Below are 230,686 nucleotides of genomic sequence, written 5' to 3' on the forward strand. Positions count from 1 at the left end.
CCTATAGACTTAAGTATTCTCTTCGTAGACTGTCTCTCAACCAAAAGTCCTTTGACTTTGCCATGATTTCAAAATCAATCATTTTCTGTTGAAATTTAACTAATTCTTGGAAATCCCATTTACGAGAAGCAAGCTGAATTCCCCTATCGTATTTACTAGGTGTTTTTTTCGCAGCCAAATATGAAGGATCAATAACCTTATTTACATGCCCCTGGAATGAGCGGAAAAAATCGAGATATATTCCAAAATCGTCTTCAATAAGAAGAAGGTTCAAATAAAACCTTTTAAGATTTGATTGATTGAATAAATCTGCCTGATCAAAAAAATCCAATTTCTTAATCTTAATAAGAGTCTTGGCCTTATCGAGAGATATCATCCCACTCTCGTCAACATGGTGAGAAAGAATATGGCAGCAGTTGAAATAATCACTAGCATTTTCAGGCACAGACTTTTCAATAAAGTTTTTAATCTGAGCAGAGATCTGAAAACCAAAATATTTTGCAAAAACATCAAGGTATTGGCCAAAATGCCATGGCTTAGGAGCACTTAAAGAAAGTGCCGTTAAGTCATCTTTAGGAAATCCCTTAGGTAGCCTTCCCTTCGTTATAAAGATAATTGATTCATTAATTAAATGACGATTATTATTAAATGTATCAAATGCATTTGATTTAATATCTTGAGCATCAATTACAATGAATGGCCCTGATGGACCAAACAAACCACCACCAGCAAGAAGTTCTTGTTCAATAAAGTCGAGACTAAATTCATGAGGCCAAAGCTTCTTAGCTTTCTTGGCCAAGCTATCGCAAATAATTTTTGAAGTAAACTCATCTGGAACACTCAGATGATAAACACCATCAAATACTTCTAGAACTGAAACGATCTTATCAATACCATTTAGTTCGAAGCTTTGCTTTTTAGAAGGCATATAGAAGTACCTCTCTAAAGTCTTCTCCGAACTCTTTTGCATCATCTACTAGAGACTTCTTGAATGTACCTCTATTCTTTACACTTCTTAGAGGTGCAGATGTATCAATGCCACCAACAGTATTTTCAATAATAAAAGAACTATTAATCGTAAATTTCTTAGAGAAAATACTACGAGGAAATTGAGAATGATCTAACTTGTAAAATGATTCGTAGAATTTAATTTCTTCAAAGTTTGGTTTTTTAAAAACACTTACTTCAATATCAAAATCATATGCACCTTCAGTCGAAAGATAGAATGCATTTCTATTTCCACCAAGTTGATTTTTCTGATCATCACTCATCAGAGTATCACCTTGTTCCCTAACTTCCTTACCAGCAATTTTCTTACTTGTAATTTCGGCCAATAGTATTGCATCACTTCGATAATTCTTTCCAGAACGAACTCTTAAGTTACTAAATGAAGATAATGTCTCAACTATTTGATCTGTATAAATTTGAGATAGGCCAGTAATCCCTGTGTGATTCTTAACAACAAAAACTGTTACACTGTGCACGCCCTGGGCCTCAAAAGGATTACTTGAATCACTAAAACGATACCCCGCACAAGAACTTAATAAAACGATGCTTATAAGTATAAGAAACTTCATATTACTAATATGCCTAGGATTAATGGAATCGTCTATTACTTTGACTGTGAGAGCCTATTTAATATATGATGCATGCTGTGAAAAACCTGAAAGATATTCTTAAAGATATTGATACTGACGGCCAGTTGGCGCGCTATAAGAACTATGCTCCCAAGCAAAAAGGCCTTGGAAGTGTCGACCTTTTTGACTTCCTCGATCTTTCAAATTCATGGGATAGAATTGTTGGGCCAAGACTTTCACAATTTACAATTCCATTGAAACTTAAGCATAAGTCACTGACTATTTTAACGTCTCACCCAGTTTATGCTCAACAACTTAAGTATATGGAAACAGAAATTATCAAGTCTATTGGTAATGTACTGCCACAAACAAAAGGTCATATTTCAAAGGTCTTTTTCCAAGTAGATAATCAATACTTCACAAAAAAGAAATCTTCTGTTGTTCAAAAAGAGAAGGTAAAACAAGAAGTTGAAAATAGACTTCACCCTCAGTCCCCTGAATACAAAGCAATTATGCAAGCAGCAGAAAATGAATTTAGAGATATTAGTGATAATGACTTGAAAGAATCTCTAAAGTCCTTATTCTTTCAATTAAGAACGAAAAAGTAAAAATATTGAAAAGGCATTTGTCTGATCTAATCTTTCAATTGAATAATTTTTTGAAATATTACTGATGACATTTTTTGTATCTTTATCTTCACGGCAAACAAAGAAGAAATATCCTTTTGGCGCTAATAACTCTGCGCCTTTTTTTAATAATGCTTCAAATTGGCCATCTTTATATTCGCGACATTTCCTAGTTCTTTCATTCAAAGCAGATCGTCCGCTGGCCTGATTAAAGTAAGGAGGATTCATAACAATGAGATCGTAAGAATTAGTAGCTAAGTTCGAGTCATCTAGTATATTACAAATTTGAGTTTTAAATTTAATACTTGGTAAGTACTTACGAAGTTGATCAATATTATTTTCAATATGTTCGAGGTATTCTTCTTGAAGCTCGTAGAGATCAAGAGAAGTCGTGTTTAATGATACTTTATTTGATAGCTTTTGAATTATTTCAAGGGATATAACTCCACAACCACAACATAAGTCAGCAATTGTTTCTGGATTAATCGTTTTTGCCAAAAGGTATTTTACAACCGAGTCAGCAAGCTCAATTGAATCACGAGAAAAACGATAAAATTCAGGTTGAGAATAATCAGTAATTAATTCCATGCTTATCTAATGTTTCGAGAATATTTTTAATATCCTCACCTTCTCGTATTATTTTTGCACTCAAGCCAGATATAAAGACAATTGTTGAAGACTTCCCACTTGGAGTTAAAAACTCGGAACTGATAAAGTTCGTTTCAGGGCAATGCTTTTGCCAAAATAAGTTAGCTTCTTCAGTATCACTAATAGGATCTTCACCTGTTAAGTTTAGACTTGTAGAAGTAATGAAACCTGGGAAGTCCCTAATACATTCATCAATAATCTCATTTTGAATTACGCGAAAACAGATAAAGCTTGTTTCATCAAATGGACCTGTAGGGAAATTAAGTGACAAGCTAGCTTTTGGTAACCCTACTGTTATCTGAAACTTAAAGAGGTCATCAAATAACTCATCCAAACTCTCCGAGCCTCTAGAGATTGAAATAAGCTGTTGGACATCATTTGTTAAGATACTCAGAGGTTTGTTTACAGAAGTCCCCTTAATCTTTGCGATCAGTTCATATGTTTCTATTTCAAATGGATTTCCACCAATACCCCAAACTGTATCAGTTGGATAAATAAATATATTCTTCATAGGTCGACCATTATGTTCTTAATAATATTTTCGTCTCTTTGCCCTAGATATAGTAAATGAAATGCAATCCAGCTACTATTTTTTTCATTTAACTTCTCTGCCAGATAAGTTCTTTCAATACTAAAAATAGGTCTTTCAAAAAACTTATCTTTCTTAACTAATTCTCGCTTAAAGACAGGATTTCTAAGTCCAACAATCAATGACATCATTTTTTCAAAATTATATGACTGATAAGATGAAGCTACCTTCTCAATTAAATCATCTCTCTTTTTTCCTATATTTGGAATATTATATTCAAACAAAATATTTCCATAGTCATCAAAACCTTGAATCGCAGGAGTATTAAAATAGCGCTCGACAAGTCTTTGCTTCAACTTAAAGTCTTCTAATTCCTGAACCCAAAATGGAGCGAGCTTGATTCCAAATTTATAACTAGAGAGATCAAACTCAAGAGTCGAGCCAAATGTTTGGTTTAGAAGCTGTGATAGTTTTAATCGACTATCTCCAGAAGAGATATGAGTGAATTTTTTAAAAAGCATTAGTTTATAAACTTCATCAATACTTGAGTTATTAATAATATCAAAAATACGTATGAGTGCTCCCTCATACCTTGCTCTTGCTTCACGCGGAATATTTTCATTAATCCAAACTGGATATAATTCGATATTTCTTTTTAAAAGGTCAATGATTACACCAGTTAACCATTCTGCTTTATTTAAAGAAGAAGCGATGACAATTTCTAACATCAATTGATGAAAGTTTTCTCTTTCTAACTTTTTCAAAAACTTCTGATGTCCAATATTTTTGCTATCAAACTTCATCTTTAAAGCTTCTTCGATTTCCTCGAGTGCTTTTAATGAACGACTCTCTTTTTTATTTTGAACAATAAGATCTGAATAAAATAGCTCCTGACATTTTGCCTGAAACTCAATCCACTGGTTTGAGGACTGGCCAGAAGTTGTAAATGCATAGATTAAATTAAATTCAAATTGTGAAATATTTGAACAATTTGGAGGTGCTGATTTTACAAACTCAGGCTTGTACTCAACTCCACTTAACGATAAATTATAAGAAATATTAACAAAGTTTAAAAATATCTTTTTTTTTTATCTGCTTGAAACTCTTGAGCTAATACTGTTGTAGTAGGCATTTTAAAATGAAGCTCAGAAAAGAGATCCTTTCCCACTAACTTTGAATAAAACTTAGAAATAAAAAATAAAAGAATTATGAGAACTCCAATGGCCACATAGACAAAGCTATAGTCACTCTTTCTCTTTTTCTTTTTTGATTTCGTCGTTTTTTTCTTCGTCTTCTTTCTTTTTGGACGAGGCATTTCAACGGCCTTCATAGGCTTTATTTCTTCTTCCTCATCTAAATTTGGCGCCGATGCCGGAAGCCCAGCTAGCTTTTCTTCCTCAAGAGCAAGTCTCGCATCTTCAGCAATCTCGTCTAAATTAGAATCTGCTTCAGCGACAATTATCTCTTTCTCAGCTTCTGCTTCAGCAACAAGAAGATCAATTTGGCTCTCACTGCTTGATGTGTCCGTTTGCTCTTCAGAGACGAGAGAAAGCGTTGACTGTGTACTTCCCAGATCTGGAAAGTCTAGGTCATCATCACTTGGTAATACAATTTCTTCCTCTTCTACATTCATGGCCTCAGCAACTTCGGCCATACTAACACCAGCATCCATATCCTTTAGCGGACTTGCGTTTGTAACAACTGGAGCATCATGTTGTGGAAGAGTATTATTGCTATAATCAATTGGTTCAGGAAAATCGAGATCACCATCTTCTGGTAAAACGATTTCTTCACCATCTTCTGTTGTATTTATTGAGATTGATCCAGAAGCCGTCGTTTCAGCTTCAGTAGAACTTGGTGTAGCAGGAAGTTCTTCAGAGTCTTTAATTTTTTCGACTATACCAGTAGTCTTTACAAGCTTAGATACGCTAGAGGCAACCTTTGTTTTTGCCTCTGATACAGGATTGAAACTTTGCTCTTCTTCGCCAAATAAATAACGATTTAATAAATCGTCTTCTTTAATCCAAAACCAATATCCATTACCACTACAGATTTCATCTTCCTCTGTAAGTGTTCCATCTTGAACAAATTCGATAACTTTTTGTTTCGAAAGTGGGCCAAGAATCTTATTTGATTTTGTGCGAATTAGCCAATTTCTATTGTCCATCATCATCTATTTACTACATCCTATAGAAAAATTCCTATGAATCCTTTTAAGTCTTCATCATTAAATTTTAGACCAAGACTATATACTGCATGTGGGTCATTAATTAAATCTTCACCTTCGATTTTACCATAAAGTACGTTCCAAAGTTGTAAATCTAGCCCAACGCGAATATTTGGCCCTACATCTTCTCTATAATCAAAAACTTCTAATGAAGATACCAGACCAATATCGTCAAAATTATAATCCACAGCGAATCCACCATATGATTCAATTAGACCACCACGAAATGTCCAGTTATCAATGCGACGGCCAAGCTGTAGGTTAAGAAGAATATCGTTATATTTTCTTTTCTTCTCATCAACAACAGTTGTGGTTCCACCAACAGTCGTCTCTGTAATCTTTCTTCTTTCTGGTCCAAACTCAGTTGTTGTCACACCAAGTAAGTAGAAACGTCCAGGAGAAGGAAAGATTCTAAGTTCAGCTGTCGTATCAGTTTGTCCTGTTCCCGTATTGGCCCCTGTATAAACAGAAAATTGAGTACGAATACTATCAACACGCCCAATAACTTTTTGAACACTAGCTAAAGTCGTTTTAACCTCATCAGCAATCTCTTCTTCTACAAGTAGCTTACCAACTGTCCCCTTACCATCTTTAATATCTCTTACAAGGCCTTGTAGGTCGGCCATCATACGATCTGTTTTCTTTAAAATTTCTTTTACATCAGCAACTGTACTCTCAGGCTCATTTGCATCTGTTTGAAAGGCAATTTGATCAGAAAATGCTTCAAGGTTATTCACAATATTTTGAATCTTCTCGTTATTGCGACCAACAATATCATTCAATTTTGCAGTCATTTCACGAGTATTTTCTAGAGTAAGCTGAACGTCGCGAATGATCTTTTTCATTGCAGGCTCGCCACCTTCTGGAACAAATGATTCTTTGATACTTCCGACAAGTGTTTTCACATCTTGCATAACATCTGTTGCATCTTTTAAAAGCGTCTCTATCCCCGCTTTCTCTTCTGCAATAATTTCTGAACCATCAGGAAGAATAACCTCAGAGTTTCCGATATAAATTTCAAGATACTTATCGCCAAGGAAACCAACAGAGCGAATCTTCAGTTTTGAACCTTTTGTGATTCCTACTCTTGCTAGAACTTCGAAAGTAATTTCTGCTTTATTTCCAATTAGACGAATTTCTTTAATTCGGCCGGCATTGATACCTGCAACCTTAATTGGTGTTTTTGGAAAAATACCAGACGCATCACTTACTGTTGTATAGTACTCATTATATGCTCCAAAACCAGATTGGTTTGAAGTCACAATAAGTGACATAACAACAACTGCTATCATGGCAGTTAGGGCCATTAGCCCAACTTTAAATTCATTCATTTTAACCCTCTTCCCTAGGCTTAGTACTTACAGATTTATAAACTCTTGCACCAAAGGGTGCTTTGAATTTCTAAACTCTTTCGCTGGTAAGTACTCAACAATATTACCACGATTAAGGAAGGCAACGTAGTCGGAAATTTCCAGCGTCGCTTTAACATCGTGAGAAATAATAATTGACGTTAATCCTATATCTTTATGTTTATGGCTCGTATCGACAATTAAGTCGTTGACCATTTTAGTCGTAATTGGATCAAGACCAGTAGTTGGCTCATCATAGAGCATAACCTGTGGACTTAAGGCCAGCGCTCTTGCAAGACCAACCCTCTTTCTCATCCCCCCAGAAAGTTCACTTGGTAATTTATCAAATGAAATTTCTTGGAGACCTACTGACTTTAGTAGACCAAATACCTTCTCTTCTATTTCTTTTGGAGTCATTTTAGTGAACTCTTCTAATGGAAAAGAAACGTTTTCAAAAGTTGTTTTAGAGTCAAATAAGGCAGCATATTGAAAAAGCATTCCGTAGTTTTGACGAAACTTTCTAAGTTCATCTTCTTCTAAAAGAGAAAGATCTTTGCCTAACACTTCAATTTTTCCAGAAGTTGGATGATGAAGCCCTAGAATATGTTTTAAAAGAGTCGACTTCCCCGCTCCTGAGAACCCCAGGATTGTTGTAATACTTCCTCTTTGAATATCAAAACTAAGATCATTTAAGACAGTATGTTTTCCAAAAGTCTTAGTTAAATTAAATATTTTTACTGACGAATCTTCAAAGTGTAACATTCTACATCACCTGCACTAAAAAGCTCGTTAAGAAATAGTCAAGAACGAGTACCGAGATCATTCCCCAAACAACAGCTAAGTTTGTTCCCTTACCTACCCCTTGGGCACCTTTTGTAACAGAGAAACCAAAATATGTTCCAATAACAGAAATAACAAATCCAAATACAATAGCTTTGATTATTCCTTGAAAAATATCTGAGACATACATGAACTGTCCAAGCTTTGAGAGATAAATCGCATCATCAATTTTTAGGGCAACAGTACCAACAATATAAGATCCAATATTTCCTACTAAGAGAAAGAAAATTGAAAGTAATGGTAGAGATAATGTTCCGGCAACAATTCTTGGTACAGCAAGAAATTGAACACTACTAATACCCATAACCTCAAGAGCATCAATTTGTTCTGTAACCTTCATTGTTCCAATCTGCGCTGCCATAGCTGCTCCAGCACGTCCTGCAACAATCAAACCAGTTAATACCGGAGCTAATTCTTTAGCTAGTGTAATTGCAACAACTGGCCCAACTAGTGAATCAACATTAATTAACTTGAAACCAAAATAAGTTTGGTAGGCCATAACCATTCCCGTAAATGATCCGGCCAAGAAAATAATGAATAAACTTTTATTGCCAATAAAGTCCATCTGCTCAAAAAATAATTTGAAACGATAAGGCTTTCGACTGGCCCAATAGAAAAAGTTAACGATAAAATTCATTATCGTTCCAAGGCCCGCAACATTTTTAATAATGATGCGACCTAAGTTTTCATTAAAGATGACAAAACTTCTAAGTAAATAATTCATTACTGAAATTTTACGGGAAAAAAAATGAAACTGCTACTTACTGTCGATAAATTTTGGGAATTCTTTCTGTTAAGTGAATGAACACTTCATAAGGAATTGTCTTAGACTCGAGGCATATGTTAGAGAAGTTCTCACCACTTTGATCCCAAACCACAAATCTCTCTCCATTTTTAATTTCAAGATCTTGGTTATTAAACAAAATTTGTCCCATATCCATATTCACTCGCCCGACAATTTGGCCAATTTCTTTACCGTGTCTTAAGTGAACATTTTGATAACGAGTCGAAAAGCCATCCCCATAGCCAAGTGCAAATATCCCAACAACACCATCTGTTGGACATGGAGTTGCTCCATAACCAATTGGAGTCCCGCGATCTACTTTAAAACTGTTGATAAAAGTTGTCTCAAGTCTAGAAATTAACTTTCCTTGCCAACAGCTCAGGTGACTATACTGAGGAAGAAGTGAAGTTGGTCCATACATCATAAGTCCTGGCCTTACGTGTGTTTCCTCCAAGCCTACTTTCTGTTCAATTGCTCCAGAATTTGCAAGTGATGACTTATCAATTTCTATCCCTGATGCAAGCAATTGCGATTTTAGCTCACGCCAATTTTCTTTTTGTGCAAGATTTCTCTTATTTTTATCCATCGATAAACTAGAGCTCGAAAAGTGCGACATCAAATGATAGATACTCTTTCTACCTGAAGCTTTAATTAGTTTAACGACTTCATCAATTCGATCAAGCCTCAATCCAAGTCGATTCATTCCCGTATTAAATTTTAAACACAGAGGAAAATATCTAAAGTCTTCTTGCTCTAAAAAGTACTTCAAGTTTGATTCGTTTGATAGAACTGGAATGATTCGATTATTTAAATAGATATCTGCTGCTTCTTGAAGATCTAGATTCACATCTGAGAAAACATATACTTCAAACTCTCCATTAGGAATTTCTTCACGCAGTCTTAAGGCTTCACCAATACTGGCACAGCCAAATTCTTTAATCCCTAGTTCAAAGTACGCAAACTTAACAATTGGAACCATTCCATGGCCGTAGGCGTTTGCCTTAACCATAAAAAGGGCTTCATTATTTGGACAAATTTCTTTCAGTAGTTGGTAATTATTTGCAAGAGTTGAGACGTTAATCTCCATGCAACTTTTTATTCTCATATTGTGCTTTCTTGAAACGATCTCTTAGCTTTCAACTTTCTTGCTGTTGTTACCATTGAATACTGAGAATATGGTACTTCAAATACATTTAATGACATTGAAAGAATTAAACTCTTATCCTTCCCTGAAAAATACTTTGCTAAGCGAATATTTTTGCAAAGATCTTTTGCCGCTGCAAAACTTTCTTCGAAGAAATCATTTTCAACATCTAAAACAATTGATTCAAAAGAGATATTATAAATATTTGATAAATTAGTTATCTGCGATAGATTGATCTTCATATCGCGCCAAAAAGTTTCCCAATCAAAATCAAAGTCCGATCTTAATTCCAGTAGATCTGATATTTCAGAAGTGTCTACAGCAATAAGATTTCTTCCGTGAGTAGTTTGAGAGATTTGACCAAGTAACTCAAAAGGTCCTTGAGCACTTGCCACCGCAGCTGAGTGAGTACTTGCATTCACTATTTGAGCATATACTCCACTTAGTAGAGACTCTACAACCTGCCAGTTAAAATTAAATAAGTAATCACGATCAACTTCAAGAGCTACAACAGTTGTAATATCCACACCATTTGCAGACATTGCAAGAGTTACAACAGGATTATGAACAAGGCTAGAAACTATATTCTTTACCATATTCATTCCGTTCTCATTAACCCCTCTAAGCTTAATATGACCTAACCAGATATCAGGAACATTGATATTCTTCATCCCATCATATTTAACGGCACATAACTTATTCGTATTACTATTAAGATCAAAAACTGTAACACTTGTTACAAATTCTTGTGGCTCAAATACATTTGCAATTAGAGATTTAAAGTCACTCTCATCTTTATTGAAATTAATTATGTCGCAAACTTCAAAGAAATCTTTTCCATAAAGAGTCTTCGTTCTTTCACTCTCAAGACTTGCAACTAAAGCTTCTTGTTTGTGACGATATTTATCATGGAAAGTTTCAAGCTGATTAACCTGTCTAATTAAAGATGTTTTGCGATTATATTGATCAAGAACTCCACGCACTTGCACTAGAAGATCTAATTCAGTGAAGATCGATCCAAGACTTTCAATTTTAGCAACTGACTTCAAGTCAGAGTTTGAAGCAACAATGAATGCTCTTTGAACTTTCTTTAGCTCAGGACGATCAAAAAGAGATTGGCCTTCATAGTCCACATCTTGAGCGCGTACTAATACTAAGTCATATTGTCTTTGAATATGAGAGATTAGAAATGAATCTGCGTCATCAAATGAATCAATAAGAATATTGATATTTTTAAAGATTTTAGAAAATCCCTTACAATCTTCAATCATCGAAGAAAGAATGGCTACTTTTGGACTAATCATTGTCATGGCGCAAAAACTCCTTCTAAGGACATAACATCGTCTAAAATCGTATCAAAATAGAAGGGTTATAGCAATTTTAAGAGCTCTTCTACTGTATTTATTTCTTGAATTTGTGCCTGCGTAAGAAATAGATCACTTTTTTCATAGCTTGGAGTTCGCTTTTCATAGAGATCTTTCATAAAATCGATACCATTTTTGGCCAATGGACGATTATTATCCTTTTTAAGCCTTTCCCAGCATTCTTCAAATGTACTTTGAATATAAACAAGCTTTCCGCCAATTTCTGAAATGAAATCAACCACAACTTGCTCATCTAATGCTCCGGCCCCAAGTGAAACAAGATAATCATCTTTCATATTTTGATGAAGTAGCTTAATCATATCGATTTCGTCTTTACGAAATTCTTCAATGCCAATGTCCTGAATATACTCCGCAAGCGAGTCATAGCCAGTTCCCATACGATTAAAAATTTCTTCATCTAAGTCAAATACTTGAAATTTATCATCCTTAGATAGCTTCTCACCAAATGTTGTTTTGCCGGCTCCAGAAAAGCCCGTTAGAAAGATTCTCATAAGTAAAAAACTACACGATTAAGTTCATAATGTCCTAATTTTCTTGCCTTTTGGCCCCTCGCAATATAAACAGAGAACTCAAATCACAGAGGAAAAAATGCAAATCGTAAATAAAGATAATACATTCTTAAAAGATTCAACGATTCTCATCTCACGCGTAGGTGACGAGTTTGAAACTTATCATCTTACTGATAAAAATAATGCGTGGGTAAAATCAATCCTAGACGGTATTACAAAGGACTTCGAACCTGAAGTTAAGCCTGAGGGCTTCGAGCACTTAAATGTTGAACTTCAACTTAAAAATGCTCGCGACTATACTTTTGGCGAGCACCTAATCGTTAAAGGAAAAGCTTCAGGAGCCTATACAGCAACTTGTGTACGTTGTCTTATTGATACTCCTCAAGAGTTTGAAACAGAGTTCACTTGTGCTTTTATTAATAAGAGATATGAAGACGATCCTGAGTATGAAGAAGTTGATGAGATTTACATCTCTGATGAAACTGCAGATATGTTTTTCCACGAAAGAGGTAAGGCAGATTTAAGAGAAGCCGTAGCAGAAAACTGCTTTTTGGCCATAAATCACTACCCAGTTCATGACGCAGACTGCAAGGGTCTATGTCAAACTTGTGGAGTCGACCTAAATACAGGCAGTTGCGAACATAAGAATTAATAAGGCCTAACTTTTAGGCTTGTAATAATGGAGTGAGTAAGGTATTTAAGTAAGCTCATTCGTAAAGATTTTTAAAAATTGAAGTTGAATATAACGGAGTAGAAAATGGCAGTACCTAAGAAGAAGACAAGTGTTTCAAGAAAAGGCCTAAGAAGAGCTGGTCAAACACACAAGCTTTACGCGAATAATGTAGTTGTAGCTGATTCAACAACTGGTGAGTTAACTAAGAAGGGATGTATTTCTCCATCTGGTTACTGGAAAGGTAAGAAAGTATTCGCTACAAAAGCAGACAGAGAAGAAGTAGAAGAATAAGATAATTCATTATTTCTCATATAAGAAAGCCCACTCTATGAGTGGGCTTTTTGCGTTTTCAAAGTCTGCTGGAACCTAATAAAAATCAGTTTGACCCATCAAACTTTCTTTTAGTATAACTAAACTACACAAACTGAGAGAGAGACCATGAGACTACTTTTAACAATTGCATTCGTATTTAATACATTTGCCCTATCCCCATTAGATGAAGCACTTTCTAAGCTCATCAAAAAACACAACTTAACTTCCCTACCTGAATCCCAACTACAAAATCAGAATGAAGTAATTCTAGGATCGCGCCTATTTGCAGAGGTTCGCCTAAGTGGAAATAAAGACATCACATGCATGCACTGTCATCATCCAATGCTTGGTACAGGAGACAATATTCCATTCTCAATTGGAACTGGTGGTGCCGGACTTGGAAAAAGTCGCGTTCAAGACGGCAAAGGCCATATTATTAAGCGCCATGCTCCGGCCTTAATCAATCTTGGCTACGACGAAATTACAGATATGTTTTGGGATGGACGAGTTCACGTTGACTGGAACAAGGGTGAATTTAAAACTCCAAGTGTGGAGCTTAATAACAAGCCTGAACTAAATAAGAAAATTCGCAATGCCCTAGCAGCTCAAGTTATCTTCCCTCTCCTCTCTGTTGAAGAGATGTTAGGAAAGGATAATGAAATCGCCTCTAAAGAAGGAGACTTAGCAAAGTGGGATGCTCTAGTTAAGCGCCTTCTAAATGGATCTAAAAGCGCGATGTACCAAAATCTTTTCAAACGCGCTTACCCAAAAGATTTTGAAGCAAATAAAATTGATATTTCACATGTTGCTAATGCACTAGCAGCTTTTATCACTAGAAACTTTAACCTTGTTGATACTCCCTACGATGAATACTTAAATGGAAATCAAGGAGCACTAAATGAATCCGAAAAAAGAGGTCTAAAAGTTTTCTTAGATAAAGGCGCTTGTATCAACTGCCACAGTGGCCAACACTTAACGGACTGGGATTATAAATCAATTGGGCTTCCACAAATTGGGCCAATCAGTTCAGATGCTACCTTGAACGATAAAGGTCGCTTCGAAGTCACTGGCAATAAGGCAGACCAATATAATTTCAGAACACCACCGCTAAGAAATATTCATCTATCTGCACCCTATATGCACAACGGTGTTTATGAGACTCTAGAAGAGGTTGTTGATCACTATAATCACACGCGTCCTGCTATTAAAAACTATATTGTCACAGAGGTAACTCAAGGTCATTACGAAGAAAAAATCGTAAAAGATGAAAATTTTGTTAACAATAAATTGCGATATCAGTTAATAAGCGATGACGATATTAGACGTCCACTACAATTAACAGAGGATGAGAAAGCAGATCTTGTTCAATTCTTAAAGACAGGATTGGCTTCACGCCGTCTACAAAGGCTTAAAGAAGCTTCAAAACTTTTAAAATGAACACAAGGCCACAAACGTGGCCTTTTATTGTAAATTTGACCCAAAAACACACAGTGTCAAATAATAACGCCCCTGCCCTTCCCCATCATTGTTATACTCAATAAAATAGGCGCAATTTTTTATTACCAAGATTAGGAATTTAAATGGATATTAAAGTAAAGATTAAAGGAACTGGAATCTACGCTCCAAAAGAAGTTAGAACAAATGTCGACCTAGAAAGTATGGTTGAAACAAGTGACGAATGGATTTATGAAAGAACGGGAATCCGTCAGCGTCATATTTGCTCAACAGAAGGTGGCGAGTGGCCAAGTGATATGGCCTACCATGCAACTCAAGATGCACTTAAAGCGGCAAACCTTGAGCCAAATGATATTGATATGATTATCTTCGCATCGGTTACTCCAGATTATAAACTTCCAAATACAGCTTGTATTCTTCAACAAAAGCTAGGAATCACAAATAAGTGTGCGGCCATTGATATTGCAGCAGCATGTTCTGGATTTGTTTACGGTTTAAATATGGTGACAGGACTTATTCGCATGGGTGCAATTAAGAATGCCCTTGTTGTTGGTTCGGAAATGTTATCTAGAGAAGTGAACTGGGAAGATCGTAACACTTGTATTCTTTTTGGAGATGGTTGTGGTGTTGCCATTGTTGGTGCAAACGAAGATGGTGATGACTCAGATATCCTTTCACTTGAATTAGGTGCAGATGGTGCAGGTAAAGAATTCTTTGACCAACCAGTTGGTGGAGCAGTTGATCCAATTACATCTCAACACCTAAACGAGAGAACTCACTTTATGCAAATGAAAGGTAAAGAAATGTTCCGTGTAGCAACGAGAACTCTTGCCGAAAATGCTAAAAAAGTTTTAGAAAAAGCAGGTAAAGACTTAGAAGAAGTTGATTGGTTAATCCCTCACCAAGCAAACGTAAGAATCATCGAAACAACAGGAAAACTTCTAGGAATCAACCCAGAGAAAGTAATTGTTAATATTGATAAGTACGCAAATACATCTGCGGCAACTGTTCCAATCGCAATGCACGAAGCAATTGTTGATGGAAGAATCAAACGTGGTCAGCTACTATTACTAGATGCGTTTGGTGCAGGTTTAACTAGTGGAGCAACTCTACTAAGATATTAATTAAGGTTTTATATTATGAAAAAAGTTGTTTTAATTTTCCCTGGTCAGGGATCACAATACGTAGGAATGGGAAAAAGTCTTGAAGGACACCCATCATTTGAATTACTTGAAGAAGCAAATGGAGCTCTTGGATACAACCTTTCAAAGATTATGCTTGAAGGCCCTGAAGAAGAGCTAACTCTTACACAAAACACTCAACCAGCAATTCTGACTTACTCAATTGGCCTATTTCAAAAAGCTAAAGAGATCTTAGATGCAGCAGGTGTTGAAGTTTCATGTGTACTTGGACACTCAGTTGGTGAATACCCTGCACTTGTTGCAGCTGGTGCTCTAAGCTTTGAAGATGCACTAAGAGCTGTTCACAATCGTGGAAAATATATGCAAGAAGCTGTTCCTGCGGGAATGGGAAAAATGTATGCTGTAATGAGAGTTCCTGCAGATATCGTTGAAAAAGCATGTAAAGAAGTTTCAACTGAAGGCAATGAAGTAATGCCTGCAAACTTTAATGAGCCAGGACAAATCGTTATTTCGGGACATGCAGATGCCTGTGACAAGGCCGTTGCATGGATTTCAGAAAACTTCTCTGAACCACATAAAACAGTTGAGCTGAAAGTAAGTGCTCCATTCCACTCTAGTCTTATGAAACCAGCTAGAGAAAATATGGCAGCATTTTTTAATGACGTAACTTTTAATAAAACGACAATTCCTTATATTGCCAATATTGACGCCAAAAAGTATCAAATTGGTACAGACGGTGAAGTTGTAAAAGAGAACCTGATCAAGCAAATTGATGGTTCAGTTCTTTGGACTCAAAGTTTTGCAAGCCTAGATGATGACACTCTTTGTGTTGAGGTTGGACCAGGACGAGTTCTAATGGGACTAGCAAGAAAAATTAACCGTAATATCAAAGTTATCTCTTTAGACAAAGATGGTGCCTTTGATGAATTAAGAGAAGCACTAAACTCTTAGGAGCAAATATGATTGCAACTTATAACGATTTAAAGAACAAGAAAGTTTTAATAACGGGAGCAAGCCGTGGTATCGGACTAGATATCGCTAAATCACTTGCTTCTCAAGGCGCACACGTTATCTTCAACTACCGTGAAGGAAAAGAAGATGTTGCTAAAGAAGTTGAGTCGCAACTTAAAGCGCTTGGTGCTTCAAATGTAACGGGACTAATGTTTGATCTTAATAATGAAGAACAAATGAAAACTGCCGTAAATGACTTCGTAAAAGAGTTTGGTCCAGTTGAAGGTCTTGTAAACAACGCTGGTGTTTCAAAAGACACTCTTCTTCTAAGAACAAGAAAAGCAGATCTTGACGCAGTAATTGATACGAACCTTAAGGGTGCAATCATGCTAACAAGTATCTGTTCACGTGGATTCTTAAAAGCTGAAAATGTATCGATTGTTAATATGAGCTCAGTTGTTGGTCTTATGGGAAATGTTTCTCAAACGGCCTATGCAGCATCTAAGGCAGGTTTAATTGGCGCAACGAAGTCAATTGCGAAAGAATTAGCTAGCCGCAACATTCGTTGTAACGCAATCTGTCCAGGTTTTATTCAAACTGATATGACTGATGCCCTTGAAGAAAAGGCGAAAGAAGCCTATATTGCTTCGATTCCAACTTCACGCTTTGGGTCAACGGAAGATGTATCAAACCTAGTTTGCTTCCTACTTAGCCAAGCGTCAGGATATATTACTGGTGAAGTTATTAAAATTGACGGTGGACTTTATATCTAGAAAAATATTAATATACTAAAATTAAATTTTTATATAAGAGAGAGAAATTGAGTTTATAACTTAATATATTTATTAGGAGACAAATATGGAACAAAAAGTAATTCAACTAGTAGCGGATCAAACAAAAATCGATATCGCAAAAATCAATGCTACAACTTCATTCGTAGACGATCTAAACCTAGACTCACTAGACATCGTTGAACTTATGATGAAAATGGAAGACGAATTTGATATTCAAATTCCAGAAGAAGATGCAGAAGGTCTTAAGTCTGTTCAAGACGTTGTTAAGTACCTAGAGTCTAAGCAATAATCAAAAATTAATTCTTAGATAAAAAAAGCCTGCATATTGCAGGCTTTCTTTTTATAAATTTTTACAACTTTTAATCTGAAAAGTTTTGTAATCGTACTTAATCTCAACCTTCTCTTTTGACTTAATTGCCTTTTGAAAGCACTTCGCATCTTTTTTACTCGCTCGGTAAAAGGGAGCACTCTCCACGAAGCTAACAGTAATTTCATCTTTCTCTAACTTAAAAGTTGAGACATGGTATTGTGATGTGGCCAGATTGGCCGCATAAGTAGATACAAAGCTTAGTAATGTACAAAGAATTATTTTTTTCATTTTACTTATTCCTAAAGAATTCTCTTCTCATAATTTGCTAGTAGTTCCTTAGCTGCCTTTGATCTTGCTTCACGGCTCATCATATTGGCCGCAGTTTGTGGGTGATATGACTCCCTACTAGCAATTCCAAAAGCAGTCTTACCTACACTCACAGCATCTAAACTTGGAGGAAAGCCCACATGATCGACCTTAGAAGCATCTGCTCCCATTGTCTCTAGCCACTCATTAACATGAATCGGTTTTGAAGCAATAGCAGGATCAATGATCATCTTTGAAACTCCGCCTCTTCCATTATCAACATAAACAACAGGTGCCGTATGATAACTCCAGTAAGGATATTGCTGATTAGGAATTTTAAGTTTTCCTGATGCCCAGGCCTTATCTGCGATAACACCTTCTTCTTCAAACATATTAACCATAAGTTCTGAACGAGCATAGCATCCGTCTTGTACGTACTGCCAGGCCATCCCTTCCATTGCACGGGCCTTCTTAAAAAGCTCATTTGCTTTTTGAATTGAGATAACACCACTAGCACGTGGACGATAGTCTTGAACTTTTTCATATGAATCAGCAGCATAGTAACTATCACCATCGCGACAACTATTCTTTGGCAGGAATTGGCGATTAATATACTGACTATTGATATTTCCGTTTACGACATCAACAAGATGAACGAAGTCTAAATTATCTCTTTCGCGCACCGATTGCCTTCCAAGGCCGATAATATCTCCCTGAATCGCTTTTGGACAATGAGGAAGAACTGTTTTTAGGTAGTCGCTAAATCCAGCATCCTGCATGCTGAAGAAAGTTGTGGAGTTGTGCCCCATCGCTTCAGGTGCCTTTCTTTGAACAGTAAGACGTGACTTCTCATACTCTTCATTTCTCTCAATAACAGCACCACCAAGAGTACGAGCATACTTGATATAACTATCGTTCTTAGTGAACTGAGCATTACCTCTCGTATCGCGAGAGTAATTGATAGGCATATACACATTACGAGCTGGATCAAAGATTATGTAGTGATTATCGCCACACTTTTTAATAGTACACTTAGTGGCCATCTCACACTGATGATTTTTGTTATTATTATCTTGGACCCACATCTTTGTGTATGCTTGAGTCACCTTTTCATTTTGATTTTCAATATCGTCTTCAACACCTTCTAAGATATTCTGTAGGCTATCCCTAATTTCTTCTTGGGAAGGATCAATATTTCTAATAAGTGAGAAGATAGATTTTTGGGCCTCATCCATTGCTTGGATACGAGCGGCCGGTGTATCAAATTCTTGTACTGCTCTTTGAGAAACAAATTGCTTACTATTGGCATTATGAAAAATAATTTCTTTTCCATCGCTAATCGTCCTAACAGGAAAAAGCTCAGTTTCCTTGGTGCTTCCATTGCGATAAATCCCAAATAGGTGACCACTTTGATTTCGCTGAAGAACGACCTGCGAGTCACCATCTTCACAAATGACAACCGGAACTTCTGCGGGAGCATTACAGCTGTCAAAGCGCATATCATTGGCAAATTCAACGGAAACCTTTGCGCCAAAAGTGTAAACAGATAAAATTGATAAAATTAATAGGTTAATCTTTTTCATGGCAGTCTTATCGTATAAGTCGTTAAAAATATTAAGTTATTAATGATAAAAATAGATATAGCGTTCAACCTATTGAAATTGCGTTAAATATTAAACAGTAATCCTTGAAAAGCGTAAAAATTAAGACCCTCTACGCCTTGTCAAAATGCCTGCAAAATTATCAAATACTAGGAAAAAAACTTAGAAGAATTGAATAAAAAATAAAGGAAGATAAAGGAATATATATGAGTAACAGAAGTAATAAACGTGTTGTTATCACAGGCCTTGGAACAATTTGTGGTTTAGGTCAAAACACGCAAGATGTTTGGAATGGACTAATCGAAGGAAGATCAGGAATCTCAGAAGCTGAAAGCTTCCCTATTCCAGATCTAGCAATCAAAATTGCTGGAGAAGTTAAAAACTTCGAATTAGATGAAAATATCATGGAAGCTCGTGAAGCGAAAAAATATGACCGCTTCATTCACTTTGCTCTTCACGCAACTGAAGAGGCCCTAAAAGACTCAGGTGCAAACCTAGAGGATTTCGATAAGTACAAAGTTGGTGCAATCCTTGGAGTTGGTATTGGTGGTTTCCCAATTACAGAAGAAACAGCAAGGACATTTGTCGAGCGTGGGCCACGTCGTATCTCACCTTTTTTCATCCCGGCGATTATTCCAAATATGGCAACTGGTGTTTTAAGTATTAGACATGGATTCATGGGTGTTAACTACACTGTTTCATCTGCATGTGCATCTTCGTGCCACGCTATTTCAAATGCGGTAGAAGAGATTCGTTCTGGCCGTCATGACCTCATGATTACAGGTGGAGCTGAAGCTGTTATCTGTAACCTAGGTATGGGTGGATTCATCAATATGAAAGCATTTTCAAAGCGCGTTGATGAGCCTACTAAAGCTTCTCGTCCATTTGATATTGATCGTGATGGTTTTGTAATGGGTGAAGGTGCTGGAGTTCTAATTCTTGAAGAATATGAAAGTGCAGTTAAGAGAGGAGCTAAGATCTATGCAGAAATCGTAGGTCACGGTGCAACTTCAGATGCTCACCATATTACAGCTCCACATCCAGAAGGTGATGGTGCTTACGGTTGTATGAAAAAAGCTATCGAAGATGCAGGTATTTCTCCAGAAGATATTGATTACGTAAATGCTCACGGAACATCAACTCCACTTGGAGATGTTGCAGAAACTGGTGCAATTAAAAGAGTACTAGGAGAAGAGCATGCAAAGAAAATAAATGTATCTTCAACTAAGTCAATGACTGGTCACCTTTTAGGTGCTGCTGGTGGTGTTGAGACTGTCTTTACAGCTCTAGCTCTTCACCACGGGATTATTCCACCAACGATTAACATCGACAATCAAGACCCTAAATGTGATCTTAACTACACTCCTAATAAGGCAGTTAAGAAAGATATTAAATACGCCCTTAATAACTCATTTGGTTTTGGGTCGACTAACTCTTCATTAGTACTGAAGAAAATTGAAGGATAAAGAATGTTTCATAAAAACGCCAATAGCCTAGAAAAAATGGATGAGGAAATTTTCTCATTAACAAAAAAAGAACTAGCGAGACAAGAAGAAGGATTAGAATTAATTGCTTCTGAAAACTATACTTCACTTGCAGTAATGGAAGCACAAGGTTCAGTACTTACAAATAAGTATGCCGAAGGTTTACCTAACAAGCGCTACTACGGTGGGTGCGAAGTTGTTGACTCAGTTGAACAGCTTGCAATTAATCGTCTATGTGAATTGTTTGGATGTAAATTTGCAAACGTACAACCTCACTCAGGTTCAAGCGCAAATATGGCCGCATACTTTTCAATCATTGCTCCAGGAGACAAAATTCTTGGGATGGATCTATCAGAAGGTGGCCACCTAACTCACGGTTCACCGGTAAACTTCTCTGGAAAATATTTTGATGTGAAATTTTATGGATTAAATCCTGAAACAGAAATGATTGATTACGATGATGTAAGAAGAGCTGCTAAAGAACACCAACCAAAGGTAATCGTAGCTGGTGCATCTGCATATCCAAGAACAATTGACTTCGCTAAGTTCAGAGAAATAGCTGATGAAGTTGGTGCTTACTTAATGGTTGATATGGCCCATATCGCTGGCCTTGTTGCTGCAGGCCTTCACCCTTCACCATTTCCTCACGCGCATATTGTAACGTCTACTACACATAAAACATTACGTGGACCACGTGGTGGTATTATCCTGACAAACGATGAAGAACTTGCAAAGAAGATAAACTTCAACGTTTTCCCGGGAATTCAAGGTGGACCTCTTGAGCACGTTATTGCTGCGAAAGCGGTATCTTTTAAAGAAGCTCTTGATCCACAATATAAGGAATATCAAAAGCAAGTTATTACAAACGCTCAAGCATTAGCTAAACAGCTAATTGAGCTAGGAATGGAAATTGTTTCAGGTGGTACAGATAATCATTTAATCCTTATGAAAACTGATCCAGCAGGCGTTACAGGTAAAGTTGCGGAAAAGGCTTTAGAAGAAGCAGGAATTACTTGTAATAAGAATATGATTCCAGGGGATACAAGATCTCCATTTGTAACGAGTGGGATTCGTCTCGGAACACCTGCACTTACAACTCGTGGAATGGGTGAAGAGCAGATGAAGCAAATAGGAACTTGGATTGTCGAGGCCCTAAAAAATGCTGAGAATGAAGCCGCTCTTAAGGACATCAAGTCGCAAGTTGAAAAGCTTTGCAAAGAATTTCCTGTCTACTAATTTCAATACCTTATAGAGGATAGTAGCCTACTATCCTCTAATATTAATAAAATTTCTTAAATTAGCCGATAACTAAATGAGATTTAGTTTGTGGGGATATTGTGAGGAATTTTCATTCGAAATTTATTTCAGTCATTTTAGTTTCAACTTTGTTATCGTCTTGTGCTTCTACTGTCGATCAAATAGAAATGGCCTATGATCAGTACTCTGCTGCAGTATCTCGCTATATCGCTTCAACAACACCAGACTACAATCCATCTAAGTTCAAGATCAGCAAAGAAGTTATCTATGAACTTCAGGAAGCCGTTGAAAAAAATCTTGTGTGGCGAATGGACTTTGCAAAAGCACAAAAGAAAAATACTCAGAGTTCTCTAAAATTTATTTCACCGTATTTTGATTCGAATCAAAAAATAACTTCTGAGCTAAATACATTTTTAAAAAATATTTCGTGGGTAACAGATCCAACAACACGTTTTGAAATACGAACTAATCAAACGACACTAGTTGAACAAAGACGAGAAATATATTTTGAGGGAAAACGAAAGCTTAAAAGACAAGAAAGAGATATCGACTACGCAATCATTAATCCTTATGACATAAAAGGTGCCGAAATTATAAAGGCCATAAAAATTGGTTTTATCGCAAATATTGCAATCTATGAAAATCACTTACTATTAAAGAATAAAATTCGTGAAGCAATAAAAAGTGAAAAAGATATTACTCTTCAAAAGGAGCTTGAAAATTATCACAACAACCTTGTCAACAAGCTTGTTAAGTCCCCTTCTCATAGGAGACTAGCAAAGATGGCCGCAATTTATCGTGATATAAAAATATTTGAAGAAGTTAAAAATAAAACAAGAATTTCTTATTATATCAATCCACTTATTGAAGAGACGCTTGTCTATAATGAATTGATTAAGAGCTATAATAAAAAGAAAAGATGGAATGAAATTACTTCTTCACTTCAAAATACAATCTCATCGATGGCACTTAAAGATAAGACTTACTATGTAGGCTACTTTAATAAAGCTATCAAATTTGAAAATTTAACAGGTGGTCAAGTTACCTATTTAGGAAAAACAGAAAAAGACCATTTAGTTTATCAACTTAAACCAATGGACATTATTTTTACTCATAATAAGAATAGCTTTAATAACGCTGTCGTCGATCGCTTTTGGGATAATGTTGGAATCTGGATTGGTTCTTGGGATGAAATCGTTAAGCTTGGATTATCTAAGCATCCTCTCATTATTAAGTATCGTAATGAGATTCAATCTAAGAACCTCAACTTTATTACAACAACAAGAGAAGGCATCAAACTAAAAAGTATCGAATCGATCTATAATCAAGACGACCTTGCTGTAATTCGAAAAAGAAAATTATCTTATCATGAAACAACTCAAGGAATTGTTCTGGCCCTAAGTAATATAGGTAAGCCATATGATTACAAGATGGACCCTTCAGATACAAGTCGCATTTCATTTGCGCAGTTAGTCTTTGAATCCTTTCCTCAGATTAAGTGGGATAAGTCCCACATGTACAAACAAGAAGCTGTTGCTCCATATAAAATTACACAGCGCACAGGAGAACAACAAGACTTTTTCACGGTTCTTCTCTACCATGATGGAAACGAAGTAATGGAAGACCTTGAGGATAATTTCAGAAAGCTCTCTTCTCTTCAATAAATATTCACACCGTAAAAATGGGAATATGCAATGCATTCATATTATGCTAAAAATAGATATGTATTGCCCAAGTTGCCAAACACCTAATACAAAAGTTATTGATTCCAGACATCTGTCAGATGGACTTGCTGTTCGTCGTCGCAGGGCATGTCTAAATTGTGACTTTCGTTATACGACTTATGAGAAGCTTCAGCTTCAAGTTCCGGCACTTGTAAAGAATGACAAAAGACGAGAGCCATATAACCGCGAAAAAATTTCGAAAGGGATCAATAAGGCCTGTCAAAAAAGACCTTTAACTACGGCACAAATCAACCGATTAATTGATGATGTTGAGATGACTCTATCGCAAATGAACAATATCGAAGTTCCTGCGAAAATTGTTGGTGAAGTTGTTATGGAAAAGCTTTACGAGCTAGACCCTGTTGCCTACGTTAGATATGCTTCATTCTATTGGAACTTTAAAGACATCGATGGCTTCATCGAAAGTTTACAAAAGAGCATCGGTCAATTTGGAAATTTAAAAGAAAAGTTTTTATTAAATAAGGATTCAACTAGTGAAAAACCAAGCATTCAACAATAAGTCAGCAGCACGTCGTTTTGCTTTTAAATTTATCTACAAATTATTTTTAAAAGACTTCAAAACAGAACTTGAAGAATATAAAGATGATATTGGAAAGCTTAAGGCCGATATTGAAATGTTTGAAGAATCATACATGAAAGAAGACGAAGAGCACCATGATAATGATATCAACCCAAGCGTACAAAGCTTTGGTAATAAACTAATTACAGGTGTTATCAAGAACTTTCCTGAAATCAAAGAAACAGCATCAGCTTATATTCTAAAAAGAAGCTTTGATTCAGTAGATGCAATTGAAAGAGCAATTATTTGCCTTGGAACTTATGAGATTAAATTTGAAGATACTCCAAATAATGCTGCAATCAATGAGTACATCAACCTTGTAAAGAGCTATGGGAAAGAAGAATCTAAAAGCTTTGTTAACGGAATCCTAGATAAGGTAAGTAAAGCACAATAAAATGGCACTAAAGCACGAACTCTTCACATTAATAAATGAAAAAGTTGGCGCAGTCATCTGTCTCTATGACGAGCAACAAGAAAGTTCTGCTCAAATCCTCGAGGCCATTAACCATCTCGTTGATGGCACACTAGAGGAAAGAATTTTAAAGTCTAAGAATAAAAATCTAATTAAAGATAGCTTAAGCCATTACTTCTTTTCAAAGAATTATGGTGAACAACTCAATATCATTTTCACTTCAATTCCTAATACACCTTCTCAAATTGAATTAAAGCAATTCATTGGTGTTTTAGATGCTCAGAAGAAAACTCATATCGAAGAGAAAGAGATCGTTGTGATAAAACCTAAAGGACATGCCTTTAAGTTTCATCACCCATCATTTCAGATTAATCATTTTGAATACTAGCGGATAACTACTGCCGCTTGAGAAATTTTAGACCAGAAACGTTTCTTCTCTTTTAAGTTACCGTTTGGCGCTTTTCTACCAGTAATCTTCTCTAATGTATCAGAGATTTCACTGTGAATATCAGAATATTTTTCTTTTTGAATCATTGATAGAAGAGGTTTCTTAGCTTTTTCGAACTTAAGATCACCTATTGTAGTAATAATTTCTTTTACAATATGGGCCCTCTTTGTTGATTTAAGTTTTTCATTGATATGATAGTTTCTCTTATCATATAGCATGGCCCAAATATTTGGAGCGAGGTCTGTAAGGTTTAACTTCTTAACATTCTCTAGTGCTTGATAGCGAACAATTAGAGAATTGTCTTTTAGAGATTGCTTATAAACATCCTTATAATCTGTTTGATTTAAAGCTAATAATGATTTTAGAGCGGCCATTCTCATAACCCAGTTAGGATGCTTCGCAAACTTAGAAATAAATGGAGCTGATTTCTTTCCCATAACTCTACCAAGTAAGAAAGTGGCCATCCAACGATTTTTCTCTGGATACTTTTCGTTCTTCATTACATTGATAAGTGCCGCTACTGACTTTCCTTTAAGCTTTAATACTTGCTGTTTAAGCTTATCCATTTCAGCAGACTTTAGATTGTACTTGAATTGTCTTTCTAGCTTCTGCGTTAAGACAGCTTGATGTGCCTTGTGATTAACAGCAGAGTACGAGTTAAAACTAACAATTAATGTTGCAATAAGAAGTAGTTTTTTCAAAAGACATCCTTGTCCAAATAAACTTATAAGATTTTAGTAATTAATTCTAACCTAGCATTTTCTCAAATTCACTTAAAAGTTCTTCTGCAGATTTTTGCTCAGCTGATTCATTATCAGGCGCTTTCTCAGCAGCAACATCGGCCACTGGCGCAGGAGCAGGTGCCTCTGCTTCTTCAATTGGTTCAGGGGCTGCATCCATTGTCGGTTCATCAAAAGATTCTTCGAAAACCTCAGGAGCTTCTTCCATCAGCGTCTCAGGTTCAGGAATTTCAACTGGCTCTGGTGCTTCGACTGGCTCTTCCTCAGGAGAAGTAAATTCATCTGGCTCAGGAGAAAGATCAACCTCAGGTTCGGCTTCTGGAGTTAAGTCAATCTCAGGCTCTGAAGGCTCAGAAGGTTCAGTAGGCTCTTGCATTACTGGAGCTGCTCCAGAATCCGCTAATTGCGCTTTAAGTTGTTCATTTTCTTGCTTAAACTTTCTAAGGTCAGCAAGATCACCTTCAATCATTTCATATTCTTTAAGTCTAGCTTGAAGCTCATCTCTTTCAGAAGCTAGAGCTGATACTTCAGCACTACTATCACCGGCCGTGGCACTAGCAGTTTTTAAAGTTTCAACTTGTGCTTTTAACTGTGCAATTTCAGAATTTAGATTTGTTATAATTTGAGCTGAATCAGAATTAGAACCCGATTGCTCTACAACATTAAGTTGTGCTTCAAGGTCTCTAATTAGAGAATCCTTATTTGCAATTTGTCCATTTAGTGCAGCAATTTCTGCATTCTTACTTGCAAGCTGTGCACCATCAACATTACCTGTTGGAAGACTTCCCCCAGGAACTACAGAAGGAATCCCCTCTCCTGTATCTAATCCACCGCCTCTAAAAAGAGATGACTTAAGAGCATTCGAGTTTTGAATAACTGAGTCTAGATAGCTCTTTAGAACATTTGCTGGAATTTGATGTTGTAACTCCTGCATACGTTTTCTTGTATAAAACCAATAAACGACGATGATACAAATTAAAAGTATAAGAATAGAGAATAAAATATAAAAAACGTTGTCACTAACGTACATCATTTCTCTTGATAATCTCGTGATAGAATTCGTCACTTTTTAATCCTTTTAATATATAAACCTTTGATTATTTTAACATAATCAGCGCTATTTAAAAGATATGAAAAAATAGCAAAAATGAACCTATAAAGTAGGTGTTTGGCCGAGCTTTTTAATCAGAAACCATTTCATTTAGTTTCTCATAAAGGGGATTTCTGCCTACAATAATTGTCTCTGAGAAGATATTATGATCATGACCATTATACTCTGTTACTTTTGCACCAGCTTCTGAACAAATTATTTTTCCAGCGGCTACGTCCCATGGGGCCAGCCCCTTCTCCCAAAAGCCATCAAAGATTCCACGGGCCACATAACAAAGATCGATGGCCGCTGAGCCAAGTCTGCGAACAGCAGAGATATTAACCATGACTTTTTTAAATTTTTTGAACTCATCATTAAATGGCTTTCCCTTCTCTGTGGCAAAGCCAGTTGCTAATAGAAAACCACGATCTCTTGAGCGCGTTTTTTTTAGTTGAGTCTTTTCTTTGCCCTTCATAAGATATGCTCCATTGCCTTTTGTAGCACAATAAAACTCACCTTTTTCAGGGATATAAATTACCCCAACAACCGGTTGAAGTTTATAAGTTAGCGAAAGACAAACACAGTAATGTTCCAGGCCGTGGACAAAATTATTTGTACCATCAAGGGGGTCAATAACCCAAAGGTAGTCGCTATCTTGGTATTCCTTAAGATGCTTATAATCACCTTGGTACTTGTGATAGAAGTCTTCTTCGGCCAATACAGGAATATCTGAATGTAGTTTATAGAGCTGGTCTATAATATATCCCTCAGAAGCATGATCTGCTGCTGAGACTGCGCCTTGAGCATCTTTATAACTAATCGATAAATTTGAAAGATCTTTTTGATAAGGTTTTAAAATTCTTCCAGCTCCACGAGCAATTCTAATCAACTCACCTTCAATGGCAATAAGTTCACTCTTAGTAATCTTCTTCATCCTGTCTCTTTCTAATTACGGCCTCTAAATCACTTTCAGATAATGGCTCATTACTTGCGACTGTATAATTTTCAGTAAGCCACATTCCTAAATCAACCATTTTACATTTCTCACTACAAAATGGACGAAATTCACTTGAATAATAATTAAACTCTTTTGAGCATTCAGGGCATTTAACCTTCAACACTTTTGTCACCAAATTTCTCCGTAAAACTCGTTAACTAACTTCTTAATTTGTGTATCTTCATTATAAGCTACTTCATCTATACTTGAAATATGCCTTATGCCATTAAATGAACTTGTAGAAAAACAACTTTCAAATTCATGTAGTTCTGCTGCATGAACGCGCATCTCTTTTAGCGGACGTCCTAATTTCTCTAGCATAAACTTAATTCTCTCAAGGGAAATTCCATCAAGAACACCAAACTCAGCAATGGGAGTAATATACTCATCCCCTCTCTTAAAAATAATATTAGCTGTAGGTAGCTCTAATATATATGATTCAGAATCAAGCAAGAGAACGTCATCATAACCTTGGGCCAAACACTCTTTTCTCAATTGAAATTGAAATTGGTAATTACTGCGCTTTAAAAAGTCGGGAAAGTTTCGATCAGGATAGTAGCAACGAGACATAATCTTTAAGGCACTCGTTAATTGCGATTTTTCTACCGCCCAAATCCAATATTGAATTTCTCCAGATAGTTCACGATAGAATGTAATTCTTAGATAAGCATGAGCAATAGAAGTAAACTCATCAAGAATTTTAGCTGTGGCCAATTGGACTTCATCAATTAAAGATTTACTAAAATCATTAGGCCAACAATATTGAAAAGACTTCTCTAATCTTTCACGATGCTGATCCCAAAAAATCGCCTTTCCCTCTTTAACAAGTATTGTTGTAAAAAAAGAATTCCCCCAGAGATTTCCCTCATTAATTAATGCATCACGTGCTGTTAAGCCTTTTTTAGAAAAATAGATTACTTCCTGTGCCATAACTTCCCTTATTGTTTCAATCCATGATATCTAATTTTTATGATGAAAAATAGTAGCGATAATATTTCTAATGATATTTTAATTATTGGCTTTGGCTCTCAAGCAAAATCATGGTCACTTAACCTAAGAGATTCTGCTCGACCAGTCACTATAGGCTTGCGCCAAGGTAGCAGCTCAATCGCCCTTGCAAATAAGATGGGGTTTCCAACAATTGATATCAATAATTCGAAAATTGCTAATTATGAATTTATCATCATCCTAACACCAGATGATACACATGAAGAAATCTTAACTTCTCTTCAATTCTCTGATACGAATTTTAAGCAAAGATTAGTTTACGGTCATGGCTATAGTGTTATGTACCAAGACCTACGATCAAAGCTTCCTTCACATGAGCACTTTCTCTTGGCGCCAAAAGCTATTGCAAGTGAACTACGCTTTGGTTACGAAACAAATGCGCCCTTAACTGCTGTTGTTAATTGTGAAGATGAGAAACTTCTAAAGCTATCAAAGGATTTAGGCATTAGTGTTGGCCCAATTGTCGCAAGCTTCGAAGAAGAAACTATTTGTGATCTCTTTTCTGAGCAATCAATCCTATGCTCAGTCATTCCCCAAGCTGCAAGGCTGTCATTTGAAACCCTGATTGCAAAAGGTCACACTCCAGAGATTGCTTATATCGAATGTTGGCATGAGGTTAAACTCATAGCTGACGCCATGATAAAATTTGGCCCAACCGAGTTTATGAAGCTCATCTCTCCAAATGCCTTTATGGGTGGAGAAATGGCCAAGTCACTGATTTTTGATGATGAGTATCAGAACAAGCTCAATAAAATCTATGAAAATATCGAAAATGGCTCTTTTGCCCGTGAAATTCTTCATACTGATTTCCAAAAGCAGCTCTCTCAGGTTATAAGTGAGTGGAATAACTTAGAAATCACCAAGGTTTATAATAGCTTTGGAAAGAAATTGGTTCATGGGAATGAAGAAGCTAACAACTCGCAAAATTAGAAAATCAAAACTTTCTGCAACAGGAAAGTCACTACAAGTTCTTACTTGTTACGATTATCAAACAGCTCAAATGTTAAATGAAACTGAGCTTGATATGATTCTTGTGGGCGACAGCCTTGGTAATGTTGTTCTTGGTTATGATACGACTGTTCAAGTTAGCCTAACAGAAATGTCCATTTTTGGTGCAGCAGTAAGAAGAGGTGCTCCAAATAAATTTGTTATTGTTGATATGCCTTTTGGTTCATATACAACTTTTGATAAGGCCCTTGAAAATGCCACAAAGTTATTTCAAGAAACTCAAGCTGAAGCACTTAAGCTTGAAGGTGCCTACCCTCACCAATTAGATATCATCAAAAGACTTACTCAATCAGGGATTCCTGTTATGGGCCATATTGGTCTAACGCCTCAAAGCGTTCATGAGCAAGGTGGTTACTATACTCACGGTAAGGATGATTCGGATAAAGCAAGACTACTTGCCGAAGCAAAACTTTTAGAAGAAGCTGGTTGTTTTTCAATTGTTCTTGAATGTGTCACTGATGAAATTGCGACAATTATTACAAGAGAGCTTTCAATTCCAACAATTGGAATTGGAGCCGGAAAGAATACAGATGGGCAAGTTCTTGTGATTAATGATCTCTTGAAGATGGGACCTGGAAAGTATCCAAATTTTTGTAAGCCAATTGCTAACTTCTACGAACAAAAACTAAAACTCATTAGTGAATATATTCTTAAAAGTAAAAAAGCGGATAATTCAGACGATGCAGACCTACACCATTGATAGTGGAAACACTTTCTTAAAAATAGGTCTTTTTAAAGATAGCATTCTAAGAGATGTTAAAAAATTAAATATCTCAGATTTTAGTTTTAAATTTGAAGAGAGTGCTCCAATTATCTATTCTAATGTCTCAAAAGAAATAACAGACTTACTGCCTGAAAGAGCAGAGAATGCGAATGATCTGATTAGGGATTTTAAAACGACTTACGATCCAAATAAGCTAGGTATTGATCGCAAGGTAATTTCCCATTACCTACAAAAGAATTTTCCGAACGAAAAACTTCTACTCGTCGATACAGGAAGCTTCATCACATTCGATGAAATTGATCATGGAAAACATCTTGGTGGCCCGATCTTTTTAGGACTGGCAAATTACTTAAAATCATACCCAGAATTTTCAGCGAATCTTCCCCTACTAAGTGAAATCGATATAAATGATATGACTAATACAGAACAGGCCATCTCACATGCCTACATGGCCTATCTTGAGATGATTATTTCCCAAGTGAAAAAATATAATCAACACAGAGTCATTTTAACTGGTGGTGATTCTCATAAATTAAAAGATTATGGTGAAATCCAGAGCGAACTAATTCATCATGCTCTCTTTAGTCTACTTTAACCTACAAAGTTCTTTTTAAAATTTGCTGGAATTTCGATAGCGCGATACTTCTTGCCATTAGAAAGTCGTAGCCAATAACCTTCCTTAACATCACCTTCAATAACGATATTAATTGGCTTCATTGACACGATATGATCGTAATTTATGTAGATTAGTTCTAGTGTATCTCCCAGTGCTTGTACGTCACGTTGTGAGATGATTGAGAACTTACCAAATTTCATAAACTTACCTTTGTTACTTATTACACAGGCCTTCCGAATACCTTCAGATATTTCAAATTCAATGGCCTAAATCCTTAAAAACATATATAAGATAGACACATAGTATTAACAACCAGAAAGTTAAATATATGAAAATATTAGTAGGTGTATGTGGCTCAGTTTCCGCTTATAAATCAATTGAGTTTGTAAGAGGGCTGGTAAAGAAAGGTCACGAGGTAAAGGTTATTTTAACAAGTGGAGCAACGAAATTTGTTCATGCTGACCTCTATACTTACCTTGGTGCCGCCCAAGTCTATAGCGCGCAATCTGACTTTAGTGGAAGTGTCGAAACAAAATCTGTTCTTCATATTGAGCTAGCAAAGTGGGCAGACTCACTTCATATTTATCCGGCCAGTGCAAATACAATTGCCAATCTTGCCATGGGTAAGGCCGATGATCTACTAACATCAATCTTTTTAGCAGGATGGGATAAGTTTCAAACGATTATTTATCCTGCCATGAATACGTCAATGTGGACGAATCCAATCACTCAAGAAAATATTGACCTACTTGAGAGGCTGAATAAGCAAAGTAATATCTTTATCTACCCACCAGCTTCTGGTGAACTCGCATGTGGTGATGTCGGTGCGGGAAAAATTCCAGCAGTTGAAGAGGTCCTGGCCAATTTTGATGCTATCAACCCATCAATAAATGAATCATCAAAACGAGTTGTTATTACAGCGGGAGCAACTGTTGCTCCAATTGATCCTGTACGTTTTGTAACAAATCCATCATCTGGTAAAACAGGTTATGAAATTGCAAAAGAATCTCTTCGCTTAGGATATCAAACGACAATTCTACTAGGACAAAACTCATGTCCAGAATTTCAATTTTTAAAAAGCCTTCCAGGAGTTAAAATCATTTCAGTTCGCACAACGGATGAAATGTATGAAGCAGTTCTTGCGCTTGAAAATCAATTTGATACTTATATTTCAACGGCCGCCATTAGTGATCTAAAATTTAAGACAGCAGAAGGTAAACTAAAGAAGGAAGCCCTATCTTCTAGTTTAGAATTTGAAAAGGCCCAAGATGTTCTTGCTCATGTTGTTGCCAATAAGTTAGAGAATCAAATTATTGTCGGATTTGCTGCTGAAACAGATCTTTCTAAAGAAGTCTTAGAATCAAAATATAATCGTAAGCCAACGAAACTCTTAATCGGAACTCATGTCGACAGTGGTCTCTGTAAGAGTTCACGAAAGGGCTTTGGTAATAATGAAGCTTACTACACAATCCTTAACGATGGCGTAATTGCCTTTACTGGTGAGCTATCAAAAATCGAGTTAGCAAAAGAAATATTTAAAAGGATTAAAGCTTGAAGTTAATTCAAACGCGATCAGATTTAATTGCAGCAATGAAAGAAGTCTCACACGACTCTCTTGGCCTTGTTGCAACAATGGGAAATCTACACGCAGGTCACATGAGCCTTCTAACAAACGCTCTTGAAACCTGTGATAAAGTTGTTGTCACAATCTTTGTAAACCCAAAGCAATTTGGAGAAAATGAAGATCTGGATAGCTACCCTCGAACACCAGAACAAGACCTTGACCTAATCAAGGAAACGGCAGGTAATCGTGCCGCTGATATATTAGTTTTCCTACCAAAAGATAATAGTGAAGTTTATCCAGCAGGCTTTAACACGACGGTATCAGTTGATGGTATTACGCAAAAGCTATGTGGACAAAGTCGTCCGACGCACTTTAGTGGTGTGACAACTGTTGTTTATCAACTCTTCACACTAATTAAACCAAGCCAGGCTTTCTTTGGTCAGAAAGATTATCAACAAGTTTGTGTCATTAGGAAAATGGCCCATGACTTAAATCTTGAACTTGAAATTAAAACAGTGCCAATTAAACGCGAAGAAAGTGGCCTTGCCCTTTCATCACGAAATGGCTACCTGACAAGTGAAGAAAAAGAATTTGCTCTTATTCTTCCAAATAAATTAAATGAACTAGAAAATCTTCTAGCAAGAACGACATGGGTTGAAGCACAGGCTCAGCTTAACGAAATCCTTGAGGAAACTTTAAAAGATTCAAATTGGGATTATCTTGAAGTACTTGATAGTACTAATTTAGAAGATGTTGAATCAAATACAAAAGAAGTTGTTATCGCTGGTGCATACTTTGTAGGAAGTAAACCTACTCGCCTTATCGATAACAGATTAGTGGAAATTACTTATGCTTGATAACGAATTTTTTATTTCACGTGAGGCAAAGGCCTCACTTGTATCTTTAGTTTGTCCAAAGTTTAAAGAACATGCGACAGAAAAAGACACTCTCCGTTCACTTGGAGAGCTTAGAGAACTAATGCGAACATTAGATATTGAAACAGGTGAACAGTATATTCAAAATAAGAAGACTGTTGATCCTGGAACAATCTTAGGAACAGGAAAGCTTGAAGAAATCGCAATGGATGCAAAAGCTGAAGGCTCGACTCTTCTTGTTTTTGACTGCGAGCTTACATCTTCACAAATTAGAAATATCAAAAAGCTAACAGGAATGTCGGTTGTTGACCGTTGCCATATTATTCTTGAGATCTTCTCTGAGCACGCCCGTACAAAAGAAGCACGTATTCAAATTGAAATCTCACGTCTGCAATATATCCTTCCTCGCCTGGCCGGTTTCTGGTCTCACCTTGGCCGTCAAAAAGGTGGTATTGGTGTCCGTGGTGGAGAGGGTGAACAGCAGATCGAGCTTGACCGTCGTATCATTCGCGAGCGTATCGAGTTTTATAAGAAAGAGCTTAAAGAGGTTGAAAAATCTCGTATTGAGCAAAAGAAGAAACGCTCAAAAAAGGCCATTACAACGGCCCTTGTTGGTTATACAAATGCTGGGAAGTCGTCTCTTATGAATCGTCTTTGCCGCGTAAACGTCTTAGAAGAAGATAAGCTATTTGCGACTCTTGATTCGACATTTAGGATGTTAAACCCAGATACAAAGCCGCCGATGATCCTTATTGATACGGTAGGTTTCTTATCAAACCTTCCAAACACTCTTATTGATGGTTTCAAGACAACTCTTGAATCTGCCCTAGAAGCGGACCTTCTAATAATCGCTTGTGATATTAGTGATCCTAATTACGAAAAGCATCTTGAAGTTACAAATAATGTACTAAGTGAACTTGGACTTGCTGATAAAGAGCGCTTCATTGTCTTCAATAAGAAAGATAAGTTAAATGATAAGATTACTGAAACTATCATCAAGAGAAAACATCCTAATAGCTTTGTGATCTCTAGTTTTAATACTGATGAAATTGATAACCTTCGTGAATACATCGTTAACTTCTTTTTAGAAAAGCAGAATAATTACGATCTCTTTATTCCATATGATGCAGGGGCCGCACACTCAATTGTGGTTTCAAAAACAAACGTCATTAAAACAAGTAATCACGAAAAAGGGATCTACTATCAAGTTAGAGTACCTGACTTTATTTATAATCCATTAGGGTTACAAAAGTTTGAGCTCGGACCTCACGATCCCCTTCTAGACGAACTAGACGAAGTCTAAGTAAAAAATTAAATTTAAATTTTACTATTCCGATGAGCGAGTATGAACAAAATCATACTCGCAACACTACTATCTATGCTATCTTGGTCTGCCTTTTCAGCAGTTAAAACAATCGACGTTGAAGCTTATTTTAAAACAGATATGGACTTCATGTTCTCAATCAAAAATAAGAACTACGATAAGGTCATTCTCGACTGTCAGGGTTTTATCAATGGCCTAAACCTATATAGCACACGTGGACACGATATTTTCACTCTGCCAGGATATGGACATTGCATGGCCATTCACAATGAAATCATTAAGAATATCAAAGATGAGAAAAGTTCTTGTTTAGTATTAAATGATAAGGAAGGGCAAATACTAGTTCTGGACAGCAAGTGCCCAGAACAGAAGTAGAAGTCTTAAGAGATTCTCTTAATTAGGTGGTAACCAAATTGCGTGCGAACGATTGGAGAGAGCTCTCCAACTTCTAGTGCAAACGCAGCTTTTTCAAATGGTGCCACCATCATCCCTTTTCCAAACTCTCCAAGGTCTCCACCTTGTTGCCCAGAAGGACAATTAGAAAAATCTTTTGCAAGTTCTTCAAAAGTTTTTCCATCTTCAAGCTTTTTTAATAAATCTTTCGCTTCATATTCTTGATCAACAAGAATGTGAGCACAACGAATCTTAGACATAGTTTTTCCTTTGAATATATTTTTTAAGAATGAAATCGCCAATAGTATGTTCCTATGATTACGAGAATTATAATGGCAAGGCCAAGATACATGTAAAACTCATCCCTCTCCATTAAAATCTCCACAAATACGATCGAGGTTAGAAAGTAAATTTGCAATATCTAACGGTGCCTCTATAACACGCTGAGCACCCTCTTCACCCTTCGTCACAAGTTGAACAACAGGGATATTTTGGCAAAACTCTGATTCGATTTTTCCAATTGTATCGGCCGTGATTGTCGAAAGATCCACGAGGATGACTTCAGGCACAATATCTCTGATAAAATGAAAGGCCTCTTCTTCATTAGATAGCGTGAAGAAATCTCCACCGACTTCCCTACCTAAGGCCTCGATAGCAGTTATCATCATTTGGTTATTAGATAAAAAGAATAGTTTTTTAATTTTCACGATTAAGCCTTCGTATGTTACATTTAATCAATAAGAGTAATGGGAGTCCACATGTCTAGCCGCATTAAAATTATTGATAACCTATCCAATTCTACCTTATATGAGTTTTCAATGGAAGACGCAGATCGTGCTTATCAAAAATCTGAAGAGCTGGAAGAAATGGGCCTTGATATTAAGCTAGTTATCCCTTCAGTCTCGCAAACTCTTATTGAATCTCTCGGTGCCTCAAGTGAAACAGTTGAAAAGCTTAAGGAAATGCTGGATGAAGAAATTGCCTCTCATATCGATGAAGAAGATGGAGGGTGCTCAATTTGTCTTCCAGATGGAAAGGTTCATCAATAAATTAAGATCAAAGTTCTTCATTTAGAAGAGCTTCCATCTTCTTTGTATTCTCTTGAAGAGATTTTAAAGATTCCATTGCCTTTTGAAGTTCAGGATTATTTTTTACGGCCTTACTAATATCTTCTTGTGACAGTGATTGACCAGTTTTCTGGGCCGCTTCGTTGATTGATTCCTCAAAGACCTTATCGTAATCAGTCTTTTTCGAAAGATCGTTATTTACTGACTCTTGACTAGATTCACTCTCGCTAGGCTTTGAATCTGAACCACTACTTGCTTCTGCAGTTGAGGAACTCGAAGAAGTATTCATAAAAGGTATCTTTGGTAAATATATTCCACCCAGAACCCCGCAGTCCTCTACTCGATTTGAATCATTCACAAATAGATCAACCTCAAATCGCTTAATAATCGTCTTTCCACCATAAGCATTATTATTCATACGATTAAGTTCTAAATTTAATTTTAATTCCGCACGGTGAAAGTCTTGTCCTTCTACCTTGTTCACATAGAAGTTCGAAATATACATTGAAGAAAGAACGAAATTCGTTCCGTTAACCTTATCTCCTATCGTGTACTTTGCCTTACCATCAGGTCTAACTATCTCTTCAAGAATGAGATCATTCTCTATCACCCCAAGCTTTCCTAGAGACCTTTTACAAATCCCAGGCTTTGCCATATAGGCCTTAATTGCATTAGCGTAGTTATTTAGCTCTGTTTGATTAATTGCAGTCTTTGTCGACTTCATTTGAGTCTTCATGAAACGAGCGAATCCAAGTGCTATAATTGCTAAAAGGCCTGCTGCCATAACAATCTCAAGCAGGGTAAAGCCAGAGTTATTTTTTGTGATTTTGTGCATAAATATATTTTAACGGAGAACTGAGTTTGAAGAAAGAATAAATATAAATTCCATCCTGGACATTCATCCTGGACATGCGTCCGCTCTCGGCTCCTGCCTTCGCGGACATACCGTCCATCCTGGACATAAAAAAGGCCACCCTAGGGGTGGCCTCGTATAATCAACTATTTAAGTAGTAGATTACTCGTCATTTCCAAGGTTGAAACCTTTAAGAACGTCACCAAGAGTTGCAGACTTAACTACTTCTTGTTGCATTCCCTGAGTATCAGAGTTTAGAGCAGACTTCATAGAAAGAGCGATTTTCTTCGCATCTTTATCTAGAGAGATAACCATAGCTTTAACTACGTCACCTTTCTTAACTACGTCTTCTGGCTTCTCAACTCTATCTTCAGATAGTTCAGAAATGTGAACTAGACCTTCGATACCAGTTTCAAGTTCAACGAAAGCACCAAAATCAGTTACTCTAACGATTTGAGCTTCAACGATTGTACCAACTGGAAGTCTTGTTTCAATTTTCTTCCAAGGATCTTCTTTAAGTTGCTTAACACCTAGACAGAATTTTTGGTTTTCTTTATCAACTGAAACTACAGCAGCTTCAATCTCATCACCAACTTTGTAATCATCGTTTAGGTTGATATTTTTCTTAGTCCAAGAGAAATCAGATACGTGAATTAGAGCATCTACTTCTTCACCAAGGTCAACGAAGATACCAAATTCAACGATTGATTTAACTTTACCAGTAACTTTTGAACCTACAGGGAACTTAGCTTCTAGAGCATCCCATGGGTTTTCTTGAAGTTGCTTGATACCAAGAGAAATTCTCTTGTTTTCTACGTCTACTTCTAGAACCTGTGCTTCAACGATTTCACCTACAGTGAAGTGCTTAGTTGGGTTCTTGATAGAGTTTGTCCAAGACATTTCAGAAACGTGGATTAGACCTTCGATTCCGTCATCAAGCTCGATGAAGATACCGTAATCTTTAACAGATACGATTTCACCTTTAACTTTTGTTCCTGCAACATACTTATCTTGAGCAGCTTCCCAAGGGTTTTCTTGAACTTGCTTAAGACCAAGAGAAACTCTTTCTTTTTCTTTATCAAACTTAAGGATCTTAACTTCGATTTCGTCACCAAGAGTAAGGATATTTGATGGGTGCTTAACACGTCCCCATGACATATCAGTGATGTGTAGAAGACCGTCAATTCCACCTAGATCGATGAATGCACCGTAATCAGTGATGTTTTTAACGATACCCTTAACAACCATTCCTTCTTCAATTTGAGAAAGAACTTCACCACGTAGTTTACCTCTTTCTTCAGCAAGAATTGCTCTTCTTGAAAGAACGATGTTTCCACGTTTCTTGTTAAACTTGATAACTTTGAATTCCATCTTTTTACCGATGAATTTATCAAGGTTTCTAGTTGGTCTAACATCAATTTGTGAACCAGGTAAGAAAGCCTTAACACCGATATCAACAGATAGACCACCCTTAACTTTTGCTACAACTGTACCAGTAACTGGAGTACCGTCTTCACATGCTTCAGAAATTTTATCCCAAGCTTTAAGGATTTGAGCTTTGTCCATTGAAAGAACTAGGTTACCTAGGTGAGACTCTAGTTTATCAAGATAAACTTCAATTTCGTCACCAAGTGCAACTTTTAGAGAACCATCGTAGTTAGTGAATTCTCTTTTTGGAACAAGACCTTCTTGCTTGTATCCAATGTCAACAAGTACGTAATCTGGTGAGATGTTAACAATTTTACCTTTGAAAACTTCACCTTCTGTAAATGTTGGAGTTTCTGTCGAATCTAGTAGTTTCGAAAACTCTGTTTCATCTCTTGTCTCGATGTCTTCACCAAGAACAACTTCGTAACCTTGCATCCAAGATTGTTTTAGATTGTTTAAATCTGTCATAATTTACCTCATGGAAGGATTATTAACTGTGTCCAATCAATATTCCTTATATTTTTTGATTCTAAGGGAAACCCTTAGTGTAAATCTCTTCTACTGAAGACAACTTACAATTTTTTGATTTTGCGCATCTTAAGTTTTTTGGGGCCCTACGTCAACAATAAAAACTTATTAATTATAGAACCTTAGGCGTTTGTTCAGGTGCTTTTCGTACAGTTTAAATAGGTTATATTTATAACCATCGATACCATGCTCATTCCATAGCTCATCACGAGACTTAAGACATGATTCCTTATACTTAGTATTATTTTGGACGATATCTTTAACTCTAGTCCTCAACTCACGTGCATCACCTTGACGGTAAGTCGCAAGAGAGCCGTGATAGATTCGATGAAGTTCCTCCGTCGTAGCATTGCGCGGAACAGCAGTAGGAATTCCTTTAAGGATTGCCAGCAGTGCGTAGTCTTCTATTGGAGATTTTGACGTGTACGAAATCCAGATATCAGAGCGTACTTCATAAATATTATCGTGCTCATGAAATTCAACGTAATTTTCAAGTTTATACTCTGCAATTCTATCCTTTATCGGATTATAAAGGATATTTCTCTCCCACTTTCGATTTGAGAAGATATGCAGCTTAAATCTCTTAGGTAGCTCATTGTCTAAATTCAAGGCCCATAAAGCCTCTAAGCAAACTGAGAGATCATTTAACTCAACTTCGTGATCATTAACCCAACAAGAAAGGTGAATTAAATTTTCTTCATCAAAAGTGTATTTCTTCTCGAAGTTAATCTTATCAACACCAAGTCCTGAAGAGTAAATCTTACGAACTGGCACATCCATATGAGTATTGATTGAATCAATCATCTCTCTAAAAGGAATAAAGATAAGATCTATTCTTCCAATCAATCGACGATACCAAAATTGTTTATAGAACTTACTCACTTCAAAATTAATTGTGAAAAAGAGTGCCGTTAAGTTTCTCTTTCTTAAGAACGAGGCCAAAGGCCATAGGAAATTCAATTGATAGCAGTGAACGATATTAATATCGTATCGCTTTATGATTCCTCTAAGCTTTGAGAGCTTATACCAATTCCATACTCTTAACTTTGTCGTTCCAGTATGAAAAATACAATCAATTCCGGCTTTCTTACATTCTCTGTGTAGAAATGAATCTTTTAAGCAGTAAATAAAGATATTGTGGCCAATTTCTTTCAGCAGAATACTATCTCTTAAAAGCATGCGCTCCTTCGAACCTGAACTATAGGTTGGAGAGACATAGAGAATATTCTGTTGTTTTCTAAAAATATTAACCATTAATTTTACTTACCAGTATCCTTTCCTGCTTTATGAGAGACAAGCTCTCCTTTCACAGTTCCAATTTTAACCTTTGCAGAGAACTTAAGTACAGTCCTAGTTTCATCAGTTGAAATCCAAAAATTTATATCGCCAGATTTCTTTAGAACCCCAGGAAATTGTGTTTGGGCAGTTATCTTATAAGCTTGATAAGCTTTTCCCATTATAGTGATATCTTCTATTTCATCGACAGTCGCTTTTAAAAGCCACGCCTTACCTCTTGTAATAATTGGAAAATCAAAGCTTGTTCCAATCTTCATTGGAATACCGCGAATAAAATAAAGAGCGGAAAAAGAATCAGTAAAGTATCGTGGTAGAGAGTCTACTTTCTTAATCTTCTTTGTTTTTCCTTTCTTCAGACGATTATAAAAAAAGTAGGTCTTCAGTTCGTCATGATCAAATAGTTGAAGATCATCCACAACCTGTCCTGATTCACGCTGCTTCATTTCATACTTTAAAGAAGAGAATTTTCCATGGTCCGCATCGACATAAACATCAAGAGTATCTTTTAGCTTATAGATACCTTCAAAATATTCAGCAGATTCTAAAAGAGCATTTACATGAAGAACTTCTTTTTCTCCGATCAGTGCCATCGGTTGTGTTGTAATCGTTGCGATCCCCGCCTTAAAGATTGACCAAGTAATCTCATATTTGAATTCTTCACCAACAAAGAAGATCGGCTTATATGAATCCCAATATTTCTTTGATTCTTTATCAAATTTTAAAAATGCTTTTGGGTAATCTTCTTTTTCTTGAGGATTAGTTTTTACCTTTGGAGCCGCTTTAACAACAGGCTTAGCTTTAACAACTTTTTCTTTTTTCTTTGCAACTTTCTCAATCTCCTTCTCTTCAATTGAAGAAGAAAAGGGAGTCGGTGTCGGAGCAGGCTCTTCGACTTCAGTCGTTTTAAACTTCTCTAAAGTCTTACTTTCCTCATCAGAGAAAATTTCCACTAGATCCATATCATCGCTATCACTTTTCATAAGTGCACCAGCACAACCAAAAAGTAATAAAGCCAAAAGACTTAAAGAAAAAATATTTCTCACTCTAACCTCTAACAACCGAGTTGATTTTATCTTTTACAAATTGTTCACCTTTTATAAACTCGATACCAATTTGTAGGTAGTGAATTCTCTCACTACTAGAACACCTCTTCATTTTAACAATATCTTTCTCTGTTGTAAGAATGATGGCATCCTTTTCTTGTGCTAGTTCCACTAAGCCTTCTAACTCACTAACTTTATAAAGGTGGTGATCAGGAAAATTAAAATCGTCAACTATATTTGCATCAAGTTGCTTAACTAACTTTAAGAACGCCTCAGGAGATGCAAGTCCAGAAACACAGATTACACTTTTTCCTTTTAAGTCAGTCAAAGCATAATCTTCTTCATGTAAGAGGTTCTTAATTGCACTTGGAGCATACTTAAAGAAACCGCTCGGCGTATTCGGTTTACAGTTTTTAAGAATATAACTTTCTAACCTTTCAAGTTTATCTTCAGTTACAAGATCTGCCCTACCAAATAGAACAATATCCGCTTCTCTTAGAGCACTTACGCCCTCTCTTAAGTATCCCCTAGGAGGACAATGATACTTCGACATTGGAAGTAGAGAGTCGAAAAGAACGATATTCAAATTGCGGTTGATTTTTAAATGCTGAAACCCATCATCAAGAAGAACAACATCTGCTTTTTCTTCTTCATAATATCGTCTTAAATTATCACTTCGGTCTGCACCAACAACAACACTAGCATTCTTTAGATTGCGACTTAAAACAAGTGCCTCATCACCAAAAACAAAAGGGTTTTCACTAATTTTCTTTCCCGTTTTAATGATTCCACTTGAGTTCTCTAATTCGCCCTTATAGCCTCTCGTTAGAACCATCGTCTTTTTATTTAAAATATCATTCAAATAATTACCAATCCAAAGCGTAAAAGGTGTTTTTCCTGTTCCACCTAGCGATAGATTTCCGATACTAATAATTGGTACTTCAAAAGATGATGATTTTAGAATTCCCATCTTGAAAGCAAAACGACGTAAACGATAAATCCACTCCCACAAAAAACTAACAGGAGTAAGAGCAACGGAAAAAAAGTTAATGAGTTTTATATTAATATTATTCATGATTCCTCATTATAAATAAGCACTTTTAATTTTTTCGAGAAGATATTGAGAAACCTCTATATCCTCACCTTCAGTTAAATCTCTTAGCTTTTTCAGTTCACTTAAAACAAATTCATAGCGTTTTTCATCATCGAATAAGTCTTTGGCCTTGCGAACAAGATTATATTCACTGAAGCCTTCGCCGAGTAGCTCAGGATAAACTTCATGACCTAAAATTAAATTAGGAATAGAAACGAAGCCTTTATACTTAACAATATTTTCTGCAATAAACATATTGAGCAGATTAAGATCGTATGCGATCACGCTTGGTACCCCATAAAGGGCCAAAGATAGGTTTACTGTTCCACTAGTTGCGAAAGAAAAGTCTGCTGCTTTGAGCGCCTCATCTAATTCACGATCTTCATAAATCTTATCAAATTCATTTTCAAAACGAGAAAATAGTTCTTCATCAACAGAGCTTGCTTTAACGATTGAAAGCTTAAATTTATAACTCTCTCTAAGTTTTTGGCATGCCTTAATAAATTGAGGCAACATGAATTCAATTTCAAAGCGACGACTTCCAGGCAGAAGTAAAATATTAAACTCTCCATTCTTAAAATCGACATTGGTTCTTTGGAAATTTTCCAACAGAGGTTTTGTCTTCTTAAGTAGTGGATGTTCAATTGTTATGGCCTTACTTACTCCACGATCCATAAACCACTTTTTTTCAAATGGTAAAATACAGAATAGTGTATCAACAGAAGCTTGAAGATATTTTGTTCGCCACTCTTTCCATACCCATGCTTGAGGCGCAACATAGTAGAGAACTTTGACACCTAGCTTTTCAAGCTTCATGGCCAACTTAAGATTAAATGTCTGAAAATCAATTAAGATAGCAACTTTAGTTCCACGCTTTTTAACTTCATCAATGATATGATTATAAGCACCGTAGTAAAATGGAACCTTTTTAACTGCTTCTGTAATTCCCCAAGTGGAAAAATCTTTTAAATCGTAAAGAAGTTCGACTCCTTGCTCTTTCATAAGCTCTCCCCCTACTCCAAAGAATTGAGTATCAGGAGCTCCCTTTGTAAGAGTCTCAAGGAATGTCATTGCATGTTCTTCACCAGATTTTTCACCGGCAATAATTAAGCAGCTTTTCAATTAAGTTCAACCTCAATGTTTTTCTCGAGTGATTCATTAACTGCAGCAATTAACTCCATTGCAGCAATTCCATCATCAATCGTTACAAATTCTTTCGTATTATTTAAAATTGAATTATAGAAACGTTCTTGTTCAATTAGTAAGTGATCTCTTTTTTCGTAATCAAATTCATTAATTACTTGCTCTTCTCCAGCTTTAATATCAGTCGAATAAGATGCCTTATTATTTAAAAGATCAACTCTAAGGATTCCCTTAGCAGAGTTAATCTGAACGCTTCTTTCAGTCTTTACATCATTTCTTGAATTTTCAATTGTAACAAGACGATCACCATAGCTAAGTAGAGCTTTAACGTGATCAAACTTATCAGTGAGAACTTTCATTCCATATGCTCTAATCGATTTAGGTTTTCCAAATAGCATAAGGGCCAGGTCAAGGTCGTGAATCATTAGATCTTCAACAACTCCAACATCTGCGGCCCTTCCCTTAAATGGAGAATTTCTTACAATTGTAGCAACACTAGAGTTTGCAGTAATGTCTTTAAACTCTTCAAGACGCTCCCAAACTTGATGGCATCTTTCACTATGTCCAACCTGTAACTTAACACCCTTTTCAGAAGCAATAATCTTCAAGTCTTTTGCTTCTTCAACCGTTACCGTAACCGGCTTTTCACAAAAAACATGCTTACCTTCTTGTAATAAGAATTTAGCAATTTCAAAATGAAAGCTTGTTGGTGTAGCAATAACTGCAGCATCAATTTCTCCAATAACTTCTTTGATATCAGATACAACTTTGATGTCAGGATATTTTTCTTTTGCTTTTTCTTGGTTAGCGGCAAATGGTTCAACAATGGCAATCAATTCACAATTATCTAAGTTGTATGCTTTTTGAGCATGCCATTGGCCTAAGTGTCCATAACCGATTGAAGCAACTTTTACTTTAGACATAATTTATTCCTATTAGCTTAAAAACGGAGCAATACCCATTTTTGTCGTTACAATATGCTCTTTAATGCGCTCGATGATTTCATTATTTGCATATGGCTTCATTAGCTCTTCAGTCTCAACGAAAGTACGTGGTGAGTATGTTGAAGCTTCCATATCACGGAAGAAATCAACAATTTCAGAAATAGCATTTCTTTCAACACCTGCACGACGAAGACCAATAATATTAATCCCACGTAGCTTTGCACGGTTACCATAAGCAGTACAATATAGTGGAATATCTTTATCAATAGCTGAAGCACCACCGATATATGCACCTTCAGCAACTTTTACAAATTGAGAAATATTTGTACCACCACCAATGATAACTTTATTACCAACCTTCACGTGACCTGCAAGGTTTGTTGAGTTTGCCATAATAACACGATCACCAACAACAACATCGTGACCTAGGTGAACTTTGGCCATCAGTAGACAATTACTTCCAAGAGTCGTTTTTTCACGATCTTTCATTGTTCCTCTGTGAATTGAAACGTACTCACGTAAAACGTTATCATTTCCAATTTCAACAGAAGTAGCATGCTCTTCTTTGTATGTTAGATCTTGTGGCTCTTCACCAATTGAACAAAATTGATAAATCTTATTATTATTACCAATTGTTGTATGACCATTAATGATTACGTGATTGCGAATATCACAATTAGTTCCAATTTTTACATTTGGACCAATAATGCAATACGCACCAACAGTTGTTCCCTCTCCAATTTCAGCTGACTCGTGAATAATTGCAGTTGGGTGAAATCTCTCGCTCATGGAGGCTCCTTCTTAATTTTCTTTTACTTTAAAAGATGCAAGAACCTGACACTGGCTTACTAAGTCGCCTTCGTGATAGATTTTGCAATCATTTTGTAAGAAACCAGTACGCATTTTTGTACATACAGTTTCAATATCTAATTTCATTCCAGGATGAACTGGTTTTCTAAATTTTGCGCCTTCAATTGATAATAGCGCAACTTCAAATTCACCTTCTTCTAAATTTTTGTAATAAAGCTTTAATTGAAATGAAGTAAATTGTGCCATCATTTCTACTTGAACAACACCTGGAAGAATTGGATTTCCAGGAAAGTGTCCTGCAAAAATAGGGTGATCTTCACGAGTTGTATAATGTCCTTTTACAACTGCTCCAACTAGATCTTTTAATTCGTTTACCTCACCTACTGCTTCTACACTTGTGATTTCATCAACAAATAAGAATGGCTCGCGATGAGGGAGAATTTGCATTACTTGTTCTTTGTTTAATTGCATACATTACCTTCCGTTAAATATTCTTTCGTAAAAAAGCAATTCCTCGTAAAAATTCACGCATAGGTCTTGCTGGGTATCCACCAACGATTTCCTTCGGCTTCACGTTTCCAATAGCAACCGATCCTCCTGCAAGTTGAGCGGCCATACCAACTTCTAAGTTGTCTGCAACAGCTGCTTTTCCTCCAAGAACGGCATAATCTCCAATCTTTGTACTTCCACCAAGTCCGGCCTGTCCGCAGAGAATAACTCCGTTTCCAACCTTAACATTGTGAGCAACTTGAACAAGATTATCAATTTTTACGCCACTACCGATACGTGTTGGAGAGAATGTTCCTTGGTCAATTGAAGTATTTGAACCAATTTCAACATCATCACCAATTTCAACTCCACCAAAGTGCCAAATCTTATGATGAACACCTTGATGAAAGTTATAACCGAATCCATCACTACCTATAGTCGTACCAGAGTGAATTCGACAATTTTTTCCAATGACAGTTTGAGGATAAATTGTCACGTTTGGATAAATTGTACAATTCTCGGCAATTTTAACATTTGGTAAAATCACGCAGCCAGGCATGATTATACAATCAGCTGCGATTTCGACACCCTCTCCAACAAAAACATTTTCAGCAATTTTTACTGAAGGATGAATTGAGGCCAAGCTACTTTTACGGCCATCAAGATCGTAATTTAAGCTCCCAAGTTTTTCGTCGAAAAATAATTTAGATGCTTTCGTAATTGAGATAGGTATATTTGAAGAAGTAAGTAACACTATCGAATTATTTTCTAGTTCTTTCTTTTCAGAGTCATCAAGCGATTCAAAAAGATTTGTATCAATAATTAGTGCTAAATTATCTCCAGCGCCAGCATCTCTATATTTAGCTAGAAATTTTTTAGCACCAATGAAGAGAATTTTTTCTTCAATAATTTCTTCTATCGACGAAATCCCAGAAACAGAGTACTCAAGATTTCCAGATAGAAAACTCATATCGCTATCGTTTTCGATAATATTTTTAATCAGAATGGACATTTTATCCTCTCCTTTAAAACGACAAAAGGGAATACCTTCGTATTCCCTTCATGAGTCTATTTTTATTAGCAATTTACTTATGTTTGTTATCGTAAGCTTTAATTACATCTTCAGTAATGTCAGTAACTTTATTGATGTAAAGAATTGGAGTTGTCGAAGTCTCATAAGTCCAATCAAGACCTTTCTTCTTTGATACTTCTTCAACAACAGTTTTAATTTTATTTAAAATTGGTCCTTTTGCACTTTGTTCCATTTTTGCAAGCTCACCTTGGTACTGTTGCATTTTCTGTTGGAAACCAAAGAACTTCTTCTGTAGTTCTTGACCTTTTTGTTGCTTAGTTTTTTCATTCATAACAAGAGCTTGTTTTTCAAACTTCTCTTTTTCTTTTACTAGAGCTTCTTCTTCTTTCTTAAGCTCAGCTTGCTTCTTATCGATTTCTTTTTGCAGTTTATCCTTAATCTTTTTAGACTCTTTAACTGTTAAAAGAACTTTTTGAACATCAACACGTCCGATATTCATTGCAGATGCTGTTAATGAAGAGAAAAGTAATCCAATTACTAATAAATTTTTCATATCGTCTCCTTACGAATTAAAATAATTGTCCAATATCAAAGTGGAATTTTGTTCCCGCATTCATATCTGGGTCAGGGTTAATAGGAATACCCCACTCAAATCTTAGAACACCAATTGGTGAGAACCAACGGAAACCAAAACCATAATCCATATATATCTTATCGATATCTTCTAGCCTTTTGGCCGTACCTGCATCAAAGAAAGTAACAAATTTAAGGCCTGCTTCTTTGGCAAGTGGGTGCTCAAGCTCCAGTGTTGTAAACACAGTGAACGGGGCACCTGTATTAAATGTTTCAGTAACATTAGGAGTTCCCGGGTCATTATCATCATCATAAGTAACAGTCTCTTTTGGACCAATATCTTCGATGTCATAACCACGTAAGTTTCTCGCACCACCTAATGAGAATTTCTCATTTCTTGGTACAGGAACACCTTTATCTTCAATTTTCCCAGTGTAGAATCGACTTCTAAAAACTAGCTCTTTCCATACCGGATAGAAATAACGTACATCAATTTCATTCTTCCACCATTCTTTATCACCACCAAGTCCTGCATACTCAGTAGCAAGGTTCCAGTAGTAACCATCAGTAGGCTCAAAACGGTTATTTCTCTTATCCTTTACAACAGCAAGACGAACTGAAGAAGTCACACCATCTTCGTTCTCATCGACTGTTGGATCTTTAATATCTGTAAGCTCAGTTTCTTCAAGCTTATATGTTGTATATAGCCTTGTGTATTCGAAGATAGGATAACCAATACGGGCCGCAAAACCATGCTTCTTATAATCGTATGAATCAAGTTGAGTATCAACTGTTCTAAACACCTCTCCACCTAGAGTCCATTTCGAATCCATAAAGTATGGTTCAGTAAATGATAGAGAGAAGTTTTGTTGCTCTTTTGCAATATTTGTTGAGAACGATAATTGTTGTCCTAAACCTCTAAAGTTGTTTTGAGAAATAGAAGCTTGAAAGAAACCACCTGTTGCCGTTGAGTAACCAGCACCAAGAGAAATTTGTCCTGTACTCTTTTCTTTAACACTAATCTCAACATCAAGAATATCGTCTTGTCCCGGAGATGAAACAGTATTGAAGATAACGCTACCTGGTTCAAAGAAACCAAGACGATTAACATTTTCTTTTGACTCACGAAGACCTGAACCAGAATACTTCCCACCTTCATGAATTTTAAGCTCACGACGAATTACTTTATCACGAGTTTTAGTATTTCCAGTTACTGAGATGCGACCAAACTTCGCAAGCTTCCCTTTTTCAAATGAGTACTGAATATCAACTCTATTTTCACCAGGTACTAGTTGGATATTTCTGATAACGTTGGCAAAGGCATAACCAAGGTCTTGGTATGACTCAGTAAGAGTTTGAATATCACGTCTTAAAAGCTCTTCTGAATAAACTTCTCCGGCCTTAAGTTTTGTTTTTTCTCTAAGTTCATCTTCAGTAAAGAGAAGCTCTCCTTGGAAGTAAACATCACGAACATCAAATTTAGGACCTTCTTTAATCTTAACAGTAATGAATACCCATTTCTTATCTTCTGAAACTGTTACTTCAGGGACAGCAACGTTGACTTGAAGATAACCTTTAGTTGAATAGAAATACTTAATTCTTTCAATATCTGTTTTAAAATTTAGTTCTTTAAAGTTTCCTGAACCAGAAAGGAATGAAAATAGACTCTCCTCTCTTGTCTCCATAATTGACTTAACTTCTTCTTCTGCAAAAGCAGTTAGACCTAAGAAAGTCACTTTCTTAACTCGAACCTTATCGTACTCACTGATTTTATAAACTAAGTGAACATTCTCTTTGTCGACATGTCTAATTTCATACGAAACATTGGCCAGGTAGAAGCCCTTTTCTTCGTAGGTCTTCTCCATTTGGCGAACATCAGCTTGAATTGAGTTAATGTCTAGGATTGAGTATTCTCTTGTCTTTAAGTTTTCACTTAAGTCGTCTTTATCGACTTCATCATTTCCACTAAAAACGATCTTAGCAATAATAGGCTTTTCAACAACTTGAAAGATTAGCTTATTGCCATCCTGATGAGCCTCTACGGACTCAAAGTACTTGAGGTTATAAATTGTTTTAATGTCATCAAATAGAATTTCATTTGTAAGAGTAAGGCCAGCGCGAGAACGTAGCTTATCAAGAACAGCTTCTTTCTCTACCTTCTTTAAACCTTGAACTTCAACACTTGAGATTTTAAACAGACGAACACGTGGTCCAATTTCACTTGCTTGAATACTTAAGGTAATTGAAAAAACAATTATATATATAAAACTCTTCCAAGAGTTAATCATCTAGTCTCCGTGATCTCACGATCCTGTCATGTGTGTGCAGACAAAAAATACTTGAGTAAAAAAATATCAATAATCTTACAAAGTTACAAAAAGAAAAACGAACATCCTGCACAAAAAAGTGATGTATTAATGCAGGATTCCATCGATCATCGTATGAACACGACTAAACTTACGAGACATTTCCTCGTCATGCGTTACAACAAGAAGAGTTGTTCCAAGCTCTCTTGATAATTCGAAGATAAGATCAGCAACAATTTTTGAATTCTTAGAGTCGAGATTACCTGTCGGCTCATCGCACAGTAAAAGCTTTGGACGCAGTGATAGAGCGCGTATAAGATTGATACGCTGCTGCTGCCCACCAGAGATCTCATATGGGTAGCGCTTAAGACACTCAGATACACCTAAAGTCTTGGCCAGAGAGAGAATATACTTCTTTACCTTTGACACATCATGTCCACCTAAGCGGGCCGGAAGAAGAATATTTTCAAGACATGTTAGAGATGAAAGTAAAAAGTGAAATTGGAAAACAAATCCTATTTTGGAATTACGATAATTTGCTAACTTCGCATCATTCATTTGACCAATATTCAAGTTATCAACTGTAATTTGACCTGAAGTAATATTCTCAAGTCCCCCAATAAGATACAAAAGAGTTGATTTACCACACCCCGATGATCCCTTAATTACACATTGTTCACCTTGTGAAAGTTCAAGATCAACCCCTTTTAGGATATGAGAATTTCCAAAGTCTTTGTAAACATTCGATACATTTAAAACTGCCATTTACGAAAACTCCTCTCTAAGGCCTTGGGCCATTGATTTTGAATCTAATCTCTTAAGAACTACAAAAGTTAAGAATATAATAAAGATAAATGAAATTAATCCAACAATAAAAATATCTCTTAGGGATAAGAATAGCTCAATTCGATTTAGGTGATAAACATCTGTTGGAAGAGAAAAAATATCAAGAGTTGATAGAAGATAATCAAAAATCTCTACGCAAACGAGAGAGCCTAAAAATGCAATAAGCCAAATCCCGATATTCTGAACCATCCAAAGTGTTCTAAATTTCTTAGGAGAAAGTCCAATAGCATATAGTAAAAAGATTTCTTGTGACCTTCTCTCTTTTGAAAATATGATAAAAGCTAAACAGTTAAAGATAGCTAAGATAACAACAATTGAGAAAACAATCGAAATCATATATTTTTCAAATTCAACGGCCTTTAAGAAAGTTGCAAAATCGCTCCAATAAGGTGCAATAGTATATTCATAGTAGAAGACACTTTTCATATCAGCTACAACTTCATTGATCTTCGAAAGACTTCGATACTCAGGTTTGAGCCTTAGGCTCATTAAGTTAATACGATCCTTAACTCCCAAAAGAGTTTGAATCTTTTTTAAGTTCACATAAACAAAACGATTTCGATATTCGTGAATTTTAAAAGTTTTAATATCTTTTACTTTTAAAACCGCATTTGTTGGAAGATATCGCTCACCTAATTTACCCGCCGAAAAACTGAACTTTAAAGTATCTCCCACTTTAACCTTTAAATCTTGTGCAAGAAGATCACCAATTATAACTTCATTTTCGCCAGGCTCAACTAGACCATTATCGAGTTGATTAATCTTTTCATTAACACCAACGACAAAGACGGCCTTTCCCTTCTCATCTTTATTTACAAATGATTGTGTACGAAGCATTGGAATTTTAGTTTGAATTGGAAAGTTATCAAGATCCTTTTGTTCATTTTCATTTAACTCAAAGAATCCATTCGTTGCCGTAAGAATAATCTCACCACTTCCTGCATTAAGGGATTTCTTAAGAGTTACCCCAAAGCCATCCATCAGGGCTAAACTACAAAGAATAACGGCAAGAGAAAACATAAGGCCTATAATTGTGGCCGTAATAAAATAACGTGACGATCGATCACGAAAAAAAAGTAATTGAAAATCTTTAAATAGATAGAAAAAACTCAAATTACTCTTCCTTCATCCCATCAACTGACCATCTTAAATATGCATCCATAAAACCATCGATATCACCATCTAAAACTTTTTCAGCTTGTGATGATTCATAGTTAGTTCTGTGATCTTTAACCATTTTATAAGGATGTAGAACGTAAGAGCGAATCTGTGCCCCCCATCCAATCTCTTTCTTATTAGCTTCTTCTTCAGCGGCCGCTGCTCTTTGCTTTTCAAGCTCTAACTCATATAAACGAGACTTAAGAACTTTCATGGCCTGAATTTTATTTTGCAGCTGTGACCTTTCATTTTGACAAGTTACAACAAGACCAGTTGGAAAGTGTGTAATTCTAACGGCCGAATCAGTTGTATTTACTGACTGTCCACCAGCACCACCAGAGCGGTAAACATCAATACGAATATCTTTATCTAAAACTTCAATTTCAATATCGTCATCGACTTCTGGTGAAACAAAAATTGAAGCAAAAGAAGTATGTCTACGATTAGCTGAATCAAATGGTGAAATACGCACAAGACGATGCACGCCTGTTTCAGATTTAAGATTTCCGTAAGCGTAATTGCCTTCAATTAACATCGTTGCTGATTTGATCCCTGCACTATCACCATCTTGAACATCAAGAAGTTGAACCTTAAACTTTTTATGTTCGGCCCATCTCTTTACCATTCTAAATAGCATACTTGCCCAATCGCAAGATTCGGTACCACCGGCACCAGCATTTATACTAACAATCGCATTATTTGGGTCAGCATCATCAGAGAGTAGAACTTTTAATTCCGCTTTATTGAAAGCTTCGACGAATTCATCTGAAATCTCAATCGCACCTGTAGCAGATTCTTCATCACCTTCAGCAGCGTATTCATTTAAAATTTCAAATTCATCATATAGATCTTTTAATTTTGTATAAGTATTAACGACATCTTCTAAAAGGTTTTTTTCCTTTTGTACTTTGGCAGCATTTTGATTGTCGTCCCAGAAGCCAGGCATGGCCTCCATATCTTGAATTTCACCTATGCGTGCTGACTTTTGGTCAACATCAAAGTGACCTCCTTAGACTTGCAAGCTTCTCATCATAACTTACCATTAGTGATTTTTTTTCACCAAGGGCAATGCGAATACTTTCTTCCATTTTTAATTCCTATTTTTTTTGCCTAGATTTTTTAATTTTCATTAGAATCTCTTTTTCAAGAGCTTCCATAATTTCTTCTTCCTCTTGTGAGATTTCATGGTCATATCCTAACAAATGAAGAAGTCCGTGACAAAATAAGTGAATAACTTCTTGCTCTAACTCGATATCAAATTCGCGAGCCTGTTTTGCGGCAACATTTCGACTAATAATGATATCCCCAAGCATTACTGGACCAGGAAGAACGAAATCCGTACTGTCTGGACGAAGACTTTCATACATTGGAAACGAAAGAACATCTGTTGTTTTATCTTTACCGCGATGTTCGCGATTGATCTGTTTCATACGAGAGTCGCCACAAAAGTGAAGATCAACTTCAATCTCCTCGTGAACTTTCTTGTCTAAACAAGTGTTCTTTGAATAAAGGAAATTACTTAAGACAATAAGCGAATCCTTTAACATATTTTCGCAGGCCTTAAGTCCCCAATCAGCTCTAGAATTGTCAGCTAAGTTAACAATAAGTCTTGATTTGTTTACTTGAATAGTTGCGCTATGGGCCATTATTTCCAATCTCTTTTTAAGGGTGTATTATTCTGTCTTAGGTTACATAGATTATATTACCAAGGCGAAGTTATGTCACTAAGCGAAATGGAAAGATTAAGAGAAGTTGTTGCAAAGTTAAGAGATCCTAAAGACGGTTGTCCATGGGATCTAGAGCAGACTCACAAGTCACTTCTAAAATATTTGATGGAAGAATCTTATGAGTTCATGCATGCAGTGGAAGACGGTGACTATCGTAAGATGGAAGATGAATTAGGTGATGTTCTTTTACAAGTAGTCCTTCACTCTCAGTTAGCAAGTGAGAAATCAAAATTTGATCTCAACTCTGTGGCCAAAACAATCGCAGATAAAATGGTAAGACGACACCCTCATGTTTTTACAGATAATAAGGCAAAAGACGTTGCCGAAATTAAACAACGCTGGGAAGAAATAAAGAAAGCTGAAAAAGCAAACGAAGAAAGCCTTAAAAAATATGAAATTTGTAATGAACTTCTCTCTTTTCCGGCCCTTACAAGTGCTGCAAAAATTGGAAAGAAAACAAATAAAATAAACTTTGACTGGGAAGATTACACACAAGTAATGTATAAAGTCGAAGAGGAGTGGCAGGAGCTAAAAGAAGAAATCACTCCAGGACGTGAGCTTAATAAAGAAAGAGTTCAAGAAGAAATGGGAGATCTTTTATTTTCAGTTGCACAGCTTGCAAGACATCTCGATCTTGATCCAGAGATCACACTGCGAGAAGCAAACTTAAAATTTAAAAGAAGATTCAATCAACTTGAAGACATTGCTAAAGAAGAAGGCATTGTTATTCGTGAAAGCTCTCAGGACGAACTTGAAACCCTTTGGTCTCGCGTAAAAGAAAAAGAAAAAAGTAACTAATTATGAAAGCATCACCAATTAAACTTAAAAAAGAATTTATCACTTTGAAGAAAGATAAACGTCTATACCAAATGCCTTGTCCAGTTGTTGGACTAACAGGAGGTATTTCTACCGGAAAATCGACGGTGTCAAAAATACTACGTGATAAAGGATTCCCTATTATCGATGCTGATGCTCTTGTAAAAGAAGTTTATAAAACAAAAGAATCAATCGATCATTTGAAGAAGTACTATTCACGTGTTGTAGAAGAAGACAATTCAATCAATTTCAAACTTCTTCGTGAGTACTTTTTTCAAGATATTCAAATTCAAAATGATATTGAAAGTTTAATTTATCGCCAACTTCCAGAAGCTTTCTTAAAAGCATTCAAAGATCTTGGTTCACCAAAAGTTGTCATTTACGACGTGCCTCTCCTATATGAGAAGAATCTTGATTCTTTTATTGATCATAAGGCCGTTGTTTATTGCCCAAGAGCAAAGCAGGTAGAGCGCCTTATGGCCCGTGACGGAATTGAAAAAGACTTGGCCTGTAAAATTCTAGCAAAACAAATCGATATTGAAGAAAAAGCAAAACTTGCTGACACAGTCATCGATAACTCAGGAAAACCTGAAGATTTGAATTTAAATATGTTTCTTGATCACTTTGATATGCATTAAAAAAGGCTCCCTACGGAGCCTTTTTTATTTCTAAATAATTGGATTATTGTCAGCGACAGTGTGTTCAATCTCGCCGTTTTGAGTGCGAAGATTCTGAAAACTTCCATAAAGCCCACGAAGTGAAGAAATTAATTGCTCATCTTCTTCTTGAGCAAAACGTGAAAGGTGCTGCGTTTGAGTTGCAACTTCATTAATCTCATTTCTGATTGCCTTAAACGTATCTTTTATAACTCCAACATCTGGAACTTCTTTACTGTCCATAATGATTTGTACTTTAGAAAGACCAACATCAAGCTGAGTCGATACTTTAGAGAAACTTCCAAGAGTTGAATTGAACTCTCTTAGTTCTCCTGCAAACTTTCCAACAGTTGTTTCACTTGCAACCCCACGTTGAATTTGATCGATAATTTGAGAACTTCTTGCTCTAAATAATTCAACTTGTGACTTAAGAGATTTAAATTGATCACGAGATCTCACAAGTCCTGCATATGCTGCTTTATTCTCATTAATAATCTCTACAATCTCACTTGAGCGAGTTGCTAATTCTATTTCCTCATCAAATAAACGATTCGTCATCTCAATCATATAACGATTCATTTCCTCAAACTTTGCTCTCATCTCAACTACAGATACGATTTTGTCTTTAGCAATTTTGAATTTATTGATCGCATCTTTTTGAAGATCTTTTTGACCTTCAAAAATAATTCTTACATCATCAATAATTTTATATTGTTCAAAAAGATTATTTTCTAAAAGTTCAATCTCTTTTAAAAATGAAGCTTTTTGCATTAAGAAGTGATCGTTAACTTTTGTGAATTTCTCATAAACGTTATCAATTCCAGCAGCAGAGAAGTCTTGCTGTAATTTTTCTCTTAGTTCTCCATTAAACTTATCTTCAACTAGAGCATCTAGAGACTTCCAAACTGGAGACACTACCGACTTCATTTGATTTGATAGAGTTTCCTCTAAACTTCTCAATGGATAGAAAATAACCATAATTCTTTTTTGATCAGCATATTCAACAGGTGAAACGTACATTTCAAAAGGTGCAGCTTCGCTAGAGTTTTCTGTTTTTACCTGAATTTGATAAATTCCAGCAATACCATCTCTTACTGCACTAATAACAGGATCATTCTCACCAAGATTTGTAAAAGTACTTAGGTAATCCCATGTGATACTCATATCTTTTTTAGCGCTATCGATACTCCAGTGCTCATAGAATAGCGAATTTGCCCAAACAGCATTTAGATTTGAATCCAGAAGTAGAGATGAAAATGGCATAGCATCTTGAAAGATCGATCCAAAACTCATTCTCTTGTGAATATAACCGCGATATTTTTCAATTTCTTCTTTAAATGGATGTGTCCAATCACCTTTCAGACTTGCTTTAACTGGGATAACACCATCTTTAATTAAATCAAGAGAAGTAATTTCTAATAATTTCTTCGCTCTTTTTTCAGAATAAAAGTACATAAAGATTCCACCAGCAAACATTGCAATAAGAATCCCAACAATAGCAATTAATCCATAAAGAGTTGTTTTAGAAGTTTGGTTAAGTTCAATTTTTTGATATGTAAGCTTTGGCCCAAACTTCTCACTCCATGCAAGATAACTTTCATTCGTTGTTTTCCAAATGCTATCGAAGTCACGTAGTGTATTTAATGATTTTTCTAATAGATTTAATTCAGTTCTAAGTGTTCCAAGGCGAACAACAATTAAGTTCTTATCTTCATCAGAAAGAACAGACTTCATTGTAACCTTTTCCATATAGTCTACATCTGCAACGATTGATTCGTGTAAACGCTTTAAATTTCCATAACTATAAAAGTTGGAGCTTTTTGTCGTACCTACAGAAATTTTAGTTTTAATTTTATTTGAAACTCTTGTTAGTGTTCTCCACTGATTATGTACAACAAAATTTTGGAAGCCAATCATCTTTGTTCTTAAAACATTAATCAGTGTCGATTTATTTGCAGAAGTCGTAATATCATCAAGTTTCTTTCTTAGTTCACTTAAGTTACCACTTAGTGTTTCATATTCAGCAATAGTTACGATTTCATTTAAACTTTTAATTGAATTTTCAAATTGATCAAACTCTGAAGTCGCCTCTTTTGAACGATCAACTCTTACCAATTCTTTTATATCTTGAAGTGTATTTGAATTTTTAACTTCATCAAATTTAGATGTCGATTCATATACCATCGTCATTCGGTCAAAGTTGGCCGGGCCATTCTTCCAAAAGGACCAAACTCCAAATGAAACAAGAGCTGTCGTTAGAACAAGAGAAACAGAGAAATAGATAAACAACGGCTTACTGAAACGAAGCTTCATTATAGGTCTCCTAAATGTCGGAATGGGAAAATCACTTCCATATGTTAACGGTCCTTCACATCCTGTGAACGTAAGAAATTTCTACATCCATTATGCAATTTTTTGAGTGAATTTTAAAGGGTTAATTAATTTATTTTATAGGCAAACAAAGGCCCTTTAATGAAAAGGGCCTGAGTAAATAAGTATGTTTTTTTAGAATAAAATTGTGATTAGCTTACTAGTTCTTCATAACCTTCAAACATCGTTTGTAGCTTAGCTTTAAGCTTCATTACTGCTTGAGTATGAAGTTGAGAAACACGTGATTCAGTAACATCTAGTACCTGACCAATTTCCTTAAGGTTTAAATCTTCATAGTAGTAAAGTGAAAGAACAAGTCTTTGTTTTTCAGGAAGCTGCTCGATTCCCTCTTTAATTTTATCTCTGAAGTTTTTATTTGAAACAGCAGTAAATGGATTCATTGCCTTACTGTCTTCATTAAGACCTGCCATTGCACGCTTATCATTACGATTAAACGTAGCAGAGTCATCAATATTTAGGATAGAAACAGATTTTGCTTTATTAAGCATTGAGTGAAATTCTTCTTTAGAACACTCAAGCTCTTTACACATTTCATCATCAGTAGCTGGACGTCCAAGCTCTGATTCAAGTTTAGAATATGCGCGGTCAATTAGCTTAGCCTTTTCTCTTACTGAACGTGGTACCCAGTCTTGAGAACGAAGCTCATCTAAGATAGCTCCTCTAATTCTAAATTCAGCATAAGTTTTAAATTTATTATCACGTGAAGGATCAAATTTTTCGATCGCATCCATAAGACCAATAACACCACATGAGATTAGATCATCTAGCTCAATATTTGATGGTAGGCGTGAGGCAATTTTTTGTGCAATATACTTAATAAGTGGAGCGTATTCCACTACGATTTCATCTTTTACTTTTGGATCTACAGTTGATCTATAGTCTTTTAAATTCTTTAATTTTCTGGCCAACGATGACATCTCTCTCACTCCTTGATTAAGCTAGTTGCTGTGGGTTACTACCTGAATGACTGAATCCCTTCAGTAATACAGGCGCGACTCGACTAGTACTGTCCTCGTCGGTAAATTTATTAATGATGTTAGTGTAATATTTCGAAAGGGAATTCTTTTCCGTTTTCAAAAGAGCGTGATCAAATTTGTCAGATGGGATTTCTAAATTCTTTACACCACCCAATACTCTTAAGTTTGCTTGCATAAAGCTTGCAACAGTATCCACTAGTGACTTCACTACTTTTCTATACTGTTGATTTGAGTCAACTCTATTTACAATTAGGTGATTATTTTTAATTTGGTATTTTTGGTTTAGGATTTTAATTAATGCATAAGTATCAGTGATAGATGAACGGTCAGGATTAACAACCATAAAACGATAATCAGCATAAGCTTGTAGATTGATCGTCTCCTTGTTCACTCCAGCCGGGCAATCAAGGATTACATGATCATATTCACTTCTATGGGCAGCGATAATATCAATAATGAATTTATCGTGCTCAAAACTAGTATCAAACAGATCACTGTTTCCATTACAACCACTTAGTAGATGAATATTTCCAAGTTTGTATAGACACTCATCAAATGATTTTTCAAGAGAAAGAAGTGAGTAGAAGTTATCGTTCAAAGGAAGACCTAATTTTACGGCCGTGTTTGAAAGATTATAATCACAATCGATTAAAAGAACTTTCTTTCCTTTTGCACTTAATTCATTTGCGATCATTAAAGCAGTTGTAGTCTTACCTACACCGCCTTTACCTGAACCAACTGCAATAATTTCACATTCTTCATTAAGGTAATTAAGAGGGCTTTTAACATTCAATTCGCAGTTATCGTCACTACGGTGCGACAACAACCATGTTGAAAGATCGTTTCTGGACATCCTGTCTCCTAAACAAAACTTAAAAATTTAATCTAATAACAAAAAAAGCTACAGTTTAAAAATACCGGCCAAAATCCTTTCGGCAGTAGCAGCTTCTAGGTCATCAGGAACAATCTCACCCGTTCCAAAAAACTTGTAAGGTAACGAACTAAAGTCAATGGCCAGATTAAAGAGTGATCCATAATTTAAGCACTGATCTAAGTGTGTTACCACTAAACCATTTGCAATATTTGCATAACGATTTAGCACCTTTCTATTATACAACTCTGTATTGATTCCCGATAGACAGATTAAAACTTCCACATTTTCAAATGAGCGTCTTAGACCATCCACGAACTTCTTGATTTCATTGATTTCTTGATTTGTCGCCTTGTAGTCGATAAAAACATTTTTCTTTGTTTCTATTGATTTTCTTGTTTGTGCAACGATTTCAGAAATTGATTCACAGATATTTGATTCAACATTAAAGAACTTTTCAGAGAAAGAAGTATTATCTTTAAATCCTGTATTTGCTTTATTTCTGATAATCACCGAATCTTGCTTAAGAGCTGAAAGCTTTGTTAACATTGAGCTTTGCCCACAAGAAGCATCTGAAATAAGTACTGTAACCGTTTTAGACTGCTCATTATCAACAGAAGAAAATAGAGGTAGCGCAGTTCTCACTTCTCCCATCATTTCTTTAAGAGCAAATTCAAAAACAGTATCTGGATTTTCTTTCTCTTCATCTGATAATTCAAAGTTTGCTTTACGAACAACTTTTTGAATATATCTTTCTTCGATATCTAAACTTCTAAAAATTGTTACCATCTCTTTTACACCAAGAGCTTGAGGCTTAGTCATCCCCTGCACACTTTGTGTTAATTCGAAAATTTTCTTTTCTAGATCATCGATTTTATTTCTTTGATTTTCAATTAAGTCACTAACCTCATCATTACTTACACGAGACTCATGTAGTTGTTGAGACTGAATTGGCCTTGCTTGAACTTGAGGTCTTTCAATAACTTCTTCTTCCTGAATTTCCTCTTCTAAAGAGAAATCTCCATTTAAGAAATCATTAAAATATTCAGATTCAGTATTTGCGGCAGCTTTTTTTACTTCTTCTCTATCAATTGAGTTTAAGAAATCATCTAAACCTGAATTTGATTGTGAAGAGTTCTCTTCAACAGCACTCACCTTTCTATTAAGACCTAAATTACCATATCCATTGATTGAATTTGATTGTGCTTGAGAACTAGTATTTTGGTCATGTGAATTAATCATATTTGCGATATAAGATGAATTGTTTTTATAAAAAGAATTTTTTTGATCAGATGTTAGTACGTTATCAACCTTAGCTTTCTTAGTGTAGTTCTTTTCAGAGATCGCAGCAGTAATTTCAATTTTTTTCTTTTTGAAAGCACCTTTGATCCCTTTATTAGTCTGCGTTTTAAGAATAATTGCATCAGGTCCCAGTTCGGCCTTAATATTCGCTAACGCCTCATCTAAAGAATCTGCTTCAAATTTTCTTACGTACATCCTATAACCTCACCGTTCCAAGTGACCTAATATTCACATCCGGACTTAATTCATTATGACTTACTACAATCAAGTTTGGTATGAATTTTTCTGTCAATTTCTTAAAGTGTCCACGAATAACTGGTGAGCAAAGAACAACCATCTTTTCTCCCATGTTTGTGGCCTCCTCTATTTTCTCATTTAAACTGGCCAAAATCGATTGGGTAATTCTTGGGTCTAAAGAAACTTGTTGACCATTTTCTGTTTGTATGAGATTGCCAGCAACCTGTTCTTCTATTTTACGATCTAACGTAAATATCGGCAAATCACCATTGGCAGACTTTATAGACTCAGTGATAGTGCGGTATAACGATTGTCTGACATTTTCAGTCAGAAGATCTGTATCCTTAATTCTAACCCCATGCTCAGAAAGCGATTCTAATATCGTACGAAGATCTCTGATGGAAACATTTTCCCTTAAAAGATTCTGTAAAACCTTTAATACGGCACCAAGAGGTAGAATCTCAGGAACAAGATCAGAAACAATTTTTGGATAGTGTTCTTTGAAATTATCCATAACTCGTACAAGTTCTTGACGACCAAATAATTCATGTAGATTTGTTCTCAGGATCTCAGTTAAGTGAGTTGCCAGAACAGTTGACAGATCCACTACAGTATAACCATTGAATCCAGCATCATCTTTCTGATCTTCAGTAATCCACACAGCAGGTAGACCAAATACTGGCTCAATTGTTTCAATTCCATCAATTGGTTCAATAACACTTCCTGGATCCATTGCAAGGTAGTGGTCAGGTACAAGTTCACCTTGAGCAACTTCAACACCTTTAATTTTTAGAGAATATCCACCTGGAGCAAGCTCAAGATTGTCCTTAATTCGTACAGAAGGGATAATTACACCCCAATCTAGTGCAAATTGTTTTCTCATATAAGTAATACGCTCAAGAAGATCACCATTTTGAGATGAATCGACAAGATTTACTAGTCCATAACCAACTTCAAGTTCAACAAGTTCAAGATTAAGTAGATCTTCAAGTGATTCTGGTGTCGATTTCTTCTCATCTTCGACAACTGTCTCAGCAGCAAGCTTCTCTTGAGTAATTTGATTTTCCATTTTATTTGAAACATAAAGTAGCGCCAGTCCAACTGTGATAAAAGGTAATTTTGGAAGTCCTGGAATCATAGCAAAAATTAAAAGAACACAACCTGCGATTAGAACTGCTTTCGGGTGAAGCTTAAATTGCTTACTCATTTGAGCACCAAGATTATCTTCACTTGTATTTCTTGTAGCAATAATACCGGCTGCAGTTGAAATAATTAGAGCAGGAATTTGAGAAACAAGACCATCCCCGACAGTAAGTAGAGTGTATGTTTCAGCTGCTTGGCTAAAGTTCATATTATATTGGCCAACACCAACAATAATACCACCGATAACATTAATAGCAGTAATTAGAATACCAGCAATGGCATCCCCTCGTACGAATTTAGAAGCACCATCCATCGACCCGTAAAAGTCAGCTTCTTCAGCAACTTCAGCACGTCTTCTTTTTGCATCCTCATCGTTAATTAGACCAGCATTTAAGTCAGCATCGATGGCCATCTGCTTACCAGGCATCGCATCTAAAGTGAAACGCGCACCAACTTCAGCAACCCTTCCAGCACCTTTAGTGATTACCATGAAGTTAATAATAACAAGAATGATAAAAACGATAATCCCAACAACAAAGTTACCTTCAACAACGAATTCACCGAAGCTTCTAATAATTTCACCGGCAGCACTTGTTCCCTCACTTCCTGAGCGAAGAAGAATGTTACGAGTTGAAGCAACGTTTAATGAAAGTCTAAAAAGAGTTGTTACAAGAAGAACTGCTGGGAAAGTAGAAAAATCTAGAGGTTTCTTAGTATAAACAGAAACTAATAAAATAATAATTGAGAATGATAAAGTAATTGCTAAAAGTAAATCAAGAACGACTGGAGGAACAGGAATAATCATAACAGCAAGAACTGCTAGAATACCTATTGCTACCGCGAGATCTGAATTCTCTGTTAAAACTTTTAATCTTTTAAAGATATCATCCATGATATATTCCTAAATTCTAATTAACTTATAGCTTTTTGCTTTTTCTTAAGTTTATAAACAAATGCTAAAACTTCAGCTACTGCTTTATATAAGGTACGAGGGACTCCTTCCCCTACTTTAACTGACTTATATAGTGCTCTTGCTAAAGGAACATTTTCTACGATTGGAATATTATGTTCTTTAGCAATTTCTCTAATTCTTAAGGCCAAGTGATCAGCACCCTTTCCAACAATTCCTGGAGCGATCATAGTCTCTTGATCATATTTGATAACAATCGAAATGTGAGTTGGGTTTGTCACAATAACATCTGCTGTTTGAATATCGGCAAGCATTCTTTTTTGCGCTTGTTCTCTTTGGATTTGGCGAATTCTTTGTTTAACTTCCGGAGAACCGTCTTGCTCTTTAGACTCACGCTTGGCTTCTTCTTTTGTCATCATAAGTTTTTTCTTATGAGCATATTTTTGATAAGCAAAGTCCCCTACAGCAACAACAACAAGTCCTGCAAGAATTGAGAAACCTAATTTAATTAGAATATCTTTACCAATAACAAAAGCCTGAAAGAAATCAACATGTAGAAATCCTACAAATTGAGCAATATCGTCTTTCATATATAAGTAAACAATTCCAAGAACGATTATGAATTTGAAGACACCTTTAATTGCCTCAACAACTGCCTTCATTGAAAACAAATTCTTAGTTCCCTTGATTGGATCAATTCTTTCAGGTTTAAACTCAAGAACTTCTGGCGCATAGATGAAACCAATTTGAGCAACGTTTGCAATAATACCAGCACATAGTGAAACAATACAAACAGGTGCTGCACAAATAAGAGCTGTTGTAGCCGTTTTATTTGCAATGGTCTTAAGCGATTTTTCTGTAAATGCCGTTGCTGGATCAAGATGCATAATCCATCTAATGAACTCTTCCATTTCTTGATATATAAAAAGAAGTGAAAGACCTAATGTCATGATACAGGCGGCCAGCACTAACACACTTGTTAGTTCTTTTGAGGATGCGACCTCACCCTTTCTTCTCGACTCGTCAATTCGATGCTGGGAAGGATCTTCCGTTTTTTCCTGATCTGTATCTTCGGCCACGACTTACCCCTTTAAAGTATAAAGTTAAACCACTCGCCAAGTCTTTCAGTATACATTCTAAATGCTACTTGAAAGAACTCATCGCTTGTTGCCGTAAATACTAGTAGACCTAGTCCAATATTGACGACAAAGCTAACCATAATGATATTCATTTGTGGAACAGTACGAGCAATAATTCCTAGAACCGTACTGATGAGCATATTTGTAAAAATTAATGGTGTTGCCAGCATAATTGCAGCAATAAAAATTGATTTGAATGCTTCGATATAGAAGATGTGTGACTTCGCAAATACACCAAAATCATAAATATGAATTGTATAAAAAGATTCAAAAATCCCTTTAAACATTGGTAGTAAAGCACCTGAAGAAACAACCATAACGAGAACAGTCCATTGTATTAGCCTTTCGAAAGGACCTACTTGCTGACCCGAAGATGGATCGAAGTAGCGAATGGCCGCAAATCCAATTTGCTGGGTAATAATACTACCTGCTGACAGGAAGATACCCATAATTGATTTTACCAAATATCCGATTACCAATCCAATAAGTGTGTAAATAATAGTTAGCGCCCAGAACTGGTCCTTGCCTACATACATGATGTCTTTGATTACTTCTCCTTGGATATATGGGTAGAAGCAAAAGCTCATGACTAGTGTCGATAAGATCTTAACAATCATTGGGATTGGTAAGTTATCATAAATAGGTAGTTGAAAATTAATGGCCAGCAATCTGGTAAAAATTAACCAGAACGCAATGATTGGGACAATGTCAGTAATTTGAATTGTCATCTAATTTCGCCTACCTTCCAGTAACAAGACTAGGAATTGAAATAATTAAATCTTTTGTAAAAGTTGTTAACTGATCCGTCATCCACGGAGCAGTTAGAACAAGAGCTCCAACAATAACTAAGATCTTAGGGATAAATGAAAGTGTTTGCTCATTGATTTGAGTAACCGCTTGGAAAATTGAAACTAAGATACCCATAATAAGTGCACCTGCTAACATTGGTGCTGAAATCATTAGTCCAATTGTGATTGCTTGTCTTGCGATGTCAGAAAAAAAGTCCATGACTACTCCTAATTAAATGAACGTAAAAGTGATCCAGTAACAAGTTGCCAACCGTCCACAAGAACAAATAGTAATAATTTAAAAGGCAGAGAAATAACTACCGGAGGAAGCATCATCATCCCCATGGCCATTAAAACTGAAGCCACAACCATATCTAAAATAAGAAATGGAATATATAGTAAGAATCCAATTTGAAATGCTGTCTTTAACTCTGAAATAATAAAAGCAGGAATTAAAAAATGAATTGGAACATCATCAATTGACTGAGGTGCCTGACGACTAGTTACATCGTAGAAAAGACCTATATCAGCTTTACGAACTTGCTTGTTCATAAACTTTCTCAGAGAACCTTCAATGCGATCGACTGCTAGAGTTGTCGTAATTTTCTTATCCATATAAGGTTTTACAGCTGTTGCATAAATCTCTTCTCCCGTTGGCTGCATAACAAATACAGAAAGGAAGAGTGCAAAACCGATTAGAAGTTGATTTGGTGGCATACTTTGCGTACCAATTGCTTGTCTCATGAATGATAGAACAACGATAATTCTTGTAAAACATGTACAAAGAATTAAAACCGCCGGCGCAAGAGTTAGTACTGTAAAAAGAATAGTTAGTTCGATAGTATCAACGAGATCAACCCCCTGTCCGAAATTAACAGAAAGACCTGGAAGTCCCAGGTTAGTTGATTGTTGAGCAAAGATCGTACTTAGCCATCCCCCAATACTAAATATTAATAATGCTCTTAAAAAATTCTTCATCCAACTTCCTATTGAATTATTTTTAATAAAATTATTGTAAAGACTTCATGTCTTTTACTTTTTTCTTAATTTGAGCAGTTAAGCTAACTTTCTCTTCTTGAGTTGCTTGCCCTGCAAGGCTATTTAAAATATCTTGTTGTGATGAAGTCGTCGAGTTACTCGCCTCTTTCATATTCATAGCAACTTCTTTTAATTTAAATTCCTTAGAACCTGAATTAGCAGTATCTAAATTAGTATCAAAGTTAGATCCAGTTAACGCTTTCTCACCTTCTTTAAAAAACTCAGTTGTATCTTTAATTTCAGTTAAGAAATCCATCCCTTTTTCAGATTGTGCCATTAGAAAGACTTGCTTTTGTACTCTAACAACAAGAAGGCTTCTTTTCGGTGCAAGATAAGTTGTCGATAAAACTTCAACCATTTTTGCATTTGAGAAAAGCCCTAATCCACCCTTCTTTAACATTCCCTTTCTAAAGAAGTTCATTAAAAAGAAAATCCCTGCAGCAAATAGAGCAAAAAAGCCGATAAATTTAAAAATATAAGTCGACATCTGAAATCCACCTTTTTCAACACCTGAAGAAAGATTGCTAACAGTATCTTCAATCTGCTCATTCTTTTCTTTGGCAAGAGCAAGTAAAGACTCACTAGTCTTTTCAAGCTTTACGTTATTCTTATTATTATTTTTTGATACTTCTTCTTTATCTTTAAGTAGTTTTGCAAGGTAGCTTTCATCATAAGCTTCTGCACTCTTTTGCTTTACAGGAGCTTTCTTAACTGGAGCTGCTTTAGTCACTGCAACTTCTTTTTTATTTGTTGTGATTGGAAAGTACATTTTAATTTCATTATCACTTACTTCTAAACTTACCTTATCTTCATTACCCTTGATATCGTACGGGAGAATTGCACGAACTCGAGCAACATCTTTAGTAAATTGATAAGCTAGAAGCTTCGTATCAAATTTTTCATTAACAGATACTTGTTTCTCAATCTTTGGCCATACGATTGCATCTTGAAGAGCAATTTGAATAATATCATCCTTAATTGTTAACTCAGGAGTAGTATCAAACTTCCCTTTTAATCCAACAGTAACAACTCCTGTTGAACCATTTTTAGTTAACTTAACCTTCCCTACTTCAACTCTAGCAAATGCATTCGTCGTAATAAGTGAAAGTGCTAAAAATAATAATTTAAGTTGTCTGGCCATAATTAGTTCCTACGTTTTTCTACTACTTTAGATTTTCAATTCTCTCGATTGGTGAAATGATATCTGTTAAACGAATACCAAATTTTTCGTTTACAACAACAACTTCACCTTTTGCTACTAACTTTCCATTAACTAGGATTTCAAGAGGCTCACCAGCTAATTTATCAAGTTCTAGTACCGAACCTTGTCCTAGTTGAAGAAGGTCTTTAATAATTACTTCTGTTCTACCTAGTTCAACTGTTACCTTTAGAGGAATATCTAAGATAAAATCTAGGTTTTGAACCTTAAGTTTATTGATTGCATCATCACCAGCTCTGATTTCATCTGCAAGTTTTTCAACTTCCATAGTATTGAAATTTTCAAGCCCTTGTGTTTGGTTATTTAGTTCTGTTTGATCACTCATCTATATCTCCCTTAATTATTCGACATCAATATCCATAGAAACTTTAGGTGTCTTATCAACATGTGTAACTTGCACCGCTCTGTTTCCTTTATATGTACCAATTAAACACCTTAACTTCTCAACACCTTGTATTGCTCCCTTTACTTCACTTGAAGCTTCTTGATTTAAAGGGATAATATCTCCAGTTTGAAGAGTAAGCAGGTCTCCTACAGTCATCTCTGCTTCACCAAGTTTTACAACGATTTCGGCTTTAGTATCTTTGATGTGCTCATTCATAGCACTTGTCCAAATACTATCGGCCATATCATTATCAGTTTGGTAATTTGAAGAAAGTTTTTGCTTGATCGGCTCAATAGTTGAGTATGGAACCACGATCATAATTGTTCCTGAAGCAGATTCGAATTCAACTTCTAAAGTTGTTGCGATGATTACATCTGATGGAGGAACAACACCAACGAATTGTGGGTTAATTTCAGTTCTTACGTATTGTGCATCAATACGGTGAACTTGTGCCCATGCTTCCTCAAGGTCAGCAATGGCCATATCCATAACCTTTCTCATGAAAGATAGTTCAATCGCTGTAAATTCTTTTCCTTCAATTTTTGTGAAAGGACGATCTGTTCCACCAAAGTAAGAATCGATGATTGCATAAGCAAGCTTTGATTCGAATACTAATAGTGCCGGACCTCTTAGCTCGTTAAATTTCATGATACACATACACGAAGGAATCGGAAGTGTGTTTACAAACTCACCAAACTTTAAAAGATCTGTTGAGATCATCGAAATAGTCGAGATCTTTCTTAGAGAGTTTGAAAGTGATACACGAAATGAACGAATGAATCTTTCGTAGATGATTTCAAGAATAGGCATTCGCCCACGAATGACTCGGTCTTGATTAGTTAAGTCATAGGGCTGAATATTTTCGTCTTCAGCTTCATCATCGAAATCTCCACCTTCACCTAGAAAATCATCTGCGTCACCATCGTTAACAGCGTTTAATAGAGCGTCGACTTCGTCTTGACTTAAAACCTGTGCCATCGTTCCCCTCCTAGGATTTGATGATCTTGGCATCCTGCCAAAAATTAAACTTAAAACTTTATATTAACTAGTTGATCTGGAAACCAACGTAGTAAACATCTAAAACTTTTCCATCAACTAAATAAGAGTTAATAGCTGATTTGATCTCTTCTTTAAGGTATTCCTTACCTTGTACTTTAAGAAGATCATTTGGCCTCTTAGAGTTCAAAATACTAATGATTGAATCCCTAATTTGAGGCTTTCTTGCTTTGTATTCCTCTTCTTTCGCATTAAGCGATAGTTTAAGAACAGCATTTAATCTAATGTATCGTTGTGGCCCATCGCCTTGTGCAAGGTTGGCCGTAAAGCTATCAAGTGGAAATAACTTTCCTTCCTCTTCTTGTGCTTCACCAGTAGTTACAACATCTTTATCTTGAGATTGTTCGGCCATTTGGGCCTTAACAATATCTTCCACAGACGATTGCTGTGAAATCTTTAAATGAGTTTGGTATTGAAAGTAAGCGATAACACCCATTAATACGATATTCAGTAGTAGAGCTACTGTTAGTAGAGGGTTCTTTCCACTTCCTTGATATGAATTGTCAGCACTTCCATCTGCCATAATCTATAAATCCTTTACTTCACACAGAAAAAAATTCCTTTAAAAACTGTGCCTCGTCAAAAATTATACATCTAGCGGCCATTTTCTACAAGATAGTAAAGTATGTTCCGGAAGATTCTGCCCATTAATTTTGCAATTTTAAGACTTTATGAGAAATGTAAAAAAGTGGTGGTGTCAAAATGTCGACGTTTTTTTGACGCTGACAGGGTGTGATAGGCAAAATATGCCTCTAGAAATAAGAAAGCCTCCCTAAGGGAGGCTTCTTATTATGAAACTAATTTCAAACAAAAATTAGAACATTTCCTTCCAAGCTTTACCTGGCTTGAATTTTGGAAGTGTCTTAGCTTTGATTTTGATTTTTTCACCAGTAGCTGGGTTGATACCAGTTCTAGCTGCTCTTCTTACTTTTGTGAAAGTACCAAAACCGATTAGTGAAACATCGTCACCTTTCTTAACTGCTTTCTTGATTGTTTCAAGAGTAGTTGATACGAATGCATCTGCATCTTTCTTAGTTAGGTGGCTTAATTCTTTGTTTTTTAAGATTGCTTCTACAAGTTCTTTTCTGTTCATTTTAACTCCAAATAGTTAGTTATTTAGTTGTTGTAAAAGTAGGATGAAGTTTGAAACACGCTTTGACAAGGCTTTTTAGCGTTTTTTTTAACTTTTAAAGATTTTTTTTATTTTTACACTTATTTTAAGTTTTTTTCTTGCCAAACTACTATCTCTTCCTCTAGTGCGATTCTCACTGCTTTTAGCCACTCTCCTTCAAGTTCTTTATGATCTTCAAGGTCTCTTACTTCGACAAAAAGTTGTATAAAAACAGGTCCGAGTTGATGATAAAAAGTTTCCATTGTTGGAATCTTTATATCAATAGGAAGACGATGAGAAAGCTTCTCTAAGCTTCTTTCAAGCTCTAAAACTTCTTGGGCCAAATCAAAAATTGAATTAATTTTTAACAAAGATGTTAGATGATTTATATATGCAGTATTTAAAACATTTTGTTCAACTAAAGAATGAGGTACATCATCATGAAGAAAATCTTCAATTGAATAATCAATTTGTCTTGCCGTTTCACGAAAGAATTCTTTATTAACTTTTACCTGATTATGATCAAAGAAGTTCACCATAATAACCTCCAATGATCATATTATAACATGGAAAAATAAAAAGGCCCACTCGATGGTGGGCCTTCATATTTTAATTGAATTTGATCACTGATTAGATATCTAGTTTACCTTTTTCTTTTAGTAGACCTAGAATCATTTCGAAGTGTGATAATGGGTAAGCACCTTTTACTGGTACACCATTAATTACGAAACCTGGAGTCCCTTGAATATCAAACTTTCTAGCTTCAGCTTCGTCTTGAGCAATTCTTTTTTCAACTGCATCTGACTTAACATCCTTAGCAAGTTTAGTCATATTAACACCTAAGTCTTTCGCTGTTTTCTTTAGGTATTTTTCTTTTAGGTTTCTAAGTTTTTGTTGACCTTCTTGAGTAAAAAGAATGTCGTGAAATTTAAATGCTTTCTCTTCTGATTGAAGTCTTACAGCTTCATAATAAGCCGCTGCAATTCTAGCTTCTGAGTGGAAAGAAAGTGGAAGGTGTTTGTAAACAAATTGAACCTTACCTTTGTACTTATCAAGCATTGGCTTAACAACATTATCAAACCCTCTTGTACAGTAAGGACACTGAAAGTCAGAGTATTCAACTAGAGTAATGATTCCACCTTTAGTACCTCTAACTGATTCATCTGATCTAATTTCTGGCTTAAGAGGGTTTTCAATAAACTCGTGAAGTTTTTTGTTTTCCTCTTCTTCTCTTTTCTTCGCCATTGCTTCTTTTGCGTTTTGAGCTGCAACTTGAAGAGCTTCCATAACTTCAGCAGGGTTAGCTTTAATTGCTTCTGCTAAAATCGTTGGATCATCTTTTAATGCTTTTTTGATTTCATCTTTACCTACACAACTCGTAAGTAAAACTAATGACATTACAATGCCTAATGCTTTTTTCATTACTATCCCTTTTGTTATTATGAACAAATTTCACATCAAATTATTATTATGATTTTACTTGAACAAAGTTAAATACTCAATCATCTTTTACTGAGTACTCTTTTTCCATATAGTCCAAATACTTGTTGATGGCACGCGTCTGATGACGAACGTACTTGTATCCGATAAGGTGAACTCTTGATGTATATCGTCCACTAATGAAAGATCGCATCGTCGCAAAAATACCAAATGCTGGCGTTGCAACTTTGTTATAAAGATAGGCCATGAAAAAGCCATAAGAAACAATATTAATAATTATTGTAATACCAACAATGTCGTCCTGAATTAAGGCCATGTTACTAAAGTAATCTTTAGCAAATTTACCATTGGTAAAGATTTCGTTAACTACAGAAATCACAGCATCAAAGAGAGCGTAATTGATAATTAAAATAATCATCCCAGTCAAAATACAAGTAATGGCCACATAAATACTCTTATGGACAAAAAACATAGTTTCAAAGACCGGTTTGTGTATCCTCTTGTATTTAGAAGGAACTTCAATTTGAGTTAATTTTCCACTCATTCGCAGCGTCGAAGTGGTGGTAAAGAACCAATCACTAAAACTCGATAACAATCTTAACTCAGATTTAAACTCTCCATCGAAATTCGTAACTTTTTCTTCAGCTCCAAGAAAGTCCAAACAGTATTGTGCAATCTCATCAAATGGTCTCAGCATCAGTTGAGCAAGAACAATTCCTGCTACCAATAAGAAGGCAATTGAAATAATCATCCATGGTAAGGCTTCCATTAATCCAATTTGTAGATAGTCATAAATAAGAGAATCGATGATATAATCAATATCCTTTCGATAAGCTGTAATATAAATGATTGTTGATTTTAAAAGAATCCAATTAAGAATGAATCCCACAAAAATTGAGATAAAAGGTATGACTGCAAAAATTAGTCCCATCTTTAAACGAAACTTCGCCTGATCATCCTTTTTAAAGTCTTTAAAGGAGCCTGTAATAATCTTAAATGTTGATTCTTTTACTTGTTCATAAGCTGTCATAATTACTTACTATTTCGGGTAATTTAAAAAAATTCTTAATTAATTTTATCAATCTCTAAAGAAATCCTAAATTTTCACCGATACAAGAAATAGCGTGAAAACTAATATTTGAGGATATTATGAAAAAGTTTAAGTTATTAATGGTTGTGACAATTGCTTCGATGCTTGTAACAAGCTGTGGACAAGACTCTAAGGGCGGTAGTGGTGGCTACTACTCTGGCTGGGGTACAGGTGGAAGTGGTTCAAATACAGGCTCAACAGGAATGGACTCACAAGGACAGGCTTTATTCGATAGTCTCGTAAATGCTCAAGCTTTTAGTTGTCAGCAATATGGTAATGATCGATTCAACATGGATAGCTATGGAAACTACCTTAAGATTGGTCAAAGACGCGCAACGATTGTAGCTAATATTCAATCTGGATATTCTTATAATAATGACTCTGTTTATGGTCCTTTACAAGAAGGAATGCTTCCTAATGAATCAAACCAACATCACGTTGGAGTAAATAGCTTCGGTGATATTCTTATTATGACAAAGGTTCTTAATGGAAACTCTGTTGTAGGATACAATGTTCGCCTCTCACTTTGCTCACGTTACTTTACATATCAGAATTATAGGTTCCCAATCATTGGTGATGATCGTGGACTTCAAGGAATACAGCTAAGTACAGGAATGAGTTTAGGAACAGGAGCGAATTGTCCAGCGGCAACAATAGATGCTGCTCACTTTCAAATTACGGCAGCACCTTTCCAGTACTCTCAGCCAATGCAAGGAACACTAGGACCTGTTATGATGAATGTGACTTTCTCAACACCATGTCCTTAATGATTTAAAAACTAATAAAGTTTTAAGATATTTAATTTCGGAAAATAATGGGCCAGAATTTCACGATGGCCCTTTCCTTTTTGAGCAAGCCCTAAAGAACCAACCTGACATAAACCAACACCGTGACCATTGCCCTTTCCAACAAAGTGAAGACCAGCTCCACCAACATCTACCATATAGAAATGATTTGAAGGAAATTCAACACGGCCAAAGTAGCGACGGAATAAACTCTTTTTGATTTTGATCTTCTTTACACCATTTTGTACGTAAAGATTTTTTTCATCTCTTTTATCTGGATACAAGAATAATTTCTTTTTTAAACTTTGTTGTTCAATGTAATTTTTTTTCATTGCCCAGTTTAAAAATTTTTTAAATCGAAGCTTTGTAATTTTAGAATCCCAATTCTTCTTTTTCTGACAGTAATCACACTTCACAGTTGAATAACCGTGAACATCATTTCTCCAAACATCAGAAGGGATTAATGTTGTTCCCCCACAACTTGCATGAAAAAAAGCAGGAACAAGGTTACCTTCACCATTTGTTAAAACAAGACCTGCTGTATCTTTTGCAGCTTCAAGTGTACTTGCTGTCACATCATTAAATGTTCCATTAACCTGATGCTTTTCAGAGTTCTCTAAATCATAAAGAGTGTCATTTTTAAGTCCAGAAATCATCATGTGATGAAGAGCGTATGTACGAGCAGCAACTGCTTGAGCTTTAAGGGCCTCAATTGGCCAAGAAGCGTTCATCTCTTTAGCAAGAAGTGTTGCAATATAGTCATCAAGATCCATCTCATTAACAACGTCACAAGAATTTCCATCGGCACTCGTTACAATATGCATCTGCCCCATGAATTGCTTGCGATCAAAACTAATTAGTCCTGTTTGCGATGTAAGAGAGGCCAAGTACTGAGGTTTAACAGACTTGGCAGATTGTAAATTTTGGCAATTTACTTTTATTTTCTTAAAGCCCTTAAAACTTTTACGATTCCTTGTTGCAACAACTTTTCGTGTCAGATCAACACCTTCAAGCATAACGTTATCAAGGTCTTTTGCTACTCTAACTTTTATCGTGTGTCCTGATCGTAAATTATCTAATGGGCTAATTCTCGCCAGAGAATTCAATGAAGAAAGTATAATGAAAGAGATAAATAAATTTCTCAACGAAGATCGTCCTGATTTGTGCGGCATCCTTGCCCAGCAACTTATCTAATAAAATGATATATGATTTTACTAAGCTACTCAACTTGAGAGAAATTTTATCGCTTTTTGCATATCTGTCCACGCCGTTTTCTTCATGGACTCATTTACCTCTAGTAATTTAGGATGAAATAAAGGCATGACATCAATTAACTGAGCATTTCCATCAACTTCTATTTGAACTGAATGGAAGTCTCCGTGAACATTTGCAAGACGAACACGTTTATTTAAACATAGATTTGTTGCGGCAGCCCCAAGGCTAATGAGTAATCTTGGTTTAAAGTGAGCACAACATGTAAAGAGGAACTCGCGGGCATCTTTTTTAATAAATGGTACACGAATAAAGCGGCCACTTGAGATCTTCATGGCCTTAATCATACGTCCCATAATATCTTGATCTGATTCAATCATTGATAAAGGTAGAAAATCAGGGAGCTCCCCTTCTTCAATTTCATCAAGGCCAAAAAAGATAATATCTACCTCGCCTTGATAATCCTGATAGCCAGGAATTGTTTCAAGATTCCAAGATGTATTATATTGTGAAAGGAATTTATTTATATCATCATTAACTTTCAGAGTGTGAGTCGATTCACTAGGATTTGAAGCGGCAGCAATATCAATCTTTCTCTTTTGAGGTGCCACAGGAACTTCTATTTTTGGAGCTGTGACTGTTTCTTCAGCTCTGGCAACTTCTTGCTGAGCTGCGGCCACAATCGGCTTAGAATCAACTTGTGTGGCCCTAGGCTCATCCGAAGAAGCCTTGCTAGCAGTAAGTTTGCTCTCTTTTAACTTAGGATACCAAAGAGTGTTTTCAAATAACTTGGCACAGTAATTCGGCTTCTCATCACGTGAGACTTTTAAAATATTATTAAAATCTTTAGTTAATTTGGTTAAAAATTGCGCCATTACTTTATTTCCTATGGGTAAAATATCCCTAAGTCTTTAAAAAAAAAAGCATAAATTTCAGAACATTGTTAAGCCGCCGATAAATCAACTACATCCACTGCTTGGGACACTCTGCACAATCTCAAATCCCCAGTGGTAATTAATATTTAAAGGAGTTGCTACAATGTCATTCGATCCAGATTTCCAATTTGAAAACTTTGAAGAGTTATTTGGTGATGCCGATCAAGTACATAAGGTTTTAAATGATTGTCCTGTTTGTGGCTCTAAAATGGTTCACACACACCTATCGGATTATAAAAACTTGTACATACACGAGAATTCGAGATGTACTGATTGCGGGCACGGCAATCGTAAAAAAATCCACCACCTTAACTAGACAGTTATTTCTGAGGGAATTCGGCCATAAGCTTGGCATGGATTCTCTCAGCAAGCCCTTCTTTTATATCTAACTTGTGACTTATTTCAATCACACTTAATTGCGAAAGTTCTTTAAGATTTAAATCCATATTTTCATGAATTGTTTTAAGAGTCTTTTCACCAACTCCTTCAATATCATCAAACCACGAAGAAAAAATACGATCTCTCTCCTTCTTATGATGAAGCTTTCTCGAAAACCTGTGGGCCTCATCCCTCATTTGCACAACAATTCTCATTAGAGACGGTGTCTTTTTTAAGATATAAGGATTAATTCGATTAGGAATAATAAGACGTTCGTCTGAACTTGAAACTTCCTTATCTCTAAAAGAGTCTTGTTTGCTCGTTTTAATTTTAGCAATTCCCACGACAGGAATATCAAGTTCAAAATCTTCAAGAACTGCAAGAAAACTCGAAACTTGTCCCTTCCCACCATCAACAATGAAGACATCTGGAAGCTTTCCTTTCTTAAGTCTTCTCGCTAAAACTTCCCTCATCATGGCAAAATCGTTATTGCCCTCTGGCCTTTCTTCTAAGTGATAATAGCGATATTGAGTCTTATCCGGTTTTCCATCACGAAAAACAATTTGCGATGCTGTTGGAGACTTTCCTTGCCAAATGGCAACGTCGAAACACTCAAGAATTTTAGGAGTTTCTTTTAGATTTAAAAGTTCTTTTAATTTATTTAAACCAATCCATGGTCCATCAAGATTTTTAACCCTAAAGCGTTGATGCTCTCTTGCATGATCAAGAGTTAACTCATAAAGAGTTTTCATCTTCCCAATTGGCTTTTGAACTTCGACTTCTTGATCAAGTACTTCGTTAAATGCTTCACTAATCATTGAAAGATCAGCTTTTTTCTCATCAATATAAATACGACTTGGTAGCTTCTCTTTTGTATTTGAATAGTATTGAAATAAGAAGGTTTGAAAAAGCTCGTGATTTTCATTCTCACTATCACCTTTTCCAAAGTGATAGTTTTTATGACCAAGAAGGATTCCAGATCTCATCATATAAATTGAAATATCAATTTCTAATTCACCAACATGGTAGGCAACAATATCAAAGTCTTTTTCAGTCGTAAGTTCAACATTTTGCTTTTCATAACTTAATGAGAATTGTTTTAACTCTTCGATACTATCTCGTATTTCAGCGGCCCTTTCAAAGTGCTCACTTTCAGCAGCTTCAAACATCCTCTCTTCTAAAATTTTTAAGACATTACGACTTTGGCCTTCAAAGAAATTGATAACGTAGTTAAGATCATTAAAATAATCTTTTTCAGAAATATAATCCACACAAGGAGCCGAACATTGCTTCATTTGATAAATTAGACACGGGCGCTTCCTCTTTCTCATTTCTTCAATCGAACAGTCTCGTAAAGTAAAAGACTTTGTTAGAATTCTAGAAATTTTTAAGATGTTACTTCCCGTTGTAAAAGGGCCGAATAATTTAATCTTCTTCTTTCTCTTTGGTCTTCTCGTATAAACAAGTCGTGGAAATTTTTCATTCATATCGACTTGAATATAAGGATAACTTTTATCGTCTTTAAGTTGGATGTTATACTTAGGAATATGCTTTTTAATAAGGTTATTTTCTAAGATATATGCTTCTGCATCTGTCTTAGTCATTATAAAGTCGAAGTCTTGAATATGAGAGACAAGAATTTGAGTCTTTGGTGATTTTTCAGAACTATTAAAATAGCTAGACACTCGACTACGAAGGTTTTTCGCCTTTCCAATATAAAGAATTTCTTCGATGCCAGCGCGCTTTCGCTTCATTAAATAGCATCCAGATTTTGTCGGTAAATGTTTTGCTTTTTCCAGCAGTGCTAAAGTATTTTTCTTCATTATAATTATCTACATATTACCTTTTATTCTCTTTACTTTAATCCTATTCGCCATTAAATTGACCTAATTAAGCAAAAGGAAGAGAGAATATGTCAAAACTAGGTGTTGGTAAGGAAATTGTAACATATTGTAGCAAATGTAAGTTAGATCTTGCTCATTTAATTGTAGCAATGAAAGACGCAGATACTCCATACAAAGTTCTGTGTAATACTTGTAAAGCAACTCATGCATACAAGCCAAAAAAGGTAGCATCTCCAAGTGCTACTCGTCGCAAAGCTCCTGCGAAAAAAAGAATTTCAACTGAAGATAAAATTATTAATGTTTGGGAAAACGCGCTTCAAAAATTAGAAGGTGAACCTATTGCATATAATATTCGTCACAAATTTGAAGTTGGTGACATACTTGCTCACCCAACTTTTGGGCCAGGGCTTGTTGAAAAGAGTCTCGATGCTAATAAAATCGAAGTCCTCTTCAGAGGTTCAATTAAAATACTTATGCATAATAAATAAATATAAAAAGAGCTTGATAAGCTCTTTTTTTATTTATGCGTCCTTCATTTGGAATGAAGACGTACACGAGAGAAAGACCTTTAGGTCTTTCGGTTCGCAACAAACGCAATACAAAGAGGCTGATAGCCTCTTTTTTTATTTGTGCGCCCCTATTCGGTGCACATAGTATTCGAGAGAGAAACCTTTAGGTTTCTCGGTTCGCCACTGGCGCTATTTTTTTTATAAAAAAGCCTCCCATACAGGAGGCTTTCTTTTTATCTCTCATCTCTCTTGAAATTATTTTTTAATTCCAATTCATTCCCGCACTTCCACCAATTCCGACACTAAATTGACCATTAAGGGCCCCTCCGGCCATTGATCCAAAGTTAGTACCAGAGTTGTAATAACCATTATACGAATTTGCATAAATATTTTGTTGAGCATTTTGTAAGTTCTGATACAGAGCTTGGTTAGCATACATTACGTTCGCTTGGTTTTGATAATTACCTTGAGCAACAGCTTGTCCTTGAAGTCCGTTGATGTAGCTCTGGAACTGTTGTGCTTGATAACCATTATTATAGTTTCCATTTGCTCCCCAGTTTCCGTTGGCACCCCAACCTCCGTTAGCATTACCATTTAGGCCCCAACCGTTTCCACCGTTGACTCCCCAACCAGCGTTTCCGTTAACACCCCAACCATTATTAGCGCCAGTTCCCCAACCTCCGTTGACTCCCCATCCGCCATTAATATTTCCATTTCCACCAGGAAAAGTATTTCCACAAGCACATGGTGCTGAAATACACATACATGCAGGGTTTCCGCCGCCATTGGCCCAACCGCCGTTAACACCCCAATTGCCGTTTCCACCGCCATTGACGCCCCAACCGCCAGAGATAACTCCACCGACACCTGGTCCAGGAAGAGATGGATAAACTCCACCATTACCCCAACCGCCGTTGCCCCAGCCGCCATTTGTACCACCGTTGATTCCCCAACCTAGGTTCACACCTGCATTAATACCTGTTCCAGGATACATTCCCCAACCAGATCCAGGGTACATTCCCCAACCTGCGCCAGTGTTCATCCCAGGGTACGCTCCAGTGCTACCAATATTAAGTCCAAAATTTAAACCAGTATTCATTCCGAAACCGTTACCCATTCCGAAACCATTACCCATTCCAAAACCATTGCCCATTCCCATGCCAAAGTTTGCACCAAAGCCTGTTCCGAAACCTGTTCCATATGGGTATCCACCCATTCCCATGCCCATTCCAAAGCCTGAGTTCATACCGAAACCTGGGTACATTCCACCATAGATATTTCCTGGGTACATTCCTGGGTAACCACCCATGCCCATTCCGCCGTTGATATTTACACCAAATCCAGCATTACCACCTGTTAGAAGTCCAGCAAGTGCCGAACCTGCAAGAGAACCTAATGGGTTCATATAAACATTCGCTTGGTAGTTTCCACCAAAGCCATTGCCCATCCCCATTCCGTTACCCATGCCCATGCCCCATCCGGCATTTCCATAGATATTACCACCGAAGTTAGGTCCACCCATTCCACCTAGGAATCCTGAAGTGTAACCTTGACCTAGCCAACCGTTACCAACTCCACCAAAAGTTCCACCAGTAAGACCAAGTCCACCAGCGTACATACCGTAGCCGTAACCGTTACAAGAATTAAGCATTGAAGTTTGCTCTTTTGGAAGAATTGGGTTTGCACCCCTTTCAAGGTTATAATCTAAATAGCCATCGATTTGACCGTGGCATGATTTAATTCCATTTTCATAAGCATTTGCCCATGACTCTTGAGAATCAGCTTGGTGTTTAGTGGCGAAAAAAACACTCCCCATTGCTGCAAGTGAAGGAATTGCAACTTTTGCAACTTCGGCCCACTCATTTCTTTCAGGAAGTTTAGGTAAACAATCGACACAGAAGTCATTACTTCCAGAGCTTCCACGAGATGCTCTTGTCACACATGCCTGAGCATCATCTTCATAGCCATTGTCTCTTAAATAGATACAATCACTGATGTCGATCTCAGCATATGTATTTAGCATCATCATCGCCAATAAGATGCTTTTCGTGCCAATAAGTCTTAACTTCATAGTTTTCTCCATAAAAACTTTAACAATCCTCAACTACTTAACGACACTTTATGAATGAAACTTGAGTAAACTATCGACTTTTTCTATAAAGTATTGATTTAACTGATTAATATTACGTTTACGAAGCCAAAAATTAGGGATAAATTGCGGATTATGAGTAATATTTTTTGGTGGATCATCCTCATTTGCATTTTAATTTTTGCTACTTATGCAGCATTTGTTATTAAAGGTGAAAAAAAAGTCGCCTTAAAGAATGCTATCAGCTTCCCTTTTCACGGGCTTGAAATTCCAATTCCCCCTTGGTGGACTCTAACGACAGATGAATCTGAATTAAAAATATTTGAAAGAACTGATACTCGCTACGAGTGGCAATCGCGCTTTAGCTTCACTAATAAAAACTATTCAGATTTACAATCGGCATTTGAAGAGCTCGCTATTAATAATGAACTCGTCTTTGATAAAGATACAACAATTATCCACGAGCCTAAATCTTTCGAGAAATTATATGAGCAAGGAATAGAAACTCTAAGAGTTGAAGGAACGGCCACAAAGGGACATGAGCTTCGTGTCTACTACGATGCTGCTCTACTAAAAACTGATGATGGTATTGTCATTTTAGAAAGTGAGAGTTCGGTTCTAAATGGTTTGCTTGAAGGTCCGTTTTTCGAACAGTCGCTACACAATATTAAAAAGAAATAAAAAAAGCTCCTTAAGGAGCTTTTTTATTATCTAGTCTTAAATGTTCTAATATTCTGTACTAGGAAGTTGTGAATTTCTTCATCAGTTCCAAAAACATCATCAATGAATTCACAATCAATTAAAAATGCAGTCATACGATTTGCAATATTATGTAGTGACTCTACTAAGTAAAGACCACCAATATTTTCACCACTAAATGACTTAATAATTTCTTTACGAGCATGGTTGAACATTTCAGACTCTGTTACGTCTTCAGGCATATTATCTACACCCATCTTCTCTTCAACTTCTTCGATAGCCTGATCGCGAATATCTTCATCAGTTGCTAGACATACACCAAATTCAGTGGCCATTGATTCAATAAGCTTCTCACGATTTGCAATATCGAATTCAATAACACCCTTTTCCTTAAGTGTATTAATTGTATGACTCGCTAAATTTTCGAGTGTTTCAAAACTAGTTCTCATTTACTGCTCCAAATGTGTAATCTCTTTAAGTTTAACGACTTGCCTCTCATCAAGCAAGAGAATTTATGATTACTTCCATTCTAATTTCGGCGGATTATCTTATTTAAGAAGCGCTGAATTAAAACATAATCCCCTAAGACACTTAGCACAATAACATAAGCAATAGCACCTGCACACGCTGCAGTAACGAAGGCCGCGAGATTATCAAGAGTCGAAAAAATATTATTTGGGAAGTGGCCACGTACATATTGTGTAGCATAAAAGGCCAATAGTGAGCTTAAACCAATTTTAAAAAATCTTAGCGGGAAGAAGAAATTAAGCCCTAGATCTAGTAATTTAAATAATAGAATCGACTGAACAAGGATGATAAAAATCATCGATACAGATGTCCCCATAGCAAGAATTTTAAAACCGTATGTACCAACAAGTGAAAAACAGAAGACAATATTAATTCCGACAGCAATCGAAGAGATAATTACAGGAATCTTTGGTTTATCTAATGTGTAAAAACTCGGAGAAAACACCTTATAGAGTCCATAAAATGGAAGTCCAAATAAATAAGCATAAAGTGCTTCTGTTACCATCTTAGTATCATCAAGACCGAAGGCTCCACGCTGAAAAGAAATTGCAACGCAGTCTTGGGCAAGTGCAAACATTAAGGCCATTGCTGGCATAAGAACAAAAAGACTTGTTATATAACTTGTTTGAAGTGCTGCCTTTGCTTCTTCTTCCTTGCCTCCCCTCCAAAGTTCAGAGAAGTAAACGAGATTGGAATTTCCAATCGAAACACCTAAAATTCCTACAGGGAATTGAAATAATCGAAAAGCATATTGTAGCCAAGAAACAGCTCCAACAACTGTACCTGTAGCTAAGAAAGTTGAAACCAAAAGATTGATCTGAGTTGCAGCAACACCTATTGTTCCAATACTCATTCGTTTTAAAATTTCTTTTACATCACTTGAAAAAAGATCAATACCATCAACCTTTACAAGTCCTTTTGAAAATAGCATCGGTACTTGAATAAGCATCTGAAAAAATCCACCAACAAGAACCCCTATTCCTAAAGAAATAATCGGATGAAGATTCTTTGCTTCTAAGTACTTTGGTAATGTCACCATCGCAATGATCATAATGATATTAAAAACAGCTGGTGCCATCGCAGGAGCAAAGAACATTTTATAAGTGTTAAGAACTCCCATAAAAAGTGCGGCCACAGAAACGAATGCTAAGAAAGGTGACATCATTCTTGTTAACAATACAGATAATTCAAATCGATTTACATCAGAAGTAAAAAGCTCATTTGTTAATACTTGAATGATTTGTGGAGCAAAGATAAAAATCAGTAAACAAACAATCGAAGTGATAGCTAGTAAGACAATGGCCATTGACCATAGAAGCTTGCGAGCGTGTTCATCGCCATCTTTTTTGGCCGAAGTAAATATTGGGACAAAGGCAGATGAGAAAGAACCTTCTGCAAATAAGTCACGCAACATATTCGGAATACGAAAAGCAATTTGATAGGCATCAGTAAGCCCCGAAGCACCAAAAAGTTTGGCCATTAAAATTTCTCTAGCAAAACCCAATACACGACTTGATAAAGTTGCAACGGCCATCTTAATAGAGGATAGTAAAAAATTCTTCCTGTGTTCTCTTGTCATTCCAATATTTTGCACCACCCTATCTGACTTAACAAGCTTCCAGTAGTTGCCAAGTGAAGGATAATTAACTAATCTTGCTGCCATGAAAACAGAGTTGGAAAAGTCGATTAATCACATCAATACAAAGAGTGCCGTAAATTGGGACGAATACTTTATGCTTCAGGCTATTATGGCAAGTTTCAAGAGTAAGGATCCGGCCACAAAAGTAGGATGTGTTTTTGTTGATGATAATAACCATCAAATAACTTTTGGTTACAACGGCTTTGTTGCGGGAATTGATGAAACAAAACTTCCTTGGGGAAAAGAGAGAACTCTCCCTCTCGAGCAACAAAAGTATGGATACGTTGTTCACGCCGAGGCCAATGCAATTCTTCACTCAAATCACAAATTATATGGCGCTAGATGTTACGTGACACTATTTCCTTGTCATGAGTGTGCCAAGCTTCTTGCTTCTTCAAAGATTAAAGAAATCGTATACTTACAAGATAAACATTCAGGTACTGAGTCAAATCGTATCTCTCGTCGCATCTTCGACCTCACTGGAGTGAAGTATCGACAGCTTACTCTTGGTGAGCACGTTCTCGATTCACTCATTGCACACTTTACCGACGCCTTCTATCGCGACTAACTCACTGTGTAAACATGGTTCATATCAGTAAAGTGTTCCTAGACAAGTTTGACTAATAAAACTATAGTAAGCCCATTGAGACGAATGGAGTTAAATATGGTTTTATCGAAGGTTAAAAAAGGCGTAAATGTTAAGATCCTATCATTTGATAAAGGACTTAAACATAAGACAATTATGACAGGACTTGGGATTCTTCCAGGTGATGCAATTCAAGTTGTCGCTCCTTCATTCTTAGGCTCTCCTCTTACTCTTAGATTAACAGATGGTGAAACAGTTGCCCTTCGTTTAAGCGAAGCTAGTCTCATCAATGTTGAGGAATTAAATTAATGAGAAAAATTTTACTTATTGGCCCTGCAAACTCAGGGAAGTCGGCGATTTTCAATATCCTTTCTGGAGCGAATCGTAAGGTTGCAAACTACAATGGAATTACTGTTGATACGGCCACAGCGGGTCTTATTTCTAATGCTCGTCATGAAGAAAAGTTAGCAGTAGTTGACCTTCCTGGGATTTATTCACTTGTTCCATCTTCAATTGATGAAGCAGTAACAGTTTCCACTTTAATCGGAAGAAATAATCAAGTTACAGAATTTCACGATATTGTTTGTGTTGTTGATTGTGCTCGCCTGGACTCTTCTCTATCTCTTGCACTTGCTGTTAAAGAACTCTTTGGAGGCAAGATTAAAATCATCTTCAATAAGTATGATCTTGATGTAACAAAGAATTACGATTTTGATAAAATTGGCGAACACATTGGTGTTCCTTATATTAAGTTCTCTACAATGAGAGACAGTGGAGCAACACTTGAAAACTTCTTAAGAGAAAACTCTTCAAGTGAAATTCTCCTTCCAACTAATAAAATAAAACTTTCAAATGAATCAACGGAATACAATCCATTTAATGTGAGCTTTGAAGAAGATCAATTTGTTGAGCTTCAAAATGAAGTTTCTGCTCTTTCTCAAATTGAAAAGTATCAAAGAAAAGCAAGAGACCTAAAAGCATCATATGCGATTGGAAAAAATAAGAGCCTGATTCAACTTTCAAATAAAATTGACCACTTTGTTCTTCACCCTTTCTTAGGTGGTGTTATCTTCTTGGCAATTTTCTACTTAATCTTCCATTCAATTTATACTTGGGCAGGTCCGGCAATGGATCTCATTGATGGTGGTGTTGGTGCATTCGGAGAATACGTTGCAGCTATGCTTCCGCAAGGAATGCTAAATAGTTTTATTGTTGACGGAATCATTGCAGGTGTTGGTGGAGTTGTAATCTTCCTTCCACAAATTATGATTCTCTTCTTCCTTCTAAGTCTTCTTGAGCAAAGTGGATATATTTCACGTGCTTCAATCATTACAGATAAGGCCATGTCATATTTTGGCTTAAATGGAAAAGCGTTCCTACCATATCTTTCGGGGTTTGCTTGTTCTGTTCCAGCGATTATGGCTACAAGAACGATTTCAGATAAAAAAGAAAGACTTGCAACATTAATGACGATTCCACTCATTACATGCTCGGCAAGACTGCCAGTTTATATTCTTCTTATTGGAACTTTTGTTCCTGAAAAAACTGTATTTGGAATTTTCAATTCTCAAGCCTTAGCATTTTTCTTCCTTTATTTCCTAGGAAGTATTGTTGCACTTATTATTGCAAAAATCTTTAGACTAACTCTTTATAAGGGAAGTACGACTTCATTTATTATTGAATTACCTCTTTATCAGATGCCTACTCTTAAGCCCGCTTTTAAGGCGATGATCTTCAAAGGAAGAGTATTTTTAAAGAAGGCCGGAACAATCATCTTAGGTCTTTCAATGGTAATTTGGTTTCTTTCGACTTTCCCAAAACCAGCTGAAGAACTGCTTATTGGAAAGTCAGAGGCAGAGTCCGCTGCAATTTCTCTAGAGTACTCAACTATTGGCCAATTTGGAAAATTAATTGAACCAGTTATTAAGCCACTTGGATACAACTGGAAGATGGGAGTTGGAATCACTGTTGCCATGGGTGCACGTGAGCTATTCGTATCAACACTTGGAACAATTTATGCTCTAGGTGATGTCGATGAAGAATCAACAACTCTAAGAGAAAGACTAAGAGCTGAGATTGACCCAGAAACAAATAAGCCAGTATTTAATACGGCCGTGGCCTGGTCTCTTCTAATCTTCTTTGCCTTTGCAATGCAATGTATCTCAACACTTGGGATTGTTCGAAGAGAAACAGATGGTTGGGGACATGTCTTCCTAATGTTTGGGTATATGACAGTTCTTGCTTATGGTGGTGCTTTTATTACTTACCACTTACTTGTTTAATCACAACTTTGATCTTTAGATAATTGAATAAACCTCACGGCATCACTTAGTAATAAGCCGATGTCGAGAGGGTCTCTTTCAAAAATTACCGTAACAACTTTATCTGCCTCAACCTCGTGCTTTCCTAGGTTTACCCAACCACTCTTGCTACTTTGCATATTATAACTAACAAAAGTCGAAAAGATTTCCACATCTTCTTGAAAGATACTCACTTTAACATTTGATAGGGCCCCTACAATCGTAGGTCGATAAACTTGTAAGCAATAATTTGTTCTACTAGGCATGAAGTTATAAGTTGAATAAGCATATTCATCTTCACTCATTCGAACAATATTTCCATCAGCACCTTTAAGCTTACTATTTACCCAATCGCCGTATTCACGGTAGCCATCTGTTCCTTTAAAAGTTTTCTGATCAACAGCCTTGGCCATTATCGTTGCACTCTCATCGAGGTCTTTATAAATTATTCCCTGACAGTCTTCATAATCACCAAGCTTTTTGAAAACTACTTCATCGGCCCTTAGAAGTAGTGGATCCTCAGCACCTTTTGAAAGAATCACACGACTCTCCTGTCCTGAAGTAAACGAGAACTCACCCAATGGATAAAGTCCCTTTTCACTACTTTGAAGTCTTAGACTAAAGTTGGCCAATCCAATTTCTTCAACACCATCAAAGATATCTATAATTGCATTATCTGTAGCATTCATTGATGGCACTCTGTAGTACCAAATACAATAGGTCGAATCGCCCAAAAGATCTGTGACATAGATGGCCCTAGCGCCAGGATCATTGGTGTAGCGACTTATACTTCCCTGATATCCTTTTAGGGTGTCCTGAAACCAATTCCCTTCTTGAATAAATCCGACTGTATCATCGAGAGAATTTTTTTGAGTGATATCAAAGAAGTTTCCAATAACAACTTCCTCCTCACCTTCAACAAATGTACTGGCCGGCGCCCTTGTACCTACATTTAAAGATTGATCTGAAATCATCTCACTTCTTATTTTTCTAAGATTGTGGCCTCGACCTAGACAGGCCACAAGAATAACAATGGCCAATAGTGGGAATAAATAAGTGAACACTTTTCGTTTCTTCATGATTGTGCCTCTTGATAAGTATCATATCAGTCGTTCACAGAAATTCTAAAATGAAGAAGAGTAAATAAACTCAAGTATTATTAAGAGATCACTCTTTTGTAGAGGCTACAGAATTGTTTTATAGATCTCGTAGCTTTCATCGTCGAAGCAGCAGAAGATTACATCATCAAATTCTTCAATAGCATCAAAACTTTTTACGGCCGAAGTTGCAGTAATGGCAGCTTCAATTTTTGGATAGCCAAAGATTCCCGTTGAGATACATGGAAAGGCAACAGACTTACATTCGTTTTCTAGAGCAAGTGAAAGTGCGTAGATATAGCACTTCTCAAGTAAATCAGATTCACCATTTCCTCCACCTTCCCATTTTGGGCCAACGGCGTGAATGATAAATTCAGCTGGGATATTATATGCCTTAGTCAGTCTTGCTTCTCCGACAGGGCAACCCCCCACTTCCTTAAGTTCATCAGCTAATTCCTGACCACAGGCTGCATGGATTGCACCATCAACTCCACCACCAGCTTTTAATTCACTATTGGCTGCGTTAACAATGGCATCAACATCTAAAGTTGTAATATCGGCTTTAATTACTTGAATATTTTTCATAAAGAATTTTTAGCACGAATAAGTTTAGATTTCATCGTAAAACTTTAAGATTGTGCGGGCATACCAAAATTTTCTCTCTCCAGGCTCACCATTGTAATCAACCAACGCCTCATAATAATTTGTCATGAGATCATCTTGGTAATTCTTGGCCAAATAAACCTTTAAAAGGATAGCGCCATAAACTAGGGATAGATCAAGATCATGTAAAAATAGGAGCTTCTGCTCTGCCCATGTTCTCTCTCGAAGCCACAAGTGTGTCCATTCAGGAATTTCGTCAGAAAGAGTATTATTTAAATAAAGTGTATTTTGTAGATTTGCGTAATCAGGGCCTCTTTGACCAAGTTGATCGGAAACTTCTTGCGCTCCAATGGATGTAAACTGTGTTAACCCTACTGCTCCTGTTGGAGAAATAGCATCTCGTACAAAATTAGACTCCATACGGATCAATGCCAGAAATAGCTTTGCATCAACCCCAAATAGCTCTGCGACCTCAATGACTCGATCAGTAATGAGAGTGGCTTCTTGCTCAGAAGCACTAGGATTTTGGGCCATGATATACGCCTCAAAATCACCCTTAGAATATTCCTGAGTTATCTGATAATTCCTAATCATATCCTCATGACCAACGAAGTAGCCCTCAGGAATATAGGAAGCAAGAGATGCTGATACAAACAATTGCGTGAATATAAGTAATACTAATAATTTTTTAAATTTTTGCATCATGATAATTATGGTTAACGAAAAACTAAATAGCAACTTACAAAAAGTTTCTAATATTAAGGGTTACATGTAGCAAGTTGCGTTCTATAATCGCAATACAAGAAAAACTTAAAAAATCCATGGAGGCCTGAGTGAAACCATTTATCGTCGTTTGTGATGGAATGGATGCAGAAGTTTTTGCATCTCTACAAGCTATCAGCGAATTAGAAGTTCACCCAAAACCAAAATTATCTCAAGACGAGATCAAAGAACTACTACCAAAAGCAAGTGCTCTTGTTATTAGATCATCAACTACGATTGGAGAAGAATATCTTGAACTTGCTCCAAATCTTAAATATGTAATCCGTGCAGGTGCGGGAACAGATAATATCGATAAAGTTAAATGTGGTGAGCGTGGAGTTAAAGTTTCAAACACTCCAGGCGCTAATAATAACTCAGCAGCTGAACATGCTATCGCACTTATGATGACAGTTCTAAGACATACAGCTGCCGCAGACGCAACAATGAAAAACGGCGGATGGGACAAGTCTAAGTACACAGGTAATGAACTAGCAAATAAGAAAGTTGGTATCGTTGGTTTTGGCCAAATTGGAAAGATCGTTGCAAAACGTCTTCAAGGATTTGAGCCACAAGTTAAGTTCTTTGATCCATTCTGTGAATCGAGTGATCTTGATTATGTTACTAAAGCAAATACTGTCGAAGAAATTTTTGAGACTTGTGACATTATTACACTTCACACTCCTTTAATGGATGCAACAAGAGGAATGGTAAACAAGGATCTATTTAATAAAATGAAACCACATGCAATTCTAGTAAATGCATCTCGTGGTGGAATTGTTAATGAGCAAGACTTAGCTGTTGCTCTTATGGAAAAGAAATTTAAAGCAGCAGGCTTTGATGTTTTCGCAACTGAGCCACTTGAAGAAGACTCACCTCTTCGTAAGATTCCTAATCTTGTTCTAACTCCACACCTAGGAGCTTCAACTGATGAAGCTCAATTAAGAGTTGGAGAGATGGCCGTAAATCAACTGAAAGAATTCTTTTTAAACGATAATTTACTACACGAGGTTAAAGCTTAATTATGAAATCACTTGCGATTATTGGTTCTCAATGGGGAGACGAAGGTAAAGGAAAAATCACTGACCTACTTGGACTAAAATGCGATGTTGTTGTTCGCTACCAAGGAGGAAACAACGCAGGTCATACGATCATCGTTGGAACAAAAAAAGTTGTTCTTCACCTAATCCCTTCAGGTATTTTACACGATCACTGTGTATCAGTTATTGGTCACGGTGTTGTACTTGATCCAGAAGCATTTTCTAAAGAAATAGAAAATGTAAAAAATTCTGGTCTAACTGTTTCTCCTGAAAAACTAAAGATATCTTCTAACACTTCTGTTATCACTTACTACAACCGCCTTCTTGACGGTCAACGTGAAGCAAAGGGTCCTGTCAAAATTGGAACGACAGGAAAAGGAATTGGTCCTGCATACGAAGATAAAATTTCACGCAAGGGTATCAAAGTAAAAGATCTTTTTAACAAAGAAGTCCTTACAGAGAAATTGAAAGCAAACCTTTTAGAAAAAGAAACATTATTCACTAAATTATATGAATGTGAATTTCCAAGTGTAGAGGAAGAAGTTGAAAGACTAATGACTCTTGCAAAAGAAATTGAACCATTTGTTTGTGACACTTTCAGCTTCCTTGATGAGGCAAAACGCGCTGGAAAGAAAATTCTTTTTGAAGGTGCACAAGGTGTTCTACTTGATATCGACTTTGGTTCATATCCATTCGTAACATCTTCTTCTACTGCTTATGCAGGTATTTACTCAGGAGCAGGACTTCCTGGTGGAACAGTCGAAGAAGTACTAGGAATTACAAAAGCCTACACAACAAGAGTTGGAGAAGGCCCATTCCCTACTGAATTATTTGATCAAATGGGAGATGATATTCAAACTAAAGGTGGCGAGTTTGGAGCGACAACAGGTCGTAAGAGAAGATGTGGATGGCTTGACCTCCCTCTTCTAAAATACTCTGTTAAATGCTCTAACCTAACTTCTATCGCTTTAACAAAATTAGATGTTCTAAGTGAGATGGGACCTCTAAAAGTTTGTACAGGATATGAGTACGAAGGTCGTACGATCGATTGTGCTTATCCGGGAATTGATCTTGCAAAGGTTAAGCCAATCCTAAAAGAAGTACCCGGCTTTAACGATGACTTCAAAGGTGAGCTATCACAAGAAGTTAAAGACTATATTGCTCTTATCGAAGAAGCGATTCAAATCCCTGTAGGGATCATTGCTTTTGGTCCAGAAAGATCTGAAATCAAATTTCTAAAAGAATACTTCTAAATTTAAATTAGAACTTCGGCCCTGAGTTACCTCGGGGCCTATATCCATCTTGTGTCGTTTTTTTTTGAGATGGCCGTCGCAGAAAACCATCATTGAGGCGAGTGCCTAATTCAAAGCTACTCATAGATTGTGTGTGGTATATGCTCAATCGCATCTTCTAATAAGCGCGATGGATTTATAATTTATAAAGCCCTTGTGCTACAGCGGGAGAGAGAGATGTACGCAGTAGCACAAAGATTTTCGCCAGTAAGACACTTCTTCAGATTCAGAGAGGGACTTGAGAAATTAAAATCGGCAAGTGGAGTTTTTTAAAAGCAGAACAAAAAATTCTAAGGCTTGCCAACCTTGTTTCCTACTGACAAAACTAGAATATAAAAATTCATCCACCTGAGTGTTCAAGTTGTGTTAGGAAAACGTTTTTAATTGTTAATTAATTGTCAAAAAGATCGTGAGCGCCGCAGCATCTAGCATAACTCAGCAAAAACCTTATTCTCTTTAAACTCAATTAAGCGAACTTGATGGATTTGATTCTTTAAATCACCATCATGTGCAACCTTAACGCGAATAAAGTTTGAAGTGTAACCTTCCCATAGGCCTTGTTTGTCTTTCTTTTCAAAAAGAACTTGAGATGTCTCTCCGATATAGTCTTCAGAGAACATATTTAGCTTAGCATCTCCAAGCATCATAAGAGTCTTTACACGACTCTTTTTTACTGGGTGCTGAATATGGTCTTCCATACGTGCAGCAACTGTATTCTTTCTTTTAGAATATGGAAACACATGGAAGTGAGTGATTGGTAACTCTTTTAAAAGGTTAAAAGTATCTTGGAATTGCTCATCAGTTTCTCCAGGGAAACCACAGATTACATCTGCTCCAATTCCAGCGTTTGGAAAACGCGTGATAATTTTATTAATGATCGTCTTATAATCTTCTACAGTATACTTACGCTTCATTCCCGAAAGAATTTCATCATTCCCACTTTGCATAGGTACGTGGAAGTGATCAAGAAACTTTGGATTAGCGTGCATATAATCAAGAAGCTCATCTGTAATCGTATTCGGCTCAACACTACCAAGACGAATTCTCTCTAAACCCTCCAGAGCATTTAACTCTTTTAATAGATCTAAAAGTTTTTCACCTGAAGTAGTTTCGTACTCACCAATATTTACACCAGTAAGAACGATCTCTTTAAAACCTTGAGCAACAACAGCTCTCGCCTCTTCCATTGCTTGTGCAATTGAAACCGCTTTTGAGCGTCCTCGAGCAAAAGGAATAATACAGAATGAACAAACGTAATTACATCCATCTTGTATCTTTAAGAAAGCTCTAGTGTGTCCTTCTTCTTTAGAAGTTGCAGCACCAAAGAAGTCTTTAGACTTATCGATGTGGATTGTATCTGTTTCATCTTCGTTTAAGTAATCAAAGACTTTATATTTTTCACTTGTTCCTAAAACGAGATCAACACCAGTCATCTTTGCAATTCTTGGCGCATCCATTTGAGCGTAACAGCCTGCCACAACAATCTTTCCATCTGGAGAAGAACGGTGTGCCTTACGAATTAAGTTTCGACAAGTTGAATCTGCACTATCTGTTACAGTACATGTGTTAATAAAAGTAACATCAGCTTGCTCACCAAACTCAACAACCTTATACCCACGCTCAACAAAGCCTTGAGAAATTGTTCCTGTCTCAGAAAAATTTAAACGACAGCCCAAAGTATGAAACGCTACTTTTTTTCCATCAAAATTTTCTAATTCATTATTTGTTGAATCTACTTCTGTTGTCACTGAAGCCTACCTCTTAAAACACTAGTAATAGTGGGCTAAATTAGCTCATAAGGCCTTTGATGACAAGGTGGGCGATAAAAAATACTAAGGGTAAATAAAATTAACTTCTTAAAAAAATTACACTTTTTTTTTATTTTTTTTAAATTCCCTGTTGACTTCTGAACCAAGATTACTTATATTCAATCTCACCAAAACACAGATGGTCTCTTAGCTCAGTTGGTTAGAGCATCTCCCTTTTAAGGAGAGGGTCCTGCGTTCGAGTCGCAGAGAGATCACCATTTTAATGTTTTTTGGTTTCCAAATCCGGGAATTAAGTTAGCGCTCCCATCGTCTAGCCCGGTCTAGGACACCGCCTTTTCACGGCGGTAACAGGGGTTCGAATCCCCTTGGGAGTACCAGTTTTATAAAGAAGCCAGACCTAGTCTGGCTTTTTTATTTTCTACGCCTTTCTTTTCTCAAACACTTTCAACCATTTCACTTAACCATCTACTACACTATAAGGTGGGATTTATCTTAGTTTTTACACACTTCGTTTACAATACGCCTAAATAAAAATAATCTCGCAAAATAATTAGTAAACCTATTAGCATAATAGAACAAATGATATGAGTTCTGATTTTAATTATTGGGGATATATGAAGAAACTTATTTGGATTTTACCGGCACTAGTTATAGCGATTTATTTTTTTGTCGCAAGTTCTGATAAAACACAAGACGATGTAGCAGTAAAAACTCCTACTCAAAAAGTCGAAAAAGAAAAACAGCAAAAGTCGACGAACTTGGCCAGTAGTCCTCTAGCAGAGAGTGGGTCCGCGAAGAAGATAGATGATAGTCCAGAGCTTTTGAGTGAAAAGAAAATAGTCATCAAAAAAATTTTAAAAGATCTATCTAAAGCAAAGTTAAATGAAACATTTGAAAATGCTTTTAAAAATAAAAAGTTTAATGAGAAATCTCCACAGAAAAAAGAGAAGCTTCTTGAACTAGTAAGAAACTTTCCATTTCAAGAGAAGCTTGAAAAGTCATATGAAAACTTAGACCTAGATGAACTTGAGGCAATTGCTGAGATTCAAGATAGTGAGACCTCTAAAAAATTACAAGAAAATGCTCAGCAAACACAGGACAAGATTGTAGATCTTATAACAAATGGTAAGGAATACTCACTTCCTGAGGATAAAAGAGAGATTGTGAACAGTATTATTGAAGAAGCTGCACTTCTAGAGCAATCAACAGCTTCGTCTAAGAGTTTAATTCAGGCAATGATGGTACATACTGAACAAGAAAGAAATCCTACAATGAATATAAACGAAGTCGTTGCTAACGCTCAAAAGCAAACTGATGCAATTTTGGATGCACAGGGAAGAAATATAAAACTGGCCCTCGATATGTCATACGAAAGCTTATCAAAAGAAGAACTAGAGGCCCACTTACACATGCTTCAAAAAGTTGACGCTAAGAAAGCCTATCAAGCGGCACTAAAGGCCAGTAACTCCGTCTATAAGGAGTTTATGATCGAGTTCCTAAAAGTTATGAAATAAAATGATGGCCGCTTCAATAAGCGGCTTTTTTTTTGCCTACTTAAGACAATAAAATCACATTAATTCTATAAATAGCTAAAATCTCGTTAACCAATACTGGACTAAATATGTACTTTTTTCAAATATAAAGTATTGTATAATGAATATACTTTTAAGAGGTTATAAAAGCTAATTAGTTAATTATGATTGCACAGGACAAAGTTTTGGTGAATGATTACTACCATTTAGATCAAAAATATCGAGAATTCTTCGAGATGCACTTTCTTGCAGTTCTTCTGATGATTGTCTTATACGTAATCTTTTATTTCTATAATATTGAACCGCATCTTCTAACGACGATGAATTATATGATTGTCTTTGATTCAATTATGGCGATCGTTTTCTATAAGAAACTCTTTAAAAAAAATATTTCATTTGTGATATTTTTCTCAGTTGTAGTGGAAAGTCTCATTTGGTCAATTTACCCTCGCCTTGCAGATTATTCTGCCACAAGTTCACTTTGTTATATTGCAGGAATTATTGTTTTAGCGTTTCACTTACAACATACAAATATTAAGTACTGTCTTCTACACTTTATTATCATGGCCTCGAATAATTACTTCCTTAAAGATCAAAGCCTTGTTCTCGTCACATTCTTGCATCTTTTCATTACGACAGTAAGCTCTATTCAATCGATTACTTTTAAGAATAATGCGAATCAGATTTGGCATAAAAAAGAACTTCATAAGAATATATTAAATCTAAAGAGTTACTTCACTCACAACTTACTCAATCCAATCAATAATATGCTTGCGATGATTTCTTCAGGCTTAGACGATAAAGATAAGATTAAGAATAGTTTGAGAAAAAATAGTAATCGTATTGAAGACTTCTTAATGAAGGAGTTCGATGATGTTGATCACTTACTCGATCATCAAGTAGATATTTTTAATATTCCAATTTTTAACAACTTTAAAAGATCATCGATTATCGTCATTCTATCAATGACTGCCTTTTACGCATTCTTTGCTGTAGATCTTTTTAATCCAGTTGCAAATATTTCTTATTCTGGCTTGGCCATTGTTATTAACTTTTTGATTTTTGCCTTTCACCTTTATAAGACGAAAAATCACTTCTCGATTCAAAAGATAAGCTATATTTATCTCTTTAATGCTCAACTACTATTTACACTGAAGTATTATCTAAACTCAAGTTCGGCTACGGCGCTTCCACTACTACTAAGTAGTTACCTATTCACAATCGTTCTTGCAGCAAATACAAGAATTAAATATATCTACAGCCTTACAATATCTGCATGCCTACTTTCACTAGTCGTTAATGATATTGTTAACTGTATCTTATTCATGTCATTTGTAATCTATTTTTCAAGAGTAGTTCTTGGCTTCTTTCATAAACAAGAATCAATATACAAAAGTATAAAGGAACTTGTTAAACATGAAACATCATCAAGATTTGCTGTTGAGATTGAAACGAAGTTATTACCGTTATATCAAAAGCTTCAAGATAGTATTGATCACTACCTTTATGACCATGAACTTGCCAATGACACGGAAGAAGTAATTGCGTCTGCACACGACTTTACTGAAGTAGTCCACTTATTAAATAATGGCGATGAATATCAGATGGCCCCGAATTCTCACTAAGAGTTTATAGAATTATTTATTTTGAGAAAGAGAAATTGCTTCTTCAATCTCATTCCCTTTAAAGCCACGACGTTCGATATAGCGTCTAAAGAAACCACTGGCCTTAGCAACAAGAGTTTTACGTTTTGGAATTACGACTTGCTCGGCCCTTTGTTCAATTCCAGAGATAATTTCAGAGACGACCTCTTCAAGGGAGATCATCTTCCAAGGACCTTCTTTATTGCCACCCCAAAGCTTACTTCCGACAGGGTCACTTGTCACACCATCCATTAATGGCGATGGAAAGAATGTCGGATGAAAGCTTCCAATATCGACACCAAGATGTCGAACTTCCATGCGAACACTATTGCAAACAGCATGAAGTCCTGCCTTGCTTGCAGCATAAGATGCTTGTAAAGGACAATGAACGAAAGAGGCCATCGAACAGATTGCGGCCATATACCCCTTGCTTTGTGTAATATATGGAAGAGCTGCTTTGAATGTGCGCCATGGACCATTTAGATTAATATCAATCACCTGTGAAAAGTCTTTTTCGCTTGAAGAGATCATTGGCGCCATTTTTGTGATACCAGCATTTGCTACGACGATATCTATTTTTCCAAAACAATCAAAGACCTTTGCCATGGCCAGTTCAAGAGATTCATAACTAGTTACATCGATACTTAGAGCTAAGCCTCCTAGTTCACTAGCCTGCTTTCTAAGTTTTTCACTATCAATATCCATCAACGCAAGCTTTGCGCCACGTTCAGCTAGTTCAACACTTAGAGCTGCACCTAGGCCTCCAGTAGAGCCTGTAATAACAATGACTTTGTCTTTCAAATCGATTCTATTCATAGTGAAATGCTTATAGCACCATAAAAGTCGACAATCTTATTTATTGTAAACTATACAAGAATACCTTTAATCACTATTATCTTCATAACTAACTGAAATAATAGTATTTAACTTAATTAAACAAGCAAAGTTGGCCATCTCGATGTGGATTTTTCCTAAAATGATACAATCGTTTAATGAAGTGGTTCTTCATAGTCACCCTATTCACTCTTACCTTATCAGCTTTCGCGCAAAGTAGGCCTCTTAACGAATTTTCAATAAAAATCGATAATGATGCTCCATTTGAAACTGATAGGTATTACTCTAATGGTCTTGAACTGATGTATCAGCGTAGGCTCTACTCTCAAGGTTCATTAACAAAGTTGCGCTTTGGAGTTGCTCATAAAATCTATACACCTGAAGCAACTTTAAGTACCACTGTAGTAGAAGGAGACCATCCTTATACTGGCCTACTCTACGGAATTCTTGGAATCTCTCACGTTAATAGCGATTACTATCTTCGTGCGGATCTATGGACAGGACAACAAGGCCCATCTGCTAAAGCAGGTATTTTACAAAATATATTTCATAAAATGACACCTTCTTCGCAAGTTAATGGCTGGCAGAATCAAATAAGTAATCAATACTTTTTTAATGGAGAATTTAAAATTATTAAGATCAATCGAGGTCCAATATTTGAATTATCTCCTTGGCTACAAGGGCATTACGGTGGGCTTAAGCGAGATGTCGAAATTGGTCTTAAATTTGGAATGAGGCTTGGTTTCTTTGAATTATTTGCTAACGGCTCTTATGTCGCAAACTTTTTCGATGCTGTTCTACAAGGTTCAAAAAAGGTTGAATCAGTCTACGTTATTTCAGATGAAGACATGGAAGATATTTACTACAAAGCAGATGCTGGTTTTAATCTATTTTTTAGAAGTATGAGAGTGACATTGAAAGCGAACTGGCATGGCCCTCAGTTTAAAGGTGCCACTAATCACACTTTTGCAACTCTAGAAACATCATTCTATTTCTGATCGCAAAATTGAATAATACTTCATATCCCAATGCTTACCACGATGATAAATTTCATTTCTAAGTAGTCCTTCATACTTAAGCCCAAGCTTTTGCATGACTCTTTCACTTTGAAGATTTTCGGCCTTACAACGACACTGAATGCGTTCAATATCAAAGTTCTCAAAACAATAATTTATCACTTCCTGGGCGGCTTCAACGATAATCCCCTTCCCCCAAAAGTCATCGTTTAAAACATAGGCCAATTCCATACATTTATTCTTTGTCGAGACCCAAAAGCAACCGACGCAACCGATAAGCTTGTCATTCTCTTTTAAAGTAATAGCAAATGGTTCTGGTATCCCCTGCTCATAGTTTGAAAATGCGTACTTTTCAATAAAGTCGACACTATCTTCAACTGACTCATGAGGCTCCCATAGGGTATACTTCGAAATATGAGGCTTCTTTCCATATTCAAAAATAGAATCCTTATCGCTTAACCTAATTTCTCTAAGCACAAGCCTTTTTGTTTCAATTTTTGGTGGTTTCCACATATTACTTCCCCCCTATATCTGATCTTAACTGACAGATTTTATTATAACGACAAAAGTTTTACACAAAAACTGTATTTTTTTATTGTACGGAATTTTGGAAAGGAATAATATATAACAAATATATATAACCAAGTTATATAACTAAAACCATATGAGGATTAATTATGAAAAAATTACTACTTCTAGTTCTACTATCATCAGCTTTTGTTTCTTACGCAAATGAAGATTGGTCAGATTCAGTTGCTTCTGATGAAGCAGCAGTTATTGAAGAATCAGCACCAGCAACAGATTGTGCAGCAACTGGTGATTGTGTAGATGCTTCAGCTACTACAGATACTACTTTAGATACTGAGCTTTCAGACGATTCTGATCTGGAAGTTGAGCAATAATTAAAAAACCTTCCGCAGCAGCTCTCCAGCTGCTGCATTAATTTACGATCGGTACATCCTTGGTTTATACTAAAGACGTGAAAGACTTAGAATTTTCAAGAATACTTTTAGATGTCATGCCATTTATTATTCGCTCTATTAGAAGTGAACTCAGAGAAGCGGCATCCCCACATATTTCCTATCCTCAATTTAGGGCGCTCTCCAATATTGGCCGAGGACTAAGTACAGTTGGAGAACTAGCTGATCACCACGGAATAAGCCAGCCTGCAATGACTAAAACTATTAATATTTTAGTGGATGAAGAACTCGTAATAAAAAGTAAGTCTAGTGAAGATGCCAGACAAACAATTCTAAGCTTAAGCCCTAAGGGCCAACAACTTTACAGTGATGTGTGGAGTGAAGTTCAAGAAAAGATCTCTCTTAAACTAAAGAACTTTCCAATTAAAAACCGTAAAGCGATGGTTTCTAACTTACAAAAATTGAAAAGTATTATTAATTAATTATTTTTGAAATCGATTGATATATGTACAGTGCTGACAGAACTCTTCAACACGCTTATTATTATCAAACCCCTGCCTCATTGCGACTGCTCGTGGAGAACTAAGGATTGCTTTTAAGTCTTGATCAATTGCATTTCCTAATGGAATTTGACTTTCTTTATCCAGACAGCAAGGAACAACAGTTCCATCTGCATGAATTCCAATATGTGTTTTTAGGGCATGACAGCGCCCTTGTGTTCCTTGGTTTGGAAGATTCCAATCAGGCCAATCAAAATGTGAGTCAAAGTGAAGATAAACCTTATTCCAAATTCTTTTACTCTTAATCGACTCAACTTGAGTACGACGATTAATTTCAATATCGTAGAATCTCTCTAGAGTCTGAAACACCTCTTCATTTTCTTTCATAATTTGTTCATTACGGCCTAGGTTCCAAAGACGATAATTTACATATGTTTCAGGTGAAGTTTCATTTAACTCTTTTGAAAAATCTAAAATTGGTCTTAGGTAAGTATTGAAGTCGCGATTTGGGAAATTGTCTTTATAACTTTGAATCGAAAAATTAATCTGTCTTAAAACTTTGCTTTTAAGAAGAATTTCTTTTCGAGATGCAATGACCACCCCATTAGTTGTAATTTGAACTGGGACCTCATTACGCTCACATATCTCCATAATCTTCACGAAGTTAGGATGTGCCAGTGGCTCTCCCATTAGATGCAGACACACTTGCTTTGCAAGAGGCTTTGCCTGGATTAAGACTTTTTCAAAATCTTCTGGCGTCATGACCTTCTTATCTCTTTCTACAACAGGACAGAACGTGCACTGCAAGTTGCAAATATTTGAAATTTCAATGAAGATTCTATCTAGCATGAGACTTTCTAACACGCTTCATCAAGATTTGTCAGGTTTTTTTGACGAACAAGAAATACAACTCGATAATTATTATATTAAATAAATTTAGGGGGAAAGATGAAACAAGTACTACTAGTCGTAATTATATCTTTGATTGCATTTGCATCGGAGGGAAATCTTGATTCATTCTGTGCATCTAAAAAAGGTGATACTGGCCACTATAAATCAGGATCAAATTATTACATTTTCAAAGGGCCATTTCTCTATAAATTTGAAGAAGAACAAATTAGATTGATTTTTTCAAAGTATGAAATACGTTCAGTAAAGGAATATAAAGGTAAGCTTTATATCCTGACACCAGATTATGTATTTGTACATAATCTCAATAATTACGAATTTGTAACAAGCTTCCCTTCAACCCACTTACCAATTATACAAAAACATCAATCAGCACAAGATATGACAATAATGAATGATAAACTTTTTATCGCTCATGGCTCTCTTGGACTAATGAAGATCGACCTATCTTCATATAATGTAGAATCAGCTCACAACTTCGACCTACCCCACGATTCGAGCCAAGTTTCGACTGCCACTGGTATTGATAATGACGGCAAACGAATCTTTGTTATGCTTGATAATGTGACTTATAACTTTTCGACAAAGAAGAGAGCTTTTGAGGGTCTTGTTATTCTAGACGAAAATATGAATCAAGATAATGTTCTTTCAATTCGTCAAAACAGAGAAGCTCTTCATATGCCTAAAGCAGTTATTCATAATGGTTTTTTAATTTCAAAAAATATTCAAAACCTCTACTTTTATGAAATAAGTGAACTTAATAAGATAAAGTCACTGTGGCCAAAAAGAAGGCTTTATGACTTTGCTGGAGATGATCTAGCATCGACTCCTGCTATTGTAGATGGTAAGGTCTATGGTTGTTTCAATCAATACGACGGACTAACTTTCAAATACTTTCACAGAGAATTTAAACTATAAAAAAGCCTAGGAAATCCTAGGCTTTTTTCTTATTTTAATCCGTATAATGACTCTAGCTTTTGATCTAGCTCTGGTACTGTTAATTTCATCTTAATATAAGTATCTATTAAGTTATCATTTAGAAGACGGTTTAAGTCCTCTCCATTTTCTAGCTGTTGATTGATATTGTAGCGAATTAGATCTCGTAATCCCTCAATCCCTTCAATATCACCTCTCTCCATCATCGCTTCAACTTGAGCTCTCTCTTTTCTATTAAAGTCAAAAAGATGAGAGATTCCAGTTGTTGCTTGAGAAACAAGATAGAATGCAGCTCCAACACCCTCTGATGTTAAAGTGATTCCCTTTCCTGTGTACTCAGTACCTTTCTCAAGATTATCAGCGCCAATTAGAAGTTCAGTTAACTTTGACGACTCAACACTTGCCTTCTCAATTAGCTTAAATACTTCTTCTAAAGTCATAACAGAAATATCGATAGGCTTCTCTAGAACTCTTGATAGAAAATCATTAATATCTGTCAATAACTCACTACCTTTAGTTGTTCCATCTAGAGCTAACTCAATTAATTTTTCAAGATGAGTCATTCTTGTGGCCTTTGAAAGAAGATCTGCAATTTCTTCAGTTGCCATCGTTGAAATATCAAGAGGTTTTTCCAGAACTCTTGATAAGAACTCATTAATATCAGTTAACAATTCAGATGCTTCTGATGTTCCCTCAAATGCAAGATCAATGATCTTAGTTAAGAATTCTTCAGTTTTATCAGAACTTGGCTCTAAATAAACATAGATCTTTCTTGTTACCTCAATTGAAGACTTAGTCGCTTTACCAGATACTTCAAAAACCATAGCAATTCCGTCCGCAGTTAGACGGAACGCTGGCTTAGAAAATTCTGAAAGATTAATAATTTCTTCAGCTACTTTTTCTGAAGCACGGTACGAAGATTGGAGCCCTTTTGAAATTAGAGCTTCCAGCTTCTCTCGAGTAAAGTCTGCGACTTTTACCGTTTGTCTCGTTGAACTCTTGCCCGCATCATAGATTGCTTCTGAAACCTTTGAAGAGGCATCAAATGCAGCATCTCTAATATCGGCACCTACTGTATTAAGTGATAATAGAGTAAGTAAAATAGCTGAAGTTGTTCTTTTCATTATTAATCCTTTTTAAAAAAGTTATTATTTTACAATTTGACGTCCGTAGATTTCCTCTAGCTTATTCTCAAGATTAGGAACTGTTAGTCTAAGCTTGATATAAGTATCGATCGCATTATCATCAAGAAGCTTATTAAGATCCTCACCGTTTACAATTTCTTCATTGATATTGTGTCTAATTAGATCACGTAGCCCAGCAAGACCTTCAACGTCACCTCTTTCTACCATTTGCTCAATTTGCTCTCTTTCTTTTCTATTGAAGTCAAATAGCTGAGAAATTCCAGTAGTTGCCTGTGATACAAGATAGAACGCAGCTCCAATACCATTTGAAGTTAAAGAAATTCCTTTTCCAGAGTACTCAATACCTTTTTCAAAGTTTTCTGCACCTAAAAGGAACTCTGATGCTTGAGTAGACTTTTCACTTGCTTTTCCGATTAGCTCAAAGATCTCTTCAAGAGTCATCTTAGTGATATCAATTGGCTTCTCAAGAACTCTTGAAAGGAATTCATTAATGTCAGTAATTAGCTCTGATGCTTCTGATGTTCCTTCAAATGCAAGCTCTAGAAGTTCAGTTAAAAATTCACCTGTTGCTTCAAGAGTTGGCTCAAGGAAGATATAGATTTTCTTAGACACTTTTAAAGTTTGCTTTGTCCCTTTACCAGAGATTTCAAATACCATTGCTAGGCCATCAGCTGTAAAACGAAAAGCTGGCTTAGATACTTCAGATAGCTTTACGATTTCTTTAGCTAGTTTTTCAGAAGCTTTATAAGATGACTCTAAGTTCTTAGAAATAAATGCCTTTAGGTGCTCACCAGTAAAGTCAGCCACTTCAACCGTTTTATCTGTAGCGCTTTTTCCTGCATCATAAATAGCTTCAGAAACCTTTGAAGATGCTCCAAGAGATGCATCTCTTACCTCAATAGCATTTGCTTGAAGTGCCATAAGTGTCATAAGTGTCGCTGTAGTAAGTTTTTTCATAATTTTCTCCTCTTTTTTTGTTTTTTGTTTTTTGTTTTTTGTTTGTTATTTATATGCTTTCATTGAAATAATTCTTGCTTGATCACGAATATTTCTAATTAGATCTAGTAATCGTGCTAAATCTTGAACTTCTTTTTCATAGTTACTTTTTACGTCTTCTAGTAGTTGATTTTCGATCTTCTCTAACTCAGCGCTTTTCACATTATGTCTATCAAAGTCAGAGTCTCTTAAGACTAATGGAATTCCGTAGCTTGAGTCATTGGCCTTTACACGGCTAGACTTTCTCATTTCATTCCACTCTTTAATTCTTAGACCAAGCGGTGTTTCTTCTTCCATATTCTTATCCAGGAAGTTCCCAACCTCTTCATCAATTGAAGATTGTTTAATTTTAAAGATTGCACCTGTTAGGATTGAAAGATCATTAAGTTTTCTTTCCACATCAACTGTTTCGCTAAGTTCATTTAATTCTTCAAATTTAGAAAACAGACGATCAACATCAAATTCTTCTAAAATATCTTTAATAAATTTTTCTCTTTTTACTTCTTTGTATTTATGATCACGGCCACCACCTACACGACGTCTTCTAACAGTGTAGTCTGATTCTTCAACTCCAAATAAAGATGTTTTTACTTCTTTTAAAAGTTCAATATCACTTGGGAAGAACATTCCTTGCTTTTGGGCTTTTTGTGTATCTTCTAAATCCTCTTCCTTAGAGAATTCACTTTCAGTAAATTTATCTAGCAGAGAATAAGGAAGGATTACTCTCTCATAGGCAAATTCATTATTTGGTAGAGCTGATTGAAAAAGCTCATTAGACTCTGAAGCACAGTTATTAGTGATAAACTTATAGTCACCTTCATATTCCCAATAAACCTCTAACACCTTATTGATGAAGTCTGTTTTTTGTTCTTCAGATAAATAGATTGGTTGGCTAATAAGATCCCTTAACTCTCCTCCGTTATACTCATTAATAACCTCAGGGAAAGAAAGCATGAATAGAACTGAGTCGTATCCACCAAGAACACCTTTTAACATGTCACTTTTGATATCTGTAACATTGGCACGGTAAGAAAGAACAACATGATAAAGCTTGTCTTTTAAACACTTCTCATCAACCTTCTTTCTAAAAGGTGCACAAAGAACAATACGATACATTGAGTGACCAAATCCTGAGATCATTGAGTCACCTTTTGAAGCAAGTAAATAATCGATTCGGTAAACACGACTTGGATCGATATCTCTAGTAACTTTTAAGTCATCTAAAACGATTTCAGAAAAGATCTTGCAATCGTAATTAGGAAACGGAATATGATTTAATAGCTCACTATAGAACTTGTAATAAGACGGTCTTCTACACTTGTACTCTTTATCCATTAGGAAAAATTCAAAATTTACAGCGTTATGCTCTTTTAAATTTTCAAATTCATAAGCGTCGACAGATCTTTTAGACGATAAGTTTTTCGTTTTCTTAGAAAAGAATCCTTTTTTCCAGTTTGCAAGTTTGTAAAATGAAAATAGGCCACTAATAGAGTTTCTATTCGTATCTTGGGATAGAATTGCTCGACACTCATCACTTACATGATTACGATCTTCTTTTTCATCACGACAAATTTTTGCTTTTTTCTTATGTTCTTTTGTTCTAACTTTTTTAAGATCATAAAGGTGGGCCAATTCATGCAAGATTGTAGCTTGTGCTTTTCTTACATAATTCTTATGACCACAGTTAAACTGCTCAACACTCTCGTCACCGTTAATAATCTCTTTTATAAAGAGTGAAGAGATATTGATTTCATCGCGATCAAAGTAGCTTACACTTCCGTATTTTACTGGAACTGATTCGTTACAACGATCCTTTGGAAAATTTCTAATATTTTTATTCTCTTTAAAATCAGAGAAAGTAATTTCAATTTTCTCACCAATAGCTTCTCTTACTGATGTAGGTATCTTTTCATCAACTTGTGCGATAAATACTTCAAGAGTTTTTGTAAATTCTTTTGGAACGCTGTCTTTATTAAGCTTTAGGATTTGCCCACTATAAGCAAAAGTCACCCCTGTTAATAAAGTAGTCAGTAAACTCTTAAAGATTAGGTCTCGCATAATATTCCTTAAACAGTTGTACAAAGTTTGTTCAGCAATAAAGTCAGTAGAAGGCTGAAACTCCGTTCAATTTCTTTTATTTGAAATATTATGTTGCAATAGGGGTGCCAATTTAGAATTGGTTCATAGAAATCTAGTAAAGGCGTATCTTATCACTATTTAAAGAGCCTAACTCTTCTCCACAAATATTTGTAGGTGCCTGACCTTGTGGACCGAGAGGAACTGTCTCTAAGAGTGTTCCTTCAATATCCCTCTCATCGGTATGGCCACGACACTCAATTGCACTAGAAGTATAGGAGATAACCTTATACTGATAGATACTTGCCGGAGCTCTTAGCGGAGAATCCACTCCCTCATCAAGGCATGACAGTAAGAGAATGATAAAGAATATGGTTGAGAATATTTTTTTAAAGGGCATATCCTACTTTTCGGAGAGCTTCTAGGACGAGGAGACTTAATTAAAGTAAAAAAGGGAGCCGTAGCTCCCTTACTATTAATTTGAATTTAGGCCACCTAATAGATGGCGAGAAGTGAAGCGAATGTAATCAATACTCTCTTCAGCTCCAAATGAAGATGTGTAGGCGTGAAAGCTAGATAAGAAGTGATGCCAAAGCATTCTTCTAAAGCCTTCTTCCTCTTCTGTGCGAATAATAATTCCAGCACTTCTAAACAACGGTTGTACCCATCCCCAATAAAGATCAACAATCTGTGGGGTCAACCTAGCGGCGACTGAGTCATTATCGGCCATATTCTTTGTATTGTACGCAAGAGATAAAAATTCATCAGCGATATTTTTGTGAATCATTAATTCTTGAAAAATCGCCTTGTAATTATTTGCAAGATTATCAGCGTTTGATTCATTCTCTTCAACGCGGAAAGGCTTGTTCGTAATTGCAGAATTCAAATTTTCTCTAAATAGACTGAAGATGACATCCTCTTTCGACTTAAAGTAATTATAGTAAGTTCCAATCCCCAATCCACACACTTGGGCCAATTCTCGCATTCCTACTTCATCGACCCCTTTTTGAGTAAATAATTCCATTGAGTTTTTTAGAATCATTTCTCTCGTTCTCTGTTTCTTGATTTCTCGTAAACCTGCCATAACACCTCCTTCATGGTCAGCGTAGAACAAGTAGCTCCCGAGCTAATTGGTCGAGAACTCTTTCTAATTTGATCATAGTCGATTCATGGATGACGCTCATCTTAATTAAGTTAAAAGATGGTAATTCGTAGGTAAAAATTTAGTCAACTGATCTTCATCATTGCCCATTATATGTACTTTTTGAGAGATTATTGACTAATTTATAAACACCGATTTTTTTTAAATTGCTTAATTTACGAAGAATCTTAATTTTGAGATAATGATTAAATGTCTATATTATTAAAATTAGTTCCTACATTAGTTTCTTGGTACCTAAGATTTGTTAAGTTCACATCAAAAATTGTTGTTTTAAATCCTGAGAACTTAGATCTGGCAAAACAAATGGGAAATCATGGAAATTACGCCCTGGCCGTATGGCATGAGCATTACCCGACTTCAGTTTTAACAGAACTTGATACGGGACTAATTACAATGGCATCTCAATCAAAAGATGGAAGCCTAGCTGCAGACACAATTGCAAAATTAGGATTTAGTCCAACTCGTGGAAGTTCATCACGTGGAGGAGCAAAAGCACTACAATCAATGATCGAACAAATAAATGAGAGCAGACTTAATTCTGCTATTACAGTCGATGGACCGCGCGGGCCAAGCTATGTCCCAAAAAAAGGCATCCTCGTTGTAAGTCATGAATGTGAAACACCTGTACTTTGCATTCAATCTATTTCCACTCGCCGCTTTTGCATCAGTAAGAGCTGGGATAAAACAAAAATTCCTAAACCTTTTGGACGTATCTACGTCGCTTACGGTCAGCCTTTTCAAGTAGAAAGTCTAAATAATGATGATTTAAAAGCTTATAGCGAGCAGATTGTCACAACGCAACAAGGCCTTACAGAGCAAATTCGTAAGTATGTAGAATACTAAGCTATTGAAATCATGTAAATTGTCGAGATTTTTTGATGAATTAAGTCGTGAAATAATGTGTCGTTAGTGGTACAAATTTAAGTTACTATTAAGATTTCAAAAAGATTTTATTATAATCAAGAATTGATCAATATTGTTTAAAAAGTGAGATGCTATGGCAGAGAATATGCTGGAAATTAAAAACCTTACAGTTGAATTTCAAACAGAAGATGAAAGAGTTAAGGCCGTAAAAAGCTTAAACCTAAGTATTCCAAGAGGAAAAACTGTTGGGCTTGTTGGTGAATCTGGTTCAGGTAAGTCAGTAACATCTTTAGCAATTATGGGACTTATTCCTAACCCTCCAGGAAGAATCAGTGAAGGTGAAATTCTTTTTAATGGTGAAGACTTAACTAAGGCTTCTAATGAAAGAATGAGACAACTTCGTGGTAATAAGATTGCAATGATCTTCCAAGAGCCAATGACTTCTCTAAACCCTGTATTCACAACAGGTAATCAAATTGATGAAGTTCTTATGCTTCACCAAGGAATGACTAAAGAGGAAGCTCGTAAGAGAACAATCGAATTATATGAAGAAGTAGGTATTCCTTCTCCTAAAGAATCAGTAGATAAATATCCACACCAAATGTCAGGTGGTCAAAAGCAGCGTGTAATGATTGCGATGGCAATGGCATGTGAGCCTGAACTTCTAATTTGTGACGAGCCGACAACTGCTCTTGACGTTACAATCCAAAAGCAAGTTCTTGAACTAATGTTTGATCTTCAAAGAAGACACAACATGAGTATGCTATTCATCACGCATGATTTAGCAGTAATTGCTGATATCGCTGATGAAGTTGCGGTTATGTTTAGAGGTGACCTAGTTGAGCAAAATACAACAAAAGCACTTTTTGAAAATCCACAACACCCATATACAAAAGGACTTCTAGCTTGTCGTCCAAGTCTAGATGAAAACCCAGTTAGACTTTTAACTGTAGATGACTTCTTAAATGCAAAAGAAGATATTGATGTTTCAAGCCTTGAAATGAAAAAACCAAGAGCAATTAACGAAACAGATAATCCAGTTCTTCTAGAAGTTAAAAACTTCAACAAGCACTTCCCTATTAAAGGTGGTATTTTTGGTCGTACTGTTGACTGGTTTAAGGCCGTTGACGATGTAACGATTCAAGTTAGAAAAGGTCGTACTCTTGGTCTAGTTGGTGAATCTGGATGTGGTAAGACAACTCTTGGTCGTACAATCCTAAGACTACTTGAGCCAACTGCTGGTGAAGTTATTTATGACGGAATCAACGTTACTAATTTAAATAAAAAAGAAATGAGAGAGATGCGTGAGAGAATGCAAATCATTTTCCAAGATCCATACTCTTCTCTAAACCCACGTATGACTATTGGTGATATCGTAACAGAACCAATGGTAATTCACGGAATTGGTGGATCAAAGAAAGAAAGATATGCTGTAGCAGCTGATCTTCTTGAAAAAGTAGGACTTAGAGGTGATCACCTTAATCGTTACCCACATGAGTTCTCTGGTGGTCAACGTCAACGTATCTGTATTGCACGTGCCCTATCTCTTAAGCCAGAGTTTATCATCTGTGACGAGTCAGTATCTGCACTAGATGTATCGGTTCAAGCGCAAGTACTTAACCTACTTCAAGATCTTCAAGATGAACTAGGTCTAACTTATATCTTCATTTCACACGACTTATCTGTAGTTAAGTACATCTCGGATGAAATCGGTGTTATGAACAAAGGTAAGATTGTTGAGTACGGACCAGCACACGAGGTTTATCGTAACCCACAAGATGAGTACACAAAGAAGCTTCTAAGCGCTATTCCGAAAGGTGTTCCTAAAGAACTACTTTAATTAATTTTCTAAACTAATTTTTAGATAAATTCATAAGAAAGGAGGTCATTGACCTCCTTTTTTTATTTCCACTTTTTGCGTTATAATATTGAGATGGAGGAAGCGTAATGCCTGTCATCGAATCAAGATACACTTGTCATCAGTCTCTACAAAATGGTCATTTACAAACGATCATCCCATTCTTTATAAGAAGAACCCCTAGACATAAATTTGAGAAGCGAACACTGACAACTCCAGATGGAGACTTTCTACGCTACTATAGATCAACAACAAATTCTCCACTTGAAAACAAACATCTCATCATCATCTCCCACGGTTTAGAAGGAAATGGTCGAGACCGCTATATTGTGGACATGATGAAAAAATTCAATTCTCAAGGTTATGATGTCATTTCCTGGGATATGCGCTCGTGCGGTGGAGCACTAAATCGAACTAAAAAGTTTTACAATGCTCAAGACTATCACGACTTAAAATTTCTCGTCGATAATGTTTCTGACGAATATGAGCATGTCTCTTTAATGGGAATTAGTCTAGGTGGTGCAATTACTGCAAATTATCTAGGAAGACACCCCGAGGTTGTTAATCATAAGATTTATCGCGGCTTTATTCTTTCTTCACCAATGGACTTAAATGGTTGCTCAGTGAAATTAAAAACTGAAATTTCACGTCATATCTATCGTCATGTTTTTGTTTATTCCATGAGAAAGAAAGTGATCGAGAAGGCCAAGGTTATGGAACTTCCTGTTGACCTAGATAAGGTGAAAAGTATTAAACATATTGATGATTTTGATGAGTATGTTACGGCGCCTATCTATGGCTATCGTGACGGTAATCACTATAGAGAAGAAGCTTCACCAATTAGTCACTTGGAAAAAATTCGTGTCCCATTTTATATTCTTAACGCCTATGATGACCCATTCTTATCGGAAGAAAGTTATCCATATGAATTGGCCCAAAGGAAAAGTAATTTATACCTCGAAGTACCAAAAAATGGTGGTCACGTAGGGTTTATAAAATCTCCCTCTGAAAAATATTATTGGTATGAACATCGTATTTTAGATTTTTTGAAAATGAAGCTATAAGAAAGGCCTCCGATTGGAGGCCTTATTATTTATTTTTTAAATTCTACTTTGTATTGAGCTTTGGCCCCTTTATAACCGTAAACTTTGATATAGTAAGTATTTGAAGAGTTAACTTTTAGCCTTACTGCTTCATTGTCACTTGAAGATTCTTTACGAGATACAACTTTATAACTTGATCCCATTTTCTTTAAAACTTCAAAGTCTAGATCACCTTCACTATGAGAGAAAAAGATTTTAAAGTCTAATACTTCACCGGCCTTCATTTCTGCTTTGTAAAAATCAACATCTTCTTCGCTATCGATTTCAACATTTTGAGAGAAACTTGATCCTAACTCTGTTGCCGTTTCAGCAGTATTATTATCAGAGCTTGGTGTATCTGAAGAATCACTATCATCTTGATCTTGTGCTAAAACACTTGGGAAGTTTTCTAAGATGAAAGGAACAATTCGACTCATTGATACTGCACCATTGTAAACTCCGCGTCCTCCCCATCCGCCGTAACCAGCGTGGTGGATTGCATATACCTTGTCAGAGTCTGCGCTAAATACTGGTGAACCTGAAGATCCTCCCAATGTATCCGCATCGTATAGAACATCTCCTCTTAGGCCAACAACTTTCCCTTCAGAAACCTTCTTCGTCCAGTCACAATCATAGTCTGTGTAGTAATCACAATTTTGGTGGATAACATAAACACTATCACCTTCTACTGGCTCAGTTGTATCTAATTCAACCTTACCATATGTCTGTCCAGGAGTTCCCTCACACTTAACAAGTGCAAAATCTAGTTCCTCATCATTACCGATAAATTCACTACATTTGATTTCACCTTGGTTAGACTTTGAAACACCTTTTTCGTGTTTCATAAAAACTTTCATTCCTACAACATCAGCAGCACTAGTGATGCAGTGATGGTTTGTCATTAAAATATTGTCTGAGATTAAGAAACCAGTACAACGGCCAGTATTTGAAAATTGAATGTCAGCTACCGCTTTTGAATTCTTTCTAACTTCTGATGATTCATCAAAAGCAATTACTTCTTGCCAGTTAACATCACCAACGATGATTGAACCTGTCGAAACATCTGCGTTAGATGAAGCAGGAACACCTTGGCCACATGAAACTGTTAAGAATGTGGAAACAACTAATAATAAAAACATGGAACTTCTTACTGACATTACCCTCTCCTCCAATCTTCCTTATGGAATTCTTCAAGTCCTTTTGTGAACTTGTTGATTGAGTAATTTATAAGAAAATAAACATGATTTAAGAACCTAGGTGTCTTTTTTATAGGTCAATAATGCTTAAAGTTAAGCAAATGTAAGAAATGAATTAAAAATGACAAGAAATAGCGGTGCTAAAATGTCACCTAATCAATAGGAATTATTGAAACATCTGCATTCTTATAGCTTTTTAGCTCTTTAGGAATAACTTTTAGGATTAGTCCTTCAAGTGCATCAATAACCTTCTCTTTGTAGAAAATACGACCATAAACTATTGAAACTTCGCGAGTTGGAACAGGTGGAGTGAATGAGCGGATCATTTTCTTACGAGTCCCAGTTAGATCTAACATATCCAGGTGTGGAATGATTGTATAACCGCTATCTTTGGCCACAAGGTTCTTAATTGTTTCAAGAGAACCACTTTCAAAGTGTTGAAAGCCTTTTACTTTCTGACAAAGATTTAGGACCTGGCCACGAAGACAGTGCCCTTCTTGTAAAAGCCATAGGCCATCTTTGTCGAGATCTGAGAATTCGAGCTGGCTCTTATGAAATAACTCGTGATCTTTTGCTATAAATCCATAGAGTGGTTCATAGAATAACACTCTTTCAATTAGCTGATTATTGTGAAGTGGAGTGACAAGAAGTCCTGCATCCAATTCATCGCGATCAAGTTTTTCGATGATCTCTTCAGTTGTTCTCTCTTCAATAATAAGGTCGACTTTTGGAAATTCTTTAACAAAGCGACTTAAGAAAAGTGGTACGAGGTACGGTGCGAGAGTTGGAATAACTCCAAGCTTGAATTCACCTTCTATACCTACGATTGGATCACTTGCAATATCTTTTAATTTTTTAAATTCTTTATTAACAACTCTTGCTTGTGCAATAAAAGTTTCACCTTCAATCGTTGGAACAATAGGATTCTTAGAGCGATCAAAAATAACAAAGCCTAAGCTATCTTCTAACTTTTGAATTTGCATACTCAATGTTGGTTGAGAAACATGACACTCTTCAGATGCTTTTCTGAAGTGACGGTGTTTATCGACTGCTAATACATATTCCAGTTGAGTTATTGTCATAACAAGAGTTCCTGAAGGTTGATTTATAATTTCTATACTATATCATACTTCATAATCGGAGACTATATGAAGAGCAGTATTGATTTATTTCAAAGTCTATCATCTTTAGACTTATTTATATTTTTTGCCATTTTAGGTTTAACATTAGCGAGTGTGATTTACGGCCAATATCGCATGAAAAAATCCACCGAAAAAGAGACCTTTCTTGATTTACTAATTATGGGAAGAAGACTTACTTTGCCACTTTTTGTCGCAACACTTGTTGCAACTTGGTATGGAGGAATTTTTGGTGTTACTGAAATCGCCTTTAATCAAGGTATCTACAATTTCATCACTCAGGGTGTTTTCTGGTATGTAGCCTATATTATTTTTGCATTTTTTCTAATCAAGAAAATTGAGCCTTACCGTGCTGTTACTTTACCAGATTTAGTTGGAAAGATGTTTGGGCCACGCTCTGCAAAGCTCACAGCAATCTTTAATTTCTTTAATGTACTCCCAATTGCTTATGGAATAAGTTTAGGGATTTTTCTTCAACTAATCTTTGGTGGAACTCTATTACTAAACACTTCCCTAGGAGTTGGTTTTGTTGTTCTCTACTCGATGTGGGGAGGATTGAGATCAGTTGTCTTCTCTGACTTAATTCAGTTCTTTGTCATGTGCCTTGCAGTAGCTTTTGTACTTGGTTTTTCATTTTTTGAATTTGGGGGACTCCCTTACCTAAAAGCAAATCTTCCTGAATCTTATTGGTCACTAACTGGAAAGAACTCACTTGCGACAACTTTTGTCTGGGGTTTTATTGCTCTATCAACTTTAGTTGATCCAAACTTTTATCAGCGATGTTTTTCGGCCACGAGTGGTGAAGTTTCAAAAAAAGGAATCTTGATCTCTACTGTCATTTGGTTCTGTTTTGATATTTGTACGACGTTTGGAGCGATGTATGCAAAAGCCGCCATTCCGGATGCACAGAGCTCACATGCTTACCTAACTTATGCAATTCAAATTCTTCCAGATGGATTAAAAGGATTTATGCTAGCAGGAATTCTTGCAACAATATTATCAACACTTGATTCATATCTATTCATTGCTGGAACAAACCTAGCTTATGACCTCGCTCCAAAGAAGTACAAGGGGCGTGTTTGGGTTCACCACTTTGGTGTTATTTTTGTTGCCGTTTTAACAGTGATTATGTCTGAATACTTTCAAGGTAATATAAAATCTGTTTGGAAGACCTTGGGATCTTTTTCTGCATCATGTCTACTGCTGCCGGTCATATATGGCTACCTATTTCCTAAGCAAATTAGTGATAACCAGTTTGTAACGGCTTGCTTGATAGGTGTCGTAACAACGGGCACGTGGCGTCATATACCTAAGCCAGGCTTTTATTCTAATATTGATGAGCTTTATATTGGTATTATTGCAACTAGTCTAACTCTGCTCATTTATCACCTAATTAGGGATAAAAAGCTAGTCGGATAAGGGCCAAAAAGTGTATCCTTTGTGCTTAATATCGTAGGATTTTAAGTTCAAAGGATTACATATGACTGACAATAAAAAAGTCACGGATAAGTCAAACGCTGACGCTCAAAAAATTGAAAAAGCACTTAATTACCACTCAATGGGTCGCCCTGGAAAAATCGAAGTTGTTGCAACAAAACCATGTTTAACAGCATCTGATTTAACAAAAGCATACTCTCCAGGTGTTGCTCATCCATGTCTTGAAATTGCTAAGAACCCTGATGATGTTTACAAGTACACAGCAAAAGGAAACCTAGTTGCTGTTGTATCAAACGGAACAGCAGTTCTTGGTCTAGGAAATATCGGTGCCGCTGCTGGTAAGCCAGTAATGGAAGGTAAAGGTATTCTTTTCAAGCGTTTCGCTGATATCGATGTTTTCGATATTGAAGTTGAAGAATCAACTGTTGAAGGAATGGTAAATGTTGTTAAGGCACTTGAGCCTACTTTTGGTGGTGTTAACCTTGAAGATATCAAAGCACCAGAGTGTTTTGAAATTGAAAAACAACTAATCGAAAAAATGGATATTCCAGTATTTCACGATGATCAACATGGTACTGCAATTATCGCAGCAGCTGGTTTTATCAACGCGCTAGAATTATCTAAGAAAAAAATTGATAAAGTAAAAGTAGTATTCTCTGGAGCTGGTGCTGCATCAATGGCATGTGCAAAGCTTTTCTTTCACCTTGGTGTTAAGCCAGAAAACCTACTTATGACAGACTCTCGCGGTGTAATTTATAAAGGCCGTGAAAGTGGAATGAACGAATACAAGGAAGAATTTGCAAATGAAACTGATGCAAGAACTCTAGGGGATGCAATGGTTGATGCCGATGTCTTCATTGGTTGTTCAGCAAAAGGTGTTTTAACGAAAGAAATGGTTAAAACAATGGCAAAAAGTCCAATCATCTTTGCAATGGCAAACCCTGATCCAGAAATTCTTCCAAGTGAAGTTGAAGAAGTTCGCGATGATGCAATTATGGCAACAGGACGCTCTGACTTCCCTAACCAAGTTAATAACGTTCTTGGTTTCCCTTCAATCTTTAGAGGAGCACTAGATGTACGTGCTCGTAAGATTAATGAAGAAATGAAGCTTGCAGCAGTTTACGCTCTTGCAGAACTTGCAAAAGAAGATGTTCCTGATGAAGTTAAACTTGCTTACCAAGGTGAAGATTTCAAATACGGAAAAAATTATATTATCCCTAAGCCATTTGATACTCGTGTACTTACGAGAGTTGCTCCAGCTGTTGCTAAAGCTGCAATGGATACAGGTGTTGCAAGAAGAGAGATTGCTGATCTTCACGAGTACTCTGAACACCTAGCTAGCCGTCTTTCGGCAAGTGGTGCTTTCATGAAAACTGTTCGTGATCGTCTAGCAGCTCATATTAAGCGCACTGGTGAAAAAGTTAGAATGGTATTTGCTGAAGGTATTAATACTCGTATCCTTAACGTAGTAAAAACACTTCTTGATGGAAATGCTATTGAGCCAATTCTTCTTGGTCACCCAGATGATATCAAAGCAAAAATTAAGTCTCTTGGTCTTGAAGAGTTCTTAGATGGAAAAGTTGAAATCATCCGTCCAAGAAAAGCTGATAACTTTAAAGAATTCTACAAAGAATACTGTGAAGCTAAGCAAAGAGAAGGTGTTTCACTTAATGCTGCTGAAGACTTAATGATTCAAGAAAACTTCTACGGTTCAATGATGGTTAAAAAAGGTCTTGCCGATACATTTATCGCTGGTCCATCTCTAAACTATAGCGACTGTCTTTCTCCAATTCTAAAAGTTATTGGATCAAAGCCAGGAACAAAAGCGGCAGGTGTTTTCATCCTAGTATTTAAAGACCGTGTTCTTTTCCTAGCAGATACAACAGTTCAACCGGACCCAACTGCAGAAGATTTAGTAGAGATTGCAAACTCAACTGCTGAGCTTTACAAGTCACTAATGAAGAGAGATCCAAGAATTGCTTTCTTAAGCTACTCTAACTTTGGAGACTCAAAGCTTCCGGATGCTAAGAAGATGAAACTTGCTACAAAAATGGCAAAAGAAAAATATCCAGAACTAAAGATCGAAGGTGAAATGCAAGCAGACGTTGCAGTTAACCACGGTATTATGAAAAATCTTTTCAACTTCAGTGAACTTGATAAGTCTGCAGATATTTTAATCTTCCCTGAACTAAACTCTGCAAACATTTCGTACAAGCTTCTTGCTCAATTAACAGAAGCATCTGCTATTGGACCAATCCTTGTACCAATGAATAAGACAGTTAATATCATTCAAAGAACTGCTTCTATTAAAGAGATCGTAGATTCTTGTCGTCTAACGGCATTAAGAGCTCTAGAAGAAAAAGTTAACAGAAACGATATTTAAGAGGAGTTAAAGATGACATTTCAAAAGAATATTATTTCAACTGATAAAGCGCCAAGTGCAGTAGGAACTTACTCACAAGGTGTTGAATATAACGGGACATACTTCTTTTCTGGTCAAATCGGAATTGATCCAGCGACTAGTGAACTAAAAGAAGGATTTGTTCCTCAACTAAATCAGATCATGAAGAATATTGATGGGCTACTTGAGTCACAAAACTTAACTCGTGAGCACATTATTAAAACTTCAATTTTCGTTACTGACCTTGCTAACTTTGGTGAGGTCAATGCTGCATATGAAGCTTATTTTACAGCTCCATATCCAGCAAGAAGCTGCGTTCAAGTTCCAGCACTTCCAAAGGGAGCTGTTGTTGAAATTGAAGTTATTGCAGCTAAAGGATAATTAACACTTTTTTATGTTTGATAAGAAGTATGTATTTGAGACAAAACAAACTAGATCTTGGAGAAAGGCCCTCGAGCTTTTCTCCAAGTTTATTATTTTTATCTTAGGTTACTCACTTCTCTCTTACATCCTCATCCTCTACTCTCAAAACGAAAACCTTAAAACAAAAGAAACTTTCTATAAGAAAAGACCAGATATCATCGTTGTCTTTACTGGGGATAGAGGTCGTATTCAAGAAGCGATTCGCTTAGCAAAAGAATACAATCAAGAAAATATTCTAATTTCAGGAGTGCACACAAAAAATAGTGTTAGTACTTTAATTCAAAGTCATCAAATTACAGATGAGATTAATCACGATTTTCTTGATATCGATTACAATGCAAAGAATACTTATGAGAATGTTTTAGAAACTCTACAAGCTCTTCGCAAGAAGAGTAATATTGATACTGTTCTGATTGTTTCACATGATTACCATATTCTAAGAATCAAATCGATTATCGAATATCGTCGTCGCGATAGTGATCAATACAAGTTCTATTTCTGGGGAGTCAAGTCACCACTTGATTCACTTAGAAGTCTCAAAATTATCTACAAAGAAGTATTTAAATACTTCAGAACACTTACTTACTTGGCCCTGGCCAGTGAGGATTAAAATTTAAATAGGAGGAATAATGAATATCGTTCCATCAATCATGGCAACTAAGAAAAGTGGCCCAAAATCACTTCGTTCAACTGTAACGAGAGTTTACTTACTAACTGCAAGTGCACTAGAAGAAAGTAATATTACGCATTCTGAGCATATCCCGGAGTGGATTATCGGAAGAATTGGCGAAGAAAAAGAAGTTAGTATCCTTGGTAGTGAAGGACCTATTATCTTCAAAGTTATCGAAGAAGCTAAAGAGGGTGAGCAACACTATAACCTTATTACAGATAGTAACTACTCTATTGCAAGAGAAGCACTAGGCTCTCTTGTTGGTCAGATTACTAAAGAGCGCTCTAAGAAAGTTGAAATCAATTTCTACGGACTTGATAAAGATATGATTACTGGTGCAATCGTTGGACTTGAACTTGCGCTTTACCGTTTTAAAGAAGAACTAAACCTTGGTGCTATTTCATTCTTTGATGACGCAAAGAAAGTAGCGAAGTCTACAGTAGATACGGCCCTTTCAATGGCGCAATCGATTAATACAGCAAGGCACTTAGTTAATCTTCCTGCAAATATGTTAAACCCAGTAACTTACGCAGACGCGGTTAAGAAGCACTTTGCAAAATCAAAAACGATGAAAGTTACGATTTATGATGAGAAGAAATTAGAGAAAGAAAAATGCGGACTAATCTTAAGCGTTGGACAAGCTTCTGCGACTCCACCAAGAATTGTTCATATGCAATACCGTCCAGCGGGAGCAAAAGGCAAGCCTACAGCAATCGTTGGAAAAGGAATCACATTTGACTGCGGTGGCCTAAATCTAAAAGGTGGCGCAGGTATGGGTAAAATGAAAAAAGACATGGGTGGTTCTGCAACGGTTATGGGATTTGCTACGTGGCTAGAGAACTCAGGTGTGAAGAAAAAAGTAGACCTTTATCTCGCACTTGCAGAGAACTCGATTAATGAAAATGCTACTCGTCCAGGAGATATCTATACTTCTCGAAATGGCCTAAAGGTCGAAATTGGTAATACTGATGCGGAAGGAAGACTTGCTCTTGCCGATGCAATGGATATTGCGATTACTCAAAAGGAAAAGCCAGAAGTACTAATTGATTTTGCAACTTTAACTGGGGCCGCAAAAGTATCAATGGGTGATCATGTAACGAGTATGTTTGCAAACGATGATGAACTAGCTGATAAACTACTAAAGGCTTCTCAAAACAATGGAGACCTTTCTTGGCGTATGCCTCTTTATAGACCTTACTATAAAGGTTTTAAGTCGCACTTTGCAGATATGAACAATATGTCGACTGTTCAAGGTGGATCTATTGGAGCAGCTCTTTTCCTAGAAAAATTTATTGGTGACACTAAGTGGGCACACTTTGATATCTTTGGATGGACGAGTGGATTTAGACCTTCACTTGTTCAAGAAGGTGGCTCTGGCCAAGGAGTCGAGACTCTAATTGGATACTTTAAATAAGAAATAAAAAAGCAGGTCGTAAGACCTGCCTTTTTTTATGCTTAACCTCTTGTAACAGAGATCACGGAGTCTAGTGCTTCAAGTCCCGAAATTGTTTTAAGTAGTTCAGAATAATCCTTAACCTCTACTTCAAAAATAAGACTACCTTTTCTATCTTGAGTTGACTTGGCCATGGCCGAGCGAATATTTACGCCAAGGTTTCCAATTTCCTTAGAAATCATTGAAAGAATACCTGGCCTATCATGTGTTAGAACATGAATATTTACTGGATGCTTAAACGTGAAGTTCTCATTCCATTCAACGGCAATTTGTCTCCCGACATCACCTACATCGTAACGTGTACAGTCTGAACGGTGAATCGTAATTCCACGTCCTCGAGTGATATAACCAATAATTGGGTCCCCTGGAATAGGGTTACAACAACGGGCCATACGAACCATGAGGTCGTCCATTCCATCAACGATAACGGCATTATCTTTGTGAGCACGCTTTTTAGCAGTACGAGAAATAGTTGAAGTAAGTGAAGAGATTTCTTTCTTCTTTGCATCATCAACTTTTTCATCTTTTAGACCTGGAATACATTCGATAACTTTATCAACATGTAATTTCCCAGCGCCGACGTTATTGTAGATTTCACTATAAGTTTTAACGTTAGTCAGATTTTCTTTCGCATAATCAAGATCATTACGCTTTAAAACTGCTTTTAGAGTCGTACCAAGAACCTTGAATGCCTTATCAAGAGTTTCCTTACCAACTTCAATATTGCGCTCTCTTTCGGCCTTAAGCAGCCAAGACTTAATCTTTGCCTTTGCCTTAGAAGACTTAACAATATTTAACCAATCTTTATTAGGAGTTTGAGTCTTTGATGTAAGAATCTCAATTGTATCACCTGAACGAAGAACGTACTTTAATGGTACCATTCTTCCATTAACTTTCGCTCCCACACAACGGTGTCCAATATCAGTGTGGACACGGTATGCAAAATCTAATGGAGTCGAATTATCTTGAAGTTCAAATACATCACCGTTTGGTGTGAAAACAAAGACACCGCCTACATCAAGATCATTCTTAACATGAGACATGAATTCAGAACTATTATCTGTGTCCTTATTATATTCAAGAAGTTCTTGTACCCAATCAAGTTTAGTCTTACCTGATGACATCCCTTCTTTATACTTCCAGTGAGCAGCAATCCCTCGTTCCGCAACTTCATGCATCTCTTGAGTACGAATTTGAATTTCAATTCTCTCTGCCTTAGGTCCAACGACCGTCGTGTGAAGAGACTGGTAGTTGTTAACCTTTGGAATTGCAATATAATCTTTGAAGCGTCCTGGGATCGGTGTAAATGCCGAGTGAATAACCCCAAGGGCCTTATAACATTCAGTAATATTATTAACGATGATTCTAAATGCTAAGATATCGTGAATTTGTTCAAAATCCACACCGCGTGAAACCATCTTTTTATAAATTGAATAGAAGTGTTTTGAGCGTCCTGTAATATCGGCTTTTACTGAGTATTCAAAAAGCTTCTCTGTTACGACACCAATTGTGTCACCAATATAAGTTTCGCGATCACTCTTCTTCATCGCAACTTTTTCGGCCAAACGATAATAAACATCAGGGTGAAGGTAGCGAAGACAGATGTCTTCTAGTTCAATCTTTACCGAGTTGATACCGAGCCTAGAAGCTAGTGGTACGTAGATATCAAGAGTTTCTTCGGCAATTCGCTTTTGTTTTTCTTCACGAACATACTGAAGCGTTTTCATATTGTGCATACGATCTGCAAGCTTAACAATAATGACTCGCAGGTCTTGTGCCATGGCAACAACCATCTTACGGAAGTTCTCCGCTTGCGATTGTTCCTTTGACTTAAATTTCATTTTAGAGATCTTAGTTAGACCTACAACAATTTGCGCGATCTCAGTCGTAAATTCTTTTTCAATCTCTTCAGGAGTAACACTACAGTCTTCAACAACATCATGAAGAAGGCCTGCGATAATCGTATCAAGATCCATATGAAGCTTAACAAGAGTAGCAGCAACATTCAGCGGGTGAATGATATACTTCTCTCCAGAACTTCGCATCTGTCCCTCATGGGACTTTTCTGCAAAGAGATAAGCTTTTCTTAAAAGAGTGAAATTCGCGTCTGGATAATAAGTTTCGACACGTCGACAAAGTTCATCAATATTTAATTCGCGCTCATGGGCGAAATCGAGTTGCTGGTACATTACTTTCTTAAGATTCCTTCAAAAATATCTTTTAATTCAATATATGCAGTCTCAAGGTCATCATTAACCACAAGATAATCGTAATCATTCTTTCTAAGTAATTCGCGTTTTGCATTATCAAGACGAATATTTAAACTTTCATCTGTCTCCGTGCCACGGCCACGAAGTCTCTGCTCCAATGCTTCAACACTTGGTGGAGCAATAAATATCACACGTGCACGATCACCAAAATATTCTTTGAATGAGTCAGTTCCTTGAACATCTAGATCAAAAAGAAGATTATGCCCTTGAGCAATTTCGTTTTCGACAAAGTCTTTAGAAGTTCCATAGTAATTACCATGAACTTTTGCCCATTCTAAAAATGCATCTTGCTTCTTCATAGCAAGAAACTCTTCTTCTGATATAAAGTTATAGTGCTTACCATGCTCCTCACCTTCACGGGCCTTTCTTGTCGTAAAAGAAACCGACTCCAGGAGATCATGGAATTCATTTTTAATCCTCTTAATCAGAGTTGATTTTCCTGATCCAGATGGTGCAACAATAACTATAATTTTACCTTCACTCATAATACTACTCGAGGTTTAAACCTTGCTCTCGAATCTTTTCTAGCTGAACCTTCATTTGAACAACGGCTTCAGAGATCTCTTGTAGTGTTGACTTCGATCCCGTTGTATTAGTTTCGCGGTTAAGCTCTTGAATAAGAAAATCAATTTGGCGTCCAACTTCCCCGCCTTTTGTTAGCAGGTCATTTAACTTAGATAGGTGGGCATTAATACGATTAATTTCTTCGTGAATATCCATTTTCTCTAAGTAGAAGATTACTTCTTGCATAAAGCGAGGTTCATCAACAGGCATCGCCGTTTTATATTCTTCAAATCTCTTCTCAAGTCTTTCCTTTACGGCCGCTTGAAAATCATCTGACTTATCATTAACTACTTTAAAAAACTCTTCATAAGATTGCTGATGTTTTTTAATAACATCGACCATTTTTTGACCTTCAATCTTACGTGATTCTTTTAAGTTCTCAATCGCTCCCTTAAGGGCATCGATGGCAAAAACATTCATCTCATCAATAGAAGACTCATCGACTTCTTTCATAAATTCATTACGTAAAAAATCAGTTGGTTTTATATCGAGTTGAACATCATTCTTGTCTGCTAGATGTTTCATTGAAGTTATAAATGCGTTCACTTTTTCAGTATCAATATCATCAAAACGAGATTTCGCTTCAAGCCTTTTATAGCTTACGTTTATATCAAAGCTTCCACGTTTAAAATTTTGCGCAATGAGATTTCTCATTTCAAGTTCAACACTATTAAAAAGTGATGACATCTTAAATCGAATATCTTTAAAGCGATGATTTACTGTCTTGATTTCAACTGTAACTTGAAGGCTTTCACTTCCCGCTTCGGCCTTACCAAAGCCAGTCATTGAATATATATTTTTGGCCATTTCCTCTCCCAATGAATGACTTTTTTAACTCAAATATACAGCGATATCAACCGCTAGAAGTAATAATATTAAATATTTATTATACTCCCCTGAAGATTGCTTTCCCTACTCGAGAGACCAGCCTTCAACCTTTCCTTGGCTAAAGTAGACAAATTTACGCTCACCGTTTTCAAAGAAGGTCCAACGCTCATTTTCAAGCTGTGGGTTACCTGCTGTGTCAACACGATGTGGGTTTCCCCAGCGATCAATTACATTCTTCTTGTCCATCCCCATTGCAATTTCGCGGTGAGCCTGAGCTCTTGGAGAATAGCGAAAAATTGATGCAGGCTTTCTGGCCTCAAATTTCCTCTGCTTCTCATATCGAACGAGGGTTCTTCCATATTCTTGCTGCTCTGCTCTTGTTAATGTTAGGTAGTATAGTTTTTGAGAGTCATTATCAAACATCCTCTCTTTTCGACGGAATGCTTCACGATCCTCTGGACGCATACTATCGAGCTTACCCTGTAGCTCCATTTTCAATCGTTTTTCTTGAGACCATGAAGGGTAATCTTCTTCACTTGATGGTGTTCTTTTCATCATTTCATCTTTAGGGTACTGCACATAGCTAGGGTCTCCCCCAACAGTATCAAACGCCTTACCTGGGCTAAATAGTGAGAATCCTTCATCTTCCTCTCCCATAACATCAAGAAATTGTCGATCCATTGAGATCGGTCCGCATGAAACAATGGTCAAAAGTGAAAATAATGTTAATGCTCTAAGCATGTCTTCTCCTTAAAATATTCTCCCCATCACCTCTTCTCTACGGCGTAATTATTGAGATTTCTTAAGAATCCATTCAGCTTCCCCCACATCCAGAAAAAACTTCCTAGCATATTAATTTACTCAAGAATTAACTGTTGCCACTCAGGTATTTTAGGGACTTGCCGATAAGTGCTATAGAGATAGATTTGGGGATATTCTGTAATGATGAATAAATGGCTAAAAATTGAAAAATATTTAAATGGTTTGCTAACAAATCTTGCCAACTTCTTTACTGGAATTACTCCAAATAAGATTAAGAATTCTTATCACAACTTTCTAAAGACAATCGCTGGACTCATCCAGAAGATCATTGCCTTGCCAGAGTTCCTTACTGGGCCGGCAAAGAAATGGTTTAGAATTAAGCTAGCTGCATTAGTCACATTCATGCTGGCCAAAAAGCAAAGTTTAGCAAGTGTTGGAGCTGCTTTTAAGAATTTTAAAATGTCTGGTGATATTCCTCTCATGGCCTACAACGCAGCGAAAAGTTTTTGGTCAAAGAATGTTGCCCTAAAACTTGCAGCAGTCTCTCCGGCCAAGGCCGTGGGAATAACATGTACCCTAACTGTTTTTTCACTAACTGGTATTTCTGTTTATCAAAATATCCAGGAGATTTCAGATAAGACTTCTCCAAAACAAGAAAGAAAAATTGCTAGTGAAGAAGATCTAGAAAAAGCTAAATGGGGTCGATCTCGTTATCGTCTGGCCAATAAAAGAACGATCTTTTTAAGAAATGTTGATATTCCAATTTACATAAAAAATAGAAATGGCATGAAGTCTCTTCTTATCGATGTGCTATTAGAAACAAATAATCGATACACGGCCCAGTATTTCTATAAACCAGAAAATGAGATTTTAATACGCGACCGCCTCAATGAATCACTTCAAGCTGTTGTGCCTAACTTTCCTCTTGAGCCAGAAGGGAAGAAAATTATCAAAGAAAAAGTTCGTTATGAAGTTAATAAACTAATTGAAGATCTAAAAATCGACGGTCACGTTGAAAAGGTCTATATCGACTCAATTTTAAATGGATAAGACCGTTCTCACTGTTTGATTTGAAACTCCAAGTAAACTTGCAGTAGTTGCAACATTTTGGTCACAATGATTAAAAACTTTTAAAAAGTAACGATGCTTCATATCTCGATATGAATAGAATTCATTATTTTCAATAGAACGATCTATTATCTGATTGTGATCCATAAGATTATCATCCATTTCACAATAAGTTAGAAGATTTGACTTCCCCTTTAGGTGCTTCTTTTTTAAATGTGCATTTAATTGCCTAATATTTCCAGGCCATGAGTAACAATGATAAAACTTCTTAAGTTTAGGGTGAATGGTAATGCCATATCGATTTTCATAAGAACAAAGTAACTCATTTAAACGTTGATCATTCTCACGCAAAGAATCTAATTTTATCACTTCTTCAGATGATATACGAAAATAAAAATCAGAGCGCATTTTCCCTTCCTCTACTAGTTTTAAGAGGGAGCGACCTGAGGCCACGATAACTCTAGTTTTTATATATTGCGCTTGATTTGATCCAACTGGATAAAAAAGTCCATCATCGAGAAAGAGCAAAAGCTTTGCTTGAACTTCTTTTGAAATAGAATCGATTTCATCTAAGAATAATGTTCCACCATTGGCCATTTTTAGAGCACCATCCTTATCACTTAAGGCACCTGTAAAAGATCCTTTCTTATGACCGAATAATTCTGACTCCAAAATATTATGAGAGTAAGAACTTAAGTTAAGATGAACAAAATTACCAAGCACGCCACTTTGCTCATGTATCTTTTTTGCTAAATAGCTCTTTCCTGTTCCAGTCTCTCCTTCAATTAAGACATTAAGCTTTGGATGGATTTGATAATCAAAACTGAGCTTCTCTTTGCGCTCCTCTCTTAAGCAGCGAATTCGATTTCGCCCAAGGATGATTTCATCGCCCTTCCTCAGATAAGCGTGAGATGAAAATGAGCCGTTAATTCTAAAGGTTGCTCCATTAATTCCTGACAAACAAAAGGTATCACCTACATTTGTTTTCACAATTGATAGCTTAAAGCCAGCTTCATCCTCTATCGAAATAATAGGTAGTGAGATTTCTAGAGAATCAACAATAAACTCCTTTCCTGTTAATTCAATATGATAGGATGTTCGATTCAATAAAATTCGACGTTTTGAGCCAAATAAAGGTGTAATTTCTATAGAATTTCCATGAACACAAAATGTGTCTTTTACAAGTTTATCTAACTTTGGTACTTCTAGCATATATAACTCCTTAGAATTTAAGCAAAATCGTAGATAAACGGAAGTGAAGAAAAATGGAATATAAAATCGCCAAAGGTACAACTCAATTCAAATACGGAATGACAGATGTGAACCAACTAATTGAATGGTTAAATGCAGAAAAACCGATTGGTGTAAGTTTCATTGGCCGCTCAAATGCGGGTAAATCTTCAACAATTAACTCTTTATTTGGAAAAAGTACTGCTGTTACTTCAAAGACACCAGGACGTACACGCCAAGTAAATATCTTCTCATTTCAATTAGAGAAAGAAGGTAAAGTTGTCGATAATCTTCCACCTTTCTATCTATTTGACCTTCCTGGTTACGGACATGCTAAGGTTTCAAAAGAAATTCATGCTCATTGGGCAAATCTAATGGATGAATTTTTTAAGAACTGTGGTGAACAAAACCTAATGCTTAATCTTCAAGATGCTCGTCACCCAAATCAAAAAGCTGACTTAGTCTTTAGAGATTACCTAAGCCCATTCGGTCATGAAGCATTTCTACTATTTAATAAACTTGATAAGCTTAAGACTCAAAAAGAAAGAGCCGCACTTAACAAACTAAAGCCTGCTATCTTTAAAGAACATAAGTGGGTAACTCAAATTCACTTTATTTCGGCCCTAAAAGGACAAGGGGTTCCGCAATTAGAAAATGCCATTATCAATTACCTTTTATTACAAAATGAGCTAGAGAATAACCAAAGAGACTAAGCTACTCTTTAGAACATTTTGATTTAATATTTGATACGTCTTTTTCCATCAAATGAAGTTGATTTTCATAATCTTTAATTTCTTTTAAGAGTTCATCAACTTTAGGGTTTTCCCACTCAAGTATTCCCGAACTAAGATGCTTTGCAGCTAGTTGTCCCAACTCCTGATACTTCTCATTTAACAGAGTATTTGTATGAGACGCAGTAAGCATCTTCTTACCAATAACAGTTGCCTTGGATAGTTCTTGAGAGCACTCATCAACTATTTTCTTAAGCTTGGTTTTCCATTCCTCTTTTTGCATAATTCACTCTTTCAGATAGAATAAATAATAGATCGTCCCCTATTTTACAAAAAGATAAGTATGATTTCATTAGATTTTTTAGCAAAAAAATTCAACTCTTTTGAACAGGTTCTTGAAAGTAAATTTTCAAGTTATCAGGACTTACTAACTAGTGAAGAAAAGAGCACTCTCGAAAGTACTTATCAAAGTCTTTTAAAGATTTATGGGGAGACAGAAGACCCTTGGGGCCTAAGTGTTCCAAAAGCCAAGAAGAGTTTTGAAATTCTTTATACAATTTATCGCCACTATTTTAAGGTGCGTTTATTTGGTAAAGAGAATATCAAAAATGAACAGTACATGGTTATATCCAATCACTCAGGTCAAATCGCCATTGATGGCCTCATGATTGGCTGTGCCTTCGCTTTTGAAAATGAACCACCTAGAGTTTTAAGGCCAATGGTTGAACGCTTTTTTACAGCTCTTCCGTTTATTAACAAATGGTCTTCTGAATGTGGTGCCGTTTTAGGTGATCGTGATAATTGCCTCAATCTTCTGAAAAGAGGTGAATCTCTTCTTATCTTTCCAGAAGGTGTAAGAGGCGTCTCTAAGAGCACAACTAACTATTATAAAGTTCAAGAGTTCACGCCGGGATTTTTTAGAATGGCACTAAAGAGTGGTGTAAAAATACTCCCCGTTGCAGTTGTTGGAGCCGAAGAGATATTTCCTTATGTTTACCAAGCAAGCGCAGTTGCTAAAATCTTGAAGCTTCCAGCACTGCCTATAAGTGCAAATTACTTCCCACTCCCATCACCTATTGATATTCATGTAGGTAAACCAATAGAATTACCAGAAGATATTGATGCAGATAGTGAGGATAGCTTAATTAATCCACATATTCGAGAAATAGAAAGAGTCATTCAATCAATGCTTACTGAAGGTAGGAAGACACGTAGACCTTGGGCATTTTCTAAAAAAATGAATGAGGATAACGGCGATGAATAATAAACGCTCTATCTTAATCATTGGTGCTTCAGGAGGGCTAGCAAATATTCTATGTGGAATTCTAGCAAAGCGTATGCCTGATGCAAGAATCATTGGAATTGATTCTCGAAAGATGAAAAACGAAGTTGATTTCGATAATTATACATTTCATCGTATGCGATATACACGACGAAATTTTGAAAAGCTCTTTCGTGAAAATAGATTTGAATCGATCTATCAAATAGGAAGGATTACTCCTCCCGGAGGAAGTGCCGAGGAACGCCTAAGTTTCAGTCTTGTTAATACCAGTAAAGTATTGGAGCTCGCGGAAAAGTATTTGATTAAAAAGTTTATCATGCTTTCTACCTATCACGTTTACGGGGCACAACCAGACAATCCTGTATTTATAAATGAAGACTATCCACTAAAAGTTAGTATTAAGCACCCTGAGCTACGTGATGTGACAGAGATAGACGCTCTATGTACTAACTGGATGTGGAAAAATAGAGAAAATATCGAAACAGTTGTTCTACGTCCTTGTAATATTATAGGACCTCAAATTGATAATACGATTTCAAGGTACCTAACTTCTAATATGACTCCTGTGCCAATTGATTTTAATCCTATGATGCAATTTATCCATGAATACGATATGGCAAATATTTTGTTTCAAGCATTAGATAAAATACCTACAGGTGTCTACAATGTTGCTCCAAGTGAAACGATATCACTCCAAGAGGCAAAGAAGATTACAGGTACAAGGGATATTCCATTTCCTGTTTTCACATTAGAAGTTCTCTCAAAGGCGATTAGAAAGATTTGGCCATTTCCAAGTTATTTCATCGATTTCGTCATGTACTCTTGTATTATTGATAACACGAAAATACATCAATATATTCCGGAAGATATTTACCAATATAATTGTAGAAAAACCCTCTCGTTGATACGAAAGGGTTAGTTTTTTAATAATCATTCTTCTTCACTGGCCAGCGTACGTTCTTTTAGCACATTCAGGGCCGGATCATTTTCCCAATCATAGATAATATCGAAATTTGAAAAGGCTTCGATAACTTCTTCTCTCGTTCCTTTTTCAATTCCAATATCTGCACTAACGATAAAATCATCAACTGTTCCCAAGTTGTTATATATCTTAGTAAACGTATCTTTGTTCATGTGCACTTCAATATCCTTCATCTTCTCAATCATCTTCCTATCTGTAACAAAATCAACAACGGCATTTCTTATATGTAGGCCATACTTTTCATCATAACCGAGATTCACTGCAATGAACTTATCAGTCCCTTGAGATCGTCCGGGATTAATTCTAATGCGATAATTATTAACAAACGCACTTGCATTATTTCTTACTTGTACAAATGTTGCTGGTGCATTTTTAATAATGGCAACCTTACCTTCTGCTTTTCTTGCTTGACTCAAGGCCCAACTACGAGCAGTTGTAGCAAGGCTTCGATAGCCAATTTGTTTTAAACAATTTGCTTTGATTTGATTATTATCATTACTATTATTAATTCGAACAAGATAATTAGCTAACTGACATGACCACTGATAATCTCCGTCTCGATATGCATAATCAGCTAGCGACTTAACTCGTGTCTCCCCACCCATCGCAAGAACAATTCGCTTCGCTTCATCATCAGGATGAAGTTTATAAAGATTTGTTGCATCACGATCAAAATGTCCAAAAATAGCTGTATAAATACGAGGAGGCATTGATGAAACTGTTCCATAATTTTCAATCAATGTAGGTTCACTTTTTAAATAATCAGGAATCTTCACAAAGTACCTTAGTTCATCAGGACCCATTCCAAGAGAGATACCTTTTAAGGTTTGATCTAACACAAACGAGAGGCCATCTTGATAACTTTGAAGTCGTTGTGCTATTTTTTCTCGTCCCCTTAGACTAGTAGAATGAGTACTCATAAGGATTTCTGGTTTAAGTTTTTTTATAAACTCAACTGACCTTTTCCAATCTTCTGGGTTACGATACTTACCTCCTCTTAGACTATAAATATTCGGAAACCAGCCCCACATAATATTATTCAGTACCGCCTTTTTAGATGGAATATGGACGAGAACTTGATTCGAGGTATCTGTACCGATATCTTTAGTATAGAAAGTCATATCAACACCAGCAATTGTTAGACGTTGTCCATTACGAACAGGAGTATTTACAGGAACAAACCCATCATTATTAGGTATTACAGTATTTTTAAAACGAGCATCATCACCTTTATCTGGAAGGTATAGATTAAATTGCTCAACTGTTCTGGCCATTAAAACACCACTAACTTCAGAGTGTAGAGCTTCAACTCCTCCAGTCATCGCCATAACTTTATTTGTATTTGGATGACCAATTATCTTAATATTTCTATTACCTCTACGTTTTTCTTCTTCAACAAAGTACCTTGCACCAAGACTATAATGTTCATGTGAGTATATGATTGCTCTAACAGGATACTTAGTAACTTTTCTTAACTCTTTATAAAAGATGCTTGCATCGTGTTCGTTATCGCCTGTATCGTAGACGATTACGCCATCGTTACCAATGATAAAATGTGAGTTTACAATACTATCGCTTCCAATTGTATAGAGACCGCGTCCTAAGTTTAAAGTAGTTAATTTATCATATGAACCACGCTTTGAACTTTCCTGCGGTAATTTCCAATAATCGAAAGTTTCCTTAGACACAAGGGCACCATTATCAAGCTTTGATAACTTCTTATCCTTCGACTTCATCATTGGATTATCATGGAGTAGTGTATTAGTGCTAAGAGCGCTTCCCATAAAAGATGTGCCTCTTCCTACAAAAAATGAGATAACACATAAAATTAAAACGAGAAATCCAACTTTCATATATTCTTCCTTTGTAGAGTTTCTTCAAAGAGTCTTTCGACATATAACAAAGAAAGAAGTACCTAAGTTCAGTTAAGCAAAGTGAAAAAAAATTAACTAAAGAAACAGGCTCTCACCAAAACTGGAAAATACATAGGTCCGCAAAAGCGCTCTTATACAGAAATCATTTATATTTTCCAAAACAAAAAACGCACCATGCGTCAACAATGCGCAGAATTTTTAACAATTGACTGATTTCCTTGAAATGAATAGACTTAATCTATTCTCAATGGCCCGGTGGTGGAATGGTAGACACAGCGGATTCAAAATCCGCCGGTAGCAATACTGTGCGAGTTCAAGTCTCGCCCGGGCCACCATAATAAAAAAGCCCAGGTTTATCCTGGGCTTTTTTATTATTGTTGTCTGGGTATAGAACTTGAATTTGATTCGAGTTTAGGAGCAGGATGCGACGTATGCCAACGAAGGCAGGAGCCGAAGTTGGCCAAGTCTCGCTAGCATAAAAACTAAATCCTTCATTTAAAACATAATTCGATTCGAGTTTAGGAGCAGGATGCGACGTATGCCAACGAAGGCAGGGCAACCAATCGCTCCTGCTCATGGTTGCATACAAAACATCCTGTTTATAAGCCGAAGTTGGCCAAGTCTCGCCAACTTAAAAAAAGCCCCTACTCTAAATCATCAAATGAAATAGTCCACTTGTATGGATTAAACCCACAAGATGAACCAGTAATTGTCGCTTTTGAAACTTGCGTAAATGAGTTGATCATTACCGAAGGAACTTCGACACGATCAAAAAGATACACTAAGCTAGTCGCTTCACTATCTTCTAAAAGGTAAGTCATATGACCTGCATTTAGGCTCCATACGGCCGGATTGTATCCTTTAATACTATCGATAATATTAAATTCAACTTTAGTACAAGGTCCACTTACTTGAAGCTCAACTTTATATTGATTAGCAAGTTTAACTGCAACTTGAGTTTCTTCATTAGTTAGATTCTTTGTTACAGTCTTTGCCATAACATTTAGTGATACTAGTGAAATTAGAGCTATGATCATTGATTTCATCAATTATCTCCTGATTTAAGTTTTAAAAATACTTGTGACTTATAGCATGCGTGAACACTTAAACAAGAGAACATAAATAAAATACACATTAAAAAAGCCAGCTTTAAGCTGGCTTTTAATTATCTAGAAATTGTTGAAAGATTTGAGCACTTGTTAACTTTATAGAATTTTTGAAGTCCAACCGTTTTATCTCGATTATTGATGATTTCCATCATAATCTGTCCAAGACGATCGCCTCGTAAACCTTTTTGACCAAATTTATTATCAAGGTAATCTTGTGCTTCTTCTAGCGAAAGCTTTTTTCCATAAAATTCAATATTACGAACAACACCTTCGGCTTCTGCAAGAGAATACTTCTGACCTTCAACTTCAACATCTTCACGTCCAAGCTCTCTTTGCATTGCGATCTTCTTTAGATAATTTCTTGCTGTGATAATACGACGAGCAAGGATCGCTGAATCATTATGAGATTTAATTCTCTTTCTATCAGCATTGTCTGCATCACCAAAGATATCATTATTAGTTGCGATGAAATCATAACCTAGCTCTGAAAGTTTTTGAGCATATACCCAAATCTCTCTTGTCGTTTGAACATCAACACATGCGTTAAGTTGAGCATCTTCGCCAAGTTTTGCTGAATTACCAGACTTAGTGATCTCATAATTCTTTTCAAGATCTTTATACTTTTGATTAAAGTTTTTATTTTGCTCTTCAGAAAGGCTTCTCATTTTATCTAAGAACTCGCGTCCATACTTTCCATAAACATGGTTACGAACGATATCAAGAGACTTAATAATTTCTCTTAAATCACCATCTTTTGAATCTACAGAAGAATACTCTTTCTTTGCAATAATGGCAGCTAGGCGATTATCAACTTCAGAAATAGCACCATAAGCATCGGCAATCGCCTTCTCTCTCTTTTTTAGATCATCACTTTTAAGAAGCTCTTTATATTCTTTTACAGAGATACTCTCTTCACCTAGTGAGATTAAATATGTGTCATCAAAGTTGTCACGGGCCTTCTTTCTCTTAGCTTGAATATTATTTAGAACTCTATTGAATGAGCTGGCCATATCTGCAAGGAATAGCTGATTAAAATCCTTAACACTCATCTCCATAAGCTCCATTGCATTATCAAGTTTGCTTAGTTTTTGTTTGAAAAGCATATTTAAGAAACGATCCGCTCCTTGTGATTCTGCAATATATTCATTTAAGTACTCTTCTAGCAACGGTTTTGAGTAAGCTAATTCTCCTAGGATCTCAGCTTGTTGGTATGTTGCAGATTTACCAGGCTTATCAGAAAGAGGTGTTTTCATTTTCTCATAAAGACCGACTATTAGTTTTTCAACATCAGCATCAACTTTTGCAACTTCAGCTTCTTTAATTTTCTCAAACTCAGCTTCGACACTTTCTTTTGCCTTCGTAAGAGATTCTAACTCTTTCTTTACCTGCGCAACTAATGCTTTAGATATCTCTTTATCAGTATAATGTCTGTCCGTATCAATATCGAAAACCTCAAGGGCCTTTACTTGGTTTCTTACGTCGTAGTATGCACAGTTAAGCTTTACAAAAGTATTGATATCTTCTTCATTTTCAAATTGAAAACGGTCATTAAAAATATTGTTAATAAATCGTAAAATTGAAGCAACAGCTAATCCACCGTAGGCAACTGTTACACCAGATGGTGAGTATAAACCAAATTGCGAAAATGTTTGGATAACATCTGCCGAGCGCTGAAGAAATGGAGTTCTATCAAGACTTGAACACTTATTATTTGAAAAGAGCGTGTTTACTCCATTCATAACCTGCATTAAAGGAATACCATTAATATCTACTTCATCTGCAGAAGGAATAACATCAACTGTTTCTTTTCCCTGCTCTTCTTTTAACTTATTTAATTCCTCTTCAAGTTCATTTGAACTGTTAAGGACTTGTTCGATTAATGATTCATTACCATCAAAGCAGTCATCTTTGAAAACTGTTACAATGGCCTTTAAACTACTTAATGCTTCTTCATAAGAGCGCGTATTATTTAATGGACAAAATTCAGGACGTGTAAGCGGAAGCTTATTGCGAGTAACAACCTCTTTAATATTGCCACCAAGCTTTGAATCAAGCTTGCTATACTTTAGGGTTTTAACATAATTCTCAAAATCACCAGCTGTGGCAGTTACCGAAGTGGCCAATAAAAGAGACGACAGAACTGTAGACATTACTCTTTTCATAATTATCTTCCTCCAAAATTACGCATAGCGAGATTATGCCATTTTTATGAACGATAATTAGAAAATATGGGTTTTGCTGTAATAATTACTTAAGGTAACACACTGAAATCACGTCCAAACCCATCCGTTAACTAACATAAATAAGGTAGTTAGCTCTTGCTCATCAAGACTTTTATTTCATTTAAAACTTTTCGAACTTCACTATCGCTAAGATCAAGTGCTTTTAAGCAAGCTCTATTAACATGCTTGATAACCACAATACCTTTATCAAGAAGCTTCTTTTTCTCTCTCGCTCTTAGAGTCGATAAAACTGTAATTGGATAGATTCGATAGCGTTGAATCAAATCACAGAATGTATTCTTTTTTGGATAATTCATCGAAAATAACATTAAGTTGACACCCTTGGCGTACTTGATTGCATCTTCTGAAAACTGTGTATTTGAAATTAAAGCATATTGAAAATTTAAGTGTGGATTAGCTTCTTTAATATCGAGATAACGAGCATAAACATAAAGAGGTATTTTCACATCATTTTTATAATACTTTCGGTTATGAAACTTACACTCACAGTATATATCTCCATCGGCCCTTGAAGCAACGACATCAACTTCATGCTTAACAAATTTTCCTTTCTTAACTACTGAAACTTGAGTTTTATACCCCTTGGCCCTTAACATTTCAGCACAAAGAATTTCAAATGGATATCCAGTTGGGCCTAATTTATAGATGGCCCTCTTAATATTATAATTTGCAGCATCGAGTTTAGATCTTCTCTTCAGGGCACGGTAGGTCTTTTGATGAATTGCAGTTGAAGTTGAAAATGGATCAAGTTCTTCAGCAATTTCTTTAACAATCTCTTGGCTTGCTTTTTCAGAAACCCCAGCAGCTTCTAAACTTCTCTTAAATTTTTTCTTATCAAATTCTTCAAAAGTCTTATTAACTTTTTGAATAATATATTTAAGCTTTTTTGTTTTCTTACTCTTCTTGCTGCTTTTCATTATTTAACTACTGTTTTTAAGATTTCTACACCACTGATAATTTTATCCATAAATGATTTTTTACTATCAACAAAGTAGAAATTAGGATGAACTGACCATATCTCTTTTAACTTACGATCTAATTCAATTGCCTGTCTATTTGTCTCACTTCGATAGATATTATTACTCGTAATATCTCCCCCAGAGCTTGCTCCCGTTTCAAAAAATATGACTGCATCATAACGATTCAACTCATGGTCATAAGTGGAATTAATTTTATCAAAAAAAGAACCACACTCATCCGGCCAATACGCCATTCCATCTAATGTTCCACGGTCACACAGAAGTATTTTACCAGGGTTCTGTTTTTCATAAATCGACTCTAAGTTCACTTGATAATCATAAATCATTTTTTGAATATCTTTTACAACTTCAGGTCTCTTATCTCTAGCAACACCACTTTGAAAAACAGAAGTAGCAGCTTCAGGAACAATCACGATATCTTCCACAAGTTCTCTTTTGAAAAGATCAAGTGCAGTAGTTTTTCCACCACCTGGTCCACCAGTAACAACAATTTTCATTATTCCCCCAAAATATAATCAATGCCATCTTCAACATTGATCGCCTCTACACCCAAGCTCTCTTTTATCGTCTTTACAAAGTTAATGACGACTGGCTCTTCTCCGTGATTAACGAAAACCTTTTTTAAGTTTGAACCTGATTTTTTAATATAATCAATCAATTCATCACGATCAGCATGGGCCGACATTGACTCTAATTTTTCGACATGGGCCCTGACATTCATCGTATGCCCAAGAAGATAGATTTCTTTTTCATTATCAACTAACTTTCGACCGATCGTCCCCTCACCTTGAAAGCCAGTTATTAGAACTGTATTATTCTCATGTTTTGCGTACATATCCATATACTTAAGAATCTTCCCACCACTTATCATTCCTGAGGAACTTATTAGAATAAATGGCTTCTTAGCGCGAGCTAGTTTCTTTGTATCACTACTATATTCAACAAATCGTACTTTTTTCATTGCAGAGATAAATCGTTCAGAATCAACTTTTAACTTTTCGGCCATTTGCATATATAGCCTTGTTACACGAACTCCCATTGGAGTATCCAGATAAATTGGAATATCTATATCCGGATACTTCTCGAAAAGTTCAAATAGTGAGTAGATAATAACTTGAGTTCGTGCAACCGCAAAAGCAGGAATAAGAAGTACACCTTGAGTAGATATTATTCTCTTAATATGTTTTTTAAGTACTAATTGAGTATCTTCTTTCTTATGAAGGCGATCTCCATAAGTTGATTCAATCACAAGATAGTCTGATTCTGTTTCTTTATGAGGTGCCATGTGAATAAGATCATCCTTACGGCCAACGTCTCCTGAAAAACAGATTTTGGACTCTCCATTATCAAAGATAATACTAGAAGCACCTAAAATATGACCTGCTTCTTCAAAAATATAACGAAAGTCGTCTCCGTACCATTGACCTTGTTCTACAACTTTAAAATATGTCATTGTTTCATCTACATCATCAAGGCCATAGAGAACTTCTTTAATTTTCCTTTCTTTAAAATCGTACTCTTGAATATTTGCAGAATCTCTTAAGATTATTTCGACAATCTTCTTTGTTACTTCAGTACAATATATTTTACCCTTAAAGCCATTCTTAACTAATACAGGTAAGTAGCCAGAGTGGTCATAGTGAGCGTGAGTAAGAAAGATTGCATCAATTTTTGAAATATCAAAATCTGGAAGTTTTTGATTTAAATCACTTAAATCTTTTCCTCCCTGAAACATTCCACTATCGACAAGAATATTCTTACCATTTATATGTAGAAAAGTTTTTGATCCAGTTACCGTTGATGTAGCGCCATAAAATGTGAGTTTCATTTTTTCCATGGCAATAATTATATCGACAATTCCATCAAATTCATAACTAAAGTAAATAAAAAAGGGCCCGTGAGGCCCTTGTCTTTAATTATAAATTAAGAAATTAAGTGTTTGAGATGATCCTCGATAAATGAGGCGATGAAATAGTAGCTATGATCATATTCTTGGCGATAATTTACCGTTAGCTCTTGATTAAACTCTGCACAAATATCTTCAAAATTCTTTGTCTTTAATTGTTCTTCAAAGAATTCATCAGCAAGTCCTTGCTCAATCAATATTTTCTTTGCATGAGTCCTGCCACTCTTGATCAACTCACAAGCATCGTACTGCTTCCATAAATTCTCATCATTACCTAAATACCCCGTAAAGGCTTTTTGCCCCCAAGGTACTTGCGTTGGATTTACGATTGGAGAGAACGCAGAGATAGCATGAAATAATTCTGGATTATTTAAGCCGATAACAAGTGCTCCGTGCCCACCCATTGAGTGACCAGTAATCGAAAGCTTTGCATTTCCAAAGGCATCCTTTAGTAATGGAACAAACTCTTTAACGATATAATCATACATCTTATAATGGTCTTTATAACCATCTGTAGTCGCATTTAAGTAAAATCCAGCACCTGAACCAAAATCATAACTATCATGCTCACCAGGAAGCTCAAGTCCTCTTGGAGAAGTATCAGGACAAACGATCATTGTATTTGTCTTAGCAAGGTGAAATTGAGCACCTGCTTTTGTTATGAAATTCTCTTCCGTACATGTAAGGCCAGATAACCAAATGATTATATTTTCAATTTTATCAGTATTAGGCTTGAAGTATGAAAACTTCATATCTGTCTTTGTAACTTTTGATGAGTGGAGACAGAATGCTGTCTCCCCTTCAAATGATTTATGACTTTTTAATTTTTCAAAGCTCATGAATTAACCTTCAGCATTAAAATCAATAACAGTTCTAATTGCCTTACCTTCGTGCATTAGATCGAAAGCTTCATTGATTTTTTCTAATGGTAATTTGAAAGTTACAAGATCATCAAGATTAATTTCGCCTGACATATAACGATCAACATAACCTGGAAGTTCTGTTCTCCCCTTTACACCACCAAAGGCACTACCACGCCAAACACGTCCAGTTACTAGTTGGAATGGACGAGTACTGATTTCTTGACCTGCACCTGCGACACCAATAATAATTGATTCCCCCCAACCTTTGTGACAACACTCTAGAGCTGCTCTCATTAAATTAACGTTACCAACACACTCAAACGAGTAATCAACACCACCGTCAGTAAGTTCAACGATAACGTCTTGAATTGGCTTGTCATAATTTTTAGGGTTAACAAAGTCAGTTGCACCAAACTTCATTGCCATTTCTTTCTTATCATCATTAATATCAATAGCAATAATTCTTCCAGCTTTTGCCATCTTTGCACCTTGTAGTACCGATAGCCCAATTCCACCAAGTCCGAATACTGCAATTGTTGCACCTTCTTCAACTTTAGCAGTATTGAAAACTGCACCGATTCCAGTTGTTACACCACAACCAAGAAGGCAGATTTTATCTAGAGGAGCTTCTTTACTAACTTTTGCAAGAGATACTTCAGCAACAACTGTGTATTCAGCAAAAGTAGAAGTTCCCATATAGTGATGAATCATTTTTCCATCTTTAGAAAAACGGCTTGTTCCATCTGGCATAAGACCTCTACCTTGTGTCTCACGAACAGAAGAACAAAGATTTGTTTTTCCTGATTTACACATTTTACAAACACCACACTCAGCAGTGTACAGAGGAATAACGTGATCACCAACTTCAACACTAGTTACACCTTCACCTACTTCAACAACAACTCCACCACCTTCGTGACCAAGAATTACAGGAAATAGACCTTCTGGATCTGCTCCAGAAAGAGTGAATGCATCAGTATGACAAACACCTGTAGCATGCATCTTTACAAGAACCTCTCCCTTCTTTGGTCCTTCTAAATCAACTTCTTCAATTTTAAGTGGCTCATTTGGGCCCCAAGCAACAGCAGCTTTTACTTTCATATATACCTCCAGAAAAATATTCTTTTATCTTGATGCATCATTATATATTGAAACCAAATTGTTGACAATTGTGACATCATTCGACACATTGTTTACATATGGAAACAATTAAGGATTTAAGTCACATTTATAGTTTTATAAAAGTTGCACAATTTCGATCATTTACGAAAGCAGCAGATGCCCTTAATGTCTCTCGTTCACATTTAAGTAAAGCAGTGAAGGAGCTAGAAGACAAACTTGGGCAACCACTACTAAAAAGAAATACGCGCTTCATTGACTTCACAGACTTCGGTAAAAACTACTTTGAAATATGTGCAATTCATATCCAAGAAATAGAAAGATTTACTAAGCAATCTAAAGAGAGCTATGAATCCACTAAAGATAAAATAAGAATCTCTTTGGCCGGAGCATATGGAGAAGATATCATTGCTCCAATGATTTCAAATATCATGATGAAACATCCGGGAATCGAAGCAGAACTTGAGTTCTCTACTGAGCTAATTGATATAACTTCTCATGAGTTTGATCTTGCTATTCGTGTAACAGCTAAAAAGCCAAAGAAAGGTTTTGCTATTCAAATTGCTGATCGTAAAGAATTTGTCTGCGCATCACCAAATTATCTAAATAAGTTTGGACATCCCAAAAAACCAAAAGACCTTAGCTCTCACAATTGTCTCATTGGAAATAATGATACCTGGCAATTCTATAATGAAGATCAAAAAGAAAGTATTAAAGTAAGAGGAAATTTTAAGAGCTCCAATGGACGAGCACAAATGAACGCAGCTCTTCAAGGTCTTGGTATTTGTAAACTACCTGGTGTTTATGTTTTAGATCATATTAGAAATAAGACGTTATTGCCTTTGCTTAGTGAGTACACGGATCAGTCGATTCCGATTTGGGCCGTTATGCCATCAAAGAAATCAATTTCACCGACAGTGAAATTGATCCTTCAAGAATTTGGTGTTGTACTTTTTTAAACTGCAGCTCCATTTCTATTTTCATATTGCGAAACAAATGAATACATAACTTCATTTTCATAGTTCATATGTCGGCATAGATTATCAACGGCCTGTCTTACTTTTAGATAAAGATTCTCCCATTCTGGGCAACTCTCTTCTTGTAGTTCATAATTTTGCACCATTTGAATTAGTCCTCTAAGTTCTTCTTCTTGTTCCAAATGCTCATTAGTCATTTCTTTAATATACTCATATGCATCGCTACAATTTTCCCTAAGTATTAAAGGAAAAATATATCGCTCTTCATTTTGCATATCCGCTTCAAGTGTAATCCAAAATCTCAAAAGAAATTCAGAGATACCGCTTGGGGCCCCATGCTTACCTTTTGATGATTCTCCTACAGCCTGAGATAAAATAATTAGACTTTTAAACTCTGTACGAATTTGTTGATGAAAAGAAACAAGCTTGGCCACCTGATCTTTAAAATTTGAAACTTTACTCACTTATTTTACCCCTGCAGTAATATCTATACTTCAAATAAGTATAGCAACCTACGCATGGCGCAATATGATCTACGTCAGCTTTGTTGTTTTATGACCTAAATCAACTTCTACTATTTAGCTAATTTTAAGCTTTAAATCTGATGGAGAAACTATATCAACACTATGCCCATCATAAATTTGGTAAGAATTTATCATCTGTGCAAATATCTCACCTTCGTAATTTAAATGCTCCTCAAGTGTTGTAACAACTTCGGTAGTACGATTAACAAGCTCTTTCCAAAGCTCACATGAATTCTCATTAACTTTGTATTGTAAAACATAATCCACCAGAACTTTCAGTTCACTCTTTAATTTAGAGTGAGTTCTCAATGCTTCATTCGCCTTTTCATAAGCTCGTCTATCAATGTCTTTTATTAATGAAGGAAAGATATATTTTTCCTCTTTTTGAGTAAGGGCCTCGAGAGTTACCCAGAATTTAATCAGAAAGTTGGTGATATCCTTTGGCACATCGATATGGTTTTTACAAACTCTATCGACTTCTTGAGACAGGACAATTAATTCCTTAAAGGCCCTACTCACTTTTTGATGTTCTTCCACGAGGCCATCGACCTCTCCCAACAGTACATCGGTCATTCTCTCCCCCTTGCGATGGTTTAAATGCTAAACAATTATATCCTATTTAGGGGAAATACTTGTGTGTGTTCTATTAATCTTTGACACTAACGATAAAATTAATCGAAATTTCGATAAATTGAATTTCAAAAACAATTTTATTTTATTGGTTTAAACATAGATAGTTTCAGATCTAAGATCTCACCCATCCATAGTGTATTTTGAGTATGATCTAGATAATCATCTCCAGTATTTGCATGAGTAAAAACGGTAAGCCCACTTCTATTTTCAAGTAACCAAGGAATCATGTCATTTAACTTTTCTGGAGAAAATAAGAACTGACAACTCCAGCGAGGGTGAGGCCCTACTTCTTTTTGATGTGCTCTTCCTACTTCAACATAACTTAATTTCTTAACCTGCTCGATAACCTCTAGGGCCTTCTCGTAAGTTGATTCATCGTAATATAAGTGTGCATGATATGATGTAATTTCCATGTACGCATCTTCTTAAATTTTTTCTTAAATTGCAACTTCTCCTTCAACAATATTAAAATCAATTTATTTAAAAGGGATAAATAATATGAAATCTGAAGTTCGATTAATCAGACTTATCTGTGTTCTTGCGTTAGGAGTATTTATTTGGCATCAACAAATCCCAGATGGATTAGAGCCTAAAGCGTGGTATCTCTTTGCTATCTTTTTAAGCACCATCTTAGGTATTATTATTAAGGCAATGCCAATGGGCTCAATGTGTATGGTAGGACTTGCTATAAGTCTTTTTACTCAAACATTGAAAATTAAAGCTGAAGCCTTATCTGGATTTTCTAATAGTACAATATGGCTAATTGTTATCGCCTTCTTCATTGCAAATGGGTTCGTAAAAACAGGACTTGGCGCACGTATCGCTTATTACTTTGTCTTCTTACTTGGAAGAAGAACACTTGGACTTGCTTATGGACTTGCAATAAGTGATCTCATTCTCGCTCCAGCAACTCCCTCAAACACCGCACGCGGTGGAGGTATTATTTTTCCTATTATGAAGTCTTTAAGCCTCAGCTATGACTCAAAACCTAACGATCCAACAAATAGAAAGATTGGTCACTTTCTTACCTTGAGCTGCTTTCAAGTATGTATGGTTACTTCAGCAATGTTTATTACTTCAATGGCGGCCAATCCATTAATACAACAATTTGCTGCAGATAATGGCGTTAAAATCACATGGGGAGGATGGGCGTTGGCTGCTATTTTACCCGGCATAATATCTTTAATCGCTGTCCCTTATGTCATCTATAAAGTTTACCCTCCTTCAATTAAAGAAACACCTGGTGCACAAGAAATTGCCAAAATGAAACTTGAAGAAATGGGTAAGATGAAAGTACAAGAGTGGACAATGATTGCAACTTTCATCTTTCTTATCGTCTTTTGGATTTTTGGAAGTACCTTAAATATAAACGCTACAACAACTGCTTTTGGAGGACTATCTATTCTTCTTATTACAGGTGTTTTAACGTGGGATGATATTAAGTCAGAAAAAGGAGCATGGGACACACTTATATGGTTTGGCGTTCTAGTTATGATGGCAGATTTTTTAAATAAGTTTGGCTTTGTCCCATGGTTTAGTAAGTATGTTGCAAACGAAGTCTCAACTCTTGCATGGACAATTGCATTTCCAATTCTAGCAGGCATCTATTTTTACTCTCATTACTTCTTTGCATCTGCTACAGCACATGTAACAGCAATGGCAGCAGTATTCATAGGAGTGGGCGTACAGGTTGGAGTCCCACCATATCTCATGGCCATCACTCTTGGCTTTTTTTCAAACCTCTTTGGTTCATTAACTCACTATGGCTCAGGGCCGGCCCCAGTATTCTTTGGTTCAGGTTATGTTGATTTATCAGACTGGTGGAAAATGGGATTTCTCATATCAATTGTAAACATTCTGATATGGTTGATTATAGGAGGAGCATGGTGGAAGTTTCTGGGATTATTTTAAAAGCTTTGCTTTTAATAAACTGAAATTCATTCTGGCAATATTAGAAATAGAAATCCCTTCAGGACATTCTATCTCACATGCCCCAGTAAATGAGCAATGACCAAAATCCTCTAACTCCATCTGTTTTGTCATGGACAAAGTTCTTCTTCCTTCTTCAACTTTTCCTTGCGGTAAAAGATTTAAGTGGGTCAATTTTGCAGACGTAAATAAAGCTGCCGAAGCATTTTTACAAGTTGCAATACATGCACCACACCCGATACATGCAGCAGAATCCATTGATAAATCAGCAACCTCTTTTCCAATAAGTATTGAGTTAGCCTCAGGAGCTGTTCCTGTCTTAGCTGTTATATACCCTCCACTCTCAACAATTCGATCTAGAGCACTTCTGTCAACAACAAGATCTTTAATTATTGGGAATGATTTCGCACGCCAAGGCTCGACAGTTATTACTTGATTATCACTAAAGCTTCTCATATGAAGCTGACATGTTGTTGTATTAGCATGTGGCCCATGAGCTCTTCCATTGATAAAAACACCACATTGGCCACATATGCCTTCTCGACAATCATAATCATAAGCAATGACCTTCTCGCCTTTTAAAACGAGACTTTCATTAAGCATATCAAGTGCTTCGAGAAAGGACATATCTCTACTAATATTTTCAAGTTCGTATTCGACAAATTGACCATCAACTTTTGAATTATCTTGTCGCCAAATCTTAAAAGTTACTCTCATTGCTACCTACTTGTATGATCTGATTGTTGGTTTAATATATTCAAAATTGAGTTCTTCGCGATGTAATTGATACTCACCGCTAGAGTACTCCCAAGCAGACACATAACTGTACTCATCATCATTACGAACTGCTTCACCTTCAGTACTCTGGTACTCTTCTCGAAAGTGAGCACCACACGACTCTTCTCTTTGAAGAGCATCAAGACACATAAGTTCACCTAGCTCAATAAAGTCAGCTAAACGAAGCGCCTTTTCTAATTCGGGATTTAACTCATTATTAGAACCAGTAACTTTAACATTTTTCCAAAATTCAGATTTTAATTCTTTTATTTCAGAAATTGCTTTTTCAAGACCGGCCTTATTGCGACTCATAGCACACTCTTGCCACATAATTTTTCCGAGTTCTCGATGGTAATGATCAACTGTTTTCAAACCATCGATTTTAAGAAGCATCTTTATACGTGCTTCAACTTCTTCAAGACATTTAGAAAATTCGTCATGAGATATATCTGGTTGGTCATATTTCATTTCATCGGCAAGATAGTTATTAATTGTATTTGGTAAAATGAAATAACCATCAATACTTGCCTGTAAAAGAGAATTTGCACCTAAGCGATTAGCACCATGATCTGAATAATTACATTCACCTATTGCATAAAGGCCCGGTACCGTTGTCATCAATTCATAATCAACCCAAAGCCCTCCCATTGAGAAGTGGGCAGCAGGTGAAATCATCATTGGTTCTTGATAAGCATTAATTCCAGTTATCTTTTCATACATTTGAAAAAGGTTCCCATAGCGGTCTTTTATCACCTCAATTCCCAACCTTTCAATTGCATGTTTAAAATCTAAATAGACAGCATTCTTAAGTACACCGACACCATGACCTGAATCGATTTGCTCTTTTGCTGAACGAGAAGAAATATCACGAGGGGCCAAGTTTCCAAAACTAGGATATTTTCTCTCAAGATAATAGTCTCTATCCTCCTCAGGGATCTCATTGGCCTTTCGACTATCTCCAGCTTTCTTAGGAACCCAAATTCTCCCATCATTTCTCAATGACTCAGACATAAGAGTAAGTTTTGACTGTAATTCGCTCGATTGAGGAAGTGCAGTTGGGTGAATCTGTGTAAAGCTAGGTGCTGCAAAAAAAGCACCTTTCTTATGGGCCGCCCAAATGGCAGAACCATTACAACCAATTGCCAAAGTAGATAATCTGAAAACGCGAGAATAACCACCAGTTGCTAATACGACAGCATTTGCCATGAATTTCTTTAGTTCTCCAGTTTCTAAATTACGTGTGATAACACCCTTTGCTTTTCCATCGATAATAACGAGATCAAGCATTTCAGTACGAGGATGCATCTTAACATTACCTTGCTTTACCATTTTTGAAAGTTGAGAATAAGCAGCAAGAAGTAGTTGCTGACCAGTCTGTCCTCTTGCATAGAAAGTGCGTTGAACTTGTACACCTCCAAAGCTTCGATTAGTTAGTACACCACCGTATTCTCTAGCAAATGGAACACCTTGCTGTGTAAAATGATCAATAAGAGGAGCCGAAAGCTCTGCAAGACGATATACATTTGCTTCACGTGAGCGAAAATCACCACCTTTTAAAGTATCATAAAACATTCGCCAAACACTATCACCATCATGCTGATAATTTTTAGCTGCATTAACTCCACCTTGGGCAGCAACAGAGTGAGCACGACGTGCAGAATCTTGATAACAAAAGCAATCTACATTGTAGCCAAGCTCACCAAGCGTAGCTGCCGCACCAGCACCTGCAAGACCAGATCCAACAACAATAATTGAAACTTTCTTTCGATTTGCAGGATTAAGTAACTTACTTTCTGCTTGATAAGTAGACCATTTTGATTTTAATTCTCCATTAGGAATTTTTGCATCTAACATTACAGTTTCTCCCTAATAAAAATAACAATAGGAATAATTGCGAAGCCGAAAGTGATAATTAATGAAAAAAATCGACTACACTTATCTAGAACTTGTATATGCTTTAATCGATAGAATCCTAGTGTTTTGAACGCACTCGATAGGCCATGATTTATATGGGCGCCAAGAGGAATCATAAGTAGAGAATAAAAAATAACATAGAATGGATTCTTAAATAATTGAGTTGTAATTAAATAGATATCTTTATGGCCACTAGAATCTATCGGAATGCTCTGTCCAAAGCCTAACTTCACTCGAGCCCAAAAATTTCCCATGTGAACAACAATAAATATTAATATGATGAATCCAAGAAGCCCCATATTTTGGGAAGTCCAAGTCGTCACTTCACTATTATCTTTAAAGGCGTAATCGACTCCTTGTGAGCGTGAATTTTTTATCGTTACTCGTACCGCCATATATGTATGAATCAAAATAGCCAAATAGAGAAAAATTGAGACGACTTTGATAAGAAGATTTTCTGCCAATGTATGTGAATACAAATTATAAAGAGATTGAGCGTGAAATTTAGGCAATAGTAAAATTAAGTTTCCACCGAGATGAACAATAAGAAATAAGCACAAGAATAAACCAGTAAATGCTAAGATATACTTTCTAAAAAACAACATATAAACATCCCTTCTTTAAAAGAATTATAAATTAGGGAGTTCATAAAACCTAGATAAAATATAGTAAAAAAAAAGGGCACTATGAAAGTGCCCTTTATTTTATTTGATATGAATGACAGTTATTATGCAGCTTTCTTTGTCTCAGAATTTTCTGATTTTTTATGAAAGTTTACAACATTATTAACTGCTCTTGCTGCTGACCTGATTTGAGCAACAATTAATCCTCTCAAATCAGTAATATCTTCACCAATGTGGATAACAGCTTGGCTTAATTCTGTCGATGCAGCCTTAAGATCATGTGCCGACTGATTTGTTAAACTTGCAGAACTTGAAATTTCCTGCATTGCTCTACTAACTTCTTCGACCCCAATTAACTGCTCTTTTGAAGCATTTGCCACTTCATTAGAGTTAGCTGAAACCTCATCAAAATTTCTTAGTACTTGAGTAAATACTTCCTGACATTGATTACTAATCTCAACACTTTTGTTAATTTTGTCTCGACTCATATTTAATGATTCATTTACATGCTTACTTGAATCATCAACAATCTCAGTTACTCTTTTTAAGCTATTAACAAGTAGTTTAGAAATTTCATCAGCAGAGTCACCACTCATTTTAGCAAGATTCCCTACTTCTTCTGCTACAACAGAAAAACCTTTACCGTTCTCTCCTGCTCTTGCTGCTTCAACAGACGCATTGAAAGAAAGTAGCTTTGTTTGAAAGACAATATCGTTAATCACTTGTGTTTTAGCGTTAATTTCTTCAAATACAGAGATAATTTCATTTAATTCGCTATTACTCTTTTCAACAGTATTTGCTAGTGCAGTCGTACTACTATCAACATCCTTAACACCACGTCCTAAATCTCCTAGAGACTTTACACCATCAGTAACAAGCTCCTGACTTTTTTGAATCAGAGAAGCTACATTATTAGATCCATCAGTATTGCTCTTAATCATTTGAGAAATCTCATGTAAAGAGCTCGATGTCTCTGTTGCTGCTGCTGAAAGTTGCTCAGAAATAGAGCTAAGTGCAACTGACTTATTTTTAAAAGTATTAGATACTTTCTCTAAATTTTGTCCCTCATGAGAAATTGACTCAACGATATTATTGATACGTCCATCGATTCTTCTTGCCATAAAAATACAAATACCAACAGAGCCGAATAAGCTAATAACTGAGATAATAGACATTAAGAAGATCGAATTAGAATAAGTCTCATCTGCGTCCTTAAATTCAGCATCTCCCATTCCTAAAATAAGCTCTTGTAATTGATCTAAACTATCTCTTGCATTCTCAAATTTAGAGTTAACTGGCCCAAGAGAATTAGAAATCAATTGTGACTTATTAAATCTCTTAAACTCACCATCTTTATTAAGAGGAAACTTTTCTGCTGCAGTTCTTTCAAATGCTTCTAGTCCCTCGTTAAATTTTTTCGAAATTTCAATTTCCTTAGGTGAATCACCTAGAGCAGTATACTTTTTGAAGCGATCAACAACTTGCTGCTTATTAGTAAAGTAGTCATCAGCTAATGCTTTCTTCTGTTTTTCAGTTAGTCCCTCTAGAAGTAGCGTTCTTTCCGCAACCAACATCTGCTGAAAGTCACGGTCGGCTTGCACTAGACTGTTAATACTAGGAAGTCTCTTAGAAAATACTGTATAAAGATGTGACTTCACTGATGTTAATGATTGATATCCCACAAATGCAATAACTAGCTGTATGGCAAGCATAGTAGCTGATAGTGCAATAAGTTGTTTCTTAATTGTCCATTGTCCTTTCATAACCCCTCAATCTCTCCCCAAAATTCTATTTTAATTCTTCGCAACCCTTGTCAGAATTTGCTCAGTAATTTTATCCAGTGGTAAGGAAATACAAGAAGCACCTAAATCAAATGCTTTCTTAGGCATTCCATATACAACTGAAGTTTCCTCGTCTTGTGTAATTGTAAAAGTATCGCACTCTTTCAATTTCAGTAAACCTTTCGCACCGTCAGCTCCCATTCCGGTTAAAAGAGCAGCTGTAACTTTATGTCCTTTTAGCTTAGCTAAGTTTTCGAACAAATAATCAACGCTCGGACGGTGTCCAGAATATATCGGTGTTTCACTATCTAACTTGATCATTAATTTACTTTTACCAACAACTCCCATATGAATTCCACCAGGAGCGATGTAGACGGTGTTATTTTTAACTTCTTCACCATCAGTAGCCTCAACAACGTCAAATGGACAAAGCTCATTTAGACGATTTGCAAATGCCGTAGAAAAAACTGGTGGAATATGCTGAACAATTAAGACAGGAGGAAATTCTTTAGGAAAGCGCATAAGCAACTGTTTGATCGCCTCAGTTCCCCCAGTTGAAGCACCAATTGTGATCAACTGACTACCTGAGAAATCAAAATTATTAGTTCCTACCCAGCTAGTTAACTTTTGACTTTTAGATTTAACAATACTGCTATAAGCAAGATCAATTTTTTCTAAAAGGGCCTTTTTAAACTTAAAGATATCATCAAATGAAGGCTTTTTAAGATAATCAAAAGCACCATCTTCTAGACAGCGCATAACGATATCCCCATCACTCTTACTTACAGAACTAATCATAATTGCCTGAAGCGACTGATCTTTTGGAAGGTTCTTTAAAACATCATGACCACTCATTTTTGGCATATTGATATCAAGAGTAATAACATTTGGTTTAAGCTCTTTAATTTTCTCTAAACCATCTGCACCATCAACTGCTTCACCAACAACTTCGTAGCCAGGAACACCTGTTAGACACTTTCTAATTAGCTTCCTAACCGTACTAGAATCATCTACAATTAGAATTTTTTTAACTTGCTCTTGCCTAACTCGAACACTTCTTTTTGTTTCATGATTTGTTTTGAAATAAATTGACTGCCCAAGACTTTGGAATCCCTCGTGCTTCCTAAGTGTTTCAGAGATACCAATAAAAAGATATCCCTTATTTGTCACACAATTAGAAAATTTCTTTATAACTTTATCGATTTGGTTTTCATTGAAATAAATAAAGACATTTCGACATAGAATAATGTCATACTTATCGCGATACTCCGCGCTATTTTCATCTATTAAATTATGAACCTTAAATTTGCAAAATTTTTTAAGCTCATCACTTACTTTTACAAAGGGAGCAATATCACCACTACCGCGATACCAATTTCCTTCCAAGTACTCTTTAGGAACTTTTTGTAGCTCTTTCCAGTAATAAACACCTTTTTGTGCATGCTTCACTGATTTTTCGCAAATGTCTGTGGCCAAAATTTCAAATTTAAAACTTGGATCTATTTCTCTTAAATGCTTTTTTAAAATCATTGCAAGGCTATATACTTCATCACCTTTGCTACAGGCTGCACACCAGATTTTAAGGCTATTTCGGCCACTATTTTTGATGCGCTCAACTATCTTAGGAAGAGATTTTACAATGAATTCGAATTGATTCTTTTCACGCATAAAGAATGTGTAGTGTGTCGTTAGTAGTGAAACTAGCTCACTCTTCTCTTGACTACCAGGAGTCTTAATAAGAGAGAGATATTCTTCAGCATTATTTAAACGAAGCTCTACAATTCTTTTGTCAATGCGAGATTTCACCATTGCATCATTTTGTGATGTAAAGTGAGTCCCTGTCTCTTGTGACATCATTTGCGCTATTTCAATATAACTTCTAGCAAGATTACTCATTCAATCTCTTCCCAATTTCCTTATTGATCTTATACTGCTTTATCAAATCTTGCGTCGTCTTCGCTTGGATACTCATCAGAGTCTACTTCTAAAACAGGGTCATCAAACCCCATATCCTCGACGACTGGTGCACTCTTTGCAACGAACTTTGCGGGCTTATCCTTAACAACTTGTGGTGCTGGAGTCGAGTCGAAGACAGGAAAATCTTCAACCACTTTGTGCTCTGGTGCAGAATAAGTTTCTACTGGCGCGCTTGAAATTGAGTCAACAAGTCTATCTCTATCTGCCGATAAATTTTGAATTTTTCCTAATACTTCACTTTCTAACTCTTCAACAATTCCATTTAGGATTGAAGTTTGTTCAGACAAGCTTTCTGCAAAACCAGAAGTTTCCTGTGCAATACTTGAGTTAGTATGAGTTACTTCATCAAGTTCATTCATCGCATCTGAGATATTATTGATCCCCTCAGCTTGCTCTTGAGATGCTGTTGAAATCTCCGTCATCATTTTTGTAACGGCATCAACATTATCAACAACACTATCTAGAATTTTTCCACAATTTTCAGAAACATCAACACCTTTAGTAATACTTGTTTGAGCTTCTGAAATAAGTCTTTTAACGTTCACTTGAGTTTCATCAACAATTGATTGTACTTTCTTAATTGAGCCACCAAGTAGTTCTTCAATTTCAAGAGCAGCGTTACCACTCATCTGAGCAAGATTTCCAACTTCTTCAGCGACAACAGCAAAACCTTTCCCATGCTCGCCTGCTCGAGCTGCCTCTACAGAAGCGTTAAAAGATAATAGTTTTGTCTGGAATACGATATCGTTGATTACTTTTGTTTTTTCAGAGATCTCATTAATAACATCGACGATCTTTACAATCTCTTCATTATTACGATTCATCTCTTTCATAATATCTTCGTTATTACCGTTAATTTGTCCAATAGCTTCAACCATATCATTAACGGCCTTCTTACCTTCTAGAGCAACACGTTGTGATTCATCAGCCTTTTGGCTTGAAACTTTTGCATTCTCAACACTTTTGTTAACCATGGCCGTAATCTCATTAAGAGTAGCAACGGTCTCTTGAATAGCACTTGCTTGTTGAGTTACTGAAGAAGAAACTTTTGCTGATGCCATACTCATATTAGTTGAAGATTTTTCAGTAACTTGTGACGAGTCACGTAGTCTCTCACTAAGTACAATAATTTTCTTAATTGATTTTGAGAAGTTATACTGAAATCCATATGCAAAGGCTGCAATCACAGCAAAAAGAATTGGAATAAAAAAGCTAATTTTATCCTCTAATACAGTACTTTCTTCAATTCTTTCTTTAGTTTTACTATCAATTAACTCAATATTTTTTTGGATAATTTCGAAAATATTCTTTGTCCCTTTTACTGCGGTAGCACTATATTTCTCTAAAAGTAGTTGATTTGAATATAATTTATCAAATGTACGAATGTAGTCATTAACAGACTTACTCACATCACTATAAACATATTGTTTATACTTTCGAGCAATTAGCTCCTTCTTAATTTTCTCACCTTCTGATTTCGCTTTATCTACATAACTCTTTGTTCTTCTTAAAAGGAAATCTTTCTCGTGGCGACGAAGATTAAGTAGAGAAATCATGAAACTTGGATTTAAATCGTATTTCTTAATCTTTTTTTCAATATCATGAGCGTAACTTCTAAGCTCACCTCTAAGACCACTCTTTGAGTCACCTTCAATCTTTAAAGTACTGCGAGTATTACCAAAATTCTTAGAGTGTTCTTTAAACTCTTTATAAAGCTCATCCCAAATGATTTCATTAGAATAATCAACATCTATTTTTTTCATATTGGTAAAAGTTTCTTCGTTTATTTTAGCTAGCTCAAGAAAACGCTTAACTCCAGCGGGATCTTGTGAAATTATAAACTCTTTCTCGTGTGAAATTTGTTCTCCAAGATTTGCTGCAAAAGTTCTCATCGAATCTTTCATTTTCAAGTCATTTTGAACAGTATTCTTTAAGCTTTCAACGAGTCCATAGTAAGAATAAATTGAGATAGCTAATCCAATTCCAAACATTGCAAAGATACCAAGAAAACTCAGAATCGTTTTTTTGTTCATTGACAGTTTTGTTTGTTTCATTACTTTCTCCCGGTGTATCTACACCATCCCCAATTATGCAGCTTTCTTAGCTAGGCCATTAATTTCATCGATATTCAAAATTGATTCAAGATCAACTAATTGAATTAAAGATTCGTTATGACGATATACCTTGTTTAAGCGGTCACGTTTCTTTGTTTCTACAGAAGCAACTTCTTGAATCTGCTCTTCATCTACAGATAGAACCTTGCAAATATTATCAACAACAATACCTAAGCATAGCTGACCAAACTCAACAATAATCACGGCCTCTTCATTAGATTCAGCAGGCTTAACACCTAGCCTCGTGCGTAGATCAATAATTGAAATTACTTGTCCACGTAAGTTCATAATTCCGACATAGTAACTAGGACTAAATGGTACATTTGTTGTTTCAGGAACAGAGATAAGTTCTCTTACTTGTAGAAGTGGGATTGCATAGTGTTCATCCCCAAGTTTAAATTCTAAGTACCTTTTTGTTACATCAGTTGTTTCATTTTCCATATTTTCCCCACACTTCAAGTTATAATATTAAGCTGCGTTACTTACTGGTCTCTGACCTTTTGTTTTACTTACTTTATTCACAACAAGTTCTTTCAAGTCTAAGATTAAAGCAGGACGCCCATTACCAAGAATAGAGCTTCCCATAAAACCTTGTGTATTCTTGATATCATTTCCAAGACTCTTAATTACGACTTGCTGACGTCTTAAAACATCATCAACAACAATTGCAAAATCCATATCTTCAGTTCTTACAACTAGTGCAATCTCATTTACTGAAGGCTCTTTCACATTATGTTTCAGAAGTGTACTAAGTCTAAATGCTGGTAGTACTTGTCCTCTAAGCACAATACATCCTCCAACATTATTAACTTTCTTATAGTTTTCTTCTGTAACAGAGACAGTCTCATGAATTAAGTTCAATGGAACAACATAGTTTTCTTCACTAACTCGTGTAACCATCCCTTCAATAATAGCCATTGTTAATGGAAGCTTAATTCTAAAGGCAGAACCAGATCCGACCTCAGACTTAACTTCAACGGCCCCCGAGATATCTTGGATATTCTTTTTAACAACATCCATCCCTACACCACGTCCAGAAATTTCACTTACAGCTTCTTTAGTTGAAAAACCTGGTGCAAAAATTAAGTTAATCGCATCTTGATCACTTAGCTTATCCGCATTTTTAATAACGCCTTTCTCAATTGCTTTACTTTTAATAATCTCTGGGTCAATCCCTTTTCCATCATCAACAACTTCAATCACAAGACTATTACCTTCATGATAAGCTTTGATTTGAATTTCACCAGCATCAGACTTACCAACGGATTTTCTATCTTCAACGCTCTTTTCAAGCCCGTGGTCGACTGCATTTCTAACGATGTGAACTAATGGATCTGAAAGTTGCTCTAGAATATTCTTATCAACTTCCGTCTCTTCACCAACAATAGTAAGATTAACCTTCTTACCTAATGCCTTTGATGTATCTCTTACAATACGTTGTAATTTAGAGAATGTTGTTTTAAGTGGTACCATTCTCATTTTCATTGAAATATCTTGAATTTCTTTTGTAATTTTTGATAAGTGACTAACACTCTTTCTTACGTGTTCGTCCGCAACTAGATCATTACACTCACTTAGAACAGTTTGTAGAATTACAAGCTCACCGACATAGTTATTAAGTTTTTCTACACGGCTGATACCAATACGAATTGTCTCTTCCGGCTTAGCTGCTTTTTTAGGAGCTGCTGCTTGTGTTTTTGCAACAGGAGTTGAAGCAGTTTTCTTCTCTTCCTTCTTTGCTGCAGAATCTAGACTTACAACATTATCAACGACAGGATCTTTAGGAGCTGTTTCGCTCAGTAAAGTATCGAGATCATTTGGTGTACTTGAAACAGGTGCTTCAACAGGCTTTACTTCTTCTGTTGTATCAAAAGATTCACCATATAATAGACGATCGAGGTCACTCATATCTGATTGACTCGGACGTGCATCCGCAACAACTTCTTCATCAAAGCTTACAGGTTCCTCGTTATCAAGAATTCCTTGTAGTTCTTCGTCTTCAAAGTCCTCTTCTACTTCTTGATGATAAGTATCTTCATCTTCTTCTTGCGCGCTCGCTTCAAATTCAGCTTCATCAGGAATATTTGAAATTCTTAAATCATTATGTTCAACGTCAGCACTTGAAACATCTTTAATAAGTTGAATAATCTCATCAGAATTAAACTTGGCTTCAATATCATCTCTTAGAGTTGAGATCATATTATTTAAATGATCAGAACATTTTAAGAATACATCGATAACATCAGCACAGATGTCGACTTCACCTTTCTTAACCTTTAAGATCAGCTCTTCCATCTCATGTGTAAATTCTGCGACGTCACTGAACTCTACCGCTCTTGATGTACCTTTAAGGTTGTGAGCAAGGCGAAAGATTTTATCGATATGCTCATCTGTATTATCGACACCCGATTCTAGCTCTAGGAAAGACTCTTCACAATCTTCAAGAAGCTGAACAGCCTCTTCAAGGAAATCCATCTTTAATTCTAATTCAAACTCATCCATAATCACATCTTGTCTTTTGTGTTAATATCTCTTCATTATTCGGACAAAATTTTTATTTAATTAGTGTTTTTAGTGGCTTACTATAAATTTCTATAAACAATCTTAATTACATGACAAAGATCATGTTCAGTTTTTTCCAACTACCTAATTATTCGTTTGCCCCCAATAGGATGTAGATATAAAAAGAGCCCAGTTTCGTTGCTAGTGGAATCATTAATGACTCATATTTGCCTAGCTCAATTTCTGAAAAGTTCTCTCTTAGTAAAACTGATGGAATTGCACGGTCAATAACAATCCCTCTATTTTGATTTAAAGTAGCCTTTGCCTGCCCTAATGTAATATTTGTAAATTCTGCAATTGCATCTTTCACATCTTCATTAAGCTCAGTGTAATCTTCTCCGAATATTTGGTTATAAATATTGATAAAAACAATATCTGGAAAACAAATTAAAAGCCTGCCATTAAACTGCTCATTTTGAACATCAATTGATCCAATTAAACCAATCTCATAACTTTCAAAATCTTTAGCTTTTGATACTTTTCCCGGTAATACTTTTAAATTTGCCTGAACCCCAAATGTATCAATTGCTGCTTGAATAAATGGGTTAACAAAGTTTACATCAAGCTCAATTCTCTTCTTTTTAAGATTTAGCTCTTGTAGTCTTTTCGATATCGAATCTGTGAAATTAAAACGTTCATCTGCATAATCACTTTTAAGTTCTCTAATTAATTTTGATCGCGCATTAATTGTATAAATCAGAATTGATTTATCTTCTGCAGATTTAAAAAGCCTAAATATTTCATTATAAATTTTTGGTGATACAAATTCGACACTCTTAAAATCTAGAATAATTAGCTTATCCTTCTCGTCCTCTAGAATCGCATCAAAGATCATCGATAAAGACTTTACGCAATCTAGATCGATATCACCTGAGAAGGCCAAAACAGAGAAGTGAGATTTAGTAATTCTCTCTACCATACCCATGAAAGCCTCCTATTAACCTTGTGGAAACCTTTTCTTCATGGCCAGGGCCAACCTCTTTTTAAATGATGCTTGATCGAATGGTTTAATAACATAACCATCTACATCACTAGCAATTGCCTCTTGAATTTGTGCAACGTCTTGCTCTGCAGTAACCATTACGAATGGCATCTCTTTGAAGTTCTCACTGCCTCTAATTGTTTTTAGCAGATCCAGTCCAGTAGCATTCGGCATACTCCAGTCAGAGATGATAAAAGATATCTCATTTGGTCCACCTTTATTCTCTACAATTTTTTTAAGAGCATCTTTTCCATCAACTGCCTCAACAAAACGATCGGCCCCTAAATCACGTAATAGCTTTTTTACGATCTTTCTCATTGTGCTCATGTCATCTACAATTAAAAAAGAAAACTTCTTAAGATCTTCCATATACTCATTCTCCTACTCAATAATCTTCAACTAATATATCACCAGGTAAATAGCGCAAATAGCGACCTTATTTTTCCCAGCAAATAAAAAAAGTTTTGATCTCTTATTTAAACTTAATATATCTAGTTAGTTATCGGCTTTTACTAATTTAAATTTATGCCAATTTGTGTCAAAGTTTATTATTTCCCCAAAGGGAATTTATTGTAGAAAATGCCTATAATTTCCTGTGTTTGCCAATTTAGTCACTTAAAAGTTAACTGAATTAACTTTCTCCTTATAATGAGCTATCAGTCGATAAAATATGCTTAGACTTTGTTCACACTTATAACTATTACATTCAACGATTTTCCAACTATTTATTATGATATTAATCATAGACATGAATAGGTTCAAAACACTGATAATTATCCTGATTACGTCACTCAGCTTTGCGGCCGAGCAGGCGCCTATTAACGACAAGAATGTGGTAGAAACCACAACTCAAGATAGTACTCCAAGTACTTATTTGAAGTTCAAGTACTTTCTAAGAGATCACCTGTCGAAAGAAAATATCAATAGAAAGCTAATCGATGCTTTTAACAGTTTAAAAGTCAGCTTTGATGTTGATATTTTTAAAATCAATATCGCAGATGGCCTTTCTCTAAGAGGAAAGTACGAATACGAAGTAGAAAAATCCTATATTCAAGGAAACTATACTCGCCGTGATCAATTTAATTTTAGAATTCAGCACGATACAAAGAATGCCTTCTTCCCAGAGCTTCAAACGCCATTTTTCTTAAAGGCCGATCGAAATAATGAAGTAATCATTTCAAGACAATTTGCAAAGAAAACAGATGCAATGAAGGCCCTTCCATTTAATGTCGCTAAGATCCCAATTCGCTCTAAATATGTTGATGAATTAAATCCAGGTGACTTTATTTCAATCCCTGCTTCAATGGCCATTACGACAGGCTTTAGTTACAACAATGCAATCCCACTTATGAACACAGGTCTTACTGGGTTTTATACGATGGCAGGAGACTTCTTAATTCAGGTATACAAGCTTGATGATAAGAAAGTTCGTGTAAAAATCATTGCTCAAAAGAAGAAAACTTCTGGAATAAGCTTTAGAAGCCGTTTTGGGATAGAACTTATTAGCTTTGAAATTTTGGGTCAAGATGTCGATTACAAGTATAAGCTTGATTGGTTTAAACTAGATGCTTCTCGCACTAAGGGTAATATTATTCTTGCGGACTATGTTTTTAACCTTAAAGATGAAGAAGTTAGAAAGGTTTATGATAAATTATTCAACAATGTCTTTAAATTTAAAGAAGCCAAGCTTCTTGCTGAATCACTTAATTCTGATCTTTTAGATAAGTACTACGTTGTTAACCTAGAGGATGTTGATCGAATTGCTAAGATTGATAATGGTCAGAACTCTCCAAGAGTAGAGCGTGTTTTTAAAGGACACAATAGATACAAATCTAAATCCTCAGGGATTCAGCTTAACTTAGATATTCTAAAGCTTGGAGCAAAGAGCCACTACGTTAATAACCGTTTTAATTTCGAAAAACTTGATGGCTCAACTGTCGCCTTCTACTACCCTAACTACACAAAGACGAAAGAATCAAAAATCTCTATTGAAATTTTTGATACAAAAGAGAAAGAAATCCTTTCATATTTTGGACTAACTTCATCTCATAGTGATCATAAATTCTTAAACGTAGGAATGAACTTTAATCGAGTTGATAACGAGTTTAGAAGATTAGAGCAAAAAAGATACTTAAGAATTCTTAGTGGAATACTTCCTGAGATAGTAAGAGATGACGTCATCGCACGAATCCCTAAAGAGAAGCGTTACGTAAATTTTAATTCGAAACTTACAATGATTTTAAAGAAGGATGCCTTCTCTTATCTTAACAAGATCTCCTTTGAAGATTTTCACTACCGCTTAGCTGAACACTTAAGAGGCAAAAGAGTTATTCGCACATCAGGCCATGACAAAGACTCTAGAATGCGTCCATATGAAGTACCGGAAGATGAATACCAAAGAAAAACAAAGAAACTTGCTAAGTTCTTCTACGATATCATCCATAGTGATATGCCTTACAATGAAAAGGTCGATAAATTCACTTCAAAACTTAGAAATATAAATAACGAGCAATATATTATGCAACTTCTAGTAGAGCTTCTACCTGTTGATAATATTGAAAAATATCTTTATCTTGATGTTTATATTGCTGATGATTCTGAGACTCTAGTCGACCTAAGAATCGGAACTAATAATTACCAAGAAATCTATAATCAACTTGAGTACCTGAACCGCTATATTAGAGGAACAGATGAGGACTTAAGAATTGATGATCGAATTGATCGAATCGAAGATATCCAAGAGTTAGACTAATTTACCGACTAAAAAGATAAAAAAAAAGCCGCTTAAAGCGGCTTTTTCTATTTAACAAATTCTACGTGAACATGTTTCTGTTCATTTTCTTTCTTAGCGACACGAGCTTTCTTCTTATCTTGTCTCTTCTTGAAAGCTGCTTCTTTTTCTTCCCAAGCTTGTCTTCTAATCTCTTTTTCTTTTGCTTTCTTAGTTTCAGCAATCTCTTTAATTGATTTAAAGTAAGTCTCTCTTCTAAACTTAACAAAAGCTTTATCATCGGCCGCTGTACAACCTTGATGACCTTTCTTCTTTAAGTTTACAGACTTCTTGCTTGAAATATACTCAACAGCATCTTGCATTTTATTTCCTGCCATATCAATACCAATAGCATTCAATAAGTTTCTTCTATTTACTAGACGGTATGAACCAGGAGCAATCCCCTCTACAGTTAAGCCACCAATAGCAACACGCTTTAGTTTATCAACAGTTAGACCTGCACCTTCACACATACGACGAATTTCACGGTTTTTACCTTCATTGATTCTAAACTCAAGCCATGTTTTTGTTTCTAGTTGCTTAATTACGCGAACAGCTTGTGGCTTTGTCATTACACCATCAATATAAACCCCCGCTCTTAGCTTTTTAAGTAGGAATTCATTGATTGCACCAAATACTTTTACTTCGTATACCTTAGTAATTTCTGAACTTGGGTGAATAACAAGATTTGCAAAGTCACCATCATTAGTCATTAATAGAAGACCTTCTGAAAGGTAATCTAGACGACCTACAGGATAGATTCTTTCACTGATTTCTTTACATAGATCAACAACAGTTTCTCTTCCTTCAGGATCATTAACTGTAGTCATAACCCCACGAGGTTTATTCATAATCATATAGATTTTTTCAACAGAACCAAGATCTGCTGCTTTACCATCTACTTCAACAGCGTCAATCGTTGGATCAACCTTAGAACCAAGTTCACGAATAGCAATACCATTAACCTTTACACGTCCTTGAACGATTAGGTCTTCGGCCTTACGACGTGAAGTGATTCCACAATCTGCAATAAATTTTTGTAAACGTACTAATTTAGACATTTTGACTCTCCTATCTGCCATCTCGGCGGTTAAAAGCTAAAAGAAAAAGCTTACGTCTAAATAGAACTAAACGTAAGCTTTTACAAGTATTTAAGTAATTATTTCTTAATCAATATATGACTCAGAATCCCCTAAGTCCTTGTTATTTAAAAAATCGAGGTCAAGATCAAGATCCTTTGCTCCATTAATTAAATTTTGAGTTGTTTCATTGATACTATCATCCAGATCAACTTCCATCTCATCTTGTGGCACAGCAGAGTCACCACCAAATAACTTTGCAAACGCATCATCAAGAGCTTGTGCTAATTGATCGGCTTCTTCATCCGTTTTTGTTTCATCAATAATAGCAATTTCTTCAACCTGCTCGGCCGCTACTTCAATATCGGCTTCATCATTAATAAGATCTTCTTCATCAAGACCTTCTTCACTTCCAGAAGATAAAATTGCTTCAGCAACTTCTTCTAGCGCTTCTTCAACAGAGATATCTTTAATAACTTCACCTGAATCAAGATCGATCATTTCAAAGTCATCTTCCTCTTCTTCAGGGATATTGAATGGGCCTTTAGTTAAGTCTGCGATAACTTCTGGACAAGTAATGGCCGTAAATACTTCCGATTCAGCCGATTCCTTATTTGCTCCTGTAACAAGTGAGTTATCAAGGTGCTGCTCAAGAAGATCAAATGCAGTAAGAATTGGTGCAGCTTCTTCACCTTCTTCAGTTCTACCTGACTTACGTCTTCTCTCTTGAACCTTAAGAGACTTTGTAAATGCTGTTTCTGAATCAATTGCCTTAATCGACATTGCGATATTATCAAGTTCTTCAATTTCATCTTGATCAAATCGTGACGCAAGGTCGGCGTTAACAAGAGTTTTAATATCTTCGATTTTACCAACACCTTGAGTAGCAATTTCAGCAAGCTCATGTTCTGGTGGTAGTTGATCAATATTTGCTAAGTTGAATACCTCTAAAAATTCAGAAGTTGTCCCGTAAAGAACAGGGCGTCCAACTTCTTCAGAACGTCCAGTTACGCGAACGAGTCTCTTATCCATTAAACCACGTACAATGTGTGAACTATCAACACCGCGGATTTTTTCAACTTCAATTTTTGAAACTGGCTGTTTATAGGCAATGATTGCTAGTACTTCAAGAGCTGTTGGAGAAAGTACTAATTCATTGATTTTAAATAGGTCTTGCACATACTTAGAGAAAGTTGCCTTTGTTCTAAATTGGTATCCATTTGCAACTTCTTGCAGACGAATTCCGTGGTGCTTTAACTCATATTCATCTTGAAGACGAGTAATTGCTTCGTGAACAACACGTAGAGGAATATCTTCATCAATAAGTGATTTGATTTTCATTAATGGAACCGGCTTATCGCTCATGAATACAATTGTTTCAATTGCACCACAAATTGTTTCTTCATTAAGTCCTGTTCTGGCTTTCCAAAGCTTATCTTCTTGAAGTTTTTCATCAGCAAAGTCAGACTCTAGCTTTAAGTATTCTTCTGGAAACTCTAGGTCTTCATCTGATGGCATTAGGGCCATTTCTAACTCTTCAACCATCTCTTCTTCTGTTGATAGAAACTCTAGATTTGCTTCAGTAACTGTTGTGTTCTCTTCCATTTGTGTGCTCTCTCTAATAGCGCTTATTGCGCTACTTGTTCCATATTTTCTAATTCTTGTGTTTCAATCTTATCTTTTGACTCATTCTCATCATCAAACCCATCGGCTTGAGTAACATCGAAGTCATCAAGAGTCTTCACAACATCAACGTAAACTTGCCCAAAGCTTTCATTTTGGAAAACCTGTACGCGCTTAAGTCTAGCAAGTTCTAATAGTGAGATGAATGTAATTACAACGTTATCAATTGTGTTCTTACCGTCTGCAGACATTTTTGCAGTATCTTCACCAGTCGTCGTTGCCATTCGGCTATTGCTATCATTTTCAAGTAGTTCATCTAGATTTGTTTTTTGTCCCACTTGTAGATATGTCTTTAAGAATTCTAATTTTTCTTTAATCGATAAACGGTCACGCTTAATAACTGTATACTTACGATTTTGACGGAAAATGAAATCAATCATCGTATCAGTTAGCTTCTCAAGCTCCATTGGAGTAAGAATTGAGTTAACAATCTCCTTACGATTTACCTTTGGTTTTACGAAAATATCTTTTCCCGTTTGAGGAAGATCAAGAAGCTTTTGACCCATCTTTTGGTAAAGGGCAAGCTCTTCAAGACGACGAACAAGCTCCGCATGAGAAGTGATATTTAACGAGCTCTCCGAACCAAGCTGACTTTGAAGCTTAGCCTGCTCCTCTTCAGTAACTGCATTCTTTGATTTAAGAAGGACTAACGTCGCAGCTAAGAATAAGTAATCTCCTGCAATATCAAAGTTAAGCTCTTTCATATTTGCTAGATAATCTAAGTACTGCTTAGTAATTCTAGTAAGGTCTAGCTCTTTAATCGACATTTGCTCTTTTTGAATAAGAAGCAAAAGCAGTGAAAGTGGACCATCAAATGTATCCGTTTTAACCTTAATCGTTGTGTCTAACATGTGTTAATTCCCTCAAATCCCTCAATTAACTTAATTAAGAGAGAATACCTGCAAAAGTATTCATTAATACCATCCCTAGCTGCATAACCGGTCTGATCATGTAACCAAAGATAGGTGTAAACCAAAGAATTAGAATAAAAATAAAACTAAATCTTTGAAGTTCTTCATATTTTCGTGCTGAGTTGTAATCCAAGTAAGCTGCAACCATTTTCGATCCATCAAGTGGAGGAAATGGAATTAAGTTAAAGACCGCCAGCAAGATATTAATAAATACCGAGTACTGAAGCATATCCATAAATTGCGTCTTTAATGAGAATGTCGCTGGAACATAAGCGTAAACCATTCCAAAGAATAGCGCAGATAAAACCATAAGTATTAAGTTCGCTCCAGGGCCTGCAAAGCTTACCCAGAAGATCCCTGATTTCATATTTTTAAATCGACGAACATCCACAGGTACTGGCTTGGCCCAACCGAATGGAACTCCGCCAAGCATAATTCCTACCATTGGGAAAATTACTGTTCCAACTAAGTCCACATGTGGAATAGGATTTAAAGTTAAGCGCCCAATTCTTTCGGCCGTATCATCACCATATCTCTTGGCCATCCAACCATGTCCAAACTCGTGAAAAGAGATCGCTAATAGAAAGCCCGGCAGGGCCAAAGTCAATGTATTGATAATTCGCATTAAATCCATCGCAATAATCTACCAAAAACCACGGGAATCGACAAAAATTTGCGCCGCAAAATGAACGGAATGTAAGACAAATTAAAGAAATTAACCTCCAAATTTGCCCAAGGCATTGAAATTAAATTTTTTTGCTATAATAAACCTATGAATACGCGTCATAAAAAGGTTCAGATTATCACTGTGCACAATGATTTAAAGGCCATTCTTCTACTTGAGATGAAGGAAGATCGTGGCTTTGGTTGGCAAAATGTAACAGGATCTGTTGAGCCTGAAGAAGATATTTTTACAGCTGCCAAACGTGAGCTACTTGAAGAGACTTCAATTAGTGCTGCAGAAATAATTCAACTAGATCAAAAATTTGAATTTCATGATCGCTGGAACAAGGATGTGACGGAGTATTGCTTTCTTGCAAAAACCAATCAGAAAGAAGTCATCATTTCCCCACAAGAACATCAAGGCTACAAATGGGTTTCATTTGATCAAATAACAAAGAAGGATTTTAAGTACGAAAGTAACTTCATTGCATTTCAAAAGGCCCTTGAATGTCTCGACTAATTAAATTCATCATCACTTGTCTGCTTATTCAACAAACATGTGTGGCCCAAAGCTCTTCTGACAAGCTGTTTGAAGACTTACGAAGAATTAATCTAAAAGAGGAAGCTGTTAAAACAAAGGCGAAACCACGCTTTAAATACATAAAGAATAATTTAAAGGCGAAGACTTTTCGAAGTGTTATTTTGGCAAATTCATTAATTGAGTCACTTGATGGAAAAAGTTACTATCGCATAAAAGAGAATACAATCATTAGAACTAAAGAAGTATCACCGGGTTCACGCTATTTCTTTATCCTTCCAAGTGATGGAAATGAAGATAATGTGAAGTACGTTACCTTAAGTACGAACCTAGATCATTTAGAAACAATTTTAACTTTCAACAATGAGAAATTTACTCCTTTTAAACAAGATAAATTCAAAGCAATCGAATACGATAAGAAGCAAATACATACTTATACACAGATAAGAGCAGGATTAGGGAGCTCAACACCGAACTTCTTTCTTGATAATATTTCACTATCAAGCACCACTCTTGCTTTAGAAGCTGGAGTTGAAACGTTTACAAATATCCCTGTCTTTCTTATTGCTGAATACCTAGCACAAAATAGTGGCCAAGAAGTCCAACTCACATCTTTTTCAATAGGACTACGCACAGAATATCGTTATCACATAAATGAAAAGTCGTTTATTGCCGCCGGCCTTAGTGCCCAACGATCACTCTACACTTCAGCAACAATTGATAATTCTAAAGTAGATTACACAATCGATTCATTTGGTATCAATGTAAATTACAATTATGCAAAATACTTTGTAAGCTTAGACCTTAAAATGCAAAATTATGCATTTGATTCAAGTGTCGTTTTACCAGCTGCAAACCTTACTAATGATAATTCTGCGACAGCTATTAGCTTTAATATTGGCAAGGAATTTGAGGTTTCAATATGATCAAAAAGCTAGTCTTCATTATACTTTTGACAACTTCTGTCTTTGCAACAAATGGAATCATTCGCGTCCATGAAGCCCCTGTTGTCAGCAAGCCAAATGAAGATGGCCACATCCTAATGAAATTGAGAAAAGGTACCAAAGTTTACTTGCATCCAAACTACTTGAACGAAGAGGACTACTACGTAACTCTTACGAGAGATGGAAGAAAAGCCTATATTAGAAAGGACTTTATTAAGCTGATTTTAAATAATGAATCAGAAGATCTCGGCAACACTATTTATGTTAAAAATGATCCAACTGATTATGTTATTGCAGAACCTCTTCCTGATGAATATCCATTAAAGGGGCGCCCTCTTCATCGCGCCCAATTTGATCTCATCTTTAAAAAAGGTGTCTCTTCTCGTTATGCCTACAACTCTGAAGTTCAGCAAGAAAGTACAGGTTTTGAAGGAAGCTTAAATGTGAAGTATCTAAGCCCAGCAACATTTGATGATGGGAACCGCCTCTACTACGGCTTTTTCGGAGGTGTTACGACAGGGCAAGCGGAGTATCGACTTAATGGCGATATCTTCACAACAGAGAGTAATATTCACTACTCGTTTGGGCCAGTTGTTTCATATACGTTTCACAAGAGACAGTATTTTGAAATCGAATCAATGCTACAAGTTGGACTCAATTACCAAAGACGATTTGTTAATCAAGATGATGAAACAAATGGAATTACAGAAGAGAAACTATTTAGTGGCTTATTTTTTAATGCAAGACTTTCAATAAATTTATCCCATAAAAGAATCTTCGATTCTTCCACATTTTATCTTTATCATGGCCCTGTTATCGACATTCGACTTCCATCAACACTTGAGTCAGATGGTCAATTTACAAATTCTCAATTATGGCCAGATAATAAAATCTCGACAGACCTTGAAGGAACATTTGGTTACAATGTCGGATTCACCTATCGTTACTAGCCTTTTGGCATTTCTCTAGAGACCATCGGCAAAAAATTCCGTTCATAAATAGTACTCACTTTTTTTTAAAAGAAAAAATTAAAGCGACGATAAAGTTAGTGTCATTGTTTTAGCAAGGATTGCAAAAACTATTTCAGGAGGATGATTTATGACAATTCAACACAAAGGTACAGAAGTTCTTTTTCAAAAACTAGGTAACAACTGGTTTATCTTTGCAGAAATCAACAACGAAGTAATTTATTCGACAATGCCTGATGGTATGGATCCATATACAACAAAACTAGAGTTATATGAAGTAATTGAGGAACACATGAAAAGAGTTTCTACAATGAAAAAAGGTGCAGCTGAAGCAGTTGCTTAGGAATTCTCATGGGTGTTAAAAAATATACTCACTTATTTAAGGGTGCTGACTCACGTGAAAACTCAGCACCTACTGCCCCTCAAGGCAATAAGAAGATGAAGCAAGAAGTTGAACAACTTCAAAAGCTCATTCAAAAGCGTTTAGAAAATCCACAAGAAGCAAAGAAAGCAGCTCGTCTTATTGAGCAAATGTTAAAAGGTTAATTTCGATTGAAGTTGGCAACAGCTTCAATTAGACCCTTTAGCTCACATTGCTTTAAAACCTGGACGACTTCTGTATTCACATTATAGATCTTACAACTCTCTCTTTCGTCCAAGACAAGGTTTTGTCCGACAAAACTTCTAGTAAAGTTATTATAGGATTGGCTTTCCATTTTTTTCATTCCTAAAATCAAAGCTCGATAGAGTCTCTTATTAGTTTTTCTCACATAGAGATAAACTGGATAACGATAATAGATAAAGTTTTTTGTATCGATGAGAAGGTTCTCTTTTTGATTGAGCACTTCAATAAATGCTTCAGAAACTCCCCTAAGAGTATAGTCTGCTCGACTATCAGTTAGTGCACCGTAGATGTCATCAAATGTCTCAACTGCAATTAGTTTAAACTTAGATTTTTCTAATATTTTATAATCGCGCCAATTCTTATTAAATGATACACGCTTTTTCTTATACTCTTCAGGGGATTTTATCGCTTCAAATTTCATGCGATCTTTATACTCATAAACCGGCAAGCGAAGTCCCATCAAGCCAGATAAGATCGGGGCCTCTATTTTTTTAAAATCTGCTAAATCCCAATTTTCAGAAGGAGAATAAATAATATCACCTTTCTTATAAGCTCCCGACTCCACACATTCTTTCTCATTTCCGCACTCAAGGCTCTTAACTTTAAAATCACCGAAGTCACTTCGAGAAAGTGTTAATATCTCCTCTAGAAAATAGCGAAAATACTGATGTCGATAATGTCCTTGAATAATACTAACTTCATGCTCCTTGTATGTGGGAGTAGGATCAATAGAAGCTGGCCCTCTGCTCATTGCATCGAAGGCATGGGCCACTTGAGAGAGATGAAAAATTAGAAATAGTTGCAAAATAAACTTCATACTACAGTTTCCATAGCTTTTGAGTTAATTAATACTTAATTATCCCTAATATTTATTTATGAATACCTCTTCAAAACCTTGTAGAAAGGTTTTAAAGCCTTGCCTGAGCGCCTTCAATTTGATAACTAGGTGCAATAATCATTTAGGAGTATAAGTTGCCAGTAAAATCAGACGCTCAAGAAGCGACAAACGATCCATTTGCGTACAAACAAGACCAAGACAAGTCATTTGCTAAGGACTTTCAGTACAAGCACCGCAACCCTTACCATGATAAGTTAGAGGAATTTAGTGAATTTGTTCTAAGAGATGAAGAAGCTGAAGTTCACCGTGGTAATTGGAACAAAGAAGTGTTCACGCAAGATGGCGAGTTATGCCTTGAGATCGGAACTGGATACGGCCACTTTATGCTTCAATACTGTGATGCTTATAGAGACCAAAACTTTGTTGGTTTAGATTATCGTTTTAAGAGAAGCTACGCCTTAGCTAAGAAGTTAAAGTCACTTCCATATCGTAATTTTAAATACTTAAGAGCTAAAGGTGAAAGAATCGAACACCTTTTTGCAGAGAATGAATTAGATAAAGTATTCTACTTCTTCCCTGATCCATGGCCAAAGGCGCGTCATCACAAGAAGAGGCTATTTCAGCTTCCTTTCCTTGAGAGAGCATACAAAGTTATTAAGCCAGGTGGATATTTCTTTGTGAAGACTGATCACGATGGTTATGCGGAGTGGATGAAGGAAGTTATCGAGAAACAGGACCTATTTGAGCTTGAACTCGAGACAAAAGATCTATGGAACGACGCTCCAGATCACCTACTTTGCCAATTTAAAACAAAGTTTGAGAAAATATTTATCGAGCAAGGTGTAAATATTAAGGCTTTTGTTCTAAAATCCAAAAAAGCAAATTAATAAGCTAGGTTAGCACACACATGTCATTACAAAGACTGCGCGAAAAGATCGTCAATGAGATCCCGATTTCTGATTTAATCGAGCGCTATGGTGTGCACTTAGTTCGCAAGGGCAACAACCTTTATGGGGTCTGTCCATTTCACGACGACACAAATCCTTCGATGTCTGTTGTTAACGACAAGAAGATCTATAAATGCTTCTCATGTGGAGCAGGTCACAGTCACTTCGACTTCGTTATGAATCTTCAAAACCTCGAATTCATCGAGGCCATGAAAGATATCTGCGATAAGTTTGGTATCGATTTCGACTCTTATACAAATACTAAAGAAAAGTCGAAAGAGTTCATTTATGCTGAAAAAATTCTTAAAGTTGCATCAACTATCTACTTTCAGTCAGGGCGAAACCTCAAACCTGAACAGTATTTAGACTTTTTAAAGAATCGTCATTTAAGCAATGAAATTGCAGATCTCTATCAACTAGGATTTGCTCCTAAAAAAAATAGCATCTACGACTATATATGTTCCCTTCCGGCCAAAGACCGTGGAGAGATTCTACAGACGGCCCTGAAAATTGGTATCGTTAAATATAATGCCGACAACAAGTCCCATTATGATACTTTTCGTGAACGCATAATGTTTCCGATTTGGGACCATTACGGTAAAGTTATCGGCTTCACTAGCCGACGAATTCATGAATATCAACACGCTAAGTACATGAATTCTATAGAGTCGTTCATCTTTAACAAGAGAAACCTTCTCTATGGCCTCCATCTTGCAAAATCATTCATTAGAAAGCGCGATAGCGTGATTATAGTTGAAGGAAATATGGACCAAATTGCAAACTACAAGAAGGGTTTTGAAAATAGTGTCGCAATCATGGGGACGGCCCTTGGCGACAACTCTCTTCGTACGCTTAAGTCCATGACAAAGAATATTTATCTTTCGCTTGATAATGATGAAGCTGGTTTTAAGGCTTCACAGAGGGCCAATCGCCAATTTCTTGAAACAGGTATTATCCCTAAGTTTGTCGATCTAAATCCCCATAAAGATCCGGACGACTTCCTTGAAAAGGAAGGTATCATTGCCTATCAAGACAGAATTGATAACGCTGTTCCATTTATTGACTATGAATTTTCAAAATTACTACCAGATCGTAAGATTGAAATTCTGGATGAAAAGCTAGCTCTTCTAAAACAGGCATTTGATCTTGTATCTCCACTAGGTAAAGACCTGAACGCTATCGAAAGACTTGTTAGTTGGGCAAAAAAACTTAATCTTGAATCAAGTAAAGACAGTATTATCGAGAATTATGAAGATTTCTTAAAAAATGAGAAATCTCCAGCCTTTAAGCCGGCCATTGAAGAGAATCCACCAATGGAAATGGTTCCAGCTGAGTTTGACGAAGACTATATGGCAAGTTTCATCGAAAGTGATGCAAGTGTGATGCCAATAATGGATGAAGTTGAAGCTCCAATCTCAAAAACGGAGAAGACTTTACTGCTTGCTATCGTTGAACATCCGGATTGTCTTGAGTATGATGAAATGACCGATCTGCTTGATTTTATGCACTCAGATAGGGTAAAAGAATATATTTTAAATCTGAAAAATTTAATCTTTGAAATAGATGAGAGGGAATTTAAAAACTTTGCGCTTTCGAGTTCTTCCAAATTCGGCCTACATGAAATAATCGATGAGGGCATAAAGAAATACAAAGGAATCAAACTAGAAAAAGAGGGAGCGTTTAAAATTATTAAAGACCTTAAAACAAAACTTGAAAGAGTTAGTCTAGAAGAAGAAATTGGTCGCTTAGATTCTGAGAGAAGTAATATTACAACTCAAGAAGAAGAAACTAAGTTGAATGAAAAGATTTTTAAAATCCGAAGAAAGCTTCACGCTTTAAAAAAGTAAAAGACTGGAGAAACCAAACATGTCAAGTGCTGCACAATTTTTAAAATCAAAGGGTTTCGAAAAACTTATCGCTCGCGGTAAGGATCAAGACTCTCTAACTCCAGAAGAAATTAACGATGCTATTCCAGCAAGTTTAATTGCTCCTGAAGAACTTGACCTCATTATGCTAGCTATCAGCGAATCAGAGATTGAAGTAACTGATCATGAAGTTGAAGAGGAAGATGAAGGAATCAAGCTTGACGGTACAGAAATTATTGAAGAGACGCTTTCAAAAGAAGAGAGAGCTGAACTTAGAAGTGCCTCAACTGATCCTGTAAAATTATATTTAAAGAGAATGGGTTCTGTTGCCCTTCTTACAAGAGAAGGCGAAGTTGTAATTGCAAAAGAAATCGAAGAAGGTGAAAGAGAAATTATTCTTTCTTCACTTAAATCGTCTCACGCGATTGCAGAAATCATTAACCTAAAAGATCGTATCACTGAACTAGAAAACCCAACTGAGTTCGTAAGAGAGCTTGTACGTGGTCTTGATGATGAATCAACACAAAAAGACATTGATAAAGTTAAGAAAACAATCATCAATGTATGTGATGAGCTTAAAGAAATCTATGACTCTTCACTAAACGAAGATGATGGAACTCTTGATAAATTTTCAAAAACTGAAAAAACAAAAATGGACTCTATTGCAACAGAGCTTGCGGATCTTACTTTCAACAGAAAGATCATCAATAGCTTCGTTGAACCAGTTAAGAAGTACTACCTACAATTTAAAGATCTTTACGAGCAACAAGATCGTATCTTTAAATTCCTAGAAGTCGAAACAATTGAAGCTTACCGTGATCTTCATGAAAAGATTATGGAAGACGATGCATTCAAACGTGCATTCGCTAAAGAGCTTTACACAACTGATGCAAAGGTAGAGCAACTAGTTCGTAACCAAGAAGATATTCTAAGAAAACTAAGAAGACTATCACAAGAAGCTGGAATGAGCTTTGACGATATCGAGACTGTTTACAAGATTATCACTAATGGTGAAGAAAGAGCTGACCGCGCGAAGGCTCAACTAGTTGAAGCAAACTTAAGACTTGTTGTTTCTATTGCTAAGAAATATACAAACCGTGGTCTACAATTCCTTGATCTAATTCAGGAAGGTAACATCGGTCTTATGAAAGCTGTTGATAAATTTGAGTACCGTCGTGGTTATAAGTTCTCAACTTATGCAACTTGGTGGATTCGTCAGGCCATTACTCGTGCCATTGCTGACCAAGCAAGAACAATCCGTATCCCAGTTCACATGATTGAAACAATCAACAAGATGGTTAGAACTCAAAGACAACTTATCCAAGAACTTGGGCGTGAGCCAACTCCAGAAGAAATTGCTGAGAAGATGGAAATGCCTGTTGATAAGGTTAAGAAAGTTCAAAAGATCTCTAAAGAGCCAATCTCTCTTGAAACACCAATTGGTGAGGAAGAAGATTCTTCTCTAGGAGACTTCATTGAAGATAAGAAAATTATTTCACCTGCAGATGCTGTAATGAGCATTACATTATCTGAGCAAACTCGTTCAGTACTTTCAACTCTTACTCCAAGAGAAGAAAAAGTTCTAAGAATGAGATTTGGTATTGGTGAGAAATCTGACCACACTCTAGAAGAGGTTGGACAAGACTTCTTCGTAACTCGTGAACGTATTAGACAGATCGAAGCAAAAGCACTTCGCAAGCTAAGACATCCTTCTCGAGCAAAACTTCTTAAGTCATATATCGAAAATAACTAAGTAATTCAGGCCCCTATTAAGGGGCCTTATTACTTGAGCTAACTAAAACTATTACATTCCTTAATTTTGCGTTATAATAAGGCTTTTAGACATAAAAGTAATATATGACACAAGAACCTGGACTCGACCTAGCAAAAAAATATTTTTCAACTCTGGCAATTTCAAAGGCCAGAAAAGTTCTCAGCCTTGGGAAGGTCTCTCTTTCATTTAAGAAAGGAAGTCTTGATGGTTACCTAATTACAACAGGTATTATCAAAGAAGACCGTCCTTATGAGTCTAAAGTTGTTTACAAGAAAAGACTTGAGGGAACTGACGAGTCTCCACTCTCAACTTCATGTGACTGTTTAGAGTGGACAAAAGAAAAGCACTGTCACCATACAGCTGCGCTCTTTATGTACTATATTGCGACAACAAACGATCAGTCAGATACAAGTACTCACCTTCCACCAATTGGAGGATATGGTGTTTACCCTCTTGAGTATGGAACAATTCTTAGTGGACCACACGAGCTAGAAAATGCACCTCATGGCCCGACATACTCTACACTAAACTATTCTTTAACATCTAAGAAAACTATTGAATTCCCTATCCCTGAAAATCTATCGGGGAAACTTGTTTTCAATATTGCTCCAAATAAAGAGCAACGTGTAGATTTTCAGGATGACTTAAAATCGAGTATTCGTTTTGCCTTACTCGATGATGAGGGAAAAACTCATCGAAATATTAGTATTTTTGAAAGTATATATTTATTTAATTGGGATACTGGTCATTTATATTCGCTACCAAGTGAACTAAAAGAGTTCTTTTCGACTCTAAGATCAAACTTAACATCATATAAAATCGATGATGCCTTAAATCTGGCTTATTCAGAAAGGCTAGAAAAATATATCGCATTTGAAGTTGAAGGAAACCAATTTGATATTTCAAGTATTGAGTCTCCTGACTTAAGAATTTATATAAACAACTCTCAAAGAAAGGGTTACAACAACTTCTCAATTGAATTTTTCAATAAGGAAGATAAGAGGACTAGGCCTCCACAATTTATGGCCTCTCTCACTTTTGAAGGTGGCTATCTTGATCTTTTTAGAAAGAAGATTGAAGCCTATCACTTCCTAAGAGAAGTTCAACACTACTTTGAAACAGGTGTTGATAGTTATAAAAAGTCACTATCAGGAAAATCGAAAAAGTCTTCGTGGATTCGCCTTATTTCAGAAGTTGTTAGTAAAGACTATACGCTGAGCTTTGATCACGAAAATCATAAGCTTTATAAATATGATAATAAGCTTCAACGCCTTTTATTTAAAGTTATGGTAACAGAGTTTGGAGATCACTTTTTCCGCTACTCTTACCTTTACAGAGATACTAACGAAGTTATCTTTCAGGTATCAATGTCACAAATTACCCAAGGTCTTTCTAAGTTATTTACGGTAACAAAACCTTACGGTGTTGAAATTTTCTATAATAATAATGAAATCAAAAACTGGAACTCGCGAATACGCTTTGAAAGAAAGCAAATTGGGCGCTCAGGTTGGTTTGATTTAGAACTAGAAATAAATGACGTCGACCAAGAAGTCCTCAAGAACGTCGATTTGGACAATAGTATTGCCATTACTAAAGATGGTGTCATCTTACTAAACAATGAGCAAAAAGATCTTTTAAAATTTGTACAAAAATATACAAAATTTGAAGCAAAAGAAGAGATACAAGATGGAAAATTTAAAAAATTCATCTTACCTTTTTCTCGTGCCAGAATTTTTGAATTATTTGAACTTAAGAAAATTGGTCTAGAGGGCGCGCTTACAGAAGAAGAAATTGCGCTTTGTGAAAGACTTCAAAATCTAGAAGGTATTCCAGACTACCCTATCTCTGAACATCTAGGTTCAACTCTTAGGGCATACCAAAAGACTGGTTACAATTGGCTTAAATTTCTACATGAAAATAAGCTTGGGGCCTGTCTTGCAGATGACATGGGTCTTGGTAAGACAATTCAAACAATCGCCTTTATTGAGAGTATCTACGATAAGATCGATAAAGTTTTAATTGTTTGTCCAGTTTCCCTACTACTTAACTGGGAAAATGAATTTAAAAAATTCTCGGATATCGATGTTCATATCTTCCACGGTGCAGACAGAGAATTACCTGAAGATAGCAAAGCGAAAGTAATCCTAACTTCATATGGAATCTTAAAAAGAGAACTTGAAGCTGAATTTGAAGAATCACATTATGATGTACTCGTTCTGGATGAAGTTCAGCACCTTAAAAATATGCGCTCACTTGGAGCGTCATCTGCAAGAAAAATCAATGCAGACTTTAGAATCTGCCTAACGGGTACACCTGTTGAAAACGATCTTGCTGAATTCTTTAATATTATTGATCTTAGTATACCTGGTATCTGGGGAGATCTAAGATTCTTAAGATCTAGCTCTACTCCTAAATCAAGAGTATACGCGAGAAAAACTGCCGCCCCATTTATCCTTAGGCGTACGAAGAATCAAGTTCTCACAGACCTTCCTCCTAAAATAGAGAATAATGTTCTCCTTAGTTTTGATGAAGGCGAAGACGAGTTTTACAAAAACAAATTACAATCAATTAAAGATAATATTAATAATGCTCCTAAGAACAAGAAGTATGGAGAAATTCTCAAAGGGCTTCTTGAATTACGTCAAAGTTGTCTGTGGCAAAATCATAGCAATAAAACGACAAAGGATATTAGAAGTCTTACTTCAACAAAAGTTGACTACCTAATTGAAAGTTTAGAACAAATCGTTGAAGAAGGTCACCAAGTTATCGTCTTCTCACAATTTACGACTTATCTTGATATCATTGGTTCTGCTTTTGATGGCCAATGTTGGAAGTATTCTCGAATTGATGGTTCTCTGAATGTTAAGAAGAGACAAGCAGCAGTAGATGAATTCCAAAGTGGGAAAACAAAGCTTTTCCTTATTTCTCTAAAGGCCGGGGGTGTTGGTCTTAACTTAACAGCAGCAAGCTATGTCTTCATTATGGATCCTTGGTGGAACCCAGCTGTTGAATCTCAAGCAATCGACAGAGCTTATCGTATTGGTCAGAAAAATACTCTAAACGTATTTAGACCTATTATTAAAGGTTCAGTTGAAGAGAAAGTCTTAAAATTACAAGATATCAAACGTGAGCTATTCAAAGAACTTCTTCCTGAAGATGATGAAGAACTATTCAGCGGAAAACTCACAATGAAAGATTTTGAAGAGTTATTTAACTAAGAATTTTTTAAACGATTCACTTCTTTATGAACAGCTTCTTTTAACTCATCTCGACAGAAGATGAATGGTCCTTTTAACTTCTTTGTTGAAAGATCATCAATCTCATCTGAGTAGATTCCTCTAGAGTGACAAATAATTACTCCAGCAGCAATATCCCAAATATTCTTATCTCGAAATGAGATTACACATTCTGCTGCACCTGCTGCGAGAAGACCTAATTTAAATGCAATTGAACCTAGTGGAGTTATCCTGAAGTTATGCTTAAAATCTAATTTATTAGCACCCTTCTCCCACTCTGAACGGGAGATCATAATATTTACCGCCTCAGCATGAGCATGGCGACTTCCAAGTGGATATTTCACATCACTTGTAATCTCAAATCCAGTAAAAGGATTATAAATCCAACCAAAGTTTCGATCATCGTGAATATCAGCAGAATATAAAATAGCTAAAGATACAGCACATTCACCGTACCCCTTGGCAAATTCTCGAGTACCATCAATTGGGTCTAGAACAATGACAGGAAACTCAAAGCTCTCTTGGTCCTCTTCTGAAAAGAAATTAAAATCAAAATTTGATTCATGAAAAACCTTTTTCACTTGATCAGACACAAAAATATCAAATTCAGTTACAATACTCTTATCGGCCTTTCTTTCAATAGACATATCACCCCACACCATTGTGTCGAGTTTAGTATGAATACTGCTCTTTATTTCTTCTAATTCATTTCGATACATTATTGGTCCTAGTGGATATGACTATCTTATGTGAAAGACGAACTCGTGCTTAAAGGTCTTTTCTTGCTCTAAATCGATTAGTCCCTCTTTCGTATAAAAGTCATTATTTGAATCTAGAGCATCAGTAACTCCAAAGGCTGGCGCAATCCTAACAAAGTTCGCACCTGGATATGTCCAAATTGATAAATATGGAATATTCCCTAGATCTATATTAACCGACTTCTCATTTAAAATATTCTTAAGAGCGATACTCTTTGACTTAATATCCTTAAATACCATTTCTCCACCTCTAAAATTTTCTTGAGTGAAGAAAACACGACAATCTTGAACAACTTTTTTATTATCCGCATCATGAAAGTTAACTAAATCATTTTCAAGAAAATACGCTCCACGCTCTTCTTGAGTTGAAAACTCAATAAAGCAATCATCATGCCCTTCTGGTCCTAAAGGAACATTGAAAGTTGGAGCAAAGCCTAAAGAGAAGAACATTTCTTTTTTATCAAGGTTTTTAATAACAAAAGAGACTGTAAGTTTTGGCCCATAAACCATATAAGTAACTTCAATACTGTAGCGAAATGGAAATATAAGCTCTGTATCGGGGCTATTCGTATGAACGAAGGTAATTCGATCTTTACGATGATTTTTGACTTCGAATTGAAAGTCTTTAAGAAAGCCATCCTTTTGCATGTGATAGTATTTTCGACCTAACCAATACTGATCATCCTTAAGTTTTCCTACAATTGGAAAAATTATTTGTGGCTTCCAAGGGTTTAGAGTTGGATGACCTTGCCATAGATATTCAACATATGATTCAAGATCAAATATTGATAATAGCCCAGCTCCCTGCTTCGTAACTGAAACTCTAATAAACTCACTTTCTAAATGGTAAATCTGATCCTGATTCATCAAATCATCCTCTAATAAATATGATAACAGTTTTTGGCCCATCGTGAAACTCATAAGCACCTGAATTTAGGCAATATATTTCATTGTGGAATAGATCACTCATTTCATTTGTGAAAAAAGTCCAAATATATTCGGCCATAGGTTAAAAATCCTTCAAGTTAGAAGCAAACATGATGCTTTCTAGCTCCCCCCATTTAACCTCTAAAGTTATCTAAATATTCCATTTACCTGATTCATTCGAATTAACCTAAGGCCCCAGAAAAAGGGGCCCTCGCCTTTTCTTATTGCTCATAAATGATTAAAATAAGGTGTCTAATTTACACATAGGGAAATACACGAATGAAAGTTATCGAGCACATCGACAAGGCGACGAGCCCACTTTTTAGTTTTGAAATTGTACCTCCACCAAGAGGAAAAAATATTTCAGCTGTAACGGATATCGTTAAGGAGCTCTTGCCATTTAATCCGTCATGGATTGACGTAACAGCACACTCAGCAGGAGCATATTATAACGAAAAAAATGATGGCTCAGTTGAGAGAAAGATCTACAAGAAACGTCCGGGAACAGTTGGGATCTGTGGAGTTATTCAAAATCGATTTAAAATCGATACAGTTACTCACCTTTTAACTCAAGGTTTTACCAAAGAGGAGACTGAGGATGCTCTAATCGAACTTAACTACCTCGGTATACATAATGTTTTGGCCTTACGTGGAGACGCCCTTAACTATAATAAAAAATACGATCTTTCTCGCCAAAGAAATTTCTATGCAAAAGACCTTGTGGAGCAAATTGATAACGTAAAAAAAGGTATCTATCTTGATGATATTTCAAATAGCTTACCTCTAGACTTTTCTGTTGGTGTTGCAGGCTATCCAGAAAAACACTTTGAGGCTCCAAATCTAGCGACAGACATAAAGTACCTAAAAGAGAAAGTTGATGCTGGTGCTGATTATATCGTTACACAGATGTTCTTTGATAATACGAAGTATTTTGAATTTGTTGATAAATGTCGTGAAGCTGGAATCACGTGTCCAATTGTTCCAGGAATTAAAGTCATTAAGAGCATGGGACAGCTTTCAAATGTACCGAGGCACTTCTATGTAGACTTCCCAGATGAGTTCGTAAATGAAGCGACAGAAAATTCAGAACATATTAAAGAAATCGGAATTAAATGGGCAAGAAAACAAACGGAAGAATTACTAAATGCAAATGTTCCTTCAGTTCACTTCTATGTAATGAATGATAGTGCAAATGTTTCAGAAGTTTTAAAAGGTATATATTAATGAAAGATATTCGTAGTGAATTAGAATCAACACTAAAGAATAGAATTCTTTTTCTAGATGGTGCTATGGGAACAATGGTCCAACAATACCATCTAACAGAAGAAGATTTTCGAGGAAATCGCTTTCAAGATACTAAGATAGACTTGAAAGGAAATAACGACTTATTAAATCTTACTAAACCAGAAGTTATTAAAGAGATTCATACAAAATACCTTGCTGCTGGTTCAGATATTATTGAAACAAATACTTTCTCGGCAACGAGAATAGCTCAAGACGATTATCACTTAAGTGAAATTGCATATGAACTAAATGTGGAAGCGGCCAAGATTGCCAAAGCGGCTTGTCTTGAATTCATGAAAGAAAATCCGGAGCGTAAATGCTACGTTGCTGGAGCTCTAGGGCCAACAAATAAAACAGCTTCAATTTCACCTGATGTTAATAACCCTGCTTTTCGAGGTATTACATTTGATGAGTTAGTTGATAATTATTACGAGCAAACAAAAGGACTAATTGACGGCGGTGCCGATCTACTTTTAGCTGAAACTTCATTTGATACACTAAATTTAAAAGCTGCAATTTTTGCAATGAAAAAGTATTTAGATGATAACAACCTTGATACTCCAATTATGCTCTCTGTAACTATTACAGATGCATCAGGAAGAACTCTATCAGGTCAAACTGTTGAAGCTTTTTGGAACTCAGTTGAACATGCTAGGCCATTTAGTGTTGGTATCAATTGTGCACTTGGAGCACAAGAGATGCGCCCATATATTGAAGAGTTATCAAGAGTTTCAGACTGCTTGATATCTTGTTACCCTAATGCAGGACTTCCTAATCCGTTAAGTGATACAGGTTATGATGAAAAGCCAAATGAGACAGCTGCTCTTCTTGAAGAGTTTGCAGCATCGGGGCTCGTTAATATTGTTGGAGGTTGTTGTGGAACAACACCTGATCATATCAACGCTATTTACAATCATCTAAAAGATATCAATCCTCGCGAAAAACACGATCTCCCTAAAACCCAAAGACTTTCAGGACTTGAACCGTTAAATCTTGATTATACAGGAGAGCGTCCATTCATCATGGTTGGAGAACGTACAAACGTGACAGGCTCACCAAGATTTGCACGCCTTATTCGTGAAGAAAACTTTGAAGCAGCTTTAGATATTGCCCGACAGCAGGTTGAGAATGGAGCAAATATCATCGATGTGAATTTTGACGAAGGTCTCCTCGACTCTAAAGCTTGTATGGTTAAATTTTTAAACCTAATTGCATCTGAGCCAGATATTTGTAAGGTTCCTATTATGATCGACTCATCTAAGTGGGAGGTCATCGAAGAAGGGCTTAAGTGCATTCAAGGAAAAGGGATTGTTAACTCAATCTCATTGAAAGAAGGTGAAGAAGTTTTTAAAGAACATGCGAAAAAGATCCTTCAATATGGAGCGGCCGTTGTTGTCATGGCATTTGATGAAAAGGGACAAGCTGCATCTAAAGAAGAAAAAGTTTCGATATGCCAACGCGCCTTTAAAATTCTAACTGAAGAAGTAGGATTCCCGGCCACAGATATTATCTTTGACCCAAATGTACTAACAGTTGGGACAGGAATTGAAGAACATAATGACTACGCGATAAACTTCATCGAAGCGGTAAGAGAAATAAAAGAAAAATGTCCAGGCGCTTTAACTAGTGGTGGTATTTCAAATATATCTTTCTCATTCCGTGGAAATAATATTGTACGCGAGGCTATGCATAGCTCATTCCTCTACCATGCGATTAAAGCAGGGCTAGATATGGGAATTGTAAACGCGGGAATGCTCGAAGTTTACGAGAACGTTGAACCTGAGCTAATGAAGAAAATTGAAGATGTCCTTTTCAACCGTTCTGAAAGTGCAACTGATGACTTAATCGAATATGCTGAAAAATTTAAAGGTGTAAAATCAAAGGCAAAAGAAGACGATTTAACTTGGCGTGAAGGAAATCTTGGAGAGCGTATCACCCACGCACTTGTAAAAGGTATCGGTAAATTCATTGAAGAAGATGTCGAACAAGCAAGACAAGAGCTAGGTGCTCCCATAAATGTCATCGAAGGCCCTCTAATGGATGGGATGAGAGTTGTAGGTGATCTGTTTGGTGCAGGTAAAATGTTTCTTCCACAGGTTGTTAAAAGTGCACGTGTTATGAAACAGGCTGTTGCATACCTTGAACCATTTATGGAAAAGGATGCTGACGGGAAAAGTAAAAAGAATACATTTGTTATTGCAACAGTTAAAGGTGATGTTCACGATATCGGAAAGAATATTGTTGGTGTTGTTCTCGCTTGCAATGGCTATAACGTTGTTGATCTTGGGGTTATGGTTAGCTGTGAAGAAATTATTAAAGCTGCCAAAGAACACGAAGCCAAATTCATTGGACTAAGTGGCCTTATCACGCCTTCACTTGATGAGATGATTCACAACGTAGCAGAGTTCAATCGTCAAGGTCTTGAAGTACCTGTTTTAATAGGCGGTGCTACCACTTCTAAAACTCATACTGCAGTAAAAATTGCACCTGAGTGTACAAGTCCTGTCGTTCACGTTGGGGATGCCTCTCAAACAGTTGGAATTTGTAATAGCCTTTTAAGTACTAATCTAAGAGATGATTTTTTAAAAGATCTTAAAGAGTCACAAAAAAGAACAAAAGAATATTTTGAAAATAAGAAAGATAGTGGCCAAGCGACGGTTTCATTAGAAGCGGCCCGTGATCACTTAAGAGTTGACCCAAGACAAACATTTGTCGAATTCACACCTCCATTCATTGGCGCTAAGAAGTTTGACGATATTAGTGTTGCTGAAATTGCAAAGTATATCGACTGGTCACCTTTCTTTTGGACATGGGAACTAAAAGGTCTCTACCCTCATATCTTATCGCATAAAGATTATGGAGAAGAAGCCAAAAAACTCTATAACGAAGCTCAAAATATCCTAGACGATATTATTGAGAACGATCGCTTTTCTCCAAAAGCAGTCCTAGGATTTTGGCCAGCTTATTCAAAAGATGAAGATGTTATCCTACTCGATGAAAATATGAATAAATTTGGTACCTTCAACTTCCTAAGGCAACAAAAAGAAAAGACACAAAAAGATCGCCCTTATCTATCTCTGGCCGACTACATCCTACCAAAGGGTGAAAAGCAGGATTATATTGGATCATTTGTAGTCACAATGGGAGATCAAGTTGAGAAGTATGCTAAAACTTTCGAAGAAAGTGGTGATGATTATACTTCAATTATGGTTAAGGCCGTAGGAGATCGTCTTGCTGAAGCATATGCAGAGTTAATTCACGAAAGAGCACGTCAGATGTGTGGAATCGAAGAAGAGCGTGAATTTTCTTTAGATGAACTTATTAAAGAAAAATATATTGGTATTCGACCAGCAGCTGGCTACCCAGCATGCCCTGACCATACAGAAAAAGCGAAGCTGTGGGATTTTATGAATGTACAAGAAAATACTGGCGCATACTTAACAGAGAACTTTGCCATGTATCCTGCTAGTTCAGTTTCTGGCTACATCTTCTTTAACCCTTGTGCTAAATATTTTAATATTCTAAACATTGCCCAGGACCAAATTGAGCATTACTCAAAAGTAAAAGCTCAGGACCTAGAAATAACTAAAAAATGGCTTAGGCCAATACTATAAGGAGCAGAAATGCATGTATGTATCCATCACCATAAAGTTCTTCCAGTAAAGAAATATGGTGGAATTGAAAGGGCCGTTTTTTGGCACATGCTTGAACTAGTTAGACAAGGACATCAAGTAACGTTTATTGGACCAAAAGAGAGTGAAGTAACAAAGCACGGAATCAAGCATATTGTATGGAACAAAGGCGAAGATTGGCAAAAACTTGTTCCCGATAATATCGATATTGTACACGTCTCATTTCCGGAGAAAATTAGAATCGATGTACCATACGTATTAAATGTCCAAGGGAATGGCTTCCCTGGTGAAAAGCATGATCGTAATACGGTATTTTGCTCGAAGTCACATGCAAGAAATCATAATAGTACATCTTATGTAAATAACGCTGTCGACATGAGAGAATACCCTATCAATTACACAAGTAATAAGATAACAGAAATAGAACACCTTCTCTTTCTTGCAAAAGCATCATGGCGAGTAAAAAATTTAAAGCAATCCTTAAAAATAGCTCTAAAAACAAATAAGCATCTACACATCTGTGGTGGAAACTCAATACTTGGAATTCATCCTCTTATCCACAACCATGGTATGGTTGGGGGTGATAATAAGTTGTCGATCATGCAAAAATGCGACGCCTTACTATTTCCAGTTAGATGGCATGAGCCTTTTGGAATTGCTATTATTGAAGCAATGACTCAAGGTATACCTGTATTTGGTTCTAGCTTCGGTTCACTTCCTGATCTAATCGTAAAAGGAACTGGAAGAACTTTTTATAGCCATGAAGAGATTATTCAATACTTTAAAAATGGTGCAGAAGAATTCGATCGAGACTTTATTAGAAATCATGTAATCGAAAACTATTCAATTGAAAGGTTCACAAAGGACTTTGTTGAAAAGTATAAGATTGTTTTAAATGGACAACATTTAAATGAAGAAGAACCAGAATGGATTTATCCATTTAGGGCCGGAAAACGACTACCATTCTAATCAATACCTACTGAGTATGAAGTTAAGACTTCATACTCAGTTCATATAACTTTTTATATTCGCCATCAAGGTTCATTAGTTCATCATGACGGCCTTGCTCAATCATTCTTCCATCTTTTAATACAATGATTTTGTCATAGTTTTGAATAGTTGAAAGCCTGTGTGCAACAGCAATAACTGTCTTATTTTTTGCAAGCTCATTTAACGACTGTTGAACTACTTTCTCTGATTCATTATCAAGAGCAGAAGTCGCTTCATCAAATAAGAAGACATCATTATCCTGAAGATAAGCACGAGCGATTGTTAAACGTTGTGCTTGTCCACCAGATAGTCTTACCCCACGATCACCGATAACAGTTTCTAGCCCTTCTGGAAGCTCTTTAATATACTCTATCGCATGGGCCACTTTTAATGCTTCTTGAATTTGAGCTTCATTGACTTCCTTACCTAGAGTTAAATTTTCTCTTATCGTTGTATTAAACAGGAAGATATCTTGCGAAACTAAGCCGAAATAATGGCGTAGTGATTTTAATTTGAAATCACTTGAATCAATACCATCGATTTTATAACTTCCTTTTTTAACAGGATAAAGTCCAAGAAGAACATTAATAAGAGTCGACTTACCAGAGCCTGAAAGCCCAACTAAAGCAACCTTTTCACCTTTATTTATATCAAAGCTCAAATTATTAATGACCTGATGATCACCGTAAGAGAAGTCTAAATTTGCAAAAGAAATTTTATCACTTAATTCAGAGTGCTCATTTTTACCGTCATCTTTTTCATTTTCAACTTTTAAAAATTTAAAAATACGCTTTTCCGCAGCTTGCGCCTGGCTAATTTTTAAATTTGCTTCATTTGTCTTTCTAATCGGATCTTGGATCATTGCCATAATTGCAATAAAAGTAATGAACTCACCTGTTGTCATTGCATTTCCAGTAATCTTCACCTGAGCAAAAACGATAACTGAAGAAAGGATTAGAGTTGTCATAAATTCAACTAAAGGGTGTGAAATTTGTCTCATTACTTCTGATTTCATTTGAAATTCAAAAAAGCTATTCTGATATCCTTTAAAGAAATCCCTCGTATAATCTTGAAGATTAAAAGCCTTGATAATTTTTTGTCCACCAACACCTTCGCCAATGACATGAGTCATATCAGAAAGTCTCGATTGAACATCTGATTGGTGTGCCTTTACTCTCTTTCCAAAGAAACCGAAAATTAAAAGCATAATAGGAAGAAGTGCAAATGTAACAAGTGTTAGTTGCCAATCAAGATAGAAGGCATATCCTAATAAAACAAATAATGTGATCGGCTCTCTTAATAATGTAAGAAGACCACTTATCCCCTGCGAGTAAATCATCGTATCATTTAAGATTGTTGAAATAACGTCACCTTGCTTAGTCGTCGTATAAAATGAAATTGGAATATCTTGAATCTTTGAATAAATCTTTGTTCTGATTTCACATACAGCATCGTTCATTGCAAATTGCATCCAATAGAAATGAAAGAAGCGAACAGGTAAATTAATAAGTGCAAGTAAACAAGCTAATCCTACAATTCCAAGAATCTCCTCAAGTGTTGATTCTGGCGAAAGCCCCTTTGTGAAAAGAGGATTAATTAGCGCCATTTGACCACCCTTAATTAAGGCCATACCAATACCGAAGATCATACTTCCGATAACTCTGGCGCGATGGCGATGGATTAGTGGCCATATATTTTTAATAGTTTCAAACATGAAAAACCCTTGCTAAATTAGATATAATTAACTTTGCTAGTTTAGAACAAAATAACTCGTTTGCACACCATGTTAGGCACTATGATTGAAAAGTATTTTAGAAGACTCAGAGCACAATATCCAGTGGCCTTCCTTTCTGATGAAAGGCTTAATCTTCTGTTAGAGAATATACATTCTGAAGATGAGATAAAAATAATCTTTAGTTACCTACAAAAGCATCTGAAATCTTCACCAAGTCAGAAAGAAAATGGTGAACTCTTATTTAGTCTTATTGATAAAACTCAATACTCTGTTCGTGCTTGGATTGAGGCCATCCTCACATTTGATTCATGGCTAAAGGAAAATGAAAGAGAGACAGATTTTAAAACAATGATTGGCTATATCGAATGTTCTACACTGTCTCCTGAAAATAAGATTTTAAAATATCAATTAAAAGAACTTGTGGCCAAAATGCTTAATGATTTTGGCTACGTTGGCTAATTTTAGACATTATTAATATTACTTCGCTAAGTTTAAAGAGCTATTAATTATGTCTGAATAATTACCATGTCCCCAAAGTAAAACCTTTTGTTTTTTCACAATATTATTTGAACTTTTTTTGTAATTACGCTGAAGCTCCTCAACAAAACTATTTAACTGATCAAGCATTGAATTAAGAATAAGCTCTTCTGTTTTGTTTACATAAACTTTTTGAAGTTTTAATGATCGATTTTCTTTCTGACTAAAATAATTTTCTACAATTGAACTGGCCACTTCATTTACTTCTTTTCTGACATTCTCTACTGCATTTGCAATCATTAAACCTTGGGCATCTTTATTAAGCGAATATGTACTATCTTGCCTCTTTAGTATGCCCTTCTTATTTAAGCGAACACACAAGCTCCCCACTAAAGATAAACTCATTCCTGTTTCATTAGAGATTTGAAATATTGTTTTTTGAGACTTACCACAAACTTCTAAAATTGCTCTTTCTACCATTAACAAACGTGACATATTCTCTCCCTATAACCCTGTTAACTTTCTAATAAAAAACTTTTCTTCTAAGTTACTCACAATTTCATTACAGTCGTTACGACTTAAGCTGAATGAATGCTTTTCTAAGAATTGAATTAATGAACTGAGTTCCGAAGAATTAATCTCTAGCTTTTCCTTTATCTTAAAATACTCACTAGTTCTCATTTCTGCGCCATTCATTAATCTAAATAGACGTGTCGTTTGCATCTGAAACATCTCTCCCAACTGCTTGTATGTATGCTTTGGATAACGTTTTTTAATTTCTTTAATTAATTGCTCTTGTTGAACCATAAGACCTCCTTAACTGGCCCATTTTTAATAAAAAAGTCAGTTTTTAACTACTTGTGTCGATTGCGGAGTTTTCTATTTTTCTATTGATGAAAAATATGTTTTCATTAATGGAATATGTTTAATTTCACTGTAATTTCTTCAAATATTCGATTTAACAACCCTGCCGATGGAGTTCATTCATGGGATGGGAGACGTGTTATCCTTGCAAACGCACTGAATGCCTATCGACCAGATGTTATTGGAACCCAAGAAGGCTGGGAGCCCCAATTAAGAGATTTCCAAGAGCTCTTAGATGGACTTGAGATCATTGATTCAAATCGTGAGTGGATTGAAGATAGAATGTATCCTTCTCTTTATTATCGACCAGATATCTTTGAATTAATAAATTCAGGAGACATTTGGCTTTCTGAAACACCTTATATTGCTGCATCGAAATCATTTGGAAGTGCATTTCCAAGACTTTGTACATGGGCGATTCTTAAGGCCAAGGAAAATGGAAAACACTACTTCTTTGTGAATGCTCATTTAGATCACCTTGAATCTGATACACGAAAGGAACAAATTAAAGTCCTAATTAGTGAAATTGAAAAAGTAAGAGCTGACTATCCTATTATTTTAACTGGAGACTTTAATGAGTCACCTTTTGAAAAAGTTAGGAAAGTACTAGATGAAAGTGACCTCAATCTTACTGATCCATGGCTAGACCTGGGTCATGAAGAGTGTGAGAGTCATCATAGCTTCAAAGGATTTCGTGAAGATGGTTCTCGAATTGACTGGATTCTTCACTCAAAAGATACTTTAAAGTGCGAAGAAATTCACCTTCATAAAGAAAGCTCTGAGGGGATTTACCCATCAGATCACTTTCCAGTTTGTGCAACTTTATCTGCTAAATGAATATAAGTTTCAATTCCGTTCTTTGTATTATTTAGGATATCTGATGTTGGTGACCACTTACCTTTCTCACCAATAACAATGACAGTAGAGCCACCGAATAAGAAATAACCTTTCTCATCGCCTCTTTTAAATGTTGTTAAATCACCTGATTGTACAATACGGCCAACCATCGTTGCACCAACTTCAACGTAAGCAATTTTGCCAAATTCTTTAGTTTGCATAACTGTTACTTCACGGATATTTGTAGAAAAAATATCATTTTTCTTACGTAGAGCAAGTGGGTTTACTGAATGATATCCACCACCAATCTTGTAGTAATCAATCACTTCACCATCTAGAGGATAGTGAAAACGGTGATAATCAACAGGACATAATCGAGCGAGAAGAAGTGGTCCATCTTCGAAAACACTTTCCCACTTAGAATTCTGTAATAACTCCGTTGAATTTAAAAATTTGCCCTTAACCGGTATCTTAACTTGGTTATTAATTGATTCATATCCAAAGTATCTTGCTTCAGCAAACGCAGACATCGAATCAGCTTCATCTAAGAATGGCCTCTTTCCTTCTTTAAACCTACGAATAAAAAATTCATTGAAGCTGCCATAAGGGTCATCTTTTGAACGTCCTTCAGTTGGAAGGAAATCATCCATATTTATTTGATAATCTTTTACAAATTTTGGAACCTTATTCTTAGTAAAGTTCATATTTTGAATTTCGCCATACATACACGAGACAATTGATGAAGTAATTGCACCAGAGATTAGCTTTCCAAGTGGATTTCCATAGAGGAAATTAATAGCAGTATCCCCGTAAACTTTCTCCACTTCCATTTGATTTGTATAACGATTAAAATAATTAATATCCACGAGTGACCTCAGAATTCTTACAGAAATTTGACATTTCTGTGTTACAAAATTTTTTATACTATGATTATATATGTATAATGAGATGAGCGTCAAAAAGAGATAATGAGGAATATTATGAAAAGCAATTTAAGGCCATTCTTTTTAATTCTTATTCTACTAACATCCCTAAATTCAAAGGCTTTGTTTGATGAAAATAAGGCGATATTAGAAAGTGAACGTAATACTATTTCAGTGTTCGATCGTTCAGTGAATTCAGTCGTAAATATTTCGACCCTAGGTCGTATGAGAGCAAGAAGTGGCTTCTTCTTTTCGATGACAAATAAACAAGTCGTTAAAGGTGAAGGTTCAGGATGGGTTTGGGATGATAAAGGGCACATCATTACAAACTTTCACGTAGTCGAAGGTGGAGATAACTTCTTAGTAAGATTTAATAACAATAAAAAAGAATATAAAGCAAAACTAATTGGAACAGAGCCAGCAAAAGATATTGCTGTCTTGAAGTTATTAGAAATCCCAAGAGATATTAAGCCACTAAATCGAGGAGACTCTGATAAAGTTAGGGTTGGTCAAAAGGCCATTGCTATTGGTTCGCCATTTGGTCTTGATGCAACGGTAACAACAGGGATTATCTCGGCTAAAAATCGAGGAATTCAAGGCATTGGTGGAGTTGAAATTAGAGGAATGTTACAAACAGATTCTTCAATTAACCCTGGAAATTCAGGAGGACCGCTATTTGATTCTTCAGGAAATGTAATTGGTGTCAATACAATGATCTTTTCAAACTCTGGCTCATCGGCAGGTGTTGGTTTTGCTATTCCTATAAATATTGTAAGTAAAGTAGTGCCACAAATAATTAAATACGGAATTGTGAAAAGACCAGGTCTTGGTATAGCCATTGCTGAAAAAAGAGAGCTCTCATACTTCTACGGTATTGATGTTGAAAAGGGACTTCCGATTCAAAGTGTTCGACCAGGTGGGCCATCTGCAAAAGCGGGATTAAGAGGTCTAGAACAAGATCCACGTACAAGAAGTATTATTCTAGGAGATGTTATTTTAAAGATTGATGGAAAAGAAATAAATGATTTCGATGATATCTTTAATACTCTTTATGAATATAAAGTTGGCGATAACGTAGAAGTTCTTTACCGAAGAGGTTCTGCACTTAAAAAGGCTATCGTAAAACTTGAAGAAATAAAAAGAAATTAAGATTCGCTTCGTTTAAATAGTTGGAGTGCCAGAACAGGTGCTCCAACACACGCCGTAATTGCACCAATTGGTATAATACTATTTGCCAAAACTATTCTTGAAATAAAATCACATAGTACTAAGAAGCCCCCCCCTAAGATAAAAGTAGGCATTAAGCTTCTTTCATAGTTAGCACTTACAAGTCGCCTTGTAATATGTGGAATAATCAAGCCAACAAAACCAATCGGGCCACATTGCCATACGACAACTGCAATTAGTATATTTGAAACAAGTATTAGTGTTGCATTTACCTTACGAGTTGGCACTCCCCTCGTTTGTGCAAAATCTTCACCAATAGAAATTAGAGTTAAACTTCTCTTATGAATAACAAAGAAAATTAAACCTAAAATATATAATGGTGCTGTATATAAAAGACCCTCAAACCCTACAATTGAAAGACTTCCCATCATCCAGCGGATTAGCCTAGCAATGCTTTCATTTCCAAGTATACTTTGAACAAAGACTATAGCACTTGATGAAAAGATAGAAAGACAAACTCCAAATAATAATACTCTTTGAGACGAGAACTTATTCAAATAGAGAAATAATAAGATTAGAAGAAAGATTGATGAAAGAGCAATATAAGCCCCTAAAGAAAAAGAATTAAATCCAAGCTCCGCAATAGCAAGCCCAAGGGCGGCCACACTCGAAAAGCCAAGAGTATATGGAGTAGCAAGTGGGTTTCTAAAAATTACCTGTGTTGTACTCCCTATTACAGAAAGTATTCCACCAACTAAAAATGCTAAGTAAACCCTAGGGAATCTCAAGTTCTCTAGGATATAAAGTCCCTGCTCGTTTAAGTCAATAATTCCTTCTCGGCCTATGAAAGGAGTAAGTGTTACCGCTAAAATAACCGCAATATATAAGAGGATTGTTTTTTTCACAGAATATACCTCTTATTATCAATCACGTGATAGTTAAAATTCTTATGAAATATCTTATCAAAGATTTTTGTCGACACGGCTTCATCTACAGTCGAATCAAAACTCATTTGAGAGTCTTCAAACGCCACAAGACGATCACAAATATTTATAATGAAGTTAAAGTCATGGGAAACAACAAAGCAGCTTTTTTTATACTCTTGAAGAAAACAACTCAGCCTTTCAACGTAAATTGGATCTAAGTAATTTGTGGGCTCATCTAGTAAAGTAAACTTACAGTCATAATAAAAGGCACAAATCAGATTAAGTCTTTGCCTTTCTCCACCACTTAATGTTGACACTCTTCTAGTTAGAAGATTTTCAAAGTTAAAGTGTTTAATTAATTTTTTTAGATAAGCTAAGTCTTGCGCCTTGCTACCCCTAGCATAAGACATAACTTCTTGCGCATCCATATCAGTTTGGATTGAAGCACTATCACCACAATACGCAACATCCCCCCCAACAAGACATTTTCCATTGAAATCAACAAGATTAGCAATTGCCTTTAGAAAGCTCGATTTCCCTGCACCATTTGGGCCGATAACTCCACAATGGCCTGATTCAAATGAGAAGCTATTCACTGATAGCCTATCTTGAATTGATAATTTTTCACAATTAATCACTTCAAAATCTCCCTTAAATCTTTAACTAACGATAATGTCCTAGGTCCCAAAACAACCGCATAATCTTTTTCGTATAGATAAATTTTATCTTTAAAATAAGAATTCTTCCAATCTTGTTCTGACTTTATTTTACGATCTGATATTCTTAGAATTAAATCGAAATTAGAAGTCAGTAAGCTCTCAAGACTCCTTAAAGGGTAACCTGATTCCGCTACAATATTTTTTGCACCTAGTTTTGTTAATATCTCATGATAATAATTATCAATACCGATGGCCCTAACCTCATGTAGTTTACCATCCTTAAACTTTTCATCGATAATCATCAGAACTCTCTTACCTTTAGATATAGGTTTTAAAAGAGATTTCAGTTCATTAGAAAACGCTTCGATTTTCTTATCTTTGTTAAGCTTAAACTTTTCGTTAAAAACTTTAAGCATCCCTACTGCATCATCAAGTTTCTTATATGGTGTAATGATGACATCAACGCCTAATTTTTCTAAATTATTTTTGACTCGTCCGCCTTGAACTTCAGCAAGCAGAACAGACGTGATTTTGTCTTCTACAACCTTCTCAAGATTAATTTCAAATGAAGACCCATAGCGTGGCAAACGCTTGGCTTCTTCTGGAAAATTACAATAGTCAGAGACTCCAACTAACAGTTTTCCAGCATCTAGATAAAACATTGACTCAGTAAAGCTTGGAAGAGTTGAAAGGACTCGAAAATTTTGTGCGTAAGAATTAAAGAAAAGAATGGCGGAGAATACTAAGATGAATATTCTCACGCCAACCTCATTATTTCATTTTTGGATCTAGTGCGTCTCTTACTCCGTCTCCAATAAGTACGAGTAAGAATAAACTAGTAAATAGTGCAGCTGAAGGATAAACAGCTAGCCACCATGCAATTCTAAAGTTCTGGTGAGCTTGGTTAAGAAGCTCTCCCCAAGAAGGTGTAGGAATTGCAAGACCAAACCCCAGGTAATCAAGTGAAGCAAGACCAGAGATACCTGCAGCAATTGAGAAAGGTGCGAAAGTAATAATCGGACCTAGAGAGTTTGGAAGAATATGCTTAACGATAATACGAGAAGTTGATGCTCCCATACCACGTGCAGCTTCTACGAATTCTTGCTTTCTATTCTTTAAGAACTCACCACGAGCATAGTAACTTACTCCCATCCATCCAAAGATTGATGAGATGAAAATTAGAAGCGTTAGTGTAGGCTTAAAGATCGAAATCATCGTAAGTAGTAATAAGAATACTGGAACCGTACTAAAGATTTCAACAACACGCTGACCGAAGAAATCCACTTTCCCACCAAAGTAGCCCATTACACCACCAAAGAATACACCCATGATAGTAGAAAGAAGCCATACTAAGAAAGCATAAGCAATTGAATACTTGTATCCGTATAGTAGACGCGTGAATACATCACGACCTCTATCATCTGTTCCCATGATATTTGTCTCACTAGGTGCAGCTGGATATTCATATACATCACGATTTGATTCATATGGGTCCCACTGTACAAGCGGCCATACAACGCTATCCATATCTAAAGTTCTGTAATTCGTAACATAAACGTTCGTAATTCCAAATTCCTTTGGATGATAGTCTTTAAATACAGGAAAGTAAGACTTTCCTTGGTACGTCATATAGATTGGCTTACTATTAGCAATCAACGGTGCCGAAAGTGTTAAAAGTACAGAGAAGAGAAGAAGTACAATAGAAACTACTGCAGACTTTCTTTTCTTAAAACGTCTCCATCTTTTAAGTGTAAGTTCATTTTCAATAAATTTTTCAATCATGAGAAATCAATCCTTGGATCAACAACAGTGTATAGTACGTCACTGATTAGGTTACCTAAGAACATAAGGACAGTTTGAATAAAGAACAGTCCCATAATTACGTTATAATCTCTTTCTAGAAGTGATTGGTAACCAAGTAGACCAATACCATCTAGGTTAAAGATTCTTTCAATAAGAAGAGATCCAGCAAAAAATAGAGATAGGAAGTGTCCGAATCCTGTAACAATTGGAATTAGAGCATTTCTTAAAGCGTGCTTATAGTAAACTTTTCTATCCGCTAAACCTTTCGCTCTTGCTGTACGGATATAATCTTGTGAGATGACATCAATCATCGAGTTTCTCATAAGAAGAGTTAGTACAGTAAACTGTCCTACCATATATGCGATAAGAGGAAGTACAAAGTGCCAAACTCTATCTTGGATTTGCCCAAAGATACTTAAGTCATCATAGTAATCCGAAACAAGGTCTCCAATTGGGAACCAGTCAACAAATGTATCCCCTGCAAAGTAAACAAGAAGTAAGATACCTAGCATGAAAGATGGAATTGAATAAAGGCCAGATAAAACAAACGAAGACACGACATCAAATCGAGATCCACTTTTAACTGCCTTTAGAACTCCAAGCGGGATACACACCAAATACGATAGTATGAATGAGACCAATCCAAACTGAATTGAAACCGGTAGCTTACTCATTACAACGTCCATTACTGGCTCTTCGTATGTAAATGACTCACCAAAATCTAGAGTAGCTAGATTCTTTAGCCAAATACCATAACGAACGTATAGTGGCTTATCAAAACCATATTGTTTCTTAAGGGCCTCAACAACTTCTTGAGATACAGCACCATTATTTGAACTAGTATCAGTTGTCGTTTGACCAACTCCACCAAATCTCATTTGCTGAAGCTTCTGCTCGATTGGAGAACCTGGTGCAAGGTTTACCATCACAAACATAAGGATACTGACCCCGATCAACGTCGGGATCATAATCATTAATCTTCTAAGGATATAATTAAACAAGTCGTCTCTCCTACTTATTTAGCTGGTTTAATCGACCACTTACTTCCGTAACCAACTCCGTAAATATAAGTATCTTTCTCTTTTTGCATACGCTCAGTATGTCCGTAGAAAGTATAACGGTCGTTAAATAGGAAGATATATGGGTAGTCTTCAGCAATTAGCTTGTATACTTTTTTAAGCATTGTCTTTCTTGCTTCTTTATCAAGAGTCAGTTGAGCTTGATCAATTAGCTTATCAACTTCTTTATTTGAGTAAGAAATAAAGTTAGAACCATTGTTAGCTGCAGAATCTGAGTGCCAAATTTGTTTTGGATCCCAATCTAGTGATCCACCAGACCACGCAAGAGTTACAGCATCAAAGTTTCTCTCATCAAGAGCTTTAATGAAAGAGTTCCACTCAATGTATTTTACTTCAATCGCAACACCAGCTTTCTTTGCATCTTGTTGATACATAGTTAAGTATTTTGAGAAAGTTTTAGATGGGTTTAAGATTGTAAAAGCAAGCTTAGTCTTCTTACCATCAATTGTTTTATCAAGAACAGCATCACCGTCTGAATCTTTCCATCCATCATTCTTTAGGATCTTAATTGCTTCTTCAACATTAAAAGGAATCGCTTTAACGTCTTTGTTTGCATATTCAGACTGAACGTATAGAGGACCAGTTGCAAGAACAGAATATCCGAAACGGAATTTCTTATTCATCTCTTCACGGTTCATAAGATAGTTCATTGCTTTACGAACTTCTTTTGATTTAAAGATTGGGCTCTTAAAGTTCCAACCAACAAAACCGTAACCTTTAACTGATTTGTTTTCTGTTTTTACCTTTAAAACTTCTTTTCCCCATCTTGGGCCATTAGTTTTTTGTTCGTATTCTTCTGGTGAAAGTGAGTTAAAGTCTAAGTCACCTTTTTCAAGTCTCTGAATAGCAACAGAAGACTCATTAATAAATCTCATGAAGATTTCACCATATGAGTAATCATTCTTATAATTATCTGTCTTGTATCCCCACCAGTCTTTATTTTGAACTAGAGAGATACCTTTACCTCTTCTAAGCTCTTTGAAGATATAAGGACCTGTACCAATAAGAGTTTTATTAAGTTCTTTTTCTTCTTCTTCAGTTGGGTTTTCATAAATATGCTTTGGAACGATTGCAAGGTATCCACCACTAGCAATAGACATTAGGTTACCAAAGTACTTTTTGTTGGCCTTAAAACGAATTGTTCTTGGACCTTCAATTACAGCTTCTTTAAAGTTAGCAAAGTAAGACTTCATGTGAGCTGTCTTATACTTGTTTTCTGGATGAGTTACTGCATCAAAAGAGAATTTTACATCTTCAACAGTAAATGGCTTTCCATCATGCCACTTTACACCTTCTCTAATTTTGAAAACAAAATCATAACCATCATTTTCAATTGACCATGATTCAGCAAGGCCTGGTTCCCACTCATTTGTATCAATATTTTTGTTAAGAAGACCTTCTAAAACATAACCTTGAACATTTGACGAGTAAGCATCAGTTGATGATAACGGGTTCAGTGTTGTAGGAGTACCACTTAGATTGTAGTAAAAAGTGTTGTTTGATTTTTTAGCTCCACCACTTTTATTACACCCTACTACTGACAATAGAAGTGTACTTAAAAGAAGTAAAAAGATTCCTTTTTTCATAAACTTATCCTTTTTATATTTAGCGAGTCACAATATAAAATTTTACACCAAATGGCTAGAATGCACATTAGGATGTACGCGTTCGTCTGTCTAGATGCTAAAATTATTTACAAAAGAGATAATTATTTTGTGATGTAATTCCTCGGATCCAAAGACCAGCGGTCTTCTTTAAGATTTTTAGACTCAATGCGATATTGTTGTAATTTATAATCGACTTCATTCAATCGTGTTTGAATACCTTCAGTGTTACGAACAAGCTGTTGATGGTCATCTTCGAGTCGACGCAGCTCATCACGCCATTCTTTCTCAAGTTTTTGTCTCAATAAATCATAGCGAGCATTGATCGTTTCGACTCTTTGCGTATAAGTAATTAGGTCTTTTTTATTGCGACTAATTTTTGACTCAAGGGCCAATTTTTTCTTCGCAAGAATTTCAATTAACTCATTACCCATCGCAACATTATTAACAAGATCCTGTGAATAAAAATTATAATAACGCCCCGTCGAAAAGGCAGAGTTACGATTGCACTCGTCATATTTTGGTACTCGTACCAACAAGTAGTGACTAGTTCGGCCCATCACAATGGCCTTACACTTAGAGGATTCTTGATGAAGACCCCAGAGATCGAGTTCATCTAATTTATTAATATATTTGATATTATCAAAATCGACTTTGAAGCGTACGAGTCTTGCGCTTGGTTCAATATGCGAGACTCTCCCAGAAAAATAGCCTAGGTCTTTATTGAATTCGAGAATATTTGCATAACAAACAATTCCACTCAAGAATGTGGCAACTAAGATGAAGTACTTCACTCTCTCCATTGTGCCATATTTAATTATTTTAGATAGTTGCGGGAAAGAGATGCCTTTTATTCAGGCTTTTTAGCAATTATTGATTGAGTTAGCTCGGAGCTTTGTTGTGGCTCTTCATATTTTAGAATTTTAAAATCATTAAACATCGTTAATAGTTCTGCAGGTTTTAAGAAATATGAATCGACACTCTGCTCTTTATATTTCTTCTTATGTGCAGTTGTATACCCTTCATAAATAATAACCCCACCAGGCTTTAGCCACTTTTTAAGTTTATTAGATACTTCACGGTCAACATAATAGAAGCAAATTATCGCATCTAAAGATCCTGCGGCGATTTTTAAATCATCAACAGATTTGTGAATAGTCTTGATACGAACACCAGCTTGTCTTGCAAGCCTTAGTGATTTATCAATTGCCACTGAGCTGATATCAACACCTGTTACTTTATATCCCTTTGTAGCAAGAAAGACCGCATTTCTTCCTTCACCCATCCCAATATCTAGAACAGTAGCTCCTCGAGGTATATGCTGATAATTTTTTGCTAAAAAATTTGCAGGAGACTTCCCATAAATATAGTCGTGCTGAGCAAACTTCTTATCCCAGATATTTGAGGCTTTATCTTGAACTCTTTGACCTGTTAGTAACTCATAACGAGAACCAGATATGCTTTGGCGTGCAAAGGTGTCTTGAAATAAACAAGATAGTAAAATAATGAATTTAAGCAATTGCGCTTTCTTCATGAGTCTCAAGCTCCGCATTTAAATAAAGATTTAGTTGTTCATACTTGTTTTTCACCATTTTTACCATAGCATGGACTTTATCTTCAATAGTTGCGGGCATATCTTCTGTATGCGCGAGGTACCAATGGAGGTCATCCACGGTATTATAGAAATCTTCAAGATTGATAATCAGCTCTTCAGATAAAAGCATTAACTGCGCAACTGTTATCGTTTTAAAATTAGATCTAAAAATGGCATTGAAGTGTTCGCGTGTTCGCTTCATCGATAAGATTTGCAAATACTCTCTTTCGCGGTGAATGATTTTATCTGCAAGTCTAGCAGCATCTTGTCTAAGAATAATAAGTAAGCGACTTACTTCCTTTGAAACTCTCATTCTCTCTCAATCCCTTTTAATACTCAGGTAACTTTGCTCTTCTTCCACCTGGCCAGCGAGAAGAATTTGTCACAAGTTTGCTGAACATTTCTTGTCCCGCACGATCGGCCATACGAAACATACTAACAGGTAGTCTTTCTTGAAAAACTTTTTTTGTTTTTAAGATGGCATCATCATGAGTTATAGCAAATGAACTATACTCAAATAGTGTGATACTTCCCTGTCTAAGCATGAAGTTCATATATCTCTTTAATAATTTATTATAATTAAAAAGTGCACGAATATCTCGGATACAACAAATAACAAATTGATGCTCCTTCATTCTAATCGACTTAAAGTCATCAAGTTTCATTGGAACTAGTTTCATTCCAAATTCTGAAAACACACGAGACATATAAAGAAACTCTTCTCCTAAGGCTCGTTCAAATTGTAAATAGATGACATAGTTTGACTTTCTCACAATGAGCCCATCGGTTCATTGCAAACGTTAATTAAAGATGAATAAGATTGTGGAAAAAATTGCCCTAAAACGTAGAAAGGCCGAGAGCACTCCTTTCTTAAAACCACACACGTTACTCTCGGCCTCTATAAGCTTTGGGTCAAATCATAGGGAGAGAGGGATGTCTCCAAAGCTTATCTATAACTTCCATGTTTTCTTCGTGTCCTTCCGTGGACACTCTAAATAAACAACAACTTTTAAAAGGGGCCTAGAGGTGGTTTGATTAAGCTTCGTGCTTTTTACAATTCTGTTGCCCTTTCCTCTAGGCCCATTTTTCCTGAAAGCGACCTTACATTCATAAGTGTAACTCTCAGTTTCCATAGCAACGTCCTATTGCTAATTCCCAAAATCGTCCTAATCTTGGGGAGGCCCCCTGGCCTCTGGATACTTATATATAAGCAGGTAGCGTGCCAAAATTGACAAATAATAGATTCAATAACTTACAAAAACTTTACAATTGAAGTGTGCAAAATGCCCCACAGGCCGCACTATAGAGAAATCAATGGTCCTACAAAAACAAGCACTTAACATAGGACCAAAAAGGAACTAGTACCAGAGTACTTTCCTTTGTGGCCCCATAGCAAATTTATTGTCAGGAAAATTTAAAGAGATGTACCGATTCGACTTGGTCTAAAGTGGAAAGGTTTATCTGACCAAGGGTACACTAGCGACATCCAAACCATGAATGCCTTACCGCGAATATTCTTTACAGGAACAAATCCCCAAACACGTGAGTCACTTGAATAATCTCTGTTATCACCCATGACGAATACGTGTCCATCTGGAACAGTAACCTTTTCTTGATTTAGATGCCTAAAGAATGTTGGGTTTTCACCAACCGTAAACTTCTTCTCGCCAATTTGTTGATAATAGAACTTCATATCTTCAGGATTAAGAGAAGGCTCTTTATCGTAAAGACCTCTTAGCTCTTGATCTTTTTCACCTTCGATCGCAGTCTTTTCAACTTTCTTACCGTTAATAAATAATTCATTTTCATATACTTCAATCGTATCCCCAGGTAAGCCAATTGTTCTTTTAACAAAAAGGATAGAAGGATTAATTGGATATTCGAAAACAACAATATCACCACGTTCAGGGAGCGATTGCCCACCGATATAAATAGGATTAAAGAACTCCGTAAATGGAACTTTAAACCCGTAAGACATCTTATTAACAACAATTGAATCACCGATAGCATTTGTCGGAAGTAGTGATCCTGTTGGAATGTGGTAGTGGTCAACAAAAGTAGATCTGAAACCAAATACGATTAAAATAATTTTAATCCATGATAGCGCTTCATCTTTAAACCATTGACCTGAAAGAAAAGCAGGTTTCTGCTCCTCAACTTCTTGTGCTTTATTAAACATATTTCCTCACTTTATTAACTTAAAAAATTATAACGAGTTGTCCCTAAAAAGTATAAGGCTAATTGCGTTAGACACTTTGGTTGCACATCCTTTAAAAAGCTGCATAAAATAATATTATTCATATAACTTAGGGAGGAATTATGAAATCAGCTTTAGTTACGATTGTATTTTTATTTTTTACTATTCTAAATGTTAGTGCATCAAGTGAACAAGAAGCATATTTTCCATCACACTGTTCTAATTTTGGAGACAAAGTAAGCTATTCATTCACAAGTTGTATTAATTCAAACTTTAGACGAGCAGAATTCGAAGTACCAAATCTATTCTTACAATATTGCAGCAACTTTGGTGATGACTTAAGCTTCTCATTTGAAAGTTGTGTAAACAATAATTTCAGAAGAATTGAAAGTGAATTAGGAATGTTTCTGAGCCACTGTATGAATATTGGAAGAGGCGTTAGCTACTCTTTCGTAAGTTGTGTGAATCGCAACTTTAGTGACATCAGTTACGAATTAAGAAAACAAGATCAGTAAGAATAAATCATAGCGGCCTAAACGGCCGCTTCTATATTTAAAACAGATTTCATTTTATCTTCTAATACTGTTGCGGAAAAAGGTTTGAGTAAGTAATTATTTGCACCTAATTCAATTGTTCTTCTAATGATTGCAATAGAATTTTCAGAACTAACCATAACGACAGGCAAGTCGGCCATCCTTTCATCAGCTCTAAGTTGAAAGAGAAAATCAAGTCCATCACAGTTTGGCATATGCACATCACAAAAAACTATTTGATAGGGAGAGCCACTTTCATGGGCTTCGATTACTTTTCGAAGTGCCGAAATACCATCAACAGCTTCATTAATATTCTCTACTCCAATATCATTCAAAATACTTTTAACTGATTTTCTAATATAATCGAGATCATCAACAACAAGTGCTTTTATACTTGAATACTCCATGAACTTTCCCCTTAAAGTGAACTCTTTCGTAATAAATATTATATCGGAATCCAATGAAAATTCTTTATTTACTTAAGATAAGCGGTGTAAAGCATTGAAAACTAGAGTCCTTAAATAGGATGGGTTTGAAAATAGGCGCCTTGAAGAGTTGGCTTTAAACTAGTCACTCTCAAAGAAGCAAGTAGTAATATAAAAAAAAGCCTGCATAAAAGCAGGCTTATTTTTACTTAAGTGAGTCCCCTCGCGCTGGGGCAAACCGGTGAGATAGGCATTCCAAAAGATGGGCGCCTACCCCGCATCAAATCTTAGCTTCGCTAAGATGCTGCGGGTTACATCATACCAGGCATTCCGCCCATTCCACCCATTGGAGGCATCGCTGGACCGTCTTCCTTAGGAATATCAGCAATCATTGTTTCAGTTGTAAGCATAAGTCCTGCAACTGAAGCAGCATTTTGAAGTGCTGAGCGAGTAACCTTAACAGGATCAATAATACCAGCAGCAATTAGGTCTTCATATCTCTCATCACGAGCGTTGAAACCATATTTTGCATCTTCGTTCTTCTTAACTTCGTTAACAACAACAGAACCTTCAAGTCCTGCGTTTGTAGCAATTTGTCTAAGAGGAGCTTCAACAGCTCTTTGAACGATTTTAATTCCGTGCATTTCTTCTTCTCTATTTGCTTTAAGATCTGCAAGAACTTGAGCAGCTTTAACAAGAGCAGAACCACCACCAACAACAATACCTTCTTCAACAGCAGCTCTTGTTGCGTTTAGTGCATCTTCAACACGGTCTTTCTTTTCTTTCATTTCAGTTTCAGTTGGAGCACCAACGTTTACAACTGCAACACCACCAGAAAGCTTAGCAAGTCTTTCTTGTAGTTTCTCTCTGTCATAGTCAGAAGTTGTTTCTGCAATTTGTGCTTTAATTTGGTTAACACGTGCTTCAACAGCAGCTACATCACCAGCACCATCTACGATAGTTGTATTTTCTTTATCAATTGAAATTTTCTTAGCCGAACCTAAGTGCTCAAGAGCAGCTGTCTCAAGGCTCATTCCTAGCTCTTCAGAAATTACAGTACCACCAGTAAGTGCTGCGATATCTTTAAGCATTTCTTTTCTTCTATCACCGAATCCTGGAGCTTTTACAGCTGCAACATTCAGAGTTCCTCTTAGCTTATTAACAACAAGAGTTGTAATTGCCTCACCTTCAACATCTTCAGCGATGATTAAAAGTGGTCTTGAAGTCTGAACAGCTTTTTCAAGGATTGGAAGAAGTTCCTTCATGTTAGAAACTTTCTTATCAGTGATTAGGATATTTGCATTATCAAAAGAAACTTCCATTTTCTCTGAGTTAGTTACAAAGTATGGAGATAGGTAACCGCGGTCAAATTGCATACCTTCTACAACATCTAATGTTGTTTCAGCTGTTTTTGACTCTTCAATAGTAATAACACCATCTTTACCAACTTTATCCATCGCTTCCGCTAGAAGTTTTCCGATTTCATTGTCATTGTTAGCTGAGATTGTACCAACTTGTTCAATTTCTTCGTTAGTCTTGATTTCTTTTGCAACAGCTCTTAATTCAGAAACGATTTTCTCAACAGCAGTATCGATTCCTCTTTTAAGATCCATTGGATTGTGACCAGCAGTTACAAGCTTAGCACCTTCCGTATAGATTGCTTGAGCAAGAACAGTTGCAGTAGTTGTACCATCACCTGCGTCTTCGTTAGTCTTTTGAGCAACTTCTTTAACCATTTGAGCGCCCATATTTTGAAAGTTATTTTCTAATTCGATTTCTTTTGCAACAGAAACACCATCTTTTGTGATGTGTGGAGCACCAAATGATTTTTGGATTACTACGTTTCTCCCCTTTGGTCCAAGAGTTACTCTAACTGCATTTGCAAGTTGATTAACACCTTCAAGGATTAGTCCTCTAGCTTCTTCTGAATACTTTAATTCTTTTGCCATCTTTTTATCTCCTGTATATTAATCAATTTGATTAAACTAAAATTCCTAAAATATCTGATTCTTTCATGATTAGATACTCAACACCATCAAGCTTTACTTCACTTCCAGCGTATTTTCCAAAAAGAACCTTATCACCTTCTTTAACGGCAAGTTCTGCAACAGAACCATTGTCTAGACGGTATCCTGGCCCAACAGCAATAACTTCACCTTCACTTGGTTTTTCTGAGTTGTTATCTGGAATGTAGATACCACCAGCTGTCTTTGTTTCGTTTTCAATTCTTTTGATTAGAACTCTATCTTGTAATGGTTTAACTTGCATAAATCCTCCAGTTAAATACATTTTTTATTTATTTCACGTATGTTTATACATAAATTGGGAGTGAACGGATACATGTCAAGGTCTGCCACTTAGAAAAAATCATATTTTTTCACATTTATATTGGCGCAAGGCGGAATTTCTCTTCCCGTAAGGTTAAAATTGTGAGATATTGCGAAAAATTAGTCAGTTAACTTATCTTTATAAGGAGTCGCTCCGATAAACAGCATATGAAACTAAAGTTTAATGAAAAACTTTTAGGTAAATTCCTGCAAAATGAGACTGCAGAAGAGAGAACATTTTTTGTCCTTACGCTCATTACAGGTGTTTCATCAGCTCTTATCGCCGTTGGTCTTCAAAAAGGTGTTCACTGGATTCAACATATCCTCAAAACAGATACTACATTTACATGGCAATCCGTAATTCTTGGTGGAATCGCCCTTTTTATTTCTGGTTGGCTAACGACTCGTAGATTTCCATTCTCTGAAGGTTCGGGAATCCCAAAAGTTCGTGCGGCCTTAGTCGTTGATCACGGAAGAATCAGTTTAAAAGATACATTTGCAAAAGCAGTAACAACTCTGCTTGCTCTTGGCTCTGGTGTCTCTCTAGGAAGAGAAGGTCCAACAGTTACTATCGCCTCAGGTGTTGCCTCATGGCTTGGCTACTCATTTCATATCTCTAAAAAGAGAGTGAAGGCCCTTGTTGCAGTTGGTGCAGCTGGTGGTATTGCAGCAGCATTTGCAACTCCGATATCAGCAGTGGTTTTTACATTAGAAGAAGTTGTTGGTGACCTCAACGCAAAAGTTCTTGGTTCAATTGTTATTTCTTCAGTTGTAGCCTCAATCACTGGACAGATGCTAACTGGCCAACATCATATGTTTGAGCAGCTTTACTATAAGATGCACGACCATCGTGAACTACTTTTCTATTTATTAATTGGAATTAGCTGTGCTTTTATTGGCCCTCTTTGGATGAAGTCGGTTTTAGCATTTAGAGAATTCAATCGAAAACATATGAAGAGTCATAAGCTTACTTATATGATGATTGTTTTTCTCATTATTGCACTAATGACTCAGGTACATTCAAGTGTCATTGGAAGTGGACATGGAACTTTAGAAGATACATTGCTTTCACTAATACTCGATCCAAAAGTTTTATTTCTCATGTTCTGCTTAAAGTTTCTTGCAACATCTCTTTGCTACTCGGCTGGAATTTCTGGTGGTCTTTTCATGCCAACACTTTTAATGGGAGCAACATTAGGAAGTTTAATTGGTTCACTAGCAAGTGTTTTCTTTCCAGAGATTACAACGAACACGGGTGCATATGCACTAGTAGGAATGGGAGCTTTCTTTGTTACAGTTATTCGCGCTCCGTTTACTTCTATCTTAATCGTGTTTGAATTAACAAGAGACTACAATATTATTTTGCCACTAATGATTGCAAATATTATTGCCTATATGCTCTCTTCAAAACCGACACAAAATGAATCTATCTACGAACAAATCTCAGCACAAGATGGAATACACTTACCAACACGAGATGACCTTGAAGTGCTTGATCAGTTACATGTAGAAGATGCAATGATAAAAGATATCGTTACATACGGTGCTACTTTAACAGTAAGTGAAACACTAAAAGATATTCAAAAATATAATCCAGACCTTCAAGGTTTTCCTGTCTTAAAAAATGGAAGACTTCTAGGAATGATGTCGACTTCAGAACTTAAAGTACAACTTGCTAAAGGTAACGGTGATGTAAAAATTGAACACTGTTGCGAAAAAAAGATTATAAAAATATATCCAGATCAAAGTTTATACATTGCCCTTCACAGACTTAAAAGGTTCCAAATCTCCCGTCTACCGGTCGTTTCGAGACTTGACGAAAAAAGAATCATTGGAATTCTTACGCCGAAAGATATTGTAAAACAATTCGGTTATCAAATCACAGAATCGAAAGAAAATGATTAAATCAGTTAACCTTTTCTTAAAAGCCGGTTAATTAAGTACAAATTCAGGCCTTCCACCCTTGACCCCTCTCGACTTTCAAAAAATCGGTTGTTACAAATTTGTCATCAATATTTTTTGTCTAACAACCTAACTAAAAAGGAGAGGGTAATGAAAAAATTACTACTAGCTTCGGCTCTTTTTATGGGAGCCTTCTCGACGCAAGCGGCGAGAGTTCAATTCGACTTTGATGTTTATTCTTCGGGAGCATCAATCTATCCATGTAACGCTGGTTTAAAGCACAAAAAGCACAGAGGTGTTTTCTGCTACAACCCAAAAACTTTAAGATCATGTGATCCAGGATCAAGAGGTGGCCATGGTGGTTATCCTTTCCTAGAAGGACTTATCGCTGAAGGTGGTAACGGCGGTTACGGTGGCTCAAATGGCGGTGGCCAAGACTGTGGACCAGATGGAACAAATTGTGATTGCGTATGTGCTGGTGATCTAGATGGAAGAAATGAAAATACTCTAGATACAGTACGTGGTAAAATCACAAAATGGACTGATCACGGAGATCGTTCTCACCACAGCTTCTCGCTTGAGAAAACAGCTGGTGAGTATGACTACCACAGCCTACTTTCTTACAACGAGCAATTCAACAAGAGACTTAAAGAACTATCATTCAACCTAGGTTCAGAAATGTATGGTGCGAAGTACTTTGTTGATATCTGTTTCCGTGCAACACAAATTGACTACGGTCAAAGACCAGACTACCTAGCAGAGTCTTCAGAAGACAGATTTGATTTCATCGTACCTGAAGAAATCAGAGATGACTATGTAGTAGGTATGCCAGAGTCATTTGGTAGCATCGACAACCCACTGTACAAATTCGAAAGAAAAGTTACAGTAACAGACATCGCAGGTTCTAACACTAACGGTGACTGGGATCTAAACGAAGATGACGTTATCTGGTCAGAAGAAAGTTACCAATCAGCAGCTCAACTTGCTGTTAAATCAGGAATTTTCTGTAAAGACAAAGATGGTGACTTCGTTCAAGTTTACGGTGGATCAGGAAACCCTTCTGCTCAAATCGACCTATCTTCAAACTCTGTTGTTGAATTCTTCAAGCGTTATGCAGCAGCTGACCTAAGAGGTTGTGTTGTTCGTTACGAATTCGAAGAGAATGCAAGATATGCAAACAAAACAGTTGATAAATTCAGAAGATGGAAAATGCAAGCTGCAAACATCTGTACTGATACAGCTATCACTAACATCCAAGGTCACGATCACGACTACGGATACTAATCTCAATTTTTAAATACTGCAGGGTGGTTTTCCACCCTGCCTTTACTAAGTGAAGAGATGTGCGGGGGAAAAATGATTTACAGGGGCTTAATACTATTATTTTTAACATTTAATACTCTTGCCTGCTTAATTGCATCGGCACCAAAGAATATTAACATTTCGATTTCTCCACTCAGTAAAGGTCTGTATATCTATGATGAGGCTGGGGTAAAAAAAGATGATATGCCGAACATACTAGCTTCCAACTGTATGACGGCGGCAACAAACAATCACTATACAATGATTACAGTTGGTATAGAAAATTACGTTCTAACAGATAAATTTCTAACATACAGTATTAACGATAGTGTTACATATGGTTCAAAAGATTTTTGCCGAATTGAAAATCTTGAAAATACATATGGAACAACCAAAGATGAAAGAGAACAACGATTATTAGGTCGTCGTCGAATTATGAATCGCTGTTTAGAGTTTGAAGTGAATGACGTATCAGCAACAGGTATCGATTTCCCGAAATCACAATCAGGTTGTAAAGTAACAAGAATTGATGAAAACTCAGCTAGGTTTCAAGGTTACTACTGTTTCTTCAAACCAAAAACTGACTCTGCCTATATTATTAAACCTATTATTAACGAAGCTTGTTTAACAAAAGATTTTTACACAGAAAATGAATTTGAGCTTCAAGATATATTAGCTTCAATTGGTGTCTATGTTTCAGGAGATGCAACAGGACGATCAACTGAACTAAAATATATTAATGACTTTAAATTAAGAGTAAATCAATCACCAGAAGGATTATTAACGGTAAATAAAACAGTTACACCGGAAGAGCCAAAGTTTCCAACAAAGTGGCCTGTAAACGATATTCAACTGGGACAACTATACTTAACAACTTCAGCAGATGCTAAAAACAGTGCCTACTTCGGAGTACCGTTATTTGTAAGAAATACATGTGAGAAAAAGTGCGAACCAGGGAAGCTATGTACGGCACCTTGTAATTATACGCAACCAGTAGCCGCAGAATTTGTTCTTACTCAGCTAGCTGGCAATGGTAAAAAACACTATGTAACTTCTTGGTTTGATGGAGGTATCGCACCAGCAAACTGGACAGGCTTAATAAACGGAATTGGTACGCAAATTACTTCTAATTATTTTGAGATTGGAAAGAATTATGAACTAGAAGTAATCCTCGATGATCAAGAATATAATTTTATGATGTTCAAGGGCCGTATTAAATCACGCCTAACTTTGAGACCGACAACAATACCTTCTATTAATAGAGAAGGACGAACAATTGGTGAAATTTCACCATTTGCAAAAGTTGAAGTTTTAAAGACACTACCGACTTATCCAGTATTTGATACGATTAAATTTACTGGGAATAGCCACTTAGGTGTAATGAATACTGTTAATTCAATTAGCCGTGTATTCGACGACCCAGTTTGGCCACCATACTTTTCAGACTACTGTATCGAGGGATCATGTGTCTTAATGAAAGATCACAAGCTAAGACTGAAATTAAAATTCAAGATAACGAAAGATGAAAAGACTGGAGAGCTGCTTTCAGAAGTCCTTGAATACCAAAAAATAAGTAATGTTCAAGATAACAAGACAACAAACGAATACAAAGCACCATATTTTACTTGTACTCCTCCAGGGAAGGACCCAACGGACGATGACAGTGATGATGATTTTGGGGATATTGATTTTTAGTCGCTATATTTAGCAAAGGGGAAACAATGAGAAAATTACTGATGATTTTATTATTAATGTTTACAAGCACGACTTTCGCAAATGATGTTGACGATATGTTTGGGAGTGGAGAGGACCAATTTGAATTTGAGAAATTTTCAAATGAAGAAATCCTACTAAGAATAGAACAAGACATTAAAGTTTCGTGTCGAAAAGGAGAATGTACTCTTTTTTCTACTGAAAACAAATTTGCTGGTTTTGAAGTTGGATTCAATATTGGCGAAGGCATGAATCAACAAGCTGGAAGTGGAGTTAATATCTACACTGGAGGATACGGTGGACAAATTAACGGAGAATACTGGGGAGTTAATGTTAGATACTACAACGGTAAGTGTACTCAACGTATTAAAGTACCTAAGTCTGTTTATATTGCTATTAACCGTTATATGTATGGCCTACTTGACACAGATGGTAATACACGCCGTGGCTTCACTCCTGCTGATGAAGCAATGATTCTTTTCTATACAACAATCATTGGTAAATCAAGCAACTGTAATGGAAATAGCGGAAGCTAAAAAACTTAAGCTTTTCTTTAATTGTTAAGATTAATTCAAAATTATAAAACCTCTCTATGATGAGAGGTTTTTTATTTCTATTTTTAATTACGTTTACGGCCCATGCAAAAATTAAATGGCATGATTGGCAACATCAAGAATTAAATAATTTAATCACACCGTTAACAACAATAGACTTAAACAACCGTGCCTCTTGTGCAATTGATTCAAAAAAACCAACAACTTCAATATTTATCTTTTTAAATAATACTATTCCTGCAAAAGCTGCTTATCGACTTGCAAATCGAACGGGACAGGATAAGACGGTAGTTGTAAAAGAGCTTATTAGAGACTATCGAAATAAAGTCACTCGACTTATCTATGAAATCCATCAAAAACTTATTCATCAAGAACTCCCTCTACTCCCCTACTTAGATAGTGAAAATAACATCCCAGTTAAGTATCAACGAATATTGAAAGAGTGCTATGGAAAACTAGAGTGTCCGAAACTTAATAATTATATGGACGTACTATGGACAAACTCGCATAAGTTAAAACATCGTCTCTATGACAGTTTTGAAGATAATAACTATATTCAGAAAAAATATATCAATGATGATGAAACTTTTAAGTGTATTAGAATAAAGAAATTCGGTCCACTACAGGCGAATCTCTTTGGTCAAAAACCCTCGGTTCAAGACTTAAATCGAATCGCACAAGAGCTGCTAGACATAGACGAAAGGGTAACTGATTGTCGCCTTGAGGATATCGATCAAATTGATAATCTTCAAGTATCTGGCTATCAATTTGATATAAAAGGAATCAAAGAAAAATATTGGGAAAAAGATATTGGCTTTGACTACTGGAATTCAATGAAGCTCTATTTTGCATGGGCAATGAAGAACTTGAAAGTTGAGAATTCTAAATACGAACAAATCATCAGAAATTCAAATACACAAGACTATATCCTCTTCTCACCGAGTGGATGTAAGAGTGATATGATTCCCGCTTGTAATAATAAGAGACTCGCAGAAAACTCATTTAGAGAATTTTCTCGTAAGAATTTTGAAAAAGATGCACTTGAACTCGATATCCTCGCCCCGATTTCAGAGGGAGTACAAAACGATCTTCTCAAAGATCCTTTTGCTAGCGTTAATAAAGATATTCTCGATATTGGATCATATGACGATGCTGACAAATGGATCGAGCATATATTTAAAAATCAAACTCAAACTAAGAACTATGTAAAAAACAAACTAATTGACTCATTAACTTTCTTCACATTAGTAAGGAATCGTTTAAGGGCCGAAGAAGTTCAAGACCAACTTGCATTTTACTTTCGTAACCTCGATGGAAATACGATCAAGAATGATCTTTACTACTTATGCGCAGAAGCCTCAGTCATTTCAGATGATGTCTTTAGTTTCACAAAGAAGCATATTGAAGGCCTTAAAGGTACAGATCTTATCGACAATCTCGATCTTATCTTTTCAAAAAAACCTTATGATGAAGTTATCGATTATTACAAGTCCCTTATGGATGAAACACGTGCCTATTGCAAAAGTCTTGATCAAAAAAATATTTGGAATAATGAATTTGATATAGAATATGAAGGTTTTCACCAGTGGTATATCGACAAGACACGTGCAGCAAAAACTTTTGAGACATTCCCTGAAAAGCACTATGAAAGTGATGCTCTTTCACAAGATTTTATTACTTATGAAAATGGCGATATTATCTGTCGATCAATAAGTCATTGTTTAAGAAAATCAATTATCAATATTATTGAAACTTCTCGTGCTAGTTACTATGGAGATCTGTTCTGGAAAGCAAAATTCTCTCAAGCTTCTGCAGATTTATTTAACCCTTATGCTGATCGAGTTTCGTGTAAGGTATATGATCCATATTTTAAAACGAAACAAGTTATGACTCAATTTGTTTCAGATATTGGCCAAGGTCTTATGAGTTGGTTTACTCCAGGTGTTCTGTATACGCGAGTAAGTTTAACGCCAGGATATGTAACCTCATTTAATAAAATGATCAAAGACGGGCAAATTGAATTTAATAAAGATTATGAAAAAACAAAAGTTAATGTTGAACTAATAACTGAGTTTGGCCCACTTATCGGAGTCCCTTGTGCACTATCAATTACAGGTAGTACAAAGAGTCCTACTAACCTATATCATTTCAGAGGAATATCTGTAGGCGCCTGTTTTGATCGAAGTGGCGGAGATATTATCGCCAACAGTGGTTCAGATATTTCTTCAAAAGATCCTAGTCGTCGAGCTGCATGTGCTGCTTGTCGAATCAATTTTGAAGGGATATCAAATACACTAACTTATTTTAATTCAAAGCTTGGCCCTTTCTTCTATGTTGCAAGAGCAATATATAGTTTATACAAGGGTCTGACCGACTTTGATAATATCCCTCGTAGATGGGAGCTTGATTTAGATAAGCTAAAGACTACATACCAACGTTTTGGTGAGATACCTAAGAGCTGCCGATCAAGTCTACTAAATGGTAATCATTGCTTAAGTAACCAGGATGAAAAAATGGCAGTTGAAAAAGTATTAGACCAAAATTTCACAATTACTGCTTCAAAGCGTGTCGTTAATGGTTACAAGTTTAAAGTTAGAGAATGTAAAAATGAATTAACCGTTAGGGTTGAGCAAAATTTTGCGAGGTTATTTTCATCATGCGAAAAATAATATTAATATTATCAATTCTAGTATCAACCCTAAGTACTTATGCCTTAAACATTAACATTGTATGGACTTCGGATTTTATAAAGGAGTTACACTTAGAATGTGATTCTATCGGATGTCTAGATGGCCAAAACTCTGATATTCTTCGAGAAGAGATTTGCGATGAGTGTTTTTCAGACTCCGTGAATTCTACATTTATTTTTAACAATATAACAACTTATCTTCATGCAGATAAGAAATTACCTCTCGATGAATTTATTACTTATCTTTATACAGAAGAATATATTACTATCAACTACAACTCTCCCTACGATCTAGTCTCAAGTCGTTCTACTGAAATCAAAAAATTACTTTACAAAGATTTATGCCCGAATAAGCATGATGCAATTATATTTTTCAAAAGAGGATATGCAGATACATTTTCCTCCCCAGAGCTTATCTACTGTGGAGAGGAAATATATACTGCGCAATTATTTTAACTTACTTTAGATCGTACCAGTTTACGCCAAAGGCCGGGTCAACTTTTAGTGGAACCTTAAGTTCTACAACATTCTCCATTCCTTCTTTTACGAGTGTCTTCATCTCTTCAAGCTCAGATTCAAGTACGTCAAAAATAAGCTCATCGTGTACCTGGAGAATCATCTTTGACTTTAGGCCACGTTTTTTCATTTCCGCATCGATATTAATCATTGCACATTTAATGATATCAGCAGCTGTCCCTTGAATTGGTGAGTTAATCGCCATTCTCTCAGCATTTGCTTTTATCGTACGATTATTAGAATGAATATCAGGAAGGAATCTCTTTCTGCCATACATTGTGATTGAATAACCAGTTTTCTCTGCGTCTTCTTTTAGGCCATCTAAGAAGCCTTTAATTTTTGAGAATCTTTCAAAATATTTTTCAATATATGCTTTTGCATCCTTTCTAGAAATCTTGAGGGCCGACGCTAAACCAAATGAAGACTGCCCATACATTAGACCAAAGTTAACGGCCTTAGCTTTTGAGCGTTCATCACTTGTTACATCAGAAAGTGCAACGCCGTTAATTTCACTTGCTGTTTGCGCGTGAATATCCTTGTCTTCGTTAAAGGCCTTAATCATTGTTGGATCTTCACTATAGTGAGCAAGAATTCTAAGTTCTACTTGAGAATAGTCGGCTGCAAGAAGTAAATTACCAGGTGTAGCAATGAATGCCTTTCTAACAAGACGTCCCGTTTCTGAACGAATTGGAATATTTTGTAGGTTTGGATTCACACTTGAAAGACGTCCCGTTTGAGCAACGTGCTGGTTAAAGCTAGTGTGAACTTTTCCAGTTTTCTTATTAACAATTTCAGGAAGGGCCTTCACATATGTAGAAAGAATTTTTCCTAACTCACGATACTGAAGGATAAGTCCAGGGACTTCATTGATATTTTTAGCATCAAGTTCTTCTAGTACTGAAGAGTCTGTTGAATATCCTGTCTTTGTTTTCTTAACAACAGGAAACGATAATTCATTAAATAAAAACTCTCCAACTTGTTTTGGTGAATTTAAATTGATTGTGTCATTCATTGAATAAGAATCAACTTTCTTTTGAATCTTCTCTAAAGACACTTGAAGTTCTTCGGCCATTTCATAAAGATATTCTTTATTTAAGTGCACGCCCTCAAATTCCATTTCAGCTAAGATTGGGATAAGTTTATTATCAATATCTTCGTAAACGCTTACTAATTCTTTTTCTTTAAGCTCTTCTTTTAACTGAGAAGCTAATCTAAAAATAGCAATTGAGCGAAGTCCTGTATAAGAAGCCTTAGCTTCATTATTTTCAAGTGAAGTAATAAATGGCGTTTTCTTATCTAGCTCAGATACTTTAACGTTTACATTTGAAGCGATCACTTCAATATTATGTCTCATACTAGGACTTACGTTATAGTGAGCCTGAGTAATATCAAAGTTGTGGGCCTTAAACACTAGGCCGCGACGTAGAATATGTGAATAATCTCTCTTTGAATGTTCGCTATAAACTTCTCTTTTATCATCACCCCAAATGAGTTCGATAACTTCTTTTTCATTAGCTTCATTTACTTCTAAGAAATATGAGTTGTTATCATCGAAAGAAACACTTATTGCGATTAAGTTTCGTGCATGAATATCATCGCTATCAAATTCTGTTTGTACAGCAAGTGCAGTTTGATCCTTTATAAGTACTTTTAACTCATCAAGAGTAACCACTTTATGTTCGAAAGGAGATGCGATTTCTTCTTCCCCTTCCTCGCCATCAGCAATTGAAAGTTGATACTTAAGGTCTTCCATTCTCTTGATCATTGAATTCATACCAAGATCTTTTAGGAAAGTTAGAAGTTCTTCTGATGGATAAAATTTAACTTCAGAATCTTCTGATTTACATTCTAAATCTATATCAGTAACGATTTTAATTAACTCTTTTGAAAGCTTTGCATCTTCAACGTGCTCAGTAAAAGCTGTAATTAATTTTTTACCTTTAAACGTATCTGACACTTCAAAACACTTCTCAAGTGTTCCGTGCTCTGCAAGTAGTTTTGCTGCTCCCTTTGCACCAATCCCACGCATTCCAGGAATATTATCCGATGTATCTCCAACCATTGATAAGTAATCAACGATTTGATCTGGACGAACGCCCATCTTTTCAAAGACACCCTTCTCATCGTAGATAACGTCTTTCATCGTATCGAGCATCTTGATATTGTCGCCGACAAATTGCATAAGGTCCTTATCACCTGAAGCAATTAAGATTTCATCAAAGTCATTTTTCCATTGAACAACAGTTGAGCCGATAATGTCGTCGGCTTCATATGTTTCATTCGCAACATTTAAAAGCCCCATCTTATCGATAAGTTCTTTAATAAGAGCAAATTGTGGAACAAGTTCTTCAGGTGGTTCTGAACGATTGGCCTTGTACTGATCGTAAAGTTCATTTCTAAAAGATCCGCCCGATGTATCACGAGCAAGAAGCATATGTGTTGGCCTATAATTTGCCATAATTTTTAATAACATTGAAAGTACACCATATGTTGCGTTTACAGGTGTACCGTCTGGGGCGTTCATTGAGCGAATTGCAAAAAATGCACGGAATATAAAGTTACTGACGTCGACGACGATTAATCTTTTCTTTGACATATAATCTCCAATTTATGCTATAAATCTAGCCAATTATGTTGAATCTGTTAATGATTAATGTGGAGAATTGGTTATGGACAATGCGCAAAAAACTGAAACTTATCAAAGAGTAAAAAGAGATATCTTTGCTATTTGTGAAGGAGAAAGCAGCACTATTGCCAAAATGGCCACCATTTCTTGTGTTTTAAAACAAGCATTCCCTCATTATTACTGGTGCGGGTTCTATATGGTTGACCCTGTTAAAGAAAAAGAACTTGTTGTCGGTCCATATCAAGGAACTCTTGGCTGTCTTCGAATCCCTTTTGGTAAAGGTGTTTGCGGAACGGCCGCCCATACACTGGAAACACAAATTGTTGAAGATGTTCACTCTATTGCAAACCACATTACTTGTGACCCAAAGAGTCAGTCCGAAATAGTTGTACCAGTTTTCGAAAATGAAAAGTTAATTGCAGTTCTTGATGTTGATAGTGATTCACTTGCAAGCTTTGACGAAGTTGATAAAAGTAATTTAGAAGAAATTATCAATACTGTCTTTGCTTAAGCCTGCGTGCCTTGATCTTCAAACCAATTAGTTTTGCGCTTTTTGATAGCAAGCATTGTGTCGTCATTGGCCATGACAGTTGTATCTGCCATAACATCACCTAGCCTATGTCCAGAATCAAGCTTGTAAAGAAGGTATAATTCAATCCCAACAATAGGTAGACCAACGATAACTGCCATAAACCAACCGGCCACAGGAATGATGGCAAAAACGAGTGGAATAATAAAAGGTAGATTTCTAATGAAACTTTGTTTTAGTGAGCAAGGCGTTCCATCAACTAATGAGATAACTCTAAAGCCAATAAATTTCTTCCCTACTGACTGTCCATTTTGAATTGAATCAGCAAATGTTAAATAGACTATCGATAAAAGGATACCAATCGGATACAAAAATAGTGATAAGACGACGACAATAAAAAGGTCAATTGCCTTAGCAAGGATGCGTGAATAACGTGCGACTTTAATGGCCGACTTTAAGAGGTACTTTCTATCCATATAACTATCTTATCCTATGAATTTTATTAGAAAACAAGGCATTTTTTGCACCTAGTCCAAACAATGGATATTAAGTAAAGAAATGGTTAATTTGTCTATCGGTCAATAGACTTTGATTAATAGCCAAAAATAGGATTTTAATATATAACTTTATACTGAGACTAAAGAGAGCACATACGCTCTGGAGGATAATTATATGAGTACTGTTGGTAAAACTGACGTAACAAATTTTGAATCTGATGTACTAAAAAGCGCTAAGCCTGTTCTAGTTGATTTCTGGGCAGAATGGTGTGGACCTTGTAAAACACTTGGACCAGTACTTGACGAAGTAGCATCAGAAATTGGTGAAACTGCAACAATCTTAAAAGTAAACGTTGATGACAACGGAGAGCTTGCTCAACAATACGGAATTAGAGGGATCCCAACAATGATCTTCTTTAAAGACGGTCAAGCAACTAAGACTCTAGTTGGTGTTCAAACAAAAGAAGAAATTAAGAAGTCTTTAGAAGAACTTATGTAATAAAAGCCTCTACGATAGAGGCTTTTCTTTTTTGAGAAGGAATTTATGTCTAATTACATTTCCCACGCATTTAATCACGCACAAGAAACTCTAACAAAATTTATCGCGAACGAAGAAAACTTCACCACTATGGAGAAAGCGATCAATGAAATGGTTGTGGCCATAAAAAATGGAGGGCGTGTTATTAGCTGTGGAAATGGTGGTTCAATGTGTGATGCTATGCACTTCGCAGAAGAACTAACAGGTCGCTTTCGTAAAGACCGCCCAGCAATGCCAGCTATTGCTATCGCAGATTCTTCTCATATCACATGTGTGGCCAATGACTACGGTTTTGAATATATCTTTTCAAAATATGTTGAGGCCCATGGACACAAAGGAGATGTCCTTCTTGCCATCTCAACTTCAGGTAATTCACCAAATTGTCTTGAGGCCGTAAAATCAGCTCATGAAAAAGGGATGAAAGTAGTCGGTCTTCTTGGAAAAGGCGGTGGAAAGATGAAGGAGCTTGTGGACTTCCCTATCGTTATTGAAGCTGATCTTTCTGATCGTATTCAAGAAATGCATATTAAAATTATTCATACGTTCATAGAGGGAATTGAGCGACAAGTTTTCCCTCAAAATTACTAAAGAATTACGAATAAGAATCGGCAGTTTATTCCAAGTCTTTAAAATCAAGTGCTTGACGCGAATATGAGTTAAAATATTCTTAAGTTAGTACATAATTTTAAGGAGCTATAAATGGAAGGCACAGCTGTATCATCGGTAAACACGATCGCTGCTTTTTTTCAAAACGGTGGGATCTTCATGTGGATCATTCTCTTTATCTGGGCAGTAGGTCTAGCTATTGGATTAGAAAGATTCTTTAAGTTAAGCTTTAAATTTGATGTTGATGGAGCTTCATTTATGAATGAACTTCGTCGCTATATTATGGCAAATGATGTTGAAGGTGCTTCACGTGTATGTTCTGGATCAAGTGCTGCTCTACCTAAGGTTTTAAGAAGTGGTCTCGAAAGAGCTTCTGCTAAGCCAGAGCAAATTCAAAATGCAATCGATGCAACTGCTCTTGAAATTATTCCAAAAGTAGAACTAAGACTTAACTACCTACAACTAATTGCAAATATCTCAACACTATTTGGTCTACTAGGTACGATCCAAGGTCTAATCGCTTCATTTGCTGCCGTTGCTGCTGCTGATCCAACTCAAAAAGCAGAACTACTTGCAAAAGGTATTTCACAAGCGATGAACACGACTTTCCTAGGTCTACTTGTGGCCATCACGATTATGATCATTCATGCATTCTTAAGTTCTAAGTCAGAGAAGATCATCAATGAGATTGATGAGTATTCAGTTAAGTTAATGGATATTTTAAATACAGAAGAAAGTAAGTAGTTATGTATAGAAAACCGAGTCGAAAATATAAGAATAAGAAAGTTGAGAGACTGAATCTAATTCCAATTTTAGATTCGGTCTTCATCTTTATCTTCTTTCTTTTAATGTCAGCAAACTTCGTTAGAATTTATGAAATTGGATCTGATGTTCCAATTATCTCAAACTCTACTCCACCAAAACAACAAAAAGAAAGACTTGATCTTACGCTTAAAATCAATGCGAGTAATATCAGCCTTCACTCTGGACCAAATGAGAGGAGAATATTCTCAGCAGGAAAAACAGCTGATGGTGAATACGACCTATTTAAGTTAAGAGAAAAGTTAATTGATCTTAAGAAGCAATATGTGGATGAGAAAGAAGTTATCTTTATTCCAAATGCAAATATCTCTTATGAAGAGCTCATTAAGATTATGGATGCTGTTCGTGATATCAAGAAAACAGATCCAGAGGTTTGGACAAAGAGAGATGGTCAGGATGTAAAAGTTCTTGAGCTATTTAACAATATTATTTTTGGCGATACACAATCGTAGAAATAAAGAATCAGGTTTATTATGAGAAATCGTTCAATTAGAAATAGAGGAATCAGAAGAAAGAAGGAACCATTTGATATTGATATCACTTCCCTTCTTGATATTCTTGTTATCCTGCTAGTTTTCTTAATTAGAAGTTATGACACTACTGGCGTGATCTTAAATATCCCAAAAGATATTACTATTCCGAACTCGGTATCGAAGTCAATTAATGAGCAAGGTGTTGTGGTTCAGGTATCTCCTAAAATCATTTGGGTTGATGACAAAGAAGTTCATAATACAGAGACATATAAAGGGCAACTCTACTCACAAGGCGGACGACTTATTCTTCCTCTATATAACGAGCTAGTTGCGAAGAGAACAGAGATTGAAAATATTGCTAAATCAACTCCAAATGCTAAGAAATTCTCTGGTATTGTTAATTTAGTAATCGATAAATCTCTTAAGTATAATTATGTTAAGAAGCTTATGCACACTGCTGCTGAGGCAGGGTTTCAACAGTATAAATTCGTTGTTTTAGGACAAGAGTAGAATAAAAAAAGCTCCATTCGGAGCCTTTTTTTATTCAAACTAGAAAAATCTTGTTAACGTAACTCCGAACTCGTCATCCCCATCAAGAACATAGAGTCCACGATTGTCAGCTTTTGCATCATCACCAATAGTTACACCACGAAAGTTCAACTTCATCTTCCATGCATTATTTAGACGGCGCTCATAGCTTAGGTAGTAAAGTGTCTCCCCTGCTCTTTCAAGATCAATATAAAGACCCAACATAAATTCATTAGAGTATGCGTCGTTAAGAGCAAGACGATGACCAATGAAAAGATCATTCTGGAAAATTTGAGCTTGGCTTCTCTTATCTTTTCCTACACCTAGAACACGTTGATATTCAGTATAAAAACCAGAACTCCAATTGTTATCGTAATTATATGTATACTCATGGCCAATAGATGCTAATTGATAATTAAAGATTTCTCTTTGCCCACCAGTATAATCAAGAATAGAAACCGAATCATCGACGTTAAAATCAGAGTAGAGATACTCAAATTTAAAAGTCTGCTCACCCCAAAAGTAAGTAGCAGCAGTACCATAGTCAACGACATCAAGATAGTAAGCGTTAATATTACCAGCAAGAAGATCAGGTACAGAAGCTGCTGCAAAGATAGGTCTTGTACGATCAATATGATCTATAGCGAATACTGTTAAATCTAAATCACCAAACTGATGAGCATAGTAAACAGCAAATTGATCAAATTGATTGTCTTCATCGGAATTTGTAATCGTATTACCTTTTACAATATTTTGCTTTTGCGGACTAAGCCCGTCAAAGATTCGCATTTTAGAATCTGGATAGAATGCTTCCTTAAAATAAGGCATATAGATAAACTTCATTGTTCCAATACTAGTATAATGACTTAATACAACAGAAGTTTCACCTAACTTTTCAAAACGCTCAATATTTCCATCATTAATACGAGAGTTGATGACATCAACAACATGGTATGCCTCAAGTCGCGACCACATAAACATATGCTGCCCAACAGAAGCCTGCCAGTTTCCAAAACTACGTCCAATATTAAACTCATTAAAATCAACGTAGCTATTATCTTGATACTTTTCGTCTGCACGGCCAATTAGAGATAGATTATATTCCCAGCCACTCCAATCACCCCTGTCTTCAAGGGCAACTTTAACGAAAGCCAATTCATTAGGCTGGTCTTCTCCTAAAAGAGTTGTAGCATCTTCGACATAGCCTCTAAAGTTTAACGAAACTTCACCTCTTCCATCAGCTAATGTCTGTAAGCTTGATAGAGTTAGTGCACCTGTAATTAATCCGTATATTAGCGTTTTCAATTTACTTTAACTTCCTCTTAGTAAGATCGCCTTCATTAACGGCCTTACCAATAACTCTATTCTTCCATTTGAATATCGACTGTTTTTTGTTGTTCAGATTTAACATAACAATTTTATTTGCACGCCACATCTTTCTCTTACCAACAGTGTAAGATTTAAAATCTTCCATAGAAGAAGTCTTAATATGTTCATTTCTTTTGTTATAGTATTCCGACTTAACAGGAGCTAGGTACTTTTGAGAGACGTAAAGTACGACTTTTGAATAAGAACTTTTGGCCTTTGCCACTCTTTCAACAACCCATACCTTTTGACCACCAACTTTTTCGTCTTTAAGATACTTGTAATTGTATTTTTCAATTGTTTGACCACCGATATCTTCAAATGAGAATTCAGAACCCATAAAAGAGCTACCTTTAGATCGAGAGTTAATCTTCTTAACTCTTTTTAAAGATGGAAGGTATAACCATTGGTCATCATCTCTTTCATCTTTCCAAGTCCAAGTAAGTAGTTTCGTTCCTTTAACATCTAATGGTTTTTTAAATTCCATTAAGCTCTTATCAACACCATTGAATTCGCCAGAAGCACCAAGCATTTCGCGGACAATTTCAACACCACTTGAATCAACTAAAACAAGCTCCATCGTTGATGTATCACCAATATAGCCTTTGTTTGCCTGATCCATTTTTTTGGCAATCTCTAGGCCTTTATCATTAGCAAATACAGAAAGTGTTAATAACATTAATAAAAGTTTAACAATCTTCATTAGAAACCTCGTGTTTTTTCGGTATGTTTTCCCATCAGATAGTAGCATTCACAACACAATGATTGAACATTTACTGGTGATAATGACAATGGATTCATTAAATTATTGAAATTATGCCCCTTATTTTACAACAAGGGGCGTTAGTGATTTGAGATGAATTTAGTAAGCGCTTGAATTTAAATTAAGTGGTACGTGAACACCAACTTCGGCCCCACCTTTTGGGCGTGGGAATTGTATTGTTTTCAAATGATTAACAACACAATTTTTAACACTTATAGGAACGCCTTTATCTGCTTTAGCGACACTTGCTTTTGTTACGTTACCAGATGCACCGATGACAAACTCCATACCAAGTACACCTGAGATACCTTTTTGTTGAACATCAAGCTCTTTTTGGTAACAGTATCTAAACTGAGGAACGTTCTCCATCAGAATTCTCATAATGTCATTACGATCCATTGAACCTAAAATAACTTCACGGTAAGGAACACCTGCTATATAAACTTGTTTCTTTTGAACAAGTCCATCTGTACCAAATGAAGATGAAAGTTTACCACTCGTCTTACTACTTAAAGATCCAACTTCGGCCTTTACATCAGCTTTTTGAATTTGTGCAGAGTCTCCAGTTGATAGTGCTGAATTATCATCTGCAAAACTTTCACTTGAACCAGTACCGGCCTTAAATGAATTTAGCGCACCACCTTTGGCCATTAGGGAGTTCATTGAAGAAGTAAATGATGTCGACTTGTATACATCTACTTTTCCACGACTCTTTCTATTTGTAGCAAGTTTTTTAACAGTTGTTTGCTTATTCGTTGTACGAGCTGGCTTAGAAGCTTTCTTCTTAGTCTCTCTTACAACTGCCTTATTATTTGGTTTTCCTTTTCGAGGAGTTCCTTTCTTTGGAGTTGATGTCGACTTTTGCTTAGGATCACCTTTACTCTTCGTTACTTTTTGTGGTTTTTCAACGTTTGAAACCGCTTCCTTAATTGGCGCCTTCTTTTCAACTTCTTTTTTTACTTCATTCTTAACAACATTCTTCTTCTTTGTTACACGAAGCTGTTTTGGACGGTAAAGAATCTTGGCAATACGTTCTGGAACTTTCTCTTTTTCAATTTCTTTATCGACTTTAAAGTTCATCATTCCTGCTGCAAAAACAATAAAGAATAATAAACAGAAGATGAGATATTTTCTTAGTTCTTTATCACGTCTAAATATAGGTGCCGTTTTTACAATTGGAGGAGCTTCAGTACCCCTAATAAAAACCTTTAAGTTATCTTTTTCGAAAATGTGAATATCATCACGACGTAATGAGCTCTTCGCGTTTTTATTATTTAGAAAAGTACGATGTTCAAAACCAGGAATCTTCCCAACTGCGACATCATTCTTTCTAATATCTAAAAGTTCGACCTTGTCTTTCTTACCTAGATATGGAAACTCTATATCATTTCCACGAGCGTTAGCACCAACTAAATAAAACTTTCCATCTTTATGTGGAATATAATCAAGAGAAACAATCTTTCCATTAAATAAGATAATAACTTCGGCCGCTTCCTTATCAATACTATATTTAAAGATTGGATAAATTTCATCTGGCTCTTCAAAGATATATTCTGAAAACTTTACGTTATCATCAATACTTAAAGGGTAATTTACCTGATACTCTTCATCCTTACGTATGCGCTCATCATTAAACTTAGGTTGCTTTGGTAAGTTCTTAACAACTTCCTGTGGGTGAATTAGTTGTTGAGGAGGAAGTTTTGATGACGAGTCAAAAGTAAATGAGTAATTACCAATTGTAATTGATTCACCACCCTTTAGTTCCATCGTAACAACTTCCTGGCCATTAACTAATACCGGCTTAGAAGAAGACATACTATAGATCGAGACTTTGTCAGAAAATTCGATAAGACAATGGATATCATCAATACCGGCACCTCTCATACGAACATCACAAGAGTCACTTGCTCCTAAGATGATACGATTCTTTTGAGGTAGGCGAATATCTTTTTTACCCTTTAAATAAAATGATCTTCCTTGATCCACTTCTACTCCTAGCGTATACGATCCAAACCTTTCATCATTTCTAAATGAAAGTTTGGTTTTGAAGGTAATTTATTTTTGAACTGACGCAGATAACGATTTGAGACCGTAATCTCTCCCGGTGCCCCAAGCTCACCGTCAACGCTAATCTCTTCAAGATTAAACTGTTCAAACTTCTTATACTTATAAACTACTTTTTCTTTTACAGACTTTTGTGCAAATGTTTGTGTCGTAAATAAAAGTAACATCGTTGATAATAAAACTTTCATCATTACATCTTCCTAACTTGCTGATAGAAGGCCTTGTCTTTAGCATTCATATCGGTAGTGTCTAAGTCACTTTGTATTGTCACAGCGTGATCACTCTTTAGTTGTTTTAAAGAATAGTAAAGAGCGATCTTTAGACTTGGGATATCAATATAATCAGAATTCATTTCTTTAAGAATTGTATAAGCATATTTTGGCTTAGCATCAAAAAGATATGAATAAACTAATGAGTTAATAACATCACGATCATTCTTATTAACAGAATAAAGTCGCTTCAACAGTGAAGTTGATTTTGAGTATAGGCCATATCTGATATAGATATTTGCAAGATTAAACATTGCTGTTTTATTATTCTTCTTCAGAATAAGTACTTGCTTAAATGCCGCAATTGCCTTTGCATCTTTATCTTCATCAATATAGACAACACCGATATTATTGATCGCTGGTATATATTTATCATCAAGTGCTACGGCCTTGTTAAAGTAAACTTTTGCAAGCCTCTTATTTCCAGACTTGTATGAGCAAATCCCCTGCTGATTCCAATATGAAGGATTGGCTTTATACTTTTCGTACATTGCATCCAGCTGAGATAGACCTTCCTTCGTATTCCCCATGTAGCACAGGCCAACAAGCCCAGTCTTCTTTGAATCGATTTCTTCAAGTTTATTTAAGTCAACCTTATCAAGTGACTCATCTTCTAGAACGTCATCAACCAGATCATTAATGAGATGATAATCAGCTTCTGCATTATAACGAATCTGACTCTTTGGTTTAAAGTCTGCATTCGTAAGATTTTCAATTTGCTCACCATCTTCTAACTGTTGGGTTGAACCTTTTTTAGAAGATGCACAAGACACCATAAATAGCATTGAAAGAATAGCTAAGTACTTCATTAACGATTCCCCCTCTTATCCATTAGAACGGCTCCAGACATCGAAGGTAGCCCTAAGCCTTGTCTAGATAGTGTTCCAAAGTTAACTGTTAAGACGTCATTCTTATTGATTAAATTATCTAGCTCTCTTTTAAGCTGTCTTGATTTAGTTGCAAGATTGGCCGAAACATTGGCCATACTCGCCTTAAACGACTTTATATATTCTGGAGACTTGCCCTCAGGAGAGAATGAACCGACATCTGTAGAGAAGCGATCAAACGAATTAATTAAAAGTGAATAACTCTTAACCATTGCCTCTCCTGAGCCCATCGCTACGATACGAGCAACTTTTCCCTGAATACGATCTAGACGATTAAACTTGAGCTTCATCGTATTATTAAATGTATTTTCAGGAAAGCTTAGTCCAATTGAATTGAAGTTATTCACGTCATTCTCAAGTTTATCAACTTCCATAAGAGCAACTTCATCAATAGTTTCGATTGCAAGATCTTTCTTCTTTTTAACTTTATTATAAATATAAGATAACTCACCTGCATAACGTGAAGTGTTCTTTTGCGTTCTTGATAACTTTGACAGCTTCCCTACGTACTCAGACTTCTTATATAGGTTTGTCGTGTAGGCACTTAGACGTTGACGATAAATGGCATCCGCCTTATCGAGCAGTTTAGTGTCGATATAGTAATCAAATATTTGTTCGTAAGAAGATAATAGTGTTGTATTTTTAAAACGACACTTAGATTGTGAATCCACAAAGCTCACTGCAGCACTATCTTTATTGGTTGCAAGCCCCATTACTATATAGTTCTTTAATAAACCTTCTTTACTCTTATCATTTAAAGAACAAGTTTTTGACAGTAGCTTTTGAGTAAGGGCCATACCATGATCAACTCTTTGTCTTAGGAACAACTCACTAATAATACTATTGAACGATTCATAAAATTTCGTAATTTCAGAAATTAGCATTTCTTCAATTGCACGATCAAGCCACTTAGTCATTAAATCAATATTACCTGACTCATAGAAAAGAACAGCAATATTGTATGCTGCATTCCTTTTAGCTTCAGGCGTACTTTCTTTATCTTTATAGATGAACAGGTAACCCTTCAAGGCCGTAACCTTATCACCTTTTTGATTTGCCTTTTGAATATCCGAAAATTGAGCGACAAGAATAATTTTATTCAAATGAGTGATAAACCCTCTTCTTAGCGGTATTCCAGTAGACTTAAGTTCGCCAACAAAACCCATTAACTCAGACTTATTCTTCTGTGATTTATGAAGATCGACAATACGTCCAATCATTGCCTCATTTTTTGAAATTGCTCTTGGATTCTCTTTAGCATAAACAAAAAACAGATTTTGTGCTTTTTTAGCATCTTTCTCTTCATCGACATAGTAAGAGAATAGCTTCTCAACAGCTTTATTCTTCTTAGGCTTTGAATCTTCATGCTTGATATACGTTGAGAATACTTTCTCAAAATATTTTTTTCTAATTCCAGCTGAAGTTCTTTTGTCATTTAGTACGACAATCATACCTGCTAATGATCTCTTAAAGTATACATTATCAGTTTTATCAGAAGAGATAACCTTATCGTACATAAAGAGTGCTTGATCATATTCAGAAGCTGCATAGTAAGACTCACCAGCATAGAACAGAGCTCTCTCTCCTAAGCTAGGATCAACTTCTTGTGAAATAAAGTATAATTCAGCAGCAATACGTCCTTTAAACTTCATAATTTTTGGACGCTTCTTATTATGAGACAATCCTAATTCTTTTTGAAGATGTGCAGCACGTTTTGTTACATAAAACAGCGCCTCTTTCTTTTGCTCTGGATTAAGCTTTGTTTTAGTAATTGTTCGCGCATAAACAAGAAAATTCTTATTATTGTTGTACTTATCATAGATTTGTAATAGTTGAACAAGTGCCTTAGCTTTGTACTCTTCACTCTTTCCATTAAATGCAGATCTGAACATTCCCGCAGCTTGAGAATATTTCTGTTTATCAAGAAGAAACATTCCCATATCGAAAAAATTCTTTTCAGGTGTTCCCTTTTCATTTTGGTAGAATTGTAGGGCCTTCTTAGTATCGCCTTTATCAGCATAGAAGTAACCAACATCACGTCCGGCCATATCCTTTTTGTCGATATATTTAGGACTTTTCGACAGACTATGAACTTCCTTCATTTGCTTAATTGCAGTATTCTTATTTCCAACTCTAAAGTTAGACCAAGCAAGATTGTAAAGATACTTAGTGTACCACTTATCATCTTTAATCTTAAAAATTACAGTATCGTAATACCTCTTAGATTTACTGAAGTCACCTTCTCGATAATAGATATCACCTAGTGCAAGACGAGACTTAACTCCGATTAAATCATTTTTTGGCGCTGATTTTACAGATTTTACGAAAAGAGACTTTGCTCTATCCATTTGAACATTTTCTAATTCATTATAAGCAAGGATATAATAGATATGAGAGCGTGCCTTAGCGTTTGGTTTCTTATTAAGTATCGACAATCCAATTTTTTGAGCTCTATCATAGTATGCGCTAGATTCAGCAAAAAACTTCTTTCGATCAATACGCTTCTTGTCTTTTATATCTAAGTTAAAGAAATTTTCATTTTCTTGTTCACGAATGATTCGCCCTTTCTCTAAATTAAGCTCGGCCATACGCAAATCAAGCATTGTATCGTTCTTTGTGTATCGTTTCATACGCACAAGCTCTTTAAGCTCCATATCGATTACTGAAACAATACGATCTCTTTTAGTATTAAGCTTAATACCAAAAGAGTTAAAACTTATAAGAGTTGCAAATAATAAAACCTTAATCATTTTTGACACTCCGATCGAAGAGCGAATACATAGTCACCTAACTCATCGGCCCAAAACTCACCATTGAATGACCAAAAGTATTGCTTCGAGTTTCTTTTCAGGTACTTAATATCACCTCTTGCTCCGGTATCTGTAATACCACTATATAAACGTGCTTTTCTTGCATTCAGTGCTTCAAGTCTTAAATAACTTAAACCAATAAATGACTTTTCTAATTGTGCAGAATTAAGCTTAAAAACCTTCTTAACATAAGATCCAATTAGTTTTTGTTGAAGAAATAAAGAGTCTTTTAAGTTAATAGCTAAAATCTTTCTTAATCTTCTATTTCTAACTGTTTTTATTGTCTTAATTTCACGAAGGCCATCTTTATAACTTTGATACAGTTGTAAAAACGCTGGGTCTTTTCTTACATTCTCAAGTAGCTTATTTGTTAGTGGATCATAGTATTTTTTTCCATCAACATAGCTATTAATGAATTTAAAATACCATTCTAAAGAATGCTTCTTAGCAAGCATTTGATCGATTACTTGTTTTGATTTATCGAATTCTTTATAGTGATCATCAATGATATTAGACATATCATCATATAAACATAGCTTAAAATAACTAAGTGCTTTTAGAACATTAACTTCTGGATTAACTATATAATTTAGAACTGGAGCCTTATATGTCACAAGTTTCCCAAGTGTTCTATTATAGTCACCTTTGTAGTAACTATTCCAAGCCTCTTCGATTAGTAGCTCAGGCCAAATATAAGATCTTTTATCTACATCAATAAAAGCAAGTTCAGACTCATCTAATTTCTTTTGTTCATACTTCACTCTTGCAATACCAGCAAGACAGTAGTCCTGATTAATTTGTAATTGTCTTGCACGAACTTCGTCACTACTACTAGTCGACTGATCAACACAGTTCTCAAATGATCCAACTGCGGCCTTAAAACTTCTAAGCATAGTAAATGCAACACCTTCTAAGTGAAGTGCAAATGGCTTTACAGGATGTGATGCCGGAATAGTTCCATTTAAGGTTTGAAGAGCTTCTTTATACTTTCTTCTCTTTAACTGCTTTTTAGCGAGTAAATATTTAAGAGTTGGAGAATCAATATTTTGAAGATAATTTTCAGGCAACAGAATAAATTGTCTATCTCCTACCTTTGAAACAACTTGTTCAAATAGATATTCAAAATTCTTATTCGTCCTTCCCTTATACGTAACTAAATACTCTTTCACATAAGGAACGGCCGTATGGTACATCTCTTTATCTATAAGCTCTTTAATAATATTCGGATAGCGAGATATACGATTTTTTGATTTTGTTAAATCAGTCCAAATTGACTCAAGTGCGTATGCCTGACTCAATATTAGAAATGTTATAAGCGCTTTCTTAAACACAATAGCTTCCTTTATAAGTCAAACTGAACAGAGAAAGTTAGATCAATATTTGAATATAATTGATCACTCTCAGAACCAGACTCTCTTGCTGGTGCAGCTTGATAAAGAATTCCGTTAATATCTGCTCTAATACTCCAAGATTGATTAATATAAAATTTAGTTGAAACATCCCACATAAGACCAGTGTGTGACTCATCTATTGTTAAACCAGGGTTTGGAGAACCTGCTCTAACTTCAGGGCCATTATTTGTTTCATTAAGTTTTGCTAAACCTAGACCAAAGATCCAGTCAACATAGAGAATTGAATTGAATGTATTAATTTTCGAATAAAAAGGCGCCCATGTTGCCATTACACCAATATAGTCGTTTACAATTCTTCTAAATGGAATTGAACCACTTCCACCACCATTACTGTTTCTAACAGAAGCTGCTGTATCATTCTCTTCACCTGAATTAGAAGCATAGATAAATTCAGCACCAAGTTCTTCAGTAAAGAAATAACCACCTCTTAACTGCATAGAAGTTGAATCAACAAACGCACCAGATAGTGTTTTACCAAAGCCACCACTTACATAAAAGCGTTGTTGTTTTTTAAACTTACGGTTTTGAAGTACATAAATTTCTTTATCTTTATCAAGCCATGAAAAATTGTAGAGATCACTTTCTGCGGCGAAAGTCTTAATCGTCATAAAAGTTAAAAATAATACAAAGATCATCCTAATCATTTTAGCGTCCTGCCTTTCAAATAGTTGGATTTACAGAGATTATTTTAACATAAGATGTTAACTACAATTTAAGTCGCTTATTGGTGGCATAAATTTCCATACGTACATGATGAACAGTGAGTTATTCTTTTCCCGACTAAATCAGTAAGAGTTCTCCACGTTTCAAATAGGTTTGCTTCAAGCACGGCCATTGAAATTTCTTCTTCAATGACACGTTTTTGATCAAGAGCTAGTACCTTTAACTTAATTTTTTCAGTAACTTGTTCGCCAACTAATAGTAGACCATAAGCATAGGTTTTTAATTGAAAGAAATATGAGCGCAGCTTATCATCATCAATGAGTCCTGACTTGAAGTCCCAAATTTCTACTACCTGACCATTTTGATAAAGCAATCCATCTATAATCCCTGTAATCATTTGACCAAAAAAAGAGAATTTTATTTGATGCTCACTTAAAATTTTGTCATGTGAAGACTTTTTAATTGTATCCCCTACCCATCCGACAATTTCAACCTCTTCTGTATTATTAAATTTTAAATCTCTACCTTTAATAAGATTTTCAACTAAAAAGTGAAGACGGTTACCACGATCAACATCAGAAACACCTTGAACGTGAGGCAATGCGATTTCTTTTTCTTTTGAGAATTCTTTTAAATCATCCTCAAGTTTTAAGACTTGGTTTAAATAGAATTTTCTTGAACATAAAGCCAACTCAGATAGTTTTGTAACTGAAAGTTCAGAGATGAGACCAATGTCTACAGAGTTATCAATATTCTTAACTCCTAATGGATCGAGAAAATATATAGGTGGACGTATTGCTTCTTCCAATTCGTATTTAAGATCAAAACTTTCAATCTCTACTGACTTCATTTGATAATTTCGAAGTGGCACAATCCAGCTATTGTCAGAATGTTTTACATCTTCGCCATTGATACTTATATCAAAGTATTCGATGTTTTCCACGGCCCTTGTACAGGCCACATAGAAAAGTCTCTTTGACTCAGAGAATTCTTTTTGTTTTTTTATTAGCTTCTCTAGAATTAGATTTGGAGATGAGTTTAATTTTTTACTATTTATATCTGCACTCCAAGATAAAGCTCCTGGAAGCGCACCAAACTTAGACTTATCCACAACTGTACGGCCGTTAGTATGAATACCACCAAGAATTATCGTATCAAATTCAAGCCCCTTTGAAGCGTGAGTCGTCATAATTCTAACTTTTGGTTGTGAAAGATAAGAGAAGCTAGCACTATACGAGTCCTTCTCTAAAGATTTTAGGATTTTATAAATTTGATCAATATCACCTTTAGCACCACCAATAATTCCATTTATTTTTTCAGAATTATTCTTATAGGCAGAACTTGATAAGCCTAAATCAAATACAAACGACCAGAAGGCATACTCAATATTACTATTAATATAAGTATCTTTCATTTTCATAAGACTTGTTACATCAACACTTTGATATGAGTCATAGTAATGGCTACATACTCCTTCAATTATAAAGTTGTAGTATCGAGCAATTGCATGAAGTCTCTTTTCGTCGGCTCCTTCCTTAACTCCCTCAATTAAGAAGTTAACAAAGGCCTTAAATATAATAACGAGAGGATCTTCCCCGTAAGGAATCTTTACTTGGGCAACAAATGGAATAGAACTTGCCATCAAGTTTGAAATTAATTGCTTTGAAGGTGCAAGTGTTCGATAAAGAATACAAATCTCTTCATCGGGATTTGTATCTTGCTTCTTTTTAATTAGATCACAAATAGCACCTGCTTCGATATTGTCATAAGTTGTTGAAGATTTTTTCTCTAACTCGATTTCGAGATTAACTTTATGACCTTTAACGATACCAAGACCGGACTCTTTAACATCTGGAAAGTTTTGGTAATCAACTTTTACACTATACTGATCGTGCCCTTGATATTTTTCGCCTAATCCAAATATTGTTTCAAAGAATTGGTTGTTAAAATTTACAACAGCTTCCTCTGAGCGATAATTATTGGACATGTAAAGGTTTTGAGGAATTACCTTTTCAGTTTGATTAAATACCGCAATTTCTCCACCTCTAAATCCATAGATAGCTTGCTTGCGATCACCTACGCACATTAATCGATTGAAATTCTCACCGATAACATGCTTAATAATTTGATACTGCCCAGGAGAAGTATCTTGATATTCATCGACAATAATATAATCGAAATTCTCCTGACAAAGCCTACGTGATTCTTCACTTTCTTCTAACGACTTTAGAGTTAGGTATTCAATATCAGAGAAGTCGATTCCTGGATAATTGTAGTAATACTCTTCTATATAATTAAACAGTTCTTTGTATAAAGTTAACCATTCTAGATATATCCCTTCATTCTCAAAAAAGGCATCATAGTTTTCAGATTCTTTATCATAAAACTTTAGTAGAGAGTTACATTGATCAATTAGCTCTCCAACTTCCAAAGGGATTCCTTTGGCTTTTCGCGGTTTATTTGATTTATAAATCTCACAAAAACGTTTTATATTATTCCAACTATAATTCTTTGATAAGAAAAAAGACTCTGATGCGCTTAAGTGCTTCCACCATGCTTTTTTACTATGTTCATCGGAGTAAGTATTACTAGAGTAATGATTATTAAAGACTTCATTACAGCCAAGTAAGCTCAATATATTATCGAAGTATTCGCCTTCATCAAAAGAGACGTCATTAACATCAATACTTGACCACTCAAACCTAAGCTCAGGACTTGCAAACACAAATTGCATCGAGCTAATTAGAGCGTCAATATTCTTTAAAAATATTTCTATTTTCTGATTATTCAGATTTCGAGAGAACCATTGCTTTGTTAACTCTTCAATTTTCACATTAATTTTGAAACGATCAACAATATCGAGGTTCGCTGGAGCACCAAAAATATAACCTCGTTTAATCAACTTAAGGCAAAAACTGTGAATCGTAGAAATACCAAGTGATTCAAGGGCCTCATCAATAATTTTCTTCTTTGTAACATCTTCGACTTTTGAAAAGCGATCAAACATACGAGATTGTAACTCTCCAGCAGCTTCCTTCGTAAATGTCATTACTACAATTTTAGAAAGATATGACTTTAATTGCCCTAGAATATCAGGATGTGCAGACTCAAAAAGAGCATCGTACTTTTTTTCGATTAAGTAAGCTAAGTGCTCAATGATAACTCTAGTCTTACCTGAACCAGCTCCAGCATTTAGTAGGACTCCACCATTATGCATTACTGCTTTTTCTTGTTCTGAATTAAGTTGAATGGCCATTACTTATCCCCACCCTTTGCACAAATTGGATTTGCAACACAGAAGGTACATATTCCTGAGTTTAGTGGTGCTGCCGGCCACGACTGTGCACTTCTCATTGAAACCATCGTTTCATTCATAAACTCATTAAACTCTTCTTTTTTATAACTTTCTATTTTATTTGTTCTAGAGTGAAATTCATTAAAAAACTTTTCTTCACCAACAAAGATTGAATCTTTCAAGTTTTCAAGGCAAAGATAGCCACCACCTTTTAGATTATGCTCGACACCCCATGCTTCATAATAAGCAAGAAGTTGAATTTTTCGAAAATCATTTATATCAGTTTTAGTAGGAACGGCCCCGCCAGATGTTTTAAAATCGTAAATATAATAATCATCACCATCTTTGATAATTAAGTCGATAGACCCTTTATATTTTTCATTAACTTTTGAAATATCTCTTTCGAAAAAGAATTCAACACTTGATTCATTCTTAATTTCAAGAAGTTTATAAATAATGCCACTACAGTAGGATTCTACTGAAAGTTTCAGGCTTTCAATATCGATCTTTTCAGGTAGTAGAGACTTCTCATCGATAAATCGCTTAAAGGTATTTGCAATAAGCTCTTTTAGAATTCCGCGATCATACTGATTATGAAGCTCAAGATAAGATTCAATCACACTGTGATTAATTGTCCCAATATAACGTCGATCAATAAAGGCAGAAGAAGAAACATCGAGGTCGACACCTTGAGCGTATTTTAAATGCCACTTCTTCGGACAATCAATATATGTTTGAATAAATGATGGTGATAATTTTTCAGGTATAGCTGCTTTTTGACTATAAATAGTTCCGAAGCTTTTACGTTCACTTGCTTGGGCATGGGTTGGATTTAATTCAACACCTTCAAAAAGATTTTCAGCAATTGAACTCCCATGCGTTAGCCCTTCTTCTAAAATTAGGTTTCCGCCTCCCTGAATAAAGCGTCGAAGTTGGTTTCTTAAAATAATAATATCTAAGTTTTTACTTTGTAATGGACCAAATGCACTAAAAATAACGAGAACATCATTTGAGAACCTTTGAGAAGAGCTTAGTGCTCCCAAATCGTCCTTCGAAATATATAGATATTGATTATCTGCACGTTCACTAGTGAATAAGTTATCTCTTGT

Annotated in this window: 222 protein-coding genes, 3 tRNA genes and 2 pseudogenes (1 of these 227 only partly in view); 87 read left to right on the top strand and 140 right to left on the bottom strand. The window is 35.9% G+C overall.

Features of this window, described 5'->3' with window-relative positions; all coding sequences use genetic code 11:
- Position 1 precedes the first annotated feature (1 nt).
- Both ACMAYX_RS09205 and ACMAYX_RS09210 read right to left on the bottom strand, forming a co-directional pair.
- Positions 2 to 970 carry a hypothetical protein gene (locus tag ACMAYX_RS09205; RefSeq protein ID WP_412471707.1) on the bottom strand — a complete coding sequence of 323 codons (969 nt, stop codon included), beginning with the start codon at positions 968 to 970 and terminating at the stop codon, positions 2 to 4.
- The gene (locus ACMAYX_RS09210; protein ID WP_103217844.1) at positions 918 to 1,577 is read right to left on the bottom strand and encodes a hypothetical protein; all 660 of its coding nucleotides are present in this window, start codon (positions 1,575 to 1,577) and stop codon (positions 918 to 920) included. Before ACMAYX_RS09210 ends, ACMAYX_RS09205 begins: the two co-directional genes overlap by 53 nt.
- Positions 1,578 to 1,654: 77 nt before the next feature.
- Between ACMAYX_RS09210 and ACMAYX_RS09215 the strand changes: the two genes are divergently transcribed.
- Entirely contained in the window at positions 1,655 to 2,185 is a 531-nt protein-coding gene (locus ACMAYX_RS09215; protein WP_158246857.1) for a DUF721 domain-containing protein, read from the top strand.
- Here ACMAYX_RS09215 and ACMAYX_RS09220 read toward each other — a convergent pair.
- The 10 genes from ACMAYX_RS09220 to ACMAYX_RS09265 all read right to left on the bottom strand — a co-directional run bounded on the left by ACMAYX_RS09220 (position 2,168) and on the right by ACMAYX_RS09265 (position 11,600).
- Positions 2,168 to 2,791, bottom strand: a complete 624-nt coding sequence (locus ACMAYX_RS09220) for a methyltransferase (RefSeq protein WP_392993350.1) — start codon at positions 2,789 to 2,791, stop codon at positions 2,168 to 2,170. The genes ACMAYX_RS09215 and ACMAYX_RS09220 overlap by 18 nt on opposite strands.
- Positions 2,775 to 3,362 (bottom strand): L-threonylcarbamoyladenylate synthase, encoded by a 588-nt coding sequence (locus ACMAYX_RS09225; protein ID WP_103217841.1) that lies wholly within the window; start codon positions 3,360 to 3,362, stop codon positions 2,775 to 2,777. Before ACMAYX_RS09225 ends, ACMAYX_RS09220 begins: the two co-directional genes overlap by 17 nt.
- Positions 3,359 to 4,183: a hypothetical protein gene (locus tag ACMAYX_RS09230; RefSeq protein ID WP_412471706.1), complete on the bottom strand. Its 825-nt coding sequence runs from the start codon at positions 4,181 to 4,183 to the stop codon at positions 3,359 to 3,361. The genes ACMAYX_RS09225 and ACMAYX_RS09230 overlap by 4 nt, the downstream gene beginning before the upstream one ends.
- A gap of 266 nt (positions 4,184 to 4,449) precedes the next feature.
- Positions 4,450 to 5,553: a hypothetical protein gene (locus tag ACMAYX_RS09235; protein ID WP_412471705.1), complete on the bottom strand. Its 1,104-nt coding sequence runs from the start codon at positions 5,551 to 5,553 to the stop codon at positions 4,450 to 4,452.
- 14 nt (positions 5,554 to 5,567) lie between these two features.
- Positions 5,568 to 6,938 (bottom strand): MlaD family protein, encoded by a 1,371-nt coding sequence (locus ACMAYX_RS09240; RefSeq protein WP_103217838.1) that lies wholly within the window; start codon positions 6,936 to 6,938, stop codon positions 5,568 to 5,570.
- A 27-nt stretch (positions 6,939 to 6,965) separates the two neighbouring features.
- Positions 6,966 to 7,718 carry an ABC transporter ATP-binding protein gene (locus ACMAYX_RS09245; protein ID WP_103217837.1) on the bottom strand — a complete coding sequence of 251 codons (753 nt, stop codon included), beginning with the start codon at positions 7,716 to 7,718 and terminating at the stop codon, positions 6,966 to 6,968.
- Between the two features lies 1 nt (position 7,719).
- Positions 7,720 to 8,520 carry an MlaE family ABC transporter permease gene (locus ACMAYX_RS09250; protein WP_103217836.1) on the bottom strand — a complete coding sequence of 267 codons (801 nt, stop codon included), beginning with the start codon at positions 8,518 to 8,520 and terminating at the stop codon, positions 7,720 to 7,722.
- Positions 8,521 to 8,557: 37 nt separating this feature from the next.
- Complete coding sequence (gene alr, locus ACMAYX_RS09255) at positions 8,558 to 9,685, bottom strand: alanine racemase (RefSeq protein ID WP_103217835.1); 1,128 nt, start codon at positions 9,683 to 9,685, stop codon at positions 8,558 to 8,560.
- Positions 9,682 to 11,034, bottom strand: coding sequence for a hypothetical protein (locus tag ACMAYX_RS09260; protein ID WP_412471704.1), 1,353 nt, complete (start codon positions 11,032 to 11,034; stop codon positions 9,682 to 9,684). The genes alr and ACMAYX_RS09260 overlap by 4 nt, the downstream gene beginning before the upstream one ends.
- 59 nt (positions 11,035 to 11,093) lie before the next feature.
- Entirely contained in the window at positions 11,094 to 11,600 is a 507-nt protein-coding gene (locus tag ACMAYX_RS09265) for a shikimate kinase (RefSeq protein WP_103217833.1), read from the bottom strand.
- A gap of 97 nt (positions 11,601 to 11,697) precedes the next feature.
- Here ACMAYX_RS09265 and ACMAYX_RS09270 point away from each other — a divergent pair, with 97 nt between their 5' ends.
- From ACMAYX_RS09270 to acpP, 7 genes are all read left to right on the top strand, one after another.
- Entirely contained in the window at positions 11,698 to 12,270 is a 573-nt protein-coding gene (locus tag ACMAYX_RS09270; protein ID WP_392993361.1) for a YceD family protein, read from the top strand.
- Positions 12,271 to 12,375: 105 nt separating this feature from the next.
- A complete protein-coding gene (gene rpmF / locus ACMAYX_RS09275) occupies positions 12,376 to 12,582 on the top strand; it encodes a 50S ribosomal protein L32 (protein ID WP_103217831.1) in 207 nt (68 codons plus the stop codon).
- A 147-nt stretch (positions 12,583 to 12,729) separates the two neighbouring features.
- Entirely contained in the window at positions 12,730 to 14,040 is a 1,311-nt protein-coding gene (locus tag ACMAYX_RS09280; protein ID WP_392993364.1) for a cytochrome-c peroxidase, read from the top strand.
- Between the two features lie 143 nt (positions 14,041 to 14,183).
- The gene (locus tag ACMAYX_RS09285; protein WP_103217829.1) at positions 14,184 to 15,182 is read left to right on the top strand and encodes a beta-ketoacyl-ACP synthase III; all 999 of its coding nucleotides are present in this window, start codon (positions 14,184 to 14,186) and stop codon (positions 15,180 to 15,182) included.
- 15 nt (positions 15,183 to 15,197) lie between these two features.
- Positions 15,198 to 16,151: an ACP S-malonyltransferase gene (fabD, locus tag ACMAYX_RS09290; protein ID WP_412470338.1), complete on the top strand. Its 954-nt coding sequence runs from the start codon at positions 15,198 to 15,200 to the stop codon at positions 16,149 to 16,151.
- A gap of 8 nt (positions 16,152 to 16,159) precedes the next feature.
- Positions 16,160 to 16,924, top strand: coding sequence for a 3-oxoacyl-ACP reductase FabG (gene fabG, locus ACMAYX_RS09295; protein ID WP_412471703.1), 765 nt, complete (start codon positions 16,160 to 16,162; stop codon positions 16,922 to 16,924).
- 85 nt (positions 16,925 to 17,009) lie between these two features.
- Positions 17,010 to 17,234: an acyl carrier protein gene (gene acpP / locus ACMAYX_RS09300; RefSeq protein ID WP_021268262.1), complete on the top strand. Its 225-nt coding sequence runs from the start codon at positions 17,010 to 17,012 to the stop codon at positions 17,232 to 17,234.
- Between the two features lie 51 nt (positions 17,235 to 17,285).
- Here acpP and ACMAYX_RS09305 read toward each other — a convergent pair whose 3' ends face one another.
- Positions 17,286 to 17,543: a hypothetical protein gene (locus tag ACMAYX_RS09305; protein ID WP_392858489.1), complete on the bottom strand. Its 258-nt coding sequence runs from the start codon at positions 17,541 to 17,543 to the stop codon at positions 17,286 to 17,288.
- 11 nt (positions 17,544 to 17,554) lie between these two features.
- Complete coding sequence (locus tag ACMAYX_RS09310; RefSeq protein WP_392858487.1) at positions 17,555 to 19,144, bottom strand: protein-glutamine glutaminase family protein; 1,590 nt, start codon at positions 19,142 to 19,144, stop codon at positions 17,555 to 17,557.
- A gap of 224 nt (positions 19,145 to 19,368) precedes the next feature.
- On the opposite strand from ACMAYX_RS09310, the gene fabF reads away from it, so the two are divergent.
- The 6 genes from fabF (at position 19,369) to ACMAYX_RS09340 (ending at position 25,007) form a co-directional block, all read left to right on the top strand.
- Positions 19,369 to 20,628, top strand: coding sequence for a beta-ketoacyl-ACP synthase II (gene fabF / locus ACMAYX_RS09315; RefSeq protein ID WP_412471702.1), 1,260 nt, complete (start codon positions 19,369 to 19,371; stop codon positions 20,626 to 20,628).
- A gap of 3 nt (positions 20,629 to 20,631) precedes the next feature.
- Positions 20,632 to 21,882 carry a serine hydroxymethyltransferase gene (gene glyA, locus ACMAYX_RS09320; RefSeq protein ID WP_103217824.1) on the top strand — a complete coding sequence of 417 codons (1,251 nt, stop codon included), beginning with the start codon at positions 20,632 to 20,634 and terminating at the stop codon, positions 21,880 to 21,882.
- Between the two features lie 101 nt (positions 21,883 to 21,983).
- Positions 21,984 to 23,567: a YiiX/YebB-like N1pC/P60 family cysteine hydrolase gene (locus ACMAYX_RS09325; RefSeq protein WP_412471701.1), complete on the top strand. Its 1,584-nt coding sequence runs from the start codon at positions 21,984 to 21,986 to the stop codon at positions 23,565 to 23,567.
- 43 nt (positions 23,568 to 23,610) lie between these two features.
- Complete coding sequence (gene nrdR, locus ACMAYX_RS09330) at positions 23,611 to 24,147, top strand: transcriptional regulator NrdR (protein ID WP_021268241.1); 537 nt, start codon at positions 23,611 to 23,613, stop codon at positions 24,145 to 24,147.
- Positions 24,122 to 24,601: a transcription antitermination factor NusB gene (gene nusB, locus ACMAYX_RS09335; RefSeq protein ID WP_158246856.1), complete on the top strand. Its 480-nt coding sequence runs from the start codon at positions 24,122 to 24,124 to the stop codon at positions 24,599 to 24,601. Before nrdR ends, nusB begins: the two co-directional genes overlap by 26 nt.
- Position 24,602: 1 nt before the next feature.
- Positions 24,603 to 25,007 (top strand): hypothetical protein, encoded by a 405-nt coding sequence (locus ACMAYX_RS09340; RefSeq protein WP_103217821.1) that lies wholly within the window; start codon positions 24,603 to 24,605, stop codon positions 25,005 to 25,007.
- Here ACMAYX_RS09340 and ACMAYX_RS09345 read toward each other — a convergent pair.
- The 5 genes from ACMAYX_RS09345 to ACMAYX_RS09365 form a co-directional block, all read right to left on the bottom strand.
- Positions 25,004 to 25,768, bottom strand: coding sequence for a HEAT repeat domain-containing protein (locus tag ACMAYX_RS09345; protein ID WP_103217820.1), 765 nt, complete (start codon positions 25,766 to 25,768; stop codon positions 25,004 to 25,006). The genes ACMAYX_RS09340 and ACMAYX_RS09345 overlap by 4 nt on opposite strands.
- A gap of 46 nt (positions 25,769 to 25,814) precedes the next feature.
- Positions 25,815 to 26,873: a hypothetical protein gene (locus ACMAYX_RS09350; protein WP_412463411.1), complete on the bottom strand. Its 1,059-nt coding sequence runs from the start codon at positions 26,871 to 26,873 to the stop codon at positions 25,815 to 25,817.
- Between the two features lie 115 nt (positions 26,874 to 26,988).
- Positions 26,989 to 27,831 carry an inositol monophosphatase family protein gene (locus ACMAYX_RS09355; protein WP_103217818.1) on the bottom strand — a complete coding sequence of 281 codons (843 nt, stop codon included), beginning with the start codon at positions 27,829 to 27,831 and terminating at the stop codon, positions 26,989 to 26,991.
- Positions 27,815 to 28,018, bottom strand: coding sequence for a DNA gyrase inhibitor YacG (locus ACMAYX_RS09360; RefSeq protein WP_199177538.1), 204 nt, complete (start codon positions 28,016 to 28,018; stop codon positions 27,815 to 27,817). Before ACMAYX_RS09360 ends, ACMAYX_RS09355 begins: the two co-directional genes overlap by 17 nt.
- Before the next feature lie 5 nt (positions 28,019 to 28,023).
- Positions 28,024 to 28,824 carry an aminotransferase class IV gene (locus tag ACMAYX_RS09365; protein ID WP_103217816.1) on the bottom strand — a complete coding sequence of 267 codons (801 nt, stop codon included), beginning with the start codon at positions 28,822 to 28,824 and terminating at the stop codon, positions 28,024 to 28,026.
- Between the two features lie 42 nt (positions 28,825 to 28,866).
- Here ACMAYX_RS09365 and ACMAYX_RS09370 point away from each other — a divergent pair, with 42 nt between their 5' ends.
- Genes ACMAYX_RS09370 through ACMAYX_RS09380 form a run of 3 tightly spaced genes read left to right on the top strand, consistent with a single transcriptional unit; the run spans position 28,867 to position 31,229 of the window.
- Positions 28,867 to 29,832: a hypothetical protein gene (locus ACMAYX_RS09370; protein WP_393022245.1), complete on the top strand. Its 966-nt coding sequence runs from the start codon at positions 28,867 to 28,869 to the stop codon at positions 29,830 to 29,832.
- The gene (panB, locus tag ACMAYX_RS09375; protein WP_103217993.1) at positions 29,804 to 30,610 is read left to right on the top strand and encodes a 3-methyl-2-oxobutanoate hydroxymethyltransferase; all 807 of its coding nucleotides are present in this window, start codon (positions 29,804 to 29,806) and stop codon (positions 30,608 to 30,610) included. Before ACMAYX_RS09370 ends, panB begins: the two co-directional genes overlap by 29 nt.
- Complete coding sequence (locus tag ACMAYX_RS09380) at positions 30,591 to 31,229, top strand: type III pantothenate kinase (RefSeq protein WP_412471700.1); 639 nt, start codon at positions 30,591 to 30,593, stop codon at positions 31,227 to 31,229. Before panB ends, ACMAYX_RS09380 begins: the two co-directional genes overlap by 20 nt.
- On the opposite strand, the gene ACMAYX_RS09385 is transcribed toward ACMAYX_RS09380, so the two are convergent.
- Positions 31,226 to 31,450, bottom strand: a complete 225-nt coding sequence (locus ACMAYX_RS09385; RefSeq protein WP_103217813.1) for a hypothetical protein — start codon at positions 31,448 to 31,450, stop codon at positions 31,226 to 31,228. The two genes, ACMAYX_RS09380 and ACMAYX_RS09385, sit on opposite strands and share 4 nt — an antisense overlap.
- 128 nt (positions 31,451 to 31,578) lie before the next feature.
- Here ACMAYX_RS09385 and coaBC point away from each other — a divergent pair, with 128 nt between their 5' ends.
- From coaBC to ACMAYX_RS09405, 4 genes are read left to right on the top strand one after another with little or no spacing between them, the layout of a single operon-like run.
- A complete protein-coding gene (coaBC, locus tag ACMAYX_RS09390) occupies positions 31,579 to 32,805 on the top strand; it encodes a bifunctional phosphopantothenoylcysteine decarboxylase/phosphopantothenate--cysteine ligase CoaBC (protein ID WP_412463415.1) in 1,227 nt (408 codons plus the stop codon).
- Positions 32,802 to 33,671, top strand: coding sequence for a pantoate--beta-alanine ligase (gene panC / locus ACMAYX_RS09395; RefSeq protein WP_103217811.1), 870 nt, complete (start codon positions 32,802 to 32,804; stop codon positions 33,669 to 33,671). Before coaBC ends, panC begins: the two co-directional genes overlap by 4 nt.
- A complete protein-coding gene (hflX, locus tag ACMAYX_RS09400) occupies positions 33,664 to 34,992 on the top strand; it encodes a GTPase HflX (protein ID WP_103217810.1) in 1,329 nt (442 codons plus the stop codon). The genes panC and hflX overlap by 8 nt, the downstream gene beginning before the upstream one ends.
- A gap of 42 nt (positions 34,993 to 35,034) precedes the next feature.
- On the top strand, positions 35,035 to 35,388 hold the full coding sequence (locus ACMAYX_RS09405) for a hypothetical protein (protein ID WP_412470344.1): 354 nt from the start codon (positions 35,035 to 35,037) through the stop codon (positions 35,386 to 35,388).
- Positions 35,389 to 35,393: 5 nt separating this feature from the next.
- Here ACMAYX_RS09405 and ACMAYX_RS09410 read toward each other — a convergent pair whose 3' ends face one another.
- Both ACMAYX_RS09410 and ACMAYX_RS09415 read right to left on the bottom strand, forming a co-directional pair.
- Positions 35,394 to 35,666 (bottom strand): peptidylprolyl isomerase, encoded by a 273-nt coding sequence (locus tag ACMAYX_RS09410; protein WP_103217808.1) that lies wholly within the window; start codon positions 35,664 to 35,666, stop codon positions 35,394 to 35,396.
- 99 nt (positions 35,667 to 35,765) lie between these two features.
- Positions 35,766 to 36,113, bottom strand: a complete 348-nt coding sequence (locus ACMAYX_RS09415) for a hypothetical protein (protein ID WP_103217807.1) — start codon at positions 36,111 to 36,113, stop codon at positions 35,766 to 35,768.
- A 51-nt stretch (positions 36,114 to 36,164) separates the two neighbouring features.
- Here ACMAYX_RS09415 and ACMAYX_RS09420 point away from each other — a divergent pair, with 51 nt between their 5' ends.
- Positions 36,165 to 36,455 (top strand): hypothetical protein, encoded by a 291-nt coding sequence (locus ACMAYX_RS09420; RefSeq protein ID WP_146037837.1) that lies wholly within the window; start codon positions 36,165 to 36,167, stop codon positions 36,453 to 36,455.
- A gap of 7 nt (positions 36,456 to 36,462) precedes the next feature.
- Here the strand turns inward: ACMAYX_RS09420 and ACMAYX_RS09425 are convergent, their stop codons facing one another.
- The 16 genes from ACMAYX_RS09425 to ybeY all read right to left on the bottom strand — a co-directional run bounded on the left by ACMAYX_RS09425 (position 36,463) and on the right by ybeY (position 53,662).
- On the bottom strand, positions 36,463 to 37,308 hold the full coding sequence (locus ACMAYX_RS09425) for a prepilin-type N-terminal cleavage/methylation domain-containing protein (RefSeq protein ID WP_412471284.1): 846 nt from the start codon (positions 37,306 to 37,308) through the stop codon (positions 36,463 to 36,465).
- 180 nt (positions 37,309 to 37,488) lie between these two features.
- Positions 37,489 to 39,222 carry a 30S ribosomal protein S1 gene (locus ACMAYX_RS09430; RefSeq protein WP_103217804.1) on the bottom strand — a complete coding sequence of 578 codons (1,734 nt, stop codon included), beginning with the start codon at positions 39,220 to 39,222 and terminating at the stop codon, positions 37,489 to 37,491.
- Positions 39,223 to 39,390: 168 nt separating this feature from the next.
- The gene (locus tag ACMAYX_RS09435) at positions 39,391 to 40,536 is read right to left on the bottom strand and encodes a hypothetical protein (RefSeq protein WP_103217803.1); all 1,146 of its coding nucleotides are present in this window, start codon (positions 40,534 to 40,536) and stop codon (positions 39,391 to 39,393) included.
- A gap of 5 nt (positions 40,537 to 40,541) precedes the next feature.
- A complete protein-coding gene (locus tag ACMAYX_RS09440) occupies positions 40,542 to 41,621 on the bottom strand; it encodes a DUF3108 domain-containing protein (protein WP_412471699.1) in 1,080 nt (359 codons plus the stop codon).
- A 1-nt stretch (position 41,622) separates the two neighbouring features.
- A complete protein-coding gene (gene lpxK, locus ACMAYX_RS09445) occupies positions 41,623 to 42,696 on the bottom strand; it encodes a tetraacyldisaccharide 4'-kinase (protein ID WP_103217801.1) in 1,074 nt (357 codons plus the stop codon).
- A gap of 9 nt (positions 42,697 to 42,705) precedes the next feature.
- Entirely contained in the window at positions 42,706 to 43,836 is a 1,131-nt protein-coding gene (gene lpxB, locus ACMAYX_RS09450) for a lipid-A-disaccharide synthase (RefSeq protein WP_103217800.1), read from the bottom strand.
- The gene (locus ACMAYX_RS09455; RefSeq protein WP_412463419.1) at positions 43,833 to 44,780 is read right to left on the bottom strand and encodes a Gfo/Idh/MocA family protein; all 948 of its coding nucleotides are present in this window, start codon (positions 44,778 to 44,780) and stop codon (positions 43,833 to 43,835) included. Before ACMAYX_RS09455 ends, lpxB begins: the two co-directional genes overlap by 4 nt.
- A 12-nt stretch (positions 44,781 to 44,792) precedes the next feature.
- Positions 44,793 to 45,590, bottom strand: coding sequence for an acyl-ACP--UDP-N-acetylglucosamine O-acyltransferase (gene lpxA / locus ACMAYX_RS09460; protein ID WP_103217798.1), 798 nt, complete (start codon positions 45,588 to 45,590; stop codon positions 44,793 to 44,795).
- Positions 45,591 to 45,602: 12 nt separating this feature from the next.
- Positions 45,603 to 46,082, bottom strand: coding sequence for a 3-hydroxyacyl-ACP dehydratase FabZ family protein (locus ACMAYX_RS09465; RefSeq protein WP_392993413.1), 480 nt, complete (start codon positions 46,080 to 46,082; stop codon positions 45,603 to 45,605).
- Positions 46,083 to 46,095: 13 nt separating this feature from the next.
- Positions 46,096 to 47,112, bottom strand: coding sequence for a UDP-3-O-(3-hydroxymyristoyl)glucosamine N-acyltransferase (gene lpxD, locus ACMAYX_RS09470; RefSeq protein ID WP_412470347.1), 1,017 nt, complete (start codon positions 47,110 to 47,112; stop codon positions 46,096 to 46,098).
- Positions 47,113 to 47,185: 73 nt separating this feature from the next.
- Positions 47,186 to 47,686, bottom strand: a complete 501-nt coding sequence (locus ACMAYX_RS09475; protein WP_103217795.1) for an OmpH family outer membrane protein — start codon at positions 47,684 to 47,686, stop codon at positions 47,186 to 47,188.
- A gap of 16 nt (positions 47,687 to 47,702) precedes the next feature.
- Entirely contained in the window at positions 47,703 to 49,994 is a 2,292-nt protein-coding gene (gene bamA / locus ACMAYX_RS09480; protein ID WP_103217794.1) for an outer membrane protein assembly factor BamA, read from the bottom strand.
- A 126-nt stretch (positions 49,995 to 50,120) separates the two neighbouring features.
- Positions 50,121 to 50,777 (bottom strand): ABC transporter ATP-binding protein, encoded by a 657-nt coding sequence (locus tag ACMAYX_RS09485; RefSeq protein WP_103217793.1) that lies wholly within the window; start codon positions 50,775 to 50,777, stop codon positions 50,121 to 50,123.
- Positions 50,778 to 51,971: an FtsX-like permease family protein gene (locus tag ACMAYX_RS09490; protein WP_103217792.1), complete on the bottom strand. Its 1,194-nt coding sequence runs from the start codon at positions 51,969 to 51,971 to the stop codon at positions 50,778 to 50,780.
- A gap of 1 nt (position 51,972) precedes the next feature.
- A protein-coding gene (gene prfB, locus ACMAYX_RS09495; protein ID WP_392993663.1) for a peptide chain release factor 2 occupies positions 51,973 to 53,086 on the bottom strand; the annotation gives its coding sequence in 2 pieces (ribosomal slippage) (positions 51,973 to 53,013 and positions 53,015 to 53,086; 1,113 coding nt in all).
- Between the two features lie 27 nt (positions 53,087 to 53,113).
- A complete protein-coding gene (gene ybeY / locus ACMAYX_RS09500; RefSeq protein WP_392993419.1) occupies positions 53,114 to 53,662 on the bottom strand; it encodes an rRNA maturation RNase YbeY in 549 nt (182 codons plus the stop codon).
- A gap of 72 nt (positions 53,663 to 53,734) precedes the next feature.
- On the opposite strand from ybeY, the gene mazG reads away from it, so the two are divergent.
- The gene (gene mazG / locus ACMAYX_RS09505) at positions 53,735 to 54,541 is read left to right on the top strand and encodes a nucleoside triphosphate pyrophosphohydrolase (protein ID WP_158246854.1); all 807 of its coding nucleotides are present in this window, start codon (positions 53,735 to 53,737) and stop codon (positions 54,539 to 54,541) included.
- Positions 54,542 to 54,543: 2 nt separating this feature from the next.
- Entirely contained in the window at positions 54,544 to 55,197 is a 654-nt protein-coding gene (gene coaE, locus ACMAYX_RS09510) for a dephospho-CoA kinase (protein WP_103217789.1), read from the top strand.
- 30 nt (positions 55,198 to 55,227) lie between these two features.
- Here coaE and ACMAYX_RS09515 read toward each other — a convergent pair whose 3' ends face one another.
- The 17 genes from ACMAYX_RS09515 to ACMAYX_RS09595 all read right to left on the bottom strand — a co-directional run bounded on the left by ACMAYX_RS09515 (position 55,228) and on the right by ACMAYX_RS09595 (position 72,252).
- The gene (locus ACMAYX_RS09515; protein WP_103217788.1) at positions 55,228 to 57,528 is read right to left on the bottom strand and encodes a hypothetical protein; all 2,301 of its coding nucleotides are present in this window, start codon (positions 57,526 to 57,528) and stop codon (positions 55,228 to 55,230) included.
- A 209-nt stretch (positions 57,529 to 57,737) separates the two neighbouring features.
- On the bottom strand, positions 57,738 to 58,523 hold the full coding sequence (locus ACMAYX_RS09520; protein WP_103217787.1) for a FliA/WhiG family RNA polymerase sigma factor: 786 nt from the start codon (positions 58,521 to 58,523) through the stop codon (positions 57,738 to 57,740).
- Positions 58,524 to 58,539: 16 nt separating this feature from the next.
- Complete coding sequence (locus ACMAYX_RS09525) at positions 58,540 to 59,436, bottom strand: MinD/ParA family protein (RefSeq protein ID WP_103217786.1); 897 nt, start codon at positions 59,434 to 59,436, stop codon at positions 58,540 to 58,542.
- A gap of 48 nt (positions 59,437 to 59,484) precedes the next feature.
- Positions 59,485 to 60,951 (bottom strand): hypothetical protein, encoded by a 1,467-nt coding sequence (locus ACMAYX_RS09530; RefSeq protein ID WP_103217785.1) that lies wholly within the window; start codon positions 60,949 to 60,951, stop codon positions 59,485 to 59,487.
- 1 nt (position 60,952) lies between these two features.
- Positions 60,953 to 63,028: a flagellar biosynthesis protein FlhA gene (flhA, locus tag ACMAYX_RS09535; RefSeq protein WP_103217784.1), complete on the bottom strand. Its 2,076-nt coding sequence runs from the start codon at positions 63,026 to 63,028 to the stop codon at positions 60,953 to 60,955.
- Between the two features lie 20 nt (positions 63,029 to 63,048).
- Positions 63,049 to 64,125, bottom strand: coding sequence for a flagellar biosynthesis protein FlhB (gene flhB, locus ACMAYX_RS09540; protein ID WP_103217783.1), 1,077 nt, complete (start codon positions 64,123 to 64,125; stop codon positions 63,049 to 63,051).
- Positions 64,126 to 64,136: 11 nt separating this feature from the next.
- Positions 64,137 to 64,913, bottom strand: a complete 777-nt coding sequence (locus ACMAYX_RS09545; protein WP_103217782.1) for a flagellar biosynthetic protein FliR — start codon at positions 64,911 to 64,913, stop codon at positions 64,137 to 64,139.
- 10 nt (positions 64,914 to 64,923) lie between these two features.
- Complete coding sequence (fliQ, locus tag ACMAYX_RS09550) at positions 64,924 to 65,193, bottom strand: flagellar biosynthesis protein FliQ (RefSeq protein WP_021267947.1); 270 nt, start codon at positions 65,191 to 65,193, stop codon at positions 64,924 to 64,926.
- Between the two features lie 8 nt (positions 65,194 to 65,201).
- Positions 65,202 to 65,951, bottom strand: coding sequence for a flagellar type III secretion system pore protein FliP (gene fliP / locus ACMAYX_RS09555; RefSeq protein ID WP_103217781.1), 750 nt, complete (start codon positions 65,949 to 65,951; stop codon positions 65,202 to 65,204).
- 31 nt (positions 65,952 to 65,982) lie between these two features.
- Positions 65,983 to 67,152, bottom strand: coding sequence for a flagellar biosynthetic protein FliO (locus tag ACMAYX_RS09560; protein ID WP_103217780.1), 1,170 nt, complete (start codon positions 67,150 to 67,152; stop codon positions 65,983 to 65,985).
- Positions 67,153 to 67,174: 22 nt separating this feature from the next.
- A complete protein-coding gene (fliN, locus tag ACMAYX_RS09565; protein WP_021268549.1) occupies positions 67,175 to 67,555 on the bottom strand; it encodes a flagellar motor switch protein FliN in 381 nt (126 codons plus the stop codon).
- Between the two features lie 15 nt (positions 67,556 to 67,570).
- Positions 67,571 to 68,593 carry a flagellar motor switch protein FliM gene (fliM, locus tag ACMAYX_RS09570; RefSeq protein WP_392993431.1) on the bottom strand — a complete coding sequence of 341 codons (1,023 nt, stop codon included), beginning with the start codon at positions 68,591 to 68,593 and terminating at the stop codon, positions 67,571 to 67,573.
- A 67-nt stretch (positions 68,594 to 68,660) separates the two neighbouring features.
- The gene (fliL, locus tag ACMAYX_RS09575; protein ID WP_103217778.1) at positions 68,661 to 69,194 is read right to left on the bottom strand and encodes a flagellar basal body-associated protein FliL; all 534 of its coding nucleotides are present in this window, start codon (positions 69,192 to 69,194) and stop codon (positions 68,661 to 68,663) included.
- Positions 69,195 to 69,485: 291 nt separating this feature from the next.
- The gene (locus tag ACMAYX_RS09580; RefSeq protein WP_021268333.1) at positions 69,486 to 69,764 is read right to left on the bottom strand and encodes an HU family DNA-binding protein; all 279 of its coding nucleotides are present in this window, start codon (positions 69,762 to 69,764) and stop codon (positions 69,486 to 69,488) included.
- Positions 69,765 to 69,883: 119 nt separating this feature from the next.
- On the bottom strand, positions 69,884 to 70,321 hold the full coding sequence (locus ACMAYX_RS09585) for a hypothetical protein (RefSeq protein ID WP_392993434.1): 438 nt from the start codon (positions 70,319 to 70,321) through the stop codon (positions 69,884 to 69,886).
- Positions 70,322 to 70,412: 91 nt separating this feature from the next.
- On the bottom strand, positions 70,413 to 71,204 hold the full coding sequence (locus ACMAYX_RS09590) for a DsbA family protein (RefSeq protein WP_103217776.1): 792 nt from the start codon (positions 71,202 to 71,204) through the stop codon (positions 70,413 to 70,415).
- Between the two features lie 76 nt (positions 71,205 to 71,280).
- Positions 71,281 to 72,252 carry a hypothetical protein gene (locus tag ACMAYX_RS09595; protein ID WP_103217775.1) on the bottom strand — a complete coding sequence of 324 codons (972 nt, stop codon included), beginning with the start codon at positions 72,250 to 72,252 and terminating at the stop codon, positions 71,281 to 71,283.
- Positions 72,253 to 72,371: 119 nt separating this feature from the next.
- On the opposite strand from ACMAYX_RS09595, the gene ACMAYX_RS09600 reads away from it, so the two are divergent.
- The gene (locus ACMAYX_RS09600; RefSeq protein WP_412463426.1) at positions 72,372 to 73,079 is read left to right on the top strand and encodes a hypothetical protein; all 708 of its coding nucleotides are present in this window, start codon (positions 72,372 to 72,374) and stop codon (positions 73,077 to 73,079) included.
- An 11-nt stretch (positions 73,080 to 73,090) separates the two neighbouring features.
- On the opposite strand, the gene ACMAYX_RS09605 is transcribed toward ACMAYX_RS09600, so the two are convergent.
- On the bottom strand, positions 73,091 to 74,203 hold the full coding sequence (locus tag ACMAYX_RS09605; protein WP_412470350.1) for a SpoIID/LytB domain-containing protein: 1,113 nt from the start codon (positions 74,201 to 74,203) through the stop codon (positions 73,091 to 73,093).
- A 117-nt stretch (positions 74,204 to 74,320) separates the two neighbouring features.
- Entirely contained in the window at positions 74,321 to 75,184 is an 864-nt protein-coding gene (locus tag ACMAYX_RS09610) for a hypothetical protein (RefSeq protein ID WP_103217772.1), read from the bottom strand.
- A gap of 163 nt (positions 75,185 to 75,347) precedes the next feature.
- Here ACMAYX_RS09610 and ACMAYX_RS09615 point away from each other — a divergent pair, with 163 nt between their 5' ends.
- The gene (locus ACMAYX_RS09615; RefSeq protein WP_021267851.1) at positions 75,348 to 75,560 is read left to right on the top strand and encodes a hypothetical protein; all 213 of its coding nucleotides are present in this window, start codon (positions 75,348 to 75,350) and stop codon (positions 75,558 to 75,560) included.
- Between the two features lie 4 nt (positions 75,561 to 75,564).
- On the opposite strand, the gene uvrC is transcribed toward ACMAYX_RS09615, so the two are convergent.
- On the bottom strand, positions 75,565 to 77,445 hold the full coding sequence (gene uvrC / locus ACMAYX_RS09620) for an excinuclease ABC subunit UvrC (protein ID WP_412470352.1): 1,881 nt from the start codon (positions 77,443 to 77,445) through the stop codon (positions 75,565 to 75,567).
- Positions 77,446 to 77,534: 89 nt separating this feature from the next.
- Here uvrC and ACMAYX_RS09625 point away from each other — a divergent pair, with 89 nt between their 5' ends.
- The gene (locus tag ACMAYX_RS09625) at positions 77,535 to 77,954 is read left to right on the top strand and encodes a hypothetical protein (protein WP_103217770.1); all 420 of its coding nucleotides are present in this window, start codon (positions 77,535 to 77,537) and stop codon (positions 77,952 to 77,954) included.
- A gap of 283 nt (positions 77,955 to 78,237) precedes the next feature.
- Here the strand turns inward: ACMAYX_RS09625 and ACMAYX_RS09630 are convergent, their stop codons facing one another.
- Positions 78,238 to 80,046: a hypothetical protein gene (locus ACMAYX_RS09630; protein WP_412471698.1), complete on the bottom strand. Its 1,809-nt coding sequence runs from the start codon at positions 80,044 to 80,046 to the stop codon at positions 78,238 to 78,240.
- 153 nt (positions 80,047 to 80,199) lie between these two features.
- Here ACMAYX_RS09630 and ACMAYX_RS09635 point away from each other — a divergent pair, with 153 nt between their 5' ends.
- The gene (locus ACMAYX_RS09635; RefSeq protein WP_103217768.1) at positions 80,200 to 80,745 is read left to right on the top strand and encodes a hypothetical protein; all 546 of its coding nucleotides are present in this window, start codon (positions 80,200 to 80,202) and stop codon (positions 80,743 to 80,745) included.
- Between the two features lie 26 nt (positions 80,746 to 80,771).
- Here ACMAYX_RS09635 and ACMAYX_RS09640 read toward each other — a convergent pair whose 3' ends face one another.
- Positions 80,772 to 81,212 (bottom strand): DUF507 family protein, encoded by a 441-nt coding sequence (locus ACMAYX_RS09640; protein ID WP_103217767.1) that lies wholly within the window; start codon positions 81,210 to 81,212, stop codon positions 80,772 to 80,774.
- Between the two features lie 80 nt (positions 81,213 to 81,292).
- Positions 81,293 to 82,954, bottom strand: coding sequence for a murein biosynthesis integral membrane protein MurJ (gene murJ / locus ACMAYX_RS09645; protein WP_412471697.1), 1,662 nt, complete (start codon positions 82,952 to 82,954; stop codon positions 81,293 to 81,295).
- Between murJ and ACMAYX_RS09650 the strand changes: the two genes are divergently transcribed.
- From ACMAYX_RS09650 to feoB, 3 genes are all read left to right on the top strand, one after another.
- Positions 82,953 to 83,498, top strand: a complete 546-nt coding sequence (locus ACMAYX_RS09650) for a deoxycytidylate deaminase (RefSeq protein ID WP_103217765.1) — start codon at positions 82,953 to 82,955, stop codon at positions 83,496 to 83,498. The genes murJ and ACMAYX_RS09650 overlap by 2 nt on opposite strands.
- 96 nt (positions 83,499 to 83,594) lie before the next feature.
- Positions 83,595 to 83,825 carry a FeoA family protein gene (locus ACMAYX_RS09655; protein WP_392993444.1) on the top strand — a complete coding sequence of 77 codons (231 nt, stop codon included), beginning with the start codon at positions 83,595 to 83,597 and terminating at the stop codon, positions 83,823 to 83,825.
- Complete coding sequence (feoB, locus tag ACMAYX_RS09660) at positions 83,825 to 85,798, top strand: ferrous iron transport protein B (RefSeq protein ID WP_412463429.1); 1,974 nt, start codon at positions 83,825 to 83,827, stop codon at positions 85,796 to 85,798. The genes ACMAYX_RS09655 and feoB overlap by 1 nt, the downstream gene beginning before the upstream one ends.
- On the opposite strand, the gene ACMAYX_RS09665 is transcribed toward feoB, so the two are convergent.
- The 3 genes from ACMAYX_RS09665 to ACMAYX_RS09675 form a co-directional block, all read right to left on the bottom strand.
- Positions 85,795 to 86,895 (bottom strand): hypothetical protein, encoded by a 1,101-nt coding sequence (locus tag ACMAYX_RS09665; RefSeq protein ID WP_392993450.1) that lies wholly within the window; start codon positions 86,893 to 86,895, stop codon positions 85,795 to 85,797. The genes feoB and ACMAYX_RS09665 overlap by 4 nt on opposite strands.
- 105 nt (positions 86,896 to 87,000) lie before the next feature.
- Entirely contained in the window at positions 87,001 to 87,498 is a 498-nt protein-coding gene (locus ACMAYX_RS09670) for a macro domain-containing protein (protein WP_103217761.1), read from the bottom strand.
- Between the two features lie 24 nt (positions 87,499 to 87,522).
- Positions 87,523 to 88,218 carry a transglycosylase SLT domain-containing protein gene (locus tag ACMAYX_RS09675; RefSeq protein ID WP_412470356.1) on the bottom strand — a complete coding sequence of 232 codons (696 nt, stop codon included), beginning with the start codon at positions 88,216 to 88,218 and terminating at the stop codon, positions 87,523 to 87,525.
- A 131-nt stretch (positions 88,219 to 88,349) separates the two neighbouring features.
- On the opposite strand from ACMAYX_RS09675, the gene ACMAYX_RS09680 reads away from it, so the two are divergent.
- Entirely contained in the window at positions 88,350 to 89,297 is a 948-nt protein-coding gene (locus ACMAYX_RS09680) for a hydroxyacid dehydrogenase (protein ID WP_103217759.1), read from the top strand.
- A gap of 2 nt (positions 89,298 to 89,299) precedes the next feature.
- Complete coding sequence (locus ACMAYX_RS09685; protein ID WP_103217758.1) at positions 89,300 to 90,568, top strand: adenylosuccinate synthase; 1,269 nt, start codon at positions 89,300 to 89,302, stop codon at positions 90,566 to 90,568.
- Positions 90,569 to 91,032: 464 nt separating this feature from the next.
- On the opposite strand, the gene mtaB is transcribed toward ACMAYX_RS09685, so the two are convergent.
- Positions 91,033 to 92,355 carry a tRNA (N(6)-L-threonylcarbamoyladenosine(37)-C(2))-methylthiotransferase MtaB gene (gene mtaB / locus ACMAYX_RS09690; protein WP_103217757.1) on the bottom strand — a complete coding sequence of 441 codons (1,323 nt, stop codon included), beginning with the start codon at positions 92,353 to 92,355 and terminating at the stop codon, positions 91,033 to 91,035.
- Positions 92,356 to 92,556: 201 nt separating this feature from the next.
- Between mtaB and ACMAYX_RS09695 the strand changes: the two genes are divergently transcribed.
- From ACMAYX_RS09695 to ACMAYX_RS09710, 4 genes are all read left to right on the top strand, one after another.
- Positions 92,557 to 92,633: transfer RNA gene (locus ACMAYX_RS09695), tRNA-Lys, on the top strand.
- A gap of 42 nt (positions 92,634 to 92,675) precedes the next feature.
- A tRNA-Glu gene (locus ACMAYX_RS09700) sits at positions 92,676 to 92,753 on the top strand.
- Positions 92,754 to 92,990: 237 nt separating this feature from the next.
- Positions 92,991 to 93,890, top strand: coding sequence for a hypothetical protein (locus tag ACMAYX_RS09705; protein WP_412471696.1), 900 nt, complete (start codon positions 92,991 to 92,993; stop codon positions 93,888 to 93,890).
- A 206-nt stretch (positions 93,891 to 94,096) separates the two neighbouring features.
- Positions 94,097 to 95,533: a hypothetical protein gene (locus ACMAYX_RS09710; RefSeq protein ID WP_146037835.1), complete on the top strand. Its 1,437-nt coding sequence runs from the start codon at positions 94,097 to 94,099 to the stop codon at positions 95,531 to 95,533.
- A gap of 12 nt (positions 95,534 to 95,545) precedes the next feature.
- On the opposite strand, the gene ACMAYX_RS09715 is transcribed toward ACMAYX_RS09710, so the two are convergent.
- On the bottom strand, positions 95,546 to 96,367 hold the full coding sequence (locus ACMAYX_RS09715; protein ID WP_412471695.1) for an SDR family NAD(P)-dependent oxidoreductase: 822 nt from the start codon (positions 96,365 to 96,367) through the stop codon (positions 95,546 to 95,548).
- A gap of 176 nt (positions 96,368 to 96,543) precedes the next feature.
- On the opposite strand from ACMAYX_RS09715, the gene ACMAYX_RS09720 reads away from it, so the two are divergent.
- Entirely contained in the window at positions 96,544 to 97,383 is an 840-nt protein-coding gene (locus tag ACMAYX_RS09720) for a lipid A-modifier LpxR family protein (protein WP_412463434.1), read from the top strand.
- Here ACMAYX_RS09720 and ACMAYX_RS09725 read toward each other — a convergent pair.
- Positions 97,369 to 97,914 carry a GNAT family N-acetyltransferase gene (locus tag ACMAYX_RS09725; protein ID WP_392993472.1) on the bottom strand — a complete coding sequence of 182 codons (546 nt, stop codon included), beginning with the start codon at positions 97,912 to 97,914 and terminating at the stop codon, positions 97,369 to 97,371. The genes ACMAYX_RS09720 and ACMAYX_RS09725 overlap by 15 nt on opposite strands.
- 164 nt (positions 97,915 to 98,078) lie before the next feature.
- On the opposite strand from ACMAYX_RS09725, the gene ACMAYX_RS09730 reads away from it, so the two are divergent.
- The gene (locus ACMAYX_RS09730) at positions 98,079 to 98,303 is read left to right on the top strand and encodes a hypothetical protein (protein WP_103217751.1); all 225 of its coding nucleotides are present in this window, start codon (positions 98,079 to 98,081) and stop codon (positions 98,301 to 98,303) included.
- A gap of 77 nt (positions 98,304 to 98,380) precedes the next feature.
- Positions 98,381 to 98,803, top strand: a complete 423-nt coding sequence (locus ACMAYX_RS09735) for a MarR family winged helix-turn-helix transcriptional regulator (protein WP_146037834.1) — start codon at positions 98,381 to 98,383, stop codon at positions 98,801 to 98,803.
- Here ACMAYX_RS09735 and ACMAYX_RS09740 read toward each other — a convergent pair whose 3' ends face one another.
- Positions 98,804 to 99,670, bottom strand: coding sequence for a radical SAM/SPASM domain-containing protein (locus ACMAYX_RS09740; RefSeq protein WP_103217749.1), 867 nt, complete (start codon positions 99,668 to 99,670; stop codon positions 98,804 to 98,806).
- 99 nt (positions 99,671 to 99,769) lie between these two features.
- Between ACMAYX_RS09740 and ACMAYX_RS09745 the strand changes: the two genes are divergently transcribed.
- The gene (locus ACMAYX_RS09745) at positions 99,770 to 100,648 is read left to right on the top strand and encodes a hypothetical protein (protein ID WP_103217748.1); all 879 of its coding nucleotides are present in this window, start codon (positions 99,770 to 99,772) and stop codon (positions 100,646 to 100,648) included.
- Positions 100,649 to 100,677: 29 nt separating this feature from the next.
- Here ACMAYX_RS09745 and ACMAYX_RS09750 read toward each other — a convergent pair whose 3' ends face one another.
- The 5 genes from ACMAYX_RS09750 to ACMAYX_RS09770 form a co-directional block, all read right to left on the bottom strand.
- On the bottom strand, positions 100,678 to 101,790 hold the full coding sequence (locus ACMAYX_RS09750) for a hypothetical protein (protein ID WP_103217747.1): 1,113 nt from the start codon (positions 101,788 to 101,790) through the stop codon (positions 100,678 to 100,680).
- A 24-nt stretch (positions 101,791 to 101,814) separates the two neighbouring features.
- Positions 101,815 to 102,768 (bottom strand): hypothetical protein, encoded by a 954-nt coding sequence (locus tag ACMAYX_RS09755; RefSeq protein ID WP_392993478.1) that lies wholly within the window; start codon positions 102,766 to 102,768, stop codon positions 101,815 to 101,817.
- Between the two features lie 45 nt (positions 102,769 to 102,813).
- Positions 102,814 to 104,865 (bottom strand): DUF4105 domain-containing protein, encoded by a 2,052-nt coding sequence (locus ACMAYX_RS09760; protein WP_412471694.1) that lies wholly within the window; start codon positions 104,863 to 104,865, stop codon positions 102,814 to 102,816.
- A gap of 133 nt (positions 104,866 to 104,998) precedes the next feature.
- Positions 104,999 to 105,214 (bottom strand): hypothetical protein, encoded by a 216-nt coding sequence (locus ACMAYX_RS09765; RefSeq protein ID WP_412477731.1) that lies wholly within the window; start codon positions 105,212 to 105,214, stop codon positions 104,999 to 105,001.
- Positions 105,215 to 105,358: 144 nt separating this feature from the next.
- Positions 105,359 to 105,967: a TetR/AcrR family transcriptional regulator gene (locus ACMAYX_RS09770; protein WP_103217743.1), complete on the bottom strand. Its 609-nt coding sequence runs from the start codon at positions 105,965 to 105,967 to the stop codon at positions 105,359 to 105,361.
- Positions 105,968 to 106,234: 267 nt separating this feature from the next.
- Between ACMAYX_RS09770 and ACMAYX_RS09775 the strand changes: the two genes are divergently transcribed.
- The 3 genes from ACMAYX_RS09775 to ACMAYX_RS09785 all read left to right on the top strand — a co-directional run bounded on the left by ACMAYX_RS09775 (position 106,235) and on the right by ACMAYX_RS09785 (position 109,831).
- A complete protein-coding gene (locus ACMAYX_RS09775; RefSeq protein ID WP_103217742.1) occupies positions 106,235 to 106,888 on the top strand; it encodes a lysophospholipid acyltransferase family protein in 654 nt (217 codons plus the stop codon).
- 154 nt (positions 106,889 to 107,042) lie between these two features.
- The gene (locus ACMAYX_RS09780; RefSeq protein WP_103217741.1) at positions 107,043 to 108,749 is read left to right on the top strand and encodes an ABC transporter ATP-binding protein; all 1,707 of its coding nucleotides are present in this window, start codon (positions 107,043 to 107,045) and stop codon (positions 108,747 to 108,749) included.
- Positions 108,750 to 108,856: 107 nt separating this feature from the next.
- A complete protein-coding gene (locus tag ACMAYX_RS09785) occupies positions 108,857 to 109,831 on the top strand; it encodes a YheT family hydrolase (protein WP_103217740.1) in 975 nt (324 codons plus the stop codon).
- A gap of 29 nt (positions 109,832 to 109,860) precedes the next feature.
- On the opposite strand, the gene ACMAYX_RS09790 is transcribed toward ACMAYX_RS09785, so the two are convergent.
- Both ACMAYX_RS09790 and ACMAYX_RS09795 read right to left on the bottom strand, forming a co-directional pair.
- Positions 109,861 to 111,006 (bottom strand): trypsin-like serine peptidase, encoded by a 1,146-nt coding sequence (locus ACMAYX_RS09790; RefSeq protein ID WP_412471692.1) that lies wholly within the window; start codon positions 111,004 to 111,006, stop codon positions 109,861 to 109,863.
- Between the two features lie 191 nt (positions 111,007 to 111,197).
- Complete coding sequence (locus ACMAYX_RS09795) at positions 111,198 to 112,127, bottom strand: LysR substrate-binding domain-containing protein (protein ID WP_103217738.1); 930 nt, start codon at positions 112,125 to 112,127, stop codon at positions 111,198 to 111,200.
- Between the two features lie 66 nt (positions 112,128 to 112,193).
- Here ACMAYX_RS09795 and ACMAYX_RS09800 point away from each other — a divergent pair, with 66 nt between their 5' ends.
- The 5 genes from ACMAYX_RS09800 to ACMAYX_RS09820 all read left to right on the top strand — a co-directional run bounded on the left by ACMAYX_RS09800 (position 112,194) and on the right by ACMAYX_RS09820 (position 118,529).
- A complete protein-coding gene (locus tag ACMAYX_RS09800; RefSeq protein WP_103217737.1) occupies positions 112,194 to 113,603 on the top strand; it encodes a sodium:solute symporter family protein in 1,410 nt (469 codons plus the stop codon).
- 61 nt (positions 113,604 to 113,664) lie between these two features.
- Complete coding sequence (locus tag ACMAYX_RS09805) at positions 113,665 to 116,004, top strand: NADP-dependent malic enzyme (RefSeq protein ID WP_103217736.1); 2,340 nt, start codon at positions 113,665 to 113,667, stop codon at positions 116,002 to 116,004.
- A 12-nt stretch (positions 116,005 to 116,016) separates the two neighbouring features.
- The gene (locus ACMAYX_RS09810) at positions 116,017 to 116,403 is read left to right on the top strand and encodes a Rid family detoxifying hydrolase (protein WP_103217735.1); all 387 of its coding nucleotides are present in this window, start codon (positions 116,017 to 116,019) and stop codon (positions 116,401 to 116,403) included.
- A 13-nt stretch (positions 116,404 to 116,416) separates the two neighbouring features.
- Positions 116,417 to 117,055 carry a YdcF family protein gene (locus tag ACMAYX_RS09815; RefSeq protein ID WP_103217734.1) on the top strand — a complete coding sequence of 213 codons (639 nt, stop codon included), beginning with the start codon at positions 116,417 to 116,419 and terminating at the stop codon, positions 117,053 to 117,055.
- 19 nt (positions 117,056 to 117,074) lie between these two features.
- Positions 117,075 to 118,529: a leucyl aminopeptidase family protein gene (locus tag ACMAYX_RS09820; RefSeq protein ID WP_392993491.1), complete on the top strand. Its 1,455-nt coding sequence runs from the start codon at positions 117,075 to 117,077 to the stop codon at positions 118,527 to 118,529.
- Positions 118,530 to 118,570: 41 nt separating this feature from the next.
- On the opposite strand, the gene ACMAYX_RS09825 is transcribed toward ACMAYX_RS09820, so the two are convergent.
- The 4 genes from ACMAYX_RS09825 to ACMAYX_RS09840 form a co-directional block, all read right to left on the bottom strand.
- Positions 118,571 to 120,757: a RelA/SpoT family protein gene (locus ACMAYX_RS09825; RefSeq protein ID WP_103217732.1), complete on the bottom strand. Its 2,187-nt coding sequence runs from the start codon at positions 120,755 to 120,757 to the stop codon at positions 118,571 to 118,573.
- Positions 120,757 to 121,323 carry a guanylate kinase gene (gene gmk, locus ACMAYX_RS09830; RefSeq protein WP_103217731.1) on the bottom strand — a complete coding sequence of 189 codons (567 nt, stop codon included), beginning with the start codon at positions 121,321 to 121,323 and terminating at the stop codon, positions 120,757 to 120,759. The genes ACMAYX_RS09825 and gmk overlap by 1 nt, the downstream gene beginning before the upstream one ends.
- Before the next feature lie 4 nt (positions 121,324 to 121,327).
- Positions 121,328 to 122,209, bottom strand: coding sequence for a YicC/YloC family endoribonuclease (locus ACMAYX_RS09835; RefSeq protein WP_103217730.1), 882 nt, complete (start codon positions 122,207 to 122,209; stop codon positions 121,328 to 121,330).
- 105 nt (positions 122,210 to 122,314) lie between these two features.
- Positions 122,315 to 122,971, bottom strand: a complete 657-nt coding sequence (locus ACMAYX_RS09840) for a hypothetical protein (protein ID WP_412471691.1) — start codon at positions 122,969 to 122,971, stop codon at positions 122,315 to 122,317.
- A gap of 201 nt (positions 122,972 to 123,172) precedes the next feature.
- Here ACMAYX_RS09840 and ACMAYX_RS09845 point away from each other — a divergent pair, with 201 nt between their 5' ends.
- A complete protein-coding gene (locus tag ACMAYX_RS09845) occupies positions 123,173 to 124,042 on the top strand; it encodes a flagellar basal body-associated FliL family protein (RefSeq protein ID WP_103217728.1) in 870 nt (289 codons plus the stop codon).
- Here ACMAYX_RS09845 and ACMAYX_RS09850 read toward each other — a convergent pair.
- The gene (locus tag ACMAYX_RS09850) at positions 124,031 to 125,272 is read right to left on the bottom strand and encodes a sigma-54-dependent transcriptional regulator (protein ID WP_103217727.1); all 1,242 of its coding nucleotides are present in this window, start codon (positions 125,270 to 125,272) and stop codon (positions 124,031 to 124,033) included. The genes ACMAYX_RS09845 and ACMAYX_RS09850 overlap by 12 nt on opposite strands.
- 53 nt (positions 125,273 to 125,325) lie before the next feature.
- On the opposite strand from ACMAYX_RS09850, the gene yihA reads away from it, so the two are divergent.
- On the top strand, positions 125,326 to 126,003 hold the full coding sequence (gene yihA / locus ACMAYX_RS09855; protein WP_103217726.1) for a ribosome biogenesis GTP-binding protein YihA/YsxC: 678 nt from the start codon (positions 125,326 to 125,328) through the stop codon (positions 126,001 to 126,003).
- A gap of 1 nt (position 126,004) precedes the next feature.
- Here yihA and ACMAYX_RS09860 read toward each other — a convergent pair whose 3' ends face one another.
- Positions 126,005 to 126,304, bottom strand: a complete 300-nt coding sequence (locus ACMAYX_RS09860; RefSeq protein WP_103217725.1) for a hypothetical protein — start codon at positions 126,302 to 126,304, stop codon at positions 126,005 to 126,007.
- A 60-nt stretch (positions 126,305 to 126,364) separates the two neighbouring features.
- Here ACMAYX_RS09860 and ACMAYX_RS09865 point away from each other — a divergent pair, with 60 nt between their 5' ends.
- Entirely contained in the window at positions 126,365 to 127,285 is a 921-nt protein-coding gene (locus ACMAYX_RS09865; RefSeq protein ID WP_412471690.1) for a 1-acyl-sn-glycerol-3-phosphate acyltransferase, read from the top strand.
- Positions 127,278 to 128,222, top strand: coding sequence for an NAD-dependent epimerase/dehydratase family protein (locus ACMAYX_RS09870; RefSeq protein WP_158246850.1), 945 nt, complete (start codon positions 127,278 to 127,280; stop codon positions 128,220 to 128,222). Before ACMAYX_RS09865 ends, ACMAYX_RS09870 begins: the two co-directional genes overlap by 8 nt.
- Before the next feature lie 11 nt (positions 128,223 to 128,233).
- On the opposite strand, the gene ACMAYX_RS09875 is transcribed toward ACMAYX_RS09870, so the two are convergent.
- A complete protein-coding gene (locus tag ACMAYX_RS09875; protein WP_412471298.1) occupies positions 128,234 to 130,138 on the bottom strand; it encodes an alkyl sulfatase dimerization domain-containing protein in 1,905 nt (634 codons plus the stop codon).
- Positions 130,139 to 130,408: 270 nt separating this feature from the next.
- On the opposite strand from ACMAYX_RS09875, the gene ACMAYX_RS09880 reads away from it, so the two are divergent.
- A tRNA-Leu gene (locus ACMAYX_RS09880) sits at positions 130,409 to 130,494 on the top strand.
- 309 nt (positions 130,495 to 130,803) lie between these two features.
- Here ACMAYX_RS09880 and ACMAYX_RS09885 read toward each other — a convergent pair.
- The 7 genes from ACMAYX_RS09885 to ACMAYX_RS09915 form a co-directional block, all read right to left on the bottom strand.
- Positions 130,804 to 131,205 (bottom strand): hypothetical protein, encoded by a 402-nt coding sequence (locus tag ACMAYX_RS09885; protein ID WP_412471689.1) that lies wholly within the window; start codon positions 131,203 to 131,205, stop codon positions 130,804 to 130,806.
- A gap of 119 nt (positions 131,206 to 131,324) precedes the next feature.
- The gene (locus ACMAYX_RS09890; RefSeq protein ID WP_103217692.1) at positions 131,325 to 133,430 is read right to left on the bottom strand and encodes a hypothetical protein; all 2,106 of its coding nucleotides are present in this window, start codon (positions 133,428 to 133,430) and stop codon (positions 131,325 to 131,327) included.
- A 149-nt stretch (positions 133,431 to 133,579) separates the two neighbouring features.
- Positions 133,580 to 134,428: a restriction endonuclease gene (locus ACMAYX_RS09895; protein ID WP_412471301.1), complete on the bottom strand. Its 849-nt coding sequence runs from the start codon at positions 134,426 to 134,428 to the stop codon at positions 133,580 to 133,582.
- Complete coding sequence (locus tag ACMAYX_RS09900; RefSeq protein ID WP_412471302.1) at positions 134,428 to 134,988, bottom strand: AAA family ATPase; 561 nt, start codon at positions 134,986 to 134,988, stop codon at positions 134,428 to 134,430. The genes ACMAYX_RS09895 and ACMAYX_RS09900 overlap by 1 nt, the downstream gene beginning before the upstream one ends.
- Positions 134,988 to 136,328 (bottom strand): MBL fold metallo-hydrolase, encoded by a 1,341-nt coding sequence (locus ACMAYX_RS09905; RefSeq protein WP_412471688.1) that lies wholly within the window; start codon positions 136,326 to 136,328, stop codon positions 134,988 to 134,990. Before ACMAYX_RS09905 ends, ACMAYX_RS09900 begins: the two co-directional genes overlap by 1 nt.
- A gap of 86 nt (positions 136,329 to 136,414) precedes the next feature.
- Complete coding sequence (gene fghA / locus ACMAYX_RS09910) at positions 136,415 to 137,236, bottom strand: S-formylglutathione hydrolase (RefSeq protein WP_412471687.1); 822 nt, start codon at positions 137,234 to 137,236, stop codon at positions 136,415 to 136,417.
- Positions 137,237 to 137,239: 3 nt separating this feature from the next.
- A complete protein-coding gene (locus ACMAYX_RS09915) occupies positions 137,240 to 138,361 on the bottom strand; it encodes an S-(hydroxymethyl)glutathione dehydrogenase/class III alcohol dehydrogenase (protein ID WP_103217687.1) in 1,122 nt (373 codons plus the stop codon).
- Between the two features lie 98 nt (positions 138,362 to 138,459).
- On the opposite strand from ACMAYX_RS09915, the gene ACMAYX_RS09920 reads away from it, so the two are divergent.
- Positions 138,460 to 139,338: a LysR family transcriptional regulator gene (locus tag ACMAYX_RS09920; protein ID WP_412463443.1), complete on the top strand. Its 879-nt coding sequence runs from the start codon at positions 138,460 to 138,462 to the stop codon at positions 139,336 to 139,338.
- On the opposite strand, the gene ACMAYX_RS09925 is transcribed toward ACMAYX_RS09920, so the two are convergent.
- The 3 genes from ACMAYX_RS09925 to ACMAYX_RS09935 all read right to left on the bottom strand — a co-directional run bounded on the left by ACMAYX_RS09925 (position 139,335) and on the right by ACMAYX_RS09935 (position 140,926).
- A complete protein-coding gene (locus ACMAYX_RS09925) occupies positions 139,335 to 139,820 on the bottom strand; it encodes a hemerythrin domain-containing protein (RefSeq protein ID WP_103217685.1) in 486 nt (161 codons plus the stop codon). The genes ACMAYX_RS09920 and ACMAYX_RS09925 overlap by 4 nt on opposite strands.
- 114 nt (positions 139,821 to 139,934) lie before the next feature.
- Positions 139,935 to 140,453 carry a hemerythrin domain-containing protein gene (locus tag ACMAYX_RS09930; RefSeq protein WP_412471305.1) on the bottom strand — a complete coding sequence of 173 codons (519 nt, stop codon included), beginning with the start codon at positions 140,451 to 140,453 and terminating at the stop codon, positions 139,935 to 139,937.
- A 137-nt stretch (positions 140,454 to 140,590) separates the two neighbouring features.
- Positions 140,591 to 140,926 carry a DOPA 4,5-dioxygenase family protein gene (locus ACMAYX_RS09935; RefSeq protein WP_103217683.1) on the bottom strand — a complete coding sequence of 112 codons (336 nt, stop codon included), beginning with the start codon at positions 140,924 to 140,926 and terminating at the stop codon, positions 140,591 to 140,593.
- 85 nt (positions 140,927 to 141,011) lie between these two features.
- Between ACMAYX_RS09935 and ACMAYX_RS09940 the strand changes: the two genes are divergently transcribed.
- Positions 141,012 to 142,424, top strand: a complete 1,413-nt coding sequence (locus ACMAYX_RS09940) for an anion permease (protein WP_103217682.1) — start codon at positions 141,012 to 141,014, stop codon at positions 142,422 to 142,424.
- Here ACMAYX_RS09940 and ACMAYX_RS09945 read toward each other — a convergent pair.
- From ACMAYX_RS09945 to ACMAYX_RS09990, 10 genes are all read right to left on the bottom strand, one after another.
- A complete protein-coding gene (locus ACMAYX_RS09945; RefSeq protein ID WP_103217681.1) occupies positions 142,416 to 143,159 on the bottom strand; it encodes a succinate dehydrogenase/fumarate reductase iron-sulfur subunit in 744 nt (247 codons plus the stop codon). The two genes, ACMAYX_RS09940 and ACMAYX_RS09945, sit on opposite strands and share 9 nt — an antisense overlap.
- 6 nt (positions 143,160 to 143,165) lie before the next feature.
- Complete coding sequence (locus ACMAYX_RS09950) at positions 143,166 to 145,073, bottom strand: fumarate reductase/succinate dehydrogenase flavoprotein subunit (protein ID WP_412470384.1); 1,908 nt, start codon at positions 145,071 to 145,073, stop codon at positions 143,166 to 143,168.
- A complete protein-coding gene (locus tag ACMAYX_RS09955) occupies positions 145,073 to 145,738 on the bottom strand; it encodes a succinate dehydrogenase cytochrome b subunit (RefSeq protein WP_103217679.1) in 666 nt (221 codons plus the stop codon). The genes ACMAYX_RS09950 and ACMAYX_RS09955 overlap by 1 nt, the downstream gene beginning before the upstream one ends.
- A gap of 122 nt (positions 145,739 to 145,860) precedes the next feature.
- On the bottom strand, positions 145,861 to 147,519 hold the full coding sequence (locus ACMAYX_RS09960) for a methyl-accepting chemotaxis protein (protein WP_103217678.1): 1,659 nt from the start codon (positions 147,517 to 147,519) through the stop codon (positions 145,861 to 145,863).
- 30 nt (positions 147,520 to 147,549) lie between these two features.
- Positions 147,550 to 149,433, bottom strand: coding sequence for a chemotaxis-specific protein-glutamate methyltransferase CheB (gene cheB, locus ACMAYX_RS09965; protein ID WP_103217677.1), 1,884 nt, complete (start codon positions 149,431 to 149,433; stop codon positions 147,550 to 147,552).
- A gap of 29 nt (positions 149,434 to 149,462) precedes the next feature.
- Positions 149,463 to 151,568, bottom strand: coding sequence for a methyl-accepting chemotaxis protein (locus ACMAYX_RS09970; protein WP_412471686.1), 2,106 nt, complete (start codon positions 151,566 to 151,568; stop codon positions 149,463 to 149,465).
- Between the two features lie 33 nt (positions 151,569 to 151,601).
- Positions 151,602 to 152,069: a chemotaxis protein CheW gene (locus ACMAYX_RS09975; protein WP_103217675.1), complete on the bottom strand. Its 468-nt coding sequence runs from the start codon at positions 152,067 to 152,069 to the stop codon at positions 151,602 to 151,604.
- Positions 152,070 to 152,096: 27 nt separating this feature from the next.
- On the bottom strand, positions 152,097 to 154,130 hold the full coding sequence (locus ACMAYX_RS09980) for a chemotaxis protein CheA (RefSeq protein WP_412471685.1): 2,034 nt from the start codon (positions 154,128 to 154,130) through the stop codon (positions 152,097 to 152,099).
- A gap of 148 nt (positions 154,131 to 154,278) precedes the next feature.
- On the bottom strand, positions 154,279 to 155,115 hold the full coding sequence (locus ACMAYX_RS09985; RefSeq protein WP_103217673.1) for a chemotaxis protein CheX: 837 nt from the start codon (positions 155,113 to 155,115) through the stop codon (positions 154,279 to 154,281).
- Positions 155,116 to 155,127: 12 nt separating this feature from the next.
- Entirely contained in the window at positions 155,128 to 155,541 is a 414-nt protein-coding gene (locus ACMAYX_RS09990) for a response regulator (protein ID WP_103217672.1), read from the bottom strand.
- Positions 155,542 to 155,920: 379 nt separating this feature from the next.
- On the opposite strand from ACMAYX_RS09990, the gene ACMAYX_RS09995 reads away from it, so the two are divergent.
- On the top strand, positions 155,921 to 157,924 hold the full coding sequence (locus ACMAYX_RS09995) for a hypothetical protein (protein WP_146037831.1): 2,004 nt from the start codon (positions 155,921 to 155,923) through the stop codon (positions 157,922 to 157,924).
- A 47-nt stretch (positions 157,925 to 157,971) separates the two neighbouring features.
- Here the strand turns inward: ACMAYX_RS09995 and ACMAYX_RS10000 are convergent, their stop codons facing one another.
- From ACMAYX_RS10000 to ACMAYX_RS10015, 4 genes are all read right to left on the bottom strand, one after another.
- On the bottom strand, positions 157,972 to 159,003 hold the full coding sequence (locus ACMAYX_RS10000; protein WP_103217670.1) for a pseudouridine synthase: 1,032 nt from the start codon (positions 159,001 to 159,003) through the stop codon (positions 157,972 to 157,974).
- Positions 159,004 to 159,108: 105 nt separating this feature from the next.
- The gene (scpB, locus tag ACMAYX_RS10005) at positions 159,109 to 160,626 is read right to left on the bottom strand and encodes an SMC-Scp complex subunit ScpB (protein WP_103217669.1); all 1,518 of its coding nucleotides are present in this window, start codon (positions 160,624 to 160,626) and stop codon (positions 159,109 to 159,111) included.
- Positions 160,627 to 160,649: 23 nt separating this feature from the next.
- Entirely contained in the window at positions 160,650 to 161,555 is a 906-nt protein-coding gene (locus tag ACMAYX_RS10010; RefSeq protein ID WP_103217668.1) for a segregation and condensation protein A, read from the bottom strand.
- Positions 161,556 to 161,589: 34 nt separating this feature from the next.
- Positions 161,590 to 162,249: a site-2 protease family protein gene (locus tag ACMAYX_RS10015; RefSeq protein WP_103217667.1), complete on the bottom strand. Its 660-nt coding sequence runs from the start codon at positions 162,247 to 162,249 to the stop codon at positions 161,590 to 161,592.
- Between the two features lie 138 nt (positions 162,250 to 162,387).
- On the opposite strand from ACMAYX_RS10015, the gene ACMAYX_RS10020 reads away from it, so the two are divergent.
- From ACMAYX_RS10020 to ACMAYX_RS10040, 5 genes are all read left to right on the top strand, one after another.
- Positions 162,388 to 162,798 carry an NUDIX domain-containing protein gene (locus ACMAYX_RS10020; RefSeq protein ID WP_412471684.1) on the top strand — a complete coding sequence of 137 codons (411 nt, stop codon included), beginning with the start codon at positions 162,388 to 162,390 and terminating at the stop codon, positions 162,796 to 162,798.
- A complete protein-coding gene (locus ACMAYX_RS10025) occupies positions 162,786 to 163,742 on the top strand; it encodes a hypothetical protein (protein WP_412470389.1) in 957 nt (318 codons plus the stop codon). The genes ACMAYX_RS10020 and ACMAYX_RS10025 overlap by 13 nt, the downstream gene beginning before the upstream one ends.
- The gene (locus ACMAYX_RS10030; protein ID WP_103217664.1) at positions 163,739 to 164,710 is read left to right on the top strand and encodes a hypothetical protein; all 972 of its coding nucleotides are present in this window, start codon (positions 163,739 to 163,741) and stop codon (positions 164,708 to 164,710) included. Before ACMAYX_RS10025 ends, ACMAYX_RS10030 begins: the two co-directional genes overlap by 4 nt.
- A 148-nt stretch (positions 164,711 to 164,858) precedes the next feature.
- Positions 164,859 to 165,071, top strand: coding sequence for a hypothetical protein (locus ACMAYX_RS10035; RefSeq protein WP_412471311.1), 213 nt, complete (start codon positions 164,859 to 164,861; stop codon positions 165,069 to 165,071).
- Positions 165,072 to 165,079: 8 nt separating this feature from the next.
- On the top strand, positions 165,080 to 165,274 hold the full coding sequence (locus tag ACMAYX_RS10040; protein ID WP_103217662.1) for a hypothetical protein: 195 nt from the start codon (positions 165,080 to 165,082) through the stop codon (positions 165,272 to 165,274).
- Here the strand turns inward: ACMAYX_RS10040 and ACMAYX_RS10045 are convergent.
- Entirely contained in the window at positions 165,271 to 166,170 is a 900-nt protein-coding gene (locus tag ACMAYX_RS10045) for a hypothetical protein (protein WP_412470390.1), read from the bottom strand. The two genes, ACMAYX_RS10040 and ACMAYX_RS10045, sit on opposite strands and share 4 nt — an antisense overlap.
- Positions 166,171 to 166,325: 155 nt before the next feature.
- Between ACMAYX_RS10045 and trmB the strand changes: the two genes are divergently transcribed.
- The 6 genes and pseudogenes from trmB (at position 166,326) to ACMAYX_RS10075 (ending at position 173,995) form a co-directional block, all read left to right on the top strand.
- A complete protein-coding gene (gene trmB, locus ACMAYX_RS10050; RefSeq protein ID WP_103217660.1) occupies positions 166,326 to 167,078 on the top strand; it encodes a tRNA (guanosine(46)-N7)-methyltransferase TrmB in 753 nt (250 codons plus the stop codon).
- Between the two features lie 20 nt (positions 167,079 to 167,098).
- Positions 167,099 to 168,985 carry a DNA primase gene (gene dnaG, locus ACMAYX_RS10055; RefSeq protein ID WP_103217659.1) on the top strand — a complete coding sequence of 629 codons (1,887 nt, stop codon included), beginning with the start codon at positions 167,099 to 167,101 and terminating at the stop codon, positions 168,983 to 168,985.
- 19 nt (positions 168,986 to 169,004) lie between these two features.
- A pseudogene (locus ACMAYX_RS10060) lies at positions 169,005 to 169,211 on the top strand (RNA polymerase sigma factor region1.1 domain-containing protein); the annotation flags it as partial.
- Between the two features lie 75 nt (positions 169,212 to 169,286).
- Positions 169,287 to 169,395 (top strand): annotated as a pseudogene (locus tag ACMAYX_RS10065) (sigma-70 factor domain-containing protein); the annotation flags it as partial.
- Positions 169,396 to 169,457: 62 nt separating this feature from the next.
- Positions 169,458 to 170,756 carry an RNA polymerase sigma factor RpoD gene (gene rpoD, locus ACMAYX_RS10070; RefSeq protein WP_412471325.1) on the top strand — a complete coding sequence of 433 codons (1,299 nt, stop codon included), beginning with the start codon at positions 169,458 to 169,460 and terminating at the stop codon, positions 170,754 to 170,756.
- A 104-nt stretch (positions 170,757 to 170,860) separates the two neighbouring features.
- Positions 170,861 to 173,995, top strand: a complete 3,135-nt coding sequence (locus ACMAYX_RS10075) for a DEAD/DEAH box helicase (protein ID WP_412471312.1) — start codon at positions 170,861 to 170,863, stop codon at positions 173,993 to 173,995.
- On the opposite strand, the gene ACMAYX_RS10080 is transcribed toward ACMAYX_RS10075, so the two are convergent.
- From ACMAYX_RS10080 to ACMAYX_RS10090, 3 genes are read right to left on the bottom strand one after another with little or no spacing between them, the layout of a single operon-like run.
- The gene (locus ACMAYX_RS10080) at positions 173,992 to 174,732 is read right to left on the bottom strand and encodes an inositol monophosphatase family protein (RefSeq protein WP_103217656.1); all 741 of its coding nucleotides are present in this window, start codon (positions 174,730 to 174,732) and stop codon (positions 173,992 to 173,994) included. The two genes, ACMAYX_RS10075 and ACMAYX_RS10080, sit on opposite strands and share 4 nt — an antisense overlap.
- Before the next feature lie 21 nt (positions 174,733 to 174,753).
- Positions 174,754 to 175,638: a hypothetical protein gene (locus ACMAYX_RS10085; protein ID WP_412470393.1), complete on the bottom strand. Its 885-nt coding sequence runs from the start codon at positions 175,636 to 175,638 to the stop codon at positions 174,754 to 174,756.
- 4 nt (positions 175,639 to 175,642) lie between these two features.
- Complete coding sequence (locus tag ACMAYX_RS10090) at positions 175,643 to 175,777, bottom strand: hypothetical protein (protein WP_255407613.1); 135 nt, start codon at positions 175,775 to 175,777, stop codon at positions 175,643 to 175,645.
- Between the two features lie 200 nt (positions 175,778 to 175,977).
- Between ACMAYX_RS10090 and ACMAYX_RS10095 the strand changes: the two genes are divergently transcribed.
- The 3 genes from ACMAYX_RS10095 to ACMAYX_RS10105 are packed head-to-tail and all read left to right on the top strand — an operon-like array spanning position 175,978 to position 181,583.
- The gene (locus ACMAYX_RS10095; protein WP_103217654.1) at positions 175,978 to 176,922 is read left to right on the top strand and encodes a methylenetetrahydrofolate reductase; all 945 of its coding nucleotides are present in this window, start codon (positions 175,978 to 175,980) and stop codon (positions 176,920 to 176,922) included.
- Positions 176,922 to 180,596 carry a methionine synthase gene (gene metH, locus ACMAYX_RS10100; protein WP_412471683.1) on the top strand — a complete coding sequence of 1,225 codons (3,675 nt, stop codon included), beginning with the start codon at positions 176,922 to 176,924 and terminating at the stop codon, positions 180,594 to 180,596. Before ACMAYX_RS10095 ends, metH begins: the two co-directional genes overlap by 1 nt.
- A 9-nt stretch (positions 180,597 to 180,605) precedes the next feature.
- Positions 180,606 to 181,583 carry a glycosyltransferase gene (locus ACMAYX_RS10105; RefSeq protein WP_103217652.1) on the top strand — a complete coding sequence of 326 codons (978 nt, stop codon included), beginning with the start codon at positions 180,606 to 180,608 and terminating at the stop codon, positions 181,581 to 181,583.
- 22 nt (positions 181,584 to 181,605) lie between these two features.
- Here the strand turns inward: ACMAYX_RS10105 and ACMAYX_RS10110 are convergent, their stop codons facing one another.
- Positions 181,606 to 183,318 (bottom strand): ABC transporter ATP-binding protein, encoded by a 1,713-nt coding sequence (locus tag ACMAYX_RS10110; protein ID WP_103217651.1) that lies wholly within the window; start codon positions 183,316 to 183,318, stop codon positions 181,606 to 181,608.
- Positions 183,319 to 183,399: 81 nt separating this feature from the next.
- Between ACMAYX_RS10110 and ACMAYX_RS10115 the strand changes: the two genes are divergently transcribed.
- Positions 183,400 to 183,798, top strand: a complete 399-nt coding sequence (locus ACMAYX_RS10115; RefSeq protein ID WP_103217650.1) for a hypothetical protein — start codon at positions 183,400 to 183,402, stop codon at positions 183,796 to 183,798.
- Between the two features lie 18 nt (positions 183,799 to 183,816).
- Here ACMAYX_RS10115 and ACMAYX_RS10120 read toward each other — a convergent pair whose 3' ends face one another.
- Positions 183,817 to 184,311 carry a hypothetical protein gene (locus ACMAYX_RS10120; protein ID WP_103217649.1) on the bottom strand — a complete coding sequence of 165 codons (495 nt, stop codon included), beginning with the start codon at positions 184,309 to 184,311 and terminating at the stop codon, positions 183,817 to 183,819.
- Between the two features lie 9 nt (positions 184,312 to 184,320).
- Positions 184,321 to 184,623 (bottom strand): hypothetical protein, encoded by a 303-nt coding sequence (locus tag ACMAYX_RS10125; RefSeq protein WP_103217648.1) that lies wholly within the window; start codon positions 184,621 to 184,623, stop codon positions 184,321 to 184,323.
- A gap of 114 nt (positions 184,624 to 184,737) precedes the next feature.
- On the opposite strand from ACMAYX_RS10125, the gene ACMAYX_RS10130 reads away from it, so the two are divergent.
- Entirely contained in the window at positions 184,738 to 185,517 is a 780-nt protein-coding gene (locus ACMAYX_RS10130; protein ID WP_412470395.1) for an endonuclease/exonuclease/phosphatase family protein, read from the top strand.
- Here the strand turns inward: ACMAYX_RS10130 and ACMAYX_RS10135 are convergent.
- Entirely contained in the window at positions 185,481 to 186,383 is a 903-nt protein-coding gene (locus tag ACMAYX_RS10135; RefSeq protein WP_412471682.1) for a phosphatidylserine decarboxylase, read from the bottom strand. The genes ACMAYX_RS10130 and ACMAYX_RS10135 overlap by 37 nt on opposite strands.
- A gap of 114 nt (positions 186,384 to 186,497) precedes the next feature.
- Here ACMAYX_RS10135 and ACMAYX_RS10140 point away from each other — a divergent pair, with 114 nt between their 5' ends.
- Positions 186,498 to 187,589 carry a S1C family serine protease gene (locus ACMAYX_RS10140; protein ID WP_412471681.1) on the top strand — a complete coding sequence of 364 codons (1,092 nt, stop codon included), beginning with the start codon at positions 186,498 to 186,500 and terminating at the stop codon, positions 187,587 to 187,589.
- Here the strand turns inward: ACMAYX_RS10140 and ACMAYX_RS10145 are convergent.
- The 11 genes from ACMAYX_RS10145 to lepB form a co-directional block, all read right to left on the bottom strand.
- Positions 187,586 to 188,512 carry a FecCD family ABC transporter permease gene (locus ACMAYX_RS10145; RefSeq protein ID WP_392993560.1) on the bottom strand — a complete coding sequence of 309 codons (927 nt, stop codon included), beginning with the start codon at positions 188,510 to 188,512 and terminating at the stop codon, positions 187,586 to 187,588. The genes ACMAYX_RS10140 and ACMAYX_RS10145 overlap by 4 nt on opposite strands.
- Positions 188,509 to 189,171: an ATP-binding cassette domain-containing protein gene (locus ACMAYX_RS10150; RefSeq protein WP_412471680.1), complete on the bottom strand. Its 663-nt coding sequence runs from the start codon at positions 189,169 to 189,171 to the stop codon at positions 188,509 to 188,511. Before ACMAYX_RS10150 ends, ACMAYX_RS10145 begins: the two co-directional genes overlap by 4 nt.
- On the bottom strand, positions 189,168 to 189,953 hold the full coding sequence (locus ACMAYX_RS10155; RefSeq protein WP_412471679.1) for an ABC transporter substrate-binding protein: 786 nt from the start codon (positions 189,951 to 189,953) through the stop codon (positions 189,168 to 189,170). Before ACMAYX_RS10155 ends, ACMAYX_RS10150 begins: the two co-directional genes overlap by 4 nt.
- A 10-nt stretch (positions 189,954 to 189,963) precedes the next feature.
- A complete protein-coding gene (locus ACMAYX_RS10160) occupies positions 189,964 to 190,974 on the bottom strand; it encodes an ABC transporter permease subunit (protein ID WP_103217642.1) in 1,011 nt (336 codons plus the stop codon).
- Positions 190,971 to 191,996 (bottom strand): ABC transporter permease subunit, encoded by a 1,026-nt coding sequence (locus ACMAYX_RS10165; RefSeq protein ID WP_103217641.1) that lies wholly within the window; start codon positions 191,994 to 191,996, stop codon positions 190,971 to 190,973. The genes ACMAYX_RS10160 and ACMAYX_RS10165 overlap by 4 nt, the downstream gene beginning before the upstream one ends.
- A gap of 14 nt (positions 191,997 to 192,010) precedes the next feature.
- Positions 192,011 to 193,660: an ABC transporter substrate-binding protein gene (locus ACMAYX_RS10170; protein ID WP_103217640.1), complete on the bottom strand. Its 1,650-nt coding sequence runs from the start codon at positions 193,658 to 193,660 to the stop codon at positions 192,011 to 192,013.
- Between the two features lie 122 nt (positions 193,661 to 193,782).
- Positions 193,783 to 194,472, bottom strand: a complete 690-nt coding sequence (locus tag ACMAYX_RS10175) for a hypothetical protein (RefSeq protein WP_103217639.1) — start codon at positions 194,470 to 194,472, stop codon at positions 193,783 to 193,785.
- Positions 194,473 to 194,528: 56 nt separating this feature from the next.
- Positions 194,529 to 195,212: a class I SAM-dependent methyltransferase gene (locus ACMAYX_RS10180; protein ID WP_158246845.1), complete on the bottom strand. Its 684-nt coding sequence runs from the start codon at positions 195,210 to 195,212 to the stop codon at positions 194,529 to 194,531.
- Complete coding sequence (locus ACMAYX_RS10185) at positions 195,190 to 195,585, bottom strand: hypothetical protein (RefSeq protein WP_103217637.1); 396 nt, start codon at positions 195,583 to 195,585, stop codon at positions 195,190 to 195,192. Before ACMAYX_RS10185 ends, ACMAYX_RS10180 begins: the two co-directional genes overlap by 23 nt.
- Positions 195,586 to 195,601: 16 nt before the next feature.
- The gene (locus tag ACMAYX_RS10190; protein ID WP_103217636.1) at positions 195,602 to 196,045 is read right to left on the bottom strand and encodes a hypothetical protein; all 444 of its coding nucleotides are present in this window, start codon (positions 196,043 to 196,045) and stop codon (positions 195,602 to 195,604) included.
- 641 nt (positions 196,046 to 196,686) lie between these two features.
- Positions 196,687 to 197,451: a signal peptidase I gene (gene lepB, locus ACMAYX_RS10195; RefSeq protein WP_103217634.1), complete on the bottom strand. Its 765-nt coding sequence runs from the start codon at positions 197,449 to 197,451 to the stop codon at positions 196,687 to 196,689.
- A 140-nt stretch (positions 197,452 to 197,591) separates the two neighbouring features.
- Between lepB and ACMAYX_RS10200 the strand changes: the two genes are divergently transcribed.
- On the top strand, positions 197,592 to 197,984 hold the full coding sequence (locus tag ACMAYX_RS10200) for a hypothetical protein (protein ID WP_392993570.1): 393 nt from the start codon (positions 197,592 to 197,594) through the stop codon (positions 197,982 to 197,984).
- 17 nt (positions 197,985 to 198,001) lie between these two features.
- Here ACMAYX_RS10200 and ACMAYX_RS10205 read toward each other — a convergent pair whose 3' ends face one another.
- The 3 genes from ACMAYX_RS10205 to groES all read right to left on the bottom strand — a co-directional run bounded on the left by ACMAYX_RS10205 (position 198,002) and on the right by groES (position 200,695).
- Complete coding sequence (locus tag ACMAYX_RS10205) at positions 198,002 to 198,409, bottom strand: response regulator (RefSeq protein WP_392993573.1); 408 nt, start codon at positions 198,407 to 198,409, stop codon at positions 198,002 to 198,004.
- A 329-nt stretch (positions 198,410 to 198,738) separates the two neighbouring features.
- Positions 198,739 to 200,376, bottom strand: coding sequence for a chaperonin GroEL (gene groL / locus ACMAYX_RS10210; RefSeq protein ID WP_103217631.1), 1,638 nt, complete (start codon positions 200,374 to 200,376; stop codon positions 198,739 to 198,741).
- A gap of 31 nt (positions 200,377 to 200,407) precedes the next feature.
- Positions 200,408 to 200,695: a co-chaperone GroES gene (groES, locus tag ACMAYX_RS10215; RefSeq protein ID WP_103217630.1), complete on the bottom strand. Its 288-nt coding sequence runs from the start codon at positions 200,693 to 200,695 to the stop codon at positions 200,408 to 200,410.
- A 227-nt stretch (positions 200,696 to 200,922) separates the two neighbouring features.
- Here groES and ACMAYX_RS10220 point away from each other — a divergent pair, with 227 nt between their 5' ends.
- The 6 genes from ACMAYX_RS10220 to ACMAYX_RS10245 all read left to right on the top strand — a co-directional run bounded on the left by ACMAYX_RS10220 (position 200,923) and on the right by ACMAYX_RS10245 (position 209,370).
- Positions 200,923 to 202,659 (top strand): chloride channel protein, encoded by a 1,737-nt coding sequence (locus tag ACMAYX_RS10220; protein WP_103217629.1) that lies wholly within the window; start codon positions 200,923 to 200,925, stop codon positions 202,657 to 202,659.
- A 147-nt stretch (positions 202,660 to 202,806) separates the two neighbouring features.
- On the top strand, positions 202,807 to 203,940 hold the full coding sequence (locus tag ACMAYX_RS10225) for a hypothetical protein (RefSeq protein WP_103217628.1): 1,134 nt from the start codon (positions 202,807 to 202,809) through the stop codon (positions 203,938 to 203,940).
- A gap of 222 nt (positions 203,941 to 204,162) precedes the next feature.
- Entirely contained in the window at positions 204,163 to 205,653 is a 1,491-nt protein-coding gene (locus ACMAYX_RS10230) for a hypothetical protein (protein WP_392993577.1), read from the top strand.
- A gap of 26 nt (positions 205,654 to 205,679) precedes the next feature.
- Positions 205,680 to 206,207 (top strand): hypothetical protein, encoded by a 528-nt coding sequence (locus ACMAYX_RS10235; RefSeq protein WP_103217626.1) that lies wholly within the window; start codon positions 205,680 to 205,682, stop codon positions 206,205 to 206,207.
- Between the two features lie 56 nt (positions 206,208 to 206,263).
- Positions 206,264 to 208,894, top strand: a complete 2,631-nt coding sequence (locus ACMAYX_RS10240) for a hypothetical protein (protein WP_412471678.1) — start codon at positions 206,264 to 206,266, stop codon at positions 208,892 to 208,894.
- On the top strand, positions 208,882 to 209,370 hold the full coding sequence (locus tag ACMAYX_RS10245) for a hypothetical protein (protein ID WP_412471677.1): 489 nt from the start codon (positions 208,882 to 208,884) through the stop codon (positions 209,368 to 209,370). Before ACMAYX_RS10240 ends, ACMAYX_RS10245 begins: the two co-directional genes overlap by 13 nt.
- Before the next feature lies 1 nt (position 209,371).
- On the opposite strand, the gene polA is transcribed toward ACMAYX_RS10245, so the two are convergent.
- Positions 209,372 to 212,026: a DNA polymerase I gene (polA, locus tag ACMAYX_RS10250; protein ID WP_103217623.1), complete on the bottom strand. Its 2,655-nt coding sequence runs from the start codon at positions 212,024 to 212,026 to the stop codon at positions 209,372 to 209,374.
- Between the two features lie 73 nt (positions 212,027 to 212,099).
- Between polA and ACMAYX_RS10255 the strand changes: the two genes are divergently transcribed.
- Positions 212,100 to 212,567, top strand: a complete 468-nt coding sequence (locus ACMAYX_RS10255) for a GAF domain-containing protein (protein WP_392993586.1) — start codon at positions 212,100 to 212,102, stop codon at positions 212,565 to 212,567.
- Here ACMAYX_RS10255 and ACMAYX_RS10260 read toward each other — a convergent pair.
- Entirely contained in the window at positions 212,564 to 213,061 is a 498-nt protein-coding gene (locus ACMAYX_RS10260) for an RDD family protein (protein WP_103217621.1), read from the bottom strand. The two genes, ACMAYX_RS10255 and ACMAYX_RS10260, sit on opposite strands and share 4 nt — an antisense overlap.
- 196 nt (positions 213,062 to 213,257) lie before the next feature.
- On the opposite strand from ACMAYX_RS10260, the gene trxA reads away from it, so the two are divergent.
- From trxA to ACMAYX_RS10285, 5 genes are all read left to right on the top strand, one after another.
- Entirely contained in the window at positions 213,258 to 213,581 is a 324-nt protein-coding gene (gene trxA, locus ACMAYX_RS10265) for a thioredoxin (protein ID WP_103217620.1), read from the top strand.
- Between the two features lie 45 nt (positions 213,582 to 213,626).
- Positions 213,627 to 214,208, top strand: coding sequence for a D-sedoheptulose 7-phosphate isomerase (gene gmhA, locus ACMAYX_RS10270; protein WP_103217619.1), 582 nt, complete (start codon positions 213,627 to 213,629; stop codon positions 214,206 to 214,208).
- 111 nt (positions 214,209 to 214,319) lie between these two features.
- Complete coding sequence (locus ACMAYX_RS10275) at positions 214,320 to 214,970, top strand: MotA/TolQ/ExbB proton channel family protein (protein ID WP_103217618.1); 651 nt, start codon at positions 214,320 to 214,322, stop codon at positions 214,968 to 214,970.
- A gap of 2 nt (positions 214,971 to 214,972) precedes the next feature.
- Entirely contained in the window at positions 214,973 to 215,500 is a 528-nt protein-coding gene (locus ACMAYX_RS10280) for an ExbD/TolR family protein (RefSeq protein WP_103217617.1), read from the top strand.
- A gap of 21 nt (positions 215,501 to 215,521) precedes the next feature.
- The gene (locus ACMAYX_RS10285; RefSeq protein ID WP_103217616.1) at positions 215,522 to 216,031 is read left to right on the top strand and encodes a biopolymer transporter ExbD; all 510 of its coding nucleotides are present in this window, start codon (positions 215,522 to 215,524) and stop codon (positions 216,029 to 216,031) included.
- A 39-nt stretch (positions 216,032 to 216,070) separates the two neighbouring features.
- Here the strand turns inward: ACMAYX_RS10285 and ACMAYX_RS10290 are convergent, their stop codons facing one another.
- From ACMAYX_RS10290 to ACMAYX_RS10335, 10 genes are all read right to left on the bottom strand, one after another.
- The gene (locus ACMAYX_RS10290; protein ID WP_412471676.1) at positions 216,071 to 217,354 is read right to left on the bottom strand and encodes a hypothetical protein; all 1,284 of its coding nucleotides are present in this window, start codon (positions 217,352 to 217,354) and stop codon (positions 216,071 to 216,073) included.
- 1 nt (position 217,355) lies between these two features.
- Complete coding sequence (locus ACMAYX_RS10295) at positions 217,356 to 218,117, bottom strand: outer membrane lipoprotein-sorting protein (protein WP_158246844.1); 762 nt, start codon at positions 218,115 to 218,117, stop codon at positions 217,356 to 217,358.
- 159 nt (positions 218,118 to 218,276) lie between these two features.
- Positions 218,277 to 220,163, bottom strand: a complete 1,887-nt coding sequence (locus ACMAYX_RS10300) for an AgmX/PglI C-terminal domain-containing protein (protein WP_103217613.1) — start codon at positions 220,161 to 220,163, stop codon at positions 218,277 to 218,279.
- An 8-nt stretch (positions 220,164 to 220,171) separates the two neighbouring features.
- Entirely contained in the window at positions 220,172 to 220,432 is a 261-nt protein-coding gene (locus ACMAYX_RS10305) for a hypothetical protein (RefSeq protein WP_103217612.1), read from the bottom strand.
- The gene (locus ACMAYX_RS10310; protein ID WP_392993596.1) at positions 220,432 to 221,319 is read right to left on the bottom strand and encodes a hypothetical protein; all 888 of its coding nucleotides are present in this window, start codon (positions 221,317 to 221,319) and stop codon (positions 220,432 to 220,434) included. The genes ACMAYX_RS10305 and ACMAYX_RS10310 overlap by 1 nt, the downstream gene beginning before the upstream one ends.
- Positions 221,319 to 224,147, bottom strand: coding sequence for a tetratricopeptide repeat protein (locus ACMAYX_RS10315; RefSeq protein ID WP_412470403.1), 2,829 nt, complete (start codon positions 224,145 to 224,147; stop codon positions 221,319 to 221,321). The genes ACMAYX_RS10310 and ACMAYX_RS10315 overlap by 1 nt, the downstream gene beginning before the upstream one ends.
- Complete coding sequence (locus ACMAYX_RS10320) at positions 224,144 to 225,538, bottom strand: hypothetical protein (RefSeq protein ID WP_103217609.1); 1,395 nt, start codon at positions 225,536 to 225,538, stop codon at positions 224,144 to 224,146. Before ACMAYX_RS10320 ends, ACMAYX_RS10315 begins: the two co-directional genes overlap by 4 nt.
- Before the next feature lie 11 nt (positions 225,539 to 225,549).
- Positions 225,550 to 226,263: an outer membrane beta-barrel domain-containing protein gene (locus tag ACMAYX_RS10325; protein WP_392993602.1), complete on the bottom strand. Its 714-nt coding sequence runs from the start codon at positions 226,261 to 226,263 to the stop codon at positions 225,550 to 225,552.
- Positions 226,264 to 226,340: 77 nt separating this feature from the next.
- Positions 226,341 to 229,538 (bottom strand): UvrD-helicase domain-containing protein, encoded by a 3,198-nt coding sequence (locus tag ACMAYX_RS10330; protein WP_412471675.1) that lies wholly within the window; start codon positions 229,536 to 229,538, stop codon positions 226,341 to 226,343.
- Positions 229,538 to 230,686: the 3' portion of a PD-(D/E)XK nuclease family protein gene (locus tag ACMAYX_RS10335; RefSeq protein WP_412471674.1), read on the bottom strand. 1,158 nt of this gene lie beyond the right edge of the window; the window shows 1,149 of its 2,307 coding nt (coding positions 1,159-2,307); its start codon lies off the right edge, out of view; it ends in the stop codon at positions 229,538 to 229,540. The genes ACMAYX_RS10330 and ACMAYX_RS10335 overlap by 1 nt, the downstream gene beginning before the upstream one ends.

This window comes from Halobacteriovorax sp. RT-2-3 (assembly GCF_047085075.1).
In the GTDB taxonomy this organism is placed as follows: domain Bacteria; phylum Bdellovibrionota; class Bacteriovoracia; order Bacteriovoracales; family Bacteriovoracaceae; genus Halobacteriovorax_A.

Bases quoted from the DNA above. Each gene is read 5' to 3' on its own strand.
- ACMAYX_RS10035 (WP_412471311.1), top strand. From the start codon at position 164,859: ATGACAATTCAACACAAAGGTACAGAAGTTCTTTTTCAAAAACTAGGT.
- ACMAYX_RS09515 (WP_103217788.1), bottom strand. From the start codon at position 57,528: ATGAAGCTTCGTTTCAGTAAGCCGTTGTTTATCTATTTCTCTGTTTCT.
- ACMAYX_RS10115 (WP_103217650.1), top strand. From the start codon at position 183,400: ATGATTGAAAAGTATTTTAGAAGACTCAGAGCACAATATCCAGTGGCC.
- ACMAYX_RS10180 (WP_158246845.1), bottom strand. From the start codon at position 195,212: ATGAAGAAAGCGCAATTGCTTAAATTCATTATTTTACTATCTTGTTTA.
- ACMAYX_RS09860 (WP_103217725.1), bottom strand. From the start codon at position 126,304: ATGCAAAAAGAGGAATGGAAAACCAAGCTTAAGAAAATAGTTGATGAG.
- ACMAYX_RS10110 (WP_103217651.1), bottom strand. From the start codon at position 183,318: ATGTTTGAAACTATTAAAAATATATGGCCACTAATCCATCGCCATCGC.
- ACMAYX_RS09245 (WP_103217837.1), bottom strand. From the start codon at position 7,718: ATGTTACACTTTGAAGATTCGTCAGTAAAAATATTTAATTTAACTAAG.
- ACMAYX_RS09950 (WP_412470384.1), bottom strand. From the start codon at position 145,073: ATGTTAGATGCAAAAATTCCTAATGGAGAATTAAAATCAAAATGGTCT.
- trxA (WP_103217620.1), top strand. From the start codon at position 213,258: ATGAGTACTGTTGGTAAAACTGACGTAACAAATTTTGAATCTGATGTA.
- ACMAYX_RS10160 (WP_103217642.1), bottom strand. From the start codon at position 190,974: ATGATTGAAAAATTTATTGAAAATGAACTTACACTTAAAAGATGGAGA.
- ACMAYX_RS09810 (WP_103217735.1), top strand. From the start codon at position 116,017: ATGACATTTCAAAAGAATATTATTTCAACTGATAAAGCGCCAAGTGCA.
- ACMAYX_RS09655 (WP_392993444.1), top strand. From the start codon at position 83,595: ATGGTTTTATCGAAGGTTAAAAAAGGCGTAAATGTTAAGATCCTATCA.
- fliL (WP_103217778.1), bottom strand. From the start codon at position 69,194: ATGGCAGATGGAAGTGCTGACAATTCATATCAAGGAAGTGGAAAGAAC.
- ACMAYX_RS09485 (WP_103217793.1), bottom strand. From the start codon at position 50,777: ATGGCAGTTTTAAATGTATCGAATGTTTACAAAGACTTTGGAAATTCT.
- coaE (WP_103217789.1), top strand. From the start codon at position 54,544: ATGAAAGCATCACCAATTAAACTTAAAAAAGAATTTATCACTTTGAAG.
- ACMAYX_RS10030 (WP_103217664.1), top strand. From the start codon at position 163,739: ATGATCAAAAAGCTAGTCTTCATTATACTTTTGACAACTTCTGTCTTT.
- acpP (WP_021268262.1), top strand. From the start codon at position 17,010: ATGGAACAAAAAGTAATTCAACTAGTAGCGGATCAAACAAAAATCGAT.
- ACMAYX_RS09365 (WP_103217816.1), bottom strand. From the start codon at position 28,824: ATGGCACAGGAAGTAATCTATTTTTCTAAAAAAGGCTTAACAGCACGT.
- rpmF (WP_103217831.1), top strand. From the start codon at position 12,376: ATGGCAGTACCTAAGAAGAAGACAAGTGTTTCAAGAAAAGGCCTAAGA.
- ACMAYX_RS09205 (WP_412471707.1), bottom strand. From the start codon at position 970: ATGCAAAAGAGTTCGGAGAAGACTTTAGAGAGGTACTTCTATATGCCT.
- ACMAYX_RS09340 (WP_103217821.1), top strand. From the start codon at position 24,603: ATGGCACTAAAGCACGAACTCTTCACATTAATAAATGAAAAAGTTGGC.
- fghA (WP_412471687.1), bottom strand. From the start codon at position 137,236: ATGAGCTTTGAAAAATTAAAAAGTCATAAATCATTTGAAGGGGAGACA.
- ACMAYX_RS09930 (WP_412471305.1), bottom strand. From the start codon at position 140,453: ATGACCGATGTACTGTTGGGAGAGGTCGATGGCCTCGTGGAAGAACAT.
- ACMAYX_RS09600 (WP_412463426.1), top strand. From the start codon at position 72,372: ATGAAAAAGTTTAAGTTATTAATGGTTGTGACAATTGCTTCGATGCTT.
- ACMAYX_RS09665 (WP_392993450.1), bottom strand. From the start codon at position 86,895: ATGAAGAAACGAAAAGTGTTCACTTATTTATTCCCACTATTGGCCATT.
- ACMAYX_RS10200 (WP_392993570.1), top strand. From the start codon at position 197,592: ATGAAATCAGCTTTAGTTACGATTGTATTTTTATTTTTTACTATTCTA.
- ACMAYX_RS09760 (WP_412471694.1), bottom strand. From the start codon at position 104,865: ATGCGAGACCTAATCTTTAAGAGTTTACTGACTACTTTATTAACAGGG.
- ACMAYX_RS09775 (WP_103217742.1), top strand. From the start codon at position 106,235: ATGTCTATATTATTAAAATTAGTTCCTACATTAGTTTCTTGGTACCTA.
- ACMAYX_RS09720 (WP_412463434.1), top strand. From the start codon at position 96,544: ATGAAGTGGTTCTTCATAGTCACCCTATTCACTCTTACCTTATCAGCT.
- ACMAYX_RS09790 (WP_412471692.1), bottom strand. From the start codon at position 111,006: ATGTCAGTAAGAAGTTCCATGTTTTTATTATTAGTTGTTTCCACATTC.
- ACMAYX_RS09865 (WP_412471690.1), top strand. From the start codon at position 126,365: ATGATTTCATTAGATTTTTTAGCAAAAAAATTCAACTCTTTTGAACAG.
- dnaG (WP_103217659.1), top strand. From the start codon at position 167,099: ATGTCATTACAAAGACTGCGCGAAAAGATCGTCAATGAGATCCCGATT.
- groL (WP_103217631.1), bottom strand. From the start codon at position 200,376: ATGGCAAAAGAATTAAAGTATTCAGAAGAAGCTAGAGGACTAATCCTT.
- ACMAYX_RS09920 (WP_412463443.1), top strand. From the start codon at position 138,460: ATGGAAACAATTAAGGATTTAAGTCACATTTATAGTTTTATAAAAGTT.
- ACMAYX_RS10230 (WP_392993577.1), top strand. From the start codon at position 204,163: ATGCCGAACATACTAGCTTCCAACTGTATGACGGCGGCAACAAACAAT.
- ACMAYX_RS09940 (WP_103217682.1), top strand. From the start codon at position 141,012: ATGAAATCTGAAGTTCGATTAATCAGACTTATCTGTGTTCTTGCGTTA.
- ACMAYX_RS09755 (WP_392993478.1), bottom strand. From the start codon at position 102,768: ATGAAAAAACTTACTACAGCGACACTTATGACACTTATGGCACTTCAA.
- ACMAYX_RS10000 (WP_103217670.1), bottom strand. From the start codon at position 159,003: ATGTCTAAATTAGTACGTTTACAAAAATTTATTGCAGATTGTGGAATC.
- ACMAYX_RS10260 (WP_103217621.1), bottom strand. From the start codon at position 213,061: ATGGATAGAAAGTACCTCTTAAAGTCGGCCATTAAAGTCGCACGTTAT.
- ACMAYX_RS09970 (WP_412471686.1), bottom strand. From the start codon at position 151,568: ATGAAACAAACAAAACTGTCAATGAACAAAAAAACGATTCTGAGTTTT.
- ACMAYX_RS09715 (WP_412471695.1), bottom strand. From the start codon at position 96,367: ATGAATAGAATCGATTTGAAAGACAAAGTCATTGTTATTACAGGCTCT.
- ACMAYX_RS09380 (WP_412471700.1), top strand. From the start codon at position 30,591: ATGCAGACCTACACCATTGATAGTGGAAACACTTTCTTAAAAATAGGT.
- ACMAYX_RS10295 (WP_158246844.1), bottom strand. From the start codon at position 218,117: ATGAAGATTGTTAAACTTTTATTAATGTTATTAACACTTTCTGTATTT.
- ACMAYX_RS09815 (WP_103217734.1), top strand. From the start codon at position 116,417: ATGTTTGATAAGAAGTATGTATTTGAGACAAAACAAACTAGATCTTGG.
- ACMAYX_RS10310 (WP_392993596.1), bottom strand. From the start codon at position 221,319: ATGAAGTACTTAGCTATTCTTTCAATGCTATTTATGGTGTCTTGTGCA.
- ACMAYX_RS09870 (WP_158246850.1), top strand. From the start codon at position 127,278: ATGAATAATAAACGCTCTATCTTAATCATTGGTGCTTCAGGAGGGCTA.
- ACMAYX_RS10130 (WP_412470395.1), top strand. From the start codon at position 184,738: ATGTTTAATTTCACTGTAATTTCTTCAAATATTCGATTTAACAACCCT.
- ACMAYX_RS09210 (WP_103217844.1), bottom strand. From the start codon at position 1,577: ATGAAGTTTCTTATACTTATAAGCATCGTTTTATTAAGTTCTTGTGCG.
- ACMAYX_RS09975 (WP_103217675.1), bottom strand. From the start codon at position 152,069: ATGGAAAATGAAACAACTGATGTAACAAAAAGGTACTTAGAATTTAAA.
- ACMAYX_RS09780 (WP_103217741.1), top strand. From the start codon at position 107,043: ATGGCAGAGAATATGCTGGAAATTAAAAACCTTACAGTTGAATTTCAA.
- ACMAYX_RS10240 (WP_412471678.1), top strand. From the start codon at position 206,264: ATGATGAGAGGTTTTTTATTTCTATTTTTAATTACGTTTACGGCCCAT.
- ACMAYX_RS09750 (WP_103217747.1), bottom strand. From the start codon at position 101,790: ATGAAAAGAACAACTTCAGCTATTTTACTTACTCTATTATCACTTAAT.
- ACMAYX_RS10105 (WP_103217652.1), top strand. From the start codon at position 180,606: ATGCATGTATGTATCCATCACCATAAAGTTCTTCCAGTAAAGAAATAT.
- ACMAYX_RS10245 (WP_412471677.1), top strand. From the start codon at position 208,882: ATGCGAAAAATAATATTAATATTATCAATTCTAGTATCAACCCTAAGT.
- ACMAYX_RS10080 (WP_103217656.1), bottom strand. From the start codon at position 174,732: ATGTATCGAAATGAATTAGAAGAAATAAAGAGCAGTATTCATACTAAA.
- ACMAYX_RS09800 (WP_103217737.1), top strand. From the start codon at position 112,194: ATGAAGAGCAGTATTGATTTATTTCAAAGTCTATCATCTTTAGACTTA.
- alr (WP_103217835.1), bottom strand. From the start codon at position 9,685: ATGAGAATAAAAAGTTGCATGGAGATTAACGTCTCAACTCTTGCAAAT.
- ACMAYX_RS10280 (WP_103217617.1), top strand. From the start codon at position 214,973: ATGTATAGAAAACCGAGTCGAAAATATAAGAATAAGAAAGTTGAGAGA.
- hflX (WP_103217810.1), top strand. From the start codon at position 33,664: ATGCTTGATAACGAATTTTTTATTTCACGTGAGGCAAAGGCCTCACTT.
- metH (WP_412471683.1), top strand. From the start codon at position 176,922: ATGAAAGATATTCGTAGTGAATTAGAATCAACACTAAAGAATAGAATT.
- scpB (WP_103217669.1), bottom strand. From the start codon at position 160,626: ATGGAAGAGAACACAACAGTTACTGAAGCAAATCTAGAGTTTCTATCA.
- yihA (WP_103217726.1), top strand. From the start codon at position 125,326: ATGGAATATAAAATCGCCAAAGGTACAACTCAATTCAAATACGGAATG.
- ACMAYX_RS09745 (WP_103217748.1), top strand. From the start codon at position 99,770: ATGAAACAAGTACTACTAGTCGTAATTATATCTTTGATTGCATTTGCA.
- ACMAYX_RS10125 (WP_103217648.1), bottom strand. From the start codon at position 184,623: ATGGTTCAACAAGAGCAATTAATTAAAGAAATTAAAAAACGTTATCCA.
- fliQ (WP_021267947.1), bottom strand. From the start codon at position 65,193: ATGGACTTTTTTTCTGACATCGCAAGACAAGCAATCACAATTGGACTA.
- polA (WP_103217623.1), bottom strand. From the start codon at position 212,026: ATGTCAAAGAAAAGATTAATCGTCGTCGACGTCAGTAACTTTATATTC.
- ACMAYX_RS09955 (WP_103217679.1), bottom strand. From the start codon at position 145,738: ATGTTGTTTTTTAGAAAGTATATCTTAGCATTTACTGGTTTATTCTTG.
- ACMAYX_RS09425 (WP_412471284.1), bottom strand. From the start codon at position 37,308: ATGCACAAAATCACAAAAAATAACTCTGGCTTTACCCTGCTTGAGATT.
- lpxD (WP_412470347.1), bottom strand. From the start codon at position 47,112: ATGTCCATTCTGATTAAAAATATTATCGAAAACGATAGCGATATGAGT.
- ACMAYX_RS09630 (WP_412471698.1), bottom strand. From the start codon at position 80,046: ATGAAGTTAAGACTTATTGGCACGAAAAGCATCTTATTGGCGATGATG.
- fliM (WP_392993431.1), bottom strand. From the start codon at position 68,593: ATGGCACAGGTTTTAAGTCAAGACGAAGTCGACGCTCTATTAAACGCT.
- ACMAYX_RS09785 (WP_103217740.1), top strand. From the start codon at position 108,857: ATGCCTGTCATCGAATCAAGATACACTTGTCATCAGTCTCTACAAAAT.
- ACMAYX_RS09455 (WP_412463419.1), bottom strand. From the start codon at position 44,780: ATGTCTAAAGTAAAAGTTGCTTCAATCGGTTATGGACACTTAGGCCAA.
- ACMAYX_RS09670 (WP_103217761.1), bottom strand. From the start codon at position 87,498: ATGAAAAATATTCAAGTAATTAAAGCCGATATTACAACTTTAGATGTT.
- ACMAYX_RS09420 (WP_146037837.1), top strand. From the start codon at position 36,165: ATGTCTAGCCGCATTAAAATTATTGATAACCTATCCAATTCTACCTTA.
- ACMAYX_RS09475 (WP_103217795.1), bottom strand. From the start codon at position 47,686: ATGAAAAATTTATTAGTAATTGGATTACTTTTCTCTTCATTAACAGCA.
- ACMAYX_RS09430 (WP_103217804.1), bottom strand. From the start codon at position 39,222: ATGACAGATTTAAACAATCTAAAACAATCTTGGATGCAAGGTTACGAA.
- ACMAYX_RS09230 (WP_412471706.1), bottom strand. From the start codon at position 4,183: ATGAAGTTTGATAGCAAAAATATTGGACATCAGAAGTTTTTGAAAAAG.
- ACMAYX_RS09520 (WP_103217787.1), bottom strand. From the start codon at position 58,523: ATGTCATCGTTGGCCAGAAAATTAAAGAATTTAAAAGACTATAGATCA.
- ACMAYX_RS10315 (WP_412470403.1), bottom strand. From the start codon at position 224,147: ATGATTAAGGTTTTATTATTTGCAACTCTTATAAGTTTTAACTCTTTT.
- ACMAYX_RS09885 (WP_412471689.1), bottom strand. From the start codon at position 131,205: ATGAAATCAATGATCATAGCTCTAATTTCACTAGTATCACTAAATGTT.
- ACMAYX_RS09730 (WP_103217751.1), top strand. From the start codon at position 98,079: ATGAAAAAATTACTACTTCTAGTTCTACTATCATCAGCTTTTGTTTCT.
- lpxK (WP_103217801.1), bottom strand. From the start codon at position 42,696: ATGAATAATATTAATATAAAACTCATTAACTTTTTTTCCGTTGCTCTT.
- cheB (WP_103217677.1), bottom strand. From the start codon at position 149,433: ATGAGTAATCTTGCTAGAAGTTATATTGAAATAGCGCAAATGATGTCA.
- ACMAYX_RS09840 (WP_412471691.1), bottom strand. From the start codon at position 122,971: ATGCTTAGAGCATTAACATTATTTTCACTTTTGACCATTGTTTCATGC.
- ACMAYX_RS10075 (WP_412471312.1), top strand. From the start codon at position 170,861: ATGACACAAGAACCTGGACTCGACCTAGCAAAAAAATATTTTTCAACT.
- ACMAYX_RS10325 (WP_392993602.1), bottom strand. From the start codon at position 226,263: ATGATTAGGATGATCTTTGTATTATTTTTAACTTTTATGACGATTAAG.
- ACMAYX_RS09875 (WP_412471298.1), bottom strand. From the start codon at position 130,138: ATGAAAGTTGGATTTCTCGTTTTAATTTTATGTGTTATCTCATTTTTT.
- ACMAYX_RS09580 (WP_021268333.1), bottom strand. From the start codon at position 69,764: ATGAACAGAAAAGAACTTGTAGAAGCAATCTTAAAAAACAAAGAATTA.
- ACMAYX_RS09685 (WP_103217758.1), top strand. From the start codon at position 89,300: ATGAAATCACTTGCGATTATTGGTTCTCAATGGGGAGACGAAGGTAAA.
- ACMAYX_RS09960 (WP_103217678.1), bottom strand. From the start codon at position 147,519: ATGAAAGGACAATGGACAATTAAGAAACAACTTATTGCACTATCAGCT.
- fabG (WP_412471703.1), top strand. From the start codon at position 16,160: ATGATTGCAACTTATAACGATTTAAAGAACAAGAAAGTTTTAATAACG.
- coaBC (WP_412463415.1), top strand. From the start codon at position 31,579: ATGAAAATATTAGTAGGTGTATGTGGCTCAGTTTCCGCTTATAAATCA.
- ACMAYX_RS09355 (WP_103217818.1), bottom strand. From the start codon at position 27,831: ATGAAGAAGATTACTAAGAGTGAACTTATTGCCATTGAAGGTGAGTTG.
- ACMAYX_RS09305 (WP_392858489.1), bottom strand. From the start codon at position 17,543: ATGAAAAAAATAATTCTTTGTACATTACTAAGCTTTGTATCTACTTAT.
- ACMAYX_RS09640 (WP_103217767.1), bottom strand. From the start codon at position 81,212: ATGAGAACTAGTTTTGAAACACTCGAAAATTTAGCGAGTCATACAATT.
- ACMAYX_RS09615 (WP_021267851.1), top strand. From the start codon at position 75,348: ATGTCATTCGATCCAGATTTCCAATTTGAAAACTTTGAAGAGTTATTT.
- ACMAYX_RS09845 (WP_103217728.1), top strand. From the start codon at position 123,173: ATGATGAATAAATGGCTAAAAATTGAAAAATATTTAAATGGTTTGCTA.
- ACMAYX_RS09850 (WP_103217727.1), bottom strand. From the start codon at position 125,272: ATGCTAGAAGTACCAAAGTTAGATAAACTTGTAAAAGACACATTTTGT.
- ACMAYX_RS10010 (WP_103217668.1), bottom strand. From the start codon at position 161,555: ATGTTAGACACAACGATTAAGGTTAAAACGGATACATTTGATGGTCCA.
- ACMAYX_RS09895 (WP_412471301.1), bottom strand. From the start codon at position 134,428: ATGAAAAGCAGCAAGAAGAGTAAGAAAACAAAAAAGCTTAAATATATT.
- ACMAYX_RS09280 (WP_392993364.1), top strand. From the start codon at position 12,730: ATGAGACTACTTTTAACAATTGCATTCGTATTTAATACATTTGCCCTA.
- ACMAYX_RS10140 (WP_412471681.1), top strand. From the start codon at position 186,498: ATGAAAAGCAATTTAAGGCCATTCTTTTTAATTCTTATTCTACTAACA.
- ACMAYX_RS10015 (WP_103217667.1), bottom strand. From the start codon at position 162,249: ATGGATTTAATGCGAATTATCAATACATTGACTTTGGCCCTGCCGGGC.
- ybeY (WP_392993419.1), bottom strand. From the start codon at position 53,662: ATGGCCCATAGCGCAACTATTCAAGTAAACAAATCAAGACTTATTGTT.
- ACMAYX_RS09595 (WP_103217775.1), bottom strand. From the start codon at position 72,252: ATGACAGCTTATGAACAAGTAAAAGAATCAACATTTAAGATTATTACA.
- lepB (WP_103217634.1), bottom strand. From the start codon at position 197,451: ATGTTTAATAAAGCACAAGAAGTTGAGGAGCAGAAACCTGCTTTTCTT.
- glyA (WP_103217824.1), top strand. From the start codon at position 20,632: ATGTTTCATAAAAACGCCAATAGCCTAGAAAAAATGGATGAGGAAATT.
- ACMAYX_RS09465 (WP_392993413.1), bottom strand. From the start codon at position 46,082: ATGCAATTAAACAAAGAACAAGTAATGCAAATTCTCCCTCATCGCGAG.
- ACMAYX_RS09980 (WP_412471685.1), bottom strand. From the start codon at position 154,130: ATGGATGAGTTTGAATTAGAATTAAAGATGGATTTCCTTGAAGAGGCT.
- ACMAYX_RS09410 (WP_103217808.1), bottom strand. From the start codon at position 35,666: ATGTCTAAGATTCGTTGTGCTCACATTCTTGTTGATCAAGAATATGAA.
- ACMAYX_RS09995 (WP_146037831.1), top strand. From the start codon at position 155,921: ATGAATAGGTTCAAAACACTGATAATTATCCTGATTACGTCACTCAGC.
- ACMAYX_RS10090 (WP_255407613.1), bottom strand. From the start codon at position 175,777: ATGGCCGAATATATTTGGACTTTTTTCACAAATGAAATGAGTGATCTA.
- ACMAYX_RS09250 (WP_103217836.1), bottom strand. From the start codon at position 8,520: ATGAATTATTTACTTAGAAGTTTTGTCATCTTTAATGAAAACTTAGGT.
- ACMAYX_RS09585 (WP_392993434.1), bottom strand. From the start codon at position 70,321: ATGGTGAACTTCTTTGATCATAATCAGGTAAAAGTTAATAAAGAATTC.
- ACMAYX_RS10220 (WP_103217629.1), top strand. From the start codon at position 200,923: ATGAAACTAAAGTTTAATGAAAAACTTTTAGGTAAATTCCTGCAAAAT.
- ACMAYX_RS09770 (WP_103217743.1), bottom strand. From the start codon at position 105,967: ATGGCAGGTTTACGAGAAATCAAGAAACAGAGAACGAGAGAAATGATT.
- ACMAYX_RS09285 (WP_103217829.1), top strand. From the start codon at position 14,184: ATGGATATTAAAGTAAAGATTAAAGGAACTGGAATCTACGCTCCAAAA.
- ACMAYX_RS09990 (WP_103217672.1), bottom strand. From the start codon at position 155,541: ATGGAAGATCTTAAGAAGTTTTCTTTTTTAATTGTAGATGACATGAGC.
- ACMAYX_RS09625 (WP_103217770.1), top strand. From the start codon at position 77,535: ATGTCAAAACTAGGTGTTGGTAAGGAAATTGTAACATATTGTAGCAAA.
- ACMAYX_RS09610 (WP_103217772.1), bottom strand. From the start codon at position 75,184: ATGGCGCAATTTTTAACCAAATTAACTAAAGATTTTAATAATATTTTA.
- ACMAYX_RS10255 (WP_392993586.1), top strand. From the start codon at position 212,100: ATGGACAATGCGCAAAAAACTGAAACTTATCAAAGAGTAAAAAGAGAT.
- ACMAYX_RS09945 (WP_103217681.1), bottom strand. From the start codon at position 143,159: ATGAGAGTAACTTTTAAGATTTGGCGACAAGATAATTCAAAAGTTGAT.
- ACMAYX_RS09530 (WP_103217785.1), bottom strand. From the start codon at position 60,951: ATGTACGTAAGAAAATTTGAAGCAGATTCTTTAGATGAGGCGTTAGCG.
- ACMAYX_RS10225 (WP_103217628.1), top strand. From the start codon at position 202,807: ATGAAAAAATTACTACTAGCTTCGGCTCTTTTTATGGGAGCCTTCTCG.
- lpxA (WP_103217798.1), bottom strand. From the start codon at position 45,590: ATGAGCGAGAGATTTCACCCAACTGCAATTATTCACGAGTCAGCTGAA.
- ACMAYX_RS10235 (WP_103217626.1), top strand. From the start codon at position 205,680: ATGAGAAAATTACTGATGATTTTATTATTAATGTTTACAAGCACGACT.
- ACMAYX_RS09260 (WP_412471704.1), bottom strand. From the start codon at position 11,034: ATGACAATGATTAGTCCAAAAGTAGCCATTCTTTCTTCGATGATTGAA.
- ACMAYX_RS09805 (WP_103217736.1), top strand. From the start codon at position 113,665: ATGACTGACAATAAAAAAGTCACGGATAAGTCAAACGCTGACGCTCAA.
- fabF (WP_412471702.1), top strand. From the start codon at position 19,369: ATGAGTAACAGAAGTAATAAACGTGTTGTTATCACAGGCCTTGGAACA.
- groES (WP_103217630.1), bottom strand. From the start codon at position 200,695: ATGCAAGTTAAACCATTACAAGATAGAGTTCTAATCAAAAGAATTGAA.
- ACMAYX_RS09825 (WP_103217732.1), bottom strand. From the start codon at position 120,757: ATGTACCAGCAACTCGATTTCGCCCATGAGCGCGAATTAAATATTGAT.
- ACMAYX_RS09235 (WP_412471705.1), bottom strand. From the start codon at position 5,553: ATGATGATGGACAATAGAAATTGGCTAATTCGCACAAAATCAAATAAG.
- fliN (WP_021268549.1), bottom strand. From the start codon at position 67,555: ATGAGTGATCAAACAGAACTAAATAACCAAACACAAGGGCTTGAAAAT.
- ACMAYX_RS09560 (WP_103217780.1), bottom strand. From the start codon at position 67,152: ATGGCCAGACAACTTAAATTATTATTTTTAGCACTTTCACTTATTACG.
- ACMAYX_RS09915 (WP_103217687.1), bottom strand. From the start codon at position 138,361: ATGAAAGTAAAAGCTGCTGTTGCTTGGGGCCCAAATGAGCCACTTAAA.
- fliP (WP_103217781.1), bottom strand. From the start codon at position 65,951: ATGAAGAATTTTTTAAGAGCATTATTAATATTTAGTATTGGGGGATGG.
- ACMAYX_RS09590 (WP_103217776.1), bottom strand. From the start codon at position 71,204: ATGAAAAAAGCATTAGGCATTGTAATGTCATTAGTTTTACTTACGAGT.
- ACMAYX_RS10205 (WP_392993573.1), bottom strand. From the start codon at position 198,409: ATGGAGTATTCAAGTATAAAAGCACTTGTTGTTGATGATCTCGATTAT.
- panB (WP_103217993.1), top strand. From the start codon at position 29,804: ATGAAGAAGCTAACAACTCGCAAAATTAGAAAATCAAAACTTTCTGCA.
- ACMAYX_RS09265 (WP_103217833.1), bottom strand. From the start codon at position 11,600: ATGAGAATCTTTCTAACGGGCTTTTCTGGAGCCGGCAAAACAACATTT.
- ACMAYX_RS09835 (WP_103217730.1), bottom strand. From the start codon at position 122,209: ATGGCCAAAAATATATATTCAATGACTGGCTTTGGTAAGGCCGAAGCG.
- ACMAYX_RS09985 (WP_103217673.1), bottom strand. From the start codon at position 155,115: ATGGGTATGGTAGAGAGAATTACTAAATCTCACTTCTCTGTTTTGGCC.
- ACMAYX_RS09370 (WP_393022245.1), top strand. From the start codon at position 28,867: ATGAAAAATAGTAGCGATAATATTTCTAATGATATTTTAATTATTGGC.
- ACMAYX_RS09795 (WP_103217738.1), bottom strand. From the start codon at position 112,127: ATGACAATAACTCAACTGGAATATGTATTAGCAGTCGATAAACACCGT.
- gmk (WP_103217731.1), bottom strand. From the start codon at position 121,323: ATGAGTGAAGGTAAAATTATAGTTATTGTTGCACCATCTGGATCAGGA.
- ACMAYX_RS09435 (WP_103217803.1), bottom strand. From the start codon at position 40,536: ATGGTTAATATTTTTAGAAAACAACAGAATATTCTCTATGTCTCTCCA.
- mazG (WP_158246854.1), top strand. From the start codon at position 53,735: ATGTCACTAAGCGAAATGGAAAGATTAAGAGAAGTTGTTGCAAAGTTA.
- ACMAYX_RS09905 (WP_412471688.1), bottom strand. From the start codon at position 136,328: ATGGAAAAAATGAAACTCACATTTTATGGCGCTACATCAACGGTAACT.
- fabD (WP_412470338.1), top strand. From the start codon at position 15,198: ATGAAAAAAGTTGTTTTAATTTTCCCTGGTCAGGGATCACAATACGTA.
- ACMAYX_RS09705 (WP_412471696.1), top strand. From the start codon at position 92,991: ATGAAGAAACTTATTTGGATTTTACCGGCACTAGTTATAGCGATTTAT.
- ACMAYX_RS10085 (WP_412470393.1), bottom strand. From the start codon at position 175,638: ATGAATCAGGATCAGATTTACCATTTAGAAAGTGAGTTTATTAGAGTT.
- ACMAYX_RS09310 (WP_392858487.1), bottom strand. From the start codon at position 19,144: ATGAAAAAGATTAACCTATTAATTTTATCAATTTTATCTGTTTACACT.
- ACMAYX_RS10275 (WP_103217618.1), top strand. From the start codon at position 214,320: ATGGAAGGCACAGCTGTATCATCGGTAAACACGATCGCTGCTTTTTTT.
- ACMAYX_RS09525 (WP_103217786.1), bottom strand. From the start codon at position 59,436: ATGTCCAGAAACGATCTTTCAACATGGTTGTTGTCGCACCGTAGTGAC.
- ACMAYX_RS10285 (WP_103217616.1), top strand. From the start codon at position 215,522: ATGAGAAATCGTTCAATTAGAAATAGAGGAATCAGAAGAAAGAAGGAA.
- ACMAYX_RS09675 (WP_412470356.1), bottom strand. From the start codon at position 88,218: ATGCAAAAATTTAAAAAATTATTAGTATTACTTATATTCACGCAATTG.
- ACMAYX_RS10170 (WP_103217640.1), bottom strand. From the start codon at position 193,660: ATGAAAAAAGGAATCTTTTTACTTCTTTTAAGTACACTTCTATTGTCA.
- ACMAYX_RS09225 (WP_103217841.1), bottom strand. From the start codon at position 3,362: ATGAAGAATATATTTATTTATCCAACTGATACAGTTTGGGGTATTGGT.
- uvrC (WP_412470352.1), bottom strand. From the start codon at position 77,445: ATGAAGAAAAATACTTTAGCACTGCTGGAAAAAGCAAAACATTTACCG.
- ACMAYX_RS09545 (WP_103217782.1), bottom strand. From the start codon at position 64,913: ATGACAATTCAAATTACTGACATTGTCCCAATCATTGCGTTCTGGTTA.
- ACMAYX_RS09650 (WP_103217765.1), top strand. From the start codon at position 82,953: ATGAAAACAGAGTTGGAAAAGTCGATTAATCACATCAATACAAAGAGT.
- ACMAYX_RS09890 (WP_103217692.1), bottom strand. From the start codon at position 133,430: ATGAAAAGAGTAATGTCTACAGTTCTGTCGTCTCTTTTATTGGCCACT.
- flhA (WP_103217784.1), bottom strand. From the start codon at position 63,028: ATGGATGATATCTTTAAAAGATTAAAAGTTTTAACAGAGAATTCAGAT.
- ACMAYX_RS09740 (WP_103217749.1), bottom strand. From the start codon at position 99,670: ATGCTAGATAGAATCTTCATTGAAATTTCAAATATTTGCAACTTGCAG.
- ACMAYX_RS09900 (WP_412471302.1), bottom strand. From the start codon at position 134,988: ATGAAAATTGTTGTTACTGGTGGACCAGGTGGTGGAAAAACTACTGCA.
- ACMAYX_RS10330 (WP_412471675.1), bottom strand. From the start codon at position 229,538: ATGGCCATTCAACTTAATTCAGAACAAGAAAAAGCAGTAATGCATAAT.
- ACMAYX_RS09725 (WP_392993472.1), bottom strand. From the start codon at position 97,914: ATGTGGAAACCACCAAAAATTGAAACAAAAAGGCTTGTGCTTAGAGAA.
- bamA (WP_103217794.1), bottom strand. From the start codon at position 49,994: ATGATTAACTCTTGGAAGAGTTTTATATATATAATTGTTTTTTCAATT.
- ACMAYX_RS09220 (WP_392993350.1), bottom strand. From the start codon at position 2,791: ATGGAATTAATTACTGATTATTCTCAACCTGAATTTTATCGTTTTTCT.
- ACMAYX_RS10045 (WP_412470390.1), bottom strand. From the start codon at position 166,170: ATGAAGTTTATTTTGCAACTATTTCTAATTTTTCATCTCTCTCAAGTG.
- ACMAYX_RS09240 (WP_103217838.1), bottom strand. From the start codon at position 6,938: ATGAATGAATTTAAAGTTGGGCTAATGGCCCTAACTGCCATGATAGCA.
- murJ (WP_412471697.1), bottom strand. From the start codon at position 82,954: ATGGCAGCAAGATTAGTTAATTATCCTTCACTTGGCAACTACTGGAAG.
- ACMAYX_RS10095 (WP_103217654.1), top strand. From the start codon at position 175,978: ATGAAAGTTATCGAGCACATCGACAAGGCGACGAGCCCACTTTTTAGT.
- feoB (WP_412463429.1), top strand. From the start codon at position 83,825: ATGAGAAAAATTTTACTTATTGGCCCTGCAAACTCAGGGAAGTCGGCG.
- gmhA (WP_103217619.1), top strand. From the start codon at position 213,627: ATGTCTAATTACATTTCCCACGCATTTAATCACGCACAAGAAACTCTA.
- ACMAYX_RS10020 (WP_412471684.1), top strand. From the start codon at position 162,388: ATGAATACGCGTCATAAAAAGGTTCAGATTATCACTGTGCACAATGAT.
- ACMAYX_RS10025 (WP_412470389.1), top strand. From the start codon at position 162,786: ATGTCTCGACTAATTAAATTCATCATCACTTGTCTGCTTATTCAACAA.
- ACMAYX_RS09935 (WP_103217683.1), bottom strand. From the start codon at position 140,926: ATGGAAATTACATCATATCATGCACACTTATATTACGATGAATCAACT.
- ACMAYX_RS10040 (WP_103217662.1), top strand. From the start codon at position 165,080: ATGGGTGTTAAAAAATATACTCACTTATTTAAGGGTGCTGACTCACGT.
- ACMAYX_RS10185 (WP_103217637.1), bottom strand. From the start codon at position 195,585: ATGAGAGTTTCAAAGGAAGTAAGTCGCTTACTTATTATTCTTAGACAA.
- ACMAYX_RS09405 (WP_412470344.1), top strand. From the start codon at position 35,035: ATGAACAAAATCATACTCGCAACACTACTATCTATGCTATCTTGGTCT.
- ACMAYX_RS10305 (WP_103217612.1), bottom strand. From the start codon at position 220,432: ATGATGAAAGTTTTATTATCAACGATGTTACTTTTATTTACGACACAA.
- ACMAYX_RS09385 (WP_103217813.1), bottom strand. From the start codon at position 31,450: ATGAAATTTGGTAAGTTCTCAATCATCTCACAACGTGACGTACAAGCA.
- ACMAYX_RS09270 (WP_392993361.1), top strand. From the start codon at position 11,698: ATGCAAATCGTAAATAAAGATAATACATTCTTAAAAGATTCAACGATT.
- ACMAYX_RS09820 (WP_392993491.1), top strand. From the start codon at position 117,075: ATGAATATCGTTCCATCAATCATGGCAACTAAGAAAAGTGGCCCAAAA.
- ACMAYX_RS10120 (WP_103217649.1), bottom strand. From the start codon at position 184,311: ATGTCACGTTTGTTAATGGTAGAAAGAGCAATTTTAGAAGTTTGTGGT.
- nrdR (WP_021268241.1), top strand. From the start codon at position 23,611: ATGCTAAAAATAGATATGTATTGCCCAAGTTGCCAAACACCTAATACA.
- ACMAYX_RS09635 (WP_103217768.1), top strand. From the start codon at position 80,200: ATGAGTAATATTTTTTGGTGGATCATCCTCATTTGCATTTTAATTTTT.